Here is a 230686-nt window from a genome sequence, read left to right as displayed (position 1 = left end):
CGCAAGCTCATCCTGCTCCTGATCAGCGATCTCCTCAGCTTGTGCTTCTGCAGCGCCAGCTTCATTAATAGGCTCCTGCTCAGCTGCTGTTATCTCTTGTTCTTCTGTAAATGATTGCTCCTCTTTCAAGATGTTCACCTCCTTATACGAATGAAATGGTTCATTCCCGAATCTTTATTTGAAACGATGCGTCAGCATCGCCGTCAAGTCACGGGATAGTGTATTTAGAATATGAATGACACGTGCATAATCCATTCGCGTGGGTCCCAGAATACCAATCGAACCCAAAGCCTCACCGTCCAATGAATAGGAGGCTGTAATCAGGCTGCAGTTGGCAAAGGCTTCATGATCATTCTCAGTGCCGATTCGCACTTGAATACCAGATCCACCCGGCACGGGCATCATCAATTTCATGAGTGTTGGTGTCTCCTCAAGCAGGTCAAGAATATCTTTTACCTTTTCGATATCTTTAAACTCCGGTTGAGTCAACATATTGGTGGCACCACTGAGGAACAGACGATTATCATGTTCGTTGTCAAAGGCACTGTTCAGCACCTGCATAACTTCCTCATAACGTGTAATATGCCGTTCCATCTCTTGCCCAAGTTCGGTATAAAGACGGGATTTCAATTTGTAGATGGGTACGCCCACAAGTTTGGTATTTAACAAACGAACCACATTTTCCATCTCGGCTACCGAGATTTCGGGTGGAATCTGGACCGTCTTGTTCTCCACCTGACCTGTATTGGTCACAATGATTGCCACAGCTTCACTTTCATTCAACGGAAGCAATTGGAAGTGACGTAGGGACGTATGGAATACTTCCGGTCCAAGCAGGATCGAAGTATAATTCGTCATATGTGACAAAATATTGGATGCATGCTGAATAACTTGCTCCATGACGTTCAACTTTTCAGCGAAGAACGACTTCAGATCATCCAACTCCTGAGGCTCCACCTGATTCCAGGGAACCAAATGATCGACATAATATCGATAGCCTTTATGGGATGGAATGCGTCCAGCCGATGTATGCGGCTGTTCCAGAAAGCCCATATCTTCGAGGTCCGCCATTTCATTACGGATCGTCGCCGGACTGTATCCAACATCTCCCCTTTTGGAAATGCTCCGGGACCCTACGGGCTCAGCTGAACGGATATAGTCATCCACTATAGCGTTCAGAATCATTCGTTGACGCTCTGTTAACATGGTGAGTATTCCCTCCTTCTGACTGTACTGTCCCATGTCGTTAGCACTCCAGTTAGATGAGTGCTAAGCGGTAATACAAAAATACCAAACTGACGTGAACATTGTCAAGTGAGTTTGATGAGTGGGCTCATCTATTTATAGTATAGACCAATGTCAACAAGTCCTAACAACTTTATTGTACATACTTTAAAGTAAAAAAAGGACTGCATGTAGGGCAGAGGTTGACTCGGCTCGGTCCATGCAGTCCATTCAGTTATTAGGCTGAAACGTTAAGCTCTTTTAATACCGCGATCTCATCACAACAATCCTGCTTGCTGCAATGAACACAGTCGGTCCATACTTTCTCGGGGAAAATCTCTTTTTCCACCACGGAAAAGCCGTTTTTGAGGAAGAAGGATACTTCATATGTCAACGCCATAACCTTAGGAATCTGTTGTTTCTCCGCTTCTTCTACCAGCCGGTCCAGCAATCGGGAGCCAATACCGAGCCCTTTGTGCCCTTCCGAGATACCGAGTGATCTGACTTCTACCAAATCATTCCCCAGACGACAAAGCGATCCGCAACCCACCACTTCACCATCAACTTCGGCTACAACAAAGTGCTCCAGCTGCCGGTGCAGTATTTCCCGTGATCGCGGAAGCATGATCCCACGCTCTGCATAGCCCTTAATCATTTCATACAGTGGTTCAACATCTTCTCGCACGGCTTTTCTGCATATTACCGACATCCTGCTCTCCTCCTATTACCAAGCTTTCCAGAGGAAAGCTGACTTCGTAGTTGTTAAATTAACACGCTCTGTAAAATCAATATGAATAAATATACAACAGAGCGTATAGAATTTCAAGCTACGAATTCAGCGATATGGACCCGATAAACTCCGCAAAAACGTCATTTCCGAACAGGATACCCTGCTCACTCAGTCGGAAGCCGTCTGCCGTCCGCTCAAGCAACCCTGCGTTCAACATTTTTCCCAAAGGCTTCGCAAACACTTCTTCCATGGACTCTCCAAACTGTTCGCTAAACCGTGAGGCCGAAGCCCCCTCCAACATTCTCAGTCCAACCATCAGATAATCTTCCATAGCCTCCGGACGAGCAATCTCAAAATGATCCAGACGAGGCAGTCCTGCTCGTGAAGCTTCCACATAAGGATTTATACCTTTAATATTCATATGCCGTTCACGGCCTACATATCCATGTGCACCTGCACCCAGACCGTAGTAGTCCTCATTACGCCAGTACGTAATATTGTGACGACTCTCGAAGCCCGGCTTGGCAAAGTTACTGATCTCGTATTGTCCATAGCCTGCTTCTTTCATACGTCTCATTAATAGAAGATACATTTCCAGCTCGTCATCTTCATGAGGAAGTGGTAACTGGTTCTTCTGATACAGTGTATGGAAAAGGGTATTCTCTTCCACTTTCAGGCTGTAGATGGAGTAATGCGGCAGATCCAGTTCGAGCGCTTTGTCGATACTCTCATTCAACATCGCTACGGTCTGGTTCGGCAAACCAAACATCAGGTCAATGGACAGGTTATTCAAGCCTGCTTTACGAGCATTCTCCAAACTGCGATATACATCATCCGTATTATGAATACGGCCAATGCCTGTCAGCAGATCATTCTGAAAAGCCTGCACGCCAAAGCTGACACGGTTTACACCGCCCTCTTTCATTGCAGCGAGTTTCTCTGCATCTGTTGTTCCCGGGTTGGCTTCCATTGAAAATTCAATATCATCCGCCCAATTTGGGAAATATGTCTTCACGGAACGAAGAAATACTGCCATCTCGTCCGGTTTCAGAGCCGTTGGCGTACCCCCACCTACAAATATGGTCTTGATCTCCCCCGGTGGATTTGCCTTAACTGTATGTTCCATCTCCCGTTCCAGCGCTTCGAGATATTGCATCACGGGCTGATCTTTCAGAACGTAGGAGTTAAAGTCGCAATAAAAACACTTATTCGTGCAAAAGGGAATGTGTAGATACACCGCTTGGGGCGCACCTGTCTTCCGGCTGTGTGCTGCCAATGTCATGGCAAGTCCCCCTCTATTTGAAAAAAGGAAAGCCATCCGGCTTCCCTTTCAGCTTAGTTATTTAATCATCAATTTTCAGTACCGCCATAAATGCCTCTTGCGGCACCTCAACGTTACCAACCTGCTTCATCCGCTTCTTACCTTCCTTCTGCTTCTCAAGCAGTTTCCGTTTCCGCGAGATGTCACCACCATAACACTTGGCAAGTACGTTTTTACGCATGGCTTTTACCGTTTCACGGGCAACGACCTTGGTACCTACAGATGCTTGAATCGGCACCTCGAACATTTGCCGTGGAATCAGCTCCCGCAGTTTCTCACAGACAATGCGTCCGCGGTTATAGGCACGGTCACGGTGAACGATGAAGGACAGGGCATCAACCTGCTCGCCATTGAGTACAATATCCATTTTCGCCAGATTGGACTGACGGTAACCGGACAGCTCATAATCCAGAGACGCATAACCTTTGGTACCGGATTTCAACTGGTCGAAGAAGTCATATACAATCTCGGACAATGGAATCTCATAGGTGATGGTAACCCGGGTCGTGTCCAGATATTCCATATTCACATATTCACCGCGTTTATTCTGACACAGTTCCATAATGGTACCTACATAATCATTCGGTACGATAATATCTGCCTTAACGTATGGTTCCTCGACGTAATCAATCCGTCCCACCTCAGGATAGTTGGATGGGTTGTCGATTTTCATCACTTCACCATTCGTTAAAGTGACGTGGTAGATTACACTTGGTGCCGTTGTAATCAACGGAATGTTGAACTCCCGCTCGATCCGCTCCTGAATAACGTCCATGTGAAGCAGTCCAAGGAATCCACAACGGAATCCAAAACCGAGTGCACTGGATGTTTCCGGTTCAAAGCTCAGAGACGCATCGTTCAACTGCAATTTCTCCAATGCTTCACGCAGATCAACATAGTCGGAGGTTTCGATCGGATAGAGTCCACAATACACCATTGGGTTAATTTTACGATAACCCGGCAAAGGCTCTGGTGTTGGATTTTTGGCATCCGTTACGGTATCCCCGACTTGTGTATCGCCAACATGCCGAATACCTGCAACGATAAATCCAACATCACCCACGTTCAGCTCGTCCACGATGGTCATGCGAGGTTTGAACGCGCCAACTTCAATGACTTCAAATGATTTACCTGTTGCCATCATTTTGATTTTGGAACCGGATTTGATTTTGCCGTCGACAACACGTACATATACGATTACACCTTTGTACGGGTCATAGTGCGAGTCAAAAATCAGCGCTTTCAAAGGTTGGTCAGGATCACCGGTTGGTGCAGGAACACTTTGCACCACTTGCTCCAAAATTTCTTTGATTCCGATGCCTGATTTGGCCGAAGCCAAAACCGCATTACTTGTGTCCAAACCAATAACATCTTCCACTTCCTGCTTCACCCGTTCAGGATCAGCACTTGGAAGGTCAATTTTGTTGATAACTGGTAGAATTTCAAGGTTGTTATCCAGTGCCAAATACACATTGGCAAGTGTTTGGGCTTCAATTCCCTGAGCCGCATCCACAACCAGCAGAGCACCTTCACATGCAGCAAGACTGCGTGATACTTCATACGTGAAGTCTACGTGTCCTGGTGTATCAATCAGATTCAATAAATACTCTTCACCATCATCCGCTTTGTAAGTCAAAGCTACTGCTTGTAGCTTGATCGTTATTCCACGTTCGCGTTCAAGGTCCATCTTATCCAGAACCTGTTCCTGCATTTCACGTGAAGTGAGCGCACCTGTGTGCTCCAAGATCCGGTCCGCAAGTGTTGATTTGCCGTGATCTATATGTGCAATGATAGAAAAGTTACGAATTTTACGTTGTCTTGCCCGAATGTCAGTCATTCCTTACCCCCAGAAACAGCCTAGTGTCAATCACTTCATTATAACAGTTGAAGCACAGTGCATCAATCCCGTGATGTCTCAACTTTACAATAAAGTGTGATCATACACTCCTAGAGGTTATATTGTACCTTTAATCCATGGTATTTTATTCAGCAACGCCGCTAAAAAGAGAGACCACCCACTTGATTCCACTATGTGAGAGATTTTGCAATAGTCCTGCCGTTTTGTCTGCCAACACATCGACCGGAGCCTTACTCTGATCTGCCCCAAGCACTTGGCTTGGCGACTGAACAGGTACAAATGGGGGTTCTTTGATTTCCTTTTGCACAGGTGCAGCTGGAACAGATTCGGTAACTGGGGAAGTTGGCTCAGTTGTTACCACGTTTGACGTGCCTCCTGATGGATTGCCAGTCTGAAAGTTGCCGCCAGCCAGCTGCATTCCAAACAGAACACCCAGCAACATTAATACAGCCATGGATAACAGTCTTTTACCGAATCTGGACATATGCTTAGCCTCCTGTCACTCTCTACTATTTTCATCTTCTTACATATATAATCCCTACCCACCCTGCGACGAGGTTTCTGCACTGGCTTTGTCCACCTTCTGATCTTCCCAATACACTTGGGCAATCATGTCTGCGAGGATCTTTGATGTCCGTTGTAACTCAGCGCCTGTATTGTCGATGCCGCCTATCTCGATCAAAATGCTGTTGGGTGAAAGTGTTTGGTTATACTCTCCATTGTTGGCGCCTCCGCCATCCTTACCCCACACACCACGGGATACTCCCGGGTACTTGGCTTCCAGCTTCTTATGAATTTTCGCTGCAAAGGCTTCATTCTGCCGCCAATTTGGATTTTCATGTCCAATAATGAAATACACTTTGGCGTAGCCCAAGTCATTAATTGTCGTTGTTGTTTTGCCATGACGCTGTGAATCGCGGTGAATGTCTATGAGATACGTCAGATCATCATTTTGAGCAAGTGCCGCTTTTACCGTTTGACGAGAATATTTATAGGAATAGTTCCAGTTATAATCCTTTACTTTGGTCGGGTAATCATCCTTGGCGTGCTCTACGCCGATTCCCAGCTTCTCCAGACTGTCTGAGAGATAGGTGCCCACTTGAAACACATTGCCGGTTGATTTGCCTGATGATGGATTATCACTTTTCGTACCTAGCAATGGATTGTATCCTTCCCGTGGATGGGAATGATAGATAAGAATTGATTTTTTGCCTGTTGTCGGTGAGCCTGAATTATCTTTCTCTCCATTCTTCGCTGGGGGATCTGCCTTGCCTTCTCCATCCCCAGGCTCGCTCGAATCAGGCGGATCCGTATTGTCCTGACCTGGTGGAACATGCAGTTCACTACCGGGTTTCCCCCCACCTGCGGAAGCTGTATCCGTAAGACCAGGACCGGGCTGATAATCTTCTGGAGCCTCTGCCTTTTCGTTACCAGATCCAGGACGGAGCAGAACAGGTTGGTTGGAACCCATGCCCGGCATTTCTCTCGCAATCAAGCTCTTGGGATCTTGAGGATTTACATTCGTTAGTAATTGGAAAACAAATGAAGTGAGATTCTCACCGGATATGGCAGAGGTCTGTTCTTTCTGGGTGAGATGGGGCATCTCCATACCGAGCATATCGACGAAAAAGCGGCTTGATACAGCACTCGCAAATCCTTTCATCGAAGAAACGGGGGAATTATTTAAGCGTTTCTCTGCCATGCCCCCAAGACCAAGTACGACAAAAAACAAGGCAGATATGATCATAAGCAACAACAACGTACGGCCCATGGCCAGCACGTGCAGACATCTTTTTTTCCACTTTCCAATATTCCAGGCCAATATCTTGTTCATTCTGCTGTCTCCTTCCCTGCTGGACAACTCTTATACTTCAACTCTATGAGCCCGCCCAATCTGATAGAACAGGAAAATGAAAGATTCCAGAAACAAAAAAAAGAAAGTCCGATAGATTCGGACCTTCTTCTCAGCAGTTTTAAGTTTTAATGTGTATAAGCGGCTACGTTATCCGGATTCACTGCATCATGGAGTGCGGCATTAAGTCCTGTGGCGATGACGTTGGCAATGCCCTCAATAAACTCATCGATTTCCTTTGGAGTAACAATGAGGTCATGACCCAGCGGCTCCAGTACCTCTTTGACCAGACTTAAGCGATCTTGCTCATCAATGTCGTCCAACATGCCCATGATCTGTTTTGTCTGATCGGTTTCCTGGCGGAAGTGTGAGCGCATCATCTCAATCACATTGTTCACAATGGTGGACGCATAACATACGGTAGGCACTCCGATGGCGATGCATGGCACGCCTAATATCTCACGAGTCAGGCCACGCCGTTTGTTTCCAATACCGGAACCAGGATGGATACCAATATCTGCTACCTGAATGGTGGTATTTACACGTTCCAGAGAACGGGAGGCCAGGGCATCAATTGCAATAATAGCATCTGGCTTGGTCCGGTCTACAATCCCCTGTACGATGTCACTGGATTCAATGCCCGTTGTCCCTAACACACCAGGAGCAATTGCGCTGACCTCCCGATATCCTGGCGCAACCTGATCGGGCACCAATTCGAAATACTGACGGGTTACCATCAGATTTTCCACAACAAGTGGACCGAGCGAATCCGGGGTAACATTCAAGTTGCCCAGACCAACAATCAAGACCTTGGATGTTTTGTTGATTCCGGCCTTGATCATAAAATCTTCCATCTCGCGTGTGAACTCGGCAGCGACACGTTCCTGTAAATCCGTATCCCCATTCCGTAGTGAGGGTACTTCCAACGTGACATAATGACCTTTCACCCGACCAATGGCTGTGGCTGCTTCATCATTAAGTACATCAATACGTGTAATCGTAATGCCCTCTTTTTTTTCCACATCTTCCCGCAATCCGGGAATCGTCTGTTTCTGTCCACCTTGCGCCATTTCCTTGGAGTCGATGGCCAAATCGGTACGAACTGTATAGTTTTGCAAATCCAGTGTCATTCTGTCCCTGCCTCCCTTACCGCATTTGAGCATATTGTGTGGGAAAAAGAGTTTCTTTATGCAGCATGTCGAACATCGTAGGAATATCTGTTGCATTTTACATGCTAGCGTGATAGAATATTTTAAGTTGTGAAACGTTTGTATTCATGCAAATGCCTTACAGGAGGTGAATGTAATGCCAAACATCAAATCCGCTGTTAAACGCGTAAAAACGAGCGACAAGCGCCGCGCACTCAACGCTTCTCAGAAGTCTGCACTCCGTACAGCTGTTAAAGCTGCTGATGCTGCTCTGGTAAGTAACGAAGTTGATACTGCAAAAGCTGCGATTCAAGCTGCTTCCAAAAAGCTGGACAAGGCTGTAACTAAAGGTCTGGTTCATAAAAATGCTGCAGCACGCAAAAAGTCTCGCTTGGCGAAAAAACTGAACGCTCTTTCCGCACAAGCGTAAGAAGCGTTACTTATACGATCCAATGGAAAAATCCTGAACAGCATAGGCTTTCAGGATTTTTTAGTATCTGATTCGATAAGTATAAGACACAGACAAAGCGACCTTGATTCCGATGATCTAACCATCATGGAGCAAAGGTCGCTTTGTTTGTTCTTTAGGCTATGCTAGTAAACTACTACGTTTACGTTTCCATTCACGCACCAAGTCTCAATAAGAACAGCTCAAGACCAAGGACCTTATCCACCGCTCCTGTTTTCATCTGGTAATCCAGTTCGCTGAGGTGACTCAGAATCATTCTCAGACGTTCCGGCTGAAATTTACGCGCTTGTTCTCCAGCGATCTTCACCGCATACGGATGCAGGCCAAGCTGACTGGCGATCTGCTGTTGGGAGTAGCTTTGTTGGCCCAACTCTTTAACTTGAATCATAATCCGAAACTGCCGAGCGATCAAAGCCGCAATTTTAATCGGTTCTTCCCGCTGCTTCAGCAACTCATAGAACAGAGCCAATGCCTTCTCCAGTCGCAAATTAGCCAGTTCTTCCACCAGTGAAAATACATTCTGCTCTGTACTGCGGGCAACCAGCGATTCAATATCAGCACGCTTAATAGTCCCACCATTACCCGCAAACAAACATAACTTGTCTACTTCAGCAGACAGAGTCTGCAGACCTGTTCCTGCATAGTTGATTAATGTTTCAGCCGCTCCTGTCTCCAAGGAAACATCCCGCTGCTTCGCCAGTTTCACAATCCAATTCAACAGCTCATCTCCACTTAGTGGAGCAAAAGCAAGAACGACTGCCTGTTTCTTGACAGCCTTCACCAGTTTCTTGCGCTCATCCAGCTTATCCCCTTGGGCCAGGAAAACAATCGTACTGTAATCTGCCGGATTTTCCATATATGTAAGCAGACGATCAACCTGATGTTCAATCTTGGATTCTTTACCTGCAGTGAACAGGCTCGCGTCCCTTACAATAATTAATTTGCGTGGAACGAGAAAAGGTACGGTCTCTGCTTCTTCAATAACGACCTCCACAGCCGTCTCAGACAAATCATATGGAATAATCGCAAAATCACGATGTTCTTCTTCAATAACCTGTTCTTTTAACATATCCGTAAATTGCTGTATCTGGTACTTCTCCGTTCCGTACAGCACATAGATCGGTGCCGTTTCTCCATTACGTATTGCCTTTGTTGCACTTTTTACATCCATTCACGGCGCCTCCTTATCCCTCTTATCCTACCAGAAAAAGCGTAAGACAACAAAGGGACCTTACATCCAGTTGCGGATGAAGGTCCCCTGTCCTACATCTATATAAACGCAGACACCAGCCATTCTAGAAAAAGCCAGCGCGCGGTCATACGACGTCAGTTGTTTGAACTGAGATAGGACGTTTTGTTACTTCCATTATATGCTTGTCATACTGAAAATGTTCTTTCGTTTGAGGAGTGAACTTCCCAATCTTAATTATTTCGCAGAAGCTCCACCCGAAACGGCAGGTACATTAAACGAATTCTTCGCCGTTGTTCCGTCCTTGTCCGTTTCGTAATTAAATAGGGTACCATCCTTAGACCAACTCGCTGACTTCAATGTGCCCTCTATACTGCGTTGTTCAACCAAATTTAGAACATCCGGTTCGCCCACAGGTTTCGAGTATATGCTGATTTGATCACCAATAAGCATAACTACATAAGAGCCGTCAGGTGATTTCCATTCTTTTGGTGCTGCCGTTGTACTCATCTCCTGATCCGGTCCTGCTGCGAATCCTTGGCTTCCACCAGAGGCGTCTGTACCTGCAGCGGAATCAGGAGCAGAATTACCTTCTACCGGAGCATCTTCATTTACATTCGGTACGATTGTCTGAGAAGTGAAGGAATCTCCATTGTCTGTTTCAGTTACTCCATTCTCTTCCCCATCTGCAGGTGTTCTGGGCGCACTTCCTGAATCTGGATTTTTCTGCTCGGAATCTTGATTCTGAACTTGATTCCTTTGATTATCGGTCGTAGGTGTTTTGGACGAATTGTCTTGTGTTCCTTTATTTGAAGAAGGCGTTGATTCAGTAGCCGGTTGTTGAGGAGTCGGATCTGACCGAACCTCAGGCTCCTGTACCTTTTCTCCACCGTTCTCTTCGGGAGTTGTTTTTTCTCCCCCCTGGTTATCCGGTTCAGTTGGTGAAGCATTCGATTGATCCACAAATACATCGTTGCTGCTTGGTGTGGAAGAAGCTGCTGGATCATTATTCTCAATATTCTTACTCAATGGATTCTCATCCACATTGCCACTCTCTTGAGAAGCTCCAGAGCTCAGCATCATGGAATCGGCATTCTCAATCTGTTCGGGCTGATATCCCCAGATGGCAAATCCCAATACAACGGCCGCAGCCGCTGCACCCATGGACATACGTCCAGCCATCGAGTTGAGCCATTTTTGCTTCGTTTTCCGCTCACTTGAACGTTGTAAATTCTCAAATGTAGCGGGGACAGGATTCATTTCCTGTATGGTGCTGCTTTGTTCCTTCCGCGCTTCGTCAATGGCATCAAGTTGTGGCATAATCGCATCAACCAGACTGAATCTCGGGCTTACTTGCGGTAATTCTTCCAGTTCTCTGGAAAGAGCTCTGAGTAAACTAAAATTCTCGGCACACTCCGGACACTTCGCCACATGCTGTAGCATCTGCGCGGTTTCCGCCTCGCCCAGATCATGATCCAGATAGCGGTGCATCCATTCCACCACCTCTTCGCATTTCATCCTGTCACACCACCTTTCTGATATTCCTGTAGTAGATTCTGTAATTGCTGCCTGGCTCTAAATAAATAAGATTTCACCGTATTCAATGGAAGATCGAGACAATCCGCAATTTCATTGTAGGATAAGTCCTGCAAATATCTTAGAACAATAACGGTCCGATGATGCTCGGGAAGCTTGTTGATCGCATCCTGAATGTCTTGGGCCACATATGTAGACATGACCTCGTACTCCACATCCTGATTATCCTGAAAAACCATGTCATGTTCGTCAATGGAGACGGATGGTTTGGTTCTTCTGAATTTATCAATACAGATGTTCGTGACGATGCGTTGTACCCAGGTTTTAAATTGGGCTTTTTCTTCGTATGAGTTGATTTTGGTGTAAATTCGGATCAATGCTTCCTGAGCAGCATCCAAAGCGTCCTGTTCATTATTTAGAATGTAATATGCGGTCCGATAGACATGTTGTTCAATCTCCCGCAATAGGGTAATTAGAGCGTCGCGATCGCCCGATTGAGCGGCTCTGATGAGTTCCGGCTCTACCACAAAGGATCCCCCTCTCCCTGCAACCTTACAGACGTGATCATCAATAAAATTGTTGCAAAGTTAAGTATTTTTTAATTTGCCATAACAAAATAACGGCGTATGTATTTGGGCCGCTGAAATCTTCTCTTAGAATAACAGAAATTGCATAACGAGTCACCAAACGTATCCAAAAGGGATTCCATTACTTACACGACTCAATTCAAATGCAATGGCATACATTATAGCGAAGCACTTTTTGGTTCTGAAAATAAAAAAAGTCGAAATTTGTCCAAATTTAAGCTGATTTTAATGCAATTTTCATGAAAATGGTGTATTGTAAATTTACATTCATAAAACACGAGGTGATGAGCATGCCAGCTCTAGCGAAAATTCAAGCTTTAAAAGAACAAATGCCCAAAGAATACCAAAGTATTTCCCACTTTGTGGAACATGCACTGGAGTCCATTGATACTCTGGTTGAGGAACATCGTAAGTATGTAGCTGCACAGGCATTATACGGCGATAAAATCGTTGGATCGGAAGAACGCTTGTACAGAGAAACCGTACTTGATGTCAGAGCACAGCTGTTGATGACTCTTGAAAAAACGGTAGAAGATCTGTTGCACAAGGGTGACAAACATTGGAGCAAACACTTTAAGGATGGCGTGGAGTAGCTCTTATATTTCTTCTTCTACATTTTGAAAAAATGGCCCGTTTTCCGATATTCTCCCTCGTGGAGTGTAACGGAAAGCGGGCTTTTTTTGTGTGCTGTGACTTGCAATCAAATGAAGTGATGAATTAATAGCGCCTGGACGTCTTCTTTCTTAGCCTGTATTTGTTAAAATATAGTAAATCTCAAGTCTACTCGTTGTTGAATATAGTTTTTTTAAGATGGAGGTCAATATTTGAAATGACAAAAATTCATAGAATCCATAGGCCGCGCGGAAAAATACTTGCAGCTATATTAACTGCAATTGTAATTTCACTTGTAATGGGGTTATATCACTACGTTCCCTTGAATGAAAGAATAGAGAATGCCCACTATTATTCATTCGGGTATAAACTTGCGGTTGGATTATTGATTAACCTCGCTATTTTGCTTTTCTTAATTATGCCACTTTCCATATTAGTGGGTGGATTACTGTTATACAGAAGAAAAGATAATACGTATATGAGATTGCTTGTTGCTATTGCGGCATATGGTCTATTAGGCTTCATAGGTGGAATTATCTATTCGATATTTACACTTAACTTCATTACTTTTTCTGGTCAGACTATCCACATTATTGTAAGCTCTCTTATTTTTTTCGCCTTACAGTTGGTATTAAATCGGAGCTTTTTTCACTTATCTTCACACCGATAGTACGACTTAACCCATAAGGTTTCCATTTAGTAAACTTAGGTCTTCCAATAGTGATGTCACTTCAGTATCATCACAAACAAATGGATAATACAACGAAACATTAAGAACAGTCTAGAAAACTACAAACCGCTCTTGATGTTTCCACTAACGTTTCATGTTAGCTTAATATATCAGGCTCAAAGTTTCATTTATATAGAACATTTTCATTTTCTAATTCATCATTCCAATGATTATCAGTATACCCACGGCTGTTGTTCCATTCTGCTAACATTTTTCTTTGTCTCAATTCTAAATCTCTGTAAGGGGCTGCTACAAACTCGATGTCGTGGAACAAATCATTATAAATAGGTAATTCGCTATTTAATTCCTTGAATTTTTTAAATGCACCTATATCCTTATCATTTGCAGCCCAAACCACTTTTTTAATCAAAGACAACACGATCGTACCTGTGCACATGGGACAAGGCTCACAGGTAGTATATAGGGTAAGTTCATTTTTAGGAATAAATTCCTTGCTCTCAAGATGAAGTATCATATTTCCAGCTTTTCTTATAGCGTCCACTTCGGCGTGTGCTGTAGAATCACAGCTTGAAAAAACTCTGTTCCTACCTCGGCTTACAACTAAACCATCTGCATCAATAATAATTGAACCGATAGGAAAAGTACCCTCATCTCTAGCCTTTTCTGCTTCTTCAAAAGCTAAAAGAAGGTTTTCGTAATGCTTGTCCAAATTATACACATCCCATCTCAGTCATTCCCAACAATAATATATTCCAGAAATATACCGCTACTCCTTCTCCCATAAAGCTACTTTTTTCACGGCTACGCTACCCTGCCCGTTATACAGCTCATGTAAAATCCGTCACTCAACTGCAACCAACTTGTACCGGATATCAATTTTTCCATCTTTCACTTTCATCTGCACTTCACCCATCTGATCCGTCCGATAAATCTCTGACCCGGTAGCCTCCAGACGTTCCATCACTCCCGGATTGGGATGCCCGTATGTATTGTTAACACCGGCAGATATCACGGCGGTTTTGGCGTTCCAGTATTGGAGCCAGGCTTCAGTTGACGACGTTTTACTACCATGATGAGCAACTTTTAACACGTCAATGGAGATAGTTGTTGAAACATCATTTGAATTATCCTGCAACGGATGTGTAAGTACACGTTGCACAACTCCCTCTGTAACTCCAAAATCTGCTCCTTTCTGTTCAAACTGGGCAGCCAATGAGCCATCTTGAATCATATAGAGCAGATCCTGCTCGGCGGCTGCATCCATATCCCCGGTGAACAACATGGAAGTTCCCGCCATGTCCAGCAAAAATACAACCGAATCATGATTCTGATGTTCAGACACAGGCAAATTGCCTGATGCATTTACATCCATATGCGCCAGATTTGGAGCTATAAAATGTAAACTTGTCTCTTTATCAGCCTTATAAGTCATACCCTGCTGAATGGCGTACAGAGGGATTTTTCGTTCCATAGCTGTATTCAGTAACTTATCAAAGTTCTCCTTACCGCTGGTCGTTCCATTAAACATGAAATGTTTAACCGGAATCTGTTCCAGCACAGCCTGTAGCCCTCCGGCATGATCCTGATCGGCATGCGTTACAATGACAGCGTCCAGTTGGTGGATGCCTCTTTTTTTCAATAAAGGAACAACCACCTTGGCTCCGACCTCATACGGATCACGTCTTGTTTTCCACGATTGCTCGGTGTTCCCAAAGTTAACTGTTCCCCCGCCATCCACCAAAATATGTTTGCCTTCTGGCGTTGTGATCAACGTACTGTCCCCTTGACCAATATCCAAAAACTGCACGATGCCGGTTCCAGCAGGCTGGGGAGTCTGATATGCCCACCACAAGCCAGCAACAAAGCTGAGCGCGAGCAAGCCGCACAGCCATTGCTGAGCTTTACTCATTCGTTCATTTGCATAATAACCTGCACCTCGTGCGGTAAATGCACTTGTATACTCCGGCCAGGCAATACTGGCTCCTAATGTCGTTAATGAAGTTTCTTTTCCATCTACACGGTTCTTACCAGGTTGTCGCCTCACAAGAGGAGCTGTATCCTCCTCAATAAACGCCGTTTCCCGCTGCTCACCATTGCCACGATGCAACAGATAGAGCAAGGCATATAACAAGGCATAATATGCGGCTATCCACAACAGGGAGGGTGTTGCCCAGATCAACACAAAACCTGGCAGGCTGTTCATCCCCTCCACGCTTACAAAAGTCAGTTGATTCAGTTGAACCGCAATCCATGCGAGAGGTTTCGCCAAGGGAACCCATATGAATGACAATAACATGGCGACCGTTCCCAGAGGTAATACAATGGCGCTAATCAGAGAAACCAGCAGGAAGTTGGCCACAAATGAGAGCAATGAGAATTGGTTGAAATACAAGATGGTTACTGGAAAAGAAATCAGCTGAGCGGTCACCGTAACCGATGCTGTTGCAGCAAGAGATTTCGGCCAACTGCTGAACAGTCGGTTAATCAACGGCATGTAGATCATCAAACCTGCGGTCACGAGAAAGGATAACTGGAAGCTCACACTTAGCAAAAAGTACGGGTCCCACCACATCATCAGCAAAGCTGCTGCACTGATCATCTGCAGACCGTCTCTGGCGAGACCACGGCGTGCCATATACAAACCAATCATGGACATAATCCCTGCCCGAATGACTGAAGGTGAACCACCGGATAACAGTACATAAGCTGGCACTAGGATCAGAACAATCGTGAGTGCCGTCTCTCTGGTAAGCCTTAACCAGGATAGAATAAGGAGGAGAGAAGCTACATAGACAGCGACATGAGTTCCGGAGATCGCCAGGATATGCGTTAGACCCAATTGTGAAAACTGACCATAGGTACCCGGATCAATATCATTAGCCATCCCGATGATCAAACCCTTCATATAGCCTGCGTGGGGCTCAGGAAATAACTGCTCTACCGCCGCCCCCAACCTATGCCTCGTCCAATCCGTCCACCGTAGTACGTTGAATTGTCCAAGCCCCTCCGGAGGCGTAGCTATGACCGAACTGGCTCCCTTCACTTTGAACAACCAGTGGATATGGAGAGTTCGCAAATAACTGCGATAATCAAACCCACCAAAGTTCCTCGCTTCACCAGAAAGGGTAAAAGCACCATGAAGCGTGATTACATCGCCCCTCTTCCAGCCCGCTGCTACCTGTTGTTCTTCTTCCTCCAGCAGTCTGACTTGTACCATCAATTGTTCATCTATTTGGAATGCAGATGATGCTGCCTGATCTCTATCTGCTGACGTTGCCAATGTGGGCAATATGGAAGACATCTGTATCTTAAAGTCAGCCCGATCTCCATCAATACGTACATCTGATACAAGCTCACCCTGAATTTCGGCAGCCATACCGTCCATCTCATCAACGGCAATATGGATGGTCTCGGGCAGGCTGCTATGATTGCGTACGTCATTCCATTCCCAATGTGCAGCACCTCCAATAAAGGCCGTGAGCAAAAATAAAATGGACCATCCACGCACATCTATGAAACGAAGTAGAAGTGGCATACATGCCAGCGCTCCAATCATCCCCCAGATTAACGTCCAGCCTGTTAACGCGCATGCCATCCCGCTACCGCATAACCAGCAAATTGTAAAACTTAACAACGGTCTGCCTTTCATTTGCTCCCTCCTTCCTGTCACCCTTGAACGCAGAAAAACCTCCGGAAAGCCAATTCAGGCTTGCCGGAGGTTCTCCCTCGCATATTCAACCATATTCACCTTAATTGCTCACAGTCATCATCGTTTCCCGCGGCGGCTGGTAGTTCTCCAGCTTGCGGAATGTTATGCCCTTCTGTTCCATCATATTCGTAACCTTGCCGGTATCTTTAGGATAAGAACGATGAAAGACGATTTCTGTAATCCCGCTATTCGCCAGCATATTGGCACATGTCCAGCAAGGTTCGTCAGTCACATACACGGACGAGCCTTCGCGGTCGATTCGATCTGTGAATAAAAGCAAATTTTGCTCCGCATGGATTGTGCGAATGCAGCGTTGCTTCTTCACCATGTCTTCTTGCCCATCGGTCACGACCAACTCATACTCTTCCGATATCATGCACCCTGCTTCCGAACAATCCGGAACACCGGTGGGTGCACCATTATAGGCTGTTCCCAGCAGTTTTTTTCCTTGAACAAGAACGGCACCTACGTGACGACGCGAACAGCGGGAACGGGTGGAAACCATATACGCGATGTCCATAAAATACGTATCCCAATCCTTGCGTACCTCTACTGTACTCATGCTGCTTTCCTCCCGCTCAACACATTTTTTATTCTCATATTACCGGATTTGCACATAGGGCGCCATCTTCTCCAGCATCTTCATGCCGATTCCTTTGACCTTTGTCAGATCACTAACTTTGGCAAAAGGACCATGTGCATTTCGATAGTCCACAATGGCCTGAGCTTTCTTTTCTCCGATTCCGGGAAGCTCCGTAAGCTTGGAGACAGGTGCAGTATTGACATCAATCTTGCCATTGTCGGCAGGTTCTTCACGAACTACAGATGAATTACTGCTTGAACCTGTCTCCGAGCTAACCGAAGGATTCGAATTCGCACCCTGCACAACCGGTTCAGTCGAAGGTGCAATATCCGATGGATTATCGTTTGTCTGATTTGGAGTTTGAACTCCCGAATCACCTTCAACCCCAACGCTCACAAGCTCTCTAGACTTATCTGCCTTTGCATCAATCCCAGTCAGCATCCCAGTTGCATCCATTCCCGAAGATGTTCCTGTATTGCCCTGAACCGAAGTAGCCGACTGTACAGCAGGGAGTTCCTGCTCTATCGTCGGCTTTTCGGTGCCGAGCTGCAAGGGTTCCCAACCACTGGGTGGTTGTTCACTTTTGCCCGACCATAATATAAGCATACTTCCAACCACCGCAGCAGCAATGGTCATTCCTTTGTTCCATCTCATTTCTTCCACACCTCTCCCTGAATTCAAAATCATTCATTTCGAACACGGGCGGTGCTTCCGAACCGTTGAACATCCCTGATGAAACAAGTGATGCATTTTTCATGTCATGTGAAACAGGTCCTCACGCATAGAATAGAGGGAATGAACTGCGCCAGTACCGTAAAGCATGAAAGGAGGCCTGAACAATGAAGGTTGGATTTATCGGAACCGGCAGCATGGGCAGCCTGCTGATCTATGCCCTAATTCAATCCGGTGCACTTGAGCCCCGGCAGATTGCGGCCAGCAATCGAACCCCGTCCAAAGTACGACAGTTAACCCTCCGTTACCCCGGTCTGCATGAATCCCAGAGCAATCGGGAAACGGTGATCCGAAGTAATATCATCTTCCTGTGCGTGAAGCCGCTTGAATTCAAACATGTCATTGACGACATCCTGCCTGTCGTGAATCCCAATCATATCATTGTCTCGATCACCAGTCCCGTGCAGCTGCGCCATCTGGAATCTTCACTTCCTTGCAAAGTCTCCAAGGTTATTCCCAGCGTCACACACCAGGTTGGCAGCGGCGCGTCCCTGTGTATACACGGCGAACGAATGACTAATGAAGACCGCGCTGTGTTGGAAAGTCTGCTTAGTCATATAGGAAGGCCGTACCAAGTGGACGAAGCCTGTACCCGAATCACATCCGACTTCTCCAGTTGCGGACCTGCATTCATATCGTTCTTTTTGGAACAGTGGATCGAAAGTGCCGTGAAGCTGACAGGCATCAAAAGAGCAGATGCCTGCGCTCTGGCTGGCGAAATGCTTCTGGGAACAGGCAAGCTGCTCACCGAAGGAGGATACACGCCGCAAGAGCTTCAAGCTCGTGTCGCTGTACCTGGCGGTATTACCGCTCAGGCACTTGCACTGCTGAAGGTTAGTCTCGACGGTGTTTTCGACAGCCTGATCCGCACGACACATGACAAATATGATGAAGATTTGTTAAAGCTGGATGAACTATTCCGAGCCGGTGAGATTAACCGGCAACAATATTAACGAGTTTGCCTGGAACGGCAATGACCTTGCGAATGGTCTTGCCTTCCAGCGCCTGCTTAACAGGTGCCAGCTCCATCGTGAAGTCCTGCATCCCCTGGGCATCCAGATCCTTCGCGATCGTCGCACGAGTTACGATTTTACCGTTTACCTGAACAACGATTTCTACTTCCGCATCCACTGTCATGGACTCGTCATATTCTGGCCAAGCCACGTAAGAGATTCCACCTTCATGACCCAAACGACTCCACAGTTCCTCTGCCATATGTGGTGCCAGTGGTGACAGCAGTTGCACAAAGTTCTCCATCGCTTCACGAGGCAGTGTATCGGCTTTGTATGCATCGTTGATGAAGATCATCAGCTGGCTGATAGATGTGTTGAAGCGCAGATGTTCCAGATCTTCCGTCACTTTTTTGATCGTTTTGTGAGCAGTCCGCTTGAACTCATCCGTTCCACCGTCCACCGTAATCTTGTCATTGATGGCTCCTGTATCTTCGTTAATGAAGAGACGCCATACACGTGACAGGAAGCGGTGCATGCCTTCAACCCCGTTTGCATTCCACGGTTTTGTCGCTTCCAATGGTCCCATGAACATTTCGTACAGACGCAATGTATCCGCACCGAATTCATTTACAATTTCATCCGGGTTAATGACATTACCGCGAGATTTACTCATTTTCTCATTGTTCGTGCCTAGGATCATACCTTGGTTCACCAGTTTGTGGAACGGCTCTTTGGTATCCACAACACCCAGATCATACAGCACTTTATGCCAGAAACGAGCATACAGCAAGTGAAGCACCGCGTGCTCCGCTCCGCCAATGTACAGATCAACAGGCAGCCACTGCTGCTGTTTCTCCTTGGAGATCAGTTCCTTGTCATTGTGCGGATCGATAAAGCGCAGGTAATACCAGCAGCTACCCGCCCATTGTGGCATGGTGTTGGTCTCACGACGCGCCTTCATTCCCGTTTCCGGATCTACCGTATTCACCCACTCCGTAACATTCGCCAGTGGTGATTCTCCAGTACCCGAAGGTTTGATCTGATCGATATCAGGCAGCAGCAGTGGAAGTTGATCCTCCGGTACGGTCTTCATCGTTCCGTCTTCCAGATGCAGAATCGGAATTGGCTCACCCCAGTAGCGCTGACGGCTGAACAGCCAATCACGTAGACGATAGGTTACTTTTCCTTGTCCTTTACCGTTCTCTTCCAACCATGCAATCATCTTGGCAACTGCTTCTTCATTGTTCAGTCCGTTCAGGAAATCGGAATTCACATGTGCGCCATCACCGGAATATGCCTCTTGTGTAACGTCTCCACCTTGAATAACCTCAATGATATCCAGACCGAACTGCTTCGCAAATTCCCAGTCACGCGCATCATGGCCTGGAACAGCCATAACCGCACCTGTACCATAACCTGCAAGAACGTAATCAGCAATCCAGATCGGCAATTTTGCACCATTAACGGGATTGATTGCATAAGCACCAGTGAATACACCTGTTTTGTCCTTGGCCAAATCCGTACGTTCCAGATCACTCTTACGAGAAGCCTGCTCCTGATAAGCCTGAATCGCTTCACGTTGGTCATCCGTTGTAATCGCTTCTACCAATTCATGTTCCGGAGCAAGTACTGCAAAGCTCGCACCGAACAATGTGTCCGCACGAGTAGTGAATACCTTAATAACTTCCTCGCGACCTTCAATGGCAAAAACAACTTCTGCACCTGTCGATTTACCGATCCAGTTACGCTGCATATCCTTGATGCTTTCAGACCAATCCAGCTCTTCCAGGTCTTCCAACAGACGCTCTGCATACTCGGTAATTTTCAGTACCCATTGACGCATCGGTTTACGTACAACCGGATGTCCACCGCGTTCACTCTTGCCATCAATAACCTCTTCATTAGCAAGTACCGTTCCAAGTGCTTCGCACCAGTTTACTGCGACTTCGTCCACATAAGCGAGGCCCTTATTGTACAACTGGATAAATATCCATTGTGTCCATTTATAATACTCAGGGTCCGTTGTGCTGATCTCACGATCCCAGTCATAAGAGAAACCGAGTGATTTGATCTGGCGACGGAAGTTGTCAATATTGCGGAATGTAATATGCCGTGGATGTTCACCTGTATCCAATGCATGCTGCTCAGCAGGCAGACCGAAAGCATCCCAACCCATCGGATGTAATACATTGTAACCACGCATACGTTTGTAACGGGAAACGATATCCGTTGCCGTATATCCTTCCGGGTGACCTACGTGCAGACCCGAACCGGATGGATAAGGGAACATATCCAGTGCATAAAATTTCGGTTTAGCAGGGTCCTCACCTGTTTTAAACGTTTTATTGGCATCCCAGTATTGCTGCCAACTTTTTTCCATAACTTGTGGCTGATAGCCGTGCTTCGGCTGGTTATTCTCACTCATCTATTGTTCCTCCTTCAGGTTACTCGCTTAGCTTTAATTGCAACAAAAAAACCTCAGCATCCCGTAGCGTTTGCAGCGCTAGGGACGAGAGGTTGAATTCCCGTGGTACCACCCTAGTTAGCGGACGAACGTGCTTCGTCATCCACTCCCTTTGGACCTGTAACGGCGGTTAACCGATGCGGATTTCCATTCCTGAATTCCAGCTTATACTTAGCAGGTTAGACAGGATGGTGTAATCACCGCATTTCTCCAAGGCGAGTTCGCAATTTACTGTCAACCGGCTTGCACCAACCGCCGGCTCTCTGTGATGTACAGAAATCACTACTAATCCTTATCATCGAAATATGTATACAATATAGCGACCATTATATAAAAAAGCAAGCCTAAAGTCAATATTACACATTATAATCGCCATCTTGAAGCTCATGGTTCGTACCCTTCATTACGCGGGTTGCTGTTCAGGACAACCGAAATCGCTCAATTCCTTCCTCCAGGTTATGAATAGTCCAATTCACATGTTCCTGATTGTCATATTGCCGATAAGCGCACTCAATGCGCAGCACCAGATCAAAGTACAAGTCATACAGACTTCTTCTTTTTAGCTCACTTTCAGTCGTAATCGCACGCCCATAACCTTTCACAAAACCGGGTGTATAGTTAAAATGACTGAAATAATGCTCCATCAGAGGATCTGCCCACAGTGAACGTTCAAAATCAATAATTGCTGTGATGCGGCCTTTGTCTACTAGAACATTGCCGTCCCATAGATCCCAGCTGACAAGAACAGGTTCTTTTACATCGTCCAACACATCCGATTTCTCTTCAATCAAACGTCTCAATTCAGAGTAATCCATCGAGAATGTAATCCCGGCTTCTTCCCCATCGGCAAGAACGTCTTCCATCAGGTTCATAAAGGCTTCTCTCCAAGTACAATAACGCTGTTTTTGCTCCGAGAAATATCCGAACTTCTCGCCCTTGATTTCATTTATTCGACGATTGTAACGCCCCAGTTGTTGTTCAACGGCTTCCTGCTCTTCCTCAGAATACTGATCCTTGACCTGATTATAGGGTGTTCCAGACATGTACTCCATGATAAAATACCGCGCTGAAGCCAAGGTTAACGAATCATCATAAACCAGAACTTTGGGTACGGGAACATCCTTCAACTCGCCGATGAGACTCAGCGCCTCGACCTCAGCAATCATCAGATCCTGCTCACAGCGCATCAGATTGGTGGAAGCCGAAGGGGCAATTTTGAGTACCACTTGCTGTTGGTCACTCAATGTAATGAGATATGCATGATTGGCCCAGCCATCCACCATTTCCTTGTAGTCCTGTATACTTGCAGATAGATGCTGCTCGATTATGGCATTTATTTGTTCTGACGAGAGTCTTGTTTTATATGTACTTTCCACTTCCACACCTCACCTCGACTATTGGTTTCCATAGAAAACGCTTTCTATCCGACTATTATCGCCTCCTTTACTTTAGCTGGCAATACTTTTTGTCACGCTCTTGGGTCTTTCCAAGCATTTCTTCGCACGATCACAGAAAAATGTCAATCCATCTTTACGGGAAATAAAAAAACTGCCCCATACAACATAAGGAACAGTTTTTATCTTTTATACTTACTTCACAGCAACGTAGAACAAGCGCTGTGCGCTGTCTCCTGCCTCTTTCCATTCAAAATCTGCATATACCTTCACGTCTCTAAAACCTGCCTTGGATAACTCCAGCTTCATCCAGTCCGGGTTATATGCACGTTGGACATGAACTTCTTCAAACCGCTGATACATATCCTTGCTGCCGTCATCCACACGTGAAAAAATACTGAGATGATGTTCGATCTCACAGCGATCCTGGTCCAGATCACAAGTCCAGATATACGACACAGAGCGCTCATCCAGGACAAAAGGCTGCTGCTCATCATAACGAATAAGCGTATTGGGATGATGCACATCAAACAAAAACGTTCCATCAGGCTTCAGCATCTCATATGTCCGCTGGAATGTACGAACCACATCTTCTTGTTCAAGCAGATAATTGACACAATCACAGAAGGATATCACCGAATCCACAGGTTCCGGAACTCGCCAGTCTCGCATATCCTGCTGCACCCAACGTACGCTGCCTTCCCGATACAAGCGATGACCCTGAGGCGTAGCCTCCATCTTGCTGCGCGCAACCGACAGCATATCTGCTGACAGGTCAATGCCTGTAACTTCGAAACCGGAGTTCACGAGCGGGATTGTAATAGAGCCCGTTCCACAGCCAAGTTCAGCGACACTTTTGGGCATTCCATGCTGTTCCCATGCTGTTCTTGCAAACCTTATCCAGTCGGGATAAGGCATATCTTCCATTAATTCATCGTAGACATAGGCAAATTTCCGGTAAGACATGTCAGGCACCGCACTTTCAATTTCATTTTTCAAACGTGGCTAACAAAAGAAAAAGCAGGGGTATCCGGTGTTTACCCAGCCTATCCCTGCCTTCTCCGAGTTTCATATTACGAAATATTCAATCAAAAAAATTAATTGTTTTCATTCTGTTCCTTAGGAGCAGATTCGGACAGATACGTCCAGCTTTCCTTTTGGACCACCAGTCCGTCCTTCATCAATTTGCCTAATGCACGCTTGAACGCAGACTTACTGATGCCAAAGCGCTGCTTGATGATATCCGGCGGAGTTGCATCCGAATAAGGCATGCCACCCATAGGACGCTCTTTCATAAAGGCGAGCAGCTTGTCTGCATCTTCGTTACGTCCAACTTGTTTGAGTTGAGTCATGGCCAGATTCACACGTCCGTCTTCACGTACCAATGTCACCCGACATTTCACTTTCTCACCAAGACGCAGCATATGACTGCGTTCAGATGAATGAATCATACCAATTGCGCCAAAGCCAAGTACACCGCCCTCTACAAGTACAAAAGTACCCATCTGCAGTGGCTTGTATACCGTCGCTTCAACCCACTCGTTTAACCATGAAGTTGGCGCATGGAAAGCCAATGGTGAAAGCTCACGTTCCCCGGCCAATTTGGCACGCAGACGTCCCTGCTTGTCATGTTCCATGATTACAAAGACTTCATCCCCCACTTGAGGACGCAGTTCTTCCAGTTCAGGCAGTTCACGAATAGGAAGCAGCAATTGCCGTCCAAGTCCCATTTCCAGGAAACAACCCAGTCTTGGGTGAACATCAGCCACAACCAGTCGTGCCATTTCGCCAAGCATGAGATAAGGCTTCTTCATCGTTACAGCCAGACGATCTTCCGTATCAAAGAATACAAAGACCTCAAGTGTCTCACCAATCTTAATATCCCGTGTTAGCTCGGTGTAGTGAAGCAGTACATCTTCCGATCCTGTCGTCAAAAAGAAACCAAACGGAGACACTTCACGTGAAACCGGCAAAGAGACGACTGTTCCAGCAATCAAACTCATACCATTTCCACCACTTTGGCATCAGACCATAAACGTTCAATGTTGTAGTATTCACGCTCGTCGCGGTGGAAGATATGAACAACTACATCGCCCATGTCCATCAGTACCCAACGTGCGGAATCCATACCTTCGATACCTTTGATCGTCGCTCCGGCTGCATGAGCCTGTTTGCGAATCTCAGTGGCAATGGCCTGTACCTGTGTATCGGAATTCCCGTGACAAATAACAAAATAATCGGCCACCAGGGAAACATTAATCAGATCCAACGCTACAATATTGGATGCCTTTTTGTCGTCAGCGGCTGCAACCGCCATATTCATAAGTTCTTTCGATGATACTGTCATGAACCAACCTCCATAATCTATATTTGTGTGTTCAAAAAGATCCTTCGTAATCAAAAGTGGACTTTTTGAACAACTATAATTGAGTAATCAAGTCATTGCGTGACAACACGGTTAAAGGATAAATAACACGGCGCTGCGAAATCAGCAAGCTGATCGTCGAATCGAATCCGGCAATTAATCCTTCCTCCAGACTATGTTCAGCCTGTTCGCGAATGTGATCCACTCCCGGGAAATCTCGTCCCGGTTCAATATAATCGGCAAGACATACCACTTTGTCCAGCAGGCTCATGCCTACCCGACCCGAGGTATGCCACCGGATGGCATTAATCACTTCGGAATCCTCTACACCATAATCACGCTCGGCTACAAAAGCACCGACTTCGGAATGCCAGAGCTGCTTGTCATGCTGCAGAAGTTCCTGGTTTAATCCGTTATCGCGGATGACCGCTTCCATCTCCGCTACGGGCCAATACTTCGCCACATCATGCAATATCGCTGCCAGATCCGCTTTTACAGGATCAGCACCGTATTTTTCAGCCAGCATCACAGCCGACTCCATCACGCCAAGTGTATGTTTCCAGCGTTTCTCCGGCATTTGTCCGGATACGGCTTGAATTAGTTTCTCACGGCTTAGTCCCATATAAACCGCTCCTTACAATGTATTGGTGCACTTCATCAGGAATCATGAAGCGTACCGAATGACCTTTGGCAAGGCGTCTGCGTACGGCTGTCGATGAAATATCCACCAAGGGCATCTCGGCCAACAGAACCCGATCCTGCAACTCGTCTGGTAAATCATCCAGATGTAACTGGAAGCCTGGCCGACCAACCCCGATAAAGGTTAGGCGTTCTGCAAGTTCTTCAATCTGCTCCCATTTGGGAAGATAGTTCACCATATCCGCCCCGATAATGAAATAGAATTCATGTTCAGGATGGCGACGCCACAATTCCTTCATCGTATCAATGGTATAAGATACTCCGCCAAGTTCCATCTCGATACCCAGCACCTCATATTGCTGCACACCCTTCACAGCGGCTTCCGTCATATCGAGACGTTGCTGTCCCGAAGCTCCGGCGCCACGTTTGTGAGGTGGAACATGGGAAGGCATGAACCAGATCTCATCCAGTGCATGCGAATCCCTTGCCGCTTCAGCTGCCAGGAGGTGTCCCATGTGGATCGGATCAAACGTACCACCCATGATACCGATCTTCACCCGCGTCACACTCCCTTATCTAGGTAGTTCGATTTGTTTGTTATCGCGCGATTCTTTGTACAGGATGATTGTGTTGCCGATGACTTGAACAAGCTCACTACCCGTTTCACGGGCAACTTCTTCAGCCATCTCTTTTCTGTCCTCATCATTGTTGTTGAGCACTTGCACTTTCATCAATTCGCGCTTCTCAATCGCATCTTCGATGTGACGGAACAGGTGTTCATTCGTTCCACCTTTACCAATCTGAAATACAGGGGTCAGGTGATGTGCCTGTGACCGCAAAAAGCGCTTTTGTTTACCGTTTAACATGAATACTCCATACTCCTTATGTTGAGCAGGCCCTGATCGACAGTGTTAAAGACTGTCTGGACCTGACCATTCAATTATTATTTTTCAATGGTGAAAATGATCACTGAGTACACAAGGTGACTCCCATTGCAGTACCATCTTCCGATCGCTGTTATCCCCAGATTTTTCTGATCCCTTTTCACAAAGGGAAAATCCGGTTACAGCTTATGCTTCCGAAGCAGCTTTCTTGCAGAAAGCTTTTAAGCGACCACTCCGTTTCTTCAGATTGGTTCTGCACTCGTCGTCTGCCTGTACTCTTAATATCATTTTCACACTTCAAAACTGTTCAGTACCGCTCGTCTCATCGTCTCCACTGGAGCCGGAATACCGAGCCAATGTTCAAAGGCTACTGCGCCCTGGTATACAAACATCCCCAGACCACCGTGCACCGTACATCCACGCATCCGTGACTCCCGAAGGAGACGGGTCTCCAGCGGATTGTAGATCAGATCACTTACCGCTGCTCCTTCACGAATCAATGAAGGGTCAACCGGTACGTCATCAACATGCGGATGCATTCCGGCAGACGTTGTGTTAATCACGATATCAGCCGTAGCCAGTACATTCGCAACTTCTTCCATGCCACTGCCCGAGATTTCTCCCAGACCATGGCCCCGTAAATCCGAAGCAAGTGCAATAGCCCTGTCCGTTGTACGGTTCAGAATGTGGATATGCTCAGGCTTTTCCAGTGCAAGGGCGTATATGACGCCCCGCGCTGCTCCACCTGCTCCCAGTACCGCAATACGTTTGCCCGCAAGCTCAGGTACAGCCTCTTCCTTCAGGGATCGGACATAGCCAATACCATCCGTATTATACCCTGTCAGTGTTCCACCTTCATTGACGATGGTATTCACCGCACCAATGAGTCGAGCACTTTCATCGATCACATCCAGATACTGCATGACCTGCTCTTTGTGCGGGATCGTGACATTGACACCACGATAGCCCAGTGCCACAATACCCCGAACTGCGGCTTCCAGTTGATCCGGATGAACATGCAGTGGCATATACATTCCATTCACTCCTGCAGCCAGTAGAGCTGCATTGTGCATTGCCGGAGACTTGGAGTGAGCAATAGGATCACCCATGACACCAAGCAACACGGGAAGTGAAGTGTTGAACTTTTTCTGCTCAGACATAGGTAAGCCTCCGATCCATCTGATGTACAGCTTCTGAGAATTTGTTAGATCAATGATGGACGGATCTGTACACGAATGCCTTTTGGAGCATGAACAGCAACCAGCGCTCCAATATCACCATTGACCTTAATCCACCCCAGACCAGAGATGAATACATCCGATTGACTGCCGCGTTTGATGCGGAATTCATGTCGGGTCCATTCAGCCATCTCAGCTGCATTCTCACGGGTTGGCGGAGATAACAATTCACCCAGGTGATCGCGGTACAGGTCGTCTGCACGCTCCAGCTTCGTCCGGTGAATATCAAGCGCAGTGCTGATAAAACACGTGAACGACTGGCGATCACCTTCCACAAAGTCAAATCGAGCCATGCCGCCGAAGAACAGCGTCTGACCGGAATTCAACTGATAGACAGCCGGTTTAAGCGGTTTTTCCGGCATGATGGCAGCGAGATCTTTACGTGAAACAATCTCGCTGAAACGCCATGGATATACGATTCCGGGCGTATCTATAATATATTTCCCATCATCAAGCGGAATGTTCACCATATCCAGCGTTGTTCCCGGATAACGGGATGTGGTCAGTTCCTGCTCCAGATCGCTGTAATCACGGATCAGACGGTTAATCAATGTGGATTTACCCACATTGGTACCGCCAACCACGTACACGTCACGATCTTCGCGATACGTTCCCACAAGCTCAAGCAGTCGGTCGAAGCCCTGATTTTGCTTTGCACTGCACAAGACGACATCCACGGTACGTAGACCTTGTTCTTTGGCTTGCTTCTGCACCCAGTTGCGAACCTTGTTCCAGTTGGTTACTTTTGGAAGCAAGTCCGTTTTGTTCACAGCAAGCAACACCGGATTGTTGCCTACAAAACGTTGCAGACCGGAGATAATACTGCCATCAAAGTCAAACAAATCAACGATATGGATGACAAGTGCATCCTTATCCCCGATTTTGCTAAGCAGCGCCAGGAATTCGTCCTGATCCACCGTAACGGATGATGACTCATTGTAGTTTTTGATGCGGAAACAGCGCTGGCATATAACCGGTTCACGATCCAGTGCCTTCTCGGGGATGAACCCCGGTAATTCCGAATTTTCTGTTTGCAGATGCACGCCGCATCCGCTGCACCTTACGGCAAGATTGCCGTTATGCGGTTCTGTCATTTCTTCTTTTCCTCCTCAAGCCATAAGCCTTTCCTGCGTAAACTCGTTAGAGCAATCCGTTCCACGCGCCGATTGAAGCGGGTCATAAATCCTTCGTCACCAATGGAGATTGGCAGTACCAGAACGGTGTATAACCCCATCCGGTTCCCTCCATAGACGTCCGTAAGCATCTGATCGCCTACTACAATCGTGTTTTCAGGAGATAACTCCATCATTTTCATTGCTCTACGAAACGGTACATTCGATGGTTTGCGTGCACTATGCACAAACTGGATATCCAGCGGGGTCGCAAACAGGGATACACGATTCAAATTGTTATTGGATACAATCATCAGTTTGAAACCGGCCTCTTTCACACGCGCAAACCATTCAATCAGTTCAGGCGTAGCGTCAGGGGCTTTAGCTCCAACGAGTGTGTTATCCAGATCAGTTATAATTCCACGGTAGCCTTGAGCGTACAGCTCTTCCAGATTAATGTCAAAAACCGTGTCTACACGCAGCTTGGGCATTAACATTTTAAACAAAGAAGTCACCTCAGTTTCATACGACACACTATATCACAAATCCGTCTTTCCTGAAAATGCATACAGCGCCTGATGGCATAGGAAAAAAGGAAAAACGGGACGGGCAACAACTATGCCCGTTCCGCTTTCAGTTCCTTCCGCAGCTTCAAGGCAGTCTGATAGACGGCCTTCCAGTCGTCGGCTTTTACGGACGCCGGACTGTAACGAGTCTGTTCAAACTTCGTGAGAAGCTCATACAAAGTAGCTTCTGCAGCAGGTTTGGCCTGGCTCCAGCGAACTACCGATTCACGAAGTGTCTCGTCTCCGCTCCGGGTCAGTCCTTTGCGTTTTACATAATGAATCCAACGCTCGGTCTCCGCCACCACCTTCTGTTCAGGGGTGAGCGGTCCACCTGTCCGCAGACGAAGCAGGAAGAATCGCATGGAGAAGCGATTACGCCAGAACATATAGGCTACCCACAATACGATAACGGCTCCTGCAGCCCAGATAACAAAAGTTGGGATGGCAGACGATCTCTGCTCAGGTGCAGGGGTCTGCTCTTCCTCTTGTACCGGCTCCTCTTCAGGCTGTTCTTCAGGCTCATCTACAGGCTGTACATCAGGCTGTTCCGTGAGCAGCGGCATATCAAAGCCCGGTGTTGCTTCAACAGGAATCCAGCCATACTCACCGAAGTAGACCTCGGCCCAGGAGTGTGCATCTGCATTGGTAACGGTATAGGTCGTCTCAATCTCCGCGCCTGGTTGACGAGGAGCCTGCATGTCCGAATTCAGGGACAATTGTCCAGGCGCATAACCTTTAACCCACCTTGCAGGAATGCCTTCCGAGCGCGCCATCATCACCAGCGCAGTGGAGAAGTAATCACAGTAGCCTTCCATAATATCAAACAGGAAACCTTCCACAAAGTCACTGCTTACTTTTCGAGATAAATCCGGATTGTTCGTGTATTCAAAATTAGTTTGTAAATAGTTTTGCAGTAATGCCACTTTTTCATACGGCGTATTCGCAGATGCCGTTATCTCGGCTGCCAGATTCGAGACCCGGTCAGGGAAACGGGATGGTAACTGCAAGTACATATCATCTGCCGGATTACTGTTATACAGATCTTCAAATGACTTTGTACGAAGCTCATCTTCCACAATCACAGGGGCTTCAGATACGATGGTGTACGTCTTGGGATACTGTGGCTGCTGACGGTCTGTCACTACATGCAGTTCAGCCTGTTCTGGATTCCACAACATCCGTTCCGTTCTGTCCTCGCCATTAATCGAGCTCACTTCCGAGATCGAATAAGCACCAAAGAGAATTGGATAGACATTATCGTTTAGCATCGTTACGTTCTGAATCACTTGTTTGGTATTCACATTTCCGGATTGATCGTTCTCCAGAGGCTGTCCTGCTTGAACATTCTCTGTTGCACCCCGTCCACGGTCATCCCAGCCTGTGCCTGTATACTCTGCACGTGTCTCACCGCGCCAGTAACTACGTTCATTGGTCGTGACAGACATGACAGGGGTATAGTCGAAGTTGAATCCTCCACCCAGCTGATTGTCTTCCCTGCTGTATCCCGATTCGGTAGCCGCAGGAATATCAAGGTTTCCGTTACCAGCCTGGCTTGTGGAAGTTCCGGTATAGTTCCTCCACGCTGTATACGGGTCCGTCAAGGTGGGCGGAATCTCTGGCATGTTGACGCTGGCTACAATAATCAAAGAAAAAATAATGGCAATATTGGCCAGGACTTTATAAGGATAACGGATGATTCGTTTCCAACCTTGTGGATACTGTAGCTGATAGTTACGGAAATGCTGACATACGAGCCATCCCATCCCTGCAAACATCACCCACGCGATTTCAATCCATAGTGGAATCTGGGTAAAAGAATCGAGAATCCCCATCGAAATGATGTTGACACCCAGAAAAACAAGAATGCGACGTGTTGTGGTCACGAGTCGAAGCGCAGCCTCAAGCATCACCCATGCACACAGGGAGAACCAGATGTAAGGCGTCATATGCAATATGAATTGCTCCGCTCGGTCCGTTAATGAACCGTAAGGGATGTACACCGTATAATCGATTAGCGTTTTATGCAAAATGTAACCAACCACGACCGCCTTGATCATCGCGCGATACATCGTTTTGAAGGGCAGAATGACCTCCAGCACACTGACCGCTGCAAGTGTCCATAACACGAGAGACGTTGTCTCCGTGTACCACGATTCCTGCGTAAATGAAATCCACTGCATGCCAATCAGGAAAATCCAGAGCAATGACGCTGCATGATACCAGGATCGTTTGCTTGCAACACTTTCATTTCCTTTGGTACTCATACAGAACCTCCCCCCATCACCGTTGGAAGCTCCTGCAAGTGAGAAACCGTGAATGACCTCGTACCTCTTCCACGCAACATGGCATTCCACTCCGCACTACGGCGGGATTCACTGGTATCCATCAGAATATGACATGGCGTCATGCCCCGCGTATCGGCCCAGCGCAACAGTTCCAATATCTTTTCATCCTTCTGGGGAGAAATCACAACAAAGTAAGCTCCCTGAGGCAATTGACGTGCGATTCTTTCCACGCCAGGCAACAGATGGGTGTCCTGACCGTTGTATTGAATGTCTACCAGATGATGCATCATCTTCTGTCGTTCCAGCTGACTTTCACTGGGGGCCATGTAAGAGGTCTCGTCTGACAATGTCAACAATCCCATTCCCATCCGTTCCCTCGCACCATACTCCAGCAGTGAGGCAGCTGTGGACACGGCAATTTCAAAAGCATCCCCATGTTCATAACTTGATGCCAGCGCATCCAGAACAAGAATGGTTTTGGGCACAGACTCATGTTCAAACTCCTTGGACTTCCAGTTCCCTGTCTTTGCTGTTGCATTCCAGTGAATGCGGGAAAGTCGATCTCCGTATACGTAGTCACGTACACCATTGATCTGAGTGGTCTCTCTCCGTGAACGGGTTAACGCCGTCTGAGGACCGGATAACCGTGATTTGCGGTCGTAGAGCTGCCAATATGGAATAAATACCGTTCTTGGCAGTACGCGAAACTCACCTTTGGCCTTAAACTTTCCTCGATGTTCAATCAGTCCGAATATGTCCTCACTGGCACATTCCGTTTCTGAGAAAACGTACTTCCCCCGCTCAAGTGGCGGTGTCTGGAATGACAACTCCCCATTACCTCGCATATTGGGAATCAAACTTTCCTTGAACGACCACGATTCTCCATTATGCCGGTGCAGCATTTCACGTACAACCACATAAGGAAGCGGAAGGAATCCCGGAATGGTCAGACTCAACTGTACTTGAACCTGATCACCTGCATGAAGCAGTTCTTCATGGTCCGGACCAGAAGATAGCCTACGCACTCCCTGAGCACGTCGTACACCGCTAAATCCAGCGATAGCAAGATACACACAGAGCAGAGTCACCATCGAAAGTAACATTAGGGATGTCTTCCCGCCCTGGAACAAAACATAAGCCAGACAGCACATCCACACCATTGCGATGCTCCATACGCGTGGGTGGCGCAGCCCTCTATTGACTGTACTCAAAAACGGCTTCATGAACTATTGCCCCATGGAGACAGGCACGCGTACTTGCTGCAGCACGGCATTCAGAACAGCTTCGGAACTCATACTGTCCAGTCTCGATTCGGGACGAAGCACAATACGATGAGAGATCACATAAGGGGCCATCGTCTTCACATCATCTGGGAGCACATAATCACGTTCCTGCAAGAAAGCAAAGGCTTTTACCGCCATCATGAAGGATATGGCTGCCCGTGGGCTGGCACCCAGCAATACGGATGGATGGGAGCGGGTTTGACGAACAACATCCAGCAGATAGTCCATGACCGGATCACCGATAAAGACTTCCTTGATCTCCTGCTGGATTGCCGAGATCTGGTCCATATGGGTTACGGATTCGAGACGATCTACAGGCTGGCCGGACTGATGCGTTTTCAGCAGGGTTTTCTCGATCTCTTTATCCGGATAACCAAGGCTTATTTTCAACATAAACCGGTCTAATTGTGCTTCCGGCAATGTGTATGTGCCTTCAAAATCAATCGGATTCTGAGTTGCACAGAGCATGAACGGATGTGGCAGGTCATACGTATCGCCATCCACGGTTACACTGCGCTCCTCCATGACTTCAAGCAACGCCGACTGAGTTTTCGTTGTGGCCCGGTTAATCTCATCAGCCAGCAGGATGTTGGTCATCACGGGACCTGGACGGAAATAAAAACGTTCATCCTTCGGATGGAACACGGATACGCCCGTAATATCACTGGGTAAAATATCAGGATTACATTGAATGCGTCGGTACTCTCCGCGCATGGACTTCGATAATGCCTTGATTAACTGTGTTTTGCCAGTTCCCGGTACGTCTTCAATCAGAACGTGCCCGCCTGCAAGCAAAGCTGTAAGTAAAAGTTGAATTTCAAAGGATTTCCCCATAATACAGGATTCCAGATTCGAACGAACTGCGGATATGATTTGGATCGACTCTTTGCGCACAGGCATGTGGTCTAACCTCCTAAAAAAGCATACAGATTTCCTTTTATTGTACATGATCCACGGGCGTGAGTACACTCGAAGGAACTCACAATTTGTTTCCAACCCGTCAGATTCACCGCAGTTCACGCATGAATACGACAAAAAAGGCCCGGATAGAAGTAATCCGAAGCCTTTGGTGAATCAAAATCAGGTTCAAGTGAATTTGTCATATGAAGTTAGCCTTTTGGACGAACCACCAATGCCGCCAAAAAAGAAAAGATGATCGCTGACGATATTCCCGCCGCTGTCAGATCAAAGATCCCGGTGATCACTCCGATCCAACCCTCTTTCTCAAGTTCAGTCAATGCTCCATGTACCAATGAGTTACCGAAACTTGTTATAGGAACAGAAGCACCTGCACCTGCAAACTTAACCAACGGATCATACAGGCCGACTGCATCAGCAACCGCCCCTGCAACAACTAATGTACTCATGGTATGTGCAGGTGTCAGTTTGACACCATCCATTAGAAGCTGCCCTACAACACAGATCAAACCGCCAACGATAAATGCCCATAAGAACTGCATTCCATTTATCCCTCCTTTTCTATGGCTACGGCATGTGCAATACAGGGAATACTTTCACCCTGCTGGTACGAGAGCGGAGACAAGAGTGCTCCAGTAGCCACAACGAGTACCCGTTTGAGATCACCCTTCTGCATCCGATTCAAAATGTGACCGTAGGTTACCGTGGCAGAACATCCGCAGCCACTTCCTCCTGCAACAACATAAGGCTGTTTCTCCCGATCATAGATCATCAATCCGCAATCATTGAATACCGTCTGTTCCATGGGGAGACCTTCTTTTTGCAGAAGTTCTTTCGTAATTGGCAGACCTACGGAAGCCAGGTCCCCGGTCACAATAAGATCATAATAACCAGGCTCCAGCCCCGTATCTCTGAAATGAGAGATCAGGGTGTCGGCGGCTGCCGGTGCCATCGCTGAACCCATGTTGAAGGGATCTTTGATTCCCAAATCCATGATTCTTCCAATGGTAGCCTTGGTCACTACTGGACCATCACCCGTACGGGACACCACACCACACCCTGAACCCGTAACGGTATATTGCGCATAAGGCGGCTTCTGAGAACCATACTCCGTCGGATAACGAAATTGCTTCTCAACCGTGCAGTTGTGACTGACCGTACCTGCAAGGACATAATCGCCAGCTCCCGAGTCCACAATCATGGATGCCAGCGCCAACGTTTCCATAGAAGTTGAACAAGCTCCGAAGACACCAAGGTAAGGTACACCCAATTTTCTCGCTGAAAATGAACTGCTGATAATCTGATTCATCAGATCTCCACCAACAAAAAAGTGTAGCTCTTCCTTGGTGATATTTGCATTAATCAAAGCGAGTTGGGAGGCCTGTTCGAGCAGTTTGCGTTCTCCCTTCTCCCACGTCTTCTCACCGATCTCAAGGTTGTCATAGATGTAATCAAAATCTGATGACAAGGGACCTTTGCCTTCATCTGGTCCTACTACTGCCGCCTTGCCGATAATTCGCGGACGATTCTCAAATTGCCACGTTTGGCGACCCAATCGCTTCACAGGTGTCCACCTCCAAATCCCAAAAAGGCGTACACGATGCCTACAACAAATGCTGCCACGACACCAAACACGATAACGGAACCAGCAAGTTTGAACATGTTGGCCCCAACCCCAAGTACCAACCCTTCAGCACGATGTTCAAGTGCAGCAGAGCACATGGAATTGGCAAATCCGGTTACCGGCACAGCCGTTCCTGCTCCTGCCCATTGAGCCATTTTATCGTATACCCCAAGACAAGTCAGAATAACGGATATGAGAATCATGACCGCCACCGTAGGATTGGAAGCTTCCTTCGATGTCATGTCGAAACCGGCCATGAAAGCCTCTTGAATGGCCTGTCCTATCAAGCAGACGGTACCTCCAACCAGAAATGCCTTGAGGCAGTTCTTCAGGATTGGACGAGGCGGTTCATGTTTTTTCGCAACTTTTTTGTACTCCTTTTCATCCATGGACAGGGACGACGTTTTTTTTTCGCTTCCAGATGCAGATTGAGCTGGCAAGATGCAAGACCTCCTCTATGTCAAAATGGTTCAAAGCTACGGCTGAATGCCAATGTGTATAATCTTATATTCAGTGTTTGTTAATCATCGGAAGGTTATGTATCCGGCGACAGACAGCATATGTTTCCAACAAGATCATACGGTGGAAACAGGTTGGAGATCCGCCGGATTTGAAGGCTCATAGATACGTTCTATAAATAAAGAAGAACAATCACGAGCAAGATAAAAAGAACGATGAACAGTACTTTTTCCGTGCCCTCTTCCGGAGGCTTCATTGGATAGTTAGCTCCTTCCTGTATGAGACAAGGAAATATTGAGTATATAAACTTCACAAAATGATGACATCCCCTCTGTATATTCATATTCATTGAAGTAGCTCCAGGTCTGCGGCTACCGCGGATAAAATCATGAAACATGGGTAAGACAAGCGCCCAAAACATGCCTTAAATACGTGACATAAACATGGACAATCACTTGCGCAAGGTTCATACTGTAATGTGACCAGTGGTTAAATAACAAGTCCTCCGCATAATCAGATGCGTGTTCAAAAAAGTCTGATTTTGAACTACATCTAAAAGGACAACAGGCGGGTAGCCGTTCTACTGTGACCTGAAATACATACCAACAGAGGAGTTGTTGACACATGAATGAAAAAACGATGGATATGTTTCGCACGTTGACGGAGTTTCCCTCCGCATCCGGTTTTGAACGTGAGCTTCGCGGCTGGATGAAAGAGCAGCTTTCCGCTTATACGGATGAGTTCGTACAGGATCGCCTAGGGAGTCTATTTGGTGTTTTACGGGGAGAGGAATCCGGTCCTAAAGTTATGGTTGCCGGACACTTTGACGAAGTTGGTTTCATGACTACGGGCATTACCGAAACAGGTATGATCAAATTCCGTCCACTGGGTGGATGGTGGAGTCAGGCTGTACTTTCTCAACGATTGGAAATCATTACACCTGACCGTCGGATTACCGGAGTTGTTGGTTCCACACCTACACACTTGCTGGACGAGTCCCAGCGAAACAAACCTGTTGATCTGAATTCCATGTATCTCGATATTGGAGCAGACAACCGTGCCGAAGCAGAATCCTGGGGTATTCATCCAGGGATGCAGATTGTGCCAATCTGTGAATTCACGCCGATGGCGAACCCAAAAAAAATCATGGCCAAAGCGTGGGATAATCGTTACGGCGTAGGTCTTGCACTTGAACTGGTTGAAGCGTTACACAAGGAAAAACTGCCAAACACACTTTATGCTGGTGCAACGGTTCAGGAAGAACTGGGGCTTCGCGGTGCACGTACGGCGGCCAATCTGATTCAGCCTGATATCTTCTTCGCACTTGACTGTAGCGCGGCGAATGATATGACAGGTGACAAACAGTCATTTGGACATATCGGAGAAGGAGCATTACTTCGTATTTTTGACCCGGGTATGTTCACTCATCGCGGAATGGTGGAATATGTTCAAGATACGGCTTCATCGAATCAGATCAAAATGCAGTATTTCATCTCACCAGGCGGTACTGATGCAGGTCAAGTTCACCTGAGCGGCATTGGAGTACCATCAACCGTTATTGGTATCTGCGCACGTTATATCCACACGTCTTCTTCCATCATTCATACGGATGACTACGATGCGGCCAAAGAACTGATTGTGAAACTGGTCAAAGGTCTTGATCGGACAACGATGGATACCATTATTAATAACGCGTAGTTTGGTTAAACGGAAAGTGCTTAAGTATGATGTACCTGAAAGAGATGTCCCGTCAGACCGGGATGTCTCTTTTTTTGGTTTTAATCAACTAGATTAATAGGTCGAACATTATGGAGAATGCACACATAAGATATACGATAATGGAAGATCGATAACCAAACACCAACCAGTGGGGGACCTGTTATGGCAGTGGGAAGGAACGGAAAATCAAATAAAGGTTCTAACAAAAAACCAAACGCTGCTAATACCCTCCTTAATGGAAGCCTTAAAGGGAAAAATCTCGAACTGATTGTAGCAGCGCTATTGGTGAGCGGAAAGTTGAGAGTGGATGCTGTCACGTTGTTTCGTGAGGCTACATTGGTTGTAGAATTGGTTGGTCAATATAAAACACTTCAAAAGGTCACACCCTCCAATTCAGACAAACTGGTACAATTCCTGGATGAAACTGGCGGCGATATGACGCTTAATGATGTTATACAGGCATTTCAACAGAGGATCAATTCTTAATTGCCAAGAAATGAGGTGCATGTCATGTCCGAGTTTGACGGAATCGGATTTGCCGAGCTATTAATTGTGCTTATTCTTGTTGTTTTATTTGCATTTGGCTCTTCTGATCTTGACGGTTTATCAAGCACACCAACAACGAGTTGACCCCCATAATCCTCTCATGGCTTACAGGTAAAAGAACAAAAAAGAAATACCAGTCCTTAAACAGGACTGGTATTTGGTCATTACAGAAATAATGGCGAGAACGCAAACCACGCCAAAATGAGTGTGAGCACAATGCAGACATTCTCTACAACGGCTCCATGTTTGGTTCCTGTACTCATCAGGTTGGCTCGTATGCGCCACTTGAGCGGTGGTAACGGACGAATGCCACGATTGGTTAATGAATCGGCCAACAAGTGCATCGCGTACGCTGTGCCTCCCGCTACCCAGATCTCTGGTCCCTGCTGCTGGGTTGTACTGTAGAGTAAACCACCCCATATCGCGGTGCCGTATAGGGTATGCGTTAATCCCCTATGCGTTAGCGTGGTGCACAGCATAAGCAGGCTACCTGCAATCAGATTCCACGGGGCAAATGCGTGTCCGTAGAACACCAAACCGAGTCCAATAGCAAACATCAACACTTTGCGAAGTGAACGCGAAGGCAGGAATGACACGAGCGCAATAAGGATTGCAAGCAGCAGGTTCCATGGTTTGGCATGAACATAAAAGTACACAAAGACAGCTGTGGGCAACAGAATCGTCTGTAAAAACCTGATCAGACTGTTAGGCAAGGCTCTGGATACCAGCAGCGAATTCGGCTCATCGATGTCAGGCAATAACGAACCAATCAGAGCAACCGTAACTGCGGGTGCAGTCACCGGCATACCAGCCAACTGAAGTACAGATAGCGAAACGCCTGTCCCGATAATCAGGTGGGATCTTCCCATCATGATGCAAAAACGTCCTTTCGAAGAAATAGGGAACATACATAGCCCACTTTTGATAGTACAACGAAACCAAAACAAGAACAATAGTTCGTATTTCTTATTTATATAAAAATAAATATCACTTTCTGTGATGGGGCTCACACTATTAAATTTATGACTCTTCTATCTTTATTAGTGAATTAAATCACATAATTTGTCGTCAACACCTTGTATAATTTCAAATATAAACCACTAAAATTGCAGGTAATGTACAGCGTCTATTCAAGGAGGCATACACACATGAACGGAAAAAAAGAGAAACTCGTTATCATTGGTAACGGTATGGCAGGAATCAGTACCGTCGAACAAATTTTGAAATTAACTACGCGATTTGATATTACCGTTTTTGGCACAGAGCACTATCCTAACTACAATCGCATTATGTTGTCATATGTACTGGAAGGCAGTAAAACACTGGATGACATCGTGCTGAATGATCTCCACTGGTATGAAGATTATGGTATTACTCTCCATACTGGAACAACTGTAGCCCGAATTGATTCGGATACACTTGAGGTCATTACAGAGGATGGAACTCGCTTTCCTTATGACAAAATTATCATTGCAACAGGCTCCAACTCCTTCATTCTCCCCGTACCGGGGCATGACAAAGAAGGTGTCGTTGGTTTCCGTGATATCGCCGATTGTAACGTCATGCTCGACGCTGCTAAACAGTACAAACGAGCGGCCGTGATCGGGGGCGGACTGCTGGGTCTTGAAGCGGCCAAAGGTCTGGTACAACTTGGCATGGAGGTTACCGTAGTACATCTGATGGAAGATCTGATGGAGCGTCAGCTCGATCCGCAAGCTTCAGCCATGTTAAAGGCCGAATTGGAGCGTCAGGGAATGCGGTTCAAAATGGGCGCACAGACTTCCGAACTGCTTGGCGGTGAACGGGTTGAAGGCATTCGTTTTGCCGATGATTCCGTACTGAATGTTGACTTTGTGGTCATGGCTGTAGGGATCAAACCGAATACAGCTGTAGCCCGTGAAAGCGGTATGGAAGTGAACCGGGGTATTGTTGTGAATGACTACATGCAGACTTCCCTTGAGAATGTCTATTCGGTTGGGGAATGTACAGAGCACCGAGGGGTATGTTACGGCCTCGTTGCCCCATTGTTCGAGCAAGGCATGATTCTCGCGAAACATATCTGCGGTGTGGAGACCGCTCCGTATGAAGGCTCTGTAGTATCAACGAAATTGAAAATTTCGGGTGTGGACGTCTTTTCAACTGGTGAATTCATCGACAGTCCTGAGCACACCATCATTTCGCATAAAGACGACTGGAAACGGACCTACAAAAAAATTCTGCTCCGCGATAATAAAATGGTTGGTGCCGTTCTATTCGGTGACATTACGGATTCTGCCGAATTGCAGAAACTGATCAAACATCAGACTGAAATGACTGAAGAACTGTATAGCTCACTTATGGGTACAGGTTGCGGCGGTCATAAGAAAACAACCTCTGTTGAAACGATGCCGGAAGACGAAATCGTCTGCGGATGTAACGGGGTCACTAAAGGAACGATTGTTGATGTCATTACCAACCAGGGCCTGACTACTGTAGATGAAATCAAAGCCTGTACGGGTGCAACCCGCTCTTGCGGTGGATGTAAGCCTGTTGTGGAACAGATTCTGCAATATGTGCTTGGAGACAGCTTCAGCAGTGGAGCCAAACAGGGAATATGCGGATGTACTTCCATGGGACGGGATGAGATTGTAGCCGAGATTCGTGCAAAGGGATTGCAATCAACCAAAGAGGTCATGCATGTACTGGGCTGGAGTCAGCCTGAGGGTTGTTCCAAATGTCGCCCGGCAATCAACTATTATCTTGGCATGATTGCACCGGACACGCATGAAGATGAGAAGGAATCCCGTTTTGTCAACGAACGCATGAACGCCAATATTCAAAAAGATGGAACGTATACGGTCGTGCCTCGGATGTATGGCGGGGTGACTACACCAGCGGATCTCAAACGCATTGCTGACGTTTCAGTCAAATATGATGTGAAAGCAGTCAAAGTTACCGGCGGTCAGCGTCTCGACTTGATTGGTGTCAAAAAAGAAGATCTGACCAAAGTCTGGGCTGAACTCGATATGCCATCAGGTTATGCATACGCCAAGTCGCTGCGCACAGTCAAAACATGTGTCGGCTCCCAATTCTGCCGATTCGGTACACAGGATTCCATGGCGATGGGTGCTCGCATCGAACGTAAATTTGAACGCCTCGATCTGCCAGCCAAGTTCAAATATGCCGTCAACGGTTGTCCACGGAACTGTGCAGAGGCATGTACAAAAGATATCGGTATTGTTGGTAACGACGGCGGCTGGGAAATCTTCATCGGTGGTAACGGCGGTATTAAAGCACGACTGGCTGATTCCCTATGCAAAGTGAAAACAGATGAAGAATTGATTGAACTGTGCGGAGCCATCATGCAATATTACCGGGAGACAGGTAACTACCTGGAACGGACTTCGGAGTGGGTGGAACGCATGGGTCTGGAGCATATTCGTTCGGTTGTTGTGGATAACCTTGAGGAGCGCAAAGCGTTGATGCAGCGAATTGAATTCGCACTTGAACATGTTGAAGAACCTTGGCAAAAATCGATTCGCAATGAGGAAGGCCAAAGTAAAATGTTCCATGGCATTGAAGTATCGGCTCGTCCATAAGCAATCCCGCAAGATCAACAAATGCGGAACGTTAAATAGATAAAAGGAGTGGTTTAAGATGACGACCAAACAATCAGGCACCTACTTCCCTGCCGGAGGAGTTGAAGAATTCCTGCCGCGAATCGGAAGAGTCGTTGAGATTCAGAATCACCAGCTTGCAGTCTTTCTTGCATCGGATGGTACCATCTTCGCTGCGGATAATCACAACCCCCACCCCAAAGGTGGTCCACTGGCAGAAGGTATCGTGTCCGGACATTATCTGTACGATCCACTGTATGATTGGAAAATCGACCTGACGACCGGTCTTGTGCAAGCACCGGACAATGGTCAAGTGCAGATGTATCCGGTGAAGGTAGAGAATGGCCAGGTCTGGATTGAAATATAGCTCCATCGAAACGTTCATAGATTGATGCAAAATAATGGGGGAAACCGTGATGTATACACCAAGTGTTGAGGGAATTATTGAAGCTGCGGTTAAAAAACGGGATCAGATGAACTCAAATCTTTCACGCTACATGGTTGCTGCCTTAATGGCGGGTGCCTATGTTGGACTTGGCATCGTACTGATCTTCAGTATTGGTGCCCCGCTCCTTGCGGCACAGTCACCACTGCAAACCATGTTGATGGGCATGTCCTTCGGACTCGCTCTCACACTAGTCATCTTTGCCGGATCGGAACTATTTACAGGCAACAACATGTTTTTCACCATGAGCACACTCGCGGGCCGGACCACCGTTAAAGATACACTGAAAAACTGGGGGCTCGTCTTCCTCGGCAACTTGTTAGGTGCGATCCTGCTCAGCCTGCTTATTGTAGGCAGCGGCCTGTTCAAAACGGCTGCGCCCGAACATCTGTTATTCGTCGCTTCAGCCAAAAAGATGGCCGCTCCCGTATCGGAGTTATTCTTCCGCGGCATTCTCTGTAACTGGCTGGTCTGTCTGGCGATCTGGATGGCTGCTCGCACAAAAGAGGATATCGCCAAAATTGCGCTTATCTGGTGGTGTCTGTACGCCTTTATTGCAAGTGGGTATGAGCACAGTGTGGCCAATATGACTTTGCTGTCCCTGTCCTGGCTGTTGCCTAACCACCCGGATACCATTACGCTAGCAGGCTGGTTTCATAACATGATCCCGGTGACACTTGGTAATATCATCGGCGGTGCCCTCTTTGTCGGAATGGCTTACTGGTATACTTCACCGGTACGTAAAAAATCATAATTCTTCATTCAACTGCCACGATGGATGCCGAACTTACGTTCAGTCACATCGTGGCTTTTAAGGTATATCGATAAGCTGCGTACTCTCTCGTATGGTTCCCCTTTCATGCTCTCGTCCTTCTATAAAAAATTAAAACTGCATTTTACCTTCGTCGCTATCCGCTTTAATCCACAGTTGACATAACTGGTGTATAGTCGATGGATACTCACACTTATACAAGCAAAGGATGATCGCTTATATGGGAATCCATACGTACTTCAGGTCTCTGAATGATCTTGAACGTATTATTCGTACACCTGGCAAATTCAAATTCGAAGAACACAGCGTCTCCGCTCATTCCTGGAAAGTGGTACAATACGCCAAAACACTTGCAGATATTGAGGAGCAGCATGGCGTCACCGTGGATTGGAAGAAGTTATACGAAATTACGAGCAGTCATGATTATGGCGAAATCTTCATCGGTGATATCAAAACCCCCGTCAAACATTATTCACTGGAGCTGCGTTCGATGCTGCAGAAGGTGGAAGAAGGCATGGTTGAACATTTTATTAATGAAAATATTCCTGAAGAGTTCCAGCCTATTTTCCGCAGACAGCTGCGTGAGGGCAAAGACCAATCGGTCGAAGGACTGATTCTGGAAGTCGCAGACAAAATGGATCAGGTATACGAAGCTTTTGCCGAACTCCAACGTGGCAATACGGAGAAAGAATTTATCGTCATGTACCGTTACGCCTTGGTCAAAATCAAAAATATCGACCTCCACTGTGTGCAATATTTCCTGGAACAGATTCTCCCCGACATGATTGAAGAAGGTATTCGCTCCCCGTTTGATATTCGTAAAATAACCGAAGAAGCTCTGGCTCAGTAATCAGCTCAAGTCAACATGGTTCTCGTCATCCATGGACAGGGCTTTTTTTCGTTCCTGCAATTGCAGTCGGTACTCGCTAGGGTACATGCCTGTTTTGTTTTTGAATATCCTGCTGAAATAGTGGGAATCACTATACCCTACCGCTCCACCAATCGTCTTGATATCCATATTCTCATGCGTGACAAGCATACGTTTCGCTTCATTGATTCGCAAGCCTGTCATATATTTCAACGGAGTCTCCCCCGTCACTTTCTTAAAACACTTTCCTAGATAGTCCACACTAAAATGCATCTGTCCCGCCATATCCTGGAGTGTAATCTCATGCATGTAATTCTGCTTCAAATACAACTTAACAGCTTCTGCGATATCCTCTGGCTTCACCTGCTCATCCAGCACGGCACTGACATGGGCAAGCGAATCCACAGCGCTCCCAAGCTTCAATTCCATCGCATCCAGCAGTGAACGAAGTTGTTCTTCGGACAATGGCTTGAGGAGATAATCCTCCACCTTGTAACTGATTGCCTGCCGGGCATATTCAAATTCATGATAACCACTCAGAATGACAATTTTCACATGCGGATAGGCAAAATACAGATGTTTGGCGAGTTCCAATCCATTCATTACCGGCATCTGTATATCCGTTACAACCAGATCAGGTACGGAATGTTCGATGAGCTGTAACGCTTCCTGACCATTCCTCGCTTCACCAATCACCTCGAACCGGGTGTCCAGCTCTCTGAATTTGCGCGAGACATTCCGGCGGATCAGGGCCTCATCTTCCACAATAATCGTTCTATATTTGATTGTCATCGGTTAGTCATGCTCCTTTCGAATGGAACCGCCTATGGTAATCTGGACACCGCCGGAAGGCTTGTTCGTAATCTGCATGTGGGCTGCCGTACCATACCATAATTTCAATCGAATCCATATATTTTTGAGTCCCATGCCGTTAATTTCGAGGTCAGGCATACGCTCCCACTCCTGTGATTGATCAATGTAAAGCAGGATTTTGGCAAGTTCCTCGGGTTCCATGCCAGGCCCGTTGTCTTCCACATGGATCTGCCAGGTCTGTTCTACGGCATCCATATCTCCAGTAATATTCAGTTTCCATGGAGGGATATCACCCAGTCCATATTTGATGGCATTTTCGAGTAGCGGTTGCACCATCAGCATTGGAACCTGAATATGCTGCATCTCTTCCGGAATATGAAACTCGTAGTGCAGATCATCTTCAAACCGAATCTTCATACACTCCAGATAGCGCTCACAATAATCCAGTTCCTGAGACAGCGGGACCCCGTTTTTACCAGGAGTAGAGATATAACGAAGCATGGACGCGATATGACCACAGAACGCGACAATCTGCTCATTCATGCCTTCCTCCGCCATGATGCTGATATTCGTGATGTTGTTGTAGAGAAAATGCGGGTTCATCTGGGACTGAAGCGCGAGTAATCTTGCCTCTGTCTCTTGGGATTTCATCGTCAGTCTGTCCTGAAAAGATTGCACAAGCTGTTGATTCAACCGAATAAACGTATCATTCAGCTCATCCATCTCCCGGATGGAACCCGGATGCTCCAGCTTGAACAAATGCGCCGAATCCTGACCGGATACCAGATCGTTCTCACCCGTTTTCTGGATAATGCGCTGCAAACGATGTAACGGCAAAGTGACCCTTTTGGAAATTAGATACGAGAGAACCAGAATCAACATCAACGTAGCTAACGTGGCGCCGATAAACATCACAGCCATCCGGTTGAGACTTGCAAAAAGGGACTGCTTGGACTGCATGACCACAACGGTCCATCCTGTCTCCTGTGACGTCATATACGTCATCATTTGTTTGGAATGACCCAAAGGATCGGTGATCTCCTGCATCGTGTCAGGAGGAAATGAAAGATTCTGAATCAAGTCCACATCATCGAAGTGGACTGCCTGTGAATCATCACCATCCGAAGTAAGTGGATACAGCCGTGTATTTTGCTCATCCATCACATAGATGCGAAGATTCTCGTTACTCGCCTGCAAATCATTCAAATGCTGGAACAGGGTTCCGGCATCCTGCAAAATCTCAACGACGCCCTGGCTAACATAATTGCCATCTTTGTATACCCGGGTAAGGGAAATGTACGGTTGATCTGACTTCCCTTGACCTGTTGGCATGGGCAATGCTCCCCCCTGTAACAATTGGATCACCCGCCAGCCACTCCGCTCCCAGGTTTCCTTGTACCATGGTCGCTGAGTCAGATCCACCGATAGTTGACCGTTGAATGCACCCGCTCCCAGCATCTTGCCGTTCACATCATAGATATTGGCCTGCTTGGCGGTATTGGAGCTGCTGATAATCGCCAGAATGACATCAATTAGTGTGGTTGTATCCTTATACAATGCCGGATCACTCGTCAGTGTCTGCTCACTGCCTTCCGCTGGTGCCAAGTAGTGACTGAAGTGTTCTTTGACCAGATTGGAGTACACAATATTCATGGAAAAGTTGTTCATTTTTACGACTTCCTGATCCAGATTACTGACGATGGATACCCCCAGTTGTCGCTGCTGTTCTTCACTTCGATGACGGATGTCACTCGCAAGAAAAACATACAGGAGTCCTGCCACAATGAGCGAAAAGACAATAAATACCGCAGAGTAATAGGCAAACAGACTTTGCTGAAGCGTTCCAAATCGATACCGCAATCCTCACACACCTCGTCCTATGATGATATCTGTCACACCATTCGAAAATGTCCACCCAACAGAACGCTTTTGTCTATTGAGCGTTTTCGCTGTTCACAGTAAAGTTATCCACATAAGAATACGCTTACATAAAGCGTTTCGGCAAGTAATAATTTTCTTTATATTTCGGGAGGTTCAATGATGAGAAAACGATTTCTTTTTTCGCTCGCAAGTGTGCTCCTGCTCTCCACTCTGCTGCTTGCCGGGTGCAACTCAGGTAAAAGTACGGAAGGTTCGGGTAAGGTTACACTTACGTTTGGAACCAGCCAATCCGGTATTCCGCGTACAGGCATCATGCAGACGATGGCCAAGGAATATGAGCAGGAGACCGGTGTCAAAATTGACTTTCAGGTCGTACCTGACGCACAGTGGCGTGACCTGATCAAGGTGAAGCTGGCCTCTGGCGAAGCACCTGACATTTTCAATGTCGATGTGGACCCACTGAGTATGCCCGCTAACGTAAGACCGGAGGAAAATGCCATTGACCTGACCAATGAGGAATTCACAGGTCGGATGTCCGAAGAGATTTTGCCAACGGTCAGTCACAATGAGAAGGTGTACGGGGTTTCTTTTGCGCCAACGAAAATCTGGTATGTGTACTATAACAAACGTATCTTCCAAGAGCTCGGTATAGAGCCTCCTACATCCTATGCCGAATTCAAGGAGATCAGCCAGAAAATTAAGGATAAAGACATTATTCCGTTCTATCAGGCACCCGCCAGCGGGTGGTATCAGGTTCTGCCTTTGTTCGAAACAGGGCCTAACTATGAGCAAACGACAGCGGGAACCTACGAAAAACTAAACAACAATGAGATGAAAGTCGCTGATATGACGCAACTCAAGACGGTCATTGAACAATTGAAGGAATTTGCGGATCTCGGCTATTTCGGCAAAGACTTCCTGTCCAATACGGTGGAAGCGGGAATTGAAGCATTTGGTCAGGAGAAAGCAGCGATGCTGCTGCGGGTTCCAGGAACGGAAAAGGAAGTCTCCGAAGCGTATCCGGCCATGAAAGATAATATGGGGTTCTTCGTGATGCCGTGGGGAGATAATCAGACGATTGGTGTGAATCCGGGCGGTTCTGCTGCGATGTTCGGTAACAAAAACAGTAAACACCCCGAAGAAGTGCTGAAATTCTTCCGCTGGATTACCGAGCATGATCATCTGCAACGTGTGTTCGATGAAGGTGAAGGTAACCTGACCATTTGCTGGCCGGAAATCGAACCAAAGCTGACACAGGATTACATTGATTATGAGAAAAATCATGAAAAAGGTACGGTCATGCAGGCCGCTGTGAAATATATAGATCCACAATGGATGGATATTGGCAAAGACTTGTCGGGCATGTTCGCCGGAGCCATGACACCGGATCAGATTCTGCAAAACATTGATAAACGCCGTGCTGAACAAGCCAAAGTGCTGAAAGATGAGAAGTGGCAGTAATAGCACAAATTGCAGATAAACATACATGCTGAACAGTGTTACATGCAGCGGGCATTTGCCCGCTCATGTATTTTGTTTTGGCAGGAAGGAAAGGTGTTACCGGTTATGAATGCGAACAAAATCTATCCCTGGTATTTCTCATCTGGAGCGATTGTATTATATCTGCTGTTTATCGTCGCTCCCGCCCTGCTGGGCATCTATTATTCCTTCACCGATTGGAACAGTTACAGTTCGGAGAAGAACTTTATCGGTTTGGAGCACTTCCGTACCATTCTGGCGGGTGATCCTACATATCTTCTTTTTATCAAAAATACCGTTCTCTTCACCCTCGTTACGTCCATCGCCAAGACTGTTCTGGGATTGTTCCTGGCTCTGCTCCTGGTCAGCGGTTTAAAGGCCGCCAATCTGCATCGGATGATCATTTTCTCCCCGCAGGTGCTGTCGTTTCTCATTGTTGGGCTTGTGTTCAAAAGTCTGCTTGATCCCAACAACGGATTCGTGAATGTGACCCTGCGTTCCATGGGACTGGACGTTCTGGCCCAGAACTGGCTGGGCTCCTTGACCTGGGCCATGCCATCCATTATGGCAGTGGATACGTGGAAAGGCATGGGGTACATCATGGTGCTTTTCATCGCCGGACTGCTCGCCATTCCACGGGATTACTACGAAGCAGCATCCATTGATGGCGCCGGGTTCGGACAGAAGCTGTTCCGAATTACGATTCCAATGCTCATGCCTACCATTACCATCGCCACGGTGCTTAATATTACGTATGGACTAAGAGTATTCGATGCCGTATACGTGCTGACCAATGGTGGCCCTGGTAACGCGACAGATGTCATTAACACGGCGGTCTATTCCTCTTTTGCCAAAGGATATTGGGGGCTGGGGAGTGCGCTATCTACCATTCTGTTTGTCATCATGGCGATCATCTCCTTCTTCATCATTCGTTTGATGAACCGAAAGGTGGAATACTAACATGCGATTGAGAAAAAGACTCGCTTCTCTCGGGTTAAATACACTCGCCTGGCTGCTTAGCCTGGTGGTCTTGATCCCTTTTGTCGTCATTGTACTGAATTCATTCAAGTCCGATGCTGAGGCCAAAGTGCTTAAACTGACATTGCCCGAGAAGTTTATCTTTGAAAATTACAAAATCGTCTATGAACAGGGACATTTGGGAGGTTCCTTTTTCAACAGTTTGCTTCACTCCGGGGCCTCTTCCCTGCTTCTGGTATTTGTTGTGGCGTTCTCGGCCTTCACGTTATCCCGTAATCATTCAAAGCTCAGCAAGTTTCTGTACTTCTTCCTGATTCTCGGCATTACACTGCCTCTCAACTACATTCCGCTGATGGAAGTCATGAAGTCGATGGGAATGATCAATTCACATCTGGGCATGATTCTGCTCTATACGGCCATGGGCATTCCGATCTCGCTGTTCATTACGTATGCGTTTGTGTCTAACATCCCGAAGGAACTGGATGAAGCCGCGATCATGGACGGATGTAACGGAATCAAGCTGTTCCTGCGAATCATTGTGCCTTTGTTAACCTCGGTGCTGGTGACGGTATTTGTTCTTAATTTCCTGAGTGTCTGGAATGAGTTTACTGCTCCGCTCTATATGCTGAATACGGTCGAGATGTGGCCGATGACGCTTGCTGTATATAACTTCTTCGGGCAATTCAGTGCCCAGTGGAATCTGGTCAGCGCAGATATTGTGCTCACGTCATTGCCTGTATTAATTGTGTTCCTCATTGGGCAAAAGTATATTGTAGGCGGACTAACCTCGGGGGCCGTGAAGGGGTAAAAGATCTAGTTGACAATAGATCGTTTTGTAACTATTATGGTTACAACGGTGGTGATCATCCATGAGACAAATCAGCAGTCGCTTTTCCATTGCGGTTCATACGCTGTCCCTGATCGCTGTTATGCCCAATGAATGCACCGGAGATGTAATCGCGCAGAGTGTGAATACCAATCCCGTGATTATTCGGCGGATCATGTCCAAGCTGAAACAGGCTGGTCTGATCGATGTCAGACCCGGTGTTGGCGGTGCTTCCTTGTTGAAAGATCCGGCGGACATTACCCTTCTCGATGTATATCGAGCGCTTGAGGTGGTGGAGGATGGGGAATTGTTTAACTTTCACAAACATCCGAATCCGAAATGTCCGGTCGGCAACATGATTGAACACACCTTGCGTGCGGAACTCATTGAGGCTCAGACAGCCATGGAACAGCGCTTGAATCATGTAACCATACAGCAGATGATGGATCAGATTCATGTCTGAATAAAAAAAGCTCATTGCGAGCTTTTTTTAACCCTTTCGTTGTAATCACACCTGTTATAACATTTTTGATTACATCCATATGCAAGCAAAACACTTACACATACCATAGGAGGAATAGAAGATGAAAATTTTGGTTACTGGCGCAACAGGTCAATTGGGTTCATTGGTTGTAGAGGCATTGTTAAAAAACGGTTCTGCCAAGGATTTGGCTGTAAGTGTACGTAATCCGGAGAAAGCGAAAGCACTCCGCACTCAAGGCGTTGAAGTACGTCAAGGTGATTTTGATCAACCGGAGACGTTGGAGAAAGCTTTTGCCGGTGTAGACCGTCTGTTGCTCATCTCTACCGATGGTGACAATGAAACGCGTATTCGCCAACATCAGACTGCCGTGGACGCTGCCAAGAAAGCAGGCGTTGGATTCATCGCTTATACAAGCGTTGTGAATGCGGAGAAAAACACACTATCCCTGGCGGAAGTTCACCGCGCTACAGAAAAAGCAATTCGTGAATCCGGCATTCCGTATTCCTTCCTGCGCAACAACTGGTACCTGGAAAATGAAGCAGGCAGTGTGCAAGCCGCTACGCAAGGCGCACCTTGGGTTCATGCCACCAATGACAGCCAAGTCGGCTGGGCTACGCGCAGTGACTATGCCCATGCTGCTGCAGCTGTGCTTGCAGGTGAAGGACATAAGAATACCGTGTATGAATTGTCTGGCAAACTGCGTACGCAAGCTGAGCTGGCTGCCATTGTTGGTGAAGTGCTTGGACAGGACATCAACGTGCAAAACGTGGACGATGCCACTTACGCTGACATCATGAAGGGTGCGGGTCTACCAGACTTTGTCGTATCGATGCTCGTTGATATGCAAAGCGCTATTCGTGAAGGTGCGCTGGCTGTAGAGAGTGATACATTGGAGAAATTGCTTGGCCGTCCGGCTCAGCCACTTAGCGAAGGTATTAAAGCAATTTTAGGCAAGTAAGTTTTGATTATAAGAAAGGGACACACCAACAAATGTTGGATGTGTCCCTTTTTGGTGTAGCTAAGGATCAATACAATGATATACCCTTTGAACCAACGGATGACTGCACACTCAACCCATTCACTGCGACTGCTGTAATTCGATGTGGGTGTTTATGAGTTTCACACCAGTTCATCACTCATTCTTCATGCATCATGGCTTAAGAATATAACGTGCGGGAATATGATCGGCCAGCCAGATATTCTCGTTTCCATGATAAAAGAGGATTCCATCTATAGACGCTTGTGCAGCGTTGATTTTCAAAATGACAGGCTGATCATCACGTCTTCGCCCTACCTGATTGGCTGTATCGATGTCTGCTGACAGATGTACATATTGCCGTTGCCGCGGCTGTAAGCCATGTTCCATAATCGAACTTACGGCGCGTGTCGGGGTCCCATGGTACAGAATTGCCGGTGGCTCAGCAGCGATCTTGGATATTTTATGTGGCGTCGAATGTCCATACAATGCCCGGATGCGGCCAGAACGGATTTCATGTCTCTTTTTCTCCGAGGCTTGAATCATCTGCTCCAGATCCGCTTGCGTGACATCCTTCCACTGCGGACTTTCATGTAATGCCACCAGCAATTGCGAGATTTCCACCCAACCCTCTTCGTCTAGCTCCAGCTCATACTCCCATGGTGCATGTCGCAGAGCGTATGAGAGTTCCTTGCTTAATTTCACCAGATCCATTGTGATCATCTCCCACATCTAATAAAACCCGTATATTACTGCGATTGCACCGCAGTTAAAATCTCCTGAATGTTACGTTGTAATCCTTCCTCGTCTTCCTGATTGAACTGGCGGTGTCCATCAATTCCACGTTGGATAATGGTATTCATCACCGGATGAACCTCACGATCGGAAGCCACCCGGATCAGATCATCCGCAAAATCAACAGCCTGCTGCTCACTATAATTAAACGGTTTGATCAACATCCGAATGCTCAAGGCATGAGCCTGTGGCTCCGCCAGCTGATCCCGATGAGTGATGCCATATACTGCGCCAAAACCAAAAGCAGCCATCACCTGACGTTCCAGTTCACTCGTTTGTTCCAAAGGGGTGCCAATCAGTTCACACATTCTGTCCACCATCTGCTCCAGCTCGTTTGCCGCCGCAGCCAGAATTACGTCATTAATATCGCCAGCGTTGATAAATTCAGTCATATTGATGTTCTCCATTTCTGCATCGTATTTAATCCATACTCTCAGACTCTATGAGAACATTGTATCGGAGGTAGGGTGTTCCTTTCAAATTCATTTGTGCATAAAAGGCGAAGTGAATGCTTCCGAAGCAGCTTTCTGACAGAAAGCTATTAGCTCCGCTTAAAATCTCTATTTATGCGTAGAGCAGTTTGGTAACTGTTCATATGCGTCATTGTTAATCCCGGCGTGGTTCATCGTTTGGCGCAGCTCCGAAACAAACTCCATAAAATAGACTTCAGGACTACGGCTTCCGGCATAATACTGCAGGTCATAATCGTAATTAAACCTCGAATATACATCATGCAGATCGTCAACTAGCACCTTTTTCATATCCGCTCTCGTAATAGCCGGGTCCATACTGCACTCGTTGACCAGGGTCTGTAATGTCTCTTTTAGCGCCTGCTGATCGTAGGACGGGTTAGACAACAGATGCTGCAAATCGTACAGATCTTTGAACCGTGGCCTCACTATCGTTTGATGCAGTTTCCATGCAATTTGAATGGAGAGTGGTACGGTGTGAGGAACGACAAAAGCTTCTCCAGCCAGGGGTTGGTACGATAGAGCAACAGACTTCTCGTCCAAGTCGAGGTTAAAGGATATATCCAGATGTAGCTCATCGTCATCTTCATACACATTTTCGCTCCTTGGTTCACTATCAATATAAAAGGCAAGTTCCGTGTTCACCGTAGGGAAATCATCCGCCATCGCATAGTCTATTCTGCGCCAGAAGGCATTCTCCCGAAAGCTTCGGAATACGATACCGTCATTCAGATCCATCTCCGTTACTCGGATCATCCAGTCTGTAAATATTTCATTGGCCTGATCCTCAGTCTCAATTCGACCTGTATACAGAAAGTCGATGTCGTCCACATAACGAACATTGGGATTCTCCAAATACTGTCTTGTCAGTAAGCTTCCTTTTAATACAAATGGACTATTCACCAGAGAGGCACGCTTCAATAGAGCTTCCAACACAACAATGAATCTCTCATCCTCATTCAAGCTATGTAATTGTACACTTTTTCCGGACATCGTTCTCCTCCTCCATTCATCGTACTCAACTTCTGATTAGATCCATCCACGATCCAGTTCTTCCCGGCTGTCATAGATGCACAGTTCATATTGCTGTTTTAACAGTTCGATCTTGTTCATTTGCAAAATGTCATGAATTTCTCCCACTCCATGATAAAAATGTTCTGCACTTTCATATTCCCGGACAGTTACAAATCTCACCTTCCCATCCGCATTCAGCGAGTTCCGTGAGATATGTCCGACTGAGTCGGCACACAACTGCTTCAACGTGCCCACATCATCAACATATACTTTACCGTGCCATTCAAAATAAGGCTTAGACTGTGCCAGCATCGGCTGATCAAAATACGCTTCTTCCTTTGCCGGAATTTCTACCTTCGTCCGAACAACTGTGAATCCGTTATCCCGAAACTTCGCGGTAACCTCTTCAATAATGTTCTTCACTTCTTCATAATCTGCGCTATGTACAATGCCAGTGATCATCGGTTGATTAATATATTCACCTTGGTCCAAGACGATCAACACGGGCTTCACGTTCTCTTCATTACAGATGTTGATAAAGGTTTCCTTCTCATTCTGCTTCAGATCACTCATGGTTACATGATATTCAAATTCCATTGGGTCACTTCCTTTTACTGGTTTATGTCAGGGTCGTTATATAATTATTTCTTTTCATCTTCTGTTAATTCTCCACGCACATCGCTTAACTTGAATATTCCACAGATCTTCTATAAGTTTTACTGACAACTGGGTCTCGCGTTAACATGAACTATAACAACCTTATTAACTTAGCAATCCAAAAAAATCTAATATATTGGGCGCCACTTTTTGTGTCACAGGTGAAAACTCCTCCGACTCTTCATGAAACCAAATAACTACAGTAGGCTCTTCTGTTTCTCTAAAATCCAAACAAATAAAATCTCCTAAAAAAAGCGCTGCAATAGGAACTACATTCATTCCCACTAAATCTTCATTATCAGTTAATCTATCACCTATTTGTGTAATAATAACTTCAATGTCATACCATCCATTAATAGGATCAGACTCACTGTCATTCAATATACAAAGAAATTTCTCAATTATATATTCACGCTGATTATAACTAAACTTATTCGTGATTGGCACAGCTCCATTATTTCCCTTAATAAAATTCTTATAAGTTTCAGGAAATGAAACTCTCAAACTTAGCTCAACTACTTCTAGTAATTCATTGTTTGGCAATGGAAAAACAATTGTATTAACATCCACTTTCATTTCTTTCACTCCTTATTGTTATCTTTTAGCATGCGCCCAACCAACTGGAGCTCTCCCACCCTTATGATTTATGGAATTATGTATACCAAAAGGTACTAACTCCAAGCGAACATAATAATAAAACAGGTCAATTACGGTGGTATCAGACCATAATCAACCTGTTTAATGTAACTAAAAAGTAGATTTCAGAATATAAAATTAGAGCATTTAACTTTCTTATAATCTGGAATGGAGAAATCTTCAGACTTTTATTACATGAGTTAAATCATATGGGTCAATTACCTGACTCATTTGACAGTAACTTTAAAGCTCATACTCCCACTCATTTTAATGGGTTTATATTGGATTATCGGGATACTCTTCTAGATACCTATCTATTAGTTTTCTGCTTTTTTCATCCTCTGGTATGTTACCCAAATATTTATATTCCCAAATAAGTAGCTGGTCATCAAAACTATATTTCGTATCAAACCAATTTGTATAATCATAATGAATCTTGAATTTCCCATTCCTATCAATAGATAATGTGAAGGAATACCAAGGTTCTTGTTCATTATCTATAAAATTCTTTCTTAGTTTTTCACTCAGTTCAAATAGAACTCTGCCTTTGATTTTATATTGATCTTTATAATCATGATAATAAAGAGGGATTTCTAAACTATACTTAAAATTTTCCACATCCTCAGGTGTGTTATAAAAAAAGTATGTCCCGCCCCCGGTTTCAGAAATTTGTGCATAGTAATAAAATTTTTCCCATTCTTCCGGGATCATTTCATTAACTGTTTCAGCTATTTGATTATATATTTGATTCATCTCTTTTTCCATGCTCAACGAAATCAACCTCCAGCTTGATTTTTAATAGTTTTTTGTACTGGCCTATTTCCTTCAATTTGATAAGTTACTTCAAAGGAATCTGGTCTTATTGAAGTACCTGAATAAACTGGTTCAATTTTTACAGTAACTTTTTTCGGAGGTATCTCTCTCAACGCATCCGCCCATTTAGACTCCATTTCATACCATTTCCCGCCACTTCTATTAATTTGACTATTCTGTGGGACTAGGTTATCGATATCCTTTGGTCTTTTAAACTGCGCCCCTATCAAGTGTCCACCATCGTCATCAGGTAACCTACCTTGTCCTTTCCCTACCGTCCTTTGGGCATACTCACTACGGTCCCCTTTGCCAAGCACAAGTGCTCCTTCACATTCAATAATACGCCCTTGACTGTCCGTACGATAAGTATAACCATCTGGTGATGTGTATTCTATATTTGGTTTTAAAACTTTTTTTCTATTCTTTCTTGTAAAATGATCACCATACTTAACTGTTTCATAGACTACTGGTGCCGGTTTAACAGCTTGTCCCGTCCCCTCAGTGCCTTCCGGATTATCCTTCGTTTTGTTTGTTTTAGGATTCTCCTCTGGTTTCTCCGGTTCGGATGATTTAGGTGGTTTCATATCGGCTTGCGGTTTACCTTTGTCCTTTTTCTTAGATGGAGCTGGCTTCCACGTATTCACTTCATTCGGCGTTACATTTTTTTCTGGTTTCGTCTTCGATGTCGTGCTATTTTTCGGCGTTGTCGGTACATTAGGTTCATTCGTTTTCGAAGAAGGTGTTATCTCTTTTTCTTGTATTTCCACCCCTATCTAGTGCAAAAGTGGCCTCATACTTTGGTTTAGGTGGCTTTAACGAGAAATCAGCATAGTCTTTTGCCTTGTTATCTCTATTCAAACTACTATGTGCATAAAACTCCTTTTTGTCTATTCCTGTTATGTCTACTACGGGATATGCAAAATTAAGCTCATCTTTAAGCCTATTAGAAAGCTTGCTTCTTAATTCCCCTACTCTATCAAGAATATGCGCCTCCTTTTTCGGATCAAGCAGTCTAGTAAGAAATACTTTACCCTAACTTACATTTGAACCATCATTTCCCGTCCCCTAAGTTGTAATCTTAAACAGGATAATGAAAAATGTAGCAATCAGGCTTCCAATTGGCACCCATTATATCAGCTTACTTACCGACCGAACTAAAGCGGACAGGGGCGATTCCTGTCAACATTCTTATTATATAAATAGTAAGTTTAAAGTGTTTTGTAACAGCTTTTTTCATTGAGCATTACCACAATGGCATATCGAGATCAACCAGCGATTTATGATCAAGCTACTTTATTTTCGGCATGCAAAAAAGCTCATTCCTACTAAAGGTCCAAGTGGGAAAGAGCTTTTGAAAGTTTATCCAGTGTTTGAATCATTTTGTGTTTGGTTTGTTGGTTGTATTGTACGATTTTGTTGTTGGGCTTGTAAATAAGTTCATACTAAGTGTCTTATTACGGGCAATGCTAGCCTTTAATATAACTTATCAAAAAATTCATTAAAACTGTTATTTAATAAGAACATATTATCCATTTCTTTATTTGACTCCATGTCATGCATCCAAAGGTATACTTTTCCTAAGTATTTCTCACTAGTTCCAATACAGATCTCGTTCCCCCCTGGATCACTAGCAATCGAAATAAATCCCTCAGGCAGCTCACCATCTAAAACCTCAAATACCTTAGACAGATTCCCCTTCATATCACCGATCCCATAAAATTTATTTACAACACTTTCACCCTCTTCATCAGAAATTTTAAATGTAGATTCTTGAGGATACCCGCCATTATATTTAAGCAAAAAATCAACATACTGCTCAGGAAGCTTAAGATCATACTTACCTTCAAATTCATTAATTTCATTTATAGTTATTTTCTCGTTTCCTCGATCCATATTCGCCATAACTATTCTCCTTTTTTATTTTTTCCATTGACTGTAGACTGACCACCGATATGTCTAAACTCCCTATGAATATCTTCATCGACAAGGATCATCGTCTTTCCATCTTCATGATGATGCCATGTATAACCCTCAGGAGGTTTATTACTTGCTGGCACGGGTGGATCAGAATCCTTATTAAGCTTTGCTTCTAAATTTGCTTTTTTAAAGTCTTCTTGTGGATTTTTAGGCACAGTTACTTCAATTGTTACTGGTTTAACAGTAGGATGATAATACTCTGAAAAGTCGGGGTAGCCATCTGGATAACTCACAGACTGCCCTTTCTTATTAGTATATGTCCAAGTTCCATTCTTATCTATTGAGATGTAACCACCCTTATTATACCATTTATGTGGAACAGGTGAATTCATCGGTTTAGTTTCCATTATTTCTTTAGTAAAATCCGACAGTTCTAACTTCTTACCTTTCCCCGTTCCCTCAGTACCTTTCGAACTCTCCTTCGGTTTGTTTGTATTCGGATTCTCCTGCGGTTTCTCCGGTTCGGATGATTTAGGCGGTTTCTTATCGGCTTGCGGTTTACCGCCGTCCTTTTTCTTAGATGGAGATGGCTTCCACGTATTCACTTCATTCGGCGTTTCATTTTTTTCTGGTTTCGTCTTTGATGTCGTACTTGGTTTCGATGTTGTCGTTGAATTTCCTTCATTCTTTTTCGAAGAAGGTGAACTACCCGAACTTGTTTTCGACTTCGACGGGTTCTCTACAGACTTAGAGGTTGATCCTCCCCCACTGTTTGCTGTCTTTCCATTCCCCGAAACAGTCTCACCCGTTTTGTTCGTCTTATTATTGCTCCAATGACTTCCTCCACCAGACACGATCCCCATCTTCTGACTGTCTTCCCAATACTTCCGGACAAATGTCTTCACTTTGGGCACGATGGACGAAGACGGGCTCGTGTTCACTTGGGGCGTCGTTGTTCCACTTGCCTGCGGGATGGACCGTCTCAGGCCTACAGAACCGCCTGCCGAACCTCCCTTGCCCTTAAAATTAATTTGAGTATCCAGGCCTTTCAGCGTCGCATCATATTGATAATATCCATCCCATAGTTCAGCAAAGGCTTCATCGCTCATGGGGGCCTTTAGCCTCCATGATAGATACTTAATCTCCTCAACACTTAGCCCTTGTGCCTTCCAATAATCATAACTCCCTAGTTCCTCTACCGTGATATGAGGCCTGCCAATATCGAAGGTAATATTCGCAAAATGAGGCCCTACAAAAAGAATATCGTATTCCTCCGGGTTTTCCATCACTTTATTGTAATAATCCAGCGAACTTTTCAGTTCCTGATCCGCCTGTTGTTTCGTCCATTTCTCTCGAATATAAGCTGGAATATCATAGTATGTGGCACTAATTTCCTGATGCTGCTGATGCAATTTCTTGAGTAAATCAATGGGGGAAGTCGCTGTAGTCAGCTCTTTGGCGGCCGTCAGCATTTTACCCAGCATCGTCCATTTCGCTTCGTTCTCCTGCTGTTGGATCTCAGCAAAACCATTCGTAAATCGGTCCAGTAAATTCAGAGCCGAAGGCTTGAAGGAGCCTAACTTCGGCACGCTCGCGATGAGACCCGTGGCAACGGCAGCAATACCTACGCCGATGGCTGTCTGGGCAGCAATACCCCCTAGAGCTCCCAGGATCGGAATCATAGCAGTGATGGCCAACGCTGCTCCAGCCAACGATCCATCTTTCGCGTTCGTCGTTGATGCCTGCGTCACTGCAGCAGCCTCTGCGGCTGCTGCGGCCTGAGCCGCTTCGTACTCCTCAATCGGCATCAGCGGTGGCTCCGGCTCCGGAGGCAGGTCCGCCACATGAACAGGCGCTTTGTTGCTGCCCTCCTGTTGCAATAGACCTGCTCGTACGTTGGCCTCCCCGTCCAAAATGAAGCTACCACCCCCGCCAAGCAGCCAAATCGCTTCTGGTGCTGTGGCTTCGATCTGTCCGGCCGCAAGCAGGATATTGTTGCCTTGAATGGACAGATTGCCTGGAGTATTCAGTACGATCCCCTGATCATTCAAGGTAACCGTCAACCCGGATCCAGATTGCAGTGTAACCTCCTCAGGCGACATCCCGATAGAGCTCCCGGCAGGATGCCCCCAGACTTTATGGTCTGTCCCTCCGTTAGTGGAACGTTTACCCTCAGAGATGGAATGACGAATGTACGCTCCGGATTCCAGACTACTTGGAAAATATAATTCCACCTGATCCCCGATCTCCGGCATCATGTATAATCCGCTATGCCCTTCCGCAGCATAAACTGGCGCGACCGGATAGGGGCAGGCGGAACCTTGCGTCATCGGGCCCTCGTCCATTGGCAATTTGATCTGAATGTGGTCATGAATCACGCGGACCACCTCACCGTACAGCGATAACCCAATCAGGTCCGATAGGTTGCATCTAGGTACATGAATGTGGTCTTCGAGTACCATGCGGTATGTCGTCATGAGCAACCCGGATTCCAGTCGCGAATGGGCATACACCACGGTTAGCTCTCTGCCATCCGGAAGTTCGACCTTGTCTCCCAACGCATAGGTCTCGACACTTTCCACCGTATATTGCAATACGCCTTGCGATCCCTTGGGACCCTGAATGATATATCGATCTTCCATTCCGGAACTAAGCCAATCAATTCCGGCCAGCTCCTTACGAACCTGATAAGGTTGGTCTTCTGGCCATTTCCACAACTTACCTGCGGGCAAACCGATATACAATTTGGGTGATGCCGCTGTGATTTCGGGGACCAGCACTGTACCGAATCGCGAGGCAAGCCTGCGTAGGAACATCCAATCGGTCTCTTTATATTGTAATACAAGTCCGCTCAATGAGGTATTTCCTGTAACCTGATCCATGACATCCGAATAGCGGTAAGAATTCATAATGAATTGAATTAGTTCTTTGAACGTCCACCCTCTGTTTTGAAAGGCTCGTTCCTCAATTCGCATATCCATTTGATAGGAGTTGGACAAGGCTTCAAGTTCGAATCGATAGACCCCTCCCGACAAATGAACCGAGAGCGATGTCATTACGCCATGGAAGAGTCTCCTCACTGATCTACCATTTTCATCGACTTGTCTGAGTACGATAGATTCCCCTTCAGCCTGAACTTGAAGAATGCTCGGCCCATCCTCTTCCGGAATTATACCGCTGACGTAGAGTTTCGCATGCTCGTTCACTTGGCGGGTAATTTGCACGCCTTCTAGCCACTGTGCACGATAAGGCCAATATAGACGTATTTGCTCATAGCCGATCTGGTCGAGTTTTTTTTCCGTAATTTCACTCATCGTCAAAAGTCCAATTGCTGTCCGTCATTCTCTATGACGATATCTCCGCCATACAGACACTTGTGCGTACAGTGACTGAGTAGTGCAGCTTTCCCTTCCACCTTGGTATCTCCCTTTCCATGAAGCCAAGGCATGGTCAGCACGGGAACACAAGGCGCTTTCTTAACCCCATAGATGTCAACCATCGTGCTTGCCGCTACTGCTGGATTAGCTGGATTGGAACAGTTACCGAATGATCCAATATGAATACCTGGAATATAATCCTCGACAGTCATCTTCGCCTTCCCCTTGATATATACGCCATGACTGAATGGTATCTTCAATCGTGTACGCTGCGTCCCGCAATTGCATTTAAGTATTGCTCCTGCAACGACATAGCTTTTAGAGGCTTCTCCAGCCGTATGAATCTGGGCATCATGATCTTGACTTCGCACCATCATAACCTCTCCCTTCTAATTTCGTTTGTTCCAAGTCCAACGGAATGAATTGTACTCCTGCCACATCTCGCCGCAGAATGCTCTCCGACAACGCTAGATTGACAATGATCACGGTTTCGCGCAGCTCCATCAATTGGAACAGGGGTACCTCCGGGAAATCTCGCTTCAGTACGATCCGCTCCAGACTTCCATCCATGCGCCGACGGGTATGAGGAGATAATACGTTTGCCAGTGCAGGAGGGTGAATGGCCCAATACGTCTCTTGGGTCATTCGCTCCTTGTCCGTTAATACGGTAGCCCTTCGTTTGAGCTGAGGACAATACAAAATAAGTGTTTCAAGCAATTGATCTGAAACCAAGGGAACCGGCTGTTCCAAATAATCCGTATAATCCACATGGAATCCGCTTCGCACATAAAGGTTAATGGCTGTATGCTCACTGCCCGAATCATGAAAAGCCTGATTCCAGGTCCTGCGTTGCAGTTCACCAACAGGCTCAGTCTCTACGCGGTGTATCCATCTGGGATCGGCCATTAGACGAAAGTATCGGATAACCCTCGCCTCCTCTCGGCATCGTCAAAAATCGCACCCTCCACATCAGCACCCTCCCATAACGTATCTGTTAGATTGGCTCCACGGAATATGGCTCCACGAAGGTGTGCCCCTCGGAAGTCAGCACCTGAAAGGTTTGAATTCTCGAAGTTAAGCGCATCGTATTCTGGGCCTTGAGCGAGTCCTTCCGGATGTCCTACCTCCCCTATGATCTCCCTGAAAACAGCTCTTTCCAGAGAACACCCGCTGAAATCTGCCCCATATAGAATGCTTCCGGTGAAATCGGTATTCTCCAGACTACAATTGCGCCAACGTGTCCCTATCAAGATACAGCGTTGAAAATCGGTAGAATGCATATCGATACGATCAAAACGGCTGTAACGAAAATCCAGATCGCTGCATTCCATTTCGCTCATATCCAGTCCCTGAAAATGCGCGTACATGACCTCCAGACCATCACTTTCTTCCAATGCTTCACCAATCTCCTCAATGCTCCTATTCCTTCGATCAAGACGAAATACGCACTCACTAGCATCCAGGTATTCTCCTACACGTACTTCGAATATCTGTTCCAGATCCATAAGGGAGTTCCATTCGAAGTCCTCCAGCGCGCTACAGCTACGGCGTATAAAATGTACAAGATACCGATTCACCAACGCCGCTTCCTGTAGCATGATGCGGTCCAGTTCTACCACTGTAACGGTTCCTTGATAGTGAGGAAGTTCTTCTCTTAATCCATTGAGCATCCGTTCAAGACACTCATAGGCCCAGTGGGAAGAATAGAATGAACGGATGGGTGTTCGATCCAACAACCATGAAGCATCATATGCTTCGACCAGGACATTCATCGCCCCTCCAAGAAGTTCTGTTCGCAACATAGAATATTGAATGTAAGCGATCGGCCCTTTCGCCCCAAGCTTTTGGGCGTCGCTGACTTCCTGAATCATCAACCTGAAATGACTTAGGAGCTCAGCTGTCAATTCCGTATACCTTGTATGCAGCGTATGCTGCAAATCATCCATAAGTTTGGCCCGCGCAGGTTTCACCTGATGGGTATAAAAATGTAATATAGATTCCTTGCGATCCATTGGAAATTATCCCTCCTGCCCATACGTCACCCTATACTAGTTGGCTTTCACTTCTGATCCACTCATTTTTGCTTGTCCATCCAATTTGAATGTTCCTCCCCCGCCTTCCAGCAACAATTGTGAATCGGCAGATAACGTTATTTTCTTCCCGGCTTTGAGCGAGATATTGCCCCCAGCAGACATCCGAATCTGCTGGCTTCCGATAATCTGAATGCCCTCATCCCCGCTGAGACGTATGAACACCTCGCCCTCTTTGCTGCTAATGGAGATGGAATCTGGGGTCAGTCTGATTTCTTTGCCATAAGGCGTACGGAAAATTTTATGATCCGGTTTGTTTAATTGGTTCGTTCCAGTTACCTTATTATCCAGACGGGGTGCTCCTGTCGCATAGGCCTCTTCTTCGTTTTGCGTTGGAAAATATACGGCCACCGGATCACCCACTTCAGGCATGACATACCAACCTGTCTGGCCCTCTGCGATGTATGGCGACTGATACAACAGCCACAACGCTTCCTCTTCCTCCTGTTTTTCATCACAGTCCAGCTGAACTCTTACATGACCACCATGCACTGAAAGGATGCGACCAAGTAATGAGCTTCCGGCAATTATCGAATTGTAATATGTCTTTTGTCTTAGTCCTCTATGAAGGCTAAGTACATATTGGTGCTTCACTATTCCTCCCACAAGCTCGGTATATGCCTCAGTCACATATAGGCTTCTGCCTCGGAAGGTAATATGATGTCCAAGCTCCATCACCTGATCTGTCTCGATTTCATATATAATGAAATCTGATTCGTTGACCTTTAACGTATCGTTTTCGGTAAAGTACATGAATGGTGCCATGTTTTTGCGGATTGTATAACGTGTATTGTCCAGATCGATTGAGTTGCCGTGCTCAAAGACGCCAAAATAAAATTTGGGGCTGTCAAACTGAGCGGCCGGCATCAAGCTGGTGTGAAAGCGAGAAGCAAGTCTCCTGAGAAATGCCCAATCCGTTTCTTGATATTGCACGGCAACCTTCCCGATCTTGGCCCCCCCTGTTCCCTCATCAATCACGTCCAGCCCCGGATAATCCTGATCCAGTTCCTTTAACAAATCGGGTAACTTCATTTTGACATTTTGAAATGTACGCGTTCGTTTTGTAATGTCCATCCGGTATGTATGTGAGATGGCCTCCACGTGGAGCGTGTATACACCTCTGACAACCTGCACTTCAACAGATAGTGGAATGCCTTTGAACAGAGGCTTCTTATTGCCATCCTCATCTTTTTGCCACACTTCAATTGGGGTATCCTTATCCGTAACATCGACATAGCGATCCTTCCATTCCTCAGACACCATGCCCTTAAACACGAGCCGAGTGTGCTCATTCATTTTTTTCCGGATCGTCAGTTCTTGCAAATGCACCAGTTCATATGGTTCAATAATCAGATTCTCATAAGTCAAACTCATGTTTCTCATCTCCTTTCAACTTCAATGGATCGCAAGTGAATTTAGAATCGTCTCGCCAGGCTCCAGCCAATCGCGCTTTTCTTCATCCGTGCAATTAAATCCGTAAACAAGAACTGACTGGTCTAAAATCGAAAAACCGATATGGTTATATATCTGATTATTCAACCCCTGAACGGAAAACTGACAGTAGCCCGTGAACTGTCCCGTTTCAGTAATTCGAACGCCATGTTTCTCCCATTGTCTGATAGGCTGCGTTCCACGAATGACATTGGCCATCGTTTCAGTAAAGGAAGTCAGCTCCTCTTCCGAAATTCGATGCTCCAGCCTGTTGAACGTAAAATTGACTGTCCCTGAATCATTGGTATATATCCATTCCGGCCGATGAGACGAAGGATACTTCATGCTCGCTTCCTTCTCTGAAATTAAACGCAATGAACGTGGAAGGGATATGGCTACCCTACTATCGTACAGCTCAGTTCGTTTTAGAAATACGCTTTCCTTTCCAATACGGAGCCTCGCAGGCAGCTCTGTTGAATCAATAGCCTGGGATTTATGTGCTAATTTAACCACCTTTTCTATTTCACTGTTTTGATCATTCTCTTCATTTTCACGATGGTTATATAATATGGGAATTACTTTGCGATCGAGATATTCCATATGAAAAACAACTTCCTTTCCTTGTGCTGAATCAATCCACAATCATACGATGTGGTCCGCCCACCGGCATACCCGAACGTCCCGTTCCCCGACCTGCATTCGCGAGTATGCGATCCAGATATCGGTGAATCTGCGCATTATCGTATTCTCTGTACTCCAGTCCTAATCGACTGGCAATGTGATGCAAAATGACGCTACGTGCAACCGTTCCTTCATTGAGACACATCATGGCGAAGACCAGATCCTGGGAATCAGAGGTCCCCGTTCGAAGCAACCTCTCGGCATAGTCCTTCATGACAACAGGGGATAAGGTGCTTGCCCCCTCGGCTGCATAAGGAACATGAATGACATGCAGCGTATTGAACTCCGTTGCCAAGTCGGCAAAGGTCTGATAGTCCCGCCGCAGCCGCGCCCCTTCCTTCGGCTTGAATCGAGCCAGCTCCAACTCACTCGATGTACACGTTGTCTCTTCATCCAAGAGCAGTTCCGAATGACTTATCGTCATGTCACTCACGGTCTCCTCCGCGGTAAACCGAAGCTTCAGCACATTGACCCGTCCCGTAGCTTGGTATGCCAGTTCCATAGGCTCTGTCAGCATATAAAGCCTACCATTATGCAGCACCATCCCAGGGGTAACGACCAACTTGTCCGGGAACACTTCTACCTCTACACCTGCAAGAATGCCATCTGCATAACCGCGATAGTACAGTTCGATGAAGTCTCTGGGAAAATCGCGTAGTCCCTCCAACATGGATGTTTTCAGAATTCTTCCCTTGTTAAAATGCGGATACGAATATGTGAACATGAGCGGTGTTCCTCCTTTCTGCTCGTGATCCTCACTTCATTCCGTCAAAGAAGTCCAGTTCCGACAAGTCTGTTTCAAACGGAAGCAGCTTCTGAGATCCCAGATACAGCCGTTCATTTCTGCGAGCTACAGGCAACACATGGAAGCCCCAATGACGATCATCCGGAAATACAAAAAACTTCGTCTCTCCATTCACGATGGAATCCGTATCATCCTGCGGAATTTTATCTCCGTATCGATCCCGAATGTCTTCATAAAGTACCTCTTTATAGAAGTCCGGGCGGTTGACATACACGAACTTCTGTCTCAGCTGGCCATCGCTTCCGCTAAGATACAACTCCACTTCTGCCGTCTCGAATGGACGGGAAATGCTACCCGGAATGCCATCACTCCGATCCAGACTGCTGATCAGCATTTTTTCACGTCCATTATGCGTGTAGGCACTTACGGTATACGGAATTACAGCGGCATCATGCGTGATGTCGGCTTGAACGCTTCCCGTTTTGCGGGCACTTAGATAACGAATCGCCCCTCGAAGGCAGGCAAGTTTAAGATCAGGCACACGCCCTTCCGCAGGTTTTTGCCGAAACTCAATGCTTCTGCCTGGAACGAACTCTTTCAATGCTTCCCGAAATACATCAATGCGGCAGGACTGACCTGTCAACTTGATAATCGAGTACTGGTTCATCCGTCCCTGACGATAGAAATCATCCAAAAACTTGCGAACCACCTCATAGATATCGGCCTTAATCAGCTGGGTAATTTCCTTGATATTGAACACCACGTCGGGGAACTCATATTCATCCTTCAACTCCCCATTCCGTTCTACCGAGAGGAACCAACGCTCCATGGTGGTGATCTGCAGATCACTGTCCCCGTCTCCCTCCATCTCCGAGTGGAATCGGTTACGCAAGATGCCGGTTTTGCGGAAAAATTGCTGCTTCATCTCTTCTGCGATTTCCCACAGAAAGTAGAAGTTGCCTCTTACCCGCAAATACTCGTCCCGTGAACGATTCTCTCGGCGCGCAAACGCGGTAGGGATGATGTGTTCTGCCTCATCATATCGCTGCTCCAGCTTCTGATAAACGGACCTCACACCCTCTTCGTCCACCTGACGGAACACATCCGCACCAGGTGCCTCAATCAGGCTATCAATATCCGTCACCTGACGGCGTCCGCTATAGTAGTCGGCGAATACAATTTTCATGAATTGCATAATACGATAGGTAATGTTGTGACCTCCGAAGTTCGTATCCCCATTTTCGTAGGTGGTATGGATATCGAGCTTGTACGCCATATGTCCATCCTCGATCGTAAAGGCACAGGAAGATAAATCCGTCGTTCCACCGCCACAATCAATCACGAGCGCATGATACGTCTGCCCTTCCATGAAAGCACCACGTTCCATCCCGTCAGCAAGGGTGTTATAGAGCACAGCCATCCCCTCATCCAGCGCATACGTCTGCTCAATCCGATAATCCGGAAGCATCTCGCCGAACATCTGCAAAAACTGTGTTTTCATCTTCACGGGACTCGTAAAATGCACATGGCGAAACTTGCACTTGAACTGATGCTCTGCAGTTCGGATGATGTAATTCATGTACGCACGCAGCAGATCCATACGAGAAACGATGGCCGCATTGCCATGAACATCGACGATTTCTTCCATTTTGTTGTAATTGTTCACCCATCGCTTCATGCTGCGAAAGACACTCGCCCGGCTGCTGTACCCTCCCCGACGCATACTTCGCAGCGCTTCATAGCCGAACTCGTAACGAATGTTCGCTGGATCCGAACACTCCGCCACCCCAATAGCCGTAGGCAAGACCTCGATCCAATCCGTATCTTTGTATGTAGGATCGGGAAAAGAAACGTAGTTGATGGCATCCATACGGACTCGTCCATTCAGCAAATCCTGGCTGCTCGGCGCCTGAATATAACCGTTATGCAAATAGGCGCCTGCCGTCGTATTGGAGGTGCCAAAATCAATTGCAAGCACTGCTTCTGTAGGTTCAAGCTCCCGGATGTCCAGATCTGCCAGTGGGATTTGGGTATATTGAATATGAACGGGTGGAAGCGGTCTGCTGGAATAATAGGTCTGATATAGGTACTCCGAGTCGCGTTTACGGAAAAAGAGGAGACTGTACTGTCTGTTGCCCGATCTCTTCCAGGTCGACCCACTTCCTGCCGTCAAATAAAAGGTTCCCGATACAGAGTCGTCCTTAACCAGGTTGAAGATGCCACACAGCTCCATGCTCTCATTGACTAAAAGTACGTTGGATTCGGTTAAACCACCCGGTGCTGTGACCACATATCGATCCAGCTTGTCCACGTTCAATCCTTCATACAGAATCAGTCGCGCAGGTACACTAATGCCTCCATCACTGCTCATGGGCGCCGTCATATGACGAGAAATAGCCTTTTGTATCCGCTCGAATCCACCTTCAACAGACTGATTGATCCACAATACATCGTCCGCTCCCAGAAATTTTAAAATAATCCGAATCAGTTCTTCCCGCTCCGTCCGAGGCCCCAAACCCTCGATTAACCGTTCCTTGTAACAAATGTTCCGTAATTGGAATGTGGTCATGTCCATCAATTCTTCGCGCGTATAACGCATGGTTCCTCTGGAACGTTCCCTGCTCGTGGCGTCAGGATACAATCGGTATGAATAGCCGTTCATCTATACTTCCTCCTTACAACTGCTGGTGCTGCTTAATATAGGGCAATCCCGTCCTGTATCATCGTATAGTCCACATCCAGAATGCCAAAATGATGCCCCCAGTATATTTCCGTGTCGAAACGAACCGGCAGAAAGAGTTCAAGAATCAGTTCCAGCTTCTCCTTCGCTTCCGTACGTTCTACCTGACCAATATACAAAAGCAATTCATCCTTTTCCTCACAATTGGCATAAAGGGTTGAACGCGGGAACATTCGAACAAGGGTATCCCTCAGCAGATGAACCGCCTCTCCCGTATCATACAAACGGAGCATATTGCAGGCGATCACTTCCTGCTCCTCCTGTCCGAACAGCTCCAGTCGCCGCCGAACCCGATCCCCGTACACACCCGAATGCATATCCTTCAGAATGAAGCGAATATAATACTCTCTCTTGTTCATACCCTGCATCAGATCCATATCCGCCAGAAAATGAATAACCAGATCAAAGAGTGCTTCCCGCAACTCCACCTGCTCTTCATTATTGATATTGAAGAGGTCCCGGAAAATATCAAAGAAGCGATAATACGGATTGACTTCAACCGTGCCTTCCACGCCTGAAGCATTCAGGTTTGTCTGACTAAGTTCCATATAAGGCGAATATACACGTGCTGGCACAAAGGTTACGTCGCGCAGATCGGTTCCATTACGTTTGGCTCGTATAATCAGGTCCCAGATGTAATTCATGCTGTACTCACACCCATTCCCCTTCGCAGCAGTATTCGGGGAAAGCCAGCTGGATTTCGGATACCAGAAAGCTCAGCAGATCATCCAGAAAAATAGCCTGTCCCGGCTGCTTCCCGTGTCTGCTGAACCTTAAAATCATTCGATGTTTATCTGTCTCAACACGGACATGGTCGCTAACAAATGCATTAAGTGGGTACGTGACTCCCAAAGCGGGTCCTGGCGCCACCACTTGTACATCTTCCAGTTCCAAACCCTCTGCTGCCTGAAAAGCGTGAACCATGCGGGCAATCTCCCCTTTGGACCGCACAGAACGCCCTTCCTGACGCGCATATTTACCAGCAAACCCTTCCCGTTTGTTGTTGGAAAACAGCGGATAGTCCATTCTGCCAATGCGGGTTGCGACAGGACCAGCTATTTTCAGCACCGTCCATGAATCAGATTTTTCCAGCGGAGATACGATCGTGATATCTTCTTCCGATCTTTTGATATACCGAATATGCGATTCGTCTCCATCGACCAGATATCCGTGTTCCGTTCCGGTTTTACGGAGTGGCAACACATGTTCATAATTGATTCGGTCCGAAGCCGGAACAGGGAATCCACCCGTTTTCATATCAATCTTCTGGATGTTCCACAGCGGAATCATATTGGTTCTTTTATAAGACTCAAACTCCTCCAGATGGATGGAAAGTTCCTTGACCGTATGTTGTTTGTCCCATGCCTCTCCGTCATCCGAACCCACTAGAACACAATCAACAAATTTGAAAATATAAGGTGCATTAATCGATTTCCATGGCAGGCTGTTTTTACGAAAGACCCGGTACAATTCATCAACTTTGGAGATATACGCTGTACTTGATTTCAACCGAACCGTTATAGCATGTCTGCCTTCATTGGTTACTATCTCCCCGCGAAATGTCCGATTACTGTTCAGAAGAGATTGGAGTTCCTGTTGCCCACATTCCATGTAGAACGTGAATAATTTCATCTCTTCCTTACGCGTCAGTGCCTCTGAAGCCTCACTTAAATATACGGTCTGTGGTTCAGCATCCTCAGGAATGATCGGGTACAGAAATTCATGAATGGGGTCCAGATCTTCCCGCGCGCATAATGTGACATATACATCATGACGTTCCTCCTGCGGCAATACCTCATCGAAAACTCGTTGCTCAATCTGTTTGTTCAGCGTCTCCTGATACTCCACAAGATTAAGAAAAACGCCTGTCATGAGATCTTTGAGCATGCGGCGTTGTTCCAGATCCTCCATCTTGTTAAGACGGTCACGAATCATGTCTTTCATTATGAATCTCCTCCTTCCGATGACTCCTGTTCGTTCACATCAGCCTCCGTAGTGTCGGTGCTTCCGTCAGCCTTGGAGGCTGAATTACTGCTAGCATTACTTGTCGTTTTTCCAGAAGAAGCACCTGAGCCAGAAGCATCCGCATTGCCATTTCCAGCCGAGGTGCCATTACCAGTGGAAGAACCATCCCCCAATGTATTCCCTGTGCTCACACTTCCTGTACTCCCAGTCATATCCGAGGTTATACCCGATGTATTTGCTGTATCTAATCCTGCCGTATCCTGCGTAAGATCAGCCGCCGGTACAGGTGGGTTCAATTTCTCATCCAGCTTGTTTATTTTCCGCTCCATGGCCAGCACGCGTTCCAACATATCGATCTCCTGATAAATTTCTTGTGCCGAAGCATAAGCATCAATGGCTCCACTATAGTCTCCAGCTTCATTGAAGCGGTCACCCTTCTGTTCCAGCGTATCTGCTTGAAGCTGCCGGGATTGCCGTTTGATATCTGCACGTTTGGTCTCGGCCGTCTCCAGTTGCGTAGCAATTTCCTTCAGCGCATCCTTGTAAGCTGTCTCCGTCGCGGCTGTTCTGGCCCTTTTATACAAAATGATCGCTCCACTGTAATCTCCGTTCTGGAGTTTCAGATCACCTTCGGTGATCCAGTCTTGCACTTGCTGGAAGGTGGTCATCTGCTCCAGACGCTCCTGAATAACTTCCCGGTTGAACATGCTATAGGATTCAGACAACTCCAATGCTTTGGTGTAACTCGCGGTTGCTTTGGTAATGTCGCCTTCTTTCAGGTGAGCTTCCCCATCAACCAGCGTCTGGGCAGCAGCCATCTTCGCAGTCAACAGCTTTTTATGTATCGGGTCCTTGATTTTGATGGAATTATTGCGCGCCAGGCTGTAGTCCGAGACTGCCTTGGCATACTCTTGTTCCTTGACGTACTGGTCTGCGGTCTGTTCATATTGCAGCATATCTACGGCCAATTCAGCTTTTTTGGCTGCACTTTTCACCGCGTAGAATATGCCGGCTCCACCAAAAATCAGGAGCATAACCAGCATGATGGCAATCCGCTTAATCCATTTCTTACGGTTCTTGGGCTCTTCATGAAAAATCTTGTTCACATATATGGCTGCCGCACTATAATTCTCGATACGGGCACGCTGCTTGCTAAGCATCACTTCTTCAAGCGTATCCGCCAGCGTCTGCGGGTCATTGGCACCTTCAACCGCATCGATCATCTCGGCATCCTGAACACCTTCCCATAATCCAGGGGTGCAAAGCACAAGCACATCGCCATCGGCCAGCTTGATCTTATCCGATACATACGGTCTGATCATGCCAGGTTTGCCGGCATATTCATTCAGATTACCGCGTTCATCATGCTGATCCACACGATCCTCTGCAATCTGCCCTTCGGCTGCCAGCTGAGCAGCAACGCTGTGATCCTTGCTTTTTAATGCAAGTCGATTTCCACGAAAATGATACAACCGACTGTGTCCGGCAGATGCCCACACCATACGTGTATAATCTGTCACAACAATGACAAATCCCGCTTTGAGTCTGACTCGGCGGCTTTCATACTGAAGCCACTCATGTGCAATCTTGATATACTCTGTTAGTCTACGTTTGGACATGGTTGGTTTTTCCAAAAAGGATTCCAGAATGGTCTGCACTGTGATCTGTGCGCTATTCACTTCCGTATCCGTATCCAAACCATCTGCAATGACATAACAGGCCCAATCTTCCAGCTCAACGCAGCCGTAGAAATCCCGATTTTTCAGGAAAGATCCCGCTTCCGAGACAAAGGCCGTCTTGAATTCACTGTTCTCCTTCCTCATCCGTCTCCCCATTTCCCTTCCCTGTGCGTTGCCTGATCCGTTACCATCCTTGCTCCACAATGATAATCGTGGCATTATCCTGATGCACGAGCTGTTTTTCTTCAATCAAATCAATGATGGTCTGGGCTGCATCAAATGGCGACATGTCTTTCGCCAGTATAGTCTCCAGTTCCATCTCAGTAAGGGAGTTGTATACCCCGTCACTGCATAATACAATCTTGTCCGCCGGTTGCAGTGCAAACGGCTCGTCCGCGATTTCCATTTGTTTAAAATGGTCGTATCCCAAATAGTTGACCAGCCTTTTGCGCTGCGGATTATCCAATGCCTCCTGCTCCGATATTTCTCCAGACATATACTGTTCTTCGAGTTGAGTTTCCAGCGTATGTTTATGATTGATAGCAAGTAGCTCACCTTTGCGAAACACTGCCAAAATGCTGTCCCCTACTGCCCCCCAATACAGTTCCCTGCCCTTGATCATGGCAGATACCAACGTTGTTCCGCCCGGAACGCCAAGCAAGTTACGAAGAATCGCCTGATTTGCCGCATGGGCAGAAGCATCCCAAAACTCCTCTGGATCAGGAAACCGCTCCAACTCTTCAAACTCACGGATAAATGTTTCTACAGCAGTTGTACTAGCTACTTTCCCACCAGATAAGCCGCTAATTCCATCGGCAAGTACCGCAAGTACACCATAAGGCTCCACGGCACAGGCGAAATAATCATCCTGCTCACTGCGAGCACCAATGGTCTGTCCATTCCCGATCTGAACGCCAACCGGCCTATCGTCACGTTGCCTTACCGGAATCCGGCTTCGGACGAATAACAACAACCAGATCGACAAACAGCCTGCTGCCAGAACCCAATAAGGCGTTAGCTCCTTGTCGTTCCACAAGATCATGAAGGTATTCACTGTTGCTCCCATTCAAAATGCACACCACATAATGGGATGAAAATGAATTTGCTGCATCCCAATTGAATGACGTCGTAGGCAGCCAGTTCCACCGGAGAATAGACCGCTTCGTTGTTATGGTAGGCAAGGCCGGAAGCATCGCCGGGCAGCAGATAGAAATTCCGTTTTTTGGGATCATATACAATCACCGCATGATTGCGCCTTGAAATCGTGTTATCCCCAAGGATTCGAACATGCATCTCTTCCGAACGTCCAATAAAGTTCTTTTCAGCCATAATCCGATAATCCTGGCCCATCTGTGGACCTTCGATACACACCATCCATCCCGTTACCGGTTCAATTCCTGTCGTTTCTCCCAGGTATGGCATCGTTCTGTCATCCTCTGCTGTGCGAGGCGCGCGTGGGACTGCTCCCCCTGCTTCACTATTGCCGGAGGCCGGTGACTCGACGGCCAGATTGCAATATGGACACGTGTTTCCGTGCCGTCTCGTACTGAACATATGTCCGTTTCCACATCTTGTCAGACTCATTTCTTTTCATTCCCCCGTAAGCTTGTATAATGGTACGCCAACGTTATTTCACCAAAATTCGGGTATTGGCAATATAAATTAAGTCCCCTGCCTCAATCAGGCTGGGTTCTTCGATTTCCAATTTGGATGATCTGCTTTGATTTCCCTTACGAACACCTACGCCGCTGGCCGAGTCAATATCCTCGATAAACCATTGGCCCGAGGCTTTGTTCAGCACAGCATGTTGCGGACTGATGAGGGAGGCATATGGAGTATCGGACAGATCAATGTCCGCCTCACTGTTCTTCGAACTTTTTCCGATCAATACACTTGTCTCACCCTGAATGTACCATTCCTTCACACTTGTACCGTCGTCGTCCAACAGTACGAGTTTCACAACACGTGAAGACAGCTTCTTCTTTCCCCCCTTGGTGGCAGGTATGTATTTAAAAAATAGGTATGCTCCCCCGGAAAGAACTACAATAATTCCAGTTATCCACTGGGCACTGATGTCCCGGTTAATGATGAATATGTAATACAGCACGGCTAACGAAATCATGGCGACGCATGCGTCAAGCCCTATCGTCATTACCGACCTTCCTCGTCTCACTTCCATAACCTCCGCCTGAACCGGCACGATCCATTACAAGCCACCGGCTTACTTTTTTCGAACTCCGAAATATCGGTCAAACATGGCGGACATATCCATTCCTTTATTGGGATCGGCTTTGCCACTGTTTGAGCTTTCCTTGCCTTTGGGGCTATAGCCAAAAAATTGTTCAAACTGTTCCTGCATTCGTGATGGATCAGACCATACCTTCTCGGTATTCATAGGTCCATTTTTGCCCTGCCCACTCTTTTCTCGTGCAGTATTGGATGTTGCTCCTTTTGCCCCTTCTGGATTCCCTGCAGATCGAGGTTGTTGATTGTATGCTGCCCTTAACTCGGGATCTCCGAGTGTACTATAGGCCTCATGTACTTGCTTGAAACGTGACTCTGCCTGCGGATCTCCCCCGTTAACATCCGGGTGAAATTTCTTCGCCAATTGACGATAAGCCTTCTTGATCTGCTTCGGAGAAGCTTCACGTTCTACACCAAGCACGGCATAATAATCTTTCATGGTATTCGTTCCTGCCTCCCTGCCGTATTCAGGCGTAAATAAAGATTAAGGGGCACCAGGGCCCCTTAACATGACAGCGTTATTCTGGGCCAGTCATAACTGACCCGGAACATTAGTTGCCCCCATTTATACCGGGAAGCCGCCTTCGATTTTAGTGAATTCAGTTTTGTCTTTTTTCTGTTTGATGAACAGGCTGAATTCACCCACGCCTTCGGTATCTCCGAAACGCTCTGTGTAATCCACAACGAACGCATTAGGCATGTAAATTTTGCGTACCACTTGATCCGCTGCAACCACTTCCAGGGTTACTTTACGATAGCAATCTGCTTTTTCAGCTGGAACGAGGGACCACAGAGCAAGTTTCATCGTGTCATCTGCATTGTCACCGTCTGTTGCTGTAATAATTTTGCCACTGATGCGAAGTGTTGCACCTACATCTGTGGATCTAGCATTGGAATCATCTGGCGTATCCGTGTCATACACTACTGTGCGGATATTATCCATTCCCAATTCGATTGTTTCTGCGCCTTCTACTTTCAATACAAAACCCATTAATAAAAACCTCCTTAAGATTAGAAAACAATGTGCCCGGCATGCTCTCCATCTGGGGAGAGGTACCGGAATATATGTATAAGGTCAGCCAGTAAAGGCTGCCTCTAACACCAAAATAAGTGTCTAAAATCCGTTGTTTGAAGAATTATATTCAAAATCCAAAACTTGTAACTACTCCAGCCTCTTACACTTTCATCGCGCTGGTGCCTTTGGTAATCATGACCTCCAGGTTCTTCACGTTGCCGTTGAATACCAGATCAATGTGGCACATATTGCTCTTCTCATCGATGATAAAGCTCATGTCGTCGCCTTCCTGAATGATCGAATTGATCGACCCTCGGGTTCCCAGCCACCGGCTCTTCTGACTGCTCGGATTGTTGCTGAAGAATTTGACGATATTTTCATGCTTGAAATCACCCGTCTGGAAACGGAGCAAGCGCTCAATGTAAGTACTTACGAGTGTTTTATACAAGGAATCAAAGCCATCTTCGGACATCGCCATGCTTCTCGCTTTGTATACCGTGATCCGCTTGATATCGCTATCCTGGATTTGGGCATTTTCCGATGAGAAAATAAATCCAAAGTTTTTCCGGTTAATCGAATCCTTGATAGTGTTCGTGAATCCGGAGATTTCTTTGGTCATCGTAGTCACTACACGCAGACTGTTATCGCCTGCTTCAATATCAAAACGCACACCTGGATAATCCCGGTTCACGGTTTTGAATGCGCCTCGGAGATACTCAGGGCACTGATATGCAGCCACAATTCCGGCAGATACATAAGACGCACCGACATACACACCTTCAATCCACAGCTTCAGAATGTCTTCTTTCTCCTTGGAAAGCTCCACACCATTCTCCGTCTGGAGCATACGACTGTCGATAACAACACCGGACTTCTCTTTCGGAATAATGGTGAAATTCGGAGCACTTGGAATGGCGAATTCGCTGTAGTCCTTGCGAGTTAATACCGCGCATTTATCAATATATTTATCGATGCCTGCGGTAGCCATACTGCTGAATGTAGTCTCTTCTCCAGATTCAAAGCTGAAGAATACTTGTACTTTGTAGTCTTTAACGACTTGCAGAAGCATGGACAAGGATTCCATACTGTTTCCGTCTTGTTTAACCACTTTCTCGTTACCACGGAAACGGGCACGACTGACTTGAACTTGTCCCGTATTCTCCAGTTCAACGGAAGGAACAATACCGAACCAAATGGTGTCGGTAAAATCATTCTTCGCATTGACTGTGTTGAGATAGGTCTCCAAGCGCGGAATGTTACTGCTCTTAACAAGCATATCCAGCTTAGCATTGGCAATCAGCATGGAAGGCAGCATGCCTTTGTTTTTGGTCGCATATTGATCAAAGAACATTTTGACACCCAAAATTTTCTCTACCAGCGGTTTTACGGTTTTCACAAAGTCATCCTTGGCGTTCTTGTAAAATTCCAGGTATGTATTGTAATTCTGTACTTCAACTGCCGTATCAACATCCGTCTGAACCGCAGGAAGTGGGCAGAATGTACGAACGACCAGATCCTGTACATACGGTGAAGGTGCCTCGGAGAGTGAATCATAATCTTCGGCAAACACCTGAGTCAAATCTGTGCTTGTCGACTCATCCAGGAGCATCAACTCGTTGTTATCACTCTTTGGAGCTTCGATAATTTTCAATTCTCCGCTCTCACCAATCGTGAGTTGTCCTACCTGAATCGCTTCGGAAGAAGTTTCTTCTTGAGCACGGCCCAGCAACAAGCGGGTTTTGATATCTTCGATAGCCAGTGGCAGCATCGCCATGACATTGTTATAGTTCCGGCTGGCATCTTCAAACATGACATTAAGTTTATCCCCGATATCCAACTTCTTCGGGTCCCCATCATCCAGCTTCTCATGCTGGCCGTACATGTAATGAATTTCTTTCCGTACCTGCCGAATGTCATCCATAACCTTTTTCGGTGAGATCATATCCAGCAAATTCTCAAACTTAAAATCTACATTCGTAATCCCCTGGCTGCGTTTGGTATCGATCAGGGTAAACAACATTCTCAGGAAGTCATTGCTATGATCAATTTTGATCTCAGAGATTGCTTCATCCGGAATCCCTTCCGGTTTTTTAAGCGTATACATGACTTTCTGGTTTACCGCATTGAAAAAGGAATACACACTGGGAGAAAACTTGTCCAAAAACTCATCGAAGTTTCGTACAAGCAAGTGTTCGTTGATCTCCTTGATCTTGTCATCATTCAGACTGTCGATCCCTTTTACGTCACCGACAATCGTAATCAAATCCATTTTCTCAGGATTAATCTCTTCAAAAAGCATCGTTCGGTTCGTTTGATTAATAATATCCATTCAGGCAACATCCCCCTAATGATGGTTCATTCAGGCGAATGCTTCCCCCCCTCCATCAATTTTTGACACTCCGCACGCACTATCAGTCTATGGTCATGATCTAAGAGAATCATCTTCTCAGGCCATCACAAGTCCAATAGAACGAGCTGTCAACATACGACTGGAACTTATGTACCAGATTATGCCGTTTGCTTTGGAGATTTATGGAATTCATCTTAATCATCAGCGATATGTTTTGTCAATATTCCTCTATATAGGTCTAAAAGCTCATTTATATGACTTCGATATACCTATAGAACTATTTTCCGAATTTCGCTTCACTTCCCTTCTAATCATGCCGATGATAAAGAATATCCTATAATTTGGATTATGTTCAATGATTTAAGACTAGTGGAGTTTTCACCCTAATCAAGAGGGAATCACCTTAACGTATGCGGTGTTGCAATATTCTTCGCTTATCAAAACTACGCATAACGGGGTTTTATCGAGTAAAAACAAAAGTTTTTTAACAAAAACCAGTTTGACCTCTAAAAAAAATTGTAGTGCCCAAAACAGAAAGGAGATTCGAAGCATCGTATGATATTAATAAAATTCAAAAAAATAATTTTCTCTCTCTTGTTCATCAGCTTTTTAATTCCAGCGTGGGACATGAGAAGCATATATGCTGAATCATCCGTCAAGACCCAGACGTATGAAGGACTCGATGCCATGTTTGTCCTGGATGTTAGCTACTCCATGAATGAGACCGACAAAGATCGCATTGCCGAAGAAGTTATACATATGTTTATGGATATGAGTAGTGGACCTAAGACCCGATTGGGGTTTGTAGCTTATAATGACAAGGTCACTTCATCCGTACCACTGATGGAGATTTCATCCTCTGGAGCTCGCAATAACCTTCGTAGCCGTGTGGATGGCTTAAAACGTTCAGGATATACAGATCTAGGACTTGGCTTACGCCGAGGTGCTAGCCTGCTTGAACAATCACAGACGGACAAACGCAAACCATTTATGATTTTGCTCTCTGACGGAGAAACGGATTTACGAGGATCGACGAGCAGAACACCTGCCGACTCATCCAAGGATGTGGACAAGGTTATTGAGATGGCACAACAAGCTGGTTATCCCATCTATACTGTGGGACTAAACCGCGACGGTACGGTTAACCCGGCAGAATTGGAGCGCATCGCCAAAGAAACGGGTGGTTCTTCCTTTATTACCGGAAGTGCGGATGATCTGCCTGAAATCTTCAATCGTATTTTTGCAGATCAGATTCAATCTGTTCTTGTGTCTGTAGCGGCTGTGACTGCAACTGGAGCAATGCAGGAAGTAACCGTGGATATTCCTAACTCCAGCATGGCGGATGCCAACATTATCATGCTTTCTGATCATGCTGTCTCCGAAGCTCAGCTCTATTATCAATCGAGCAATGTCAGCTTCATTCGATCTGATAAATATGCTCTGATGAAGATCATTCGTCCGGTCAAAGGACAGTTCAAACTGAAATTCAAAGGCCGTAGCGGTGATCTGGTGAAGATTAACCTATTAGGGAACTACAACGTCTCTGCGGTCGCAAATATGGCAACGGAGCAGCCAGTCAAGGGGAAGAGCATCACATTTGAGGCATCACTCTACGATCAGGCTGTGGACCCTAAACCCACTAAGGACTTGGATGTGTACAAGGGACTGGAAGCGGAACTCATTGTAACTCCATCTGATGGAAAAACAGAACGTATCCCTTTGACCAATACAGGTAGCGGATTTATGGGAAAATACACTTTTCCCAAATCAGATTTGTACACATGGGGACTACGGATCGACGGCCCGGACTTTTATCGCGAAATTACTCCGGTTGAAGTAGACATTACGAATCAAGCACCCGTAGCCACCGGCGTATCCATGGTGTTATCCAAAGACGACAGCAATACAGATGTCGACCTGAACAACCACTTTAAGGATCCCAATAATGATCCATTAACGTATGTCCTTGCAGACGGTGGAAGTGAGCGCAAACTTGGAGATGCCGTCATTGAAGGCAACCTGTTGCGATGGTCTTCTCTACACACCGGAAGTTCAACGATCAAGGTGACAGCAACGGATTCTGAGGGAGCAAGTATAACTACAGACATTTCGTTGCAAATTCATTCTTTACGTGAAAAGGTACTGCTATATACAGGATTGGGCCTGCTTCTTGCTGGTGGTATTTTCGCACTGTATTGGTTCGTAATGAAGCCAAAACCTGTATTCCGGGGAAGACTGGAAGGATACTTTCTAGCGACAGCGAACGGCGAGGATATACCGGTGACCAATTGGCCTCTCACTTCATTGGAACGCCGAAAAGTAAGTCTCAGTGAACTGTTTGATCGTATGGACATCAGGGTCAAAGTACCAGAAGCGGGACGAATCTGGCTGGAAGCGGGTAAGAAAGAAACGTTATTGGTACGGCACGATACGAATTGTACGGTTGTCCGAGGCCGAACGCCAGTGAAGCACAGACACACGGAAGCTATGGAGTACAATGAAAAGTTGTATATTACGTTTGAGGATGGTGTTACGGAGATCGAAATTCGTTACAAAGCCATCAAACCAAGTACCAATATCTATGTAGGACAAAAGAGAGATCCACAGTAAACTACGTGTTAACTAAGTGGAAATGAAGCAAGCTGATGTATGTTCTCTCTTAAAATATAAAAGAAAACAAGCCAGTTCGCCCCATATGTAAGGGGAAGAACTGGCTTGTTTATGTTTTACACCTATTTAACAGCTATGCTTTCATTTAATCGTATCTAAACATAGGTCACGCGTGCTTACGCCGTCTCATGTTGCTTTTTCGACTCCACTTCATAGACCTGCGTATGTTCATTCTCGGCTAAAGACCATTCCACTGTACCTGGCTTGCGCACTTTCCACACCCAGGCTTGAATTCGCAGCGAGCTTCTGACCCAGGCCAGGGAAGCACAGCGTTTCTCGGAACGAACCATCAGCCCCCAATGAATAACACGAGCGAGCCACGGATTCACATACTCATTATGTGAGCGAACGGATGGCAATTCATCCTGGAACAACCGCTGTTTCACGTCCATAGGAGGTTGCCCGCAAGTCCAATAATGGAGCAGAGCCGCCAGGCTATAGATGTCCGACATCGGTCCCTGACTGGATTTCTCCGAATAGAACTCCAGTGGAGAGTAACCTGCCGATGTGAATATCACCTGTTTCTCTCCGGATTGCATCGGCCAACGGGCAGCTGAGCCAAAGTCCAGAAGTTTGGGTGTACCATCCTCCATAACCATAATGTTGGAAGGTTTCACATCCCGGTGAAGAATGCCTTGCTTATGTATGTAATCCAATGTATCCACCAGTGGAAGCAGCGTCTCCGTTATAAAGGCAGCATCAAGCGCATGATTGCGTTCATTCAGATACTCGGTCAATGTGATTCCCGTGCAGTATTCCATAACCAGATACCCTGTATCATTCGCTTCAAAATGATCCAAATACGAAACAATATGAGGATGATCCAGTTTTGATAACAGTTCACCTTCGAGCAGAAATGCAGCCAATAACTCCTGATATTGCCCACCGTACCCTCGCGAAGAACAGAACACCCCACGTTTGTCTGCCTTTCGTTCAGCCAGCCTCTGTGGGAAAAATTCCTTAATGGCTACCTTGGCACCTGTGTTACGATCTCGCCCTGCATATACAATAGCCAGCTCACTGCTGGCTATTACCTGTCTTACCTGATATGTATCATTTATAATCACATTGCGTTGCAATGCCATTTTGCAATTGTCTTTTCTCATAACAGACCTCTTTTCAACCTTGTCGATCGGAAGACTTTCCGCGTAAATGCATCATTTGGTTCAACCAGTAAGCAATTCATCGCCAACCATCTATATAAACCAAATGACGCATTTTGAAACACCTCAACGCGAAATATTTAAATATTAATGATATCAAGACTTCCACGATCTACTGCTATTCCCTATCCACACTATTCTATAGAAGAAAAAGATTCTCGTATATACAGTATCGACAAATGGCTGTAATTACTTTATTAAACTGGAGAAAAACATTTCTCATCCTTCAAGTGCAGCTTGATTTAATAATTCTTCTGTAAGAAACGCCCGATCTCCTCGTTCATCTGCACCAATACGTCCTGTGAAGGAAAATGTCCGGTATCATACTTGATGGCTTGCACATTCGCAATAATTTTTTGAGCACGTTCAATACACTTATCCGCTGGGAAAAAGACATCCTTCTCCCCTACCAATAACAGGGTCGGAGACGTATAGTTCACCAGTTCTTCCCGCTCTGTGAGTTTGGGCAGATCCTGATCTATACTGACATATTTGAAAAGTTTGCCGATAATGTTTTTATCCATTTCTTTCATGCAGTTGCACGACATGGTGTCCGTAATTTTTTGCAGGGAAGATGGTGAAGACGTCATACGATACTTGACGAGCGGCAGCGTGATATCCTGAGCTGTTTTGATTTTGGAGTTGACCGCAAGACCCGCAGGAGCAACCAATACGGCACACGAGATACGTTCGGGAATGTAGGTAGCCAGTCTGAGAATGATGCCTCCTCCAAACGATGGACCGATAAACGCACTCTTTTCAATCTCATAGTGGTCAAGCAGATCCGACACCCATAATGCCAAACTATCAAACCGTGTCGAGATACTCGCTTCCTCACTATAACCGGGATGACCAATCGTATCCGGAGCAATAATCCGGTATTCTTTAAATAAAGAAGAGAACCATGACAACGTCATCGGATTCACACAATTCCCGCCCTGGAGAATAAATAACGGCTTGCCATCCAGAGGGCCCGTCAGTAGAACATGTGTCTTTCCAAAACGTGTCTCCACATACTCCCGGGTAAATTCCCCACCCAACTCGTTCAAATAAATCTCATACTCTTCAAGTATGCTGCTCTTGCCTTCTTCACTTCTATAAATGGAACTCATGTCTGCCTCCTGCAATATATACTCAAAATAACTGATTCTAGCAAATGGACTTGCTAACCAATGGACCAAAAAGATAAAGAGGGCCTGCAGATGACAGGCTCCTCCATATGTTTAACTAATCATATTCAGATGATTATAGAGCGGAAACTGGAAATTGTAAATAACGATTCTAATAGACCAGAAATAAAGGAGGCATCCTTTGTATGAATACTTACTTTCGGCCGTAATCGGCCTTGATTTCGCCCCACTGCTTCGTCTGCCATTTCAATACTTTATTGCTGTACGTATTCGTCTGGAGCCACTGTTCCGCACGGTCAATCATCAGCCAGATCTCTTCCGTGGAGTTGTCTCTTGGTAACGTCGTGGCTACTTTTTTCTGCTTCAGCCATTTCATGGCATTGACCGAGTCGGTATATACCGTTTTGGTACTGCCTTCTTTTTTCAGATATGCTAGGGCATGTACAATGGCCAGGAATTCGCCCAGGTTGTTCGTGCCTTTGGAGATCGGTCCAACAGAGAAAATAGTCTCACCGGTGCGGGTGTCTACCCCTTTGTATTCTACAGGTCCGGGGTTACCACGTGTACCCACATCAACAGAGATACTGTCGTAATCCACTTCCTCCGACGTTTCCATGCCTGCGCTTCTTCCACTACCCATTGACTTCTTCTTCGATGCTCCGCCGGCACTTGAGCCCCAGTTCCCTTTCCACCCGGCACGATACGCTTCTTCTGCGGCCGTTTTGGACTCATACGATTTATATTTAGCTCCGGTATACTGATCCGTCTGCGCTTTGCATTCTGCCCATGTGTTATATACGCCTGGCTTCTTCCCTTCCCAGACAACATAGTATTTCTGTTTTGCCACTGTGACCCGCTCCTTTGTTTAACTTCATCAGTACCCTATTGTAAACGATTGGGAGGGGGGAATGAAAGTTAAGTTGTTCGTCCAAGCTAAGGAATACGACACATGATTTGGTATAGAAAGGAATACAACCAATGGACTGGATATGGAAATCCATCTTGCTTGTACTGATTGGCATGATTCTGCTACGGATTGCCGGACGTAAATCCATCTCGCAAATGAGTGTAGCTACGACAGTCATTATTATCTCGATCGGAACAACGATCGTGCAGCCAATTGCGAATCATGAGTTAGTCAAAGCGATCGGGTCAGCGGCGGTATTTATCCTCATGCTTCTGATCGTTGAACAATTACAGTTGAAGTTTAATTGGTTTGAAAAAATGATGAGCGGAAAATCCAAGGTTGTCGTGGAAGATGGGAAGTTGAATTTACCGAATCTGAAACATATGCGCTTTTCCGTGGACCAATTGGAGATGCAGTTGCGGGAAAAAGGAATTACAAGTATTACCGATCTGGAAACGGCCACGATGGAACCAAACGGGCAACTCGGTTATGTGCTCAAACGACACGCGCGCCCAGTAACCATTGGTGATTTGGAAGCACTCCTGAAGCAAGGTACGTGGCCCACGGAATCCAAAAAACTGTTCCAGGAGGTCATCCAGGATGGACACTCTCATCCGCTGGACTCCACACTGGAATAGCTACTGCCTGTCCCTCGTCGCAAAAGAAAAGGAAGAGTTTTCGCACTGCGTGCAGCTCCCAGCACGCAGTGCCTGCTGTCTCAAAAGGAATTCGCCCTCGTTCCAATGGTTAACGAACCTACCGTACCTTAAAAGGTAGATCATCAATGGTTGCAAGATTTAACGAACCTCAGTAACGCTATTACGTCATAAAAGGGATTCCAAACCTAAAAAATCCAGTGATTGGACGAAATAGCGTCTCTATGATTCGTTAGATCTCAGATCTGGGCAAAAGAGAGCGAATATCGTGTGTCAGGTTCATTAAACCAAAACAAAATAAACAGCAAAGAGGATGTCCCCCGTCATATTCATGACTTATGGGACATCCTCTTCCTTTTTCAGCTTATGCGTGAATTAATCGCCTCCCTCGTACCACAGCTCCAGTGGCAGACCGACCAGAGACTTGCCAATCCACTCTCTGGCGATGTTGTTGGAGGGCCCCATGGCGATGCCTGCACGTGCGTCACGGAAGAGACGTTCAAACACGCCTTTTTTATAACCATAACCTCCGGTAACATCCAGCGCTGCTTTGGTCGCTTTATTCGCGACTTCGGCAGCATGAATTTTGAATTCAACCAGCGGCAGGAACAGCTCAACTTGCGGTCTCCCCTGTGCCTGAAGTTCGTCCAGCTGCCGCGCAAGAGATAACTGCCAAGGCTTCAGGCTGGAGATCAGCACCTTCACTTCAGCCAACTGTTGGCGGATGATCTGGTAATCGGCTAAACGCTTGTTAAAATCCCGATGAACCATGCCCTTTACATATTCGGATGCAGCCTCAAGCGCCGCCTCGGCAACTCCAAGCCAGGTTGAGCCCAGGCCGATCAGATATACGGGCGATACACCACTCTCCAGAATTTCGCGACCCTGCCCCTCGGTTCCGAGCTTATCCTGAGCTGCAATTCGGACACCTTCATATTTAATGGGTCCGCTGTGGTTACCACGAACACCGAGCGCATCCCACACGCCGGAAGTAATGCCTTCCAGTTGACCATCGACAAGGAAGAAGCTCACATCTGTCGGGGTTTGTGCTCCTGGCGTACGAGTCCGGGTCACATAAAAATCAGCCTGTCCCGAGCTTGTCGTGAACGACTTTTCGGCATTCAGAATATAATCCTCACCGTCTCGGGAAGCCTCGCTGAAATTAAACCACCAGTGACCTCCCGAAGCACGCTCACTTGTGGAATACGTACCGATAGCGCCATGACGTACCGGCTTCAGCCAGCGCTCCTTCTGATCCTCATCTCCGTAGAGAGCGATCGTCTGAACGGCTCCAACATGCATGACATACACCAGTGAAGTCGAAGGGCATCCCTTGGCAATTTCTTCTGCGGCAATCGCAAAGGCGACATGATCCAGTCCCCGTCCACCGAAGCGCTCAGGAATCAGCACCCCATTCCATCCAGCCTCAGCAAGGGCGGACAGATTTTCACGTGGGAAACGGCCCTCACGGTCGATCACCTCAGCACGTGGTTTAATAACTTCATCGACAATCCCCCGAATTTCAACTCTCAATTGCTCATAGTCTGGCTGGGTGTGAATGGTGTCTGCTTGAATACTCATAGTGTCATCTCTCCTCTAATTATAATAGGGGTAAATCCCTCAAAAACACGGATACAGATGTGCCAATCCAATTCACTTCATTCCATTCCATCTATTAAAAAACGATGGTCTGCTCAGGTAGCCGCTACCCGGCTTAGCGCCGCCTCCTTCTCTCTAACCAGTGGGATCACCTTCTCACCGAAAGCCTGAATATCCTCATCGTAATGAAGAAAACCAGTTAGAATGAGATTTACTCCAACTTTTTTCAATGCAATGATTCGGTCTGCCACCTGCTCCGGGGTACCAATCAAACCGGTTTTGAACCCGTCATTATATTGCACCAGGTCGTCGAAATTGGAATTCGCCCACATTCCCTCCTGTTCAGGTGAAGCTTTGCCTGCAAATTGAACCTGACTGCGGAAGCCCTCCACGGCCTCGGGGTCAGCATGCAGAATAATCTGGCGCAGCACTTCCAATGCTTCTTCTTCCGTATCCCTCACGATGACAAAAGCATTGACTCCGAATTGCAGCTTGCGGTTGTAGGACGCAGCCCGCCCGGTCACATCCTCAATCTGGGTACGGAAGCCTTCAATGTTATTCCCGTTCATGAAATACCAATCCGAAACTCGTGCAGCCATATCGCGTGCAGCCGCCGAATTCCCTCCCTGGAACACAGGGGGAAGTGTAACTGGTTTGGGTTTGTGCGGCACTTCATGAATACGGTAAAAGTCTCCCTGGTGATTGGCTTCTTCTTGCGTCCACAGCTCCTTGATGACACGGATGAACTCTTCCGAGCGACGATAACGCTCGTTATGGTCCAGCCATGGTTCTCCAAATCCATGAAACTCTCCCTTGAACCAGCCGCTGACAATATTTACGGCAGCTCGCCCCTTGCTGATATGGTCAATCGTCGTGATTGCTTTCGCTACTGGACCGGGATGCCATAATCCAGGCAATATGGCTGCGATCAGTTTCAAGCGATCTGTAACCACAGCCAGTGCGGAGGCAAGAGCAATGGCTTCCAGTTGATTTTCAGCCCCATAGCTGGCCATAAATCTGGTTTGCAATAACGCATAATCAAAGCCCGCATCTTCTGCGATCTTGGCATACCTCGCGTTATCCTCAAATGACCAGCCTGTTTTTTGCGGGATGCTGGAGATCACCAGACCCCCACTTACATTAGGAACCCAATACGCGAATTGCATGGACATGTGGAATCACCTCTTCAATGGAATGATGTATAGGCAAGGGCCAAGGCCCTCTCTACCGGAGTGGAATGCAACAAAAAAGACACCTACAACCTTTAAGTTTGAGGTGCCTTTAGTTCGTCTAATCGGCCAGAATGTATGATGTTTTCAATGGAGATTTCGTAAAAAGCGGACAGCATCATTTGGAAGCCGCAGGCGCTTTTACCACATGATCAGGAATGTTATTATTGGCGATGATCTCGCCAAAAGGGCTGATAAACGAGCGCTCTCCGTTGTCGCCATATTGTGCATAATTGAGTTTCGGAAACAACAGCTCAGCTGTACGGTAGGCCTCTTCCAGATGCGGGTACCCCGACATAATGAAGGTCTCAATTCCCAGTGCCTCGTACTCCCTCATTCTCGCTGCAACCTGGTCAGGATCACCTACAAGCGCTGTACCAGCACCACCTCTGACCAGTCCAATGCCTGCCCACAGGTTTGGGCTGATCTCCAGATTGGAACGATCCCCATTATGCAGTCTGGCCATTCGCTGTTGACCGACGGAATCCATGCGAGCATAGATCTTCTGGGCAGAAGCTATCGTCTCTTCATCCAGATGAGCAATCAGGTCATTCGCGGCCTGCCAGGCCTCCTCTGCGGTTGGACGAACGATTACATGAAGCCGGATGCCGAAGCGCAGACTTCTTCCTTTTCTGGCAGCAAGCTCTCGCATTCGGTTGATCTTGGCCTCCACCTGGTCAGGTGGCTCACCCCACGTCAGGTATACGTCTACATGCTCGGCAGCCACCTCCATGGCTGCTTCAGAGGAGCCTCCAAAATATAGCGGAGGATAAGGCTTCTGAATGGTCGGATACAGAACCGATCCACCGTTGACCTTTAAATATTTGCCCTCAAAATCAACTTCTTCACCCGCCAGCTCCTTGCGCCATATGGTTAGAAATTCATCCGTCAATGCGTAACGCTCATCATGATCCAGGAACAGCCCGTCTCCCTCAAGCTCGATCGGGTCCCCTCCGGCTACGACATTGATCAAAAGTCTTCCTTTGGAGAAGCGATCCAGTGTACTTGCCATTCGTGCCGCCGTGGTCGGAAGCATCAGCCCAGGACGTGCAGCGACCAGAAACTTCAGCTTGTCCGTTACCGACACCAGCGAGGAAGCAACGACCCAGGCGTCTTCACATGACTTTCCAGTAGGCAGCAGCGCCCCGGCAAACCCAAGCTCATCTGCAGCTTGCGCAACCTGTTTGCAATAATGATAGGTCACTGCCCTCGCACCTTCTCGGGTGCCCAGAAATCTTCCGTCCCCATGTGTCGGGATAAACCAAAACAATTCCATTTTTCTCTCTCCTCCTGCTCAATTGGTGGCTACTCTGCCCTTGCTGTTCTCTTGAATCAGCTTCCAGACAGGACCTGTTAACGACAATTTGTCATGTCGACTGTAATGGGACGCGAGACCCCGGATCGGATCACCTGCATAAAATTTTTCATATAACAGATGTCTTGCGCCAAGCGGACTGCCGATGAGATCCCAAGCCAGCTTGAACAGCTCCACTTTTTTCTCTGCACTTACCGCAGCGCCTTCAAAATACAAATGCATAAATTCGGAAATCGGACCGTAGAAGTCCTCAATCCCGGAAGGGGTCTGAACAAAACCACCTGCGCCAACTTGTTGAAGTATCTCAACCGCCCGTGGGTAATATTTGGTTCCCAAACTTCGCGCCGTCTCTACATACGTCAGATCAGGAACGAGTACGCCTGCCGCATCAGGCACGGCTTTGGCCTCCGCTGCAATAATCAGCGCCTTGATTACGTCAATCTGTGTCAGCAGCTCCCCCAGTTTCTCCTGTATATGCAGAAATCCGGTTACGCCAATCGACTCAGCCACCGCAAACGCCACACCAGTGACAAATTCCAGCTTGGCTACAAAACGCACGACATTTTGGTGGAAGGCCAATCCATTGGCTGTACGGTTCCCGCGAAGCTTCAGGACCTTGTCCGAATCGCCGTAGAGAAGCACCCTTTCCCAAGGAATCAGGACATCATCGAAAAAAAGGACGGCATCCATCTCATCGTACCTTGCACTGAGCGGATGATTGCGTTCTCTGCCATCAGCAAACGACTCCCTGCACACAATATGCAGTCCTGGTGAATTGGCGGGTACGATCAGGACATGCGCATGTTTCTGATGTCGGGTCTGAAATTGCAGAAACGAAAAGATCAGAAAGTCATGCGTATACGGTGCACCTGTCGCAATCATTTTGGCTCCCCTAACCACAATGCCTTCCGAAGTTTCCTTCACCACATGCAGGAATCGCTCTGCGATCCGCTGATCATCCAGCCCGCTGGAACGATCAATCTGGGGATCAATAATGGCTGTTGTCAGAAAGAGGTCGCGGTCTCTGGCCTCATGGTAATAGGTGCTGATTTTATCCGCAAATGGCGGGTCCAGGTCGGATAACTCGTGCCGGGCAGCATACCAACCGGTGACCATGGAACGGGCATAGTCGGATAACCGGCTCATCATGCCATTGGTACTGGAAGACCAGGCTGCAAAGGACTGACTGCGTTGGTTCAATTCGGCTGCTGTGTGCGGGATAAGAAATGAGCTGTGTGCATATCGCTCCTGTCCCTCGGGAACATATCCCACTTGCTCCCGTTGAAGAGGATCATCCAGCATATTAAACAACTGCCTGATGGTGGATAGTGTGCCTTTAAAAGCCGCATGTTCGGAAATATTCTTCACCTGCTGACCTTCCAGCCAGACACGTCGTCCATCCTCCAGACTGGATATGAAAGTATCTCCCCTCAAAATGTCACCCCTTTTTTAAATTTTATTTTTCCGATTGATTTGCTATGTTTTATTGTTTATCATAGCTAATATCCATTGGATCGCAACAATCAATGAGTCCAAATTTAACGGTTAACAAACACAAATGCCTGATCTGTCGGGCAACGTCAAAATAAACTACAATCCGGCTTGAATTGAAGGTGCCTGCATCTTAAGCGCACTCCCATGCATGTATGAAATACGGATCCAGACGATGTTGTTTAACCAACAAAAAATCCTAATCTGTTGTTTTGAGGTGATATGGAATGAATGAGACCCGAGGTGTCGACCGAAGAATTTACAGAACCCGTGTCATGATCTCTGAAGCTTTTTTGAAAATGATGAAGAAGCAGAATTACGTGGACATCAGCATCGTGGACATTGCAGAACAAGCGAACATCAACCGTTCAACCTTCTACGCCCATTTCATAGACAAAGAGGATTTACTGGACAAGATGGTCAACGAGAAATTGGAGTTGCTGGAACATGTACTCAGTGAACGTTCTGCTGCTATGGATGTGGCCCTTTCTTTTACCGAGCCTGACCCGATCTTTGCGGTCCTGTTTGAGCACATCTTTGAACATGATGAGTTCTATCGGGTCATGCTACTGATCAATCCTGTTGGCAATTTCAGTACCCGGCTGAACGAGGTGATTAAAACTTATTTTTTTCAACGGATTACCCAACTCGGGATGGATCAAAAGGTTCAGGTACCTCTGGACATTTTACTTGATCATCTCAGCTTCTCCACCAGTGGAATTATTCATAAATGGCTTGAAAACAACAAAGTATACTCTCCCCATCATATGGCGTTGCAGCTTACCCGTCTTGCCCGACTAGGTGCCTACACGGCCATGGGCGCGCAGGCCCAGGATACACGCTCCCCCCACTCCTGACCTGCCTGTTCTGAAGACAGGAGCTAACTTGACCAACCTCCTCTGCGAAAGCTAAATGCAAAAAAACTGCCTTCCAAGCTGAAAATCAGCTCGAAAGACAGTTCACTGGAACACTAGACATATCAACGTGTACTCAGGTATGCAATACCCAGGCCACCCGTAACCGGATTTTCATAGATTTCACAGTCTACATCGAATACTTCACCAATCATTTCACGGGTTAGGATATCAGCGGGTTTGCCATGGACCACAATCTGGCCCTTTTTCACCACATAGAGATAATCGCAATATTCTGCGGCGAGTTCGAGATCATGCAGCGCTGCCAATATGCCAATGCCGAGTCCACGGACAATATTTAGAATCTGAAGTTGGTATTTAATGTCCAGATGGTTGGTCGGCTCGTCGAGGATCAGGAATTGAGGTTGCTGTGCCAGGACACGCGCCAATATGACACGCTGTTTCTCTCCACCAGACAGAGACACGTAATTGCGGTCTGCATGTCCGGTCAGATGTACTTTTTCCAAAGCCTGTTCCACAATTTCGTGGTCCCGTTCATTATCCGTCTCCAGCATTTTTTTGTGCGGGGTACGCCCCATCATGACCATCTCGCGCACCGTAAAATCAAAACTCAATTCATTAAACTGGCCAACAACGCCCATATGTCTGGAAACAAGCTTGGGACTGGATTTCAGAATATCGGTATTATCCAGAAAAACCTTGCCTTGCTGTGGTTTAATCACTTTATAGATGCTCTTCAGCAGCGTTGACTTGCCACAACCATTCGGTCCGATCAGTCCGACAAACTGTTTGCCGTTCACCTGTAATGAAATATCCTTGATGATGTCCGTGTTCAGCACAGAGATGGATACATTTTCTACGTTCAGCTTCATGTTTAATTTCCTCCAAAACCGTAGCCTTTTTTGACTAGCATATACATAAACATCGGCGCACCAATCATGGCCGTAATGATCCCGATCGGCAACTCAACGCTGGATATCAGAGATCGTGCAATAACGTCCGTCCAGATGAGGAAAATGGCTCCAAACAGCACGGATACAGGCATCACTTTACGATGGTCGGAACCCACCAGACCTCTCACAATATGCGGAATAATGAGTCCCACAAAGCCAATCATGCCGCAGCTCGCCACCATAACGCCTGTCACCAGAGCGGTTAACAGCATGTACACCCTGCGGTACACACTCAGATTAATACCCAGTGTAACGGCTGCTTCATCCCCCAATAACATCGTATTGAGAACTCTGGATTGTAAAAGGAAGAATAGAATCGCCACCAGCACAACGATTCCTACGAGTGGAAGCTTGTTCCAACCGGAAGTCGCCAGACTGCCCATGGTCCAGAACGTCACTGTTTTGATGCCTTCAGCATTGTTCGCAAAATAAATAATAAAGTTCGAAAAAGCGCTGCATAACGCGTTAATCACCATTCCGGCAAGCACCAGCTTGACCGACGTCATTTTCCCCCGAATCCCTGCCAAAGTCAGGACCAGTAAGGACGCCCCCATCGCTCCGGCGAATGCCCAGAAAGCCACCCCGGTTTGACCAAACCATCCAATCGCACCGAATCCAATGAGAATGGCAAAAGTTGCTCCAAGTGAAGCGCCTGAGGATATACCCAGTATGTAAGGGTCTGCCAACGGATTCTGCACAGCAGCCTGCATAACAGCACCGCACAAGGCCAAGCCAGCACCAATAAACATCGCCATCAGCACACGCGGGAAACGAATCTGCCAGATGATATCGGTAAAGGGACCTGTCTCAATGGGTGTTGCCCCCCACTGAAAACCCGTTAATTTGGTTAAAAGGATACGATATGACTCCGCCAGCGGAATGCGAACCTGTCCAATGGAAACTGCGATTCCTACAGAAATCATCGTAATCATGATTAAAGCTGCAATCAGTAAAACAAACCCGGATTTACTATGAATCAGAGACTCTCTTTTTCCCATACGCTGTGTCTTAACCTGAACCGTCTGTGCCATCTCTTCCCCCATCAATTCGTGTAAAATGTAGAACCCATTAAATTTAGCTATTTACAAAGCATTTTCTCGGATTATAATTGAGAATGATTATCTTTGTCAATTCAAAATACGTAGAAAAGGGGTTCATCATTTCATGAAATTCACATCCAGAACCATTGGCTTCGCTGCTCTAAGTCTCCTGTTAATGCTGCTTGCAGCCTGTTCGAATACTTCCACTTCTTCCCCTGCTGAAGAAACAATTTCAACAACGAACACGACAGAAACTTCAGCTCCTGCTGAAAATACAAATAAAACGACGTACCCGCTCACCATTGAGAATTTCTCAATCTCGGGTGAAGGCGGCGAATGGAAACCGAAGGTACAAGTATTCGATAAAGCACCTGAACGTGTAGTTGCGAATACCCAATCTGCGGCTGAGATGCTCATCAAATTGGGTCTGACCGATAAAATCGTCGGTGTTGCTGCTCTATACGGTTCCGTTACACCGGATGTGGCTGATGATTTCGCCGAAATTCCGGTATTGTCCAAAGATTATGTAGGTAAAGAGCTGGTTGTAGGTGCAAGCCCGGATCTGGTACTCGGACGGGGTGACCTGTTCGCTGATGCAGACTGGGGTGTGGGTACCGTCGATGGATTAAATGACATGAATATCCGCACGTTCCTGCAAACGACGAATCACAAAGGCACACTTGATAGCCTGTATAGCGATATTGCACAACTTGGGCAGATCTTCGACGTTCAGGAAAATGCCGCAACATTCACCGAAAGTTTGAAGACCCGTGTTGAAGCCATTAAGGCAAGTGTAGCTGATCAGCCTGAGCATACTTTTGCCTACATCGTACCCGCTACAGAAGACACCATTACGGTAAGCAGCATGCAGAACGATACGTATCAGCTTGATGCACTTGGCCTGTTGAAGCTGAAAAATACGTTTGATGGGGTGCAAGGTGAGGTCAGTGTTGAACAATTGATCACAGCGAACCCGGACTACCTGCTCTTGTCCGCGTATGCCGGTTCACCGGATATCGACAAGCTGATTCAAAATCTGTATGCCAATCCTGCCCTGCAAAGTATGAACGCAATCAAGAACAAACAGATCTATGTCACAGATTTCAGCCAGTTCTGGGGTTATGGATATCAGATTCTGGATGGTATTGAGAAAATGGGACAGGAAATGCAAGCTAATCCAATCAAGTAGTGACTGGAGTGAAGGAGCAGGAGAAGAAATTCTCACTGCTCTTTTGCTATACTGCGCATGTAATAACTTGTGAATCAAAGCTTGACATTAGTTTGATAACAAACTATATTACACATATGAAAACAAGAGACGCTATTTCACTCATATCCAAAATTAAAGAGAAGGTCAACCGCTTCATCCTGGCCGAGATGGCTGAGCAAGGAATCCAGGATCTCGCCACGTCCCATGGGGATATTATCTATGCCCTGTACAACAATTACAGGATGACCATGGCTGAAATCGCCAAAAAAATTGGCAAGGATAAATCCACAGTAACTGCACTTGTGGACAAATTGGTGCGGACAGGATACGTTGTCAAAGAGCGTGATGCAACCGATTCACGCGTTGTTCATGTGGCTTTGACTGCTAAAGGCGAAGAATTAAAGCCGGCCTTTGAAGAGATATCCCAGCGCATGCTGGACGTGTTTTATGCGGGCGTTACGGAAGCGGAGAAAAAAGAACTGCTGCGAATTTTAATGAAGATTCATGGCAACTTCTAATTTTTTTTGGAGAAATAGTTTGATATCAAACAAAAAAATCGGAGGTTTTAAGCATGACAGATTACACACGATTATTACCGGAACATCAGGTCAAGAAGATCGGAGAACATGATTTGCACTTGGAGATATTCGAAGGAAACCCGCTTCATGATGCAGAAACAGTGACCAAGAAGCCCCCACTGCTGTTCCTTCACGGTGCCTACACAGGCAGTTGGATGTGGAGCAAATATATCCCCCATTTTGTCCAGCACGGTTGGACCTGTTATGTCATGAACCTGAGAAGCCATTACACGAGTCGGGTCATGGACATGACCAAGATTACGTTTGACAATTATTTGGAAGATATTCGTGAAGTGTTAGCCGGGATCAACGAACCTCCCGTTCTTATTGGCTTCAGCATGGGTGGCATTCTCAGTCAAAAGATTGCAGAAACCGTTACTCTTGCAGGCCTGGTTGTCATTGATGCCAGCATAAGCAAGGAAGTCCATGACGCCGTACCTTATCCTGAAACAGATCGACGGACCATATCGGACATCATCATGCCTGCACCTGCCCGGCAGGAACTTGCAAGCATCGATGAGACGGCAGAAGACATTGCTTTTCAGCGTAAGTATCTGCAAACGGAGTCTGCGAAGGCATTTGCTACCTTTTCAGTCCTGTGTGGAGCCGATGGAATATCCATTAATGGCGACCTGATCCATTGCCCCAGCTTGGTGATCAAGGCTGTTTCCGGTGAAGACGAAGAGCAGCGAGGCCAATTAACTGCCAAACAGCTCGGGGCTGCATATGCCGGACTTTGGGATACGACCCATACGGGTTTACTGGTAGGCCAACGGTACTTGGAACCTGTCGAACTCATTCTGGAATGGTTGAACAGGCAGCATCTTTTGAATTAACGGAGAAACGTACAAAATAAAATAAATATCAAGTTAATGCCTCTTTCTCACCTTTAATTCTGTATGCAAAAGTTTGTTTTTTTCAGATAAGCTTATATGCATAGTTCCGGATAGAATTAAACGATAAGAAAAGAGGTTTTTATTCATGGCCATTCACACATCCCTCCCCAAGCAAAGGGAGCTGCCTTCCATATCTTCAGAACGCCTTCCGTGGGCTGGACTACTTGCTTTAGCCATGGCTGGATTCATATGCATCCTCACTGAAAGCCTGCCTGCGGGACTGCTGCCGCAAATCGCCAAAGACTTGGGAGTCACTGAAGCCCTCACCGGACAGCTGGTGACTCTTTATGCCATTGGATCACTTCTTGCCGCAATTCCCTTGACTGCGGCTACACGTGGATGGAGACGCAGACCTCTGTTGCTGGCATGCATTAGCGGCTTTCTTGTCTTTAACACCGTTACCGCCATATCCTCAGATTATATCCTGACACTTGCTGCTCGTTTCATGGCCGGGGTCTCTGCGGGTGTGTTATGGGGAATGACGGCAGGTTATGCTCGTCGGATGGTCCCGGATTCGTTAAAAGGCAAGGCCATGGCTGTGGCTATGGTCGGCACTCCGGTGGCGTTAGCCTTGGGTGTGCCCATCGGTAGTTTTCTCAGTTCTTATATCGGCTGGCGCCTCATCTTCGGGATTGTATCGCTGCTGACCGCAGCTTTAATCGTATGGGTTCTCTGGAAAATGCCGGATTTTGCCGGAGAGCCAGCCGGGGAACGTCTTCCCCTGCATAAAGTGTTTGTCATTCCGGGCGTTAGGCCCATCCTGTTGGTGGTTCTGGCCTGGATGCTGGCCCATAATATCCTTTACACCTATATTTCTCCTTACCTTGCCCAGACGGTACTTGCTAACAGAGTAGACTTGATTTTGCTCATTTTTGGTATCACTTCCATAGTGGGAATCTGGTTAACCGGGATGCTCATCGACAGATTTTTGAGGAGATTGGTAATCATCAGCCTGGCAGCATTCGCCTTGGCGTCTGTCGTGATGGGAATCGCTATTCATCAACCTGTGATGATTATCCTTGGCATTATGATCTGGGGACTTACGTTTGGCGGGGCTGCCACACTACTGCAAACTGCCATTGCTCAAGCCGGAGGCAAAAGTGCGGATGTCGCCCAATCGATGCTGGTTACAGCATGGAATCTGGCGATTGGTGGAGGAGGCATCATCGGGGGCATCCTTCTTGAAGTATTTGGAGCAGGATACCTTGCTGGATCGCTGTTTATCTTGCTCGTCCCTGCATTGCTCGTAGCTATGCGGGCTTATGGATATGGATTTCCAAAGTAAAATAACAGGCAGTCATTTTGCATGAGTTACACGTAGGACGAAAGAGGAGTTCACTTGATGTGAACTCCTCTTTTGCATTTCATTTTATAGTTTTATAGACTGCGGTTTATTCTGCCTGTGCCAGGAGATTCGGCCCTTCCACCAGATTTTTATGTGCAATCGGAGAAGACATCGTAATCAAGGTCATGTAAGTGCCGTACGGGTCACACTTATTCTCGAACTCTTCGAGTCCCTGGATCGTGTCTGTAAGGATTTTCAGTAAGTAATTATACTCCCCGCTTATCCGATAACATTCCACAACTTCAGGTGCCGCACGACAGAAATCCAGGAAAGGATAACAATCCCGCGTACGAAAAAGAACATAGGCCGTGCTCTGCTTGCCCAATTTGGATGGGGAGATCACCGTACGATATTCCTCGATAACGCCCTTTTCTTCCATTCGTTTGACTCGTTCAGTAACAGCTGGTTGAGATAATCCTACTAATTTGCCTAATTCGGTCATGGATAATCTCGCCTGATTCTCCAAATGAAACAGAATATGCTGATCTATTTCGTCCATGTAATACACCCCTTTGAATACATAAGATATATTCAAGAATAACCTTAAGTATATTCGATAATTCACTATAATACCTTTAGTAAGCCATGTAACACAAGAATAATCATTTATATAATTAACACAGTCACAATAATGAATCAATCACATCAGTTGATGAGAGGAAGATAAGAATGGGAAAAGAACACATAACGACATTGCATTCTTATGTGGATGAAGCCATTGACAGCGCTATAAGTGAAAAAAGAATCGTAGGAACGGTTGTACAGGTTGCATTAAGAGGAGAACTGATATACAGCCGGGCCGCTGGTTTCGCAGACAGGGAGCAAAAACGTACCATGGCAGAAAACGCTCTGTTTCGACTTGCTTCCGTAACCAAACCCATTGTGTCAACTGCAGCTCTGGCATTGGTCTCACAAGGAAAGTTGAGTCTGAATGATCCGGTGACTCACTGGCTACCTGCATTCCAGCCCAAGCTTAGCCATGGTCAGGACGCTGAAATAACAATTCGTCAATTGATGACACACACCGCTGGTTTAACCTACCGGTTCTTCCAAGAAGACCAAGGCACTTATGAACGTGCAGGGGTCTCGGATGGAATGGATTTATCTGGAATTAGTTTGGAGGAGAATCTCCAAAGGCTTGCTTCTGTTCCTCTTTTGTATGCGCCAGGAAACATGTGGAGATATTCCATCGCGACAGATGTACTCGGAGCCGTTATTGAAAAGGTCACCGGAGTGTCATTAAGAGAAGCTGTTCAATTGTTGGTTACTCATCCACTTCGCATGACGGACACTGATTTTGTTGCAGTGGATTCAAATCGTTTGACCGCTGCATACGCTGATGGTTCTGAAGAACCGCGTCTTCTCCATAATGAGTTAGAGCAGGTTCCTTTTATTGAAGGTACTGCCGGTTTCCGGCTTGCCCCCAATCGTGCAAATCAACCTTCGGCTTATCCATCAGGCGGAGCGGGTATGGTTGGGAGTACCGGAGATTTTCTCACTTTACTTGAGACATTACGGCAAGGGGGTCAGCCTATTCTTACAGAAGCTGTTGCCACCGAGATGGCCACGAATCAAATCAGAGAACTCGATATGCCGTATTGGCCAGGAAGAGGGTTCGGCCTTGGTTTTACCCTGCTTAAAGACCCTGTTGCAGCTGGTACACCGGAATCCCCGGGTACGTGGCGGATGGGTGGGACCTACGGCCATTCCTGGTTTGTTGATCCAAAAGAAGAACTTAGTGTTGCAGCATTCACCAACACGGCACTTGAAGGAATGTCGGGCCAGTATACAACCGATATCTGTGATGCCATCTATGCAGGCATTCGTGAAAGCAAAGAGGCTCCAAGAATATAAAAAATATAAATACCCGCCCAATCTGATTGGGCGGGTATATTTATGATCAAAGCTAAGTTCTACTGTCTGCTACTGCTCAAGTTTTCTCTTTTTGAGAAGGTAGATCCCAGCAACCAGAATAAACCACACCGGCGTGACAAACAGTGCAACACGCGTATCCTCGGCCAATGCCAACACCACCAGCACAAACGCCAGGAATGCCAGAATCAAGTAGTTCGAAAACGGATATAGTGGCAGTTTGAAGCGGCTGCGACTCGCCAGTTCCGGCTGAGTACGACGATATCTGAGATGACAGATCACCATGATGCCCCAGACAAAGATAAAGCACACGGTAGACACGCTCGTGATCAGCGTAAATACGCCTTCTGGCATGATATAATTCAAAACAATCGCGATCAAAATAACAATCGTGGAGAAAAACAGCGCGTTGGAAGGAACCTTCCTTCTATTCAGTCGTGCAAATGACTGGGGTGCGTTGTGATCCTTTGCCATGGAGAACACCATACGGCTTGTACTGAAAATGGCACTGTTACAAGCCGAAGCAGCAGACGTCAGCACCACGAAATTCACAATCCCGGCGGCGGCCGCAATACCTACAGCTGCAAACACCTGTACGAACGGACTTTCAGTGGGCACAATGGCATTCCACGGGTAGATACTCATGATAATCAGCAATGCGCCAACATAGAAAAGCAATACCCGAATCGGAATCTGGTTAATTGCTTTTGGAATCACCTTCTCCGGGTTCTCTGTTTCCCCCGCTGTGAGCCCCACCAGTTCCATGCCTACAAAGGCGAATACCACCATCTGGAACGATATGATGAACCCATGCATTCCATTCGGGAACCATCCCCCATGACTCCACAGATTGGTGAAGCTCGCTGGACCCTGATCCGTTGTAAAACCTTTGAAGATCATATATAAACCAACAACAATGAGTGCAAGAATAGCCACAACTTTAATCAGGGCAAACCAGAATTCCATCTCCCCAAACAACTTGACCGTTGCCAAGTTCATAATTAGTAAAATGACTAACGCAATTAACCCTGGCATCCACTGAGGTACATTCGGAAACCAAAACTGCGTATATAAACCAACGGCCGTAATATCAGCCATGGCAATGGAGATCCAACAGAACCAATAGGTCCAGCCTGTAATAAATGCCGCCATATTTCCCAGGTAATCACGCACAAAATCGACAAAGGAATGATACTGCAAGTTACTTAACAGCAGCTCCCCCAATGCACGCATGATCAGGAACAACACCACACCCGTAATGATGTAGGCCAGCAAGATGGATGGCCCTGTCAGTTGGATCGTTTTGCCTGCTCCGAGAAACAGACCTGTACCGATCGCACCACCGATCGCCATCAACTGCACGTGCCTGTTCTTTAATCCCCTTGTTAATGTTTCTTGCTGCATGATCAACCACCACTCTCTTTCTGCAAATGCTCTCTACGATGCAAAATATTATTACTCATCATATAATAATCTGCCCAGAATACATATCCCTCTTTATATATTTTTTTGCACAGCAAAGAAGCCACCTTGTAAAAGGTGACCTCTGTTTATGTACACGTTTATCATACATACCTAATAAAATATATTAAAATATAAACCAAGCTTAGAACGGCAACGACTAAAAAGGCAATGGCTAATGAACGTTCGGTTTTCCAAACTCGAATAGCATTAGCAACACTAATCATCAATAGGGCAATCAAGTTAATATTACCCGAGTTTGCTTGGAACATGTTAAAAACGATCATCATAAATCCTACGATCCAGATTAACAAAAACCACAGTGGAGTTTTCCGAAAAAGCTGCTTCATTATGATTTACTCCTTATATATTAAATTGGTCTGTTTATAAGATATTCTTCAAAAAGGAGAGAAATCCCTTTATTTAGGTTATAATACCAAATAATCAATACTATATAGACCAATTTTAAGCATCTTCACAGTAAAAAGGGCTCCCGATAAAGGCGCCCTCTGGTTGTTCAACAACTATCTTTGCTTATAAAACTCGTGATACAACTTCATTAACGCTCGTTTCTCAATCCGTGATACGTATGAGCGTGAGATGCCAAGTTCCTTTGCAATTTCGCGTTGAGTTCGTTCCTCCCCGCCTGCTTCCAGGCCAAATCGACCGATCACAACTTCCTTCTCCCGGTCATCCAGGATATCTAGATTGCGATAAATTTTGCTTTTTTCAATCTTGAGCTGTACCCGATCTACAACATCATCAGCTTCTGTGCCAAGGATATCGATCAATGTAATTTCATTAACACTAAATGGTTATCTGTGTTTATAACTCTTAAGAAATTATTCCTCTTCATTATAAAGCAAAAAGACCCTGCCGTCATAGCAGGGCCTCTCCTCTTAGCTGGCAATCTTTCCACCAGCCTTTTTAGCTTTGTAGTCAATATAGGCTTTTTCAATGGATGCCCTGATCTCATCACCAGTAACGGAGATGCCCAGCGCCGCAAGTTTCTCACTCGCATAAGTGTACGCCTCGCTTAGTTTCCGATCGCCTTCGTATGTCTTGTAGATTGTCTCAGCCCACGCAAATGCTTCAGCGCCAATCTTGTGCAGCTTATCGCGGTCTTCCGTCGTTGTTTTAGCCTCGTAGTATGCCTTCGCTTTAACTTTAATTACATTAATAGCGCCGATGATTACAATCGCAACCAATCCAAACAGAGCATTTACAATCGTATCAATATAAGGCTTGGCGTTTACCATAATGTCTTCCATGTCACTCACTCCTTAATTTTTAGGGTATATTTCAACTCTGCTTGGTATCGTCTTATCCCAGAAGATACGTGCGTCCAATAGCTTCGTTAGATCACGGGCTGTAACGTATCCCACACCATCTATGTTCATCGTCTCTACCGCTTCACCGTTGATCGTTACTTTTCCCTTGGTGTAGCCAATACGACCACCAATCAACTCACCGATCGGTCTGGATGGCACCCATGTTGTGCCCTTCACATTGTATCCGGTGTACGTTGAACCGGCAGCAGTGTGAACGGTAACGCTCATCTCTGGGTATGGCGTGACTTTAACCGGTTCCTGTCCGGGCAAGGTTGGTGCCTGAACATCGAATGGTACGCCCAGATATTCGCAGATACCTTGAGCAACCGCCAAGGCAACGCGGTTCTGGAAGTCGTCTTCGAACAGTTTCTTCTCTTCCTCCGGATTACTAATAAACCCAACCTCCAGCAGTACTGCATCCATCTTGGTGTCGCGGATTACTGCGAAGTTTCCGTACCGTGCGCCCCGATCCTTGAACCCTGTGGCTGCCAGCATGTGTCGTTGCAGAACTCCGGCCAGCGGAGCGCTTGTGGTGCGGTTGTAAAACGTCTCTGTGCCGTTGGCGGAAGATGATGCAGCGTTGGCATGGATAGAGATGAACAGATCTGCCGGCATCTTGTTAGCGACACTTACACGTTCCTTGAGTTCTAAGAACACGTCAGTACGGCGTGTCAGGTTGACCTGTAGGTTCGGGTTGCCTTTCAACAATGCATCCAACTTAATCGCCATCGTCAGATTGAAATCTTTCTCCTTCTTGCCTGTCGTCCCTATCGCTCCCGGGTCCTGATTTCCGTGTCCGGCGTCAATGACTATTCGTTTTTTCGCCATCTTTGAGTACCTCCGTATGGTGTATTTGTTTGCAAGCTGGGCATAAATACTCGTCGCCCAGGATGATAAGTAGAAACCGTTTGAATGTTTCACTCTTTCCTGCGGTTTTTCGTTCAAAGTGATCACACATGGTTCCAACCCCAGTCCCTTCATAATGATTTCTTGGTTCTTCATGATGATCATCTGGTTGTGTACGAACGGCTTAATTTCTGAGTCGTCATGAAACATCCAAGGTATGAATCTCTTCAGACGTGACTTCATCTTCCTTTGTTTGAGAATCAAAAAAACGACCGTTCCCGCTGTCGACAGCGTGAGGCCGTTTTTCACTATTGCATGTGAGATTTCCAAAAGTATGTCGTATAGCATCGTCCACTCTCCGATAGAGCAGTTTATCTCTTACTTCTGGTCCGCAGAATATTGATACAAGGTGTAGGGTTTCGTCTGATACGACGGATTCCTGGTACTCGTCTTCGTCCATTTCTATCATCGTCTCACCTCAAATAGTAAAAGGACCCGGGATGCTTTCCCTGGGTCCTAACGGGTGTATGCTGTTACGTGGTGTACCTCTATTTTACCACATCTAACACGGGAATAAACCATCATTTCAAAGGAATTCCGGCTTCTTCCATGGCTTGATTGACTGTCATGTAAATGTCATTGATTTTGTACTGCACCTCTCGCAGTTGATCTGTCTTCTGCTGAGCGGTCAGATCTTTATTGGCTTGGATATCACGCTTTTGCTTACTCAGCAAGGACAAGCGTTTATTGTATGAGCCAGCTCTGGTTGTTGTGATCATATCCGTCAGGCGCTGGTCATACCAGGTTGGTAACTCAGCCTTACCATCTTTAAAGTCTTTTTCTGCCTGAGACATTTTTTCTTTGTAATCATAATAGTCAGCAGACAGTGTATTGGAAAACTGCGGATCAACAATAAAGCTTTTCAGCAGCGTCCCTTTAATGTCGCCTTGTCCGGCGTCTGAAGTCAATGGAAGCAACAATCTGGCAGGATCACCACCATATGACCGGATCAGGTAATCAATTTTCTTCGGTGACATTTTGAGATACTGAGCTAATTCGATAGCGACTTTTGATGTACGCTCATCATAACGATTTACTGGCGAGTTACCTTCCAGCGCGCCTGACTCGATTGGTCGGCCAGCATAATCTACGTTTGCACCAACAGCCATGAATGGAGACAGTACTGTTGAGTTGACTCCACCGATGATCATTTCACCAAGTCCCTCACCTCTTGTGAGCGGAGCTGCTACACCTGACAGTTGCGGCGGCATGAACGCATTGACTAATGCCTCTGCAGAGCCCTTGAATGCTTGTGGATCTTCATAGTAAACAGATTCCAATATATCTGCAAATAGCGCACCCATCGCTCCATATTCCATTGGAATAGGAACTTTGTTGAACTTGCCATCTTCATTCTTGTTCAAAATCAGGTTTCTGTATTTCTCCCTGGCTGGCAGTTGCTCATAGTCCGGATCGCCATAGTGGTTAGCCAGTTCCAAAGCTTTCGGGATCATGATCGATCCAAACACCAATGCAACTGTCTTGACTGGGTGATTCTTCCACTGAGACACAAATCTGCGCAACCCTTGCATAGCCGCGTTTGAATACGGTACAAACTTCTCTACCTGAGTAGAAATGTCACCACGGCGGCTAAAGTTTGTTGTAATCTCCCGAGATTCATTCAGTGCTGCTGTAATGTTTTCTGGTGTTCTGTCATTGCCTCTGCGTCTGAGCTCGCCCTTGTACGCCGCGATCCGGTTAACGTTCTCGCCGACATCACCGAATTTAGCCAATGCTTTAAATGGTGCAGCCACGGCTTTTCCGGTTGTCTTGGCGATGTTCTGAGGTGACAATATCGGATCTCTATTCATCTGTGATACGCCTCTTTTTAGACCTCTGTCCCCACGCAAGATGGCGGAATAACCACCACCAACACGACGATACTCTTGAGCAAGCGACCGAAGACTCTCTACCCCAGGAGTTCCTTTAGGCAACGTATCCGCAATAGAACTTATCAATGCGTGCCCCAAATCAACCATATGCATGGCTGGATTCTTGGATTGGATCAGCGCTTGTGGCGTATCCATGAAGAACCCTTTGACTGCGAACATCGGCGCAAATGGGCCAGTTGCTGAATATTTAGTAGCTGTACTCAGCTTGCCGATGGTATCCAATACAACGTTAGAAACCTCTGTGCCCATACCAGACAAGGCTTTAACAGCTTCGGGATCATGAATTTTCAGATATACCGGTTCGCCTTTGTACATCGCTCGAATAACGTTATCCTCATCCAAACGTGTACGGTTAAACAACTTGTTGAAATCGTCATTCAGCATGTTCATGAAATCAAGTTGATCGCCATCTGAAAGTACTTGTCGCAAGTTTGGTTGTCCTTTAGGAGCCTGTACAATCTCGGCAATGCCTTTGAATGATTTCGGATTTTCGCGTACGGAATCTACCAAAGACTGCATAGCACGATTGCGCAACGATGCATTTACCCACGCTCCAGTAGATTCAATGATTGAACGGCGTGGGTCAACGATATTACGTACAGATCCAGTTGGGCTCACCTCTTTAATCGGAGCTTTTTGACCTGAGAAAGCATTGCTTTGTTTCATAGTAAATGGTTGAGAGTATTTCTCCGAAAGGTTGAACTGGCGTTGCATCGGAGTGTAAAACGGTCTCTTCTTACGCATTGCATTAAATGATGCAGCGGAGATAAGTCCTTCATCAACTCCATAAACCTTTAACAAATTCTCTGTGAATCTATCCCAGTCTTTTGCTATATTTTTGAACTCCGGATTTCTTAAAAGCATATTATCCATCTGTTTTTGTAGTTTTTCAGGAGTCATGTTCAGATTCTTCGCATAGACCATTTCGTTGTTCAGTAACCGAGTTTTAGCATCTCTTTGAACCAAATAATCAAGGAATCTCTTCGTTTGACCACGCGGCACCTTATCGAATATTTCCTGCAAACTCTCCCCAATAATACGCCCTTGTGGGTCAACGAACTTGTCACTGATAATCGTGTTAGCAATGTTGTTAGCTCGGGAGGCATCCATTGACTGGTCGTAAGCTTTCCTACTTATCTTTTTAACTGGGTCCAAATAGTCAATATTCTTATGATAAGCCGATCGTGCAGCAGCGTTAACCTCTGCTATAGTCCCCTGAGTATCCCGTCTAATGTTACTACCGACAATCTGGTCCTCGGTGCTGATCGGGTTACGGCCAACTCTTCGATTGTTACCAAATGGAGATATACCCACGCCGCCATTACCAAACAGATTGGTAAACCAGTTCTGCTTTGTAGCATTGGCTGCTGATTGGTAATCATCAGCATAGTTTAACGGCGCATCCGGGGTTGCTTCTGGAATCACATCGTCCACTCGTTGTGCTGGAGATGGCTCTACTACACGTCCAGGGCGACTGGTTAAGAAGCTATCTGATCCCTGTCCAGATTCTGCTGTCGGAATACCTTGTTCTGCTTGGTATCGTTTAACCGCTTCTGTGCGTGGGTTGACTGAGTTCCCCCCGGGATTAATCACCTCTGGGTCGCTGACACGAGTAGGGCGGTCAAATGTCAATCGTTCTTGCGTGACCTTAGCATCGTCGGCAACAGTTGGACGTGGCATCCGATCATCCAGACTCTTGACTGGTAGCGGTACGCCGTACACATCTCTTTGCGCTTGATTAGCACGCGCACGTTGCATCAGATCTGGCGTGATCTCGCGCTTGGTTGTAGCATAGGCACGGTCAATCAGTTCAGACAATCCCGGGTCGCTACGATCAGCCATCGTTGCCCATAACCCCTCAAGCTCTTCGGCTTCGCGTCCTGGCGTAAACTGGGTTTCGTTCGCAATACGCATCAGGTTTTCGAACTTCTGGCGGTATACGTTGCTTACCTGTGCCAATCGTCCAGTTGTAGGCGCAGCCAGTTGACCTGCTGGGAGTCCGAGTGGTTCAGGTGTCCAGTTGGATGGATTCACGATTGGATCGTTCCCTGCGGCTGTCTGCCCCCGTCTTTGTGCTGCGCTCAACCGCTCGTCACCACGACCAAGTGGTAGCGCCAAGATTTCCTCTGCCTGGCGCACACCGTTGTTTCCTTTGAGCTTGGTCAATGCGTTACGCAAGCCGACGCCGATTCCTGCTACGAGTAGATCCCCACCAGCACCCAACCCAGCGCCCAGAGCGGCGTTTCTTAGCACGTCGCTATTGCTGTTCTGCCCTTGGATCAGTCCCATTGCTGTGTTGCTTACAGCGCCAGTAGCAGCGCCACGCATGGCCGTTTCTGCCACTCTGTTTGCTGTGTTCGGGCTAATGCGAGGTAGCACCTTTCCGATACCGCCGCCGACCACGTTCGTCAGAGTGTTGCCCGCTCTGGTCGCCATCAATCCGTTGGCTGCTTTCCATGGCGCTGTGATCAAGTTACCACCGCCTGCAGGGTTGAATCCTGCGCTGAGGATACCACCAGCAATACCAGTGATGTCGGCCACCCTGTCTGCTGTAGCGTTGCCTGTGGAGCCAGGAGCCATGGATGGACCACCGAGTAGCATGCCGCCGCCTGTACCAACTGCGCGGGTCACAAAATTACCGACGTTGTTCCCGTAAGTAATATCATTCATTAAGTTACTGAACGGAGATACAAAGTCAGCAAATTTGCTCTTAGCAGCACTGTCGGCTATCTTCTGTTTGTTGATCTCGTACTGGCTCGGCTGTGGTGGGATAGGCGCTGGATTAACGCCAGTCGCCTGTTGGTACGTCTGAATCGCCTGCGGATTACCTGCAAGCGATCTGCCCAACGTCGAATTCATGTAAATGTCTGAACCGGGTTGAGTAAGCGCAGGCGGCAAGGCTGATTTCAGGTCGTTCATGGACTTTTGATTGGCGAAATAGCTTTGCACCGCCTGTGTCCGTGGGTTAATTGGCGCGCTTGGTTGTTGTAAGCTTAGCGTACCGTTCATTGCTGATTCACGTATTTGCATTGCCTTCTTGCGCTGTTCCTCCGAAAACTGTTCCAGCCTCGTCGCCATGAGCCTACCTCCTTAGTACCATTTGTTTTTGTCCCAGAATTGCAACGCTTTAACTGGGTCGCCGTAGCGATCTTTTACATATTTCAATCCTTGTAAGGCTTGTTGATTCGGATCACTCCAGTTCACTGAGCTACCGCCGTAATTCTTACGGGTACTGTCCAGAAACTGAAACAACCCGGCCGCGGAAGATTTAGGATTCTTCGCATTCGAGTTAAAACTGGACTCCCTAGCTACCAACTCCAGCGCAGGTTGTAGCCAGCTATCGGGGTATCCAAGTGCTTTGATGGCGTTACTAACCGCCGCGCTTGCTGTAGCATAGTTATTTGGGTTTGCCTTTGCGTCCTTCACTGCTTTGTAATAATTGTTGTAGGAAAGGGCCCCACCAGTCCCGTTGGATGTGGGGCTGGCTACTTTCCCGCAGTGTTCGCCCCTGTTGGAGTGGGTGTTGTGATGTACTTCTTGTCGAATTCTTGAATTTCTTTCGTGGTCAGTCCCATGGACAACATGACCTGATCATCCTGACCTTGAGGCAGACCGTATCCAGCGACCTGCTGATAGATCTGTTCTCGGGTTGCTGCGTCCTTAGGTGGTGCGTACTTCTCAGTGGTTGGGTCGATGTATTGTGACTGCAATGCACTCAGCACTTGATTGGCGTTCATGCCGTTGTACTCCGCTGCTGGTGCATTGCCAAGACCAAGCCATGCGCGTGAGTTTTCGTCGTTGCTGATGGCCAACATGGCGTTTCGATATGCACTATCATCCTGTTGAGAAAGCTGCTGGAGAGCATAGTTAAGACCAAACTGAGTAGCATTCTGTTCAAACTGAGCTGACCATTGGCTATCCGCAACTGCATCACGCGCTTGCTGGTAAGCAAATTGGTCTGCTCGGAATTGATTGTCAACGCCTACCTGCTGCTGGTTGAATGCTTGGTTCTGTCCAGCCAGACTAAGTGGTGCGTTCGGATTAGCTGCCTGTCTAGCCAGACCAGTCCAATCGTTCTGTGGTGTAATGATACGTCCAGATGCATCCATGTACATGCCAGCTGCCGCTAGATTCGCCTGTCTGTTACCCAGATCTACTTGTTGCCCCGCCAATGTGCGGATACCTGGATTAACTTGTGCGGCATTCGAACGACTTACATTAGCGCCATATTGACTTGCATCTATGCCCATACCCGTTAATTGGTTACGAATGAAGTCAGCTTGTTTACTTAGTGCCGATCGATCCTCTGCCGTAATCCCTTTCGTCTCTGCCTGTTCCTTGAGACTAAGAAGGTTATTGATTGCATCACGCGCTTCAGTAGGAAGGTAGTTTCCAGTAACCTGTGCTTCCTGCAACGGATTCTGGAAGTACTCTTGGTTCTGCAAACCGTATTGGTTTGTGAGATTCCCAATCGCATCCTGACCCACACCATAATTCATTTGCTGTACCTGCAGATCTCGATTCGCATCATCGTTATAACGTTGGTATGCCTGTTGCATCAGCTGTGGTACGAGGTTATTGGCGATGCTCTCCATGGCGCTGTTGCCAAGGTTATTCGCTACCGTTTCACTCCAGGAAGATTTTCCTTGGCCTGTTGCTCTTAACCCTGCGTTGGTGTCCGCCTGCTGGTTCATGACATTCTTTTTCGCTTCAGCCAGCTGTGCTTGGTATGCAGGGTCCGTGTTTTGGTCATATGAGAAGGCATCAGGTCTGTTGAACTGAAACTGTGATTGGTTATTTATAAAGTTGTCGATCTTGCCAAGCGTGGCTTCGGTACGACTACCAGGCACCGCAAAATTATTCTGCGCAGTCGTCGGGTTTGCTTGCACATTAGCCGCCGCTTGTGCCATCGGACTTTGGTATCCTAGGTTGGTGTTGAGGTACTTCGTTTGTGCTCCAACGTCCAATCCTTGTTGTTGCCGGTTCGTGATCGTCGCCAATGTTCGGGCAATCTCGCTTTGCCGATAAGCATCGTTGTTCTTAATCTGCGCCTGATTCGATGCGATCCCTTGCCGCCCTGCTGTGTTGGCTGTGGCGTAGTTGATGCCGCCATTACCGAGAGCAGGGTTTGATTTAACGTTTGCGGCAGCCTGCGCCATAGGAGACTTGTTTGTGGTAACCGTACCCGTAACGCTTGGGATGGAGGATGCTACAGCACCAGTTACGGCATAAGGATCTTTCTTCTTCACCACGGTTCCTGTTGTCTCTACAACCATGTTGCACCTCCCTTTTAATAGAAAAAGGACCCCGTTTGGAGTCCTCAGTTAATTTTATTTCAACGCAGCCAGTTGTTCTTCTTTCTCTGCGATCCACTCTTGATACATTTTAATTTTTGAATTCGCATAATCAATAGAATCTTGATATGCGGCAGCTTCATCCGGTCTCTGTTCAATAATTTTTTTGTAAGATTCCAGTCTCGCTTCTTCTTTAACGATAGATTCTTTATATGATGTAATGAGCTCATTCAATTTAACCGGATCTTTTGCAATTGCATCTCTACCAGATACTACAGGCTTCTTGTTCATGACTATCTCCTTGTCTTTCATACTCACGTCATATCCAGCAGCCTCTGCTATTGATCTTGTAGGCGAATAGCTTTTACCCTCGACAATAATCGCAGTGTCCAACACTTGACCATCAACTTTAATAACAGTCTGGCCCTGAATCTTTTTACCGATTAACGATTGAATATCATCCGCGAAAGCTGCCCCAGCAACCGTGAATAAGGCACCAGCAAGGAATCCGGCAATGTACTTTTTCATGTAAGCTCTCCCTTATACCATTTTCCACCAATATACCACAGCTTTCGTGACAAGATATCCTTTTTGCTCCAAATCGTATCAACCGCCCTCCAAAGCTTCAATACGATCAAAAATCTCTCTCAATTCGTCTCCTAGAGTTCGACCTGGATTGTTAGCATACAGCACATCCCAATTATCAAAATTCATTCTTGGTGTATTGATAAATATCGTCCCGCTACTACCAAGGTCTAATGCCCCTAAACCATATAATTCAAGCGAACCTAAAACCATATCAATTCGCCCTCTTAGAATTCCGTTCTGCATAAACACCAGCGAGGGAGAACCGCCATAGTTAGGATCTATTGTTATATGATTATTCGCATCATTAAACGCTCCAAACACATTCCCTGTAGCGCTCATCTCACAACGTGGGAAGGCGTTACGGCGGGTAGCGATGTATGAGCCGAATATCTCAACCGACTCAATCAACCCAGCTACGATATGCCCCAGGTTAGCGCTGATAGCGGATAGTTCACCAACATCGATCTTGTCGGCTACTACTGCGCCTGCTTGGATCTTATCTGTCGTGATTGATCCTGCTTGTAGCTTCTCTGTGGTGATCGCCTCTGCCTTGATGCTGCGTGCTTCGATGCCCTCAGCCCGGATGTTGTTCACGTCCAGAGTACCGTTGATCATAAAGTCGATATCCTGTAGGCTACGTGCGATTTTGTTGATGTTGTCTTTCAGATAAGCGCTCACTTCCCCAAAATCATTAAACGTTGGTGGGTTTCGGAATGCTGGTGCTACATCTTGAATTCCCATGGTACCTCCTTAATAGAGCGGTAGTTGCCGCACCTGACGTGCGATCTCGTGCAATCGAACAAAGCCCAGCCCCTCCAGCTTAATACGGACTGTGTTTTCCAGGGCAAACTTTCGGACGGGTATAATAATACGTTGTGACACCGTTGATGAAGAGGTGAACGAGATAACCGAGTCCCAGTTCTCTCCTGACTTTTGATTCGATAGACTGATGTTCAGCACACTGCCTACGCCCATATCTACAACGATCCACATTTTCAACCAGCGCTGACGCTGTGCAATGGATTGATTGGTGAACGGTTTGGTTACGGCTTTCCAAGCAACAGGGCTTGCCATATCCAGCGTGCCGCCAAGCTTCAGCACTTGACCCGTAGCCGTACCAATGTACAAGTCCTGTCCGATGGATGCATAACAAGTGGGTACTGGTGTAACCCATCGTGTCCATGTGCCAATGCGTGGATCATGCACCAGCGTTTCTCCACTCTGTGTGCTGAAGTATAAGCGAAGTCCGTCCGACCCTGCGGCACTTGCTGTGCTGACGTTGGGATAGAAGGACTTAATCACCTCGCTGAATCCTTTGTCCGGCAATGCAGCAGCTGAGTACTCGTAGATACCTGACTTATGCATAAAGCGCAGTGAGCCTTCACGCGCTGACACTGCATTGTTGTTTGCCACGCCTTCGTCGTCGGTGACTACGCGGCTGTTAAAGTCCGAAGGTTGTCCACCCATTAGCAGGTGTATGGACGATGGCATCCCGATGGTCAAGCGATAAAGGCTACCAGACAGCATGTTGATGTCTTCACCGTGCGACGACTCAATCGTTTTACGGTAACTGTCCTGCTGATTCCCTGCGAATTGATTCCAGTTCTCTGGCTGATCCAACGCAGATGACCATAACTCGTTCCCTACAGCGCACCAGAGCCTGTTTTGGTATGTGGTAATGTATTTACCATTAGACGGTGCGCCACTCAATACAGACACCGCAGAGCCGTTATACTTACGCATCGAATCAACACCATTGCACCCGATCAGGTTTACACCGCCCAGGTTGCCGTCAAAGTTAGTGAACGACCATTCTGCTGACGTGTTCAGGCCACTAGCAAGTGTTGTCCAAGTGCTTCCGATCAACCGCCTCCATGTGCCATCATTGAACACGGCATGTAACTCCCGACCACGCCAGACACCCATGCCAAGGACACGTGTACCAAAAGTACCTTGCACAGCCAAGCCCGGCCTTGTGGAGATAGCCGGGTAATCATCGGTGGTCAAGTTCTGCATTTCGGTAAAGTAAGTGTCCTCGATAGAATATGGATCAAAGGTATTCAGCCCTCGGAACTCTCGAATCGGAATCGGTTGCATCATGCCTTCAAGCGGCTGGTTCTGTGACGGCTTATATTGTACGGGCCTCATTGCACTGCACCCGCTTGATAGTTCTGTGATGCCACATTCCATGCTGCCTTGTACTGGTTCTCATAGTTTGATGCCTTCACGCTGTCATCTTGGCTATTAGCCAGCATTGCAGCCAAGGCCGGGATAAACGTCCAGTGATACTCCTCTGGTGCGTCAGGTGAAGCTGAGAGAGCCGTAGACAGGAACGTGGTTGTAGCAATCCGGTGGTAACGCAAAAAGCCTCTTAAATCAGCGTAAGGGGCTGGGTACAGAGATATGGTTTTGGTTGTATCGTCGTAAGCAAATGCGTTTTGGTATGGCGTTACGTCTTCACGATCCAGGCTACGATACTGCGATGGTCCGATCAGCACCAAGTCGATGTTCTTCTGCCTGATATCTGGCGGTAATGTATAGTCCGTTTCTCCAGCTGTGCAATCAAACTGCGCCACCTTTGGAATCTTGACCACGTTGAAGAAGTCTTGGTTCAGCGCATTCAGCCAAACCACCTTATCTGCTGCCGGCACCTCGTTGGGTACCAGCATATCCGCTTCTGCAATAATTTCAGTTAGGTTCATGGTATCACACCTCTTCTGTAATCAGGTGTTCGTATCCCTCAGCAATCAGATAAGTGTCAATGCCGGGTTTCAGGTCTGGCCTGCGCGATAACACATAGTCGTAAGTGTACGCCTTGTCGATGATCCGTTGCCCCATATACGCTCCCATTACAGCGCGCCTCCCATCACGAGGTCGTCAATGGCTTGTTGCATGAGCTGTTGGTTTCTCTGTAGCTCCTCGATGGCCTGAGTTACATCATTTGGATCTTTCGGTTTTAATGACTCGTCAATCTCGAATGTTGTCCCGTTCCATCGGTAGTATCCGGCGTTGATGCCTGCGGGTAGGTGGGTCATATCCAACTCAACCTCTGTATACCCTTCGTGCGGATATGTTATGGCATCCCGGATGATATTGTCTGAATCCAGTTGAAAGTAAAATTTCATGGGTATCTACCTCCATATGATAATTGCATCTTTCTTTTCGCCCGTAATTCCGCTCGACAAGGCATAACCGGCTCCGTCTGCACTTGCTAAATCAGCAATGTTGTTGCTACTTTTATAAGCTGCCATTGATACACTATAAAGCAACATACCACTACTACTTCCTGTCTCTAAACCTACAGCTAAAAACGTAGCGTTTCTGCTGTACTCAACACAGTACACTCTAACTGGCGGATTGCTACTAAGAGGGTTTACTTTCTTGAATGTGTCTCCAATCCGTTGGTAAGTCAGTAGATACGGGCTGTTTGTGGTACCAACACTCATTAAGTCTGTACCAGGCATGAAGCCAACTCCATTCGCTCCGCTAGTAGGCAGATCAGCAAAATCCGGGATTTTTTCAAATGTATCGCCTGTTACTTTATATACGTTCAAATAAGGGGTTGTTTGGTACGCACAAGATAGTAAATCACCGCTGGAACTAAAATCACTAGCATTCACCAGCCCCGTTGGTAAAACTGAGGGATTTGACAGTTTGGTAAATGTATCTCCTGATCGTTTATAAATTGTTATAAATGGAGTTGTACTATGTCCAACAACTAAATGAACTCCACTAGGATCGAAAGTTAGTGAAGCAGCAAGCCCAGTTGGTAAGACAGAAGGATTTGATAGTTTAGTGAACACATCTCCTGATCGTTTATAGATACTAATATAAGGCGAATCAGTGTGGCCTAATGCTAAATAGGTACCATCAGGGCTCCACGCGACACATCTTGTATTACTCGTTGGCAAAACTGCAGCATCTGGTAGTTTAGTTAAGGTATCCCCATTCCTCTTATAAACAATAAAGTAAGGGGCACTTGCCAAAACAACTGCTAAATAGGTACCATCAGGGCTCCAAGCGTTACCGATTGATGATGATCCAGGCATTGAAGCAGGATCTGCTAGTTTAGTGAAAACGGAGCCATTACGTTTATAGAGAGCGAAGTAAGGTGAAAAGGCCATGCTGACTGCCAAATATGTGTCGTCGGGACTCCATGTTGCTGATCTCACTGACGCCGAAGATGGTGGGTAAGTTATGGTTACATCACTACCAAACTGTGTTTTTGTATAAATCGGGTCACCTGCAACAAGATTCCCAGCATAAGTCACAGTCTGTTGTACCTGACCGTTTATCGCTGTTGAGGTTTCGATCGTTCCAATCCCGTCGGCCAGTTCCTCAAAAGAATGCGGGGAAGTCCCTGATACCGTTCCCCCTTTGACGATGACGGCGGTCTCAATCAGATTTTTCCCGTCATCGACATGTGTAAAAACCTCGTTTAGCGCGGCAACCAGATTTTCTTTTGTTGTAGTTTGTAGCACACTCAGATCGCCTACTTGATTGTCTGTATACTCATTAGCAGAAACCAGTGATGCATCTGCTTTGTTTTGCGCGCCTGCCTTTGTTTCCCCTTCAATCCGTACAAACTGAGCGTCCGCGCCACTCATCAAACCAGAGTTGCCATTGGTTACAGCATTCGGGATCACGTCGGTACCACCTGTGATATGTGAAGATGCGTGCGCACCTGGTGTAGCCGAACCCGTAGCCGTCACTGTTACTTGCTTGTTTGCTGGATTTGTAGTAATGGTGATCCCAGTTCCACCAGTGAACTGCAACGTGTCTGTTTTGTTGGTAGCCAGTACATTGTTTACTCCAGCGAAAGCATTCTGGTTAGCTTCTGCTCCTGTCTGTACCCCGTCCAGTTTCCCCTTGTCAGCTGCTGCCATGAGTCCATCCGTTGATGGTGTAGCCAATCCTCCAGTAGCTTTGCTATTCCAATCTGCTTTTTCAGCGTCTGTCACGAACCGGTTGCCTGAGTCCTGAGCGATAATGGATGGTGGATGTGTCGCAGGGTGCACGTAGTTGTTCGCTCCTGGAGCCACACCATCAAGTTTAGTTTTATCTGCACCAGTCATGAATCCAGCCGCACCACCAGCAACCACAATGGCATGAGCTGCACCGCCAGTACCAATATGTGCGTTCAGGTTTCCATCAGAGTAATCTTTGGCAGCTTGTTCTGCTGCATCTGCCTTCGCCTGTGCACCTGCTGGTGTCTCCCATTGTGAATTCGCTTCTGCAGCAATGTCTTCACTTGTATTCCGCCACGGGTATTTACTCATGCTTACCACCTCTCTGTAACGGAATACCGTTCGTACCCGTTGTTTGCTGTTTCGTATTCGTTCAACACCTGGCGGTATTTATAGTCGAATTCCTCCGACTCTTTCCCGCTGGTAATTTCTTTCAATACACCGTACACGAGTACCATGTCAAAGTCCGGATCGAATCCAGTAGGGCCATCCATGTCCGCTAAAGCCAGTTCCCGTAGTACTTCAGCATGGAAGATTTTGATACCCTCTGGAGTGTCTACCTCCGGGTTGGGCACGATACCGATACGATCACCGGAAAAATAGTAATACGGTTTCTCCTTTAGCCTCTCATTGAATTGCCGCAACGGAATACGTCTCCAGCCATCGTTATCGTTGTGATAGGACTCCATCTTCACATCGACGTCTACCACATTGCCTGGTGGGCAAGGAAGCACATACAGCGCCTTATCCTTCACCAAGTCGATTGCAGTACAGATGACATTCGATTGCTGTTGAGCAGATCCGAAGTTACGGACAAGCCTGTCACGCACTTGCGACACCTTGCGAACAATGGAAGCGGGAGAGAGGAAATTAGGCGACTTCTCCGTAATTTCCTCTACAACGTCTTTTAAGAGCATTTCTCACCACTCCTTCATATTTACCTTACGCGTTCTCTAAAGCTGTGATACGTGCCGCCAGTTCAGCGAGGATAGCCTGTACGTTCGTTGCTGTGCCCGGCGCAATCGCTGTAGCTGTAATCGTTGTTGCAGGGTGCACGTGGTTACCAGCTGCGGCTGTTGATGCTGTGGTGCCAATAGCCAAGTTTGATGTACCTGCACCAAGGGCTGTACGAGCTGCTGTTTGGTTAGCGGCTGTCAGTACTGCTTTACCTGTAGCTGTAGCATCCGTGATGCTGTTCGATGTGATGGTGCCTCCACCGCCTCCACCCATGTCGATCGGCTGACCGTTGGCGTCAACGAATACCGTATAGTTAGGCTCCCGCTTTTCGGGCAGGCTTGGTGCTTCGGCTGCGGGGATGATCTGTAAGAAGTCCGGCTGTCTGCTGTGGTTCAGTGGCATCTGTGTTCCCTCCAATCAATTTTTCCAGCAGTTCGTTTGTACGTTGCTGTTCTTTATAGATCGCATTGAGTGCGTCCAGTTCATCACGAAACATGTGATTACCTCCAAAAGAAAAAGAGGGGCAATATGCGCCCTCTTAGTCTTGTACGTTATGTCCAAAGAGGAAGGAATAGTTGGTTTGACCATAACCCCAACGTCCTACAACTTTGTGTTTAGCTACTTCTGTATCAAAGTCAGTGATCGAACCGTTCTCCGGTTTACGTCTCCACTGCCAGTGGTTGAAGCGTTTCATGCGCGCTGAGTCAGCAGCGAACCAGTTCTTGCGCTGAGCTGGGTTGATAAACGGATTGACGATGACCTTGATGTTGCCCATGTACATATTCGCGTCAAAATGGTTGCTTCCTGGCTCATATTTCGGTAGCTCAGCATCAGGTAACCCAGCAATCTTGAAGGCTGCACGTGCATTGTAAGGTGCAACGATCAGTGTATCAGGAATAACCGCCAATGGATTACCGCGATCATCTTTCCATTCCTGCATGAGCACGGCTGTTTCATCCCATGCATCCAGCGTTAGTGCCTGAGATCCAAGGTTAGACTGTACATCTGTGCTGTTTGTAGGGCTGTATGGATGGTCAATGGCACACAATGGCTTACCATCAGGCAATGTATAGCGCTCTAAACGTCCACGGAAGTTAGGCCCTTGTGCGACAAAAGCGTTGTTCAAGAATTCAACAGCCTGCAATTGCTGAGTTTTGTATACAGCATCAGCCAGACCCATGATTCGTGTCTTGATCTCCGTAAGTTTCAAGTCATCAATAAAGTCGCGTTCAATGATACGACCATCAGAGAACTTGCGGTTACGAATAACCTTTTGCCATAACTCTTCAACGTCCTCATAGAAGACTTGGTTGTTCGAGTGGCCCCATTCTTCCATAAGGCCCTCAGCGCCAACACCTTCATACGATTCGCGGTCTTTATCGGAGTTACTAACGTTATACATCAGCGGAATATAGTCTTTTTTATCCTTGGTTTCGAGCGAGTAAAGTTCTTTGAAGATAGGTTCGAGGACTCGTGCGTCCCATTGAAGTTTTGTTTGCATGTGTTATGCTCCCCTCTCGATTATGACAATTGACGGTTCTTAACTTTGAACCGTGCTGTCTTTTTATTTGTGTTAATCGCCATTACAGACAAGGGACCGCCCGTTACGGTGGCCGAGTTTGCCGACAATCCATCAGCTGCCAATGCAATTGCAGATGCGCCTGGAGTGAACCCGCCTGCTGCTGTTCCGCTGTACGGTGCGTCATACCAGTCACCCTCCCGAGCCAAGATAACCTCAGTCTCTTTGTCTGTGCCTGCCTCTACATTTGCAGTCAAGAATCCAGCAATCGGGTCAGTCGCACCAGCCTTTGTCCAGCGTCCTGCCACCAGTTTCACAGCTTCACCAGCAAAACCTGCTTCATCGTTGGTCATCAGAAACTCTGTGATTCGAGTGGGGTCATTACCGTAATCGTTGTATACATATTTGAATCCTTGTGCCATGGCTTAACGCCTCCTGTTTATTCAAAGTTTTTTGCATATTTGTTAGCTTTTTTCGGGTCAAGCCCAAACATAGCGAATGCACCAGTTAACTCTGCTGGCGCGCTTGGCTCCAGCGTTCCAGCCGCTTGCGTCTCCACCTGTGCCCGTTTGTTCAGGCGTTGGTTCTTCAACACCGTCTGTTCTGCGCGTTTACGCTCTGTGGCGCTCAGTTTATCCCGGTGTACCAACTCATAAGCATCAATCGGGTCATAACCACGTTCAATGCGCGCATGCATCTCTTGGGTAAGCCAAGGTGCTGCGGCTCCATCATCCGTGACCTCCTGTGCCAGTTCCGGGTACTTCTTGAACAGATCCTGCCAGCCTTGCACCAGTTGCTGTTGTTGTTGCTCCTGTTGGCGTGTGGACTGCTCTGTCTCCTTGCTTTGAAGGACCTCACGCGCTTGTTGTAATAGCGGGTGGTTATCGAGGTACTGATCAAGCACATCAGGGTCAATGCCAGCGTTCATAGCTTCTTCCCGCATGCTTATCTTCAGTTCGTCGAATTGGTCCTTTTGTCTCTGCTGTGATGCGGCCTCAATCTGGTCGATGTTGTCCAACAGATCGGCGTGATCTTTATATCCCTGCTGTTTTGCAAGTCGATCCAGAGCCGATTCATATTGCTTCGCTCGACCTTCCACCTTCTCGTAATTCAGTCCCTTACGTGCATGTACTGCCACTTCTTCGTCCGGGATGAATACGTCTTGACCGTTGTATTTGACTGTGATGCCCTTCGGTTGTTCATCAGCTTCGAGTGCTGGCTCTATGGGTGGAGCGTCGTCCTCGTGTTGATCGTCGTCCGGGTCTGGGTCATCGCCGTCACCATATGGTAAGTTAAAGGCTTCATACGCATCACGCATTGCTTGTTGTTGATCGTCAGCCTGTGGGTGGGCTGTTTCTGGTTCTGTGACGGTATCGCTATGGGTGGCGATGTTGTCGATGTCTTCCATGCTCGGTTCCTCCTAATCCGCTATGGGTGGCGGCAGATATAAAAGGCCAAAGGATTCTCACCCTTGGCCTGTTCTTACTGGTTGCATCAGTTGCTGGGCAACTTTTGCGCCTTCCAGATTCATTTTCTGTTGTTTCAAACCTTGCTCAAATTCACGGTCACGCTGTTCTCGCTCCATCCGCTCACCACTAAACTGCTGTAGTGTCTGCTGCATGGATTGGTTCTCTTGGCTCAACTGCTGTACCTGAGCTTGTGCTTCCTGCGCTTGTTGCTGGGCTTGCATGAATTGCTGTTGCTTGCCTGACTCTTCTTCAATACGCCGCTTGATGACGTCCATCGGCTCCATACGCCCTGTGGTAATGACGTACCGGACTGCCTCGGCATCAATCATTGGCTGCTGAGTGATCGGATCCATCGTCTGAAGTAGATTGAAAGCCAGTTGCAACCAGTACTCCCGGTCTTGCGGCTTGTCTACTCCGATCTGCACCAGTATGTCAAACTCCGGCACAAACTCCTCTTGGACCTCCACAGGCTCTGGCATCATACTCATTGGATCCATCTGACCCATCATGTCCATGCCCTGCATCATATCAGGCGGTTGCATGTCTCCTGCACCCATCTCTTCAACCATTGGTGCTGGCGACGCATACTCGGACGGTACACGGGAAACCATTTGATCCCGGCTCATCTTCACTGTACGGCCTGTAACACGTGCGATACGCTCTGTGGTGTAGAACTGGGCTATCAACTCCACATACTGGCTGAACACCTCTTCTAGTGCGTCCTGTATCAAGTCAGATACGGTGTTGAGTCTTGTACCCGCAGCTGCCATAAGTGCCTTGGCCTGTGCGCCACTGGTGACGTTGCTGTTGGCCTGCCCATTGGCACTGTCGAACTGCCCTGGGATCTTCTGCAACATCTCGTCATAGTAGTTCAGCATGTTGAAAACTGTACTTGGCACGTTGACGCCTTCCAGTTCCTTCACACCAGCCATACGCCCAGTAGCCACCGGAAGCATTGCGCCCGGCATAGATCTTTGCTCAGCCCATGTACGAGGCTTGGATATAGCTCCTTCTTCGTACATCATCGCTGCGTTACCCATTTTCGCCATGGTCTCGACTGCAATCTCAGCGTATTTGTTCTTCATGATCTGCGGCTTGATCATATCCCGCATGAAACCTTTGCCCCATGGATTACCTTCTGATGGGTACAGTGTCCGGGCTACGAATGGATATTGGCCGTGATCGAACACATATGCTTTATGCTCCAGGAACACGCCTGACGTGGTGATGTAGATGCAATGTACGCCCTCCATCTTTCCATCAGCCTTCGCTAGATACTCGGATGGGTCAACGCCTTCCATCAGTTTCTCTTCAGCCATTTCGCGGAACAGTTTCTTATCCTCAGCACTCACCTGTTTGGGCAGTCCACGATACCAGTACTCAATGAGTCCGGACATCTGCTGCCGTGTGGCGTCTGTGCTCAGGTTGCCATCATCTGAGTCAATGTTGAACACATCAGTCTCAAGCGTGCCAATATCAGGCTGAACCTTCTTGCCTTGCTTGGGCCAGCGCTCTTTAAAGTACTCCAGTGGCTTGGGCACGTTTATGATGATGCCGCCCATCTTCTGGAGGTAAATGAAGTCTTTAATGCGTGGGTCCGGGAAGAATGTACCGAAATCAACTGGAATGATGTCGTTACGCCCTTCGTACCGGTTCATCCCACGCCCACCTTCGACTGTTGGGTCAAAGACAGTTTTGTATATTAACGGGCCATGAATGACCATGCGCCGGACAGCTCGGGTGTGTTTCTGCTTAAATTTGATCTGTCGCAGTTCAAACGGCATGAAGTCGTTCAAGTCCCGGGCTTTTTCCTCGTCTCCCTCTTCCTGAGCCGTGAAGTTCGGGTAAGGCATCCATCCAGTCAGCTTGCCTACAATGGACTCTATCTGTGAGAAGGTGATGTTCTCCACCGCATCCGGACGAAGCTTAGACACTGCATCTGAGCGCAATCCCTTCCAATGGTCACCCATGTAGAAGCGTTGCTCCTTACGCCAGATGTCGTCCATCTGTTGCCGTGCCTGCTTGAACACTTGGTAATCCTGGTACACCGTGTCATATATCCGTTGTTCTTCTGGTGTATTCGGATTTACTGAGTCTTTATCAGCTCCGTTCTCCGTAAACAAACCCTGAAATCCTTTCTTGATCTTGTTCAGCGTGCTCATTTGTCCTCACCTCGCTCCCTAATCCTTTGCTGTATCACCGCTTTCTTTTTGGTGTAAGCTCTATCCCTTCTGATCACATACACCATGTGCCCAACTAAAATTGAACCGGCTGCGATGGCAATGAGAGCAATCACTTGTCATCCACCTCCAGCACGTTCGGATCGTCATGCCAACTCATTGGAGAACGTGTCTCCAGCGGTTCGGCTGGCTTCTGATGGTTGTTGTACATCGCATACTCACCAGCATTACGTGACGTCAGGCGGTTGGTCAGATCCTTGATGGTCTTGTCTTGATCACGTATTCGCATAAACAAAAATACGATGGTTGCGATCACCATCGTTGTCAGCGCATATTCCATTTCCTCACCTCACCAGAATGACGGCTTAACCTCGTCGTCGTATTCTTCCTCTGTATCAAAGTCCACTCGCTTGCCTGTAATAGACTCAGGATTAGCGCCCCACGCTACCTCTTGTTGTCCGCTGACCGTGTGTACGATCTCACCAGCCATGGACACCGTATCCACTTGGTCGTCATTCTTACCTTTCGGGAAGCTCATCAACTCCGCCTCGAAGTCATCCAACCAATTACCATCCTCACGGTGGTACACCTTGCCCAACTCATAACGTGCAGCAATCGGTAATGCCCGAGTAACCTTGTCCTTGTCTACCTTCACAGGCAGGATGGTCATCCCATCGCGCTTGCACTCCTGTATCAAATTGGTGCCGAACGTCTTATCCTCAATTGCCTGAAACTTCGGCTTGTACCGATGCTCCATCTGCTTCATCAGCGTCTTTTGCTCCGGTCCCTCAATGTGCGTACGATATACATCACGGATCAGGATGTCATTGTCAGGCGTCACCATGAACGTTGAAACAGCAAAGTAGTCGTTGATTGTCTTCTCACTGTTCGCTGTGTCCACCGTTTGGAACATCCAGCATTGCATTGCTGTAAACCTCCGTCCGTCTGAGAGCACCACATACTGTACATTGTGAATCTGCTCAAACTTAAAGTACCGGAAATGTTTACGTTGGAATATCGTACCGCCTGCAGCTGATGGCCTTTGCTGATACAAGGCACTGAATACATACGAGCCAACGTCGGACTTGATCTGGTCCAGACGCTGCACGTTGAAGCCAAACTCAGGCCAGAGCGCCTCCCCAGGTTTACGACCCAGATAATCATCGTCCTCAGCTACTGCCGGGAAGTTGATCACCGTCCAACGCTCGCCCTTATGTGTTCCTTGCTTAACCTCATCGGCTTCCTTCTTCAGTAGCCGTCCTACCAAGTCGTCTTCATGCCAACGTGTCATAACCACGATAATGCGTCCGTCTGGCGTTAACCGTGTGTACAGGGTTGATGTGTACCAACTCCATAGACTCTCACGCACAACCTCGCTGTTGGCTTCCTCAGCGTTCTTGAGTGGGTCATCAATGATAGCGATACGTGCACCCTTACCTGTAATGGGACCACCCACACCAGCAGCATTCACGCCGCCACGATGTCCTTCTATGCCCCATGACTCCGCTGACTGTCTTGCACCAGATATTGAAACGCCAAATAGACCCGATCGGTCCATGAACGTATCTCGCGCAATCCGGTTATTATCCCGGCTCAGCGACAACGCATAGGATGCCAATATGATCTCATCATTCGGATATTTTCCTATGTGCCATGCAGGAAACTTCTTGCTCACTCGCTCAGACTTACCATGTCGTGGTGGCATTGTGACGATTAAACGTTTGATCTTGCCCTCGGATACATCCATCAGTGCTCTGTCCAGTACATCCAGGTGCTTCCCGTCTGCATCCCGTCCATCACTGTCGAAGTCCATAAAAAAGCTGAAGTCAAGCTTGGCTAGGATTTCAAACTGTCTACTGAGCGGTACTGGTTTGTCGCTTCCAGAGTTGTTTAAGAAGCTCGGCGCTTTCTGGGTCTGTTGAGATGGTTTGCTCGACAATGTACTCATGTTGATGGTTCACCTCGCCTTGTACATCTGCCTGTACTCGATCAATCGGTTTGTACCCTGCACGATCCAGCAAATCCCTTGCAGCAACCAGCCTATCCTTGTCCATTGCATTCGGACTCTGCATGATCTCCATCATCACGTTATACGCCTTGACAGCATCCTCAGCGAACATCATCCGCAAGTCCTTGTTAAGATTCTGTTCAGTTTTGTTAAGATATTGTTGAACCTCAACAGACTTTAACAGCCTACTACCTTGACTTGACGCTGTCTTCTCGCTGTATCCTGCTGCAATGGCAGCCTGTGTTGCGTTGTTTCCATTCTGCAGATATTCCGTCACAAATAGCATCATTTGTGGTCTCAAGTCTGCCATGGTGTCATCTCCTTTCTATTCCAACTTGGTGCCGCAGAACGGACAGAATGAGATGGTTTCGAAATACTCATTCTCAATATTCATACTCCATTCATCTGACCCATCTTTATCAATATCATGTGCGATACCCTGAACAAATACCGCATCTTTCAACCCGTTGCATTGATGAGCATCCATGGGTATCACCTTCCTCTCTACTCGTCTTCACAAATCTGATAGCCTTCTGGCCACTCAAAACTTATCACTCGTACATATACGCCGTAACCTCGCCTTACAATGATCATTCGATTGTGCAGGTTTGGCTTACCTTCGATCTGCCGTTTCAATTCCTGCGCTGTGGATTTCATATCCTTCAGCATTCCTCTTGTTTTCGGCGACCGTTGACCTTCTTGTACTCGCTTGCCATTAACCACCTTAATGCTTTCCCCAGTTGACTGATGCCGTTGCATCGGATCTTCTGGGTTGTACAGTTCTATTTGTCTGCCGTAGATCTCAGGCATATCCTTCACAATGGGTGTGATAAATCGATTGACCCACTTTTTGATTACTCTGCGCTTCACTATGTGTTATCCCTCCTTCCTATCCTGTGTTGCAATAGCTAATGCCAGTAACGCTGTTGATCTGGCTTGAATGAGCGCTGCCTTGGCTTCGTATGAAATGTTCTTTCCCAGCCTTGTTGCAATGTCTTGCATCTGACTCTGACACATCGCTATAACCTTTTCATTGTCCATGTCTCTTGTTATCCCTCCTCTTAATGACCCAACCCTATACGGCCCCCGCTGTCGCTGGGTGATTCGGTCGGACTCGATGGCCTTCGGCCTTAACCCACCAGCTTGTCATAGCACGCCTTGATTACTTTGGCATCATGCAGCGCGTTATACTTCGCACCTTCAATCCCTGCAAACTCTTCTCTGTTCACGTCTGGATCTACGCCTTTAATCTTCATCAGTGTGCAGATATCAAACGGGATGTAATAGACGTTCTTCGGAATGTTGAATGCATGTCCCCAGATCTGATTGAACAGCACCCAGTCGTAGGATAGGCAATCACTCCATACCTCCACTTCCTCATACTGGCCCAACCACTCTTCCAGGCATGTGCGAATGAACGATGTACCACCCGCAAACCCGTTGCCATCAACGAATTGAGATTCGTTGGTCAGTTTGTAGTTGCTGTATGGCAGGAATCTGCAGTTGTTAATGACATTCTGTTGTAACCATTCGTCCACTTGGCTCCGGTCATAATCCGTAAACTCCGCATAGAACGCTTCACCAACCTCAGCGACCATCCCAATGCTGATTAATGTCGTGTTCTGATGCAATCCAGTGAACTCAGCATCCATAAATACTTTCACTACTCACCATCTTTCCGTTGGTTCCAACGACATGATAAAAAACAAAAAAAAGAGCAACGGCGTTTAACCGTCACTCTCTTCGTATGATGTGGGCAAGGATTTGCACCCTGCATAGTAGCATTTTGTCACGGGCAGCAGCCTAACTGACTTCCCCTTACGGTTCCCTTGGCCTATTCCAGCTCTACTTCCCAACCAGTGAAAGCTCGGCATTCTCTCTTTGCGCCTGATTGGTTTTCGTCTGGGGCTCGCCGAGTCGTATCCACCTTAGCTCTAAGCGTCTACCTATTCCGCCACCACATCTTAGTTTTGGCTTGCAAGGAAGGAACGTTGTAAACGACGACTGCGCATACAGCTATCGGCGCTTATCAGATGTTCCTTATGCTAGTATCATAGCAGTTTTACCATGCTATTTGCGTGCGTTTTTCATGCGGATTTCGTGTGCATTTCATGCAAACCGATATTTCTGTCGAACATGTAATCCAGATTGTTAATCTCAGTTTCTTTCTCGCTTAATGGTTCCAGGGCAATGGACAGCTTGCGAATCGCTTCAGTGTGAAGGCGTGATACCCGACTTGCATCCCGTTGCGTGGCAGCTGCAATCTGAGCCAGCGTCATTGTGTTGCGATCCAGATACTTTTTCATGATTACCGAGCGCTGATCGTCATTCAACACGTTATTAACTGCGCCGTCAATCAGATTCACGATTCTGTTGTAACGCACCTTATCCCACGTGTTCTTGTCTCTCATTCGCTCTGAGATTATATACGGCAATACTTCATCATCTTGAATGGGACCGCAGTTGTTCACCGCGTATTCATAGGATCTATAATCCTTCAGAAGCTCCGTCACCTGATTGTTGTCCATGTTCTCCCTCCTCATACTCTTTTTCAAACTCACTGTGCCGGTATATTCTCCATCCCTTTTCAGGCGAGTGCACCAACCATTGTCCTTCCAGCACCTTGAGGTGTCTGTTATCTACAACGACGCTGATGTAGGGCTGTGCCGCCTGGATGAATCGCCCCTTCAATACGTGACCACCCGTGAATTCTCTCACCCTTGCAACAGATGCCGGAGAGCAATCCGTTATCTGGATCGCCCTCACGGTTTCTGCTTTGCGGTGGTAGATCATGCTACCTCAGATTGCGGCAATTCCAACGCACTCACGCGTCTTTTGAGCTCCTCAAACTCTGCTCTCGTAACTTCTCCCTCTGTTTCTTCAGCACTACTTCCTGCCAGCTGCTCTTCAGCCAGTCCGTTGGTTGTGTTCTCCGCTGTGTCTTCTTCGGGATATCCCCAGGGAGGCGGGTTTAGTTGGTCGCCCTCTTCCAAGTCTGCTGCAGACTGTGCATGATTCTCATCACGATGTTCTTGTTCTTCGGTGATTCGAAATTGCGGCGCCTCTTCGGCGCTCACCTCCCGGTACTTCCCAGCTTCGAGGTAGTTGAAGGTGATTACTTCATCCGTTGCCGCAAGCTTCGCTCTTTTCATGGAACGTTTGTTGTCTATCCACTCGACATCGTATATGGCTGGTTTGGCTTCTTCCTCACGTTTCTTCTGCTCTTTCCATGCTGCCATCGCGTCACCGACATCAATGACCTTAGTCGCTTGTACTGCACCGACTGCAATTTGTTGGCGAAGATCGTCGATGTGACTTTCTTTCTGCTTAATCTCGGCCTTAGCTTCTTCCAACTGAGAAACCGCAGCATCACGTTTGCTCTCCATGTCCGACAATTCAGACCTTACATCGCGTAATTCTGTCACCAGTTTGGCATTGGCTTCTCCTGCTTCATCCGCTTTTGCCAGTGCTGTATCCTTCGCTGCTGTTTCTGCTGCAAGACGCTCCTGTAAATCTTTAATTTGAGCCATCCACTGTTCATCCCGCTGCAACAATGCGTTCTGCACCACGATACGGACTACTTGGTAAGATGATTCCGCTGATTCTGGTGTGTCGTTTTTAAACATGTCACGCATGGTCACGCCGTCCAAATCCATATTGTCCATGATGTAGGCAACCTGTTGTTGAGACTCTTCCACGTTCTGTTGCTCCAAGTATGCAATCTCTTCCTCGATATCCACGATCTTACCTGCATCTGCCATAGCACCACGTTGTTTTTCAATGCTCAACTCATACCGTAATTGTTCAATACGTTCCTGCTTTTCCACCTACATACACCCCGTTTTCCGATAGTAATAATGATATATCTTATTATAGCACATATTGTGGTTAAAACACAGTATTTTCGCCGTTTTACACAATATTTTGTGGTTTATCTGCAACATGTCACATTTGACTTTTTCGTTCATGCAATTTCGGATCTCGCTTCCCGTTTGCCTACTTTCCAACCATCGATTTTAAACCACCCAGTAGGCTCATAGAGACGTTTTTGTGCTGATCCTAGTATTTGTCTGTCCAACTCTATCAAACGCCCTCTACACGCCCCAGAATCGTCGAGGAGCACCCATCCGTCTCCCACGTGTACGTACCGCACGATATTACTCACTTCTCTTCCCACCTTCCGCCTTTCTTGGTCACCAGTTTCAGAATCAACTCCGGGTTCCTCACGTCGAACAGTGTCCGTCTCAACGAAAAGTCCCGGGCTGCAAATCCCTTCACGTCTTCCACAATCATCTGTCCGTCCTGCTTGTACATGAAATCGGCTGTGTACTTGATGCCGCGTTTCTTCTTGCCCATCTTCATGAATGGTTCTACCAGTTGGAACTCTGGTTGCAGGGTCAACTCGCTGATTGCGCCGCCACGCTCCAGAAGCATCAGCATCCGGTACCGCTCTGCCTCCATCATGCTGTCGAAGGTGATCCCGTCCTTGACTGTCTTCTTCGCGCCGTACTTGTTGCCCCTCAAGCTGCACCACCTCCTCTCCGTTTTATGATCAGCTCATGGTTAACCCGCGTCTTGGGTACGCCTACCTCTTTGGCAATGTCTGACCGGAGCCAACCGTAATCGTATAGCTCCATGATCTTGTCTGACTGCTCTGGTGTAAGTGGTACATCCAGGCTTGCCATCAACTGGTCTGCCTCTGGCTCCTTCCTCGTTTGCACATACATCTTGTATTCCTCGCCAATCTGTCGGCCCATCGGTTTCTTCGTCTGCTTCTGCTCTTTGATCTGTCCGCCTGCTTTATACCATTTCTTTCTCATGCTGCTTCCTCCTCAGTGTCGTCTGCAAAGGCCTCTCGGCCCCTGCGCATAAATTCTTCCCAGTCTTGGTCCATCAGGTCGTAATCGTCGATTGGCTGTTTCACCTGATCATCTCCCTACTGCAATCTATAATTCATCTCAATTCCGCCCTGGATCACCACTTTGTAGTCTCGGCACATCTCGTTAATGCGGCTTCCCAGCGCTTCATCAATCTCACAAATCCCGGACACTGTTCGTTCGGAGCTGACTAATATAGGCAAGTTGTTCAAGTAACGGTAATTGATAATGGCGAAACTCTGTTCTGCTTGGAAATCAGTCGGTTTCTGGCGTCCCTTGTACATGTCGTCGATGAACAACACCTCGGCCTGCTGCAGTTGTCGGATTCTTGTGTCCAGCGTGTCGAGATTGTCCTTGATCTCGTTGAACCCTTCGACCCAAGGAAAGTAGTGGACGCCAACTCCCTTTTTTAGCAGGTAATTGCACACAGCCATGGATAGATGTGTTTTTCCGCTTCCTGGCCGGCCCAATAAAGCTAAGCTGTTTTTCCGCGTGCTTCGAATATCGAAAAAACTCTTGGCGTATGATCCAGCTTTCTGGTAAGCCAGCTTAATAATTTCAGGCCGACCCTCTTCTTCGAAATTGTGAAATGTTTTCTGCTGGAATTCTTCAGTGATTTTACTTGAACCCATCAAACGTTCAATCATCCGATCTCTGACGCAGGAGCAATCTTCCCATTTGTCGATGTAGTCGAAGGGTTTATCGCTCTGGGCCACACGCTGAATGCGGCCGCCCAGATCATTGCACTTGTTACAACGGTATGTCACAGACTCTTCATCCGTATTACTTGTCGAGGAAAGCATACTCACTCTCTGCCGAATTTCGTCCAGATTGATTTCCTTTTTCAAAACGCCCTTGAGACTCTGCATTGTTCACCCTCCGCTCTTTCTGTTCTTTCGATTGCTTGCGACTGTATATGCCTTCCTTGATCCAACGATCTGCGATAGCCTGCATGAGTTTCAGGTTTGGTTGTGAACTGCTTTCTCCTGTCTCCAGCATGAGTTCGGTAATAAAGGAGTCGTTGTAATTCTTCTTTTTCAGGTTGATCACGAATTCAGATATAAGGCCGTTCATGTTTAATCCACCAAATACTTTTGTATAAATTCCCATGATAGATTCGTCAGTCGTGGCGGCCGAAAATTGCCCTGTTTCTTCTTCTTCTTTTTCTTCTTCTTTTTCTTCTTCTTTTTCTTCTTCTTCCCCCAAGCCTATGGATAGGGTAGGGATAGGGTATCCATAGTCCTTGCATAGACTACCGAAACGGTATAGATACTCAGTGTTTTTTATGGATTGCAACTCTTTCTCGACACACATCCGAACCTTCGGACTTTTGATAGAGTTGTACTTCAACCAGTTGACCAACATGATTTCTTGTGTATGATCGTTATATAGTACCTTGCCGTACTGCACGAAACGCTCCAGAAGCTTGTCCACTGTCTCGCGGTGGTAACCTGTCTCAAACTCAACGATCCTTTTCGGCAGCTCATATATGCCGCATTGGGTCGTTTTTGAGTTGGTCATGAGGTACAGGTAGAAATATTTCTCTTCTGGTGTCAGGCTGATAACAAACGGGTCCTGCCAGAAGGAGACTTGTATCTGTCGGTATACTGCCAATGTGCTCACGCTCCTTTTTGTATATCCAAGTAATCCTCGATCTCCGCTATCTTGATCCGTGCCCACCTGATCAACTCTTCGTTAAACTCCATCGATCCGTAATCATCAAACTTCTGTGCGTGCTCAAAATTTATTGCCGCCTGTTCCATCGTCGCTTCCCACAACGCCAACTCCAGTATCTTCAGATCGTTGTTAGATGCCATCATTTGTATCCTCCTTGGGTATAGACTCCTCGACCTCTCCCTTTGCCCATTTAGCAAAACTTTTTAAAGTCATAGCAAACCAAGCTGATGATCCAACAGGCTTGTATAACAGATCTGCATCGCCCATGTAGTGATTTCCAATCACCATCACTTTTCTTGCTCGCCCTTTTCCGTTGTGGTATACAGCACCTTCTTTGATATCTTTGGGACTCATGCTTCATCCCTCCGGTTAAGTACGCCTTTTCGCTTCAACCTGATTGCGTTATTGCTTGGTTTGATGAACTCTTTCATCATGACCACATTCCCTTGCTTGTCGTACTGCCAACCATCCTTACCTGTACCTCTGCAATCTGGACAAGCGTATCCTGTATCCCACATGCTTGCTCGTTCAACCCCTCCTCCGTTACACCATTTGCAGTCTGGAAGAAGTGAGAGGAGATAATCTTCAGATTGCTTGTATAGATCGAACTCATTACGCCAGTAGTTCTTGATATATTTTTTGGTACGGCGCGACACACCTGTACCGAGTTTGTTGAAGTAGTTATCGTGTTTACGGTTGTATGGTGCTTTTATTGTTAGGTTCATGCTTCATCCCTACCCTCTAGTAAGTGTGGGTGTTCCCAAAATCTTGTCATGCTTTTTACTGTTACAATTCCTGCAAAGAGGTTGAATGTTTTCAATGTAATCACTACCTCCCTTTGACAGAGGTATAATGTGGTCCTTTGTTAAGAATTTATCTTCTTTGCACATAGCGCACTTGTTATTGTGGCGTTCTTTTACTAATTGCCACTCTTTTTCAGTGTGACTACCTTCAGCATTCTTTTCTCTTTGATATCTTGCTGCCTTGAGTCTGGCAATGTTTATCGGATTATTTTTGTAATATTTCCTGTGGTAGACCTGTTTCGATTCACCAACTTTCCTAACACCTTTGTATGCGTTGTGTTCTTGAAACTCCAATTTGTGTTTTCTGTATTCGGTGTAGCAAGATCTGCAGCAGAAGTGCCTTTTTTTCTTATTAAAGCTGGAGAGTTTGTCCGCAGATTCCTTGCCGCAATAATCACAATTGAATTTAACTTGACGGTTGTTAGCTGCACTTATTTTCTTCTTCGTTTCCTCTGAATGTTTATGTCCCTTCTGAAAACCCTTAACTCCTTTCATTCATATCCACATCCCCTTGTAAGAGGTCTTTGTTCTCCCAAATGTTCCCAATAATTTCTGATTTTTCAGAGTACACCCAGAGGTTCTGTCCCCAAGCATGCACACATCCGTATTCTTCACTCCATTCAACTGCTGCCCGTTCTTCAACTTTAGGATCACCTTGCAACGACCAACCGCCTGAACCGTCTGGAAGGTACATCCTTGCGTCTGAGTAATGTCTCAGTATGTCACCAGCGAATATGCGCTTTCCGTTCTTGTCCTCTGATCCCGTGTAGAGGCAAACCGTTTCAGGCCTAACTTGGTATGCGAATGGTAATCCCATACTGTTTGAAATATAATGTCCCTTTTCTATCTTCATGTAATTCTGTTTGAGTATAGCCAACAGTCCGTAATGCCACGTTCCATTAATGTCCATGCCGCGAAATTGAATCTCTCTCATGCTTCTTCCTCCCCAGGTAGGTTGATCACCGCATAGTGCGTTACGTCTTCCCACACCAGACTACTTCCATCCATTGCTTCTACCCATTTGTATTTGTAGTTAACTCGTTGTACCTCAGCAAAGGTTAGATAATTGCTATCTATCGAATAGGCAACGAAAGGTGTGTGTAATTCTGGTGGATTTTCCGGATCGTATTTGTGCCACTGAATCATTCTGCGACCTCTCCTTCCCAAGCTTCCTCCAGTCGTTCTTTCCAGCCGTCATCTGCATTCAGACGCCCTATTACGTAACTGATTGCTTTAGGTGTGCGTACAGCTTCTCCGTTATGGAAATCATCATTTACATGCTCTGCAATGACCTTAATCGGTACTTGTTGGTCATAATCGTTCTCTATCGCTTCAACTTCCAAATACGTGTATGGTTTACTCATGCTTATCCGCTCCTTCCTTGGGAGCCAACACAGGCTCTCCGTCACGTCTCACAACGGCTGGAATGCCTGTTACCGGGTCTACAATCAAGAGATAGGTGTCATCGTCTCCATCGTTACAATCTGGCTGGTATTCCTCAAAGTTCTGTCCGCATTTAGGGCAATATTCAAGCTCGTGGCCATCCAATTCATAGAACACACTCTCGCAGACGAAGCAATACATTTCGTTGATCTCAATTGCCATGTTGCTGGTTTTATGGAAGTTGATTGACGTTGCCATTTGTATATCCTCCTATTTGGGGAGACCGACCAAAACATGATACGGCCTCGCTTCGCTTAGTATTTCGGTCGCCTCGGAGTCCTACGGCCAATTAATCTTCGGTATACCACTCATCACCATCTTGCAGTTCACGAACGGATTCGTGTTGAGACTCACCGCCACACTCCGGGCAGTTATCCCAGCAGACAAATAGTCCGTCTACCCATCTGTTTCCACAGTTATCGCACACCCATGGGAATACCTTTGGCACGTCTATCCCTCCTATATGTCCAGTACAGCCAATAGAGCTGCCTTACAGATTGCTTCAGGTGCAGACTTTCCTTCGGCATGTATACTCCATGTCGTCTCTCTCATTGGATCGTAGTCAGCCGAGATACTCCATGGATATGTTAATGTTGCATCTTCGTGCCTCTCTACTAGCCATTCATATACTTCCCACGCCGCTGTAATATTCTCAGAGAATTCAGGCAACATTTCCATGTATGCAAATTCGACTATTGCAACACCATTTGGAAGTTTTCCTAAGTTTTCATTTTTCACAAGTTTTCGAATATAAAGTTCACCTTTATGCGGATTAAAGCTGGTGTCTGTTGCACTGTACCCCATCACTTTCCAAGCAACCCATGCGTTTAGTTTATTTCCCGGCTCCATCGCCAACACTTGCTCCCGGGTCAACGCTGTTTGTGTCATCTATATATCACCCCTAACAAAGCATTCTTCGCGATACAGGACTTCGTTTATCCATACCCATCCCGGTTTATATCTATATCCTTCATATGATTCGCCTAACTTCAACTCTTCGTAGTTGGCATGCCATTTAACATACTTGAACATGTGTTATATCCTCCTTAGTAGGGAGAGGCCCAAGCCTCAACCCTTCGCTTTCGGTAATTTCGCCGTTTTTCCGCATGAAGGGCATTCAAGCCATTCAGCAATACCGCCAATGTCATCCGCATCTGACCATTCATACGTCATCTTCACTTTGCATTTCGGACATTGCTTACTCATCTTGGTTCCCCTCTCCTTCCTGACCCACCAGAAAGGATCTTGCCCATTGCCCAGCATCCTGACATATTGGTGGTGATGCATACAGTCCCGGGTCTTCGTCAATGTAATGCTCTTGTTGCGAATAGAAGCGTAGTATTTTAATCGCCTCTTCAAGCTCCTTGTGGAGCCGATCCCGCTCAACCACAGCATGCTCCCAAGCTTCCATGATTGCAGCAAACTCGGCATCAACATCCGTAGTAAGGGTTAATCCCGCTTCTCCCATGCGATAAAACAATACGTTATCCTCTTCGGCCCAGAGAAATTGAGCACCGCCGCGCAAATCTAACACCTTGTAACCGTTGATATCCCGTTTAATACTCATGACTGTTCTTCCTCCCCAATGCTTTATTCTTGAATCCACTCATACTCCATATAAAATTGCTGGGATAGCATCTTCTCGCGCTCTCCTCGTCCGTCTATTGGGTTGTAGTACACATGACCGTCTACACACTCACAGATTGCAAACACCTCGTCTACGTCCTCACAGTGCTTGTAAAAGCGCTCCAAACGTCTCTTGATCGGTATGCCTGCCATCTGTATATCCCTCCTTGGTAAGAGGCCCTATGGCCTCACACAAAATTAATATTGCATCCTGCTAACTCCAGTTGCCTTTTCGCTTTTTTGAAGATGTAGTCAATATCCGCGCCTTCGATCAAAGTTCCATCAACTTGAAGATGTTTTTTCGGAATCCATACATTTTGATTAGTGTCGTTGATAGTGAATCTCATAGCCTTTCTTGCTCCATAATTCCGTTTTATAAGCCTGATTCTCAAGCCCTTATAACGTTGGGTGAGATAGTTCATTTTCATCGCCCCAATCGTCAATTTTAAGGCTCGGTAAAGGCATCCAATGGGTTACCTCTTCATTCAGTTTCCAATTCACATCAGCCTCATGACTGCTTTCATACCATCCCGCTTCTGTCCAATAGCAATCATTTTCCTCGTCATAGTCACCGTAAGTGGCGTATTGCTCATCCATGTAATCCTCTTCCAGCACACTGCGCGGAGCAATGTAATCAGCAATAGTTGCGTGCGCTATTTGTTTGTCCTTGAAAGTCGTTTCAAATCTCACAAGTACCCTCTGCTTAGTTTCTGGTAATTTATCGTTTACACTGATCCATGGCATGTGTTATCTCTCCTTTGGTGGGCCTAAACCCACCTTGATTTATTAAGCGTTGTATGGCAGCTCAGTTACTTCCGCTTCGCAATCTTCGTCCGTCATCGTTGCAAGTAAGCTTTCTTCGTATCCAATCTCTCTCAGCAATTTACGATCATTCGTTTCAGTGAACATGTTCATTCGCTCCTTTTGGTTTGGTATGAGGGTATTCCCTTCCTCTTTGGTATCCCTCAAAATAGAACCAGTTGCTTTTCTGGTGCTTCTACGAAATCTTTCGCAAGCAATACCTCAAAGATAGCTTCTAACTCACTCACGACGATGCTATTCCCTGATTGGTGATACAGAGTACCGTTCAAGCAACCTTCTTTCGATGGGTGCTCTCTTAAAGCTGCTTCAAAGTCTTGATCATCGAAACCCATTAGCCTAAAGCACTCTCGCTCAGTGAGGTAGCGGTATCGACCGTCTTGCATTTTGACAACTCCACTATTTGGGCATCTCATCTGCTTGGTAGTAATCGTATAAGCAAAGTCTTTTACCTCTTCCAACATCCGACCGCCAAAGCTACCACTCACCACTGGCTTACCGGGAAGCTTACGAACCATGCTTGGCTGAGTAACAACGTACTTTTCGTCAACATCCGGTTCCAACAGATCTGCTATAGGTTTCATTGGTCGCTTCTTCAGCTTGGTGAAATCGAAATATTTATTATCTAGCAAAGAGATATTGAACAATCTTTCTCTAGCTTGGGGAATACCGAAATCCCGTGCATCTAATACTTCATATGAATTCGTGTAACCCAGTCTCTCCATATCACTCAGATAGTGATTGAATGCCGTTACCATATTTTTAGACAATGCGTTTTTGACGTTTTCCCAGATGACCACTTTCGGTTTCCAAATACCGAAATTTTCAATAATCTTGATAGTTTCAAACATAAGGGAGCTTCTTGTCCCGTCCTCTACATTACCGCCGTATTGTTTGCCTCCAATACTGAAGTCCTGGCAAGGAGAACCGTGAACTAATATATCCGGTTGTAGACTATAGCCAACCACCGATTCAGGTTTATATCGATGATCAAACATTGCGTTGTAGGTCCGAACAGCTTTCTCGTTCCACTCCACATAATCAATCGACTTATGTTCGACACCGAGATTGATTAAGGCTTTTCGTGGTGCGCCGATTCCACCGAACAGTTCAAGTATCTTGATCATGTGTGTCTTGTCTCCCTTCCTCTGTTATCCCCGGTGGGGTGAGTCCCTTCTTATTCGCTCTTGTCAGGTAACGTATGAACACCTTCCGCTTTAATCCCAAATGTGTGTAATGCCAGCGCTATACCTTCACGAAAGGCTATATTCTCTTCTCCAAAACCGCTTCTGGAATAACCGATGTTATAAATCTCTAATATTTTTTCTTCTGGAGTCATTTCGACTTCGTATCCGATATACAAAGCACGAATTAATGTGTCCAGCGATATTTCATTCAGATGAACAGATCCACGCATCCACGCTTTAGTAACTGGCACATCCATGTGTATCCGAACTATCTTTTCAATATCGTTATATTTAGAAGCATCCTCTAAAGATGCCGCTTGTTCTTTCGTCAACTTCGCTTTATCTTTCATGGGTGTATCCTCCCTTAGATGGTTTATTGGTGGGTTATGCGTTGTATTGGTGATAACTCCGGTGCGCCAAGCTTCATGGCTCTCACGTGGTCCTGTAGAATGGGCATCCATGTTTTCTTGCTGCTGTGTACCAGCTGATGCATTTCCGTGCTGAGTAAGATGCAGTTGTCCGTCTCGTACTTGCCGCCTTGTGATCCGTAAACAATGCGGTGCAGATGCAGTCCGGGTCCCGGTACGCCACTCAGGACGCACCAGTTTCCTCCCTCACGCTCGATTACCGCCTGCCGCACCTTTTCCTTCGTCATGTACTCCGGGTCCGTGTTGCGCTCTCTCTTGGCTTTAGGCTGCTCTTTCCGGTTGTGGTGAGACAGAATGTTGAGTCTCCAAGGCATGATGTTCTTTTCCTTCTTGCGTGCCAGCATGTTGATTCTCCTCTCCGAATGGTCCGTCTGTTACTGGGATGATTGGTCTGCCGTCGTCGTAGAATAGGGTGTCTTGGTATCTCATGCGCCTTTATGCTTGTCCAGGTGCTGTGCCAACTTGGTCACGTCTGCTGCCTGAACCTCCGCAAATTTGGTGATCGTGTAGCCAAGGAATGTGTTGATAGCGTCGAATCCGGGCCAACCGGTTGCTTTGTGCTTGGCATACAGCATTCTGGTCTGGCCTTCACTGGCAAGCGTCCCACCGCCTGCATTTGTGTTAGATTGCGTATTATTGTTGTTAGATGTATTTATGGTATTGTTATTGGCTTTACTTGCTGGCGCAGACCCCTCTTTTTCTTTAGCGTCTGGATCATCTTCATCTGTCGGCAATCCCAGACATTTCAGAAGGAAGTAACGCTCACTGTATGTCAGTCCAGAACCGTACGCCTTGGATATTTCATCCTGCTGCCCGTAGTAAGCCCATGATATTGTCTCCCGTTCGTCTGGCTTGTCTCCATTGATCCAGGTGTACGTCATCTCGCCTTTCACGACGAAGTCCAACACGTCCTTGCCCTTTGCTGTCTTGTATTCATGCGTGTGGTGTTCACCGACTTTAGTTGAAGGTATAAGCAACAGGTTCAACTCATTCATCTTGTCCTTGATCTTGGATAGTACTTGGTTTCCAGATACATAAGTGTAACCAAAGCTGGCCTTATCCTTAGAAAACCCTTCAGCAACCTTCCGTACCTGTACAATCTTCTGATAAAGGTTAAGCGTCTGTTGTTCGCTCATCGACCTCTACCTCCTCCAGCTCCAGCAGTTCCCATTCACCACGTAACGTGCGAATAACGAAATTCTGTGGTTCATCTGGACAGTGCCGAGTTGTCAACCAATGCTCCAAGTCGTCTTTTCGGGACAGGCGTAAGGCTTGCATAAAGTCATCCGTCGGTTGCGCTACTCTGTCCAAGAAGTAACCTTTCTTATGCTGTGGGATGTATCTGTATTGTGTGGGCATTCCATTCTTCCTTTCGTTGTGGTATATTGGTTGTAATCTAATTTGCAAAGCGATTTTCTAAGGCTGCCGATGCTACGGCGGCCTTTTCTCGTCTAAGGGCAATGGCGCTGTTCATCTGGTACACTCGTTTCAACGTCTCCGTCAGCGTCCCTCTCTGGCTTGCGATCTGCTCCAGCTGTTCGAAGTGATTTCTGTCTGTCGGCGGAACTTTCATCCTTTCTCACCTCCACTACCTTAATAGGAGCCTCCCACCCGTAATGCCGTAGGATGTCATCCACACTCTTGAATGTCTGTTGTTTCACGCTGTCTTCAGTTCCTCCTTGATTTCCTGCTTCAATTCCTCTATCTCTGCATCGTATTCAGCCTGCGTCCAGATCTTCACAGGTACATGCTGGTTGTTATACAGGTCACGGATCAGGTCCTCATAGTCAAATGCCTGACGCTCTAACACTCTTCCACCTTGCGTTGACACGATATAGGTTGTCATTGGATCAACACTGCTTCGAAGTCCCTCAGCTGGCATCGTCGTATCCTCCAATCTTCCGGACCTCTACATACGTTTCGCTATCGATAGCCTCCAGCATGTGTTTGCGGCAGTGCGCTTGTCCAAACACCTCATAATCTGCTTCCCCACCGCATAATCCGCATGTCGGGCCGACGGGAATCGGTGGTGCAGGGCGTTTGAATGGGATGGGACGTGTGATGTTGTTTTCTACAACGCGTAGTTTAGGCATTTCGGTCACTCCTTTTCGAATTAAGTGAAATTGTGTACAATATATAGGGTTTGTAACGTCATACATATCAGCATCTTGTGTTTTACTGCTTGTCCGTCACAGGAGGGCTACACCGCCTCCCCTTTAGCTACCAGACTCTCGACAATCGACCAACAAGCTAATGCAATTTCACGATCCACCTGTTCGCGTTCTTCGTCCGTCTTACATATGTTTTCTGTGTTGATCTTTACTCGGGACTTGCCGATCATGTACTCTGCTTCGATCATCGAATCACCTCGATTGATCTTATGCGCCAAGTTGGATGGGACAACTTTCATGAGGTGAAGCCTCCTTTATGCTCCTGGGTTCTCCCGATCCATGAATGGGATGATTCCGCGTTTGCTAAGTATTCCGTGTATGAACAATCGTCCAGGTTGAGTCCATCGTGTATTCATGCGTACCGAACGTTCGCCGCTGTTGTGATGAATATCGATCGTTCTAGACTTGGTGTATCCTTTGTCTTGGTGTTTGGAGTACAGCAACCATTGATCATTTTGTTTGTACTGTACCTTTTCTTCATGAAGGATTTGATTCAGCGCTGTTCCAGACAATCCGTAGTCCTTGGCGATCTGTGTCACCGTAACCGTATCTTTGCTTTGTAAGATTTGGTCCAGGTAAGTCATTTTGGGTTCGTACTCTCTCACACGTTGTTCAAGCATTAAGTTTTCAGTGTGGAGTTTCTCGTTCTTGTCCACTTGATCCACCAGTGCAACCAATGCTTCTTTGTAGTTCTGTGGGAGATTCGGCATTGCCAGCTTACGTTCCATTTCAGCGAACCTGGATACGTAAGTGGCTGTGAAGAGTACGCCTTTTTGTCCGGTCATTTTGTTGGCTACCATGTCGCAACCGAGTTTTGTAATGTCGTAACGTTTGTTTGTTTTCCCGGTTGAATCTTTGTAGGTTGTTTCGATGAAAAAATCACTCGGCCCAAAGTTGGACTCAGTAAGAACTCCCATGTATCCTTCGATATCACGAAGCAAATGTTTGTGTTGCTTGCCGATCATGGTTGCAATGTCACGACTGTCTGCCAGCAATTTACCTTGGTTGTTCACGATGTTTAATTGGCTCATTTTTATTCGCTCCTTATTAAGCTAATTTTTTATTACACGAATCGTGTAATTTCTTCTCAAAAAAAAGCTGTTCTTCTTCTAAATCAGAAACATCAACACCGAATATCTTGGCAATAATAACAGCTTGATCATAACCAAGTTTGTTTCGTCCTGCTTCAATGTTGCTGTAGCCACTTGGGTAACTATAACCCAGTGCCTTAGAAAGGAATGTTTGGCTAATGCCGCGTTCCAATCGAAGTTTTCGAAGTTTTTCTCTCATTTCTTCACCTCGTTTACTCGTTTTGTGTAACTCATGTCTTTATAATACATACACAAAACGTGTAAGTCAACACTTTTAGTGTAAATAATTATTTTTAATGTGTAAGAGTGGTAAGATTAAATATTGGGAGGTGTGTAAATGTCTACTTTAGGAGAGCGTCTGCGTAGCGAACGAGAAAAACTCGGATGGTCTCAGGTATACGTTTCAAAACAATTGGGATTGAAGAGAAGCAGCACATATGCGAACTGGGAATATGATCTTCGGGAACCTGACTTAGAAATGATCAATAAATTAGCTACTCTTTATGATGTATCCCCTTCTAAATTAACTGGGTTCAATGAGCCTGATGTTGTTCGAGAATCTAAAGAACAATATATAGTAGATGAAACAATGAAGCTTGCAGAAGATATCAATAATCTACCTGAACTGAAGAGAAAGATATTAATGGATATGTTAGAAGCGTTAAAAGAGGATAATAAGAAGTGAGTTGAAGCCAGCATCACTCTCTTTTAAGAGAGATCAGCTGGCACAAGCGGTCTTCAATGTGTTCCAATTGTAGGTCATGGGCAACGGACTGGATCATTATTAATTGATCGACATCACAACTCTGCAGTATTTCAAATATTTCCTCCGTGTCCATCTGATCATCTCCCGTAATCTTAGTTGCCTTTTGGTAATATTCATTTTAAGGGAACACTTGTTCTGTTACAAGCTAAAAAAATATAATGCGAGGCATGATCATGGTGTATAAACCTGGTCGTTGCCTGCTGACAAAGAGATTACGCGAAATCAGACGTTCTCAACAGTGGTTAAGTGAAATAACTGGCATTCCAAAGTCTTCGGTTTCGGAATACGCCACCAATAGGAGAACAATGTCTTTAGCAACCGCTATGACCATCGCAGCGGTAATCGGTTGCTATATAGATGATCTGTACGAGCGTATCGAGGTCAGCAGCGATTGAGTGACGTTTCTGTCACTCCGACCGGGGCAGAAGTTCGCTATGTAGCGAACTCGGTAACACCAAAAAATCAATTAACAACGTTTTTATGTAGTCTCGATTTAGTTGGTACCCATACTATACCAGACCTGACATGTCAGATGCTGTCGAATCGAAATTTAAAACACACCTTAAATGGGGTTTAACCCTACTTGACAGTGTCATTTCTTAAACTTTTTCCGCACATGGACACGAGTTCCGTCGAAAAAATGGATCATGGTCCCAGTTTTTGTTGGCTCTGTAGACTTGACTTTACTTTTGTTGACCAGGGTTGAACGATCATAAGACTCAAATCCATATGGTTTATAAGCCTTGTCAGCATCCCTCATAATGTGAATTGCTATGTACGATCCACATGTTGTATGAAAAGCCAATGTCTTGCCTGAATTCTCCGTAACTTGCCACGGTTCAATGAATTTTACGTCTTCTTCCAGATTAAATAGCACGAAATCCGAATCATCATCCTGCCTTCCATGCATCTTAACTCCAATAATATCCAATGATGTTCCCCTCTCTAGATGCTATGTAAACATATTAAATCAAGAAAGTGATGGAAACACTGCACAAAATATGCCAAGGAAATATCGGGAAATGATATAATAGGCTGGCGTACATACATAGAACCATTACCGCAGCCGATGCGGAGTTAAACGAGGAGATATAGAAATGAGGAAGTATTTACTGTCTTTATTATTAGTGTTGTTATCGTTAGTCATCGTTCTGCCATCCAATATGGCTTCAGCAGCCAATGGTAAAGTCACTTTAAAGTCGTACAGTTATAAGGGACAACCCTATGTTCAGGTTGTGAACCATCCAAACAAGAATGCAGCAGCTAAAATGAACAAAGAGTTGAAAGCTCATGCTGTCAATGCAGCGGCTATTGCCAATAGTAAAGATATAAAACAGAATAAAAGTTATTATTACAAAACAAGTGTTCAGACTGCTTACAACAAACAAAACGCATTGTCTATCGTGTACTACACCTATGTTTACACAGGCGGGGCACATGATATGCAAGGTGTAGAAACATTCAACTACAACTCTAGCAACGGTAATAGAATTTATATGAAGGACTTTCTAGACAGCAGAACCAAAATAGTAAGAGCGAATGTGTATCTCCAGTCGGTACTTGAAAAAAGAAGTTTGGCTGATCCTGGATCTATTCTATATACAGATACCATCATAGATATCCAGAAAGGCGCGTTTTACTATAATGACAAAGGATTCACACTGAAGTTCATCCCTTATGAAGTAGCTCCATTTTCCGAGGGGTTTATAGATGTGTACATCCCTTATGATGTTATCGTAAATGGACAAAATACAGTTCCGGCAAAACCACAAGCGCCACAGACTACTCCGGTTACTGGGGTGTTATCTTCTGAAATCTATGTATATTCGAACGATTTAAAAACATTTTTAGGCACGTTATCGACAAACACATTCGATAGCGATTCCATTTTCAATGCATATGGCACTTATGGTAGCAAATACAACACTTTAAGCATTTGGAATAGCTACGGCACCTATGGAAGTGCATATTCATTAGAAAGTGCATTTAATAAATACACACTCACTCCACCAGTACTAGTTTATAAAGGACAAGCTTTCGGATATATTACATCCAATAAAAATGTTGTACACGGCATATCTCCAGAAAATGTACTAGCTTTTGCAGAATCGCTATAGAAGATAGGCACCCTTCTGGGTGCTTTTTTTCTGCATATCCCCTACAATACAGACATAGAAGATATTAATTCACGCACGGAGGTTAGACATGGAAAGAGTATGCATCTACTTACGTAAATCCAGGCAGGACATGGAAGCCGAGGCCCGTGGCGAGGGCGAAACATTAGCTAAGCACAAACAGGCATTACTTCGTACAGCGAAGTCTATGAATCTGAATATTATAAAGATTCGCGAAGAAATTGTTTCCGGTGAGAGTCTGCTTCATCGGCCGCAAATGAATGAGTTATTGAAGGAAGTGTCGCTGGGAGAATATGATGCTGTCCTAGTCATGGACGTGGATCGGTTGGGCCGCGGTAACATGCAGGAGCAAGGGCTGATCCTGGAGACGTTCAGGGAGTCTAATACGAAGATTATCACACCCCGGAAGACGTATGACCTTAACGATGAGTTTGACGAGGAATACAGCGAATTTGAAGCGTTCATGGCTCGTAAAGAGTTGAAGATCATCACCCGCCGTTTACAAGGTGGTAGGTTGAGATCCGTGGAGGAAGGTAATTACATCGGGACCCGTCCACCATATGGTTGGGAGATCGAGAAAGATGGGAAATCGCGTTACCTGGTACCCCACCCTACTCAGTTTAAAGTTATGGTGATGATGTATGAGTTATATGCTCACGAAGATCCTGAAGAACGCATGGGATCTAACAAGATCGCTTCTCGCTTAAATGAACTTGGTTTTCGAACATACACGGATAAACCATGGAAAGCTGAGCTAGTGCTGAACATTATAAAAAGTCCTATAAATATCGGGTATTTATCTTGGGGTAAAAAGAAATACAAAAAAACTCCAACCGGTCGTACAGTCGCAACACAAGCTGAGGGAAGCTATACCAAGGTACTTGGTAAGCATCGTAAATACGTCACACCTGAGTTAGAAGCACTATACAATCGGGCTATGGAGTTCCTTGGAGAGAAGTATCATGTCCCTTATCAGCTGGAAAATGGGATCAGTAACCCACTGGCAGGACTGATTAAGTGTGGTAAATGTGGATACGCCATTGTATTGCGACCATACACGGGTCAGCCCAGTCACCTGATGTGTCCGAATAAGGAGTGTCCGTGCAAGAGCGTGCAAGCGACGTATGTATTCGATGCCGTACTTGGAGGCTTGCAAGAATGGCTGGAGGATTACAAGATTCAGTGGGATAAACACAAGCCTTCCAAGCGAACGTCAAACGCCCTGGAATTGAAAGAAATTCAGGTTAAAGCATTTCAGAAAGAAGCTGAGGATCTGGAGTTACAAAAAGGAAGGCTTCACGATTTCTTGGAACGTGGTATTTATGACGAGGAAACATTCTTGGAGCGATCTGCAGCATTGGCCGACCGGATATCAGCAACCCATCAGGCCATTGTAAGAGCTGAGGAAGAAGTAGCCAAAGAAATGAAACAGAAGGATGCGGAGTTAAACATCATCCCGATGGTGAAGAACGTCATTAAGCTGTACAAGAAGACAGACGATCCAGCAAAACAGAATGCGCTGCTCAAAAGTGTAATCAACAAAGTGGTCTATTCCAAAGAGAAACATGAGTTTAAGGATAGCTTCAGTATAGAGCTTGATGTGAAAGTAAAATGACCCAACACGGATAGGCATTGAAAGTTAATTCATTGCCTTCTTTATCTGTACCAATAGGGTCGTGCAAGGATACGTCTTTGCGTGTTTTCTTCAGGGAACGAAGGTGCATAAGTATCTCGTTTTCAATACACCTTGCTGCAAACGTGGCAAGCTTCGTGCCCTTGCCTTGTTGAAAACTTTCGATCGCTTTGATCAAACCGATGGTTCCGATGGAAATCAGGTCTTCCTGATCTTCACCCGTATTGTCGAACTTCTTGACGATATGCGCGACGAGGCGCAGATTGTGTTCAATGAGCAGATTGCGGGAGTGAGCATTGCCTTCAGCCATAAGGCGCAAATGTTTGGCTTCATCATCCTCAGCCAGTGGCTGGGGGAACGCATTATTTTTGACATACGAGACGAGTAACGTTAACTCTTTAATGAATAGAGCAATTGCGGTAAACAATCCGGGCACAGATGACACCTCCTGCAGTTTTACAACGATCTGGCCTGAGCACATGTGGGAACAGGGTCGATCTATTGTATGTAGGCAGAGGCCCAGAAGTGCATGTACACTTGAAAAAGGGGATGATCTCGCGAAGATTTCACAGACTCACAGAAACAATGGAGCCCACCCGCTGAAGCAGGAGAAATTCTTTTTCCACACTTTCGATAAAATACTTCTTTTCACCAAATAGTACAACATCATTCTGAGCTAATGAAACATCGCTTTTAAAATAGATCACATTGTCCGTTTCACGGAACGCACCTTTGTAATAAAACATCATATCCCTCTCCTTCATAACAGTACCTATACCTATGTAATAATAAATTAAACCAATAGGTACACTCTCAGTAACCCCATCTCCAAAATTAATAATACCCTATATGCTCCATTCAGGATCCCTGGATTCATTATAAAACATAACAAAAGCCCCAGCTCTGTACGAAACAGAACTGAGGCTGCAGCTCATCCAATATGAATCCCAGCGGATATCTAAGAATCCCTAGGAATACCGGTTAATTACTTGAAAATGCGTTGAGAGAACTGATACAAGCCGCTGTTCCAGACAGATGGTTCGTGTCCACCTACATCCAGATAAAACGTATGCGGGATATTCATGCTGCTCAAGCCGTTTTTGAAATTTTGGCTGACCCATAACAGACCATCACTCGATCCGCAGGAGATCCACAACAATTTCAGTTGGCTAGCGACTTGTCCCGGGTTGGACACCAGCTGCGATACAGATTGCGTATTCGGTGCAGCCGAGAAGGCCCCTACCCAAGCGAAGGTATTCAGATTTTTCAATCCGAAGTTAAGCGACTGCCCACCACCCATGGACAGTCCGGCCAACGCACGACTATTCTTGTCTTTGTACACCGGATAATTGGCCTCGATATGAGGAATCAGATCCTTGAGCAGGTCTTGCTCGAATCGTTCAAACGCAGCCACCTTGTCCGGAGCAAAAATGTCACCGACTGGACGGTCGTCTTTCATAGCGCGGCCATTCGGCATGACAACGATCATATCTGACAGCTTGCCTTCGGAATACAGGTTGTCCAGAATGTTTTTCGGTTTCATGGCGTTAACCCATTCATACTCATCGCCGCCGATGCCGTGCAGGAGATACAGAACGTTATACTTTTTATTCGGAGAATATCCTGGCGGTGTATACACCGTCGCTTTCCGTGTATTGCCTACCGTTGTGGAATAATAGGAGATCAGATTGGTATTGCCGTGCGGAATATTGTTGCGATAGGCATCATAACCCGGCGGTGCAGGCACAACCGGAGTGTTAGCCAGCGCATTTTGCCCGGAATTATCCAGGGTCCCGGTCGTTCCCTGATCTACCACCGCCTGAATGGGGGTAGGGGCTGCGGTTTCCTGCATATCGGCTGCAGACGCCATTGTAGGTACAAGGAGTGCTGCTGTGATGGAGAGACTCAGAATCTTGGACAGACCTTTTTTCATCAGTATCAATCTCCTTTGGAATATGATTTTAAATCGTGTACGAACCTCATAACAGGTCTTTCAGATATACAAACCCCTAATTGAAAGCCCTTACATTTTTAGAGTGAAGTCCCTCCTTCCTACGCACGAATACGTCTTGCTGTTCTTCACCTTTCCTAATACAGATGCCAACATCCACTGCCCATAATTTACAAACAATTCCAATTACATTTTCATTATATCACCTTATATGTCTTGTATATCATCAAAAAACTTAAATATATATACCTTATACTTAGAAAAGTATACTACTGCACGCCACCAGACCGTCTATTCACTCCCAACTCCGGATTCCTCATGACATAAAAAAACACCTCAATTCTCCATGTTCAATGGAAGAATTGAGGTGAACGGATTTTATGTTCAGCTTGCCGACACGGCCTCTGCAACCTCGACAACCTCTGGTCCATGATGTTTACGCTCCATGAACAGACTGTAGAGCAGTCCTAGCAAACCCAATCCGGCAATAACTGCTGCATATAAAGGAACGGATATAAGACCCGTGTGGGTAATTGCATACCCGCCCAGATAGGCACCACCTGCATTCCCCAGGTTAAATGCGGAGTGACTTGATGTCGTCGCCAGCAGCGGCGCTTCACGGGTCATATTCATGATGCGAATCTGTAATCCCGGCATAATACCAAAAGCGGCAACCCCCCACAAGAATATCGTAATCACCGCGAGATATGCATTCTCCAAGGTAAGCGTAAGTGCAGCCAGAAGCACCGCCAATAACCCAAAATTGACGATTAGGGAAGGCATCAGCTTCCAGTCCGCCAGACGGCCGCCAACCATGTTGCCCAAGGTAACGCCGAAGCCAAAGAGCACCAGAATCCAGGTCACATTCTGTTCGGCAAAACCACTAATGTCCACAAGCATCGGCGTGATGTAAGTGAACACGGCGAATAGACTTCCACATCCCATCGCGCCAACAAGCAGAACCAATAATACTTGGGGACGAACCAAATTCCGAAATTGCTGTCCGAGGTTTGCCGGTGCTCCTTGTGGGAGAACGGGAATGAAACGAATGATGCCAATCAACGAAATGATGCCCAAAATCGTAATTGCCCCAAAAGATGACCGCCATCCGAGCTGTTGCCCGATAAACGTACCAAACGGAACGCCAATGATGTTGGCAATCGTTAGCCCCGCGAGAACAACGGATACCGCTCCTGCCCTTCTCTCGGGTGCAACAAGCCGCGTTGCCATGATCGAACCTACACCGAGGAACGTACCATGGGCAAATGCCGTTAAGATCCGTGCTGAAATTAACAACCCGTATGTCGGGGCAATGACAGACAATGCGTTCCCGATAATGAAAATGCACATGAGCAACACCAGCAGTTTCTTCTGTCGAATCTTGTGGGTGAACACGGTTAAGATCGGCGCACCTACGGCTACACCAAGCGCATATCCCGTGATGAGTTGTCCTGCCTGTGGAATGCTTACATTCAAGTCTGTTGCCACATTGGGCAGCAGGCCCATAATGATGAATTCAGTCATACCAATCGCAAAAGCTCCAATCGTCAGACATAACAGGGACAATGGAAATGCCCCTCGTTTACCAGACTGCGAAGCCTCTAATCCTGTTTGGTGTCCAGTCGTGCTCATAGATGTTCTCTTCTCCTGTCTCTTAATCAACGAGTTTCTGTCGCCTTCAACCACAAGGCTTCTGTTAGTTGTTCGAACGTTTCACGCATAGCCAGCTTGTCCCGCCAGTGTGCCGGAATACCACTCAGTCCATAATAAGCACCAGCGATCTGTCCGTACACCGCGCCCGTAGTGTCCGCATCATCACCCAGATTAACAGCTAACAATGCGCCTTCTTCAAAACTTGCCGACTTATGGAACGCCCATAGTGCTGCCTCAAGTGAACGAACCACATAACCACTACCCTTAATGTCGGGCGGCTCTTTACTCTGATAGGAACCCATGACAACCTCTTCAATTGCGGGCGAAAATACAGTCTCTTCCCTCCACTGTCGGCAGGTCTCTGGCATCAGCATGACGTTTTTGTCTGCTCCGCGCAGACCAGCAACAAGTATGGCAGCCAGCACTTCACATGCCTCCACGCTTTCCGTTGCAGCATGTGTTGTCCGAGAGCTCAGCCCGGCATAGCGGATCGCCTCGTTTGGTTGATTGGCGTAAGCCAATGCGACAGGAGCAAGCCTCATAATAGAGCCGTTGCCCGCCGTCATCGGGTCAGCTGATCCGCTGTAGGCTTTTCCAGTGATCTCAAACCTCTCCAGAGCACTTCGCGTGGCCCCGCCGATATCGAAGCAGTCGCCTGTACTGCTCATATATCCGACCCTGTACCAATTCGTATATCTGCGCATCTGATCCGCAGGATCAAAGTCTGCCTTACGTACCAGACTTTCTGCCAAACATAGAGCCATGGAGGTATCATCTGTCCACTGCCCTGCCTCTAGCCCGAACACGCCGCCTCCCACCATATCCGTCACAGGTTCGAACGTGCCCGGACTGCTGAATTCCACGGTAGTCCCGAGCGCATCACCCACTGCAAGCCCGATGAAGCAGCCATTGAAACGGTCTCTTAGCAGCATGCTTGTCTTCCTCCCTTAGTCCATATACTTTCAGAATCTTTCTTCTATTTTCCCACAGGGTTTAATCCGGCGTAAAGCTAATATTCCTGATTACAGGAACACGATTTCTTCTATTATAAAAGTGTCGAAAGCTGTTGAAGGATCAGAAAAGCCCATTTTCATAAAAATTCTTTTATTTTATTATCCTGAAAAAACAGTTTATTCAGTACACCGCTTACATGTAAAGGGCTTAACGCTTTGCAAGGTTCATCACTTTCTGAAATTACGTCATTCATATGAAAATTTTCAATGTAAACAATCATGACGTGCTTGACCCCTCGGTTTGTCCTATGTTACGGTTTTATTAGCTTCAAACGCATATTTTTTCCCAATTTAATATTCATTAACGATAAACTGCGTCAGATAACATTCCGCAGGTTAATGAATATACGGTAATGAATTTGCAGAAAATTTTCATTTTATTTTATCCCAAACTAATTCTGAAACAGGAGGAACAAATTTATGATTAAGGCACTGGTGTTTGATTTCGACGGAACGATTATTGATACAGAGACAGCATGGTATATTGCTTTTCGTGATGCTTACAAGGAACACGGCGTAGATCTAACCCTGGAGATGTATTCACAATGCATCGGTACCAGTCTGAAAACATTTAATCCGTATGAGTACCTCATCACAGATTTGAATCTTCCAATCGATCGGGAAGCGTTCAGGGAGTCCGTTCAGTTGCAGCACGCTGCATTGATGAACAAGGAGAAGGTACGTCCTGGTATTCAGGAATATCTTGAACAAGCACGTAATGCCGGATTGAAACTCGCTGTAGCCTCTAGCTCCAAACGGGAGTGGGTTGAACAGCATCTGGAACAACTGAAACTGAAAGATTATTTTGAAGTCATTCGTACGGCAGATGATGTAGCGAATGTAAAGCCTGACCCGGAACTCTACAATCAAGCGCTTGAAGCCCTTGGAGTAACTGCAGACGAAGCCGTAGCGATTGAGGATTCACCTAACGGCGCGCGTGCAGCTGCTGCGGCTGGTATTCACTGCGTAGTCATCTCGAATACCATCACCGGAACACTGGAATTCGATATGCCTCACCAACGGCTGTCTTGCTTGACCGACCTTGCATTTAACGATTTGATTTCGAAGCCACTCGTCACTACCGTCTAAGGTCTGCACGAATTTCGCAATTTAATCCTTAAAGGGGGAGTTCACACATGAAAGCTGTACATTTTGGTGCGGGCAATATAGGCCGCGGTTTTATCGGTCATATGTTGTCCGCTTCCGACTACGAAGTCTGCTTTGTCGCACGTAACCCGAAGAAAATCTCCATGCTTCAAGAGAGACAGGAATACCCGATTACACTTGCCAATAGCGAACAGGATACAACGATTGTCAATAACGTGACCGCGATCAACGTAAGTGAGCAAAATCTGGTTGCTGAAGAGATCGCTTCAGCTGATGTGATTACAACTGCGGTGGGTGTATCTGCACTCGGAGATATCGCAGAGCCAATCGCCAAAGGCATTCAACTTCGCATGAAAAACAATAATCAGGCGCCACTGCATATCATCGCTTGCGAGAATGCCATCGGTGGCAGCACCCGGCTGAAGAAACGCATCTATCCATTTCTGGATGAACAGACTCGCAATAAAGCCGAACGTTATGTTTCTTTCCCCAATGCAGCTGTGGATCGGATTGTTCCGGCCCAAAACCACAAAGACCCGCTGCAGGTCACAGTTGAACCTTTTTACGAATGGGTCGTTCATCGTCCAGCACTTCTGGATGGTTTTAAAGAAATTGACGGTGTTCACTATGTGGATTCCCTTGAACCTTATATCGAGCGTAAAATGTTTACGGTGAATACAGGCCACTGTGTCGCCGCATACTTCGGCTATCTCGAAGGATTCAAGACAATCCGGCAGGTTATGAGCAACTCCACCCTGCGGTCCAAGGTACGGCATGTTATGGAAGAGACCGGTGAGATGCTCATCCAGAAGCACGGATTTAACGCTCAGAAGCATAACAAATATATCGACACCATACTGGAGCGCTTTGCTAACCCTAACCTGACAGATCAGGTCACTCGGGTCGGACGTTCCCCCCTTCGCAAGCTCTCGCCACATGATCGGCTTGTTCGCCCAGCGATGCAGGCCAGTGAATTCGGAATCGAAATTCCTCATTTAACTTCTGCTATGGCGGCCGCAATGCTATTCAATGACAAACGCGACGAGGAAGCCATGAAGCTACAACACATGATTCGCGAAGATGGCGTCTCCGCCTTCATCCGTGAACGCATGGGAATTCCCGACGAACATCCCGTTCATCAGAATGTAATCGCCAGCTATCAGGAACTCAGAGGGCGTAAGGAATCGACTATATTAACCTGAATATGCCTATCAGTCCTATCCAGGCTATTGGTTCGATCCCGCAAACTGAATAAAAATACGGTGAAGAAGCCGGGAGGAACCTATGCATGGGCATCGTTCCTTCCGGCTCTTTGTCTTTGCATACCTGCTACACTCTATAGTGTAGGGACCCTCAACAAAAACAGCGTATCTCCTCTCTCAAGGAAACACGCTGTTTAGGGAATCTTTATTTCTACTCATTCATGATGGAATTAAGGGATGCATATGCCATGGGCAGGAAACCTTCAGACGGTTCCCCAATCGGTGCATGAATATGGAAAACGAAGCCATTACCGTCCAGTTCTTTGACAATAAAGTACTCTGTTTTCTTATCATTCTGGGACATCATGTACAATTTTGCATCCTTCATCGGCCCATTACTGAGTTGTTCAGCCGTCAATTGCTTCACTTCTCCGGTCTCGGACAACTCTTCCTTGGCGTCCATCTTCAGCACATCCAGATTGTAATCCGCCGGCAGCTTTTCAATCTCTACCTCATAGTCGGGATCAATCTTCATGGTTAATTCCTGATCTTCCGCGTCAAAAGCCATCGGTTCAAACACATAAAGTGAATAACCTTTTGCTTGTGCCAGTGTCACTGGTCGCTTCTCGGTCATGCCTTCTACCGTCACTTCCAGCTCTGCTGTCTTCGGACGATCGGACGTTACAGTACCACCTGCATTGGAACTGTTATTGTCATTACTTGATTCAATTTTTGCAATTTCAGTGAGTACCAGCTGTTTCGTTGTCGCATCAATGGTTTTCTCTACATATTTGAAACGAACGGAATCTTCGTCATCGATATCATCCAAAGACTTCTGCAGGTCTTCGCCCACCTGGAAAGACATCGGTTTTTCATTCACACGAATCTCGACGGTGTGCGGATCAGCCCATCCGGTGAGAATCCCTTCCGCTTCGATTGCAGCACTCTCATTTGGTTGTTGCTCCGGTGCTGATGACTGTTCTTGCGAACTATTCACCGGTGGCTGTGTAGCAGGATTGCTACTCCCACAGGCCACAAGCGAGAATCCCATAACTAAAACCAGGAGTGATGCACTGACTTTCATTGTATTTCCTTTTCGCATATGAACACCTCCGTTAGCTTATACGCAATGATGCTTGTCCATGTTGCTTCTCATTCATTGGCTTGGCTGTATACTAGTACTTACACGGGAGAAAGGCAGCTCAATCATGCAAAATATCTGAACGATTATCAGGGACCCCTGCCTAGCTGGCCTGATCCATCTGTACCAGTTTGGCATTGGCTACGTTAAATGCTTTGGTCTGGAGGTTAAATTGCTTGCGGAATTCAGCAAGCTTCGCATATTCGCTATTTCGTGACCGAATGGCTCGCTTGATCTTAACCAGATTAGGTTCTGCACTTTCTCTCATCAGATCATACAACTGCTCATCGGCACTCAGACTTAGCTGATACGAGGCAATAAAATTTTCCAATGCACGCGCTCTTGCTTCATACTGATCCAGCACCTTTTCAGCCTGTGCCAACGTTTCTTCATTTTCAAATGATAGTTCTTTCAATGAACTGCGCAGAGCTACAGCCCTCTCGTTGGACTGTTTCATGGCCTCTTCCGCCTCTTTCAACAACGTGCTTCGTTCATTAATATGATCTGCCGCCTGATCCAGCAGTGCTTCGAGATCACTATTTTTGTTCTTGCCTTTGTCTAAAATGGACTTGTATAACTTCATATCTTCCTGCTCGTGACTGGTCAAATTGTTCAAACTCTGATCAATCTTCTGACCACTGAGCACCAGTTGGTTCACCTGATTTGCCGCAGGCTCCTGCGGATCTCCACAACCACTCGCCAGCAGAATTAGCAATACACTAACTGCTGCGAGCGCCACTTTTTTACTCGTTAGCACCTAAGTCCTTCCTCTCTTGCACCATCCTGTTATTCTCTTACAAGCGGGTATCTCCGCTAAAATTCGCTATCCAATGTGCATCCGGATCGTATACTTCGAACTCGTAACCTCGATCTTCGAGCAACTTCAGAATACGCGGCAAAGCCTGAACCGTTTGCTCTCGCTCATGCATCAGAATCACTTCCTTATCCCGATGTACACTTTTGCTCACGCGGGCCACAATCTTATCCGGCTGACCGGGAAGATTCCAATCCAGTGAATCCGTCGTCCAGTCCCACATTTTGAACCCGGCCGCCGCAATGTCACCTCTGAACTTTTCACCGATCTGCGGACTGCTGCCATAAGGCGCGCGAATAAGATGAGGTGTAAAACCAATCAGGTCCTGCACCATCTTCTGTTCTTTTTTGAACTCTTTCACAAAGTTTGCAGAGCTGCCGCTCTTATACAGCTTTTTATAGTTATGCGTTATGCTGTGGAGCCCAGGGTAACTGCCTTCCTTCAACAGCCGTTTTACTGCTGCCGGGTGCTGGTTCAATTGTCGTCCGATCATGAAAAAAGTAGCCTTCGCCTCATGCTGCTTCAAAATATCCAACAGTTGTTCCGTATACTCCGTCGGGCCATCATCAAACGTTATGTATGCCAATTTGCGAACCTGACCCTGGAACCGTACCGGCTCCTCCTTCGCATCTGGAGTAATTTGTATCATGCCGAGCTTGGCGGGCTGTTCGATTACAGTCATTGGAGGAGGCGCCACAACGCTTTTGATCCAATGTGTCATGCCAAGGAATATATAGGTTACACCGGTAACGAACAGTACCAGGAGCATTAGAGCTATGCTGATCCTTCCATACCGGATTTTTCTTCGTTTATGTGTTTTCTTGCGGCTTGTGTTGTGCGGAATACTGCCACGTTCTCCCGCTCTCTCTTGTTGGACTCTCACTGACATGCCACTTCCTTACTTTCATTTTTTCCCGATTATTGGTATATTATCTCGTTTCATGTCTCTATATAGAAGATTAATAGAAAAATGATTCGGGAGAATGACAGAATAGTTACAAGCCCGGTTACAATCTACTTATCTCTTCGTTATCTTGATCTTTCCTGCGGTTACCTTCTCCTGTATAATGAAGTGATTTACGCCATCAGACTTCAAGAAGGAGCTACACCCATGACAAGCTTGAACCGTGCCGGCAGATCCATCTATCTGTTATTCTTTGTCGGCATTATCGCCATTTCTTTTTCTTCGATATTTGTACGTTGGTCTAACGCAGATGTTGCGGTCATTGCCATGTACCGTCTATTTCTGACCAATCTGTTAATGCTCCCGTTTGTCTGGAAATACAGACACGAGATGATGCGTCTGAGCTTACGCCAGTGGGGCTTGCTGCTTGCATCCGGTGTGATGCTGGCCCTTCATTTTCTGCTCTGGATGGGTTCGCTGCGGCTCACCAGTGTCGCCAGTTCCACCGTTATTCTCGCACTGGAGCCTATACTGATTCTTGCAGGTTCGGTATGGCTCTTCAAAGCCAAAATTAACCGCATGATGATCATCGGCATGGGCATCGCCCTGTTTGGATCAATCGTCATTGGCGCAGGAGATTTCCAGTTGGCAGGTACTGCCCTGCAAGGTGACATCCTCTCTTTGCTTGGCACAATTGCAGTCGCTGTCCATATGCTGCTGGGTCAATTTTTGCGAGCGGGGCTTAGTGCATTTTCGTATAACTTCTGGGTATTCTTCGTGGCTGCCTGCACGCTGGCGGTATATAATCTGATCATGGGCCATCCGTTCGGAGGTTACGCTGCATCAGAGTGGGGGATCTTCCTGCTGCTCGCCATTGTGCCAACGATCTTCGGACATTATCTCTTCAACTGGCTGCTTCACTATATGAATGCCACGACGGTATCCATGGGTGTACTTGGGGAACCCGTATTCTCTTCATTGCTGGCCTGGATGCTGCTCGGTGAATCCCTCAGTGCGTTACAGATGTCTGCCGGGGTCGTCATTATATTCGGGGTATGGATCTTCATTCGATATGGCAAAACCAAACCTCAACCCATTCCTGCTGATGCTCCTATCGCTGGCAAAGGGCCTGTTGAACCTACTACGGTATAACAACTTGCCCGTTCATAATGCGTAGTTTTAAACGACTCTACCACTCTAATAAGGCGGTGTATTTAGGATGAAAAATATTGTATCCATGCGCTGGCTGCTCGCCAGAATGTATGAACCGGATGTGGTCATTGCCGATTGCCGATTCTTGCTCGGTCAGCCGGAGGCTGGAAGACAAGCCTATGAAGCTGGACATATTCCAGGGGCTGTTTATCTTGACTTGGAAAAAGACCTGTCTTCTCCCGTCTCTGCACACGGAGGACGTCACCCGCTCCCTGACCCGGCTGTGCTCGCGAATCGTCTCGCCAAAGCGGGGATAGGCTCCAATAGTCGAATTGTTGCCTATGATGATCAAGGCGGCATGAATGCTTCACGGTTATGGTGGCTGCTTCGCTATCTCGGACATGAGCAGGTATACATCATGGACGAAGGTTTCTCCGCTTGGCAAAATGCCAAGTACCCGGTGACTCAGGATGTGCCCGTGCAGATCCCGTCTTCCTTTGAGGTGAACGTACAGCCGCAGATGCTGGCAAGTGTTGAGGATGCTCAGCAAGCTTCGGCAAGCGGTAGCGCCGTGTTGATCGATTCTCGCGATGCCCGCCGCTATGCGGGCCTGGAGGAACCGATTGATGCCAAGGCGGGACATATTCCCGGGGCGTTGAACTATTTTTGGAAAGATGTGTTGGATTGGGATGGACGTTGGACAGGTACTGAAGTGTTAGAAGAGCGTTTCAGTAAGCTGGACAAGGATGGTGCAATTATCGTGTACTGCGGCTCCGGCGTGTCGGCTTGCCCAAACGTGATTGCGCTGGAAGAAGCGGGATACACGAATGTGAAGTTATATTCCGGGAGCTGGAGCGACTGGATCAGTTATGAGGAGAATGGGGTGGCAACGGGGGAAGAAGTGTAAGGTAATTGGAGTAATGAAGCCCGCGTCGGACGCGGGCTTTTTGTGTTGCTAGAATTCAGAAAGTACACAGTACAGGACTCCAAGTTAGCTGCTTCGGAGCATTCCGGTGTATCCAAAGTCAACAGTAGGTCAACGCTGGGTTGGAGAAAATGTTTTCTACGGGGAATGATAAATACACGCCACGGGATAGTCAAGGCGTGTATTACGAACGTGAAGGGAACGGCCTGACTCAGAGTTGTGTAGATTGTCTGAGTTCGATCAACGAAAAGCCAACTAATAAACAAATGATTATTAGTTGGCTTTAATCACTTTATGGGGTTATATTACTTCCATGTATGTACAGTGTGCATAGGAATAATACTACCAGACTTTTTAGAGTGAGTAGTAACCCTACAATGGTCGAATAGTTCCTTTTCAGTATTGCGGCAACATTGTTTATACTTTTCTCCAGAGTTACAAGGACATGGTTGATTTCTGCCTATTTTAATATACTCTTCTCGTTTCTCCTTTAATACATCTAAGTCCCAATCATCATGTGGTCCGGATATTTGACCTAACAAATTATCGAGTATTGCATAATTGTATTTTGACGAGCATGGCATCCTCCTAGCACAATTAAATAATTGACACAAAAATATTGTCCGATTTTTAATTGAAATAAAAGGACTGATTCAGTTGTCAATAAAACAAAGTTTTCTAGATGCCTGCCATAACAACGATTCATTAAAGTGTGCTATGCTCATTAGTATCTATAGAAACGAAATTCTCCAAGAGTCACCATTCATATTTGAATATGTGGCTCTTGGAGATGAACAGATATTACACTTATTGTTGGACAACGGTCTGAATCCAGATTTATGCGATTTTGAAGGAATCAGCCTGCTCCACCTATGTAGCCAGCTTGATAAGAGTGATGAAGTCAGCCTTCTACTCGACTATGGTGCAGATCCGAAGCAATTAAACATTTATGGTAAAACGCCGTTTATGACTGCTTTGAGAGCTGGAGAAATCCCATCCTCCCTTGAACGATAAAAACAGTACACAATCTTACGACAACATAAATCGCTACCCTTTAATTGAAGGAGGAGTCTTTACCAGTTCCAGTATTTTGAACCATTTGTAATGATAAAACGGTATAGCCACGTTTCAAAATCACAGCCTAAACCATTAAAATCTTCAAATGAAGAGGTACTGTTCCCAACGAACATATAGTTTTTCTCCCCCATAGAGTAGGCATTACAATCTATCATTATAGTATCATCAGATATATAAGCTATTTCCAAATATCCCCTACTACCATTCACCTTTGTATATAAATACTCAACTTGATCTATTGGAAAGAGGTTACTTTCCCCTCCGTAAATTTCGTGATTAAACAAACTACAACCATTAGTGACTCTCAGAAAATCAAGATAATCCATCGGAATCTTTTGTCCTGTAGATGCTATAAATCTCTCGATTTCGCCATCATCTACTGGTTGAGAGAAATTACAGACATATCGTTCTACATTACCTTCACGATCTTGTAAGTAAACATACTCATTAGACATTTCTAACTTTTTCTTCAAACCATTAATTGTATTTTTCACTAACGACAACATAACCACTCTCCTTATATGCATAAACGGACACTATAATTCCCGTGTCCGCCTATGATTATGATTATTCAATAAAGGCAAATTGAGTTAATAACTTAACAAGTGAATGATCTCTCCAGACTCTTTTTATTGAGCCGTTTACCTGATGTTTCTTTTATGAGTTTATTTGTCATTCTATCTCCCCATCTTCTAATGCCGCCTCAGATTAATTTACAATGCGTTTACCTAATTACATATAGAGCTCTTGTTATTAAAAACGTACTATATAGTCTCTCCACCAAGCATTCACAACATAAACATGAAAATTAGTTGGAATAGGAATCAAGTTATTAAATTCATTTGTTCCGCCAAATTCGCGCGGTCTAATATGATGAACATTTATTTGTGACCCTGACCAATTATATCCGTTCCTTGGATACAGCTCACTATATTCTTTTATATATTTCGCTCTATCCGTACTTGAGTCCCAATCAATGGAGGGGGTTTTTGCCCACGTTGTTGTAGATGGTTCTATCATAATTTTTTGTGAGACAGGATCTTTATAATAAGGATATATCATTGCCTTTAAGTTAAGTAAAGTTTGCCGTGTTTGAGCAACGTTAGCCATATCATTATACTTTCTTCCAAAAGCATCATAAACATTTAATTTAAGTTCTGTGAAATAAAATCCCGTTTTTGAGATATTAAAAGTATAAGAGACTTCTTTCCCTACCTTCACACCTAAGATACCTTTCAAAGTAAGTTTAACTCCATGTGATAACGTTCCGCTTCCCCGCGCATTTCCTCTAAAAACATCAAAGTCAAATACAATTTTATTTGGTTTTTTACCTGTTATTGCGATGATTTTCGAGCGGACTTCTAATTGAGAAGCGCCCTCAATAGGAATTTGAATCAAATTTACAAGTACAGTACCAGCTTGAGCTCCGCTTTTTTGAGCCATAGCTCTAGCAGTCTCTATGGTTTCGACATCTTTTCCTACTTCTACCACATTTGTCTCACCAGTTACTTCATCAAATGTAAATAGATAGTTGGACTCTATAATTTGATTCTGATTTCCATCCGAAGGTATTTCTGAGTTATCAATGTTAACGTATTCTATAATATTATCATTAGCATCCTTAATTCCACTAACTTCGAATTCACTAGATCCATTTTCCTGCCCAGTGAAAACACGATAAATGCCCCCAAACGTCACAGGTTGATCTGAAATGGTAGTAACTACAACTTCTTTACCGCCTAAGATCGTCGGTTCGATTGCGGTTGCAGATTTACGATTAGATTCCGTTCCATCTGCGTTATAAATGATGTAATCAAACACCCGCTGCTCACTGCTGGATGCATCGTTTCGAATTCTTTCCGAATCTGGGCTTGTATTGCTGAAGGCATAACTCTCGCCCTTGTTCAGCGTCGCGCGTAGATAAGCCGGTTCTTGACTGTCCACCACAGAGAAATCATCCGTGTATTCAAACAACACAGGAGCACTTCCTACCACGGTGACTACAGCTTCACCACCTGCTGGAATTGTAGCGAGACTTACATTGCTATTAAATTTGTCACTATGTGCTCTGCCGTCTGCCTTATAGACCACAACATCAACTAGAGCACCTATGGACTTGGAGTTACTCCGAATCGGATTACTAAGTGAACCACCATTGTGGAATTTAACCGATTGACCCGGTGAAACGGTAATCTTAGTAAGGGCTTCATTCGGTCGATCCTCTACATCAAAAATCGTATAAATCGCACCTATAGTTACAGGTTGAGCTGATGCACCCGTAATCACTGCTTTATTCCCATTAAAAACAACAGGCTCAACCGCTGTTGCTTTTTTCGTATTCCGTTCTGTGCCATCAGGGTAATATGTCACGTAATCGAATACCCGTCCTTGGCTGGTGGAAGCATCACTGTCGAGGTATTCCCGATCGCTACCGTGATTCCAAAAAGTCACGCTTTCTCCTTGGTTAAGTGTTACCCGATGGTATGCGGGTTCCATGCTTTCCTCAACCGAAAAATCATCCGTGTAACTAAATTCAATTGGGACTTGCCCGGCCACGGTCACGACTGCATAACCCTGTGAACGAATGATCGGATTTGTGTTTTTGTTAAAGCCATCCGAATGAACAACGTCTTCTGATGTATACAGGACATAGTCAAAAACGGCTCCGTTGGTACTGCTCGCATTGTTTTTGATAGGATTAGCTAAGGAACCATTGTTCTGAAAAATAACAGATTCCCCGGGGTTTAAGGTAATTCGAGTAATGGCATCTCCACCGGCCTTTTGGACTTCAAATGTCCGATAAGGCACACCATACGTCACTGGTGTTGCCGTTACCAAAGTCACTACAGCGGTTCTTCCCGAAGCTACCGTAGGTTTAGTGGACGTATTTGTCCCTGTAGAACTTTCCGTACCGTTTGGAAGATAAACGACATAGTCATGTTTATCTTTGGTGGTCCCATCACTTTGGAGTGCATCCGATTTAGCACTGATATTGGTAAATTGGTAACTTTCACCTTGGCTCAGCGTCACTCTGGTATACGCAGGTTCATCGCTCCACTCACCGGTATAGACTTCATAAGGGAGTCCAATAGTGACAGGTTGAGATCCTGCCCCCGTAAAGATGATCTCGTTCCCTCCCCCTAAGTATGGTTTCCCCGTTGATTCAAAATTGGAACTAGAAAGGCTTCCATCTTCATTGTACGTGGCATAGTCATACTTCCGGTCTTGGGCTGTGGAGGTATCGGCACTAACAGCTCTTGTTTGTGTTCCTTCATTGACGAACCGATAGCTCTCACCTTTGGATAAGGTCGCTCTATGTAAGGCAGGATTCGCAGATATACTATAGGTGAATTCAACCGGTATAGTCACTGTAATTGCATTGCTTCCACTTGAAGTAATGACAGCGGTATACCCTGCTCCTACAGACAAGCTACTAAGTGAATTCATGTTATCTGTTGAAATACTTCCATCTGCTTTATAAACAGCATAATCATAAGAATTGCTTCTTGATGTTGCGGCATCCGTACTCAAGGATCGGGTACGAGTTCCAGTATTGGTAAAGCTATAGGAATCACCTGGATACATAATTAGAACTTCTTCGCCTGCCAATGCCATGGCTTGAGGAGCAAACATATCTCCCTTATACGTATCCTCCGTCACCGTCGATACATCATCTGTATTTTGTTCATCTTCGTCCACACCTTCTGGTTCTTCGTGGACGTCCGGATCTATACCATCCTGATACTCGTCGTCTGTTAAAGCTAAATCCTCCGTAGAAACATCAACATTCTCGGCGCTACTTTCAGTCGTTATTAAGGCACCTGATTGATCCGAAAGCGAATAAACGCTAGTCGGAAGCATGGTTCCAATCACAAACCAAACGACCAGTAAAATGATAAAGCTTTTTTTAAAATTCATGTAAGTTGTATTCCTCCTTTTGGATTTTCTCCCATCTAAACCTAATTAAAGGTGAATTTGGAGTGAATATTATTTATCGGCATTTCCCTTTATTTAGGTTATAGGGATATAGCACCTTAATTACCAGGACTATTTCCCTTATTTGCTATCGTTAGTCTACACAGGTATGCAACATTTAAAATAATCAGCAGATCGATGCCCGCCGCTATGCGGGCCTGGAGGAACCGATTGATGCCAAGGCGGGACATATTCCCGGGGCGTTGAACTATTTTTGGAAAGATGTGTTGGATTGGGATGGACGTTGGACAGATACCGGGGTGTTAGAAGAGCGTTTCAGTAAGCTGGACAAGGATGGTGCAATTATCGTGTACTGCGGTTCTGGCGTCTCGGCTTGCCCGAACGTGATTGCGCTAGAAGAAGCGGGATTCTCCAATGTGAAGCTGTATTCCGGGAGCTGGAGCGACTGGATCAGTTATGATGAGAATCCGGTGGCTATAGATAATGTGGAAGAGCACAAAGACATATAGAAGTGTATCGACGCTGAGTACATCGCTGGGACAGATAAGCCACCTAGCGATGTATTTTTCTATGTTTGGATTCATGATACTAAAAAACCGTGATGGACATCTGTCCACCACGGTTGAATCATGAAATCGATTATTGCTTTTTACTTAACGATACATTTGCTGTTAACGTCTTGTCGATCGTCGTCCAGTTTACATAAGCACCTAGTATTTCATTAATAACAGCAACCGGAACGACAGTTTCGCCATTTAAAAGCTTTGGTACTTTACTATTGAACACCAGTTTATCGTTGATTGAATACACATCTGAACCAATTTGAGCACTTATATTTTTCGTGCCTAAATTGATTTGCGCGGTACGCGTCTTATGATCCCATCCTACTGTACCGCCCAATAGCTCCGAAATGGTTCGAATCGGTACGTAGAACTCATCATTATGAACAACCGGTTTGATCGTCGTACCACCTACATTCATGGCAACATCAACATATTCAAGGAAATCGGTCTTTCGAATGAGTCCATGAACTCCTTTGGTTCGATCCACGACCTGAGATACTTCGTAATCCGTTGCGGCTGACAGGTACGCATAAGCTACACTTCTATCCATATCAAGCTTATCGGATAAAAATTGAATCGATTCACGTACTGATTCTTTCATCGCTTCATCCAAATCAGGGTCCAGTCCAATTGGAATCCAATAATCCTCTGTTTCAGCAAAGGGTTGCTTGAATTCTCCACTGTGTGGGAGTGATGGATCACCTTTCTTTAACACCGTTAACCGAACTGTTCCCCTCAAGGAAGCTTCCAATGCAGTTAACGCCACTTCTCCATCCCCTTGAGCAAAGTGTGGATCTCCAGTATAGAATAGCCCACCTTTAACTTGAATCGGATAATAAATAGTTGCACCAACACCCAACTCATTAATATCCATATTGCCTCCTGTTTCAATCGGTGGAATCGAACTCACAACCTCACTGGTATTTGGTGCAACCCCCATCACACCTAGAAAGGGGTTAATGGGGAAACGTACATTTTTGCCAGCTTTTGTTGGTAACAAACCATACCAATTGCCGTTGATTTCTTCAATAGGCGTAAATATAGAGACATTATTATATAATTCCGGTTTTGTTGCGCTGGCTCCCTCTTGCGGGCCTGTATTTTCTGGAAATTCGTTTGGAAGGGCACCTTTACCATGGCGGTTAGAAATGACACCATATGGAACTCGAGTTTGCAAGGAAAGCACTTCTACTTTAAGAACATCTCCTGGCTCCGCTCCCTCAACCGCTACTGGCCCAGTGATAATATGAGGTCCGTCTTTTACAAAATCATGCTTAATGCCAGAAGCTGTAATTGCCTTCGCATCATCCAACACTCCATCGGATGAGATACCGAATTTGCCGAAGTACTCCACTGGATTTCTCCCTTGATCCTCCATCAGTCCCTCATGCGATACCGTGTCAAATGTTACAGCACTTCCTGATGGTACAGTAAGAATCGGAGAGCTGTCTCGATTAGGCAGTGAGCCCCAGCGAATGTTCTCAATAGCAGACGTTACATAATAATCACCTTCAACCTTATCGATGGTTGTTGGTTGCAGCGGCATACTAAAGCCCACTGAAGGTAGAGCAAATGTAAACATACTTATAATCCCTACTGAAACCCCAAATTTCCTAATCGTTCGGTTAATAAACATCTCGCTCCCCCTCTACGATATGTAACGTTATGTGACATTATATAACACACATAAAAGATAACATATAAATGTATTTACAACAATATTTTATTGTTAACAAAAATAACAAAGAAAGCTATAATTCAAGAAAAAAGTTATAAAAACACAAATTGAAGTTAGAATATCTAACATATAAAACATAACTACATATCCTAAAGTTGATGAACATTCTTCAGAGACCTGAACACACAAAATGAAGTAAGTTGGAGCAACTAGATCAGTTATGAGGGAATGCGGTGGTTAGCCGTATTTTGTTTTCTGTTGAATTCCTTCAAAATCCTGAGCGGCGACTGCTTCGCTTCTGGTTTTATTCCGAAGATGTTCCTGAGGACTGGAGAGAGGGGTACAGTGACCGTTTTTTCGATCTTACGGTGACAATTGACGCCGAATCACTGATTATTCAACATAAGGCGGGACCAAGCTGCTAAAACCAAAAGCCTCCGCTGGGGGAGGCTTCGTGTGCTACTGATTACTAACAATCGTAGTTCACTTTATTTCAGGGGAACCTTTATTTTCCGCTCAATGAAACAAGATCTGCAACAGAAAGTAAGGGGATGCATTTAGGAGTCCATGAATCAGGATAATCACCCATACTTTGCGATAGCGGGACCATAGATAACCAAGAAAGAGACCCGTAACCCCATGATTTGCAATCACAGTTGCCACATCCATATCCCACTGACCACTTCCTTGAATGGCGACATGCCAGATGGACCATAGTATTGAAACTAGTAATATGGCGGCCCATCTTCCAAGCAAAGTCTCCAAACGCGTTTGCAGCCACACTCGATAAAAAACTTCCTCCAATACGCTATTGATCATAAAACCGATCAACACCAAGAAAAGTAATTCTGACATATTGGTTGCTTCGATTGCTCCTTCTGGTTGTGCAATTGGGGAATAGAACTTTAGATAACACCAGACCACAATAACGATCAGTGGGGCAATGACGTGTCCGCGAGAGCGAGGCTTTTTCGAGATCATGTCTTGTTGCCCGCCAGTTATTTTGCGATAAATCAGCAATAAAATCAACGGAATGAACAATAGTGTCGTCAACTTGAATGCCAAATAATATAGCTGAAAATGTAATCCTTGCGGGTCTATCGTTATCAGAGAAACCGTAAATAAAACGCCTGACAGCAATAATACAATCGATTGAACGACCAAATGCTGATAATCTATTTGTTGGAAATACAGGTGGTCTTGACTTTTATAAGGAATTATTCGAATTAAAAAAATACCAAGGAATGCCGGCAACATACTATGCCATATTGGAATCACTTCCTCACGATCAGCCGTGTACCTTATATTCAAGTTTCCGGTCCACACTAACCACAATACAGCAGCAAATATAATTAATATGCATAATAAGCCGGTTGCCTTTCCCCATGCTGGAAACATTACTTTGAGTTGCTGATTCATTCCAATGATCCTCCTTGAGTGGTATGTTGCTTTGTCTTTTTTTAATTCAGTTGAGTTAAATAAACTCTAGCACATCCCATCTTCTTCGTCTATTTATTTCAGTTGAGTTAAATAATATGATATTCTGTGTGTATGCCAAAAATCGTGGACCATGAGAAAATGAAGAATATTATTGCTGAAGCAACTTGGAAAATCATTAGTGAGCAGGGCATTCATCATGCAACGTCAAGAACAATTGCGAAGGAAGCCGGATTATCACAAGGAGCCTTAAGACATTATTTCTCCAAACAAGAGAGCCTGCTAGCATTTGCAATGGAGTTAGTTAAAGAAAAGGTACTTACTCGGCTAAAGAATCTGAATGCAAAAGAACTGGCGCCTCAAGAAAGAATTGTTGAATACTTGCTTGAGCTAGTGCCGACTGATGAACAGACATTATTGGAAATGGAGGTTTGGTTTGCATTTGTAAGCTATGGAAAAACGCAAAAAGGGTTCGATGCCAACTATGAGGACCTGCAAAACGCAATCAGGAACTGCATTACGTACTTGAAAAATGAAGGTCTTCTACGCACTACCGATGAAGAGAAGGAACAGGATAAGCTGTATGCCTTTATGAATGGGATGGCTCTCAATTTGTATCTCGAGCCGGATAAAATAAATCGAACACGAAGCAAAGAAATGATACAAGACTACATCCATTGGATTATCCGTTGAAGGAAAGCATGACACATAGATCGGGGAGTTAATTTAGCTTGCCAAAACCTAGCAGAATCCAATCTGCAGCAGGAGCGGCTGAATAAGTTATGAGGAGAATCCGAGGGCTACCGGGGAAAAATAAAGATTAAGAACCCGCGTCTAACGCGGGCTTCTTTGTGCTTTCTATGCATTCATATCCATGCATTTCAGGAGCTTACCTCTCCGACTTCTGTAACGTGTAGATTCAGCTTATGTTTTCGGCATACTTCGTAAAAATCTTTTGAAACAATGGGTTTGAAGATATTGATATAATCCAGCATAAAAAATTCATGTTCACCAATTCGCTCTTCATGAAGGCAGATTCGAGATACAACTTTGACGATCTTACGTGGAGGCTGTTCTACAGATGCAGCAATGACTGCTTTGCGCCCATATTCGGAACGTTCATAATCGAACACATCCAAACGATCAAGCTGATGTGCAGTCCAATAGGTTTCTTCCACCGGTCGACCGTCGTGGTAACATACCATTGTTGGAATAAACTGTGCGTTTGTCTTCCTTTCCTCCAACAGCTTCTTAAAACGATCTGATACATGTCTTGTTCCTGTAATCGTCTCAAAATAATCTACATTCATCTTGCGCACCGAAGACAATAACTCAACCTCTGCCATTGTCCCCTCTGGCAACGGGTTCTCTACCGCCACATAATTCATATCTAATTGGGGAGTAAAAGTCGTTCCACCACTAATAAACCCTCTACATGGATATTGAGATTCCAGAAAATAATAGTTCAAAGAGTGATGTATCCTTTCCAAATGAAGTGCTTTTAAATCTTTACGGTTGTCTACTCGTGCGTGAAGTAATGCTCTAAACGAGATTTTGTTTCTGGATGAGGCATATAAATCATGATTCGCTGATCTGGTTCATTGGGAAATTGAAGTGTAACATGCTCAAACTCAACAACTCCAAAAGAGGGGTGCACAAGCTTCTTGTAACCGTCAAGGGAGCTTGGCACCTCGTGATACTGCCACATCCTCGTAAAATCAGCACTTGTCCTCTTCAAATCTTCGATTAGCTTGTCGAATGAATCATCGTTAAGATAGCGTGCTCTTGACGTTCTAAACTCGGCAATCATTCTCTGTGAGACACTCTCCCAATCCTCCGATCCCTCTTTCCACACAGGATCCGTAAATTGGCGCCATATCAAATTATAATCATGCGGAGGTGATATCCTATTAATCGTAAATACAGCATCTGCCGCTTTATTCCAAGCAAGAAAATCCCACTTTTTCCCGATGACATAGGCCGGATTCGGATTCAATTCATTCAGCATGTCCTGAATGGATGGGCTGATTTTGTCTTCCATAATAGTCGATTGAGGAGGCAGTGATTCTCCAGCAAGCAGAAAGAGATGTCTGCGCTCATTGGGTGTCAGCTTGAGCGCCGAAGCCAAGCTTTCCAGCACACCTACCGATGGACGGATATCACGACCTTGCTCAAGGCGTGTATACCATGAAAGTCCTATGTTCGCGATCCCGGCAACTTCCTCTCGCCGCAAACCTCGTGTGCGACGACGATTCCCAGGCAAAAGGCCGACATCAAGGGGAGATAGAGAGGAGCGTAAATCTCTTAAGAAATTACCTAGCGCTAACCGGCGCTCACTGTCGTTCAAGTAAAAGCTCCCCCCTTATCCTATCACTCGTAAACCCACCATCAAGCAGGTTCTCGTGACCATTTAATAGTCAAAGTATACTTAAGCCAGTTGATGAGATCAACAATACCAGGCAAGGAGAATGAATATGACAACCATTACAGGACAAATGTTGGCGAGCAAGATCGTGATGATTACAGGTGCGGGGCGAGGCATTGGAGCTGAGGCAGCAAGGCTGTTTGCACAACAAGGAGCTTCTGTGATGCTCGTCGCAAGAACAGAGACTGAGTTGCGCAAAGTCAGGGATGAAATTGTGACGTCGGGCGGAGATGCAGCATATTTTACAGCCGATCTGTCAGATGTAAGCAACGTTGAAGAAGCTGTTAAGGCTACAGTGGAACGATATGGCCGTCTGGATGCTGCTTTTAATAATGCTGGCATCGGAGTCACGGTATCATCGCTGGTGGATGAAAGAGAAGAAGATTTCGACCTGATTCAGTCCGTAAATTATAAAGGAGTCTGGCTATGCATGAAAGCCCAGATTAAAGCTATGATGGAGACTTCAGGGTCAGGTTCTATTGTTAACACCAGCAGTGTGGGTAGTCTAAAGGGGAATCCGGGATTGGGAGCGTACGGGGCATCTAAACGAGCGGTAAACAGTCTGACTCAAACGGCTGCGGTCGAATACGGGCCAGCAGGTATCCGTGTTAATGCCATTGCTCCGGGAACTACAATGACGGATATGATTCAGCAATGGGTTTCGATTAACCCTGACATTGTTGAACAAATTAGTGCTAAGACACCTCTCCGACGTCCAGCTGAACCTATAGAGATTGCTAACGCAGCCGCCTGGTTGCTTAGTGATTATTCCTCTTTTGTTACCGGAGTCGTTTTGCCTGTAGATGGTGGACTTACTGTATAGAATTCGGTGGCTACATTCGAAGTGTCTTACTTGATGTCAACAGAGAGTCAACTTGCATACAAAATAGGGGCCGGATCACTCACTAACGTGAGTACCCGACCCCTTGCTTTGATATACATATGAATATACAGACCTTAAGCAACACTTTAACAGATCGAAAAGAAACAGTCTATATTTTTGGAAAAATGTTCTATATATTTAGATTGCTGGCCGGCAACTACAGATGAAACGGAGTATAAATCAATGATGTCCAACAACCATCTTACTCATGAAGAATTACAGGATTATGTGTACAATGTATTTGGTACCGGTTACCACTTGACGCAGTGCGCAAGAGTTCATGGAGGCGCACAAAAAGTCATTTACAAAATGGATTTCAAGAATGGGTTCATTTGCCTGTTGTACGTTTGGGATATTTCCAGCAACTATTTTCAGGAAGAGATCTTGAATGAACCCACGTTCCACAGTGCCTACGGCAGCGAACTTTTTTCTTTGAACACTCGCTTTCTCGCTCAACATGGAATTCGAACGCCAGCCTTGTATGATCTGAATAACGACAGAGGTCGGTACGCTTATGATTTTGCTCTTGTTGAGTATGTGGATGGACAGAAGGCCGAATCCTATTTCCAGCATAACAATCCCAAAGATCGGGATGCGTTGTTTCAACGGATAAGGGATATGTTGACTCATATGCATAACATTCAAAGAAACGTTTATGGAAACGCCAACGATAACAGAAAAAAGGCTGAGCCTTGCTACAAAGTCAAGCGGTTCGATGCGGAAACAGCCTTATCCTATGCATCCAGGCACATGACCGATATTAGAAAAAATGAAGAAAGGCTGCTTGAGAAACTATCCGAATTGGAAGCAGCAATTCAGCCCAGAGACCTCTATAGTTTCATCCATGGAGAGCTGGGTCCGGATCATATATGGATAGATCATGCGATGCAACCCTGCCTTATTGATATTGAGGGCGCAGGATTCTTCGATCTCGAACATGAGCATAGCTTTCTGGAGTTTCGATTTGGAGACTTGTATCAGTACTTAAAAAATAATGATCTCGACCCGGCGCGGATGACATTTTATCGATTCTGCCATCATTTATCTTTGGTATCCGGAGGGTTGAAACTGCTTCACAGACAATTCCCCGATCAGCAATTCGCTAGAGGTCTCGCGGAGTATCATGCCAGATGCGCAGTTCAGATGCTTATGTGATAAGAACCATACACATGAATATGGATATAACTCTGGAAGGAGATTTGAGGATGGAATTTATTTACGAAGATGAACGACTCGCCGTGGGCGTTATTCAAGCCATTCATACTGGAGATATCCCATCGTTACAGCAACTGCTGGCAGAGAATCCGGGATTGGCAAATATAAGAATCTTGGAAAGAAAGCCTGACAACATAGACTCGGACTCTAGTATCTCTCGAACGCTGCTGCACGTGGTTACGGATTGGCCGGGGCACTTCCCTCATGGAGCGGATACGGTGCGATTATTAACCAAGTTTGGTGCGGACGTGAATGCTCCTTTTGTCGGTCCACATATCGAGACACCTTTGCATTGGGCTGCAAGCTCCAATGACGTTCAAGTACTCGATGCCCTTCTAGATGCTGGCGCAGACATTGAAGCTCCTGGCGCGGTGATCGCCGGAGGCACATCGCTGGACGATGCTATTGCTTTCGCGCAATGGGATGCAGCACTACGCTTGGTTGAGCGCGGGGCGACCTTTGCCCTTTGGCATGCGGCAGCCCTTGGAAATATTCACGCCATACAAGATCATTTCAAAGGCGTCCAACTCCCGGAATGTTATCCTTGGGGAACAAGCACCTCCCCTTCCCCACCCGATGCAGTAACCGTTGCCTTCTGGTGTGCTTGCCATGGAGGTCGTAGAGAAACAGCCGAATACTTGCTTGACCGAGGCGCCGAACTGAACTGGATAGCCACCTGGGATGGAATGACTCCACTGGACACAGCCAAACGACATAGATGGGTTGAACTGATCCCTTGGCTTGAGAATCAAGGTGCCAAATCTGCTGGCGAGATTCACAGATAGATGATTGACTGGAAAGAAAAAGCCCGCAATCTTTGCGGGCTTTTTGGCGTGTGATTTGTATGGGACCGAGACGTTTACCGCAAGGAATCGACTTTTTGAAGATCGGATGCGTTGGCCCCTTCCTCGGCTCCTTTACCGTAGAGCTTATCCATATGCTGCATATGCCCTACTCCCCAGTCGCTCATTGTCTGAAGCACAGGTTTCATGAGCTGTCCATACTCCGTAATCGAGTATTCAACCTTTGGAGGAACCTGCGCATACACTTCGCGATGCACAATATCATGATACTCCAGTTCTTTCAACTGCTGGGCTAACATCTTTTTCGAAATATCGGGAATGGCTTTTTGTAATTCGCTGAACCGCATTGTGCTATTGCTTAGCAGGCGTAGAAGAATTAAAGATTTCCATTTGCCCGTAAGGATATCCAGCGCCGTTCCAAATTTGCAATACACCGTCATTTGCATTCCTCACTTTCTAGTCATACGAGGGTTTACTTTTGGTTACCTGGTTAGGTTTAAGTGCCTACTTCCTGATTGGACTTTCTCACTTTAGTATAGAGGCAGACATCAAAATTGAACAAGTGAGGGGAAAAGAAACGATGGATATAACGTTATGGATCGTACAAATCATATTGGCGGCAGGCTTCGTATATTCGGGATGGATGAAAACCATTCGTATCGAGTCATCAAAAAAGATGTGGGCCTGGGTCGATGATGTGCCAAAAAGTCTGGTTGTGCTGATCGGAATCGCGGAGCTGATCGGATCGCTGGGCCTCGTTTTGCCGTGGGCGCTGAACATAGCTCCGCTGCTTACGCCGATCGCCGGAATGGCTCTGGCAGCGGTCGCATTTCTTGGGATGCTGTTTCATATTCGGCGCAGTGAGTATCGGGAGCTTGGCGTGAATATCCTTTTTATGGTTCTGGCATTAATCGTAACCTTTGGAAGACTATGAACACGGCGCTCATCAGACTTATCTGTTCTCCCACCCAACCCAATTTTATATACGTATCCTTTGGGTAGGTTAAGAATGAAAGACTATTTCCAACCTGTTTTAAAAAGTGGTCATAATAATCTATGATAGCATTTTATAGCTATCCTGTTACCGATGTGCTCACATATAAACAGGGACCTCTCGCCATATTGGCAAGGGCCCCTGTCTAACAACTTGATATATAATTTTCCGTTAAGTGATGGTCAGACCGCCGCTTGCATATCCGGCCACGGTTGTAGCTACATCAAGACCCGCTGTTACTGATGCCGAGAAGACCATAAGCAGGCGGTCACCTGCGGCCACCGGAATGCTCAGTCCTGTAGTCAAGCCGTTGGATATTGTGCCCAGTGCCAGAATTCCGGTGAGTGGGGGAGCCAAAGTGACCAATGCACCAGGTACAGCTGTAAAGGAGTTATTCGGTGTAGTGGAGCGGAATAATTGTGCAGTTATGGTTACTGTAGATCCAACCAAGCTCAGTCCGGCTGTCGTGCTGAAATATGCAGCCAGTGAAGTAATCGTTCCGGTACGTGATGCGGAGAACGCAAAGTTAAGCAAAGTTCCAGCAGCGCCTGTGAGATCAATAATTCCTCCATTAACACTTACCCCCGTAGCGCTGTTGCCAAAACCAACTAAACTGGAGGTATTCAGAAGGCCGCCCAATACCGTAGTCAACGCAACCGGAAGTCCTGATGCATAAGGAATAATTGCTCCAGAACCTGTCGCTCCAGTAGCTCCGGTTACACCTGCTGTACCTGTTGCTCCAGTAGCTCCGGTCGTACCTGCGGTGCCCGTTGCTCCAGTAGCTCCGGTTGTACCTGCGGTGCCCGTTGCTCCCGTTGCTCCAGTCGTACCTGCGGTGCCTGTCGCTCCCGTTACTCCAGTCGTACCTGCGGTGCCCGTTGCTCCCGTTACTCCGGTTGTACCTGCGGTGCCTGTCGCTCCCGTTGCTCCAGTCGTACCTGCGGTGCCCGTTGCTCCCGTTACTCCGGTTGTACCTGCGGTGCCCGTTGCTCCAGTAGCTCCGGTTGTACCTGCGGTGCCTGTCGCTCCTGTTGCTCCAGTCGTACCTGCGGTGCCCGTTGCTCCTGTTGCCCCAGTAATGCTCGGGATTTCGCCTAGCAATTCAGAAGAAACCAAACGGTGGGCTGTTACCAAAGTGCCTGTGCTGCTCTTACCCCATACGGATACTTGAACAGGATCATTAATCGTCGCTGTTGTTGTAAAAGTAAACTCGAAGGCATCCAGATTGGCAAAGTAATTGTTGGTCAATACCTGATTGGGTGCAAGGTCAAAAGTCTCACTGATATACAGAACTCTCATTCCACCACTCATGTAATACCCTTGTATTTGTATGGTTGAGGTAGCCACATCACTGCGGTTATCGATCTTGACTGTTACTGTCTGAGTCGGTCTTACACCACTAACCGCATTATTTTCTATCGGCCCTGTTGATAAAAAGCTCATCGCTACATCTCCTCTTCATGGGATTGGGATATCTTTTTTCCTAAGTGTTTTGAACTGTTTCCTCGTGCTCCACCACCCGGTGTGCATCAACCAATTGTCCGGAAGCTTGTTTGCCCCACACGGAAATCCCCACTTCCTTCACACCTGCCACATCCGTTCCAAAAACAAACTCAAACGCATCTAAATCTGCAAAATAATCTCTCGTCACTGCTTCGTTAGGGGCTACACTAATCACTTCACTTACATACAGTGTTCTGGTTGTGCTTAGCACATAACCCTGAATGGATACTGTTACAGAATCCACATCAGTCTGACTTACCAATCGAATCGTTACTCGTTGTGTCGGTCTAAGTCCGGAAACCGGGTTGTTTTCTATCGGACCTGTTGATAAAATAGACATTTTTCCCCATCCCACCTTTTTATGAACCTCATACTCTAGCAGGTTTTGGCATAAGCTCACTTGATAGTAGTATTCAAGAACAAAATCAACGGTGTGGACAAAACACAGGGGGCAAGTTCACCATTGTCAATAAACAACAACCCTGTACAACCCGTGATTCTAAGCAATGAATGGACAGGCAAAACAGCAAACGATTGATACTCGTAAAAGTCGAGCAACTAGTGCGCGAGTCTTTGGTCTGGTAACCCAACTCGATTCCAGCAAAAAAACGACCGACTCCCCTTTCATTGACAGGGAAACGGCCGCTGCTTAAGACGTGTCTATATATCTGTGTTTATTTCATGAGATTATGAACTCATTTAAAGCTGATCCATCCGTTTTAATTCTAGCGAAAGAGTAATGTTCTTCTTCATCCTCTACTTCAACATAGAAAAAGATTGTATTATCTTAAAATTGTGATATGATATCGTCAAGTTAATAAACAATTAAAAGAAAATATGAAAAATAATTACATTTAGATATGGTCAAATCTCTTTTTTCGCCAAATTCCAGTTCTAACCCATTTTATTGAAAGCGATTACAAAAAGAAACCTGACAGATTATAGCACTTCTAATCCCACACACAGATGCAGGCTTACTTTGGGTTATAGCCATCCCCTTATCCCCGTGACCACGCACACGGTGTACAGGTCGCTTGGCTTAAACCATATATAACAGCATGACTTAACCTAACAGCTGACCTAACAACTATTCAAAAAGGGGGTGACATGAGGGACATCTCTTCATTTTTTCAGCATTTCATCATCTCTGCTATTCTAACTTTCGATCACCACTATTCCAATCTCATGGAGGCGAAATGTATGATCCGTAAACCGCTAGTTTTATTGTTGGCGTGTCTGCTAATCTTTGTCATCCTACCCGTTGAACCAAGCCATGCAGCCAATGCAGCTGTAGCCAAACTTCCTGGAAATTCCAATCCTCTCATCGATCACAAACTTGGAGCTGACCCTTATGTGCTCGTCCATAACAATCGCGTCTATGTCTACATGACAGGTGATGCATATCTGTACAACAGTGACGGCTCTGTCAGAGAGAACCAGTACAGCACCATCGGGAAAATTAACGTCATCTCTTCAGCTGACATGGTGAACTGGACAGACCATGGTTCCATCCCTGTAGCGGGTGCCAATAATGCAAATAATGGACAAGGTATTGCCAAATGGGCTACCCAATCCTGGGCTCCTGCCATGGCGAAAAAAACGATTGCTGGCAAAGAGAAATTTTTCCTGTATTTTGCCAACTCGGGTGGAGGTATTGGGGTACTCACAGCGGATTCCCCCATCGGTCCTTGGTCCGATCCAATCGGACGTGCCCTCTTGACGCACGGAACACCAGGTATGTCAGGTGTAACGTGGCTCTTTGATCCGGCTGTACTTGTCGATGATGATGGCTCTGCTTACCTGTATGCTGGAGGGGGTATTCCGAACGATACCAATGCTGCTTCCATTGCTAATCCCAAAACAGCTCGGGTCATTCGTCTCGGTGCCGACATGATCAGCGTGGTGGGCAGTGCCGTTACGATTGATTCTCCTTATATGTTCGAAGATTCCGGTATTCATAAGTATAACGGGAAATATTACTACTCCTACTGCATCAACTTCGCGGGAACACATCCCGCTGCATATCCAAAAGGTGAGATCGGATACATGGTCAGTGACAGCCCAATGGGCCCTTTTACGTATAAAGGCCACTTTCTGAAAAATCCCGGTACGTTCTTCGGTGTAGGCGGCAATAACCACCATGCCGTATTCCAGTTCAACAACGAATGGTATGTGGCATACCATGCACAAACAGTAAGTAAGGCATTCCTCGGGGATGGCAAAGGGTACCGTTCCACCCACATTAACAAGCTGACCCACAACGCGGATGGCACCATCCAGGAAGTGCAGGGTAACATGACTGGTGTATCCCAAACGACCAACCTCAACCCGTATGTCCGGGTGGAAGCGGAAACCATTGGCTGGCAAGCAGGCATTAACACTGAGCCGAGTCAAGCGAGCGGTGGACCTGTAGCCAATCAGAATGTCACTAATATTCATAATGGAGATTGGATCGCGGTCGGCAATGTGGATTTTGGCTCAGCTGGAGCCTCCAAATTCAAGGCTAATGTCGCTTCTACCGGAAATGGCAACATCGAGGTACGACTGGACAGTCCGACAGGTCCTCTGGTTGGAACACTTAATGTAAGCTCAACCGGCGGTGCGCAAACGTGGCGCGAGATGGAGACCAATGTAACCAACGCTACGGGCGTACATCGTTTGTATCTGGTGTTTACAGGCTCAGGTAATGGAAACCTGTTCAAACTGGATTACTGGCAGTTTACATCCGGTTCGGGCGGCAACCCCAACCCCAATCCTAACCCGTCCGTTACTCGCATCGAAACGGAAAGCATGACACTTGGCGGTCAATATGCCGGTGTGATCAGCTCCCCTTTTAATGGAGTAGCACTCTACGCCAACAATGATTATGCAGCATACAATCAATATTATGCTTTCCCAACCCATCATTTCTCTGTCCGCGGTGCTTCCAACAACAATGAGACGGCCCGTGTCGATCTTGTCATCGGGGGTGTAACGGCGGGTTCATTCTACTTTACCGGTACACAACCGACCGTACAGACCCTGTCGAACATCACACATGCTACAGGCAATCAGGAAGTCAAGCTGGTCGTAACAACGGATAATGGCACGTGGGATGCTTATATTGATTATCTTGAACACTCACAATAACACAAAGGTCAAGATAGACTTGGGAGGACAAGTTATGTGGAAAAAAATCTGTACGCTTCTGCTCTCTCTTCCGTTACTTGTGGCATCGCTGTCAACGACAAGTCCTACCGCTTCTGCATCAACGTTCAGCAATCCGGTCATTTATGCGGATGTTCCTGACAGTGATGTCATCCGGGTGGGCAATGCCTTCTATATGACCAGCACAACGATGCATATGAATCCGGGTGTACCTGTGATGAAGTCTTATGATCTGGTCAACTGGAGCATCGTAAACTATGTGTATGATACGCTTGGAAACGGGGATATACAGAATCTGAACAACGGACAAAACGAGTATGGGCGCGGTTCCTGGGCCAGCAGCTTGCGGTACAACAATGGAGTATATTATGTGGCTTTTGGCTCCCTTTCCACCGGCAAGACGTATATTTACCAAACCAGCAATATTGAAACAGGGCCATGGACTCCTTACACCTTGAACAGTTATTATCATGACCCCTCCCTCTTGTTTGACGGGAATCGAACCTTTCTTGCTCATGGCAGTGATAACATCAGTATCGTTGAGCTGACACCTGATGCGAAGGCCGTCAAGGCCGGAGGGCTGAATCAGGTTCTAATTCCAAACGCGAGCAGTATAGCTGGCTCTAACATGATTGTAAAGGCAGAAGGAGCACATATTCAGAAGATCAACGGCATGTACTATGTATTCCTGATTGCCTGGCCTTCGGGTGATGGCCGCATTCAGCTTGCCTATCGTGCAAACACATTGACAGGGCCATACACAGGTAAAGTTGTACTACGAGACTCGGGCATTGCCCAAGGAGGTATCGTGGATACCGCATCCGGTGCATGGTACGGCTTGCTGTTCAGAGATAGCGGAGCTGTTGGACGCATTCCCTATCTCGTGCCGGTGACATGGTCGGATAACTGGCCTGTGTTTGGGGTGAACGGCAAGGTTCCTCTTAACATGAATATGCCCGTTGAAGGTCAGCCTGCTGCCAAAATCTACGGGTCGGATGAGTTCAACGCAACCACATCAGGTACACCCTCAGTAACGCAACTGTTAGTGAACGGCGGCTTTGAGGACAGCACCATTCAGCCGTGGACAAGCAACAATACAGCAACCATCAGCTTAACGAATGCCGAAGCGTTTAGCGGTACCAAAAGCCTGCTTGTCAGCGGCAGACAGCAGACAGCAGGCGGTGCAAAACAGATGGTTACAGGTAAGCTGTTACCAGGGGAAACGTACTCTTTTTCGGCTAAGATCAAATACACCGCTGGTCCCGCAACCAAAACGTTCAATCTTAGCATCCAGAACGGTGCAAGTTATACCGGAATTGGCATTATGGGCAGTGCAACGCTAACCCGCGGACAATGGGGCACCCTTCAGGGTACGTATACTGTTCCGTCGAACGCAGACCTGTCCCAAAGCTTTATTTTTGTGGAAACACCGTATAACTCGAATCCGGACCCGACCAATGATCTGATGGCGTTTTATGTAGATGACGTCTCACTGACAAGCAATTCATCTACCGGCACATCTAGTCTGGCTCCATACTGGCAATGGAATCATAACCCCGATGCTGCCAACTGGTCCCTGCTCCAGCGACCCGGTTTCATGCGGCTAACCGCAGGCAAAATCAGCAAAAACCTGTTGGAAGCCCGCAACACACTGACACAACGAACCTTTGGTCCAAAAAGCACGGGCATTACCGCTTTGGATACAGCAGGCATGAAGGATGGTGATTATGCTGGACTCGCTGCTTTTCAGGCCAGATACGGCTTGGTCGGCGTAAAGATGACGGGCAGCACCAAATCCATCGTTATGGCCAATGCCAGTTCCGGCACCATGACCGAAGTAGCAACGGTGCCATTGAACCAGAACAGAATCTATCTCCGCATCATCTGTGATTTTACGAACCAGACAGACAAAGCCTACTTTGCTTATAGTCTGGATGGCAACAACTGGATATCCCTTGGCAATACACTTCAAATGTCTTACACACTGCCACACTTTATGGGATACCGGTTTGCACTATTCAATTATGCAACGAAGTCTACCGGAGGATATGCAGATTTCGATTATTTCCGCGTAGAATAAATGTGATTTTATTCGGTTATCGATCAGGACCTGGAACTCCATCATGTGTGGAGCCAGGTTCTTTTCAATACATTTCTTATAAGAATATTTACCTTTAAATTCAAAAAGTCCGGTACTGTTTTATAATACGGACTTACACAATATGGCATTACCTCCAATACCATCGTGGATGTCATGTGCACTTGGGGAAGGGACAATATTGCTCTCAGGCAGCAGCGGGGCGAAGACGTTGTATTATTGGAAAACAACCAGCCCGAGTCTTGATTTCACAGTTGCACATTCCCCATACATGATGTAGGACATATGTCTCCTTTTCTACGAAAACGTTTAGAAAAACTTTATATTCCAGACCAAATGATCGATATACACATTGGGGCACCTGAATATCCCGTGTTGAGCATTGGATTCACATCTCACAAATGCAACACGGGAGAACAGAATGATACATACGGTAGCGAGTAAGGAAAAAGATAAGCTCTATCTGGTGAGATGGAAAGGGCTAACAAAGGAGAAGGAGAGTCATATGAAGGTAAGAACGAGTCAAAAAGGAAAGACACGCCACATCTACATCAACTTGATGTTATCTGTTCTGTTATTGATTAGCAGCATCCCGCTGTGGCCAATCTCAAAAGTGCACGCCGCAGATGAGGAACATCATCTGTTATCCTTGAACCGGCCGGTGTACAGTTCCTCATCTCTGGGCGGCAATACGGCAGACCATGTGGTTGATGGCAACAAAAACACCCGCTGGGAAAGCATATGGCAGCAAGATCCGCAGTGGATCTATGTTGACTTAGGCGCAGTGGCCTCCATCTCGGGCATCTCCATCCAATGGGAAAATGCGTATGCTTCCAGCTTTGATCTGGAAGTATCCAACGACGAGGTCCATTGGCAGTCTGTTTACTCCACAACAAAGGGGCAAGGCGGCCTGAATGAGATTGAGGTCACAGCAGAGGCACGATATGTGCGCTTGTTCAGCCATCAAAGAGCACAGCAAGCCTATGGCATCTCTGTATACGAATTCAATGTATACGGGACGGGCGGAGCAAATCCACCTCCCAAACCAGCAGCTATGAACCTTGCACTTGGACAACCGGTTACAGCGTCTTCGGAAGAAATTGATGAGCCCAGTCGTTCAGCCGAGGATAAAGCCAAAATGGAAAAAAAGAACTACGAAGCCCGGAATGTAACGGATGGCAACCCGGATACACGTTGGTCTTCCATCTACAAGGATCAGGAATGGATTGTTGTAGACCTTGGACTGATCCGGGAAATCGGGAACGTATCCCTGCAATGGGAAAACGCTTTCGGACGTGCATATGATATTCAAGTATCCAATGACGCACAGCAATGGACTACATTGTACCGGGAATTGCACAGCAACGGTGGACGGGATGAAATTCCGGTATACGCCGAAGCACGGTATGTGAAATTGGCCGGACTTGGCAGAGGAACAACCAACGGATACTCCCTGTACGCATTTGATGTCTACGAGTATATCGAAGGTGATGCCAAACCTGTGCATACCATTCCGAATATCCCTGAACCGTCATCCGTACAGATGGGTTCCGGCAGTTACGCTGTAAATGACATCACGATGCTGCAGCCGAAAAATCCGAAAAATCGTACGGCTGATATTACGGCGCCTCTCCCTTCCAATGACTGGTGGCAGTCTATTCTTGTATCTGATCTGGGGGATGGCAACAGTCTGGTCACACTCCCACTCAAAAGCAGATATACCAAACAAGGACTTCAACTTCTGAACCCCGGAGCTGGTTACGTTTCGGCTGATGGCGGTTCTATGGACGCTGACGGGGAACCGGATCTGATCATGACCACCAGTAATATGAATCCGGCGGAGGTCAATACCAAGGTGGCGGGATACGGGGATTATTCCTCCACGATCATCATGAGTGATGATGAAACGGCCAAAATGAACACCACGTTTGTGAAGGGCTCCCCTTTCCTGTACAACACCTTCGATAACCCGGATACCATTATTGTTCGTTCGCCCAACATCACCCGTCTCTTCGATGATCAGAACCGTGAAATTGTTCTGAAGGATGGAGAATCACTGACGGCCGATCATATCGGCGTTGAAATAACCAATCAGGACAGAGCGCCCAAGCCTCAGACCTTTAAAAGAAATTACGGGATCTTTGCACCTGAAGGAACCGTATTTATGAAACTTGGCAATACGCTCAAGATCAAGCTGGGCCAGAGCGAAAACTATCTGTCACTGGCTACCCTGCCGTCCGCGGCAGAGCTGCCTTATTATTACCAGCATGCCTACGCCTTTGTTACCGATACACAAGTGGACTACAATTATAACGAGAGCACTTCACTGGTAACGACTACCTTCAACTCGGTAACCCAGACGAAACGGGTAGGCTTTTCCTCCGAGACACTCATGGCCTTGTTCCCGCACCAATGGAAACTGGCGACTACTCCGTTAACGGAGCATGCTTACCCTTCCATTCGCGGCATGATGAAAGTAAGTGAAGGCAATACGTTTACGACACAGGATCGATTCTATGGCATTATTCCGCAGTTTGTAGAGCCGGATGATCCGACCTACTCGCGTGCACAATTAATCAGCTATCTGGATCAGCTTGACGCGGATACGGCAGGCAATCTGATGAGTGAGGATCCTTACTGGCAAGGGAAAAAGCTTCATCCGCTTGCGCTGGGTGTACTCATCAGCGACCAGATCGGAGATACGGTAAGGCGAGACCACTATCTGTCCCTGCTTCGAAACATTTTGACAGATTGGTATACTTATTCGCCGGATGAACCTTTGCACTCGTATTATTTTTATTATTCGGATGAGTGGGGAACCATTTTCCCTTACGGTAGTGGATTTGGTGTTAATACCGGATTGACAGATCATCATTTTACCTACGGCTATTACGTTTTTGCATCGGCTGTACTGGCCACATATGACCAAGCATTCTTGCAAGATTACGGCGACATGGTTGACCTTCTGATTCGGGACTATGCCAATCCTTCACGGACAGATGATCAATTTCCAAGGCTTCGCAATTTTGATGCGTACGCAGGTCACTCCTGGGCAGGTGGTTACGCCGATAATCGTAGCGGGAATAACCAGGAGGCGGCAGGTGAAGCCCTCTTTAGTTGGGTCGGCCAATATATGTGGGGTGAGGTGACAGGCAACAAAGCCTACCGCGACACCGGGATCTGGGGCTTCGTGACCGAAGAGAAGGCTGCCGAGCAATACTGGTTTAACTATGACGGGGATAACTGGCTGGAGGATTACCAACATGCTACGGTAGGTCATGTGTACGGCAGTGCCTACCTGTATGGAACGTACTTCTCGAATGAGGCCGAGCACATTTACGGTATTCACTGGCTGCCACCAGCGGAATGGATGACCTATTATGGACGTGCTCCGCAGAATACTAAGGCTCTCTACAATGGTCTCATCAAGGATCTGGGCGGTCAGCAGGAGCGCACCTGGCAGCATATTATCTGGCCGTTCCAGTCCATTGGAGACCCGCAAGGTGCTCTAGCCAAATGGAATACGAGCGAGATGCAGCAAAATGAAGTCTTTAACGCGTACTGGTTCATGCACAGCATGGCTTCTACGGGAACACGTACGATGGATATCTGGGCAGATGATCCGGCAGCAACCGTGTATGAAAAAGAAGGCGTCTATACAGCGCAAATCTGGAATCCGTCCAACACTGTCAAAACAGTGCATTTCTACAATGCCAATGGCGCTTTGGGTTCGGCTACCGTTTATGCCAAAGCACAAGTAAAGGTTAACCCGCTGGAACATACCGTTGTTGAACAGCCGGATGCCTCGCAGGGAGTAGTCTATCTCGATCGGAGCCAATGGACCATTACGGCATCCTCCAGTTCAGAGCCGGTCGAGCAGATGGTGGACGGTAATCTGACTACACGCTGGTCATCCGGACAGATCCAGCAGCCCGGCGATTGGCTGCATATCGATCTGGGGAGCGAACAGTCTATGGATACGGTGTTCATGAACTCCGGCAACAACGGCGGTGATTATGCTCACGGGTACGAAATCTACGTATCCAAAGATAACGAGAACTGGGCCCAGCCTATCGCAAAGGGCGCTGGAACATCTCCAAGTCTGTCCGTGGAATTGGGCATGCAGACCGCCCGTTATGTCAAGATTGTATTGACTTCCTCTGCGGACAGCTGGTGGTCGATCTCTGAACTCAAGCTTGCCCGATTTGGTAAACTTGAAGCAACACCGGAGCTCCCACAGCCCGTATCGCTTCCTGATCGCTCTTCATGGATCGTAACCGCCTCCTCTACTCAAGGAGCAGATGTGACGGCCAATATGCTGGACGGAAGTTCAAATACCCTATGGACCAATGGGAGGAAACAAATCGAAGGACAATGGATTACCATTGACCTTGGCCAAAAGAGTTCTTTCGATGCCATAGAATTGGACCCGGGTCATGCGAAAGACGACTATCCGAGACAGTATCGGATCTATGTCTCGGATGACGGCGAACACTGGGGCACGTCCATTGCAGGCGGCGAAGGCACGCCTGGACGCATGTCCATCACCTTCCCTGAACAGCAGGCACGTTATGTGAAGGTGGTACAGATCGGGAATTCCGATCAATGGTGGTCTATCTCCGAGTTGTTTATTCATCATAATGGAACGGGCAAACAAAAGCGGTTGCTGCCAGACGGCTGGTCCGTGACCACTTCCACCGGAGACGATGCAGCGGCTATACTCGACGGCTCGGACCAAACACGCTGGACCTCCGGTCAGACTCAAACAGGCGGCGAATGGATTCAGATTGATCTGGGGGCCTCGCAGCCAGTGAATCGGATTGTGCTGGACAGCGCGCACAGCCGGGAAGACTTTGCTCGCGGTTATGAAGTATTTACTTCCCTGGATGGAGAGCAATGGGGGGAAGCCCTGGCTTCGGGTGAAGGATCATATCCGCTGCTTTCTATCCCCTTTGCATCACATGAAGCACGTTATATTAAGGTCGTACAGACGGGTACTGATTCTCATTGGTGGTCCGTAGCTGAATTAGAGGTCTATACCGCTGATCAGACACCCTGGATATCCGGGGAACAGGATGATCTGCTACCTGCTGAACTGGATCGAACATCATGGACAGCGACTGCCTCCACCTCTGGAGATGTTGTGGCGATGCTAGACGACGATCTGAATTCACGCTGGACCTCTTCATCTGGTCAACATGCCGATCAATGGGTCCAGATTGATCTGGGAAGCAAGCAGAGCTTCAGCCGCTTGACCATGGATTCGGGCAGCAGCAGTAACGATTATGCTCGCAGTTTCCAGTTATTCACTTCTGATGATGGCGAGCACTGGAATGGAGTTACGGAAGTCCTGGGAACAGAACCCGTCATTTCACATACGTTCTCCAAACAAACGGCGCGATACATCAAAATGGTTTTGACCGCGGACACTCCCGAGTGGTGGTGGTCCATTGCCGAGTTAAAACTTTACCATTAATGTCATCACGATCTGTTCAACCACCTCTCTCCCGTTCTTGCGGGACAGGGGTGGTTTTTCTATGCCAAGGATGAAGCATACCTCATTCAAACTTCATGTTCCATACATCACCTCTATAGTAAGATATAGATTAATGTATATTCACTAAATGCTATTCAACAAGGAGGGTTCCGTATGAAAAATATGATTGTCTTTGGTGCAAGCAAAGGATTGGGTGACGCATTCGTTAGAGGTGTGCCACAGTCCGGTGATAAAGTCTGGGTGGTTTCCCGCAGCAAACCGGAAAATCTGAACGTAGAGGATGGCGTCCAGCGAATATGGATTCAGGCTGATCTTTCCGAACTTCAGGCCGCGGAGCATATTGCCAACCAGCTTCAAGGCGAGACGTTGGATGTGCTTATTTATAATGTGGGGATCTGGGAGAAGGAAGGATTTGAAGAGCACTATACGTTTGATCGGGATGAACCCGCAGATATCAGTCAGCTTATTCATGTGAATGTGACCTCAACGATTGTATGTATACAGGCTTTACTGCCTCATCTTCGCCAGTCAGAGGCAGGCAAGATCATCCTGATCGGTTCAACAGCCGGTTTGAGCAATGCAGGCAACAGCCAGGTTTCATTTGTCGCCTCCAAATTTGCCATACGGGGTGTTACGGAAGCTCTAAGAGAGCATACGAGAGAGGACCGCATCGCGGTGACATGTATCAATCCGGGAGAACTGGCGGCAGAGATTCCTTATGAAGACGGAATGGAACGTGCACTCGCCGAGTATGACGGGACCCGTATTCCCCTACAGGATATGGTCGCCGTCGTTCGATGTATTATCAGCTTGTCCAAGGCGGCCTGTGTGAAAGAGATCAACATACCCGCATTAACGGATACGAACACTTAGATAACACGGATATGAACACTTAGATAGCGATGACATCTGCCCGCACAACCGGTTCGTTCAGTGCGGGTTCGCTATGTATGCGTACGCTGGACTGAAGACCGTCTACATTAATACATGCGACAAGTGTGCAATGCCTATGGAATTCATGCGTTCATGCTCAGGAATATTTTCATATAACAAATTCGACTTTCCTGCCTTGGCCAGGTGATCACGCATAGCGGCAATCCGTCCTTTGTTCACACCAATATAACGAAAATCGATTTGGCGCAAGTGCTCCAGCTCGGTCAGTCCAGCAAAAGAATTCGCCTTGAGCGCCGTATTTATCTCCTTTAGTTCAATAGATTCCAAAGTGCCAGCTGTCCATAGATATTCTGTATCCCGCAACGATTTCATATAGTCCAGTTCGAGCTGTCTGAGGCAGGTCATCTGGGAAAAGTCGCATAATTGCTCCAGCTTGGGCAAGGACAGATGCAGATACTCCAGCCCATGCATCTGTTCGAGTCCCTGAACACTTGTCAGCTTGCGAACAGAGCTTAGCTTCAACATCGAGATAGTTGACTCTGTCAATACATCCAGTCCACCTTTTAACTCGCCATGATCCAGGGACAGATATTGAAGCATGGGCAGTTCAGCCAACACATCGAGTGATTCAATAGAGCAGTTCAGAATGATGGTGTTGAGACGTAGGCATGTTGCAATGGAAGCAAAATCTTTGAATTTGCCGCGGAGTTCAAGAAAGGTTAGTTGGTTGTAGTGTTCAATAAAATTGAGCCGGGTTGCCTTTGCAGGTGAATTCAACCTTAGAAACTGCAGTTGCTCCATCGCACCCAGAATCGTCAAATCCTGTGCCTGCGAAAGATCAAGCTGCAAGGCAGACACATGCTTTAATTGGGCAAGTCGCCCCAAAAATCCTGATGAATATCCCCCTTTAGGGTCCACATGCGATATGTGTAGAATTAGATCCGGGCGGGCAAAGAACACTTTGGCATCTAACTCGGCAAGGTCCTCGTATGTATCCGCATCGACTCGAAAATGAACCGTTGCTCTTCGGCGCAACAGATGCACCGCCTGGTGCATCTTTTTGGCATTCCATGGAGCCCCTTGTATCGAAGCGTGCCATACCTCACTCACAGATAATCCCCCTTTTTACACCCTTATAGTTCCAATTCATTCCATTATAAACAACATTACCTGGATGAACCACCACTGAACCCCGTTTTTTTATTCCTATCCTCTTTTCAACCCTTCCTTTCATTTTCCTCATCTTCTAGTCCCTTTCCTTCCCGTTGCTTTCAATATTAATCGACAGAAATCTACATAAAACTATAGGATATGCCGACATATAACTTAGGCGTTTTGAGCTTTTTATTACTCATCTGGGGAGATGGAATATGTCGAACATGTTGAATAAGTGGGGTAAAAAGGGAGCACGGACATCCAGTATGGCAAATACGTTGTCCATTGTGCTGCTCGTCATCATCGTAGTCGTCTTTTCCGTGCTGGGAACTTTTATGTTCGCAAGCACACGAAACATTCTGGTGAAGCAGCAGGAATCCATGCTCCAGACCAAGACACAGGCTATTGTTAGTGAATTTGATGCGCTATTCAAAGAAAAGGGCGCGCTGGTCAAACAAATGTCCACCAACACATTATTTAAGCAATACATAGAAACAACCGCATCTGCAGCAGATGCGGCAAGTTCAACCTACGCTGCTGAAACACAGGCGACACTGGCTGAAATTGTTAAGGCAGAGCCTTCATTTGCCGATGCTTGGGTCGCGGGTCTGGATGGAAAAGGTTTTTGGATTCAGAATGATGGTGTCGTATCTGCACCGGACTTCGATATCCAGTCTCGTCCATACTACAAACCGGTTATCGATGCAGACGGACTTTACTTCTCCGATCCATACATTGATATTGCAGCAGGCGATGTACTCATGGGTATCTTTTATCCCATCAAAGACGACAACAACAACATGATCGGATTCGCCGCAGCGGATATTGCATTTAAGGATATTCCAGCCATCATGGAGAGCTATTCCCTTGGTAGCACGGGTTATTCCATGCTGTTGTCCAAGAGCGGAGAAATTCTGTACCATCCCGATCAAGAGAAGGTGCTGAAGGAGAACATCCTCGACAGTACGGGGGACATGGGGGAAATCGGCAAGAAAATGCTTGCCGGTGAGAACGGCGTACAACTGATGAACGACAATGGGGAACGTCGTTATATCGGCTACGCTACCAGCAAGGATACGGGATGGTCCGTTGGTCTGACGATAACAGAGAAAGAAGTACTGGGTGAATTAAAAACGTTCACGTGGATTACGCTTGGCGGTTTTGCTGCAGCCACTCTTCTGTTAGTGATTATCTGTTATATTACCCTTCGCCGTCTGTTACGCTCCATACCACAACTGCTGGCCAAGATCAAACAGATTGAACAAGGTGACCTCACCGTCATACTGGATATCAAATCCAATAATGAAATTGGACAGATCGCCACAGGTTTGAATTCCATGGTACAAAAAATTCAAGGTATGCTGCAAATGGTCGGCAGCTCGGCGCAAATTCTGAACCAGTCGTCGAATGATCTGCAAGCCATCTCCTCACGAACGGCTGTGACCATGAATGATACATCGACAGCCATTAACGAGATTGCCAATGCCACGAATTATCAGTCCATTGAAACGGAAAATATCTTACGCAAAACAGGCTCGTTATCCAGCCAGATCGATGAAATTGCCACCGATACACAGGCTATGGGGACGGTCGTACAGACATCTGCCGATCAAAGCAGCCAAGGACTTGCGGTCGTGGAGCAATTATCGAAATGGTCGGAGGAAAATCATCAGTCCACTCAAGCGGTGTCCTCCATTATTCAGGAGATTGATCTGAGCCGGAATGAAATATCCAGTTTTGTGGACACGGTCAAACAGATTGCCTCTCAGACGAACCTGCTCGCCTTGAATGCCTCCATTGAGGCCGCACGTGCTGGCGAACATGGAAGAGGATTCGCCGTTGTTGCCGAAGAGGTCCGCAAACTTGCAGAACAGACCGCTCAGGCAACAGAGGAAATTAACAAAAAAGTGAATGTGATTGAAGAGAAAACAACCCTGTCGGTTGAACATACCATGCGCGGTATGAAGATTGCGGAGGAAAATGCCAAATCCGTCGAAGATACCAAGCATGTATTCTTCAGCATTAACCAAGACCTGAAAGATCTGCAGCAGCGTATGATGCAAATTACCAACAACACCTCCAATGTACACAAACACAAAGATGAGATATTCCAGGCACTGGAGATTATTTCTTCCACCACAGAGGAGAACTCGGCATCAACGGAAGAAGTAAGCGCCAGCACGCAGGAGCAGCTGGATAGTATTGAACAGGTAGCTGATCTGTCGAAACAGTTGAACCAGCTATCTGGCAAACTTCAAGAGGAATTGAGCCAGTTTAAAGTAAAGTCATGATCCACAGGCTTTCCCCTGCTCTTCTCTTTTCGTCGCTGTCCATTTATTATTAATGAATATGTGTACGAAGAGGATTGGAGGCTGAATCATCATCATGAACTTTGCCAGACGAATGGATCATTTCAACGAAGGAATTTTCACACGACTACTGGAGATCAAACGCCGCAGACTGGAGAACGGACAGCCGGTTATTGATCTCAGTGTGGGTACGCCAAATATCCCACCTGCGCAGCATATTATAACCGCACTATGCGAGGCCGCAGCTGATCCGGCTAATTATATATATGCAGTGAATGATCAGAGTGAGTTGCTGCAAGCTGCTAGCGATTGGTACAAGCAGCGCTATCAGGTAGAGCTGGACCCGGCATCACAGATCTGTTCCTTGCTCGGTTCACAGGAAGGGCTGGCACATATATCCCTCTCCATTGTAGATGAAGGTGATCTGGTGCTGGTCCCTGACCCCTGCTATCCCGTCTTCGCGGATGGACCGCTACTGGCAGGTGCTGAACTGTATTATATGTCGCAAAAAGAAGAAAACGGGTATGTTATTCAACTTCAGGATATACCGGAAGATATCGCCCATCGAGCGAAATTCATGCTTGTCTCCTATCCTAACAATCCAACAACCGCAATGGCACCGGATCAGTTCTATCTGGACCTGATTGCCTTCGCCAAAAAGTATGATATTATCGTGCTTCACGATAATGCTTACAGTGAACTCGTATTTGATGGAAAGTCTTGCGGAAGCTTCCTCGCGTTCCCTGGCGCCATGGACGTTGGTGTAGAATTCAATTCCTTGTCCAAGACCTATGGCCTGGCCGGAGCTCGAATCGGCTTCTGTGTGGGCAATACAACCATGGTTTCCATGTTGAAAAAGCTAAAATCCAATATGGATTACGGGATGTTTCTGCCGATCCAAAAAGCAGCAATTGCTGCCATTACCGGCGATCAATCCGAGGTTGAACGGGTCAGAGCGATATACGAACAGCGCCGAGACATCCTCTGTGAAGGCTTCAGCCAACTCGGTTGGCCTATTGCCAAACCGGAAGCAACCATGTTTGTCTGGAGTCGCATTCCGGCTCACTACGACAGTTCAGAGCAATTTGCCATGGATCTGGTCACACATGCGGGTGTCATTGCAACCCCAGGCAGTGCCTTTGGTCCATCAGGCGAAGGTTACGTTCGATTCGCGCTTGTTCAGGAGGTTGAAGTACTGCAGCAAGCTGTGGAATCCGTCAATCACAGCGGGATTTTGAAATCCAGCTAACAGGAACATCGTTAACATGTGCTCAACCATAAATCCCCTCATGGTCTACAGAGAGTATGAGCTTGACGTTTGATAACGTGATCTCAACTTCTTGAAGACCTGAGGGGATTTTGTCATTTGGTGCGGGACCAGACATTCCGTTCCAACGTTTTATACAGACTTGCGCCAGTTAGAACGATACATGAGATACAGGAAGTACGGTGTTCCAATGATCGCAATGAGTATGCCTGATGGAATCTCTGTCGGTGCCATGACGGTTCTGCCGATCGTATCGGCGAGCACCAACATGACTGCACCCGCTAATGCGGATAGGAACATGGATCGTCTTAACTTATTTCCTGTCAGTAACCGAACCATATGGGGGGCAATCAAACCGATGAAACCGACGGTTCCTACACAAGCAACAGCCCCTGCTGCAAGTAAAACACCAACTGCCATGGCCAATAATCGTGTACGACGTACACCCAGACCAAGTCCGGATGCACTATTATCGTCAAATACCAGCAGTTCGAATCTGCGTGCCAGCCACCAAGCCACCGGTACCAGAATCACCAAAAATAATCCGATAACCTTTACCTGATCCCAGGTACGAGCGTAGGTACTGCCTGTCAGCCAGATATATCCACTGCTACCGTATACCGCACCTCGTACAATCAGGATTTGAATACCTGCTCCAGCAATGGCAGACATCGCAATCCCCAGCAACACTACTGCAGATGGGTTTAGCCCTTTCTTCCAGGCAAGTGAGAACACAACCACTGCGGCAATGGCTGCACCAATGATTGCTGCAATCGGCAGCAAGTAACTTGGAAGACCCGGCCATAAAATAATAACCATCATTGCTCCGAGACCTGCACCAGAGGAAACACCCACAATTGAAGCATCCGCCAGCGGGTTCCGAACCGCCATTTGAATCAGCACACCGCTAATGGCCAGTGCTGCACCCGCACCTGCGGCAACAAGGGTACGTGGAATCCGAAGCTGAACCAAGGCGGAGAACAGTCCATCCGACTGGAACAGACTCGGCAACAGATCAGCCAATGGAATCCGCATCCCGCCAAACATTGTACTGAGTAAGATAAGTCCGACAGTAATGACTGAAAATAAGACGGCCACGGGGCCGAATGCAAAGCGACGTAAAGTTGCTCCCGTGCTCATGGAAGTGGACATGCCTGATCCATTCGCAGCCTTCATTCGTTTGAGCACAAGCCAGATGAGCCACGGTGCACCAATGATCGCCATAACAGCACCTGTTGGCAACTCCATACTGGAGTTATGCACCATCTTGGCAAGGACGTCTGCCCCAACCAGAAGCGCTGCTCCCCATATAAACACACCGGGTAGCAGTAATCGGTTGGAACGTACCCCACTCAATCGTACCAGATGGGGTGCAACCAATCCCACGAAGCCAATCGGTCCAATCACACTGACAATGACTGCAGCCAGCAATACGGCGAGAATTAAACCACCCGTACGAGCCAATCCAACCTTTTGTCCCAAAGAAGAAGCCGTTGATTCATCCAGCTCCAGCATATCCCACTGTCTGGACATGATTAATGCTAGCAGGGTGATGCCAATCACCCATGGCCACGCATAAGACACACCACTCCAGTCATTCTGAACTAGTGTTCCGGAGCCCCAAAGAAATAACCCTTGTGTCTCCATGGAGAAAAATATATGTAATGCACTTGTAAATGAACCAAGCACCATCGATACAATCATACCTGACAATGCCAGTCGAACCGGACTTGATGTTCGTCCGCCGCCCATGAAATAAGCTGCAAAAGCGGCCAGTAAACCACCAAAAGCTGCGAAAAGAAAAGGAGACTGACTTAACAAACTCGGAAAAGCGATAGCTCCCAGCACCACCACAAAGTACGCTCCTGCATTAATGCCCAGCGTATCCGAAGCAGCCAGTGGATTACGTGTAATCGTCTGAAGCAAAGCGCCTGCTACAGCCAGTGCACCGCCTGCAAGAATACCAATCACCGTACGCGGCATCCGCAAATCCCAGACCATATTATGCTCTAATGAATCCTGTCTGCCTGTGAGCGAGTCCCAAACGACATGCAAAGGAATGGATGCCTCTCCATAAATTAGACTTACAAAAAAAAGCACGATGAGAGCGGTTAAACCGCCCCCATATATGCTTATTGTGCGCCAATTCATCGTTGGCTTGGATCTTTGAACCGAACTCATTTAGTAATCGCCTCAACAACACCGTCAACCAATACTTTGGAGGAGATCGGTCCACCAAAAGTCCATGTAGTGCTATCCAGTTGATAAGTGCGTTTGTCCTTCACGAAGTTCAGTCCGTTCCAAACCGAGTTATCTTTCATGGCTGTGCCAAAAACGTCATCGTCTGGTTGAGTGATGTAAATGAAGTTACTGTCCTTAACAGCGGTCAACGACTCAATGCCTACTGTCGAGAAACCGTAGTTCTCCAGTTTGTCCGGCTTCCAATCATTCACCAGACCAATTTTGTCCAATGTACCGATAACAACCGAATTATCCGTAAACATACGCAGGCTGACTGCATTTTGATACGTGAATGCTTGTGTCAGTGCAAAGTTGAAATTTTCTTTACCCGCAGCAGCCAGTTTTTCTTTGGCTTCTACATAGTGCTGATCGAGATCACTAAGAACTTGCTTCGCTTTGTCTTCTTTACCGAGAGCTGTTGCAATGGTATTAAAGATTTCTGTCATTTTGTCATAATTATAGCCATCGCCATCATACGGATCGAATTCAATGGTTGGTGCAATAGCATTAAGCTGATCGTAGACCGCATTGTTGTTATCTGCGTTAGCAATGATCAGATCCGGCTTCAATGCAGCGATAGCTTCCAGGTTCGGCTCACCGCGTGTACCGATATCCGTTACACTGTCATCCAGTGCTGCTTCGGATGTTACCCACACTTTATAGTTAGCGTTATCCGCATTACCTACTGGCTGAACCCCCAGGGCAACAACATCTTCCGTATATGTCCATTCAAGTGTAACGACACGTTCTGCTGGCTTGTCCAACTTAAGCTCTCCACGTTTATGTTTCACCGTAACAGGACCTGCTGTCTCTTCAGCGGGAGCACTGCCCGAATTCGTACCTTGACTTGTATCTGTTGTAGTCGTGGTTTTACCACAACCCGCCAAAATCAGCACAAATGCCAGCATGATCAACAGTCCGTTTAACCCTTTTTTCATATCTTGATCTCCCCTGTTTATATGTATTTATATGATAACAATTATCATTATCACTATTGGATTATGCCGTAGGAATGAATTTTTGTCAATGAAAAGTACTTTAATCCAACTCTTTTATAAAATAAAAAAAGGAAAGGAATTGCTCAACGGCCATCCTTCCCCTTCTATTGCTTGTCTGTTTGCATTAACTCAACTGCATCGTAGTGATACAAGTATTATCATTTTCATATGTAGACAATTGCGCTTCTGCAACCTTTCCATCTCGAACAATACGAATCAGATAGGTTCTGTCTCTTGGCACCCAAAAGTCCATGAATCCGTTCGCACCAGACTTGATCACTTCATCTTTCATAAACGTGTTGCCTTGGGAATCGTGAATGGTAACACTGAATTCCTTATTGCTCAGTTCCCCCTGACAACCAGTTAAGCTATGAATGGCACAGGGATGGGTCTGATCCACATAGGGTGCAATGGAAAGGAAAAATTCATTTTCAGGCAAATCATATGTAGTCGTATGTTTATCTTGATCGGTGACAATTAACTGTTTGGCATTAATGGAGGCTGATTCCGGCGTCTCTTTTCCTGTGCTGATCTCTTCCACCAATTTTCTGATGTTAGGCGCATTGGCTGTACCTGCCTCTTCCTTGCCCGTATTACTTGCGATCAGGTATGTTCCGATCACAATGACAATTGCAACACTTGCAATGATCCACATTTGTTTTTTCATCTGAAGTCCATCTCCTCGTCCGTTTTCATTAAGTATAATGGAGAACTTACCATCATGGACCTGTACAGCGAGGAATTCACCAGATATTCACATATATGGTTGGCTCACTCTCGGGATAAACATATATGGAATATGGGGTCGATACCGCTGATCCCTATACCTCTATTCTACAAGCCAAAGAGATTGCAGATCGACTCGCAGGTGGACAGACGGAGCTATATTAAAGCGAGTTTCTCAAATATAATGAACGCCTGGGAAGCCAGCGAATCTGACCGTGTCCGTGGAAGGCAAACACACTGAATCCTGAATGTGTGAGAAGGTGCCCTTTAAGTGCGAGCAAGCGAAATCACCACATTTTCTTCTACTACAATAAGCTGTCCATAAGAAGGGACTCGAAAAGACTATCAAAAGCCAAAAAAGAAGCAGGCGTATCACACATGTGATGTGTGGTCGGCTTGCTCCTTCTTATGGTCTGTTTTGTTCCTCAGCAGGAAACAGAATATCTGCGAAGAGGGGGATTATTTCGCGGCAGTGGTGTTCACTCGCAATTGTTCATTCAATTTCAGCACATTTTCAAATTTTGAAATGCGGCTGCCATTCTTTATGACTGGGTACATAGGAATCATAGACATGCTCACCTCCTTTCCTGATCATCCGTTGACCTGATTATCCGTTGAATTGTGCGAAACCGATTACTCGATTTCAATTACACCAACGTTTTTATTTTCAGATAAGCCAGAAGGGTATCCAGTTCAGCCGTGTAGACATGCTCTGTTCTTCCGTTTCGCACCTGGACATCCGTCCGTTTGCCGAACTTGCTGTAAAGCCTGTTAATATAACGGCTCTCTGCAAGAGCATGGAACTGCAGCGTTTGAATATCGCTGTTCTCCTCGCAAATCCATAACACCACATCCCGAAGCCCTGCAAAAAAGATTCTGCTGCTGCGATATTTTTCAGCCAATATGGCAGAATCAATGAATGCCGTGTTCCCGTCTTCCGTATATCGATACTGAATGAACGCGCTCAACTGCCCCTGCTCATCGTCGAATAAAAGCAAATGTTCTTGCTGTACCGTACTAATCAGATGGAGCAATGCATCATGCAGCATATATTGCTCGTCGAACTCATCACTATTTGTCAGATAAAACCTTGCAAAACGGGCATAATCCTCGTCTTTTAACGTATCGTGAGCCTTGAGTTGCAGCATCAGGAAGACTCCACCTTTCCATGTTGCTCCTTCATCCTTGAGTCTCGCTCAAAAGAAGCGAGGTATGAACGAAGCTGTGCCATCCTCATAACGTAAGCATTCAACTCACCTTCTTCACGGATTGTACTCGTAACTTGCTGCGCAATTTTGGAGAATAACCGATGGTTGGCTTCTTCATTAAGAGCCCAGAACCGAATTTCCTGCACAGGTACCTCATCCGCATATTCATCCAAGTGTTGCACAAGGAGCCGAAGACCATCGATAAAAATCCTGCTTCGGCGGTGCTCATGTACAATAAAAGCCACCTGAAGCTGAATCACATGCTGATCCTCATAATCGTGCTCTCCCGTGCCATGAATATATCCAAACGCACCCGCCACCTCATCCTCATCATCAAAACATAACATCGCTCCCCCAGCCATAAGCAGTGGGCTGGATATATAGCTGAGTGTCGTCGGAAAGGAATAGGGCAGATTCAATTCATTATAATGAGCCAGCAGAAAGTCCATATATCTATGCTGGTACATGTAGGTTGAACATTTAGCAAAATAGTGACTCATAAGTATGCACCTTTCTGTTACCGGGTCTTTATCCCTACAAGTTATGTGGTCTATTGTACTCACGTTAGTTTAAGTTTTGTTTAAGTCCGGGGAATTTCGTCAAAAATCTTCTTTCTGCAAACCCGGGAACCATCTATAATAAAAAAATATACGATCTTACCCTGGCCGGAGGTCACCCTAGATGAAGCTTATCCCATCGGCTCGCAGTCTCATCCGTAAACGAACTTTTCTTCTGAGAAGCCTGTTCCTGCTTGTGATTGCTACCGGAATTCTGATGATATATATATCAAAAACAGCCCCATTAACAGCAGTTACAGACCACGCGCTAATCTCCGCAGAACACGGAGTCCTGGATATGTCTGATCGTTCTGACTCCATCTTGCCCAATGTGACTTTGGATGGCGAATGGGAGTTTTACTGGCGTCAACTGTTGGAACCGATTGATTTTCAAGCTGCTGCCCCACCTGTCCCTGCCTTTGAACAAGTACCCGAGCCCTGGATATCGTACCAACAGGACAACGATTCATTCCTGCCCAATGAAGGCTATGCAACGTACAGACTACGCGTCCTCCTTCCGGATAAACGAACAAGCAGCCCACCACTTGCCCTTTATTCCAAGAGCATCGCCTCGGCTTACCGAATCTGGATTAATGGTCAATTGCAAAGTGGCAACGGTACTGTTGGCACGGATCGTTTATCCGAAATTCCCAAGAGTTATCCCAAAGTCATCTATTTTGAATCGCGCCAAGGTATGAATGAAATTATCATTCAAGTGTCCAACTTCTCCCAGCGAAATGCAGGCATCTGGCAGAGCATGGAGCTTGGAACAGCAGAGAATATCTCCTGGCTACGGATTCTTCATATCGCCGCACAGTCAGGTATTGTCGGGATTTTTGGTGTGATGGCGTTATATTACGGACTGGTCTATCTTAACCGCAGAAAAGAATTTTCCGCCCTGCTGTACAGTCTGCTCTGTCTGTCCGTGGGTGTGCGTACCGTTGTGCTTGGTGAGTCGACAGCGCTATATCTGCTGCCTGATCTCCCATGGGAATGGGCGGTCAAAGCCGAATACATATCCGTCGCCCTGACGGCATTATTGCTCATCCTTTTTATTAACAGGGAATATCCCAAGGAATCAGTATCCTGGGTGTCTAAAGTCGGCGCACTTGTCCTGTCGATCTTTATCCTGTTATTCCTGCTCACACCGGCTCGTGTGTACACTTATGTTCTGACACCTTTTACATGGGGAGCTCTGTTTCCTTCTCTGATCTATACACTCTATATATATGTCCGATCTGCGCTCAAACGGAGAAAGGGTGCTGTCACAAGTATGATCGGTTTTCTGTTTTTCATGGCCTTTGCCCTGAATGATATGCTCTTCTACACGGTCCATTTGCCCACAGAGGACATGCTCTCCATCGGGTTGCTTATTTTTCTGTTAACCCAGGCGTATAATCTGTCTTCCCGCTTCTCGCGAGCATTACGGCAAAAGGAACAGCTGTCCCTCCAGCTTCAACGAACGAACCAGCGGCTGGAACGAACCGTGGATGAGCGAACCCGCTCATTGCGGCATAGCAATGCAGAGCTTCAGGAAGCCAACCAGAAGATGGCTGAACTCGAGCTGTTCCGTGTTCGGCTCCTGTCTAACATCTCTCATGAGCTGAGCACACCGATCACATCCATTAAGGGTTTCGCCAAAGCATTGCGAGATGGCATCATTACGACCGAAGCACCCAAGTATGTGAACCGGATCTACACACGTACCCTGCTACTCGAACGAATGATTCATGATCTGATTGAGCTTACGAAGCTGGAGACCAATCAAGTGCAGTTTCATATGCAGGACGTTGATTTGCTCTTATTCATGCAGGAGTTGTTCCAGAAATATGAAGCAGACGTAGAGACCCAGGGTATCCATTACCGTCTGAATCTGCCTGTGGAATCAAACTTCGGGAACAGGGACCCGGAGGGTTGGATCGTGCAACTGGACCCCATTCGAATTGAACAGGTCCTGTCCAATCTGATCTCGAACGCACTGCGATTCACACCTCAATCGGGGACGATCTGTGTGCGTCTTCATCTTGAGGAAACACCCTTAACGGAAACAGGCTGGACCGCCAATATCTGTGTTAAGGATACGGGCACGGGCATTCCGCCGGAGTGGCAGGAACGAATCTTTGAACGTTTTGAACAAGCTAGTCAGCAGCATGGAGTTGATCACAGAGGCTCGGGGCTGGGACTCGCCATTTGCAAAGAAATTATGTATTATCACAATGGAGAGATCGGGGTAACCAGTGAGCCAGGTTCAGGCAGTCAGTTTTGTTTTCGGTTACCCGCCTGGAGAGGAAGATTGCCGGAAGATGACATACATTGAGGAGTGCCGTCACATTCTAATTGTGGAGGATGATATCGATATCGCAGATCTGGTCACGATCTATCTGCATAATCAGAACTACATAACGCATGTAGCGCATAATCTTGAGGAAGCTACGCAGCTGCTGGAACAGCGACGCCCTGATCTCATTTTGTGTGATATCATGCTGCCTGACGGAATAGGCACCGACTGGATACGAGAGCTTCGGAAGAGCGTTGATCTGCCTGTCATTTTTCTCAGCAGCCGGCAGGAAACGGAGGATATCGTTCAGGGACTGGAACTGGGGGATGATTATATAACCAAACCGTTTGATCCGGATATTATGGTCGCCAGGGTCAAAAAAAGGCTAAGACCTACAGTCTCCACATCCGACAACATGGTTGCCACTAGCGAGAACGTATGGCGTGACGGCTGGCTTGAGCTGCATTTTGACCGCTTTGAAGTCCGGGTCAATGGCAAAGAGATCAGTTTACCTGCAAAAGAGATGCAACTCCTGTTCCTCATGGCAAGTCGCCCAGGGCATGTTTTCAGTACAGACTACCTATTTGAACGCATATGGGGGCTGGATAACTGGAGTGATGTTCGCACGGTCATGGTGCATCTCCATCACCTGAGACGCAAAATTGAGGATACCTCCCGTTCCCATCGCTACATTATCACGGTTCGCGGGATTGGCTACAAATTCCAGGCACGGTGAGATAGAGCATAGCAACCATTGATATTTCATTTAATAGACCTGCACGATCTTTAAACGAGAACAGAGGGCTATCCCATAAGTCATGACATGACTTTATGGGATAACCCTCTTCATGTTTGCCAGTTTCAACATGGCAAATAATCCAATGCCATGCCTATCACGAAGATTATGCTTATACGCTTTTGCGGTTGGCCGTTCTTCCCGCCATCCAGTATGCAAGTGCCCCTGACGCCACAAAAGCAATACACACACCAATACAAGTATGCAGCATATTGAAGGTTCCCTCTTCTATGTAGAACGGAATGTCAAACAGGCTGCCGGAACCGCCTATGACCAATGTCTTTACAGATAGAAGACCGAAATACAAACCTCCAACCGCACCACCCAGCATGGCTGCATAAAAAGACGCCTTCCTTCTCATATTGACTCCAAACATCGCAGGCTCTGTCACTCCGAATAATGCCGTTCCGCTTGCCCAGAATGCCTGTTTCCGGAACTCCGGTTGCTCGCTTCGCAGACCTGCAGCGAGTGCGGCACCCGCCTGCGCAACAAAGGCAACAAGCATGGCCGGAAGTACAATGGTGAAGCCATTCGTCATAATCTCATTTATCAGGATTGGGAATAGCCAGTAATGTAGCCCCATGATCATAAGTAGTGACATGCTCGCTCCCAGCAGCATGATCAAAACAACGGGAGCATCATTCAGCAGCGATTCAATAACGCCAGACAGGTGCTCTTCAACCCATGTACCTGCTGGACCAAGCACCAACAGCATCATTGGCGCAATGACTATCAACGTTAACGCCGGAGCAAGAATTCCTTTCAGTGCCCCGGGGCTGATTCGCTCAACCCGCTTTTGCAGCCAAGATGCTGCGCTTATGGCTACAATCATCCACAGGGCTGCTGAAAAAAAGGGCGCCTGTGACACAAGGGGTACACCCATAAAATGGATGTCTTCTCCACTGGAAAACACAGTGGTCATTTGAGGGTACAACATCAGTCCACCGATAGCGGCGGCCACATATAGATTGCTTTTTAAGCGATAAGCAGTGCTGATGGCGACCAGAATGGGCAGCAGATAAAATGCACTGTTACCGATGGAACTCCAGATCATCCAGGTTTGACTGCTGACCAACGAAGTATCTTCCGAGCCGAGTGAGTTAATAACTGTAATCAAGCCGAGTATGATTTTGAGTATTGCGGCCCCAACAAGGACTGGCATCAAAGGCCTGAACACATCCGAAATAAAATACAGGATCGAAAATGTCTTTTTACCTCTAATCATTGTTTCCTGCAGCGAATTTCGGTTCGGTTGCTCCACACCCATACCAAGTAACGTATTGTAAATATAGGCTTCTTCATCTCTAAACTTCATGCAATACTCGCCATTGGTTATGCTAATATCAGTGTCCAGATCCGGCGTCGTTGGAACGGACAGATCCATGCGTGTATAGTCATGCAATGTCAGTGTTGTTTTACCCATGTCATGCTGCACATGACGAATATTCTCCTTTCCCCCTGCGAGCTTTAATCGTTGTTCGATGAACCTGTCTTTCATATGTACCTTCTCCTTATACTGCGGTAAACCCGAGTTTTGTGATGTGCCCTTATCTATATAGCCATTTCCACAAAAAAACTTCAATAGGATAAAAAAACGAATTCTCCTTATATTTCTTGATTTTTGCGCAAGGTATAATGACCTAGTACAAGGAAAAAGCAAAGAGCCTACTGCTGATGTAGGCTCTTATTCATCTTATTTTGTGGCCCCTTCGCCCCGTACTCCTATGAACCTATCTTACGACAGCGCAAGCATGGCGTTCATGTCTTCCTCTGCCGTAGTAATCAGCTTTAGGCCAAACATCTCAACAAGTACGTCTAGCACACCAGCCGAGATGAACTCTGGCGGTTTGGGTCCAATCCGAATATCCTGAATGCCGAGGCTGAACAGGCCGAGCAGGATCGCAACTGCTTTTTGCTCAAACCAGGACAGCACGATGCTGACAGGTAATTCGTTGACGGTACAGCCAAAAGCATCCGCCAAAGCCAATGCAATTTTCACCGTAGAACCGGAATTATTGCATTGACCCAGATCGATATAACGCGGGATACCCGTGTCTCCAACCGTACCGTAATCCACATCGTTGAAGCGGAACTTGCCACAAGACGTGGTCAGAATCACAGTATCATTCGGTAATGATGTCGCGAGCTCACGATAGTAGTTGCCGCCTTTACCGGGTGCATCACAGCCTGCAATGACAAAGAATCGACGGATATGGCCGTCTTTCACCGCTTGAATGATCTCAGGCGCAAGCCCGATCACGGTCTCATGATGGTATCCTGTCGTTAAGACTTGCTCCGACTGTACATTAGCCGCAGGCAGTGACAATGCACGTTCAATCAGAGGGGAGAAGTCATCATCCATAATCTTGGCTACCCCCTCCAGACCCGCCACTTCATACGAGAAAAAGCGGTCTGCATATGTGCCTTTGATCGGCATGACACAGTTGGTTGTTGCGAGAATAGCACCCGGAAATTGTTCAAAGAGCCTTCTTTGATCGTACCAGGCTTTACCGATATTGCCCTTCAGATGGGCATACTTCTTCAGTGCAGGATAACCGTGCGCAGGTAACATTTCCGAGTGGGTATAGATATTGATTCCTTTCCCTTCGGTTTGACGAAGCAGCTCCTCCAATGCATACAGATTATGTCCCGTCACCACGATGCACTGTCCTTCGATCTGGTTCTGGCTAACCGTAATCGGTTGCGGTACACCAAAACGGTCCGTGTGTGCATGATCCAGCACGTCCATAATGCGGATGGCTGCATTGCCTACCTTCATCGCCATCTCCAGATGTTCCTGCACATTAAAATTCGAGTTCGTTAATGTCATATATAATGCCTCATGTGTAATCCGATCCACCTCAGGATCAGAATATCCCAACTGGCGTGCGTGCGTTGCATAGGCAGCGATTCCTTTTAACGCAAAGATCATTGTATCCTGCAAACTTGCAATTGTTTCGTTTTTGCCGCAAACCCCAACCACGGTACACCCGCCACTCGGCGTCTGTTCGCATTGATAACAAAACATATGGATTCCCCTCCAAACTTAGATTAAAACACCCTTCGTTATGTAATAGCGTAACAGACCCGAATATGCGCTAGTGTGATGGTGCACACAGTTTCTGCTCTAAATCTATATTGGTTTTCTAGACCATCATGCAAACTGGAAATAATAATATTCGAAAAAAGGCATATCTCGGATCATTATGAAAAATACTGTGTACAGCTAAAAATCGTATATAACCCATAATCTTAAAAAAATACGGAAATGAAACGATTCTAGATTTTGCCCGTAAGGGTAATACACAGAGAGAAATCTACTATTCAAGGAGCTGGTCAATTGCAACATTATAGACACAGTGCGGAGGAAACCCTTCAGGATGTACAGAGTTCTTCCAAGGGACTCACAACCTCCGAAGCAGCAAAGAGACTTGAAACCGAAGGATATAACGAATTAAAAGGGAAAGATGCAACACCTGTCTGGAAATTGTTCCTCGAAAATTTCAAAGATCCGATGGTTATCGTGCTGCTGATTGCAGCCGCCGTGCAGGTTGTACTTGGACACCTGATTGAATCGTTGATCATATTCCTGGTTATTTTGCTTAACGCGGTAATTAGTGTAGTTCAGACCAAAAAAGCCGAGAGTTCGCTTGACGCATTAAAACAAATGTCTGCTCCTGAAGCCAAGGTCATTCGTGACGGGCAGAAAAAAACCATTCCGGCGAGGGAACTCGTTCCCGGTGATATTGTTATGCTGGATGCAGGTGATTATGTTCCGGCTGACGGGCGTATCCTGGAGTCAGGAAGTCTGAAAATCAACGAGGGTATGTTGACCGGAGAATCCGAAGCTGCGGAAAAACACGCGGACACCATCCCGGATGAAGCTCCAATCGGAGATCGTCGCAATATGGCCTTCAGTGGTTCACTGGTCGTATATGGACGAGGCATGCTCGTGATTACAGGTACGGCTCTCAAGACGGAAATTGGTAAAATTGCCGAACTGATCGAAAATGCCGAAGCCAAGAACACGCCGTTACAGCGCAAGTTGGAATCATTCAGCAAAAAACTGGGCTTTTTCATCCTGGGATTGTCGATTCTGATCTTTGGCATAGAAGCCGGTCGTGTATGGTTGACCGAAGGTACGGTGAATATCGGGCCTTCCATCGTAAATGCACTGATGTTTGCTGTAGCTGTTGCGGTTGCTGCCATTCCAGAGGCACTTTCCTCCATTGTGACGATCGTATTGTCACTCGGAACCAATAAGATGGCCAGACAACATGCGATCATTCGCAGACTGCCTGCCGTGGAAGCACTCGGTTCTGCCAGCATCATCTGTACGGATAAAACAGGAACACTAACTCAGAATAAGATGACTGTTGTGGATTATTACATTCCCCATGGCACCAAGGAAGAATTCCCCGATGATCCCGATCAGTGGTCGGAAGAGGAACGACGTCTGTTACATATTGCAGTGCTCTGCAATGATTCGAATATTAACCAGGAAGGCAAGGAACTCGGTGATCCAACCGAAGTGGCACTTATTGCCTTCAGCAACCGGGTGAACAAGGATTACAATGAAATCCGTGACCAGTTCCCGCGTGAAGCTGAGCTTCCTTTTGACTCGGATCGAAAGCTCATGAGTACCGTTCATACCTTTGAGGGACAGACGGCTTTGCTAACTAAAGGTGGACCAGATGTGCTGTTCAGTCGCTGTAGCCATGTGTTTATCAATGGTGAAGTTCAGCCCCTCACACCCGAGATTCGCACACAATTTGAAGAGAAAAATGAGGCCTTCTCCAAACGTGCCTTCCGCGTACTGGCCTATGCGTACAAAAAATTTGATGACAAAAACCAGGTCACCATTGATGACGAGCATGATCTGACACTGGTTGGTCTGACAGCGATGATTGACCCGCCGCGTGAAGCGGTATACGGGTCGATTGAAGAGTCCAAAAAAGCCGGCATTCGCACCATCATGATCACCGGAGATCACAAAACGACGGCTCAGGCCATCGGTGTGGATATCGGCCTTGCCGAACCGGATGATCTCGCCATTACCGGCGCCGAACTGGACAAAATGTCCGATGAAGAGCTGGATCAACAACTTGAACATATCTCGGTATACGCCAGAGTATCACCTGAGAATAAAATCCGGATCGTGCGTGCATGGCAGCGCAAGGGCAAGGTTGCAGCGATGACCGGAGATGGAGTCAATGACGCTCCTGCGCTGAAACAGGCTGACATCGGCGTAGCGATGGGTAGCGGAACGGATGTCGCCAAGGATGCTGCTGCCATGATTCTGACGGATGATAACTTTGTCTCCATTGTGAATGCAGTCAGTGTTGGACGGATGGTATTTGATAATATCAAAAAAGCGATCGCTTACCTGTTCGCGGGTAATCTCGGTGCCATTATCGCGATTTTGTTTGCTCTGGTGGTCGGCTGGGTGAATCCGTTCACGGCCCTTCAACTGCTGTTCATCAATCTGGTGAACGACTCCCTGCCTGCCATCGCTTTGGGCACAGAGAAGCCCGAGCCAGATGTCATGCGGCGTAAACCACGCGATATTAACGAAGGCATCTTCGCAGGCGGAACCCTGCAAGCGGTCATTACGCGTGGTGTCCTGATTGGTGCGGCTGTAATCGTATCTCAATATATCGGGCTTGGCATCTCGGAGGAAATCAGCGTAGCTATGGCCTTCACCACCTTGATTCTGGCACGCAGTCTGCAAACTTTTGCAGCACGTTCCAATACACAAACCATCTTCCAGGTGGGCTTCATGACCAATAAATTTGTGCTTGGTTCCATTCTGGTATGTCTCTGTCTCTATGCAATCACACTGATTCCAGGTGTTCGCGGCGTCTTCGCTATCCCGGATACATTCGGTTGGAATGAGTTCCTGATTGCAGGCGGACTCGCTCTTGTTGCCGTCATTCTGATGGATGTCATCAAGTGGGTTCGCAATCGCGGCAAACAAGTTACTGCGGCATAAGCTCTTCAGATATCGTACGTATGCACAAACAGGCGCCCGTGATCGGAGCGCCTGTTTCTGTATCAAATTCACCCCTGTTTGATGCCAAAAGCGATCCATCGTCCATCGATATTCTCGATTACAAACTCCTTGTTATTATAGTCTGTATGATTGAGGGCACGTACAATCTTCACATCTGCGTTGATCAATTCCTGTTGAAGCTCTTCCTGGTTCTTGGTAATAAAATAGGCATCATATCCGTAACCATATAATTCTCTGTTGGGAATGACTTTCTGTCCATTACTTTGGGTTAAAATAATCTCGGTAAGATCACGATAAAGACAGATATGAGGTTCGGCTGCATTGAGATATTCGACCACACGAAAGCCCATCTTTTTTTCATAAAATTGTGCTGTTCGCTTCATATCCAACGTCGGAAATACGCTGTGGGACATTAATAGTAAGTGATGCATACTGTAAACTCCTTATAAAATAATCAATCTAGTTATGTATTCCAACCATCATTTTACCCAATTTCAGGGAACTAGTCTATAAATTAAACTCTGCATTACATAAATTTAACTGATATCCAGTATGACATTATTGCCATATAATAAAATGAAGTGTAAAATGATATATTGCTTTTCATCACATTTTCATCCATGCTCAATCCGAATTCACATTCATAGATAAGACAGGAATGGTTACGTGAAAGATAAAATTGTCATGCCACTCTGGACGTGCTGTTTGTTCATCGTTGTGATGAACACCACCATGTTCAATGTTTCATTGCCCGTCATTATTCATGATCTACAGATTACCTCAGACCTGGGTTCGTGGGTCATCTCAAGTTATTCCATTGGTTACGCCCTGTCAACGGTGATATACAGTCGATTATCAGACCGAATTCCGGTACGCAAACTGCTCACGGTCGGGCTTCTGATCCTGGGGTTATCTTCATTGCTGGGGTTGTTCGCACATAACTTCGCAATCCTGTTGCTCACACGCATTCTGCAATCTGCAGGTGCAGGGGTGATGGCTGGTCTGGGTCTCGTCATCGCGAGTCGTTACATCCCGGTGGAACGGCGCGGAGCTGCCATCGCACTCATCTCATCAGGCAGCGCCATGGCTTTTGGACTTGGCCCCATTGTCGGCGGACTTATTAGTGAGTACTGGGGCTGGAACGGACTTTTTGCCATAACCGTGCTTGTCCTGCTCGCCCTGCCTGTCCTGCTCTATTTTCTCCCACGTGAATCCGTCAAAACGGATCAGCCGTTTGATGTTATTGGTGCCATACTAACCGTCATTAATGCAACTACACTTCTCGTCGCGATCACCCAGCAGTCCTGGTTATGGTTAGCTATTGGCGTTATTTCACTTGTAGCACACCTCCTGTATATTCGGAAAGCGAGTCTTCCGTTTGTGAATCCACAAGTGTTTCGAACACCAGGATACACCCGCTTAATTCTTATAGGATTCTGCGTGCTGGTCGTGAATCTGGGCAATCTGTTCTTGATGCCGCTTGTGCTCGCAGATCTCTATGGACGCTCATCGCTCGCCATCGGTTTGCTGATTGCTCCAGGAGCCATTGTTGCAGCATTCTGCACCCGTTTCGTCGGCCGCTGGATCGACCGTTATGGCAATATGCGGTTTATGATCATCGGACACATCCTGCTCGCAGCGGTACTTGCCTTATTCATGCTCGGACTGGATCAATCCGCCCTGATCATTACCAGTGGTTATCTCTTTTTCTCACCGGCACTCTCGGCATCTATGGCTTCATTGAATAATGAAGCTTCACGTGTGCTGCCCAAATCACAGATTGGTTCAGGAATGGGCATGTTACAATTGATTCAGTTCTTCGGTGGATCGGTATCTGTAGCGGTATGCGGGTTGCTGTTGCACAGCATTCCGGGAGTATCAGTAGAGGAAGCTTATCATGTGGTATACGCTTGTCTGTTGCTCGTCTGCGTTGTTTCACTGGGTCTGACCGTCTGGCATAGCAGAGCTTCACGCTCTGGCATGGAACCTCTTGCATCCGGTAGTTAAATTGTTCAACAGAGAAAGGCTCGCGCCTTAGCGCGAGCCTTTTTACGAATTCGGACAGGAGGTTTCAGTTTCAAAAATGAGTATGCATTCCATGAAATAGCCACCACTCCTTATCCTTCTCAAGCAGCATGCCAACTATTTCCCATCCAGTGCCGACTTCCAGGCCTCCATGATACTAATTGGGGATTTGCTACTGCTCTCGCCGCCACCTTCCTTGGTCCAAAGTGGTGGATAATATGCAAATACTTGTCCCGTCTGGAGCTGTGCCATATCCTCCTGCCAACCTTTCCAGCGAAACGTCTGATAGAACTGCCCCAGATCGCCATCCGCCAGCCAGTTAATGAACTCTGAATATGTCAGTTCTGTCGATTCCCATTCAAGTGTATCCGGTGCAAAATAATAGATATGTCCCGTACGGCCATACTTGCCTGTATCCAGTCCGAAGAAACCACCTGCCGCATCATATGCGACGATCATCATACCTTCCAGAACATCTACCCAAGGTTGCTCACTCACACCATTCCAACTGGTGAGGCTTCCATATGTACTGTCACCACCCGCACCAAGCAGCGTGATCCAGCCATGGTCAAGTACGATACCTTCTGTCTCATAAGCAACAACTCCCAAATAGGATTTCGTACTTATTTGCAGACGATAGAGGGTATCCTCTCCCGCCTCCTGCTTTGCTGGAACATACACATATGTATTTTGCCCGCTATCCAGAAGTTCCTTGAGTTCTTCCCATGCGTGATTCTCCCGATCTACTAATTCAGCTACAGTTAATGTATTCATGAGCAGTCTCCTCCCTGATTTGATAAAAAGCATATCATGGCTTATTAACCCGTTCAAATCTGCTATAATCTAGCTGGTAAATATAAAGGAGGAACAACTTTGATTCGTACAGTTTTGCTGATTATGCCGATTCTACTGTTATTCGCATCTGGTTGTCAGGACCGTACCCAGTCCATGAAGACACCCGTTTCTGTTCAAAAGTTGGATCCTCAGGTCATCCATTACATATCCCCCCATGGAAATGACGCGAATAAAGGAACCCTTCAATCTCCGTGGAAAACGTTACAGCACGCAGCCGACCATGCTTCGCCAGGAAGTACGATCTATTTGCGTGAAGGTGTCTATCATCAGAAAGTCAAAATCACCCGAAGCGGCCATTCCTCCGGTAATCCGACCCTGTTTGCCAGCTATCCGCAAGAGAATGTCGTCATTGATGGAGAAGGCCTCGCTGTTCGAGGCATCGAAGGACTGATTGAAATTGAGAATGCCAGTTATATCACCATTCAAAACCTCGAAATTCGTAACTTCACGACCACACTGGGGGGCCAGGTCCCAACCGGGATCTATGTCCACGGGGCAGGTGAGCATATTCAGTTGTTGGGTAACACCATACACGCGATCGCTAGTTACGCACCTCCTGAGGGTCCCAATTTGAGGGGCAGGGATGCCCACGGTATTGCCCTATATGGTACAGAGCACCCTCAAGCATTGCGCGATATCATCATTAAGGATAATGAATTGTATGATCTTACCCTTGGTTCCAGTGAGTCACTTGCAGTCAACGGCAACGTCGATACCTTTGCCATACAGAACAATATCATCCATGATTCCGACAACATTGGTATTGATCTGATCGGGTATGAGGGTACGTCTGAGGACGACACGTACGATCAGGCTCGGAACGGCATTGTACGAGGCAACGAAGTATACGATATTACGTCCAATAACAATCCCTCCTATGGAACAGACCTGCCCAATGATAGCAACTCGGCGGGTGGCATCTATGTCGATGGTGGGAAAAATCATATCATCGACCAGAACTGGGTATACCGGAACGACATCGGAATTGAGATAGCCTCAGAGCATGCCGGGCGTTCAACCAGCAACATTACCGTGCGGGATAACCTGATCTATTCCAACCGATTGACGGGCATTGCCATGGGAGGTTATGACGATGAACGTGGAGCTACCGAGGATAGCAAGATTATGTACAATACGCTTGTAGGGAATGACACCCTGAATGCAGGCAATGGACAGTTATTCATGCAGTCAAGGACGAAGAACAATACGTTCATGCGCAACATTCTCGTATCGGGCAGCTCGGAAGTCCTGATATACAATGAATATACAAGCAATACCGGCAATGTGTTTGACCATAACGTCTATTACTCACCAGGAGAGCAGGAAGATGCCCTGTGGGTTTGGAAAAATAAGGCCTACTCCGGCATCGCTGCCTACCTAAAGGGATCTGGTAACGATGCACACTCCATATATGTGAATCCGGCATTTATGAATGAACCGAGCGAAGATTTCCGCCTTCATGCGAATTCTCCAGCGAAGTCGTATGGCTACCTTGCTCCGCGGTAACGTTAATCTGATGCTATTCCAGTGGAACTAGCCCCTCCTATTTTCACACCAATTAAAGAAGCCTGTGTTATGTGGGATCACTTCCCCCCATTGTGCACAGGCTTCTTTTCGTTTCTGGCTTCCTTCTTTAATTTTTTTGACCTCGGGATTGGCGGTGGTTCGTTGATCCTTGGCGTGGTGGCTTCTGTATTTTCCTATACAGTGGTGTACGCTATCGCTATAGGCATTTTTGTGGTATATATCTTGTTATATTTGGTATACTCCCAAAAACAGCAGAGGTATACCGCTCGCCAACTGGAGGTAGACATTGAGTAAAAAACGAATCAAGGAAATTGCCATTCAACATTTTAATCGTCTGGGTTATGAGGGGACCAAGATGGCGCAGATTGCCGAAGAAGCAGGCATCCGCAAGCAATCTCTGGCCTATCACTATTCATCCAAAAAAGCGTTATTGCTGGAGTTATACGAGGAAGTAGTGCAGGAGGAACAGCAGTTTGTACGCCAATTTTTCAGTGAGTCTGTTACCCAAACTCTGGATCAGCAGCTGTACGCCTTTTTGCATGAACACAAAAATCGTTTCCTGACCCATCCAAACGTGGCTTTTATGTATATCCTGTCGTTCATCACACCACTGGAGGTACATGATTTTGTGTTGGCCCAATATCGAACGTATCTCGGGACACTGAAGGAAGAGTTAGCAGCCGTCTTTACCAAACATCCGGATATACGCCTCAGTTCGGATGAAGCCACCGTGGCCTTTGTGACCATGATGGATGGATTGGACGTACAGCTCGTATATGAGACACGGCAATCTTATGAACAAGCGCTGGCGATTACCTGGAATGTCTTCTGGTCAGGCATCCAGCGCTAACCAATGGATACGATGAAACTACACAAGTAGGAGGAATCAGACAACATGCAACAACTGGATGCGGCCTTAAGCCGTTTTGTGGAACAGCAGGATTTATATAATGAAGCTTACGGGCTTTTCAAAAATCATGATCTTCGTCCGCGCAAACACCATCACCAGCCGGAAGTAGATACACGAATACCGCTTTCACCGGAACTTCAATACCTGTACAGTCATTATGAAATGATGGATGCAGACGCTGAAGGTACACTCAAAATGAAAAATGCCGCCGTCGAGATCGGTGATGCCGCATTGATCTTCTTTGTTGCACCTGAACATCTGCTTCGTCAGCAACTGGGGTTCCGCTGGATTGGCATGAATGAACCTTATGAGGAGTCATCCACTTGGCCAAAAAATCATGTCGTCATCGCAAACTTTAACGATGATCCTTTAATTGTGGATGTGGAAGCACCGCACTCTCCCGTATATGCCGCTTTTACAGGTGGAGAACCAAACCGTGTTGCTAATTCGCTGGCAGACTTTTTCAGTGCACTAGCCATCCTGATTGAAGCAGCACGTACCTATGCCGGAGAATTGAAAGATGAAGAAACCTATGAGACCAAACCCGAGGTTCTGGAACACGTGGAGCCTTTATTGCAGGATCTGTTGGGAGAAGAATATACTGCTCATCTCTTCGAGTATCTGTCATTTTGTTAAGCCGTTGAATTGAAGAAATTGGAGGGCATCCCTATGATCTATGTGGCTTTGCTGCGGGGCATTAATGTAGGCGGGAACAATAAAATGAATATGAAACAGCTGAAAGAAACGTTTGAACAAGCTGGCATGCTGGATGTCGTTACATACATCAACTCTGGCAATATTATTTTTGCTGATCATCAAGAACGTGCTCATGCGAATAGGGAGATATCCCTTGTGTTGGAACAGGCCATCGCCGCTGAATTCGGCTTACAGATCAAGGTGATGGTGCGGAATATGGATGAAATCCAAAGCGTTATCGAAGCACTCCCAGCGGAATGGGTTAATGACGACACGGCCAAAAGTGATGTGATGTTCCTCTGGGATGAGATCAACGATCCCTCCGTGCTGGATCAACTGCCCATCAAACCCGAAATCGGCACACTGATGTATGTTCCCGGTGCCATTTTGTATTCAGTCAGCAGAGAGGATGCATCCAAAAGTGGCATGAACAAGCTTGTGGGTTCCAAGGTCTATGCTTATATGACCGTAAGAAATGTGAATACCACACGTAAGATATATGCACTCATGCAGGCAGCAGCCGAGAAATAAATTGGAATCAGCAAAATGGATATTCAATCTGATGTTCAACAATCCCTCTTCCAATTCAGTCTAAATTAAAACATGCAGAAAACATCCTTATGGATGTCTCCTGCATGTTTTTCATCATATAAGGAAACAATTGATTTCAATTCTCTATGGTTTAGTCAATTTGAATACGTCTGCGAGATGGATCATCACCAGGGCGTTTTGGAATCTCAAGCTTCAGCACACCATCTTCCAATCTGGCCTTGATATGCTCCTCATCAATATGATCTACATAGAAACGCCGGATAAATTCGCCTGAACGACGCTCCTGCCGAATGATCCGATTGGAGTCATCCTTCTGTTCCACCAGCTCATTACGTTTGGCACGAATAATCAATTCTTTACCTTCAACTTGAATGTCTATATTCTCTTTGGCAATCCCCGGAAGCTCGGCTTCTACCCAATATTTGTCTTCATCCTCACGAATGTCGGTGCGAAATGGCTGCGAGCCAGTCCCAAAAGGCGAGAGAAATGAGTTCTCAACCATGTCATTGAAGGATTTCAACATGTGTCCGAACGGGTCTTCATTTCGTTTACGAAACGGAATCAGATCAAACATGAAAATCAGCTCCTTTTGTGTGGTTGGTTTATTGGTGTTGCTTACATTGATTATTATAATACTCGTGCAAACAAGGCTCAAAGTCCGTAAAAGACGAAAAAAACCGATCTTCTTTCACCATGGTTCATTATTATAAAATAGATCCTTTTTTCTTTTGTTTTGACCTTTTTTGACTTTCTGACTTTGTCTGACTATAGCATATGAATGTTTTACATAACTTGCTGGCTTCTCTTATTTCTTTTTAACATTTCACCCCTATACTAGGCCATGTCTGAAAACAATTGCACACACCATCACAACACGAAACGATAAAGGGGATCTGGAACATTGAAAAAGAGAAATCAATGGCTTGCCGTTCTGTCGATGACCGCCATTCTTAGCGCAGGAGCAACCAGCTACACATCCATGATTCATGCCGCTGATGCATCTAAACCTGCCAACGATCAAGTTGCATTGCGTACAGCCATCCAAAATATGCAAGGTACGGTCACCTGGAACGGAAACAGTCGCAGTGTTGATATCCAGATCGCAGATACTAAAGTCCAACTTCCCATAGGAACGTCCTCAGCAACCATTAACGGGGTAAAAACGCCTTTGGACAGTAAAAGCTACATCACCAAAGGTACAACGTATGTATCTTCCCAAACGCTAAAATTAATTACGGATCAACTGATCTTGAAACAAAATAAAACCGGTTTTGAACGAACCGCATCGTTTCAGATGCCCGGTGGCAAAGCAGAAATATCAGCGTCTACGCCAGATGGACAGTGCCTGCTCGTAACCGAAGCGGACAATGGCAGCATTTCTGTATTGGACATTGCTGACTTGAAAAATATCAGCGTATTGAAAACAGTCAGCTTCCATGAGCTCTCTGCCAAAGCTGAAGTCACCAGTGTAACCGTGTCCAAAGACGGCAAATACGGTCTGGCTGTTATTCGTACCGGGGATACGGACAGTGAAGCAAACAAAGGATTGCTTGCCATAGTGGATCTGACAACCTACAAAATTGTAAAAACATATGAACTCGGTATTGGTCCTGATTCGATTGCCCTGTCTCCTGACGGTCTGCATGCCGTGATTGCCATAGAAGACGAAGAGCTGAATAAAGCTGCCGATGAAATTGACTATGCCAACGCCAAACGTCCGGGTAGCATTATGGTTGTATCTTTTGCTGGTGGGAACGTATTGGAAGGTGAAATCACGAACTTGCCGGTATCTCTGGACCATGTTGAAGGCGCAATCTATCCGCATGATCCACAACCGGAGTATGTTGCCATTAGTCCGGATAGCAAAACTGCAGCCATCACGCTACAGGAGAACAACGTCGTTGCCATCGTAGATTTGGAGACCAAAAAGATCAGCTCCATCTTCGCTCTCGGTACCACCTCACATCAAGCGGATCTGAAAGATGATGGCATGATTCAGTTTAAAGAGACATTGACAGCTCGTTACGAACCGGATGGGATTGCTTTCTCGGCAGATGGTAAATACCTGCTGACAGCGAATGAAGGAGACTTGGGCAAGAATGAATTTGAGGATGGGGTAAAAGCAGGCGGACGCAATATTGCTGTCTGGGATCTGCAAGGCAAGCGGATGTACGATAGCCAAAACCTCATTGACACGGCAACCGCCATGGTTGGTTTGTACCCGGATGATCGCAGTCCCAACAAAGGCAGCGAAGTGGAGAATCTGACTGTTGCTACTGTGAACGGCACAACGTATGCAGCGGTCGCTTCCGAACGGGCAGATGCCATTCTGTTCTTCGATCTTGCTGATCCGGTCAATCCGAACTATCTGGGTCTGATTCCTACAGCCGGAGAGTCACCAGAAGGCATTCATCGGGTTAACGGACGCAGCCTGTTTGTGAGTGCTGATGAAAGCACCGGAACACTTAGTTTTTTTGCCAAGAAATAGATGACGTACACGTGGCCCGCTAAGGCTGAAATAAACAGTTTCAGGCTGTATTGAGTAGGAAGGGGCGAAGAGCCCCTATCCTCTCTTACTATTGAACACGCTAATCCACGTATCCACATATAGTATGTACAGACGGTTAACGAGACTTTATACTCTCCAATTCCCGCCTGTTCCGCTCTACTTCCTCTTGTAACACTCGTACTTCCATCCTTAATGCGGATACTTCCTCTTTCACGCCAGACCGCTTCATCACAAGATAGAAGATCAGATATAATACAAGACCCATCATGATAAAGAAAATTAATAGCGTTATAATCCCAGCAATTCCTATAGAGCTAGCTCCATCCATAATGTACACGTCTCCCCTCTCGATGTTATTAATTTATATTTACAACAATACCATATTTAAGCATGACGAACAGTACAAAAAGCCAAGAGAATAGGCTCCCTTGGCTTTCAATTTATCTATATACCTTTTATCTATATATCCCTTCCTACCCGGTGATCCCTACTCCCAGAAGAAACGGCCTGCAAACACTTTTTCCGTCAACAGTTTGTATGTTTCTTCAGACAATTCTTTTTTCATCTTCGCCATTACGGCTTTTTTGCCTTGATTATATTGTGTGGACATGCCAATCTCTGCCGTTGTATTACTTGCATCCAGACGCATGATCGGTGCTTGTGCATCTTTCGTCCAAGGTGTCCATGCCGCAAGATTAGGGGAACCACCCGTACCTGGATTGCCTGTGTACAGGAACTGCTTCAGGTATGCTGCCATCGCGATGGACAACTCATCACGTCCTGGTTTGTTCGTCTCGCTAAAGTATCCCTCAGGGAAATAGGCAGCAATGCCATCCGCGTGCCCTGTATAGAAGTCCATATCCGCACCATGTGGTGCGCCCAGTAACGTGAGCAAACGCTCAGAGATGACCCCAGGTTGTGTACCCCAAGCAAAACGATAAGCATATACCGGCGGCTGACCGGCTTCACTGGTCAATTGCTCCGCGACACGTTCTGCATTAAAGCCTGCATAAGCTTCACTACCGTATTTCAGAGCAGCAGCATATTGCTCCGCCTTGGTTTCATCGGTGAACAGCGTTCCATCCGCAATAGCTGGAGCGAAGTTTGGATCACCAAAGGCAAATCCGGAGAACTCCGTTTCCAGGCTGCCCAGTAATACAGGAACTTTCGTGTAATTGCCGTTCTGGATGGCTTCGAAGCCTTCTTTTGGAATCACGGTACCATCCCGGAACAGATGCGGGAATGGCTCCATACGGATTGCGGTTGCACCAAACGCAGTGACCAGCTTGTCCGCAGGCAGTGCACGCAGGTAGCTCTCCAGCTGTGCCGGAGATTGCTTGCTTATCCACGCATTTGCCTCTTCTGCATTAGCCGCTTTCCCCTCTTGTACGAGCAGCTTCACGAGTACATCCTGGGATTTTTGCTCACCTTCTTCCGGTGATGCTGTCGTCAATCCTCCGCTAAAAGCAACTGCTTTTTGATACAGTCCCTTGCTAAGTGGAGAGATCAGGGTTGCCAGCACATCACGTGCACCAGCAGATTGTCCGGCTAATGTAACATTGCCTGTATCTCCGCCAAACCCTGCAATATTATCCTGTACCCACTCCAGTGCACGGAATGCATCGAGCAGACCATAGTTACCGGAGTCATCCAGGGCATTGCCGGTTTTCAGCGCTGCATTCTCGAAGAATCCGAGGGCGCCCAGACGGTAGTTCACGGAGATGATGATACTGTTGGTGCTCCGTGCAAGCTGTTCACCCTGAAAATCTTTACCTGATCCGGTCATATTCCCACCGCCGTGCAGGAACACCATCACCGGAAGTTTAGAACTGTTTGTGTCGGGACGCCAGATATTGAGGTACAGTGAATCTTCGCTGCCTACTGTATTCTTGCCAGAGATCTGCAAGCTGTTCGCTGCGAATTCCTTAGCTGATCTCGTTCCTGCCCAAGCTTCAGGTTCTTGTGGGGCTTTCCAACGCAGTTCACCTACCGGAGGTGCGGCGTATGGAACACCGAGCCAGCCGAGCGTGCCATATTGCTCATATTTTTTGCCATCAATCGCACCATATTTGGTCTGTTGCAGCGTTTGAGGTTTGAACGCGCCAGCTTCTTTATGTTTCAACCAGCTCTGCTCCAAGGTTCCATTGCCGTTCTTAAGCTGTGTTTGCAAAGCCTGTGCAGTTGCTTCGGCCATCAGTCGATTGGTAAGCTCACTTCCTCCCTTCCCTTGAAGTGCCTTGATTCCTTTCCCAGCCGCATAGGTGGAAGCCGCTCCTTGCTTATAATCCGTACCTACTTCATATCCAAGCACCTTCAACAGCATTGTGGCATAACCTTCCGCTGTAAGGGGGGCATTAGGCTCAAATTTCTCCGTTCCCTTTACGATCTCAGCCACATACGGATGCTGCTTCAAGTAGCCAACGACGGGTTGCAATACTTTGCCTGCCTGAGCCGCATCGTCATACGTTACCGATCCCTGATAGGCGAGTGCTTCTTTCTCCAATCCGGACAAACGCAAGTACAGTACTGCGGCTTGAATGCGTGTAGCCTTTTTATTCAAATAAGCCGCATTAACACCTTGACCGCTGCCACGAATAAGCTCCGATTGGATCAGCTTGTCCATCTCTGCTGAAGAAGAGGTTGCTGTATTTCCTGCTGCATATGCCGGTAACCCGGATACACATAAACCCAGAATGGTTGCTATGGCAATCGAACGTTTAATGCTTTTCATGTCAACAATCTCCTCGCTGTCAAATAGTGTGTGATGGGATAATCGCATTGGAAATGTGCATCTTTGAATCCGTATTCCAATGTCTGGATGAGTCTATTTCTCTATTTCAGAAAACTAAATCTGCTGCACTCCTTTCTGCTCGAAATATCCGCAACGGCGCTTGCGGGCATGCCTTCAGGCATTTTTTGTATAAAAAAACCTGAACCGAAGGCAAACAGACATCGCTTTAGCGTGATCTGCTGCCCTCAATTCAGGTTTTGCCTGCAATCAGTAACAACCCTGAGGAATGAGGCTCATTCCATATGAAAATGTAAACGCAATCATTCATCTGATGAACAAAGAACCAACGAATGAACTGACACAGGTATTGCCCTAAACACGGTTACAACCCTGTTGTTATGGTGATGTTAGCACATAATGTAAGCGTTCGCAATATCTTTTTTAATCATCTTTATATTCTCCATACAAGGACTAACCAGAAAAACCCGCACTTTTCATGCGGGTCTGAACTGAACTTAATTTCCATCCTGATGATCCAGACCGCTAACTCTTAGTCATCGATATCGATATCAACCATCCTATAGATCTGTTGTTTGCAGCGTACGTGCCAACTTCTCCAGCAGTTCCACCGCAGGGGCCAATACCGCTTCATCAATATCAAATTCGGGATGATGATGCGGGGCAGGTAACTCGCTGCCAACAATCATATACGTGGCTTTGCCACCTTGCTCCTGGACTCGCCGGATCATATAGCTGGCATCCTCGCTGCCGAGAGCAGCACTATCCGAAATAGCCTCCGCATGGGTGAAACCAGCGATGCCTTCCGCTTGCTGAACCGCAAGCTCTGCAAGTTCCATATCACATCGAATCGGGATGGCACTTCCAACCACTTCAACGGAAGCGGTTAGTTCGTGCATGGCTGCGCTATGCTCAATGATGTTCCGCACGCGGCGCTCCAGCTCTCGATTCGTTTCTTCACTGGTCGAACGTGTCTCAATAACCATGCGGGCATGCTCAGCAATAATATTGGCCCCTGTTCCACCTTCCAGAATGCCTACATTAATCCGGGTATCTGCCGAGCTGAAGCGGGGAAGTGCATGAATGTTGAGCATGGCGGTCGCTGCGCCCAGCAGCGCGTTCCGTCCTTCCTCCGGTGTAGCCCCTGCATGGGAAGATACACCGGTGAAATGTGCTTCCAGCTTGGTCGTTGCCAGGAATCCGGCAGACGCACCTCTAATATGACCGGATGGCACACCGGTACCCAAGTGCATACAGAACAGGCGATCCACCTGTTCCAGCATTCCTTTTTCAACCATGGCATATGCTCCGCGCACACCTTCTTCGGCAGGTTGGAATAACAGCCGAATCCTGCCGGCAAACTTCCGGTTACTCAACCGTTCTGCAAGCGCCAGTCCGATCGTTGTATGCCCATCATGTGCACAGGCATGCATAATGCCTTCATGACGGGAACGAAATTGTGTTGCTTGCGGCGCATGTTGTTCCAACTTGCTCTCACGGATCGGCAATGCATCCATATCGAAGCGGAACGCTGTCGTTGGCCCCTCCTGCTCACCTTGAATTTCAGCGACAACGGCGGTGAATCCTCCTCGCATCTGTTCCATGATCACCGGATCTGCACCTTCACGGAGGGCACGCTGATATGCATCTTCCAAGACTTCGGGCTTCGGCAGCCCGCGCCGTGATGTGTCATCAATTGCATCTTTTCCGTAAGTGACGCTATAACCCAGTTCCGTCAGGATCTGCACCACTTTGGTCGCAGTTCGAAATTCCGTAAATCCCAGTTCAGGATGTGCATGCAGGTCCCGGCGAAGCGCGATAATATCCATCATATGTTATTTCCCCTCTCTCCAACCTCTATCTATTTGATCGTGTATTCAGACCTACACGACTCATTCAACGTTATACGTCACTAAGCTTGCTCTGCTGATCTCCTACAATCTTGCGTTTACTCCCGGACCAAGTGGCAAGTTGAAGGCGTACCATAGAATGACCATAACCACCCACACCGAGAAGAATGCAATCGAATATGGCAAAATCAGTGAATAATACGTTCCCAGCTTCGCATCTTTACGGTACTCCTGCAGAAATCCTACGAACAACGGTACAAAAGGCGATACCGGAGCCAATGGAATAACAACCGAATCCGATACCCGGAAAATAACCTGAGTGAATGCCGGATGGAATCCAAGCAGCATCATCATTGGAATAAATACCGGGGCAAGAATGGACCAGATCGCTGAACCACTTGCGATGAACATCGTCAGCAATGCCGACAGGAAAATTAATCCGATCACCACCGGAATGCCGTTAATGCCTGTCTTTTCCAGCAAATCGGTAATTGTAAGTGCCAGAAATTTGCCCATGTTGCTCCAGTTGAACATCGCCACGAATTGGGACAACGGGAACACCATCACGATAAAACCAGCCATCGTTTTGATCGGTTCAATGAGCAATTTCGGCAGATCGTTCTGATTTTGGATCACTTTCAGTTTAATGCCGTAAGTCAGCGCTACGGTAAAGAAGAACAGTAAAATGACAGGAACAATCCCGGCCAGGAAAGGCGAACCCATGACACTTCCCGTTTCCGGATTACGAAGAACGCCATTCGAAGGGATCACCATAAATGAAATGACGGCGATAAAAAGCAATGCAGCAAGCCCCGATGCACGTAATGCCCGGTTTTCTTCAGGTGTCGGTGCTTCGAGCTTATACACTCGCTCCCCTTCGTAACGGCCCAGACGTGGTTCAAGGAATCTGTCCGTCATGAACCCGGCAACGAGTGTCAGCACAATAACCGAAGCGGACATAAAGTACCAGTTATCCAGAACCGTAACGCCCACATTGGGATCTACAGAGGTTGCAATCTCAGTACTAATGCCTGACAGCAATACATCGGTGGTCACAATAAGCATATTGGCTGTAAAACCTGCGCCAACCCCTGCAATGGCGGCAATCAATCCGGCAACCGGATGTCTGCCTACCGCGAGAAAGATCAGCGCTCCAAGCGGAGGCATGATCACAAGCGCTGCATCCGAGGACACATGGCTGAAAAAAGCGATGAAAATGACGAGATAACTGGCGTAACGCGCAGGTACCCGAACAGCCATTTTACGCATAACTGCTTCGAGAAGACCCACCTTCTCCGCCAGACCAATGCCCAGCACCAGAGCCAGGATGGAAGCCAGTGGTTTGAAATCAGCAAAGTTCTTGACCACATTCGGCAACAGCCACTGAATTCCCTCCCTGCTCAGCAAGTTCTTGACATGTACCTGTTCCCCATCAATCGGGTTATGTGCCGTCGCATTAAAGAGCGATAACACCAGTGTGGCAACCATCAGGGCGACAATGAGATAGATAAACAATAAAAACGGATTGGGAAGCTTGTTCCCTACTTTCTCTACCCAACCAAAAAGTCCTGTGTTCTCCTGTCTGTCCGTTTTGACCATGCAAACAACCCCCTGACTGTGATGGAACTGCCTCTGGATAGACTGAACAAGTCTGATGAAGGTCTTGTCCCCGTTAGCAGATTATTAACGCACATTTAACGAAAATGTCGTAATTTTAGGACATTATATAATTATCCCCGCACAAAGTTCAATACCTGTGTTATGTATTTTAACACTGGAAATAAAAAAACCGCTGAGCCGGCCTTGTCATCTTGTCCTCTCCACACGGACATGAGACATAAGGTTGCATCATCGGTTTTAGTAATTCGTTCTATGTTCGCTAACCTAACGCAAGAGACGATAACGGTTACTAGGCCTTCCGCGCCTTGTATTCAGCTCATTGCCAGCAATTTCAGCCAGTGCAAAAGCAGTAAGACTGCCCATAATACGTTGTACGTGCCTGATGGTCATGGAGAGCCCGGAAGCCAGCTCACCGGCTGTAAATTCTTCTTTGCCCATTCGGCGTATGTAGGCCTTTATTTTCTGGAATGTACGAATACTGACGCCTGCCTTGTTCAATTGTTCCAGCAATTCAATATCACTTGAATAGGTTTCGTAGGATAATTCGTGGTCTTCTCCTGCCGCCTCGACAATGGTTCCATCCGTCTCATAGATAATAATCCGTCCAGCCTCATCATCCTTGGCGTACTGAATAGCTTTACGTGCATGTCGTTCGGCATCAAATGCCGTCTCCCCGAACCCAATCCCGCCGAAGGAAGGCAAGTCTGTATCCAGCTCCAACTGTTGCATGGTCGAATGCAGTGAATCCATATTACGGGCCATCACACCTCTCGAACCATACATCAGGTACCTTCCGGTGCCGTCCTGATGAAGTGATCCATCAATTTGTTCACAGTGTCGCAGCAGCACTCCCTTGATCTTCAGCTCCATATATTGCAACTGATAACGCTCCGTCGACAGTTCTCCCGCTTCATGCAATCGATCAATCTCAATCATGAGCACACCTATCTGACTATCCTTGAACGCTGAACTGCGAATCTGTTCAATTAACATACGTACGGCTTGAACCGTTTCCTGCTTGGTTGAATCAATTTTGAAGACGGGTACCCCGCGTTCCACCAGACCTTCATACACCGCGTACAGACAGGTAATCGCTGCTTTGGTAATCCCCTCTTGCCAATGCCGCACGTGGAACCCGATCATTTCTTCCACATCGTAATCGATGGAAAACACGTATTTACGTAATTGCTCCTGTGAGATGTTCAGCTCTTCCAGACTGTCCATCAGCCCCCAGCTCTCGTTGTCTGTCATATCAATGGAGATATCTTTCACCGGACTGTCCAAGGTGTAGACGGCCTGAAGCATCGCCTTATACAAGCTGGCCCCAGTAGGAGGGCAGTATATCGCATGTTCTTTTTCCGAAAGTTCAGCTTGGGCACTCAGATAAGGAATCGGTCCCGTAAATACCCATCCGTGTACATTCTCCCGACTTCGTCTAATGATGTCTCCCGTTTCTCTTGCATGTTCATAGGCATATGGCTCGTAGCTAGCCCCCAGATTGTGTCCCTGCAACGCACGCATGGTTCGCTCAATGGATGGCCTTGGCCCTACGATTCCGATCCGATACATCTACACCCCTCCTTCTCTCACGCCACAATTCAACATAGATCATATCGCTCCGAATGTTCCGTGGGTTATAAGTTTTAATTATATACAGAACCGACGATATAACAAAACAGATTACAGTTCGCTTGAAGTCTATCGTTTTTCATTTAATCGTAAATTTTACATATAGTTAATCCATTTCATACATTGGTTTAGCATTGGTTGTATAAAATGGGTTCTGGATAGAAAACAAACTATACATATATTCTAGGAGGATGCATTCATGTTAAACCGTTTTAATGTCCGTACAGCCAAAATGATGCTCGCGGTGACAACAATTGTGACGGCTACACTCGGAGGAAGCAGTGCAGCGTGGGCTGCGGAAGACAACACCTCAACGACATCTGCATCACCGATTAAAAATGTGATTATCCTCATCCCCGACGGCATGGCTAACGATGCGACTGCTCTGGCTCGTTGGTATAAGGGATCGTCCCTGACACTTGACTCCATGGCAAGCGGTATGGTTCGCACACACTCCGCCGATGCCCCGATAGCGGACTCGGCCCCCGCCGGAACCGCTTTTGCTACAGGTTATAAGTCTCATACCGGATTTGTCGGTGTACTGCCGGACAAAGCTACGATGCCTGGGCAAAAGGCGATTGCGCCTGGAGACGCAAGAAAACCGGTCGCTTCTGTACTGGAGGCTTCCAAACTAGCTGGCAAAGCGACCGGTATTATATCCACATCCGAGATTATGCACGCCACACCCGCGGACTTCTCTGCTCACTACCCGGATCGGAAAAACTATGATGCCCTCAGTAAACAACAAGTCTATAATGGCATGGATGTTGTGTTGGGTGGAGGTAGCAAGTACCTTGAGCCTGCGGGTCGCCCAGACGGCGAAAACCTGGTTTCCTCCATTAAGGCACTAGGTTACGATTACGTCACTACACCAGCTGCCATGAAGGCATCCAATTCGAATAAGCTGTGGGGGATGTTCGCACCTGCGGGCATGGCTTACAATATGGACCGTGATCCTGCGAAGCAACCAAGTCTTGCTGAGATGACATCCAAAGCGATTGAAGTTCTGTCCAAAGACGAAGACGGCTTCTTCCTGATGGTTGAGGGCAGCAAAGTGGACTGGGCAGCTCATGCCAATGATCCGATTGGTATTATCAGTGATGTACTGGCTTTTGATGATGCCGTAAAAGTAGCCATGGATTTTGCCAAAGCGGATGGAGAGACTGCGGTTGTGGCTGTAACTGACCACCAGAACGGTGGACTCACGATCGGTAATGCCTCCACAACTGGAACATATGATAAAGAGCCGTTGTCCACATTTATTGGACCTTTGAAAAAGGCCAAACTGACAGGTGAGGGTGTTGAAGCGAAGCTGAATGCCAAGCGTACAAACATCAAAGCAGTGATGAAACAATACTATGGCATTACCGATCTGACTTCCGAGGAGATTGCCACAATTAAAACGGCTGAGCCGGGTAGTCTTAACTATGCAATCGGTCCAATGATCAGCAAACGCGCAGGGATTGGTTGGACAACCGGTGGTCATACAGGTGGAGATGTCGTACTTTACACGTATGCTCCTAACAATGACCGTCCATTCGGGGTAATCGACAACACGGATGTCGCCAAATATATGGCACGTGTACTGGATCTCGATCTGGACAGCGTGAACAAACAATTGTTTGTACCTGGCAAACAGGCATTTACAGCCAAAGGCGCAACATACAAACTGGATCTCACTGACGCCAAAAATCCAAAGATCCTCGTTACCAAAGGCAACACCACGCTGGAACTGCAAATCTATAAAAATATTGCACTGGTGAACGGCAAAAAGACAGCTTTGGAAGGTGTCATTGTCTATAACGGTGTAGAGGCATTTGTACCACAAGGTGCAGTGGATCTCATTCAATAATTGATAGAACCAACGGAACGAACGGAGATTACACGATTTGGCTGCCGAATATCTCGGCAGCTATTTTATTGTTTACTGATAAGGAGTAGGTTCCTGGTAGCACCTATCGTATAATGAACGTAACCAAAATACATATCATGCAAGAAAAAGGAGAGATTCACTCATGTTGATCAAATTAAACTGGATCACGCTGAGGGTCAGTAGTTTGGAAGCTTCGCTCAGGTTCTATCACGACATGCTCGGACTTCCAGTTCAGCGCAGATTCGAAAGCCGCGGAAGGCAGATTGCCATGCTCGGCATGGAGAATGAATCCAAGCTGGAACTGATTGAGGGCAGTGAATCCGTTCTTAAACCAGAGGCTGGCGTGTCGATCGGGTATGAGGTGAACTCGCTGGATGAAGCGATGGAACGACTGGCAGAGCTAAATATTCCGATTGTACGCGGCCCCATCCAGCCCAATCCGCACCTGCGATTTATTTACATTACAGATCCGGACGGATTCGAGGTACAACTTGCAGAGCATGTCTAGGGCGTGTCTGAAAACTCCGAAGGACGCAGATTTTAGCGATTTTTCGTTCCAAGCAAGGAGATTTTCCGCAGGCGTGCCGGGGCACGTCAAGGGAAAGTGACGCAGCAGGGGGCGAAAAGGCGGTAAAAGATGCACTTCAGTGAGTTTTGAGACACGTCCTAATTAGGCGATTGTGATAGGAGTGTGCGTATCACGATAACCAGTTGTTTGTACATGTGTGCCGTCAAACCTGTATGCACACCCCCGCCTAGGGCAACGTATAACGTTATTATGTCTGTTTACAGCTTCATACGGCGCATCAGCGGCACACCTATGCGATTCAGCAACCGATCAAGCAGCATCCAGCACCAGCGTCTGCCCCATGGAAGGTGGCGCTCATACACAGCCGAATACTCAAAATCCGCCACAGCACCCCGATTGCGCTTAAACTGAGCTGCTCCCGCGCTCTCATGCAACAGATGGCCGTTCTTCCGAGCCTGTTTGATCAGACAGGCGGATAACATGCGGTATAGTCCGACGGACTGGGACACCGCTGTATCGTAACCGAACAACGGTGTTGTCATGATTCCATTTCGGCAGAAATAACCCATGACCGCGTCCAAGCGCCCCTCCTTTCGCAGTCCATACAGCCTGAGTGTTCCTGATGCCATCGCAGCAGCAATGAACCGTTCGGTGAACTGGGGATTGTGATAGGAGTATTTTTCGAGATATAACCGCTTGTACAACTCCACGATTCGCGGAATATCTGCATCTGTCATTTCTACTTCGGAAACAAATTCATACTCGTGCTTGGCTAACAATTCGTAATCTCTCTTCAACAGCCAGCGCGATTTTGAGTTGCCAAAATTCGGATCATTCGCTTGGTACAGATAGATCTGTCGGCTCGGAATCAGTCGACACCCCACTTCGGTTAGCCTCGCCGTCAGATCGGGATGAAGTCCCGAACACAAGGAGCGAAACACAATGACGTGCTCCGGGTATCGCTCTTGTACCACTGCAAGCAAACATTCTGCCTGTTCACCGGACATGGCTGGATAGAGATTGGTGGACAACAGCCAGTTGTTCACATGCACGACTTTGTTAATCTGTGATCGCTTCATTCCCCAACCGATTAGACTGAGCAGCGCACTAAGGCCTTTTTCCAACACGGGTTTCTCCAACATGCTCAATTCCTGCTTGGCGTAACTCACGTAATGCGTATATGGCGAACAGACGTAAGCATTATCATACTCTGCATCATTCACCGTCAGTGGAATAACAAGATCGTCGATCCGGGCGAGCAGCATTGTGGTCTCCACGTTGGACATAAAGCTCTCGGCCCCTTGCTGCATCATGGGTTCCAGATAAGCTCTCGCATATTCGCCGTCCTCCGTATCGGGCCAGTCCATGTCTTTGAACGAATGCTGATCATAGAGACGCACACGTTCGATGTAATTGTCATTCCCAACCTCATATGTATGTACATCGCAACCCGATCTGTCGTTCCCTGCTTTATTCTTCAACCTTTTACTCCCCCATGAAGTAATATCTTCTTGTATCTACCATCTACAGTTACAGTTTCATTCTCTAGATACTCTACACAACACTGTATAGGAAAAAATTGTCGGCATCAACTTATACTCCAGATGAAAAAAGCCCGTCCAGCACGATAAATACGTACAGACGAACTTTCAACAATCTGGTATTAAAGTTTATTCTCCACGGAAGATGCCTGATGATCCGAGACTAACTCATTCAGGTTCACAATCAGCTGCTCCAGTTCTCCGAAACTTTCCACCATCTTCTGTGTTAAGTTACGCTGTTCTTCCATGCTCGCCAGAATCTCTTCGGTCGCTGCACTGGATTGCTCCGTTACACTCGAAATCTCGGAAACCTCATTCACTACTCTGGTAGAAGAATCCTTCATTGTTGCCGAACTCGTCTCAATATCTGTCGCTTGATTCAACACATGCTGAGAGTTGCTGTTGATCGTACGGAACACTTCATCTGCCGTCTGCACGCTGTCTCTTCCTTGTTGTAAGGATAGACGAATACGTTCGAATCGATCTGTCAGTGCCTGCGTTTGTCCTTTTAACCGAGACAGAATGGTTGAAATATCATTCGCAGATTGACCTGAGCTCTCGGCCAGCTTGCGCACTTCCTCTGATACAACCGCAAATCCGCGTCCATGCTCGCCTGCACGAGCCGCTTCAATGGCTGCATTAAGCGCGAGCAGATTGGTCTGAGTTGCGATATCCGCTATGCTGTTCAGCATAAGCGTCATGGATTCACTTTCCTCATTGAACTTTCGCATGTCATTTGCAGTTGTATTGATCGTTTCATATAAATCTTGCATCTGAATATTCAGTTGGTCCATATGTTCGCTTCCTGTTTGCGTGCTCGTTGCCATACTTGCGGACAACTCTTTCATCTGTTGGGAGTACAAAGCAACGTCCTTAATATGCCGATCCGATACAGCTAAGGATTCCGAAATGTCGGCCACACTGGTCGCCTGGAACTCCACACCCTTCGCAACCTCACTGAATCCAAGGGTCACTTCATGGGTAATGGAACCTGTTGAATCCACCTTTTTCTTCAATTGATCCGTATAAGAAGACAGACCTTCGACGGATTCCTTTACACGCTCGAGCATGATTTCCACCCGTGTCCGCGACGCTTCCACTTCGCTCCATCTTTTTTCACTTTCATGAAAGAGCTTTTGGTTCAAATAGGACACCATGAACAAGATTCCGCCCGCAACGGCGAACAGTCCTACATTGGTTGCATTAGTTACAAACTGATCCTGAGTCGTTGTAGGAATAATCCAAAGTTGAAGAATATTGTTCGCGAGCATAACCGAAAATCCGATGATAAACCATTTTTTGTTTGGATAAATAAGCAAGATTGAAGAGATAAGCATAGCAAGCAGCGGTTCAACGCTTCCCCATCCGGCGAATACCCCGCACAACGAGATAAGCACCGTGTTCACCCAAGGAATGAGATGAATATGCTTCTTTTTGGCGTTTGCATAAGCGAGCCAGATTCCATACAAGATCACAATACCGTTGGAAATAAATAATTTGGGCTCAATTAAAGCTACTGAAAATCCTACAATTAACACAACCCACAAAATGATGCTGATGATCTTGTTCCGTTTCCATATAATTTCGTCAATACGATTCATGCATACCCCGTCCTTTAGATAAAATAAGTTTACGATTGTAGGGCATACTCGCACTCACATCGGCCTCTTAATGGTTTGCTTCCGTGCATATTTCAACGCAACGCTCAGGCCACCGCCATAGTACAATGTTACTTCACAAATATGAAAGCAGCGCTACATTATGTATATCGGTATTCCGAATACAAAATTAAATATTAACTTTTATTTAATACGCTCCCGTATAAAAAAAAACATAAAAAGCCCCCCTTATACGCTGTTACGTACAAGAAAGGCTTCTTAGTCAATCGCTAATTCATTATCAAGATAATTAATTATTTACCGAACACAAGTGTCGTATTGGAGGAGCCTGCATACTTGGTGACGAACTCACGCGCGTAGCTGGCGCTCTCTACCTGATAACTGTAATTGGAGCTTGGTCTCCAGTTCGTTTTAGGTGAAGTTGGACTATTCAGCGCTGGTGTACTACCCGTATCCGTAAACTCACCTTTTCCTTTGTCATCCAGGATGCCGCCCTTTTCAGCGCCAGCACCGAAGTAATTGTTTTCCGAATAAATCCGTGCTTTTTCACCAATGGTGATGGCCTGATTAAAGTTGTTTGCATAGTTGTTTTTGAGATGGAAGTAACCGTATCTTAAAAGTCCAGGACCACGTACATACAAGTTTTCGAAGTAATTGTTGGACATCGTCACATGAGGTACCCCATTGTAACTGCTGTTACCATCATTCGGATGACCGAGGATAACGCCATACTTATGGTTTGCAAATTTGGAATTGCTAATCGTGATATAGTCGGCGCGATCACCGATATACAGCAGTTTGTCCAGATCACTACCGCCAGAGCTGTAGCTGTGACCCGCAAACGTTACATGATCGATCCAGTAATTGGAGCCTGAAGTGATATACATCTGGATATCATCATTGGCATTAATATTCGCTGAATGTTGGAAGGTCAGATTCTGAAAAATCACATTGCTTGAACTGCTTGTCGATCTGAAATGAATATTCGTTAATGTATGCCTGTCAAAGGAACCTATGAGTGTCTTGTTTGCTCCGAATTCAACTTTTTGCAACGTAGAGGAAGAAATATTCTGTTCAACGACGACAATTTTGGCCGTAGAGCCCGCCATGTGTGTTCTCAGGTCATTGAGATTACTAACGTAAACCACCTGACCGTTTTTACCACCTGTCGTAGCTGACTTGGATACACCATTTTCATTCTTGGCACTGCCTGCAAAACCAGTCAATCCGTTTGTACCTGTGTTTGGATAACTGGCCGCACCATATGTAGACGGGGCTGTGGAGACAGTTATCAACAATAGAGTTATAGCGAGTAACAGCATCGAAAATTTCTTCAAAATTTCACCATCCTTTATAATATTATCCTCAAAGACAAATCGATTATATCGTGTAACTACGGCTGTGACAATACAAAAACTGCAAAAAGACAACAATTCTCACTTTTATGCAACAGCAGATCAGATATAGTGAAAAAACAAAAAAATGAGATGAAGTCATAACCATTGCCATGACTTCATCTCAACCATCGATCCTATTTTATTTATTTAATTTTGATCTCCAGTAAATCGCAGGCTCCGTTGTTCTAATCCCATATTCCCAGCCCATATGTACAACCTCCTTCAGACTTCGTTTGCTCCAGATGATTGCTTTTGTTCGTGGATTTGCTGGATTGAACGATCCAACCACAACTCATACCAGTTCAGAAAATGCAGTCGATTCGTATTGCCCCAATACTGATCAGGATAAATTCCATTGCGGTTAGCCCGGTCATCAACCCAGATCTCTCCGTAGGAGGCTCCCTTAACGATCAGATTCATGGAGATGCCACAACCAAAATCACTGATGCGCAGCATGCCTGCCGACCATTTTGGATCAAAATATTCGTGTTCCAGAGCATACCATTCCTCTTCTTCCTTGCTATCATCGAACCAGTCATAGTTCCAGTTCCATGCTTCCCTGAATTGAAAAGGGGCCGAGATCGCATTCAGCTCATCATAACCAAGCACAGCGTATACACCGTCATCCGGGTTCTCCAGACCATAATAAGGCCCTGCACCACCCGCCCCCATATGTAGAAGCCATACCTTATAGTCCTCCGGCAACTTAATTCGCCATTTCTGTTCGAACTGTGCAATATCCTCCTGTGTCCATACAGCTGACATCTCATATGCATGGCTCTCTGCGCCGAACAAGTCCAAATCCGAGTCCAGACTTCGGAGATTGATTAACTTTTCACGCATACGTTCTAGCTGTTCAGTGTACACGGCCTAGCTACCTCCTTTGCTACTCCATCACGTTCGTTCCACGACATTCCCGCGGTGCTGCAACTCATCCAGTGCGGCTGCCACATCTCGTTCAGGACACAACTGCTTAATCAGGCTGGCAGTCACCGGTTTTTCTTCATATATCTCAGCTACAGCTTCCAACGGTAGGTCTGGCATATCATAGTATCCTTTGGCCCAATCCACGTAATCTTCCGAGTCTTTATTCAAATACTCCAGCAAAAATTCTGCACCACCTCTGGCGTCTGCTTCACCTTCCTCGGCCAACGCCATCTGAATCCAGTTACCAACCTTCCATGACAAGTCGTTCCCGTCCTGCCATAGGCAAAAGGTCACATTCTCCAGATCCAGTGTCTCCTCATGATCCCGCAGAACAGTCATCAATGTCTTCGGCACTTCATCGTACATGCCTGGGTAGATCTCTCCATCCTCACGAGCATGCGGACTTAAAGGTGACTCATGATCAAATCCCTTAATCAATGTGCCTGAATTCGTAAATAATACATGCAGATGATCACCTGCGCCATTATCGATGCTTCCCCATGCCACACCTGGCTGAAGTTCTTTTTCATAATGATGTACACGCAGCCAGTCTTCCTCCGAAAATATGATATCCAGTGCGGCAAGTATTCTCATCCGTTGACGCAGGGTATCTGTGTCCAATAAGGGTGTCTCGTTCCAAACCTGCATATGAATCCCTCCTGTTCACCTATGTACATTAAATCCGGATTAATTCAGCCAACGTGTTCTTCCCCTGAGTACTTCGAGTCATGACAATTGCGATCCGACTGGCTTCTCTGGAGATGATACACGCATAGTTTCCGGGATTTAGCTGAAACATGACCCCTTCACACGTCTCATCCGGCTCCAGTTCCCCGCCAGTAACATCATCAGCCGCTCCCAGATAGACGTGCCCAGACGGAACTTGCAGATGATATACCTTTTCCCGTTTCGCTACGTCATCTGAATCTGATTCCACCTCTGCATCCTCCAAGCTCCACTCTACCTCATACACTCCATCCGCACCCAGATTCAGGAACAGACAATGGCCTGCATTCACCTCACTTAACTCATCTTCCGGTATGGACCACCAATCCGAAGTATCCTCGAAACGATGCTTTAACGCTGCCAGATCATACAGGCACAATGTTGCCGTATCTGTAACCATTTGAAATGTTCCTCTCATATTCCCCGTCCCTTCTGTCAGATACAGACCTAACCTCAGAAATATATTCCATCATTATATCAAGCCTGATACACGTGTAAAAGGAACCCTTGGACCATCTCTGCTTTCGCAACTCTTCATTTCTCACTCCAAACGGTCGATATAAGCATAACTGACTTTTTTGAACTTGATGGAGGAAGCCAAGCCATGTCGATGAATAATAGAAAAGAACCCTTTCGCTACACACTAAAGGAACCAATCAACTTTGAGATCTATATTCTCAGCATCAACGGGGTCAATGCACCACCGAAACCCATTCAGGCTGAGTTATGTGATATCAGTCGGTCCGGCTGTCAGCTATCATTTCCACTATCCCTTCCTGTCGAGAATAACGATATTCGGATTGGCATGAATATGCTGCTATTCGAAGACCCTCTATATATGGAAGGCACTCTCCGCTGGGGGCAAGAAAAAAATACCTCATGGCACTACGGTGTCCAACTCGAAATGCAGGACGGTAACCAGGACCGTCTCTCCCGAGAGATGCGAATGCTTGCAGGACAAGGCAAAATTATTGTGAAATAGCGAGTGGCCATATAGGTTGGTAACCA

226 protein-coding genes, 3 pseudogenes and 1 other annotated feature (1 of these 230 only partly in view) are annotated in these 230686 nt (G+C 46.6%); of the genes and pseudogenes, 57 read left to right on the top strand and 172 right to left on the bottom strand.

Translation table 11 applies throughout. The annotated features are described in order from the left end of the window. The 8 genes from grpE to gpr all read right to left on the bottom strand — a co-directional run. Positions 1-129, bottom strand: the 5' portion of a protein-coding gene (grpE, locus tag MKY73_RS07755) for a nucleotide exchange factor GrpE (protein WP_339306683.1). It extends 435 nt beyond the left edge of the window; 129 of the gene's 564 nt are visible here — the first part of the coding sequence; its start codon is at positions 127-129; the stop codon falls past the left edge of the window. A 45-nt stretch (positions 130-174) separates the two neighbouring features. Next, on the bottom strand, positions 175-1206 hold the full coding sequence (gene hrcA / locus MKY73_RS07750; RefSeq protein ID WP_036615092.1) for a heat-inducible transcriptional repressor HrcA: 1032 nt from the start codon (positions 1204-1206) through the stop codon (positions 175-177). Positions 1207-1462: 256 nt separating this feature from the next. Next, positions 1463-1933 carry an N-acetyltransferase gene (locus MKY73_RS07745; protein WP_339306681.1) on the bottom strand — a complete coding sequence of 157 codons (471 nt, stop codon included), beginning with the start codon at positions 1931-1933 and terminating at the stop codon, positions 1463-1465. A 118-nt stretch (positions 1934-2051) separates the two neighbouring features. Then, the gene (gene hemW, locus MKY73_RS07740) at positions 2052-3236 is read right to left on the bottom strand and encodes a radical SAM family heme chaperone HemW (RefSeq protein ID WP_339306680.1); all 1185 of its coding nucleotides are present in this window, start codon (positions 3234-3236) and stop codon (positions 2052-2054) included. A gap of 61 nt (positions 3237-3297) precedes the next feature. Continuing rightward, positions 3298-5112 carry a translation elongation factor 4 gene (gene lepA / locus MKY73_RS07735; protein ID WP_076332291.1) on the bottom strand — a complete coding sequence of 605 codons (1815 nt, stop codon included), beginning with the start codon at positions 5110-5112 and terminating at the stop codon, positions 3298-3300. 145 nt (positions 5113-5257) lie between these two features. Then, positions 5258-5617: a hypothetical protein gene (locus MKY73_RS07730; protein ID WP_339306678.1), complete on the bottom strand. Its 360-nt coding sequence runs from the start codon at positions 5615-5617 to the stop codon at positions 5258-5260. 54 nt (positions 5618-5671) lie between these two features. Next, a complete protein-coding gene (locus MKY73_RS07725) occupies positions 5672-6967 on the bottom strand; it encodes a stage II sporulation protein P (RefSeq protein WP_339256496.1) in 1296 nt (431 codons plus the stop codon). A gap of 146 nt (positions 6968-7113) precedes the next feature. Further along, complete coding sequence (gene gpr, locus MKY73_RS07720; protein WP_339306676.1) at positions 7114-8115, bottom strand: GPR endopeptidase; 1002 nt, start codon at positions 8113-8115, stop codon at positions 7114-7116. 175 nt (positions 8116-8290) lie between these two features. On the opposite strand from gpr, the gene rpsT reads away from it, so the two are divergent. Further along, entirely contained in the window at positions 8291-8563 is a 273-nt protein-coding gene (rpsT, locus tag MKY73_RS07715; RefSeq protein WP_024628504.1) for a 30S ribosomal protein S20, read from the top strand. 193 nt (positions 8564-8756) lie between these two features. On the opposite strand, the gene holA is transcribed toward rpsT, so the two are convergent. From holA to MKY73_RS07700, 3 genes are all read right to left on the bottom strand, one after another. Further along, on the bottom strand, positions 8757-9773 hold the full coding sequence (gene holA, locus MKY73_RS07710; RefSeq protein WP_339306675.1) for a DNA polymerase III subunit delta: 1017 nt from the start codon (positions 9771-9773) through the stop codon (positions 8757-8759). 255 nt (positions 9774-10028) lie between these two features. Further along, positions 10029-11309 (bottom strand): zf-HC2 domain-containing protein, encoded by a 1281-nt coding sequence (locus MKY73_RS07705; RefSeq protein ID WP_339306673.1) that lies wholly within the window; start codon positions 11307-11309, stop codon positions 10029-10031. Then, positions 11306-11854 carry a sigma-70 family RNA polymerase sigma factor gene (locus MKY73_RS07700; protein ID WP_017687205.1) on the bottom strand — a complete coding sequence of 183 codons (549 nt, stop codon included), beginning with the start codon at positions 11852-11854 and terminating at the stop codon, positions 11306-11308. Before MKY73_RS07700 ends, MKY73_RS07705 begins: the two co-directional genes overlap by 4 nt. Positions 11855-12204: 350 nt before the next feature. Here MKY73_RS07700 and MKY73_RS07695 point away from each other — a divergent pair, with 350 nt between their 5' ends. Further along, positions 12205-12507 (top strand): hypothetical protein, encoded by a 303-nt coding sequence (locus MKY73_RS07695; RefSeq protein WP_017687204.1) that lies wholly within the window; start codon positions 12205-12207, stop codon positions 12505-12507. Positions 12508-13380: 873 nt separating this feature from the next. On the opposite strand, the gene MKY73_RS07690 is transcribed toward MKY73_RS07695, so the two are convergent. The 4 genes from MKY73_RS07690 to MKY73_RS07675 form a co-directional block, all read right to left on the bottom strand. Next, positions 13381-13926, bottom strand: coding sequence for a nucleoside deaminase (locus MKY73_RS07690; RefSeq protein ID WP_339306671.1), 546 nt, complete (start codon positions 13924-13926; stop codon positions 13381-13383). Positions 13927-14058: 132 nt separating this feature from the next. Further along, positions 14059-16866, bottom strand: coding sequence for a ComEC/Rec2 family competence protein (locus MKY73_RS07685; RefSeq protein ID WP_339306669.1), 2808 nt, complete (start codon positions 16864-16866; stop codon positions 14059-14061). Positions 16867-16966: 100 nt separating this feature from the next. After that, entirely contained in the window at positions 16967-17488 is a 522-nt protein-coding gene (locus MKY73_RS07680; RefSeq protein ID WP_339306667.1) for a dCMP deaminase family protein, read from the bottom strand. A 39-nt stretch (positions 17489-17527) separates the two neighbouring features. Then, the gene (locus tag MKY73_RS07675) at positions 17528-18163 is read right to left on the bottom strand and encodes a helix-hairpin-helix domain-containing protein (RefSeq protein WP_339306665.1); all 636 of its coding nucleotides are present in this window, start codon (positions 18161-18163) and stop codon (positions 17528-17530) included. Positions 18164-18348: 185 nt separating this feature from the next. On the opposite strand from MKY73_RS07675, the gene comER reads away from it, so the two are divergent. Beyond that, entirely contained in the window at positions 18349-19194 is an 846-nt protein-coding gene (gene comER, locus MKY73_RS07670; protein WP_339306663.1) for a late competence protein ComER, read from the top strand. Here the strand turns inward: comER and leuS are convergent. From leuS to spoVAC, 17 genes are all read right to left on the bottom strand, one after another. Beyond that, positions 19175-21619 (bottom strand): leucine--tRNA ligase, encoded by a 2445-nt coding sequence (leuS, locus tag MKY73_RS07665; protein WP_339236105.1) that lies wholly within the window; start codon positions 21617-21619, stop codon positions 19175-19177. The genes comER and leuS overlap by 20 nt on opposite strands. Positions 21620-21696: 77 nt before the next feature. Continuing rightward, positions 21697-21966: a binding site (T-box leader), on the bottom strand. Positions 21967-22077: 111 nt separating this feature from the next. After that, positions 22078-23034, bottom strand: a complete 957-nt coding sequence (locus MKY73_RS07660) for an aminoglycoside phosphotransferase family protein (RefSeq protein WP_339306661.1) — start codon at positions 23032-23034, stop codon at positions 22078-22080. Between the two features lie 213 nt (positions 23035-23247). Next, complete coding sequence (locus MKY73_RS07655; RefSeq protein ID WP_339306659.1) at positions 23248-24018, bottom strand: class I SAM-dependent methyltransferase; 771 nt, start codon at positions 24016-24018, stop codon at positions 23248-23250. 131 nt (positions 24019-24149) lie between these two features. Next, positions 24150-25055 (bottom strand): S1-like domain-containing RNA-binding protein, encoded by a 906-nt coding sequence (locus MKY73_RS07650; protein ID WP_339306657.1) that lies wholly within the window; start codon positions 25053-25055, stop codon positions 24150-24152. Further along, positions 25052-25399, bottom strand: coding sequence for a ribosome silencing factor (rsfS, locus tag MKY73_RS07645; protein ID WP_253439462.1), 348 nt, complete (start codon positions 25397-25399; stop codon positions 25052-25054). The genes MKY73_RS07650 and rsfS overlap by 4 nt, the downstream gene beginning before the upstream one ends. Before the next feature lie 73 nt (positions 25400-25472). Beyond that, positions 25473-26039 (bottom strand): bis(5'-nucleosyl)-tetraphosphatase (symmetrical) YqeK, encoded by a 567-nt coding sequence (gene yqeK / locus MKY73_RS07640; RefSeq protein WP_339306656.1) that lies wholly within the window; start codon positions 26037-26039, stop codon positions 25473-25475. Continuing rightward, positions 26023-26613, bottom strand: a complete 591-nt coding sequence (locus tag MKY73_RS07635; protein WP_074095918.1) for a nicotinate-nucleotide adenylyltransferase — start codon at positions 26611-26613, stop codon at positions 26023-26025. Before MKY73_RS07635 ends, yqeK begins: the two co-directional genes overlap by 17 nt. Positions 26614-26628: 15 nt before the next feature. Then, positions 26629-26922 (bottom strand): ribosome assembly RNA-binding protein YhbY, encoded by a 294-nt coding sequence (gene yhbY, locus MKY73_RS07630; protein WP_063567269.1) that lies wholly within the window; start codon positions 26920-26922, stop codon positions 26629-26631. Positions 26923-27230: 308 nt separating this feature from the next. After that, positions 27231-28100: a shikimate dehydrogenase gene (gene aroE, locus MKY73_RS07625; protein ID WP_339306655.1), complete on the bottom strand. Its 870-nt coding sequence runs from the start codon at positions 28098-28100 to the stop codon at positions 27231-27233. A gap of 44 nt (positions 28101-28144) precedes the next feature. Continuing rightward, positions 28145-29272, bottom strand: coding sequence for a ribosome biogenesis GTPase YqeH (yqeH, locus tag MKY73_RS07620; RefSeq protein WP_249912122.1), 1128 nt, complete (start codon positions 29270-29272; stop codon positions 28145-28147). Continuing rightward, positions 29269-29796: a YqeG family HAD IIIA-type phosphatase gene (locus MKY73_RS07615; protein WP_036615148.1), complete on the bottom strand. Its 528-nt coding sequence runs from the start codon at positions 29794-29796 to the stop codon at positions 29269-29271. Before MKY73_RS07615 ends, yqeH begins: the two co-directional genes overlap by 4 nt. A gap of 110 nt (positions 29797-29906) precedes the next feature. Beyond that, entirely contained in the window at positions 29907-32120 is a 2214-nt protein-coding gene (locus MKY73_RS07610; RefSeq protein WP_339306654.1) for a transglutaminase domain-containing protein, read from the bottom strand. Further along, positions 32117-33364: a DUF58 domain-containing protein gene (locus tag MKY73_RS07605; RefSeq protein ID WP_339306652.1), complete on the bottom strand. Its 1248-nt coding sequence runs from the start codon at positions 33362-33364 to the stop codon at positions 32117-32119. The genes MKY73_RS07610 and MKY73_RS07605 overlap by 4 nt, the downstream gene beginning before the upstream one ends. A gap of 3 nt (positions 33365-33367) precedes the next feature. Then, entirely contained in the window at positions 33368-34324 is a 957-nt protein-coding gene (locus MKY73_RS07600; RefSeq protein ID WP_253439472.1) for a MoxR family ATPase, read from the bottom strand. 209 nt (positions 34325-34533) lie between these two features. Beyond that, entirely contained in the window at positions 34534-34884 is a 351-nt protein-coding gene (spoVAE, locus tag MKY73_RS07595; protein ID WP_339306651.1) for a stage V sporulation protein AE, read from the bottom strand. Positions 34885-34889: 5 nt separating this feature from the next. Further along, on the bottom strand, positions 34890-35906 hold the full coding sequence (gene spoVAD / locus MKY73_RS07590; protein WP_339306649.1) for a stage V sporulation protein AD: 1017 nt from the start codon (positions 35904-35906) through the stop codon (positions 34890-34892). After that, complete coding sequence (spoVAC, locus tag MKY73_RS07585) at positions 35903-36355, bottom strand: stage V sporulation protein AC (RefSeq protein ID WP_145324195.1); 453 nt, start codon at positions 36353-36355, stop codon at positions 35903-35905. The genes spoVAD and spoVAC overlap by 4 nt, the downstream gene beginning before the upstream one ends. 694 nt (positions 36356-37049) lie before the next feature. Between spoVAC and MKY73_RS07580 the strand changes: the two genes are divergently transcribed. After that, positions 37050-38123 carry a M42 family metallopeptidase gene (locus tag MKY73_RS07580; protein ID WP_339306647.1) on the top strand — a complete coding sequence of 358 codons (1074 nt, stop codon included), beginning with the start codon at positions 37050-37052 and terminating at the stop codon, positions 38121-38123. 183 nt (positions 38124-38306) lie between these two features. After that, the gene (locus MKY73_RS07575; RefSeq protein WP_074095924.1) at positions 38307-38630 is read left to right on the top strand and encodes a hypothetical protein; all 324 of its coding nucleotides are present in this window, start codon (positions 38307-38309) and stop codon (positions 38628-38630) included. Positions 38631-38854: 224 nt separating this feature from the next. Here MKY73_RS07575 and MKY73_RS07570 read toward each other — a convergent pair whose 3' ends face one another. Continuing rightward, entirely contained in the window at positions 38855-39562 is a 708-nt protein-coding gene (locus MKY73_RS07570; RefSeq protein ID WP_339306646.1) for a metal-dependent hydrolase, read from the bottom strand. Between the two features lie 276 nt (positions 39563-39838). On the opposite strand from MKY73_RS07570, the gene nirB reads away from it, so the two are divergent. The 4 genes from nirB (at position 39839) to MKY73_RS07550 (ending at position 44353) form a co-directional block, all read left to right on the top strand. Continuing rightward, the gene (gene nirB / locus MKY73_RS07565; protein ID WP_339306645.1) at positions 39839-42268 is read left to right on the top strand and encodes a nitrite reductase large subunit NirB; all 2430 of its coding nucleotides are present in this window, start codon (positions 39839-39841) and stop codon (positions 42266-42268) included. 58 nt (positions 42269-42326) lie between these two features. Then, positions 42327-42653, top strand: a complete 327-nt coding sequence (nirD, locus tag MKY73_RS07560; RefSeq protein ID WP_339306644.1) for a nitrite reductase small subunit NirD — start codon at positions 42327-42329, stop codon at positions 42651-42653. A 49-nt stretch (positions 42654-42702) separates the two neighbouring features. Then, complete coding sequence (locus tag MKY73_RS07555) at positions 42703-43485, top strand: formate/nitrite transporter family protein (protein ID WP_338588039.1); 783 nt, start codon at positions 42703-42705, stop codon at positions 43483-43485. 238 nt (positions 43486-43723) lie between these two features. Further along, a complete protein-coding gene (locus tag MKY73_RS07550) occupies positions 43724-44353 on the top strand; it encodes an HD family hydrolase (RefSeq protein WP_210108944.1) in 630 nt (209 codons plus the stop codon). On the opposite strand, the gene MKY73_RS07545 is transcribed toward MKY73_RS07550, so the two are convergent. Both MKY73_RS07545 and MKY73_RS07540 read right to left on the bottom strand, forming a co-directional pair. Continuing rightward, positions 44354-45163 carry a response regulator gene (locus MKY73_RS07545; protein WP_339306642.1) on the bottom strand — a complete coding sequence of 270 codons (810 nt, stop codon included), beginning with the start codon at positions 45161-45163 and terminating at the stop codon, positions 44354-44356. 3 nt (positions 45164-45166) lie between these two features. Beyond that, positions 45167-47044 (bottom strand): histidine kinase, encoded by a 1878-nt coding sequence (locus MKY73_RS07540; RefSeq protein ID WP_339306641.1) that lies wholly within the window; start codon positions 47042-47044, stop codon positions 45167-45169. Positions 47045-47221: 177 nt separating this feature from the next. On the opposite strand from MKY73_RS07540, the gene MKY73_RS07535 reads away from it, so the two are divergent. The 5 genes from MKY73_RS07535 (at position 47222) to MKY73_RS07515 (ending at position 51790) form a co-directional block, all read left to right on the top strand. Next, positions 47222-48526 carry an ABC transporter substrate-binding protein gene (locus MKY73_RS07535; RefSeq protein ID WP_339306639.1) on the top strand — a complete coding sequence of 435 codons (1305 nt, stop codon included), beginning with the start codon at positions 47222-47224 and terminating at the stop codon, positions 48524-48526. Positions 48527-48631: 105 nt separating this feature from the next. Then, positions 48632-49504, top strand: a complete 873-nt coding sequence (locus tag MKY73_RS07530; RefSeq protein ID WP_339306637.1) for a sugar ABC transporter permease — start codon at positions 48632-48634, stop codon at positions 49502-49504. Position 49505: 1 nt separating this feature from the next. Then, the gene (locus MKY73_RS07525) at positions 49506-50330 is read left to right on the top strand and encodes a carbohydrate ABC transporter permease (RefSeq protein WP_339306635.1); all 825 of its coding nucleotides are present in this window, start codon (positions 49506-49508) and stop codon (positions 50328-50330) included. Between the two features lie 61 nt (positions 50331-50391). Further along, positions 50392-50811: an Rrf2 family transcriptional regulator gene (locus MKY73_RS07520; protein ID WP_339306633.1), complete on the top strand. Its 420-nt coding sequence runs from the start codon at positions 50392-50394 to the stop codon at positions 50809-50811. A 121-nt stretch (positions 50812-50932) separates the two neighbouring features. Next, complete coding sequence (locus MKY73_RS07515; RefSeq protein WP_339306631.1) at positions 50933-51790, top strand: SDR family oxidoreductase; 858 nt, start codon at positions 50933-50935, stop codon at positions 51788-51790. Positions 51791-51982: 192 nt separating this feature from the next. Here MKY73_RS07515 and MKY73_RS07510 read toward each other — a convergent pair whose 3' ends face one another. The 25 genes from MKY73_RS07510 to MKY73_RS07390 form a co-directional block, all read right to left on the bottom strand. After that, positions 51983-52522, bottom strand: coding sequence for an RNA 2'-phosphotransferase (locus MKY73_RS07510; protein WP_339306629.1), 540 nt, complete (start codon positions 52520-52522; stop codon positions 51983-51985). 35 nt (positions 52523-52557) lie between these two features. Continuing rightward, positions 52558-52995: an Imm48 family immunity protein gene (gene imm48, locus MKY73_RS07505; RefSeq protein WP_339306628.1), complete on the bottom strand. Its 438-nt coding sequence runs from the start codon at positions 52993-52995 to the stop codon at positions 52558-52560. A 168-nt stretch (positions 52996-53163) separates the two neighbouring features. Then, the gene (locus MKY73_RS07500; protein WP_339306626.1) at positions 53164-54066 is read right to left on the bottom strand and encodes a nucleotidyl transferase AbiEii/AbiGii toxin family protein; all 903 of its coding nucleotides are present in this window, start codon (positions 54064-54066) and stop codon (positions 53164-53166) included. A 36-nt stretch (positions 54067-54102) separates the two neighbouring features. Beyond that, on the bottom strand, positions 54103-54684 hold the full coding sequence (locus MKY73_RS07495) for a hypothetical protein (protein WP_339306624.1): 582 nt from the start codon (positions 54682-54684) through the stop codon (positions 54103-54105). A 165-nt stretch (positions 54685-54849) separates the two neighbouring features. Continuing rightward, positions 54850-55320 carry an SMI1/KNR4 family protein gene (locus tag MKY73_RS07490; RefSeq protein WP_339306622.1) on the bottom strand — a complete coding sequence of 157 codons (471 nt, stop codon included), beginning with the start codon at positions 55318-55320 and terminating at the stop codon, positions 54850-54852. Between the two features lie 336 nt (positions 55321-55656). Next, positions 55657-56145, bottom strand: a complete 489-nt coding sequence (locus tag MKY73_RS07485; RefSeq protein ID WP_339308521.1) for an immunity protein YezG family protein — start codon at positions 56143-56145, stop codon at positions 55657-55659. A gap of 11 nt (positions 56146-56156) precedes the next feature. Then, on the bottom strand, positions 56157-56960 hold the full coding sequence (locus MKY73_RS07480; RefSeq protein ID WP_339306620.1) for a DNA/RNA non-specific endonuclease: 804 nt from the start codon (positions 56958-56960) through the stop codon (positions 56157-56159). 706 nt (positions 56961-57666) lie between these two features. Beyond that, positions 57667-58095: an SMI1/KNR4 family protein gene (locus MKY73_RS07475; RefSeq protein ID WP_127545071.1), complete on the bottom strand. Its 429-nt coding sequence runs from the start codon at positions 58093-58095 to the stop codon at positions 57667-57669. A 2-nt stretch (positions 58096-58097) separates the two neighbouring features. Beyond that, positions 58098-61424 carry an HNH endonuclease gene (locus MKY73_RS07470; protein WP_339306619.1) on the bottom strand — a complete coding sequence of 1109 codons (3327 nt, stop codon included), beginning with the start codon at positions 61422-61424 and terminating at the stop codon, positions 58098-58100. A gap of 2 nt (positions 61425-61426) precedes the next feature. After that, on the bottom strand, positions 61427-61861 hold the full coding sequence (locus MKY73_RS07465) for a DUF4280 domain-containing protein (RefSeq protein ID WP_339308519.1): 435 nt from the start codon (positions 61859-61861) through the stop codon (positions 61427-61429). Then, positions 61839-62393, bottom strand: coding sequence for a hypothetical protein (locus tag MKY73_RS07460; protein WP_339306617.1), 555 nt, complete (start codon positions 62391-62393; stop codon positions 61839-61841). The genes MKY73_RS07465 and MKY73_RS07460 overlap by 23 nt, the downstream gene beginning before the upstream one ends. Then, on the bottom strand, positions 62393-63499 hold the full coding sequence (locus MKY73_RS07455; protein ID WP_339306615.1) for a pentapeptide repeat-containing protein: 1107 nt from the start codon (positions 63497-63499) through the stop codon (positions 62393-62395). Before MKY73_RS07455 ends, MKY73_RS07460 begins: the two co-directional genes overlap by 1 nt. Before the next feature lie 36 nt (positions 63500-63535). Beyond that, positions 63536-64951 carry a phage baseplate assembly protein V gene (locus MKY73_RS07450; RefSeq protein WP_127545060.1) on the bottom strand — a complete coding sequence of 472 codons (1416 nt, stop codon included), beginning with the start codon at positions 64949-64951 and terminating at the stop codon, positions 63536-63538. Between the two features lie 21 nt (positions 64952-64972). Beyond that, a complete protein-coding gene (locus MKY73_RS07445) occupies positions 64973-65650 on the bottom strand; it encodes a hypothetical protein (RefSeq protein WP_339306613.1) in 678 nt (225 codons plus the stop codon). After that, complete coding sequence (locus MKY73_RS07440) at positions 65640-66413, bottom strand: DNA and RNA helicase (protein ID WP_339306611.1); 774 nt, start codon at positions 66411-66413, stop codon at positions 65640-65642. Before MKY73_RS07440 ends, MKY73_RS07445 begins: the two co-directional genes overlap by 11 nt. A 31-nt stretch (positions 66414-66444) precedes the next feature. After that, the gene (locus tag MKY73_RS07435; RefSeq protein ID WP_339306609.1) at positions 66445-69096 is read right to left on the bottom strand and encodes a molecular chaperone; all 2652 of its coding nucleotides are present in this window, start codon (positions 69094-69096) and stop codon (positions 66445-66447) included. A 32-nt stretch (positions 69097-69128) separates the two neighbouring features. After that, a complete protein-coding gene (locus tag MKY73_RS07430) occupies positions 69129-69818 on the bottom strand; it encodes an iron-dependent peroxidase (RefSeq protein ID WP_339306607.1) in 690 nt (229 codons plus the stop codon). Positions 69819-69825: 7 nt separating this feature from the next. Further along, positions 69826-71118: a normocyte-binding protein gene (locus MKY73_RS07425; RefSeq protein ID WP_339306606.1), complete on the bottom strand. Its 1293-nt coding sequence runs from the start codon at positions 71116-71118 to the stop codon at positions 69826-69828. Then, complete coding sequence (locus MKY73_RS07420; RefSeq protein ID WP_339306605.1) at positions 71118-72962, bottom strand: serine/threonine protein phosphatase; 1845 nt, start codon at positions 72960-72962, stop codon at positions 71118-71120. The genes MKY73_RS07425 and MKY73_RS07420 overlap by 1 nt, the downstream gene beginning before the upstream one ends. 40 nt (positions 72963-73002) lie before the next feature. Next, on the bottom strand, positions 73003-73884 hold the full coding sequence (locus MKY73_RS07415; protein ID WP_339306603.1) for a protein phosphatase 2C domain-containing protein: 882 nt from the start codon (positions 73882-73884) through the stop codon (positions 73003-73005). Further along, positions 73869-74402 (bottom strand): FHA domain-containing protein, encoded by a 534-nt coding sequence (locus MKY73_RS07410; RefSeq protein ID WP_339306601.1) that lies wholly within the window; start codon positions 74400-74402, stop codon positions 73869-73871. The genes MKY73_RS07415 and MKY73_RS07410 overlap by 16 nt, the downstream gene beginning before the upstream one ends. A gap of 43 nt (positions 74403-74445) precedes the next feature. After that, positions 74446-74970, bottom strand: a complete 525-nt coding sequence (locus MKY73_RS07405) for an FHA domain-containing protein (protein ID WP_339306600.1) — start codon at positions 74968-74970, stop codon at positions 74446-74448. A gap of 69 nt (positions 74971-75039) precedes the next feature. Next, on the bottom strand, positions 75040-75501 hold the full coding sequence (locus MKY73_RS07400; RefSeq protein WP_339306599.1) for a DnaJ domain-containing protein: 462 nt from the start codon (positions 75499-75501) through the stop codon (positions 75040-75042). 126 nt (positions 75502-75627) lie between these two features. Continuing rightward, the gene (locus MKY73_RS07395) at positions 75628-76053 is read right to left on the bottom strand and encodes a hypothetical protein (RefSeq protein WP_056695746.1); all 426 of its coding nucleotides are present in this window, start codon (positions 76051-76053) and stop codon (positions 75628-75630) included. 184 nt (positions 76054-76237) lie between these two features. Then, positions 76238-78406: a hypothetical protein gene (locus MKY73_RS07390; protein WP_062835607.1), complete on the bottom strand. Its 2169-nt coding sequence runs from the start codon at positions 78404-78406 to the stop codon at positions 76238-76240. Between the two features lie 576 nt (positions 78407-78982). On the opposite strand from MKY73_RS07390, the gene MKY73_RS07385 reads away from it, so the two are divergent. Beyond that, entirely contained in the window at positions 78983-81037 is a 2055-nt protein-coding gene (locus MKY73_RS07385; protein WP_339306597.1) for a VWA domain-containing protein, read from the top strand. Between the two features lie 176 nt (positions 81038-81213). On the opposite strand, the gene MKY73_RS07380 is transcribed toward MKY73_RS07385, so the two are convergent. From MKY73_RS07380 to MKY73_RS07370, 3 genes are all read right to left on the bottom strand, one after another. Further along, positions 81214-82203 carry a serine/threonine-protein kinase gene (locus MKY73_RS07380; protein WP_339306594.1) on the bottom strand — a complete coding sequence of 330 codons (990 nt, stop codon included), beginning with the start codon at positions 82201-82203 and terminating at the stop codon, positions 81214-81216. A 299-nt stretch (positions 82204-82502) separates the two neighbouring features. Continuing rightward, positions 82503-83372 (bottom strand): alpha/beta hydrolase, encoded by an 870-nt coding sequence (locus tag MKY73_RS07375; RefSeq protein WP_339306592.1) that lies wholly within the window; start codon positions 83370-83372, stop codon positions 82503-82505. A gap of 211 nt (positions 83373-83583) precedes the next feature. Continuing rightward, entirely contained in the window at positions 83584-84237 is a 654-nt protein-coding gene (locus tag MKY73_RS07370) for a ribonuclease H family protein (RefSeq protein ID WP_339306590.1), read from the bottom strand. A 131-nt stretch (positions 84238-84368) separates the two neighbouring features. Between MKY73_RS07370 and MKY73_RS07365 the strand changes: the two genes are divergently transcribed. Next, a complete protein-coding gene (locus MKY73_RS07365; protein ID WP_339306588.1) occupies positions 84369-84935 on the top strand; it encodes a DUF421 domain-containing protein in 567 nt (188 codons plus the stop codon). A 393-nt stretch (positions 84936-85328) separates the two neighbouring features. Here MKY73_RS07365 and MKY73_RS07360 read toward each other — a convergent pair whose 3' ends face one another. The 4 genes from MKY73_RS07360 to MKY73_RS07345 all read right to left on the bottom strand — a co-directional run bounded on the left by MKY73_RS07360 (position 85329) and on the right by MKY73_RS07345 (position 90530). Continuing rightward, positions 85329-86534, bottom strand: a complete 1206-nt coding sequence (locus MKY73_RS07360; protein WP_339306586.1) for an acyl-CoA dehydrogenase family protein — start codon at positions 86532-86534, stop codon at positions 85329-85331. Between the two features lie 113 nt (positions 86535-86647). After that, complete coding sequence (sfnG, locus tag MKY73_RS07355) at positions 86648-87724, bottom strand: dimethylsulfone monooxygenase SfnG (RefSeq protein ID WP_339306584.1); 1077 nt, start codon at positions 87722-87724, stop codon at positions 86648-86650. A 175-nt stretch (positions 87725-87899) separates the two neighbouring features. Beyond that, complete coding sequence (ssuD, locus tag MKY73_RS07350) at positions 87900-89057, bottom strand: FMNH2-dependent alkanesulfonate monooxygenase (RefSeq protein WP_339306582.1); 1158 nt, start codon at positions 89055-89057, stop codon at positions 87900-87902. A gap of 18 nt (positions 89058-89075) precedes the next feature. Further along, positions 89076-90530 carry a 4-hydroxyphenylacetate 3-hydroxylase N-terminal domain-containing protein gene (locus tag MKY73_RS07345; protein WP_339306581.1) on the bottom strand — a complete coding sequence of 485 codons (1455 nt, stop codon included), beginning with the start codon at positions 90528-90530 and terminating at the stop codon, positions 89076-89078. Between the two features lie 284 nt (positions 90531-90814). On the opposite strand from MKY73_RS07345, the gene MKY73_RS07340 reads away from it, so the two are divergent. After that, the gene (locus MKY73_RS07340; RefSeq protein WP_339306579.1) at positions 90815-91444 is read left to right on the top strand and encodes a TetR/AcrR family transcriptional regulator; all 630 of its coding nucleotides are present in this window, start codon (positions 90815-90817) and stop codon (positions 91442-91444) included. A 122-nt stretch (positions 91445-91566) separates the two neighbouring features. Here the strand turns inward: MKY73_RS07340 and MKY73_RS07335 are convergent, their stop codons facing one another. Next, positions 91567-92334 carry an ABC transporter ATP-binding protein gene (locus tag MKY73_RS07335; RefSeq protein WP_339306577.1) on the bottom strand — a complete coding sequence of 256 codons (768 nt, stop codon included), beginning with the start codon at positions 92332-92334 and terminating at the stop codon, positions 91567-91569. A 2-nt stretch (positions 92335-92336) separates the two neighbouring features. Next, positions 92337-93446, bottom strand: a complete 1110-nt coding sequence (locus MKY73_RS07330; protein ID WP_339306576.1) for an iron ABC transporter permease — start codon at positions 93444-93446, stop codon at positions 92337-92339. 133 nt (positions 93447-93579) lie between these two features. Between MKY73_RS07330 and MKY73_RS07325 the strand changes: the two genes are divergently transcribed. From MKY73_RS07325 to MKY73_RS07310, 4 genes are all read left to right on the top strand, one after another. Continuing rightward, on the top strand, positions 93580-94644 hold the full coding sequence (locus tag MKY73_RS07325) for an ABC transporter substrate-binding protein (RefSeq protein WP_339306574.1): 1065 nt from the start codon (positions 93580-93582) through the stop codon (positions 94642-94644). A gap of 92 nt (positions 94645-94736) precedes the next feature. Further along, positions 94737-95183 (top strand): MarR family transcriptional regulator, encoded by a 447-nt coding sequence (locus MKY73_RS07320; protein WP_339306572.1) that lies wholly within the window; start codon positions 94737-94739, stop codon positions 95181-95183. 53 nt (positions 95184-95236) lie between these two features. Beyond that, on the top strand, positions 95237-96079 hold the full coding sequence (locus MKY73_RS07315; RefSeq protein WP_339306571.1) for an alpha/beta hydrolase family protein: 843 nt from the start codon (positions 95237-95239) through the stop codon (positions 96077-96079). A gap of 145 nt (positions 96080-96224) precedes the next feature. Next, positions 96225-97424 (top strand): MFS transporter, encoded by a 1200-nt coding sequence (locus MKY73_RS07310; protein WP_339306570.1) that lies wholly within the window; start codon positions 96225-96227, stop codon positions 97422-97424. A 106-nt stretch (positions 97425-97530) separates the two neighbouring features. Here the strand turns inward: MKY73_RS07310 and MKY73_RS07305 are convergent, their stop codons facing one another. After that, positions 97531-97983, bottom strand: coding sequence for an Lrp/AsnC family transcriptional regulator (locus tag MKY73_RS07305; RefSeq protein ID WP_339306569.1), 453 nt, complete (start codon positions 97981-97983; stop codon positions 97531-97533). Between the two features lie 170 nt (positions 97984-98153). Between MKY73_RS07305 and MKY73_RS07300 the strand changes: the two genes are divergently transcribed. Then, positions 98154-99338 carry a serine hydrolase domain-containing protein gene (locus MKY73_RS07300; RefSeq protein ID WP_339306567.1) on the top strand — a complete coding sequence of 395 codons (1185 nt, stop codon included), beginning with the start codon at positions 98154-98156 and terminating at the stop codon, positions 99336-99338. 69 nt (positions 99339-99407) lie between these two features. On the opposite strand, the gene MKY73_RS07295 is transcribed toward MKY73_RS07300, so the two are convergent. The 62 genes and pseudogenes from MKY73_RS07295 to MKY73_RS06990 form a co-directional block, all read right to left on the bottom strand. Further along, positions 99408-100760: an amino acid permease gene (locus tag MKY73_RS07295; protein ID WP_339306565.1), complete on the bottom strand. Its 1353-nt coding sequence runs from the start codon at positions 100758-100760 to the stop codon at positions 99408-99410. 161 nt (positions 100761-100921) lie between these two features. Then, positions 100922-101167 (bottom strand): hypothetical protein, encoded by a 246-nt coding sequence (locus MKY73_RS07290; RefSeq protein WP_339306564.1) that lies wholly within the window; start codon positions 101165-101167, stop codon positions 100922-100924. 174 nt (positions 101168-101341) lie between these two features. Further along, positions 101342-101620 (bottom strand): annotated as a pseudogene (locus MKY73_RS07285) (sigma-70 family RNA polymerase sigma factor); the annotation flags it as partial. A gap of 96 nt (positions 101621-101716) precedes the next feature. Beyond that, positions 101717-102088 (bottom strand): phage holin, LLH family, encoded by a 372-nt coding sequence (locus MKY73_RS07280; protein WP_339306563.1) that lies wholly within the window; start codon positions 102086-102088, stop codon positions 101717-101719. Positions 102089-102100: 12 nt separating this feature from the next. After that, positions 102101-102976 carry an N-acetylmuramoyl-L-alanine amidase gene (locus tag MKY73_RS07275; RefSeq protein ID WP_339306561.1) on the bottom strand — a complete coding sequence of 292 codons (876 nt, stop codon included), beginning with the start codon at positions 102974-102976 and terminating at the stop codon, positions 102101-102103. A gap of 599 nt (positions 102977-103575) precedes the next feature. Further along, positions 103576-108024, bottom strand: a complete 4449-nt coding sequence (locus MKY73_RS07270; RefSeq protein WP_339306559.1) for an LPD38 domain-containing protein — start codon at positions 108022-108024, stop codon at positions 103576-103578. 12 nt (positions 108025-108036) lie between these two features. Further along, positions 108037-108372: a transglycosylase SLT domain-containing protein gene (locus MKY73_RS07265; RefSeq protein WP_339306557.1), complete on the bottom strand. Its 336-nt coding sequence runs from the start codon at positions 108370-108372 to the stop codon at positions 108037-108039. A gap of 59 nt (positions 108373-108431) precedes the next feature. Further along, positions 108432-110222 carry a hypothetical protein gene (locus tag MKY73_RS07260; RefSeq protein ID WP_339306555.1) on the bottom strand — a complete coding sequence of 597 codons (1791 nt, stop codon included), beginning with the start codon at positions 110220-110222 and terminating at the stop codon, positions 108432-108434. A gap of 54 nt (positions 110223-110276) precedes the next feature. Then, on the bottom strand, positions 110277-110768 hold the full coding sequence (locus MKY73_RS07255; protein ID WP_339306554.1) for a hypothetical protein: 492 nt from the start codon (positions 110766-110768) through the stop codon (positions 110277-110279). Positions 110769-110846: 78 nt separating this feature from the next. Then, complete coding sequence (locus MKY73_RS07250; protein ID WP_339306553.1) at positions 110847-111569, bottom strand: hypothetical protein; 723 nt, start codon at positions 111567-111569, stop codon at positions 110847-110849. A gap of 9 nt (positions 111570-111578) precedes the next feature. Next, the gene (locus tag MKY73_RS07245) at positions 111579-112976 is read right to left on the bottom strand and encodes a hypothetical protein (protein ID WP_339306552.1); all 1398 of its coding nucleotides are present in this window, start codon (positions 112974-112976) and stop codon (positions 111579-111581) included. Next, positions 112973-113530, bottom strand: coding sequence for a hypothetical protein (locus MKY73_RS07240; RefSeq protein WP_339306550.1), 558 nt, complete (start codon positions 113528-113530; stop codon positions 112973-112975). The genes MKY73_RS07245 and MKY73_RS07240 overlap by 4 nt, the downstream gene beginning before the upstream one ends. 4 nt (positions 113531-113534) lie before the next feature. Then, positions 113535-113678, bottom strand: coding sequence for a hypothetical protein (locus MKY73_RS07235; RefSeq protein WP_211080963.1), 144 nt, complete (start codon positions 113676-113678; stop codon positions 113535-113537). Beyond that, positions 113678-113953, bottom strand: coding sequence for a hypothetical protein (locus tag MKY73_RS07230; RefSeq protein ID WP_339306549.1), 276 nt, complete (start codon positions 113951-113953; stop codon positions 113678-113680). Before MKY73_RS07230 ends, MKY73_RS07235 begins: the two co-directional genes overlap by 1 nt. Positions 113954-113959: 6 nt before the next feature. Further along, complete coding sequence (locus MKY73_RS07225) at positions 113960-116107, bottom strand: WD40 repeat domain-containing protein (RefSeq protein ID WP_339306547.1); 2148 nt, start codon at positions 116105-116107, stop codon at positions 113960-113962. A gap of 2 nt (positions 116108-116109) precedes the next feature. Next, positions 116110-116712, bottom strand: coding sequence for a hypothetical protein (locus MKY73_RS07220; protein WP_339306545.1), 603 nt, complete (start codon positions 116710-116712; stop codon positions 116110-116112). Between the two features lie 25 nt (positions 116713-116737). Then, complete coding sequence (locus MKY73_RS07215; RefSeq protein WP_339306543.1) at positions 116738-117154, bottom strand: hypothetical protein; 417 nt, start codon at positions 117152-117154, stop codon at positions 116738-116740. Next, positions 117066-117248: a hypothetical protein gene (locus MKY73_RS07210; RefSeq protein ID WP_339306542.1), complete on the bottom strand. Its 183-nt coding sequence runs from the start codon at positions 117246-117248 to the stop codon at positions 117066-117068. Before MKY73_RS07210 ends, MKY73_RS07215 begins: the two co-directional genes overlap by 89 nt. A 42-nt stretch (positions 117249-117290) precedes the next feature. Further along, positions 117291-118253 carry a Mu-like prophage major head subunit gpT family protein gene (locus MKY73_RS07205; protein ID WP_339306540.1) on the bottom strand — a complete coding sequence of 321 codons (963 nt, stop codon included), beginning with the start codon at positions 118251-118253 and terminating at the stop codon, positions 117291-117293. Between the two features lie 20 nt (positions 118254-118273). Beyond that, positions 118274-118693, bottom strand: a complete 420-nt coding sequence (locus MKY73_RS07200; protein WP_339306538.1) for a hypothetical protein — start codon at positions 118691-118693, stop codon at positions 118274-118276. A gap of 17 nt (positions 118694-118710) precedes the next feature. Next, complete coding sequence (locus MKY73_RS07195; protein WP_339306536.1) at positions 118711-119679, bottom strand: hypothetical protein; 969 nt, start codon at positions 119677-119679, stop codon at positions 118711-118713. Between the two features lie 57 nt (positions 119680-119736). After that, positions 119737-121902, bottom strand: a complete 2166-nt coding sequence (locus tag MKY73_RS07190; protein ID WP_339306534.1) for a hypothetical protein — start codon at positions 121900-121902, stop codon at positions 119737-119739. A 130-nt stretch (positions 121903-122032) separates the two neighbouring features. Next, positions 122033-122260 carry a hypothetical protein gene (locus MKY73_RS07185; RefSeq protein ID WP_339306532.1) on the bottom strand — a complete coding sequence of 76 codons (228 nt, stop codon included), beginning with the start codon at positions 122258-122260 and terminating at the stop codon, positions 122033-122035. 9 nt (positions 122261-122269) lie between these two features. Next, complete coding sequence (terL, locus tag MKY73_RS07180) at positions 122270-123868, bottom strand: phage terminase large subunit (protein WP_339306531.1); 1599 nt, start codon at positions 123866-123868, stop codon at positions 122270-122272. Beyond that, a complete protein-coding gene (locus MKY73_RS07175) occupies positions 123774-124238 on the bottom strand; it encodes a terminase small subunit (protein ID WP_339306530.1) in 465 nt (154 codons plus the stop codon). The genes terL and MKY73_RS07175 overlap by 95 nt, the downstream gene beginning before the upstream one ends. Positions 124239-124253: 15 nt before the next feature. Continuing rightward, positions 124254-124415 carry a hypothetical protein gene (locus tag MKY73_RS07170; protein WP_339306528.1) on the bottom strand — a complete coding sequence of 54 codons (162 nt, stop codon included), beginning with the start codon at positions 124413-124415 and terminating at the stop codon, positions 124254-124256. A gap of 17 nt (positions 124416-124432) precedes the next feature. After that, entirely contained in the window at positions 124433-124798 is a 366-nt protein-coding gene (locus MKY73_RS07165; protein ID WP_339306526.1) for a hypothetical protein, read from the bottom strand. Between the two features lie 6 nt (positions 124799-124804). Further along, a complete protein-coding gene (locus MKY73_RS07160) occupies positions 124805-124969 on the bottom strand; it encodes a hypothetical protein (protein ID WP_179088651.1) in 165 nt (54 codons plus the stop codon). 89 nt (positions 124970-125058) lie between these two features. Beyond that, positions 125059-125592 (bottom strand): 3'-5' exoribonuclease, encoded by a 534-nt coding sequence (locus MKY73_RS07155; protein WP_339306524.1) that lies wholly within the window; start codon positions 125590-125592, stop codon positions 125059-125061. A 423-nt stretch (positions 125593-126015) separates the two neighbouring features. After that, the gene (locus tag MKY73_RS07150; RefSeq protein WP_339306522.1) at positions 126016-126456 is read right to left on the bottom strand and encodes a sigma factor-like helix-turn-helix DNA-binding protein; all 441 of its coding nucleotides are present in this window, start codon (positions 126454-126456) and stop codon (positions 126016-126018) included. Next, positions 126416-126721, bottom strand: a complete 306-nt coding sequence (locus tag MKY73_RS07145) for a hypothetical protein (RefSeq protein WP_339306520.1) — start codon at positions 126719-126721, stop codon at positions 126416-126418. The genes MKY73_RS07150 and MKY73_RS07145 overlap by 41 nt, the downstream gene beginning before the upstream one ends. After that, positions 126718-127755, bottom strand: coding sequence for a hypothetical protein (locus tag MKY73_RS07140; RefSeq protein ID WP_339306519.1), 1038 nt, complete (start codon positions 127753-127755; stop codon positions 126718-126720). The genes MKY73_RS07145 and MKY73_RS07140 overlap by 4 nt, the downstream gene beginning before the upstream one ends. 334 nt (positions 127756-128089) lie before the next feature. Continuing rightward, positions 128090-128452, bottom strand: a complete 363-nt coding sequence (locus tag MKY73_RS07135) for a DUF1064 domain-containing protein (protein WP_339306517.1) — start codon at positions 128450-128452, stop codon at positions 128090-128092. Then, the gene (locus tag MKY73_RS07130; RefSeq protein ID WP_339306515.1) at positions 128449-128748 is read right to left on the bottom strand and encodes a hypothetical protein; all 300 of its coding nucleotides are present in this window, start codon (positions 128746-128748) and stop codon (positions 128449-128451) included. The genes MKY73_RS07135 and MKY73_RS07130 overlap by 4 nt, the downstream gene beginning before the upstream one ends. Before the next feature lie 116 nt (positions 128749-128864). Beyond that, entirely contained in the window at positions 128865-129608 is a 744-nt protein-coding gene (locus MKY73_RS07125) for an ATP-binding protein (RefSeq protein WP_339308518.1), read from the bottom strand. After that, entirely contained in the window at positions 129589-130419 is an 831-nt protein-coding gene (locus tag MKY73_RS07120) for a replication protein (protein WP_339306513.1), read from the bottom strand. The genes MKY73_RS07125 and MKY73_RS07120 overlap by 20 nt, the downstream gene beginning before the upstream one ends. Before the next feature lie 5 nt (positions 130420-130424). Next, positions 130425-130625, bottom strand: coding sequence for a hypothetical protein (locus MKY73_RS07115; protein WP_339306511.1), 201 nt, complete (start codon positions 130623-130625; stop codon positions 130425-130427). After that, a complete protein-coding gene (locus MKY73_RS07110) occupies positions 130612-130836 on the bottom strand; it encodes a hypothetical protein (RefSeq protein ID WP_339306509.1) in 225 nt (74 codons plus the stop codon). The genes MKY73_RS07115 and MKY73_RS07110 overlap by 14 nt, the downstream gene beginning before the upstream one ends. Continuing rightward, on the bottom strand, positions 130833-131207 hold the full coding sequence (locus MKY73_RS07105; RefSeq protein ID WP_339306507.1) for a hypothetical protein: 375 nt from the start codon (positions 131205-131207) through the stop codon (positions 130833-130835). Before MKY73_RS07105 ends, MKY73_RS07110 begins: the two co-directional genes overlap by 4 nt. Before the next feature lie 9 nt (positions 131208-131216). Next, positions 131217-131780 (bottom strand): HNH endonuclease signature motif containing protein, encoded by a 564-nt coding sequence (locus MKY73_RS07100; protein WP_339306506.1) that lies wholly within the window; start codon positions 131778-131780, stop codon positions 131217-131219. Beyond that, positions 131767-132219, bottom strand: a complete 453-nt coding sequence (locus MKY73_RS07095) for a YopX family protein (protein WP_339306504.1) — start codon at positions 132217-132219, stop codon at positions 131767-131769. Before MKY73_RS07095 ends, MKY73_RS07100 begins: the two co-directional genes overlap by 14 nt. Next, complete coding sequence (locus tag MKY73_RS07090; RefSeq protein WP_339306502.1) at positions 132216-132431, bottom strand: hypothetical protein; 216 nt, start codon at positions 132429-132431, stop codon at positions 132216-132218. Before MKY73_RS07090 ends, MKY73_RS07095 begins: the two co-directional genes overlap by 4 nt. Continuing rightward, entirely contained in the window at positions 132428-132649 is a 222-nt protein-coding gene (locus MKY73_RS07085; protein WP_339306501.1) for a hypothetical protein, read from the bottom strand. Before MKY73_RS07085 ends, MKY73_RS07090 begins: the two co-directional genes overlap by 4 nt. After that, the gene (locus tag MKY73_RS07080; protein ID WP_339306500.1) at positions 132642-132926 is read right to left on the bottom strand and encodes a hypothetical protein; all 285 of its coding nucleotides are present in this window, start codon (positions 132924-132926) and stop codon (positions 132642-132644) included. The genes MKY73_RS07085 and MKY73_RS07080 overlap by 8 nt, the downstream gene beginning before the upstream one ends. Positions 132927-133017: 91 nt before the next feature. After that, positions 133018-133176 carry a hypothetical protein gene (locus MKY73_RS07075; RefSeq protein ID WP_339306499.1) on the bottom strand — a complete coding sequence of 53 codons (159 nt, stop codon included), beginning with the start codon at positions 133174-133176 and terminating at the stop codon, positions 133018-133020. 11 nt (positions 133177-133187) lie between these two features. Continuing rightward, positions 133188-133616, bottom strand: a complete 429-nt coding sequence (locus MKY73_RS07070) for a hypothetical protein (RefSeq protein WP_339306498.1) — start codon at positions 133614-133616, stop codon at positions 133188-133190. Positions 133617-133796: 180 nt separating this feature from the next. Then, the gene (locus MKY73_RS07065; RefSeq protein ID WP_339306497.1) at positions 133797-133934 is read right to left on the bottom strand and encodes a hypothetical protein; all 138 of its coding nucleotides are present in this window, start codon (positions 133932-133934) and stop codon (positions 133797-133799) included. After that, positions 133927-134295, bottom strand: coding sequence for a hypothetical protein (locus MKY73_RS07060; RefSeq protein ID WP_339306496.1), 369 nt, complete (start codon positions 134293-134295; stop codon positions 133927-133929). Before MKY73_RS07060 ends, MKY73_RS07065 begins: the two co-directional genes overlap by 8 nt. Positions 134296-134318: 23 nt before the next feature. Continuing rightward, on the bottom strand, positions 134319-134507 hold the full coding sequence (locus MKY73_RS07055) for a hypothetical protein (RefSeq protein ID WP_339306494.1): 189 nt from the start codon (positions 134505-134507) through the stop codon (positions 134319-134321). A 243-nt stretch (positions 134508-134750) separates the two neighbouring features. Then, positions 134751-135098 carry a DUF551 domain-containing protein gene (locus MKY73_RS07050; RefSeq protein ID WP_339306493.1) on the bottom strand — a complete coding sequence of 116 codons (348 nt, stop codon included), beginning with the start codon at positions 135096-135098 and terminating at the stop codon, positions 134751-134753. A gap of 42 nt (positions 135099-135140) precedes the next feature. Next, positions 135141-135263: a hypothetical protein gene (locus tag MKY73_RS07045; protein ID WP_256703281.1), complete on the bottom strand. Its 123-nt coding sequence runs from the start codon at positions 135261-135263 to the stop codon at positions 135141-135143. A gap of 56 nt (positions 135264-135319) precedes the next feature. After that, positions 135320-136300, bottom strand: coding sequence for a DNA cytosine methyltransferase (locus tag MKY73_RS07040; RefSeq protein ID WP_339306492.1), 981 nt, complete (start codon positions 136298-136300; stop codon positions 135320-135322). A gap of 50 nt (positions 136301-136350) precedes the next feature. Continuing rightward, a complete protein-coding gene (locus MKY73_RS07035) occupies positions 136351-136710 on the bottom strand; it encodes a hypothetical protein (RefSeq protein WP_339306490.1) in 360 nt (119 codons plus the stop codon). A gap of 23 nt (positions 136711-136733) precedes the next feature. Continuing rightward, entirely contained in the window at positions 136734-137132 is a 399-nt protein-coding gene (locus tag MKY73_RS07030; RefSeq protein WP_339306488.1) for a hypothetical protein, read from the bottom strand. Between the two features lie 81 nt (positions 137133-137213). After that, on the bottom strand, positions 137214-137924 hold the full coding sequence (locus MKY73_RS07025) for an ERF family protein (RefSeq protein WP_339306486.1): 711 nt from the start codon (positions 137922-137924) through the stop codon (positions 137214-137216). Further along, the gene (locus MKY73_RS07020) at positions 137902-138147 is read right to left on the bottom strand and encodes a hypothetical protein (protein WP_339306484.1); all 246 of its coding nucleotides are present in this window, start codon (positions 138145-138147) and stop codon (positions 137902-137904) included. The genes MKY73_RS07025 and MKY73_RS07020 overlap by 23 nt, the downstream gene beginning before the upstream one ends. A 92-nt stretch (positions 138148-138239) precedes the next feature. Next, on the bottom strand, positions 138240-138449 hold the full coding sequence (locus MKY73_RS07015; protein ID WP_339306482.1) for a hypothetical protein: 210 nt from the start codon (positions 138447-138449) through the stop codon (positions 138240-138242). Further along, positions 138446-138670 (bottom strand): hypothetical protein, encoded by a 225-nt coding sequence (locus MKY73_RS07010; protein ID WP_339306480.1) that lies wholly within the window; start codon positions 138668-138670, stop codon positions 138446-138448. The genes MKY73_RS07015 and MKY73_RS07010 overlap by 4 nt, the downstream gene beginning before the upstream one ends. Continuing rightward, a complete protein-coding gene (locus MKY73_RS07005) occupies positions 138660-138881 on the bottom strand; it encodes a hypothetical protein (protein ID WP_339306479.1) in 222 nt (73 codons plus the stop codon). The genes MKY73_RS07010 and MKY73_RS07005 overlap by 11 nt, the downstream gene beginning before the upstream one ends. 107 nt (positions 138882-138988) lie before the next feature. After that, on the bottom strand, positions 138989-139198 hold the full coding sequence (locus MKY73_RS07000; protein WP_339283737.1) for a hypothetical protein: 210 nt from the start codon (positions 139196-139198) through the stop codon (positions 138989-138991). A gap of 15 nt (positions 139199-139213) precedes the next feature. Then, the gene (locus MKY73_RS06995) at positions 139214-139990 is read right to left on the bottom strand and encodes a phage antirepressor KilAC domain-containing protein (RefSeq protein ID WP_339306477.1); all 777 of its coding nucleotides are present in this window, start codon (positions 139988-139990) and stop codon (positions 139214-139216) included. 16 nt (positions 139991-140006) lie between these two features. Beyond that, positions 140007-140249, bottom strand: a complete 243-nt coding sequence (locus tag MKY73_RS06990; protein WP_339306475.1) for a helix-turn-helix transcriptional regulator — start codon at positions 140247-140249, stop codon at positions 140007-140009. A gap of 138 nt (positions 140250-140387) precedes the next feature. On the opposite strand from MKY73_RS06990, the gene MKY73_RS06985 reads away from it, so the two are divergent. Continuing rightward, on the top strand, positions 140388-140735 hold the full coding sequence (locus tag MKY73_RS06985) for a helix-turn-helix transcriptional regulator (RefSeq protein ID WP_339306473.1): 348 nt from the start codon (positions 140388-140390) through the stop codon (positions 140733-140735). Positions 140736-140974: 239 nt separating this feature from the next. Further along, positions 140975-141211, top strand: coding sequence for a helix-turn-helix transcriptional regulator (locus tag MKY73_RS06980; protein WP_339306471.1), 237 nt, complete (start codon positions 140975-140977; stop codon positions 141209-141211). Positions 141212-141408: 197 nt separating this feature from the next. On the opposite strand, the gene MKY73_RS06975 is transcribed toward MKY73_RS06980, so the two are convergent. Then, positions 141409-141747 carry a LytTR family DNA-binding domain-containing protein gene (locus MKY73_RS06975; protein ID WP_339306469.1) on the bottom strand — a complete coding sequence of 113 codons (339 nt, stop codon included), beginning with the start codon at positions 141745-141747 and terminating at the stop codon, positions 141409-141411. A 166-nt stretch (positions 141748-141913) separates the two neighbouring features. Here MKY73_RS06975 and MKY73_RS06970 point away from each other — a divergent pair, with 166 nt between their 5' ends. Both MKY73_RS06970 and MKY73_RS06965 read left to right on the top strand, forming a co-directional pair. Beyond that, complete coding sequence (locus MKY73_RS06970) at positions 141914-142933, top strand: DUF4163 domain-containing protein (protein WP_339306467.1); 1020 nt, start codon at positions 141914-141916, stop codon at positions 142931-142933. 88 nt (positions 142934-143021) lie between these two features. Continuing rightward, positions 143022-144566: a recombinase family protein gene (locus MKY73_RS06965; protein WP_339306465.1), complete on the top strand. Its 1545-nt coding sequence runs from the start codon at positions 143022-143024 to the stop codon at positions 144564-144566. Positions 144567-144588: 22 nt separating this feature from the next. Here MKY73_RS06965 and MKY73_RS06960 read toward each other — a convergent pair. The 5 genes and pseudogenes from MKY73_RS06960 to MKY73_RS06940 all read right to left on the bottom strand — a co-directional run. After that, positions 144589-145020 (bottom strand): annotated as a pseudogene (locus tag MKY73_RS06960) (sigma-70 family RNA polymerase sigma factor); the annotation flags it as partial. Positions 145021-145150: 130 nt separating this feature from the next. Next, complete coding sequence (locus MKY73_RS06955) at positions 145151-145333, bottom strand: hypothetical protein (protein WP_249912092.1); 183 nt, start codon at positions 145331-145333, stop codon at positions 145151-145153. 236 nt (positions 145334-145569) lie between these two features. Then, positions 145570-146517, bottom strand: coding sequence for an alpha/beta hydrolase-fold protein (locus MKY73_RS06950; protein WP_339306463.1), 948 nt, complete (start codon positions 146515-146517; stop codon positions 145570-145572). A 402-nt stretch (positions 146518-146919) separates the two neighbouring features. Then, positions 146920-148167, bottom strand: coding sequence for an MFS transporter (locus MKY73_RS06945; RefSeq protein WP_339306461.1), 1248 nt, complete (start codon positions 148165-148167; stop codon positions 146920-146922). 26 nt (positions 148168-148193) lie between these two features. After that, entirely contained in the window at positions 148194-149120 is a 927-nt protein-coding gene (locus MKY73_RS06940; RefSeq protein ID WP_339306460.1) for an ADP-ribosylglycohydrolase family protein, read from the bottom strand. A 501-nt stretch (positions 149121-149621) separates the two neighbouring features. On the opposite strand from MKY73_RS06940, the gene MKY73_RS06935 reads away from it, so the two are divergent. Together MKY73_RS06935 and MKY73_RS06930 are read left to right on the top strand one after the other, a co-directional pair. Then, complete coding sequence (locus MKY73_RS06935; RefSeq protein ID WP_339306458.1) at positions 149622-150290, top strand: HAD-IA family hydrolase; 669 nt, start codon at positions 149622-149624, stop codon at positions 150288-150290. Positions 150291-150337: 47 nt separating this feature from the next. Continuing rightward, complete coding sequence (locus MKY73_RS06930; protein WP_339306457.1) at positions 150338-151510, top strand: mannitol-1-phosphate 5-dehydrogenase; 1173 nt, start codon at positions 150338-150340, stop codon at positions 151508-151510. A 211-nt stretch (positions 151511-151721) separates the two neighbouring features. On the opposite strand, the gene MKY73_RS06925 is transcribed toward MKY73_RS06930, so the two are convergent. The 3 genes from MKY73_RS06925 to MKY73_RS06915 form a co-directional block, all read right to left on the bottom strand. Continuing rightward, complete coding sequence (locus tag MKY73_RS06925) at positions 151722-152612, bottom strand: hypothetical protein (RefSeq protein ID WP_339306456.1); 891 nt, start codon at positions 152610-152612, stop codon at positions 151722-151724. A 142-nt stretch (positions 152613-152754) separates the two neighbouring features. Beyond that, a complete protein-coding gene (locus tag MKY73_RS06920; protein WP_339306455.1) occupies positions 152755-153408 on the bottom strand; it encodes a YkyA family protein in 654 nt (217 codons plus the stop codon). A gap of 37 nt (positions 153409-153445) precedes the next feature. After that, positions 153446-154348: a polysaccharide deacetylase family protein gene (locus MKY73_RS06915; protein WP_339306453.1), complete on the bottom strand. Its 903-nt coding sequence runs from the start codon at positions 154346-154348 to the stop codon at positions 153446-153448. Between the two features lie 228 nt (positions 154349-154576). Between MKY73_RS06915 and MKY73_RS06910 the strand changes: the two genes are divergently transcribed. The 3 genes from MKY73_RS06910 to MKY73_RS06900 all read left to right on the top strand — a co-directional run bounded on the left by MKY73_RS06910 (position 154577) and on the right by MKY73_RS06900 (position 157460). After that, positions 154577-155521 (top strand): DMT family transporter, encoded by a 945-nt coding sequence (locus tag MKY73_RS06910; protein WP_339306452.1) that lies wholly within the window; start codon positions 154577-154579, stop codon positions 155519-155521. Positions 155522-155588: 67 nt separating this feature from the next. Further along, positions 155589-156428 carry a sulfurtransferase gene (locus MKY73_RS06905; protein WP_339306450.1) on the top strand — a complete coding sequence of 280 codons (840 nt, stop codon included), beginning with the start codon at positions 155589-155591 and terminating at the stop codon, positions 156426-156428. Between the two features lie 675 nt (positions 156429-157103). After that, complete coding sequence (locus MKY73_RS06900) at positions 157104-157460, top strand: ankyrin repeat domain-containing protein (RefSeq protein ID WP_339306448.1); 357 nt, start codon at positions 157104-157106, stop codon at positions 157458-157460. A gap of 59 nt (positions 157461-157519) precedes the next feature. Here MKY73_RS06900 and MKY73_RS06895 read toward each other — a convergent pair whose 3' ends face one another. Further along, positions 157520-158029: an SMI1/KNR4 family protein gene (locus tag MKY73_RS06895; RefSeq protein WP_339306447.1), complete on the bottom strand. Its 510-nt coding sequence runs from the start codon at positions 158027-158029 to the stop codon at positions 157520-157522. 247 nt (positions 158030-158276) lie between these two features. Beyond that, positions 158277-161441: an HNH endonuclease signature motif containing protein gene (locus MKY73_RS06890; protein ID WP_339306445.1), complete on the bottom strand. Its 3165-nt coding sequence runs from the start codon at positions 161439-161441 to the stop codon at positions 158277-158279. 194 nt (positions 161442-161635) lie between these two features. On the opposite strand from MKY73_RS06890, the pseudogene MKY73_RS06885 reads away from it, so the two are divergent. Continuing rightward, positions 161636-161968 (top strand): annotated as a pseudogene (locus MKY73_RS06885) (rhodanese-like domain-containing protein); the annotation flags it as partial. A gap of 130 nt (positions 161969-162098) precedes the next feature. Here MKY73_RS06885 and MKY73_RS06880 read toward each other — a convergent pair. Next, the gene (locus MKY73_RS06880; protein WP_339306443.1) at positions 162099-163658 is read right to left on the bottom strand and encodes an acetamidase/formamidase family protein; all 1560 of its coding nucleotides are present in this window, start codon (positions 163656-163658) and stop codon (positions 162099-162101) included. A gap of 275 nt (positions 163659-163933) precedes the next feature. Between MKY73_RS06880 and MKY73_RS06875 the strand changes: the two genes are divergently transcribed. Beyond that, the gene (locus tag MKY73_RS06875) at positions 163934-164125 is read left to right on the top strand and encodes a hypothetical protein (RefSeq protein ID WP_339306442.1); all 192 of its coding nucleotides are present in this window, start codon (positions 163934-163936) and stop codon (positions 164123-164125) included. A gap of 91 nt (positions 164126-164216) precedes the next feature. Here MKY73_RS06875 and MKY73_RS06870 read toward each other — a convergent pair whose 3' ends face one another. Further along, positions 164217-165119, bottom strand: a complete 903-nt coding sequence (locus MKY73_RS06870; RefSeq protein WP_339306441.1) for a CPBP family intramembrane glutamic endopeptidase — start codon at positions 165117-165119, stop codon at positions 164217-164219. A 132-nt stretch (positions 165120-165251) separates the two neighbouring features. Between MKY73_RS06870 and MKY73_RS06865 the strand changes: the two genes are divergently transcribed. After that, entirely contained in the window at positions 165252-165830 is a 579-nt protein-coding gene (locus MKY73_RS06865; RefSeq protein WP_339306439.1) for a TetR/AcrR family transcriptional regulator, read from the top strand. Between the two features lie 188 nt (positions 165831-166018). On the opposite strand, the gene MKY73_RS06860 is transcribed toward MKY73_RS06865, so the two are convergent. Together MKY73_RS06860 and MKY73_RS06855 are read right to left on the bottom strand one after the other, a co-directional pair. Beyond that, positions 166019-166606: a DUF1629 domain-containing protein gene (locus MKY73_RS06860; protein WP_339306437.1), complete on the bottom strand. Its 588-nt coding sequence runs from the start codon at positions 166604-166606 to the stop codon at positions 166019-166021. A gap of 50 nt (positions 166607-166656) precedes the next feature. Further along, the gene (locus tag MKY73_RS06855) at positions 166657-167484 is read right to left on the bottom strand and encodes a helix-turn-helix transcriptional regulator (protein WP_339306435.1); all 828 of its coding nucleotides are present in this window, start codon (positions 167482-167484) and stop codon (positions 166657-166659) included. Between the two features lie 127 nt (positions 167485-167611). Between MKY73_RS06855 and MKY73_RS06850 the strand changes: the two genes are divergently transcribed. The 3 genes from MKY73_RS06850 to MKY73_RS06840 all read left to right on the top strand — a co-directional run bounded on the left by MKY73_RS06850 (position 167612) and on the right by MKY73_RS06840 (position 170445). Then, a complete protein-coding gene (locus tag MKY73_RS06850; protein WP_339306434.1) occupies positions 167612-168385 on the top strand; it encodes an SDR family oxidoreductase in 774 nt (257 codons plus the stop codon). 243 nt (positions 168386-168628) lie between these two features. Further along, positions 168629-169600: a phosphotransferase gene (locus tag MKY73_RS06845; protein WP_339306433.1), complete on the top strand. Its 972-nt coding sequence runs from the start codon at positions 168629-168631 to the stop codon at positions 169598-169600. 50 nt (positions 169601-169650) lie between these two features. After that, positions 169651-170445 carry an ankyrin repeat domain-containing protein gene (locus MKY73_RS06840; protein ID WP_339306431.1) on the top strand — a complete coding sequence of 265 codons (795 nt, stop codon included), beginning with the start codon at positions 169651-169653 and terminating at the stop codon, positions 170443-170445. A 74-nt stretch (positions 170446-170519) separates the two neighbouring features. Here MKY73_RS06840 and MKY73_RS06835 read toward each other — a convergent pair whose 3' ends face one another. Beyond that, complete coding sequence (locus MKY73_RS06835; RefSeq protein WP_339306429.1) at positions 170520-170903, bottom strand: helix-turn-helix domain-containing protein; 384 nt, start codon at positions 170901-170903, stop codon at positions 170520-170522. A gap of 38 nt (positions 170904-170941) precedes the next feature. Between MKY73_RS06835 and MKY73_RS06830 the strand changes: the two genes are divergently transcribed. Then, positions 170942-171397, top strand: a complete 456-nt coding sequence (locus MKY73_RS06830) for a DoxX family protein (protein ID WP_339306428.1) — start codon at positions 170942-170944, stop codon at positions 171395-171397. Between the two features lie 231 nt (positions 171398-171628). On the opposite strand, the gene MKY73_RS06825 is transcribed toward MKY73_RS06830, so the two are convergent. After that, on the bottom strand, positions 171629-172900 hold the full coding sequence (locus tag MKY73_RS06825) for an exosporium glycoprotein BclB-related protein (RefSeq protein WP_339306427.1): 1272 nt from the start codon (positions 172898-172900) through the stop codon (positions 171629-171631). A 40-nt stretch (positions 172901-172940) separates the two neighbouring features. After that, the gene (locus MKY73_RS06820; RefSeq protein WP_339306425.1) at positions 172941-173300 is read right to left on the bottom strand and encodes a hypothetical protein; all 360 of its coding nucleotides are present in this window, start codon (positions 173298-173300) and stop codon (positions 172941-172943) included. A gap of 860 nt (positions 173301-174160) precedes the next feature. Between MKY73_RS06820 and MKY73_RS06815 the strand changes: the two genes are divergently transcribed. The 4 genes from MKY73_RS06815 to MKY73_RS06800 all read left to right on the top strand — a co-directional run bounded on the left by MKY73_RS06815 (position 174161) and on the right by MKY73_RS06800 (position 184575). Continuing rightward, positions 174161-176089 carry a carbohydrate-binding protein gene (locus tag MKY73_RS06815; protein WP_339306424.1) on the top strand — a complete coding sequence of 643 codons (1929 nt, stop codon included), beginning with the start codon at positions 174161-174163 and terminating at the stop codon, positions 176087-176089. A 34-nt stretch (positions 176090-176123) separates the two neighbouring features. Beyond that, on the top strand, positions 176124-178187 hold the full coding sequence (locus MKY73_RS06810; protein WP_339306423.1) for a family 43 glycosylhydrolase: 2064 nt from the start codon (positions 176124-176126) through the stop codon (positions 178185-178187). 523 nt (positions 178188-178710) lie between these two features. Beyond that, positions 178711-183681, top strand: a complete 4971-nt coding sequence (locus MKY73_RS06805; protein WP_339306421.1) for a discoidin domain-containing protein — start codon at positions 178711-178713, stop codon at positions 183679-183681. Positions 183682-183855: 174 nt separating this feature from the next. Further along, the gene (locus MKY73_RS06800) at positions 183856-184575 is read left to right on the top strand and encodes an SDR family NAD(P)-dependent oxidoreductase (protein ID WP_339306420.1); all 720 of its coding nucleotides are present in this window, start codon (positions 183856-183858) and stop codon (positions 184573-184575) included. Between the two features lie 102 nt (positions 184576-184677). Here the strand turns inward: MKY73_RS06800 and MKY73_RS06795 are convergent, their stop codons facing one another. Beyond that, on the bottom strand, positions 184678-185706 hold the full coding sequence (locus MKY73_RS06795; RefSeq protein WP_339306419.1) for a hypothetical protein: 1029 nt from the start codon (positions 185704-185706) through the stop codon (positions 184678-184680). 260 nt (positions 185707-185966) lie between these two features. Here MKY73_RS06795 and MKY73_RS06790 point away from each other — a divergent pair, with 260 nt between their 5' ends. Together MKY73_RS06790 and MKY73_RS06785 are read left to right on the top strand one after the other, a co-directional pair. After that, a complete protein-coding gene (locus MKY73_RS06790; protein WP_339306417.1) occupies positions 185967-188042 on the top strand; it encodes a methyl-accepting chemotaxis protein in 2076 nt (691 codons plus the stop codon). A gap of 94 nt (positions 188043-188136) precedes the next feature. Then, complete coding sequence (locus MKY73_RS06785; RefSeq protein WP_339236402.1) at positions 188137-189309, top strand: aminotransferase class I/II-fold pyridoxal phosphate-dependent enzyme; 1173 nt, start codon at positions 188137-188139, stop codon at positions 189307-189309. A gap of 150 nt (positions 189310-189459) precedes the next feature. Here the strand turns inward: MKY73_RS06785 and MKY73_RS06780 are convergent, their stop codons facing one another. From MKY73_RS06780 to MKY73_RS06760, 5 genes are all read right to left on the bottom strand, one after another. After that, complete coding sequence (locus MKY73_RS06780; protein WP_339306415.1) at positions 189460-191508, bottom strand: iron ABC transporter permease; 2049 nt, start codon at positions 191506-191508, stop codon at positions 189460-189462. Next, positions 191505-192506, bottom strand: coding sequence for an iron-siderophore ABC transporter substrate-binding protein (locus MKY73_RS06775; RefSeq protein WP_339306414.1), 1002 nt, complete (start codon positions 192504-192506; stop codon positions 191505-191507). The genes MKY73_RS06780 and MKY73_RS06775 overlap by 4 nt, the downstream gene beginning before the upstream one ends. A 184-nt stretch (positions 192507-192690) precedes the next feature. Continuing rightward, a complete protein-coding gene (locus MKY73_RS06770) occupies positions 192691-193233 on the bottom strand; it encodes a CueP family metal-binding protein (protein WP_339306412.1) in 543 nt (180 codons plus the stop codon). A gap of 706 nt (positions 193234-193939) precedes the next feature. Next, positions 193940-194440, bottom strand: a complete 501-nt coding sequence (locus MKY73_RS06765) for a hypothetical protein (protein WP_339306411.1) — start codon at positions 194438-194440, stop codon at positions 193940-193942. Next, the gene (locus MKY73_RS06760) at positions 194440-195000 is read right to left on the bottom strand and encodes a hypothetical protein (protein WP_339306409.1); all 561 of its coding nucleotides are present in this window, start codon (positions 194998-195000) and stop codon (positions 194440-194442) included. Before MKY73_RS06760 ends, MKY73_RS06765 begins: the two co-directional genes overlap by 1 nt. 181 nt (positions 195001-195181) lie before the next feature. On the opposite strand from MKY73_RS06760, the gene MKY73_RS06755 reads away from it, so the two are divergent. Together MKY73_RS06755 and MKY73_RS06750 are read left to right on the top strand one after the other, a co-directional pair. Continuing rightward, a complete protein-coding gene (locus MKY73_RS06755) occupies positions 195182-197374 on the top strand; it encodes an ATP-binding protein (protein WP_339306408.1) in 2193 nt (730 codons plus the stop codon). Next, positions 197361-198071 (top strand): response regulator transcription factor, encoded by a 711-nt coding sequence (locus MKY73_RS06750; RefSeq protein WP_339306406.1) that lies wholly within the window; start codon positions 197361-197363, stop codon positions 198069-198071. Before MKY73_RS06755 ends, MKY73_RS06750 begins: the two co-directional genes overlap by 14 nt. Positions 198072-198243: 172 nt before the next feature. Here the strand turns inward: MKY73_RS06750 and MKY73_RS06745 are convergent, their stop codons facing one another. Next, the gene (locus tag MKY73_RS06745; RefSeq protein WP_339306404.1) at positions 198244-199629 is read right to left on the bottom strand and encodes a PTS transporter subunit EIIC; all 1386 of its coding nucleotides are present in this window, start codon (positions 199627-199629) and stop codon (positions 198244-198246) included. Positions 199630-199866: 237 nt separating this feature from the next. Then, positions 199867-201159, bottom strand: a complete 1293-nt coding sequence (gene hcp / locus MKY73_RS06740; RefSeq protein WP_339306402.1) for a hydroxylamine reductase — start codon at positions 201157-201159, stop codon at positions 199867-199869. A 312-nt stretch (positions 201160-201471) separates the two neighbouring features. Between hcp and MKY73_RS06735 the strand changes: the two genes are divergently transcribed. Beyond that, on the top strand, positions 201472-204123 hold the full coding sequence (locus MKY73_RS06735) for a cation-translocating P-type ATPase (RefSeq protein WP_339306400.1): 2652 nt from the start codon (positions 201472-201474) through the stop codon (positions 204121-204123). A gap of 68 nt (positions 204124-204191) precedes the next feature. Here MKY73_RS06735 and MKY73_RS06730 read toward each other — a convergent pair whose 3' ends face one another. Next, positions 204192-204575 (bottom strand): VOC family protein, encoded by a 384-nt coding sequence (locus tag MKY73_RS06730; RefSeq protein ID WP_339306398.1) that lies wholly within the window; start codon positions 204573-204575, stop codon positions 204192-204194. Positions 204576-204810: 235 nt separating this feature from the next. Between MKY73_RS06730 and MKY73_RS06725 the strand changes: the two genes are divergently transcribed. After that, a complete protein-coding gene (locus MKY73_RS06725) occupies positions 204811-206151 on the top strand; it encodes an MFS transporter (protein WP_339306396.1) in 1341 nt (446 codons plus the stop codon). 135 nt (positions 206152-206286) lie between these two features. Here MKY73_RS06725 and MKY73_RS06720 read toward each other — a convergent pair whose 3' ends face one another. Beyond that, positions 206287-206943: a DUF2625 family protein gene (locus MKY73_RS06720; protein WP_339236445.1), complete on the bottom strand. Its 657-nt coding sequence runs from the start codon at positions 206941-206943 to the stop codon at positions 206287-206289. 99 nt (positions 206944-207042) lie between these two features. On the opposite strand from MKY73_RS06720, the gene MKY73_RS06715 reads away from it, so the two are divergent. The 5 genes from MKY73_RS06715 (at position 207043) to MKY73_RS06695 (ending at position 210688) form a co-directional block, all read left to right on the top strand. Beyond that, positions 207043-208530, top strand: a complete 1488-nt coding sequence (locus MKY73_RS06715) for a DUF5123 domain-containing protein (RefSeq protein ID WP_339306394.1) — start codon at positions 207043-207045, stop codon at positions 208528-208530. Between the two features lie 69 nt (positions 208531-208599). Next, a complete protein-coding gene (locus MKY73_RS06710) occupies positions 208600-208845 on the top strand; it encodes a hypothetical protein (protein WP_339306392.1) in 246 nt (81 codons plus the stop codon). Next, positions 208838-209401: a TetR/AcrR family transcriptional regulator gene (locus tag MKY73_RS06705; RefSeq protein ID WP_339306390.1), complete on the top strand. Its 564-nt coding sequence runs from the start codon at positions 208838-208840 to the stop codon at positions 209399-209401. Before MKY73_RS06710 ends, MKY73_RS06705 begins: the two co-directional genes overlap by 8 nt. 45 nt (positions 209402-209446) lie before the next feature. Continuing rightward, positions 209447-210097 carry a hypothetical protein gene (locus MKY73_RS06700; RefSeq protein ID WP_339306388.1) on the top strand — a complete coding sequence of 217 codons (651 nt, stop codon included), beginning with the start codon at positions 209447-209449 and terminating at the stop codon, positions 210095-210097. 33 nt (positions 210098-210130) lie between these two features. Continuing rightward, positions 210131-210688: a DUF1697 domain-containing protein gene (locus MKY73_RS06695; RefSeq protein WP_339306386.1), complete on the top strand. Its 558-nt coding sequence runs from the start codon at positions 210131-210133 to the stop codon at positions 210686-210688. Between the two features lie 151 nt (positions 210689-210839). On the opposite strand, the gene MKY73_RS06690 is transcribed toward MKY73_RS06695, so the two are convergent. Continuing rightward, positions 210840-211283: an Hsp20/alpha crystallin family protein gene (locus MKY73_RS06690; protein WP_339236458.1), complete on the bottom strand. Its 444-nt coding sequence runs from the start codon at positions 211281-211283 to the stop codon at positions 210840-210842. Positions 211284-211610: 327 nt separating this feature from the next. Here MKY73_RS06690 and MKY73_RS06685 point away from each other — a divergent pair, with 327 nt between their 5' ends. Next, positions 211611-213197 carry a stalk domain-containing protein gene (locus tag MKY73_RS06685; RefSeq protein ID WP_339306384.1) on the top strand — a complete coding sequence of 529 codons (1587 nt, stop codon included), beginning with the start codon at positions 211611-211613 and terminating at the stop codon, positions 213195-213197. A gap of 136 nt (positions 213198-213333) precedes the next feature. Here the strand turns inward: MKY73_RS06685 and MKY73_RS06680 are convergent, their stop codons facing one another. The 5 genes from MKY73_RS06680 to MKY73_RS06660 all read right to left on the bottom strand — a co-directional run bounded on the left by MKY73_RS06680 (position 213334) and on the right by MKY73_RS06660 (position 221006). Next, positions 213334-213546: a hypothetical protein gene (locus MKY73_RS06680; RefSeq protein ID WP_339236462.1), complete on the bottom strand. Its 213-nt coding sequence runs from the start codon at positions 213544-213546 to the stop codon at positions 213334-213336. Positions 213547-213705: 159 nt separating this feature from the next. Then, positions 213706-215949 carry a carboxylesterase family protein gene (locus MKY73_RS06675; protein WP_339306383.1) on the bottom strand — a complete coding sequence of 748 codons (2244 nt, stop codon included), beginning with the start codon at positions 215947-215949 and terminating at the stop codon, positions 213706-213708. Between the two features lie 578 nt (positions 215950-216527). Next, the gene (locus tag MKY73_RS06670; RefSeq protein ID WP_339306381.1) at positions 216528-217799 is read right to left on the bottom strand and encodes an amidohydrolase; all 1272 of its coding nucleotides are present in this window, start codon (positions 217797-217799) and stop codon (positions 216528-216530) included. Between the two features lie 102 nt (positions 217800-217901). Then, the gene (locus MKY73_RS06665; RefSeq protein WP_339306379.1) at positions 217902-219416 is read right to left on the bottom strand and encodes an AbgT family transporter; all 1515 of its coding nucleotides are present in this window, start codon (positions 219414-219416) and stop codon (positions 217902-217904) included. A gap of 285 nt (positions 219417-219701) precedes the next feature. Further along, positions 219702-221006: a hypothetical protein gene (locus MKY73_RS06660; protein WP_339306378.1), complete on the bottom strand. Its 1305-nt coding sequence runs from the start codon at positions 221004-221006 to the stop codon at positions 219702-219704. 259 nt (positions 221007-221265) lie between these two features. Between MKY73_RS06660 and MKY73_RS06655 the strand changes: the two genes are divergently transcribed. Together MKY73_RS06655 and MKY73_RS06650 are read left to right on the top strand one after the other, a co-directional pair. Continuing rightward, positions 221266-222918 (top strand): alkaline phosphatase, encoded by a 1653-nt coding sequence (locus MKY73_RS06655; RefSeq protein WP_339306376.1) that lies wholly within the window; start codon positions 221266-221268, stop codon positions 222916-222918. A 163-nt stretch (positions 222919-223081) separates the two neighbouring features. Next, the gene (locus tag MKY73_RS06650) at positions 223082-223447 is read left to right on the top strand and encodes a VOC family protein (protein ID WP_339306375.1); all 366 of its coding nucleotides are present in this window, start codon (positions 223082-223084) and stop codon (positions 223445-223447) included. A 278-nt stretch (positions 223448-223725) separates the two neighbouring features. Here the strand turns inward: MKY73_RS06650 and MKY73_RS06645 are convergent, their stop codons facing one another. The 6 genes from MKY73_RS06645 to MKY73_RS06620 all read right to left on the bottom strand — a co-directional run bounded on the left by MKY73_RS06645 (position 223726) and on the right by MKY73_RS06620 (position 230096). After that, positions 223726-224949: a GNAT family N-acetyltransferase gene (locus tag MKY73_RS06645; RefSeq protein WP_339306373.1), complete on the bottom strand. Its 1224-nt coding sequence runs from the start codon at positions 224947-224949 to the stop codon at positions 223726-223728. Between the two features lie 182 nt (positions 224950-225131). Beyond that, entirely contained in the window at positions 225132-226610 is a 1479-nt protein-coding gene (locus tag MKY73_RS06640) for a methyl-accepting chemotaxis protein (protein ID WP_339306371.1), read from the bottom strand. Positions 226611-226921: 311 nt separating this feature from the next. Beyond that, positions 226922-227950: a pectate lyase gene (locus MKY73_RS06635; RefSeq protein WP_339308517.1), complete on the bottom strand. Its 1029-nt coding sequence runs from the start codon at positions 227948-227950 to the stop codon at positions 226922-226924. A gap of 297 nt (positions 227951-228247) precedes the next feature. Continuing rightward, positions 228248-228892, bottom strand: a complete 645-nt coding sequence (locus MKY73_RS06630; RefSeq protein WP_339306369.1) for an SMI1/KNR4 family protein — start codon at positions 228890-228892, stop codon at positions 228248-228250. A 27-nt stretch (positions 228893-228919) separates the two neighbouring features. Then, on the bottom strand, positions 228920-229600 hold the full coding sequence (locus tag MKY73_RS06625; protein WP_339306367.1) for a hypothetical protein: 681 nt from the start codon (positions 229598-229600) through the stop codon (positions 228920-228922). A gap of 28 nt (positions 229601-229628) precedes the next feature. Continuing rightward, positions 229629-230096, bottom strand: a complete 468-nt coding sequence (locus MKY73_RS06620; RefSeq protein WP_339306365.1) for a DUF6386 family protein — start codon at positions 230094-230096, stop codon at positions 229629-229631. A gap of 186 nt (positions 230097-230282) precedes the next feature. Between MKY73_RS06620 and MKY73_RS06615 the strand changes: the two genes are divergently transcribed. Further along, positions 230283-230660 carry a PilZ domain-containing protein gene (locus MKY73_RS06615; RefSeq protein ID WP_253439666.1) on the top strand — a complete coding sequence of 126 codons (378 nt, stop codon included), beginning with the start codon at positions 230283-230285 and terminating at the stop codon, positions 230658-230660. Positions 230661-230686 lie beyond the last annotated feature (26 nt).

The organism is Paenibacillus sp. FSL R5-0519, assembly GCF_037974275.1.
GTDB lineage: Bacteria > Bacillota > Bacilli > Paenibacillales > Paenibacillaceae > Paenibacillus.
This window is presented reverse-complemented; position numbering and strand designations above follow the sequence as displayed.

Coding starts and splice junctions, on each gene's coding strand:
- MKY73_RS07080 (WP_339306500.1), bottom strand. CDS start 132,926: ATGGCAACGTCAATCAACTTCCATAAAACCAGCAACATGGCAATTGAG.
- MKY73_RS06680 (WP_339236462.1), bottom strand. CDS start 213,546: ATGGATGGAGCTAGCTCTATAGGAATTGCTGGGATTATAACGCTATTA.
- MKY73_RS07235 (WP_211080963.1), bottom strand. CDS start 113,678: ATGGGAGCGTATATGGGGCAACGGATCATCGACAAGGCGTACACTTAC.
- MKY73_RS07550 (WP_210108944.1), top strand. CDS start 43,724: ATGGGAATCCATACGTACTTCAGGTCTCTGAATGATCTTGAACGTATT.
- MKY73_RS07655 (WP_339306659.1), bottom strand. CDS start 24,018: ATGTCTTACCGGAAATTTGCCTATGTCTACGATGAATTAATGGAAGAT.
- MKY73_RS06730 (WP_339306398.1), bottom strand. CDS start 204,575: ATGCATCACTTACTATTAATGTCCCACAGCGTATTTCCGACGTTGGAT.
- MKY73_RS06655 (WP_339306376.1), top strand. CDS start 221,266: ATGTTAAACCGTTTTAATGTCCGTACAGCCAAAATGATGCTCGCGGTG.
- MKY73_RS07100 (WP_339306506.1), bottom strand. CDS start 131,780: ATGAAAGGAGTTAAGGGTTTTCAGAAGGGACATAAACATTCAGAGGAA.
- MKY73_RS07205 (WP_339306540.1), bottom strand. CDS start 118,253: ATGCAAACAAAACTTCAATGGGACGCACGAGTCCTCGAACCTATCTTC.
- MKY73_RS06880 (WP_339306443.1), bottom strand. CDS start 163,658: ATGTTTATTAACCGAACGATTAGGAAATTTGGGGTTTCAGTAGGGATT.
- MKY73_RS06760 (WP_339306409.1), bottom strand. CDS start 195,000: ATGAGTCACTATTTTGCTAAATGTTCAACCTACATGTACCAGCATAGA.
- ssuD (WP_339306582.1), bottom strand. CDS start 89,057: ATGGAATTGTTTTGGTTTATCCCGACACATGGGGACGGAAGATTTCTG.
- MKY73_RS07185 (WP_339306532.1), bottom strand. CDS start 122,260: ATGGAATATGCGCTGACAACGATGGTGATCGCAACCATCGTATTTTTG.
- MKY73_RS07130 (WP_339306515.1), bottom strand. CDS start 128,748: ATGAGAAAGAAATGGTATAAAGCAGGCGGACAGATCAAAGAGCAGAAG.
- MKY73_RS07435 (WP_339306609.1), bottom strand. CDS start 69,096: ATGAACGGCTATTCATACCGATTGTATCCTGACGCCACGAGCAGGGAA.
- MKY73_RS06625 (WP_339306367.1), bottom strand. CDS start 229,600: ATGCAGGTTTGGAACGAGACACCCTTATTGGACACAGATACCCTGCGT.
- holA (WP_339306675.1), bottom strand. CDS start 9,773: ATGGATGTAAAAAGTGCAACAAAGGCAATACGTAATGGAGAAACGGCA.
- MKY73_RS07610 (WP_339306654.1), bottom strand. CDS start 32,120: ATGAGTACCAAAGGAAATGAAAGTGTTGCAAGCAAACGATCCTGGTAT.
- MKY73_RS07365 (WP_339306588.1), top strand. CDS start 84,369: ATGGACTGGATATGGAAATCCATCTTGCTTGTACTGATTGGCATGATT.
- MKY73_RS06905 (WP_339306450.1), top strand. CDS start 155,589: ATGAAAAATATTGTATCCATGCGCTGGCTGCTCGCCAGAATGTATGAA.
- MKY73_RS07090 (WP_339306502.1), bottom strand. CDS start 132,431: ATGATTCAGTGGCACAAATACGATCCGGAAAATCCACCAGAATTACAC.
- MKY73_RS06790 (WP_339306417.1), top strand. CDS start 185,967: ATGTCGAACATGTTGAATAAGTGGGGTAAAAAGGGAGCACGGACATCC.
- yqeK (WP_339306656.1), bottom strand. CDS start 26,039: ATGGGACTAAGCCGTGAGAAACTAATTCAAGCCGTATCCGGACAAATG.
- MKY73_RS06925 (WP_339306456.1), bottom strand. CDS start 152,612: ATGCGAAAAGGAAATACAATGAAAGTCAGTGCATCACTCCTGGTTTTA.
- MKY73_RS06990 (WP_339306475.1), bottom strand. CDS start 140,249: ATGAGAGAAAAACTTCGAAAACTTCGATTGGAACGCGGCATTAGCCAA.
- nirD (WP_339306644.1), top strand. CDS start 42,327: ATGACGACCAAACAATCAGGCACCTACTTCCCTGCCGGAGGAGTTGAA.
- MKY73_RS07675 (WP_339306665.1), bottom strand. CDS start 18,163: ATGAGATGGAACAAAGGAATGACCATTGCTGCTGCGGTGGTTGGAAGT.
- MKY73_RS06970 (WP_339306467.1), top strand. CDS start 141,914: ATGAGGAAGTATTTACTGTCTTTATTATTAGTGTTGTTATCGTTAGTC.
- MKY73_RS07295 (WP_339306565.1), bottom strand. CDS start 100,760: ATGCAGCAAGAAACATTAACAAGGGGATTAAAGAACAGGCACGTGCAG.
- MKY73_RS07300 (WP_339306567.1), top strand. CDS start 98,154: ATGGGAAAAGAACACATAACGACATTGCATTCTTATGTGGATGAAGCC.
- MKY73_RS07190 (WP_339306534.1), bottom strand. CDS start 121,902: ATGAGCACGCTGAACAAGATCAAGAAAGGATTTCAGGGTTTGTTTACG.
- MKY73_RS07745 (WP_339306681.1), bottom strand. CDS start 1,933: ATGTCGGTAATATGCAGAAAAGCCGTGCGAGAAGATGTTGAACCACTG.
- MKY73_RS07240 (WP_339306550.1), bottom strand. CDS start 113,530: ATGAACCTAACTGAAATTATTGCAGAAGCGGATATGCTGGTACCCAAC.
- MKY73_RS07420 (WP_339306605.1), bottom strand. CDS start 72,962: ATGAGGAAGGAGAACAGTGAATTCAAGACGGCCTTTGTCTCGGAAGCG.
- MKY73_RS07375 (WP_339306592.1), bottom strand. CDS start 83,372: ATGAGTTCCATTTATAGAAGTGAAGAAGGCAAGAGCAGCATACTTGAA.
- MKY73_RS07085 (WP_339306501.1), bottom strand. CDS start 132,649: ATGAGTAAACCATACACGTATTTGGAAGTTGAAGCGATAGAGAACGAT.
- MKY73_RS07335 (WP_339306577.1), bottom strand. CDS start 92,334: ATGAAGCTGAACGTAGAAAATGTATCCATCTCTGTGCTGAACACGGAC.
- MKY73_RS06930 (WP_339306457.1), top strand. CDS start 150,338: ATGAAAGCTGTACATTTTGGTGCGGGCAATATAGGCCGCGGTTTTATC.
- MKY73_RS06950 (WP_339306463.1), bottom strand. CDS start 146,517: ATGAAAAAAGGTCTGTCCAAGATTCTGAGTCTCTCCATCACAGCAGCA.
- MKY73_RS07195 (WP_339306536.1), bottom strand. CDS start 119,679: ATGGAAGACATCGACAACATCGCCACCCATAGCGATACCGTCACAGAA.
- MKY73_RS06775 (WP_339306414.1), bottom strand. CDS start 192,506: ATGAAAAAAGGGTTAAACGGACTGTTGATCATGCTGGCATTTGTGCTG.
- MKY73_RS07680 (WP_339306667.1), bottom strand. CDS start 17,488: ATGAGTACAGTAGAGGTACGCAAGGATTGGGATACGTATTTTATGGAC.
- MKY73_RS07270 (WP_339306559.1), bottom strand. CDS start 108,024: ATGGCGACGAGGCTGGAACAGTTTTCGGAGGAACAGCGCAAGAAGGCA.
- MKY73_RS07225 (WP_339306547.1), bottom strand. CDS start 116,107: ATGAGTAAATACCCGTGGCGGAATACAAGTGAAGACATTGCTGCAGAA.
- hrcA (WP_036615092.1), bottom strand. CDS start 1,206: ATGTTAACAGAGCGTCAACGAATGATTCTGAACGCTATAGTGGATGAC.
- MKY73_RS07530 (WP_339306637.1), top strand. CDS start 48,632: ATGAATGCGAACAAAATCTATCCCTGGTATTTCTCATCTGGAGCGATT.
- MKY73_RS07380 (WP_339306594.1), bottom strand. CDS start 82,203: ATGAGAAAAGACAATTGCAAAATGGCATTGCAACGCAATGTGATTATA.
- MKY73_RS07695 (WP_017687204.1), top strand. CDS start 12,205: ATGCCAGCTCTAGCGAAAATTCAAGCTTTAAAAGAACAAATGCCCAAA.
- MKY73_RS07000 (WP_339283737.1), bottom strand. CDS start 139,198: ATGAAAGTTGTCCCATCCAACTTGGCGCATAAGATCAATCGAGGTGAT.
- MKY73_RS06770 (WP_339306412.1), bottom strand. CDS start 193,233: ATGAAAAAACAAATGTGGATCATTGCAAGTGTTGCAATTGTCATTGTG.
- MKY73_RS06980 (WP_339306471.1), top strand. CDS start 140,975: ATGCGAGGCATGATCATGGTGTATAAACCTGGTCGTTGCCTGCTGACA.
- gpr (WP_339306676.1), bottom strand. CDS start 8,115: ATGACACTGGATTTGCAAAACTATACAGTTCGTACCGATTTGGCCATC.
- MKY73_RS07110 (WP_339306509.1), bottom strand. CDS start 130,836: ATGAGTCCCAAAGATATCAAAGAAGGTGCTGTATACCACAACGGAAAA.
- MKY73_RS06810 (WP_339306423.1), top strand. CDS start 176,124: ATGTGGAAAAAAATCTGTACGCTTCTGCTCTCTCTTCCGTTACTTGTG.
- terL (WP_339306531.1), bottom strand. CDS start 123,868: ATGAGTACATTGTCGAGCAAACCATCTCAACAGACCCAGAAAGCGCCG.
- MKY73_RS07485 (WP_339308521.1), bottom strand. CDS start 56,145: ATGGAAAAAGAGATGAATCAAATATATAATCAAATAGCTGAAACAGTT.
- MKY73_RS06660 (WP_339306378.1), bottom strand. CDS start 221,006: ATGTATCGGATCGGAATCGTAGGGCCAAGGCCATCCATTGAGCGAACC.
- MKY73_RS07315 (WP_339306571.1), top strand. CDS start 95,237: ATGACAGATTACACACGATTATTACCGGAACATCAGGTCAAGAAGATC.
- MKY73_RS07160 (WP_179088651.1), bottom strand. CDS start 124,969: ATGGACAATGAAAAGGTTATAGCGATGTGTCAGAGTCAGATGCAAGAC.
- MKY73_RS06910 (WP_339306452.1), top strand. CDS start 154,577: ATGACAAGCTTGAACCGTGCCGGCAGATCCATCTATCTGTTATTCTTT.
- MKY73_RS07290 (WP_339306564.1), bottom strand. CDS start 101,167: ATGAAGCAGCTTTTTCGGAAAACTCCACTGTGGTTTTTGTTAATCTGG.
- MKY73_RS07055 (WP_339306494.1), bottom strand. CDS start 134,507: ATGGCAGGCATACCGATCAAGAGACGTTTGGAGCGCTTTTACAAGCAC.
- MKY73_RS06640 (WP_339306371.1), bottom strand. CDS start 226,610: ATGAATCGTATTGACGAAATTATATGGAAACGGAACAAGATCATCAGC.
- MKY73_RS06825 (WP_339306427.1), bottom strand. CDS start 172,900: ATGAGCTTTTTATCAACAGGGCCGATAGAAAATAATGCGGTTAGTGGT.
- MKY73_RS06710 (WP_339306392.1), top strand. CDS start 208,600: ATGTGGGATCACTTCCCCCCATTGTGCACAGGCTTCTTTTCGTTTCTG.
- MKY73_RS07490 (WP_339306622.1), bottom strand. CDS start 55,320: ATGAAAGTGGATGTTAATACAATTGTTTTTCCATTGCCAAACAATGAA.
- rpsT (WP_024628504.1), top strand. CDS start 8,291: ATGCCAAACATCAAATCCGCTGTTAAACGCGTAAAAACGAGCGACAAG.
- MKY73_RS06890 (WP_339306445.1), bottom strand. CDS start 161,441: ATGAATTTTAAAAAAAGCTTTATCATTTTACTGGTCGTTTGGTTTGTG.
- MKY73_RS07070 (WP_339306498.1), bottom strand. CDS start 133,616: ATGACACAAACAGCGTTGACCCGGGAGCAAGTGTTGGCGATGGAGCCG.
- MKY73_RS06650 (WP_339306375.1), top strand. CDS start 223,082: ATGTTGATCAAATTAAACTGGATCACGCTGAGGGTCAGTAGTTTGGAA.
- MKY73_RS07220 (WP_339306545.1), bottom strand. CDS start 116,712: ATGCTCTTAAAAGACGTTGTAGAGGAAATTACGGAGAAGTCGCCTAAT.
- MKY73_RS07095 (WP_339306504.1), bottom strand. CDS start 132,219: ATGAGAGAGATTCAATTTCGCGGCATGGACATTAATGGAACGTGGCAT.
- MKY73_RS06935 (WP_339306458.1), top strand. CDS start 149,622: ATGATTAAGGCACTGGTGTTTGATTTCGACGGAACGATTATTGATACA.
- spoVAC (WP_145324195.1), bottom strand. CDS start 36,355: ATGGATGAAAAGGAGTACAAAAAAGTTGCGAAAAAACATGAACCGCCT.
- MKY73_RS06755 (WP_339306408.1), top strand. CDS start 195,182: ATGAAGCTTATCCCATCGGCTCGCAGTCTCATCCGTAAACGAACTTTT.
- MKY73_RS06675 (WP_339306383.1), bottom strand. CDS start 215,949: ATGAAAAGCATTAAACGTTCGATTGCCATAGCAACCATTCTGGGTTTA.
- MKY73_RS07455 (WP_339306615.1), bottom strand. CDS start 63,499: ATGGATCGCAAGGAATCTATATTACATTTTTATACCCATCAGGTGAAA.
- MKY73_RS06800 (WP_339306420.1), top strand. CDS start 183,856: ATGAAAAATATGATTGTCTTTGGTGCAAGCAAAGGATTGGGTGACGCA.
- MKY73_RS07425 (WP_339306606.1), bottom strand. CDS start 71,118: ATGAAAGACATGATTCGTGACCGTCTTAACAAGATGGAGGATCTGGAA.
- MKY73_RS07575 (WP_074095924.1), top strand. CDS start 38,307: ATGGCAGTGGGAAGGAACGGAAAATCAAATAAAGGTTCTAACAAAAAA.
- MKY73_RS07255 (WP_339306554.1), bottom strand. CDS start 110,768: ATGAAAAAGTACATTGCCGGATTCCTTGCTGGTGCCTTATTCACGGTT.
- MKY73_RS06750 (WP_339306406.1), top strand. CDS start 197,361: ATGACATACATTGAGGAGTGCCGTCACATTCTAATTGTGGAGGATGAT.
- aroE (WP_339306655.1), bottom strand. CDS start 28,100: ATGTCTGAGCAGAAAAAGTTCAACACTTCACTTCCCGTGTTGCTTGGT.
- MKY73_RS07040 (WP_339306492.1), bottom strand. CDS start 136,300: ATGATCAAGATACTTGAACTGTTCGGTGGAATCGGCGCACCACGAAAA.
- MKY73_RS06845 (WP_339306433.1), top strand. CDS start 168,629: ATGATGTCCAACAACCATCTTACTCATGAAGAATTACAGGATTATGTG.
- MKY73_RS07450 (WP_127545060.1), bottom strand. CDS start 64,951: ATGAGTTTGACTTATGAGAATCTGATTATTGAACCATATGAACTGGTG.
- MKY73_RS07580 (WP_339306647.1), top strand. CDS start 37,050: ATGAATGAAAAAACGATGGATATGTTTCGCACGTTGACGGAGTTTCCC.
- MKY73_RS07520 (WP_339306633.1), top strand. CDS start 50,392: ATGAGACAAATCAGCAGTCGCTTTTCCATTGCGGTTCATACGCTGTCC.
- MKY73_RS07280 (WP_339306563.1), bottom strand. CDS start 102,088: ATGGAAGACATTATGGTAAACGCCAAGCCTTATATTGATACGATTGTA.
- hcp (WP_339306402.1), bottom strand. CDS start 201,159: ATGTTTTGTTATCAATGCGAACAGACGCCGAGTGGCGGGTGTACCGTG.
- MKY73_RS07470 (WP_339306619.1), bottom strand. CDS start 61,424: ATGAGTGAAATTACGGAAAAAAAACTCGACCAGATCGGCTATGAGCAA.
- MKY73_RS07170 (WP_339306528.1), bottom strand. CDS start 124,415: ATGGATGCTCATCAATGCAACGGGTTGAAAGATGCGGTATTTGTTCAG.
- MKY73_RS06870 (WP_339306441.1), bottom strand. CDS start 165,119: ATGAATCAGCAACTCAAAGTAATGTTTCCAGCATGGGGAAAGGCAACC.
- yhbY (WP_063567269.1), bottom strand. CDS start 26,922: ATGTTAAACGGTAAACAAAAGCGCTTTTTGCGGTCACAGGCACATCAC.
- MKY73_RS07175 (WP_339306530.1), bottom strand. CDS start 124,238: ATGGCAGACTTGAGACCACAAATGATGCTATTTGTGACGGAATATCTG.
- lepA (WP_076332291.1), bottom strand. CDS start 5,112: ATGACTGACATTCGGGCAAGACAACGTAAAATTCGTAACTTTTCTATC.
- MKY73_RS06865 (WP_339306439.1), top strand. CDS start 165,252: ATGCCAAAAATCGTGGACCATGAGAAAATGAAGAATATTATTGCTGAA.
- MKY73_RS06805 (WP_339306421.1), top strand. CDS start 178,711: ATGAAGGTAAGAACGAGTCAAAAAGGAAAGACACGCCACATCTACATC.
- rsfS (WP_253439462.1), bottom strand. CDS start 25,399: ATGACAGTATCATCGAAAGAACTTATGAATATGGCGGTTGCAGCCGCT.
- MKY73_RS07030 (WP_339306488.1), bottom strand. CDS start 137,132: ATGCTGGCACGCAAGAAGGAAAAGAACATCATGCCTTGGAGACTCAAC.
- imm48 (WP_339306628.1), bottom strand. CDS start 52,995: ATGACTGAATTTATCAACGCTGGCGATATTAATGACGTAATTCTGGCT.
- MKY73_RS07650 (WP_339306657.1), bottom strand. CDS start 25,055: ATGAGTTTGATTGCTGGAACAGTCGTCTCTTTGCCGGTTTCACGTGAA.
- MKY73_RS07025 (WP_339306486.1), bottom strand. CDS start 137,924: ATGAGCGAACAACAGACGCTTAACCTTTATCAGAAGATTGTACAGGTA.
- MKY73_RS07705 (WP_339306673.1), bottom strand. CDS start 11,309: ATGAAATGCGAAGAGGTGGTGGAATGGATGCACCGCTATCTGGATCAT.
- MKY73_RS07605 (WP_339306652.1), bottom strand. CDS start 33,364: ATGAAGCCGTTTTTGAGTACAGTCAATAGAGGGCTGCGCCACCCACGC.
- MKY73_RS06940 (WP_339306460.1), bottom strand. CDS start 149,120: ATGCTGCTAAGAGACCGTTTCAATGGCTGCTTCATCGGGCTTGCAGTG.
- MKY73_RS06615 (WP_253439666.1), top strand. CDS start 230,283: ATGTCGATGAATAATAGAAAAGAACCCTTTCGCTACACACTAAAGGAA.
- MKY73_RS07215 (WP_339306543.1), bottom strand. CDS start 117,154: ATGCCACTGAACCACAGCAGACAGCCGGACTTCTTACAGATCATCCCC.
- MKY73_RS07020 (WP_339306484.1), bottom strand. CDS start 138,147: ATGCCCACACAATACAGATACATCCCACAGCATAAGAAAGGTTACTTC.
- MKY73_RS07465 (WP_339308519.1), bottom strand. CDS start 61,861: ATGGTGCGAAGTCAAGATCATGATGCCCAGATTCATACGGCTGGAGAA.
- MKY73_RS06835 (WP_339306429.1), bottom strand. CDS start 170,903: ATGACGGTGTATTGCAAATTTGGAACGGCGCTGGATATCCTTACGGGC.
- MKY73_RS06850 (WP_339306434.1), top strand. CDS start 167,612: ATGACAACCATTACAGGACAAATGTTGGCGAGCAAGATCGTGATGATT.
- MKY73_RS06665 (WP_339306379.1), bottom strand. CDS start 219,416: ATGGTCAAAACGGACAGACAGGAGAACACAGGACTTTTTGGTTGGGTA.
- MKY73_RS07275 (WP_339306561.1), bottom strand. CDS start 102,976: ATGGCGAAAAAACGAATAGTCATTGACGCCGGACACGGAAATCAGGAC.
- MKY73_RS06745 (WP_339306404.1), bottom strand. CDS start 199,629: ATGAAAGACAGGTTCATCGAACAACGATTAAAGCTCGCAGGGGGAAAG.
- MKY73_RS06720 (WP_339236445.1), bottom strand. CDS start 206,943: ATGAATACATTAACTGTAGCTGAATTAGTAGATCGGGAGAATCACGCA.
- leuS (WP_339236105.1), bottom strand. CDS start 21,619: ATGAGTGAGAATAACCAGCCGAAGCACGGCTATCAGCCACAAGTTATG.
- MKY73_RS07005 (WP_339306479.1), bottom strand. CDS start 138,881: ATGCCTAAACTACGCGTTGTAGAAAACAACATCACACGTCCCATCCCA.
- MKY73_RS06785 (WP_339236402.1), top strand. CDS start 188,137: ATGAACTTTGCCAGACGAATGGATCATTTCAACGAAGGAATTTTCACA.
- MKY73_RS07385 (WP_339306597.1), top strand. CDS start 78,983: ATGATATTAATAAAATTCAAAAAAATAATTTTCTCTCTCTTGTTCATC.
- MKY73_RS07410 (WP_339306601.1), bottom strand. CDS start 74,402: ATGAGTCTGACAAGATGTGGAAACGGACATATGTTCAGTACGAGACGG.
- MKY73_RS06955 (WP_249912092.1), bottom strand. CDS start 145,333: ATGATGTTTTATTACAAAGGTGCGTTCCGTGAAACGGACAATGTGATC.
- MKY73_RS07065 (WP_339306497.1), bottom strand. CDS start 133,934: ATGAGTAAGCAATGTCCGAAATGCAAAGTGAAGATGACGTATGAATGG.
- MKY73_RS07510 (WP_339306629.1), bottom strand. CDS start 52,522: ATGGATCTGGTGAAATTAAGCAAGGAACTCTCATACGCTCTGCGACAT.
- MKY73_RS07360 (WP_339306586.1), bottom strand. CDS start 86,534: ATGAGTATTCAAGCAGACACCATTCACACCCAGCCAGACTATGAGCAA.
- MKY73_RS07415 (WP_339306603.1), bottom strand. CDS start 73,884: ATGGGAGCAACAGTGAATACCTTCATGATCTTGTGGAACGACAAGGAG.
- spoVAE (WP_339306651.1), bottom strand. CDS start 34,884: ATGCAGTTCTTATGGGCATTTATCGTTGGCGGTTTGATCTGTGTTGTA.
- MKY73_RS07125 (WP_339308518.1), bottom strand. CDS start 129,608: ATGCTTTCCTCGACAAGTAATACGGATGAAGAGTCTGTGACATACCGT.
- MKY73_RS07395 (WP_056695746.1), bottom strand. CDS start 76,053: ATGGGTTTTGTATTGAAAGTAGAAGGCGCAGAAACAATCGAATTGGGA.
- MKY73_RS06840 (WP_339306431.1), top strand. CDS start 169,651: ATGGAATTTATTTACGAAGATGAACGACTCGCCGTGGGCGTTATTCAA.
- MKY73_RS07310 (WP_339306570.1), top strand. CDS start 96,225: ATGGCCATTCACACATCCCTCCCCAAGCAAAGGGAGCTGCCTTCCATA.
- MKY73_RS06670 (WP_339306381.1), bottom strand. CDS start 217,799: ATGATGGATATTATCGCGCTTCGCCGGGACCTGCATGCACATCCTGAA.
- MKY73_RS07440 (WP_339306611.1), bottom strand. CDS start 66,413: ATGTTCACATATTCGTATCCGCATTTTAACAAGGGAAGAATTCTGAAA.
- MKY73_RS06765 (WP_339306411.1), bottom strand. CDS start 194,440: ATGCTGCAACTCAAGGCTCACGATACGTTAAAAGACGAGGATTATGCC.
- MKY73_RS07010 (WP_339306480.1), bottom strand. CDS start 138,670: ATGCCAGCTGAGGGACTTCGAAGCAGTGTTGATCCAATGACAACCTAT.
- MKY73_RS07210 (WP_339306542.1), bottom strand. CDS start 117,248: ATGTTTCGTGATGAACTGGACGCACTCAATGCGATCTATAAAGAACAG.
- MKY73_RS07150 (WP_339306522.1), bottom strand. CDS start 126,456: ATGGACAACAATCAGGTGACGGAGCTTCTGAAGGATTATAGATCCTAT.
- MKY73_RS06945 (WP_339306461.1), bottom strand. CDS start 148,167: ATGAGCACGACTGGACACCAAACAGGATTAGAGGCTTCGCAGTCTGGT.
- MKY73_RS06995 (WP_339306477.1), bottom strand. CDS start 139,990: ATGAGCCAATTAAACATCGTGAACAACCAAGGTAAATTGCTGGCAGAC.
- MKY73_RS06820 (WP_339306425.1), bottom strand. CDS start 173,300: ATGTCTATTTTATCAACAGGTCCGATAGAAAACAACCCGGTTTCCGGA.
- MKY73_RS07545 (WP_339306642.1), bottom strand. CDS start 45,163: ATGACAATCAAATATAGAACGATTATTGTGGAAGATGAGGCCCTGATC.
- MKY73_RS07500 (WP_339306626.1), bottom strand. CDS start 54,066: ATGTCCGGAAAAAGTGTACAATTACATAGCTTGAATGAGGATGAGAGA.
- MKY73_RS07340 (WP_339306579.1), top strand. CDS start 90,815: ATGAATGAGACCCGAGGTGTCGACCGAAGAATTTACAGAACCCGTGTC.
- MKY73_RS07200 (WP_339306538.1), bottom strand. CDS start 118,693: ATGGCACAAGGATTCAAATATGTATACAACGATTACGGTAATGACCCC.
- MKY73_RS07475 (WP_127545071.1), bottom strand. CDS start 58,095: ATGGCGAATATGGATCGAGGAAACGAGAAAATAACTATAAATGAAATT.
- yqeH (WP_249912122.1), bottom strand. CDS start 29,272: ATGACAGAACCGCATAACGGCAATCTTGCCGTAAGGTGCAGCGGATGC.
- MKY73_RS06985 (WP_339306473.1), top strand. CDS start 140,388: ATGTCTACTTTAGGAGAGCGTCTGCGTAGCGAACGAGAAAAACTCGGA.
- MKY73_RS07685 (WP_339306669.1), bottom strand. CDS start 16,866: ATGAAAGGCAGACCGTTGTTAAGTTTTACAATTTGCTGGTTATGCGGT.
- MKY73_RS07600 (WP_253439472.1), bottom strand. CDS start 34,324: ATGCCTGTGCGCAAAGAGTCGATCCAAATCATATCCGCAGTTCGTTCG.
- MKY73_RS06965 (WP_339306465.1), top strand. CDS start 143,022: ATGGAAAGAGTATGCATCTACTTACGTAAATCCAGGCAGGACATGGAA.
- comER (WP_339306663.1), top strand. CDS start 18,349: ATGAAGGTTGGATTTATCGGAACCGGCAGCATGGGCAGCCTGCTGATC.
- MKY73_RS06780 (WP_339306415.1), bottom strand. CDS start 191,508: ATGAGTTCGGTTCAAAGATCCAAGCCAACGATGAATTGGCGCACAATA.
- hemW (WP_339306680.1), bottom strand. CDS start 3,236: ATGACATTGGCAGCACACAGCCGGAAGACAGGTGCGCCCCAAGCGGTG.
- MKY73_RS06695 (WP_339306386.1), top strand. CDS start 210,131: ATGATCTATGTGGCTTTGCTGCGGGGCATTAATGTAGGCGGGAACAAT.
- MKY73_RS07260 (WP_339306555.1), bottom strand. CDS start 110,222: ATGGTTGTAGAGACAACAGGAACCGTGGTGAAGAAGAAAGATCCTTAT.
- MKY73_RS06700 (WP_339306388.1), top strand. CDS start 209,447: ATGCAACAACTGGATGCGGCCTTAAGCCGTTTTGTGGAACAGCAGGAT.
- MKY73_RS07245 (WP_339306552.1), bottom strand. CDS start 112,976: ATGAGGCCCGTACAATATAAGCCGTCACAGAACCAGCCGCTTGAAGGC.
- MKY73_RS07145 (WP_339306520.1), bottom strand. CDS start 126,721: ATGATCTACCACCGCAAAGCAGAAACCGTGAGGGCGATCCAGATAACG.
- MKY73_RS07045 (WP_256703281.1), bottom strand. CDS start 135,263: ATGTTCACTGAAACGAATGATCGTAAATTGCTGAGAGAGATTGGATAC.
- MKY73_RS07730 (WP_339306678.1), bottom strand. CDS start 5,617: ATGTCCAGATTCGGTAAAAGACTGTTATCCATGGCTGTATTAATGTTG.
- MKY73_RS06895 (WP_339306447.1), bottom strand. CDS start 158,029: ATGTTGTCGTTAGTGAAAAATACAATTAATGGTTTGAAGAAAAAGTTA.
- MKY73_RS07495 (WP_339306624.1), bottom strand. CDS start 54,684: ATGGAATTTGAATATCATGTAACCATGAGTGATCTGAAGCAGAATGAG.
- MKY73_RS06815 (WP_339306424.1), top strand. CDS start 174,161: ATGATCCGTAAACCGCTAGTTTTATTGTTGGCGTGTCTGCTAATCTTT.
- MKY73_RS07115 (WP_339306511.1), bottom strand. CDS start 130,625: ATGATGGCATCTAACAACGATCTGAAGATACTGGAGTTGGCGTTGTGG.
- MKY73_RS07230 (WP_339306549.1), bottom strand. CDS start 113,953: ATGAAATTTTACTTTCAACTGGATTCAGACAATATCATCCGGGATGCC.
- MKY73_RS07390 (WP_062835607.1), bottom strand. CDS start 78,406: ATGGATATTATTAATCAAACGAACCGAACGATGCTTTTTGAAGAGATT.
- MKY73_RS07430 (WP_339306607.1), bottom strand. CDS start 69,818: ATGAATTACATCTGGGACCTGATTATACGAGCCAAACGTAATGGAACC.
- MKY73_RS07305 (WP_339306569.1), bottom strand. CDS start 97,983: ATGGACGAAATAGATCAGCATATTCTGTTTCATTTGGAGAATCAGGCG.
- MKY73_RS07460 (WP_339306617.1), bottom strand. CDS start 62,393: ATGGCCGATCCCAGATGGATACACCGCGTAGAGACTGAGCCTGTTGGT.
- MKY73_RS07570 (WP_339306646.1), bottom strand. CDS start 39,562: ATGATGGGAAGATCCCACCTGATTATCGGGACAGGCGTTTCGCTATCT.
- MKY73_RS07555 (WP_338588039.1), top strand. CDS start 42,703: ATGTATACACCAAGTGTTGAGGGAATTATTGAAGCTGCGGTTAAAAAA.
- MKY73_RS07405 (WP_339306600.1), bottom strand. CDS start 74,970: ATGACGATAGGGCTTGACGCATGCGTCGCCATGATTTCGTTAGCCGTG.
- MKY73_RS07105 (WP_339306507.1), bottom strand. CDS start 131,207: ATGAACCTAACAATAAAAGCACCATACAACCGTAAACACGATAACTAC.
- MKY73_RS07400 (WP_339306599.1), bottom strand. CDS start 75,501: ATGAAAGATTATTATGCCGTGCTTGGTGTAGAACGTGAAGCTTCTCCG.
- MKY73_RS07250 (WP_339306553.1), bottom strand. CDS start 111,569: ATGGGAATTCAAGATGTAGCACCAGCATTCCGAAACCCACCAACGTTT.
- MKY73_RS06620 (WP_339306365.1), bottom strand. CDS start 230,096: ATGAGAGGAACATTTCAAATGGTTACAGATACGGCAACATTGTGCCTG.
- MKY73_RS07535 (WP_339306639.1), top strand. CDS start 47,222: ATGATGAGAAAACGATTTCTTTTTTCGCTCGCAAGTGTGCTCCTGCTC.
- MKY73_RS06635 (WP_339308517.1), bottom strand. CDS start 227,950: ATGCTGTTACTCGCTATAACTCTATTGTTGATAACTGTCTCCACAGCC.
- nirB (WP_339306645.1), top strand. CDS start 39,839: ATGAACGGAAAAAAAGAGAAACTCGTTATCATTGGTAACGGTATGGCA.
- MKY73_RS07330 (WP_339306576.1), bottom strand. CDS start 93,446: ATGGCACAGACGGTTCAGGTTAAGACACAGCGTATGGGAAAAAGAGAG.
- MKY73_RS07035 (WP_339306490.1), bottom strand. CDS start 136,710: ATGAAAGATAAAGCGAAGTTGACGAAAGAACAAGCGGCATCTTTAGAG.
- sfnG (WP_339306584.1), bottom strand. CDS start 87,724: ATGTCCATGCAATTCGCGTATTGGGTTCCTAATGTAAGTGGGGGTCTG.
- MKY73_RS06690 (WP_339236458.1), bottom strand. CDS start 211,283: ATGTTTGATCTGATTCCGTTTCGTAAACGAAATGAAGACCCGTTCGGA.
- MKY73_RS07325 (WP_339306574.1), top strand. CDS start 93,580: ATGAAATTCACATCCAGAACCATTGGCTTCGCTGCTCTAAGTCTCCTG.
- MKY73_RS07515 (WP_339306631.1), top strand. CDS start 50,933: ATGAAAATTTTGGTTACTGGCGCAACAGGTCAATTGGGTTCATTGGTT.
- MKY73_RS07525 (WP_339306635.1), top strand. CDS start 49,506: ATGCGATTGAGAAAAAGACTCGCTTCTCTCGGGTTAAATACACTCGCC.
- MKY73_RS07060 (WP_339306496.1), bottom strand. CDS start 134,295: ATGAGTATTAAACGGGATATCAACGGTTACAAGGTGTTAGATTTGCGC.
- MKY73_RS07050 (WP_339306493.1), bottom strand. CDS start 135,098: ATGCCATGGATCAGTGTAAACGATAAATTACCAGAAACTAAGCAGAGG.
- MKY73_RS07725 (WP_339256496.1), bottom strand. CDS start 6,967: ATGAACAAGATATTGGCCTGGAATATTGGAAAGTGGAAAAAAAGATGT.